This window comes from Paucibacter sp. B2R-40, assembly GCF_025717555.1.
Taxonomy (GTDB): Bacteria; Pseudomonadota; Gammaproteobacteria; order Burkholderiales; family Burkholderiaceae_C; genus Paucibacter_A.
Genome location: NZ_JAJIRP010000001.1, coordinates 229154 through 455906 on the forward strand (window position 1 = coordinate 229154; position 226753 = coordinate 455906).

A 226753-nucleotide genomic window follows, 5' to 3' on the forward strand; every position below is an offset into this window, starting at 1 on the left:
TCCGAGGTCCTGCTCAAGCTGGCGGAATACCGCAAGCCCGATCCGGGTCCGCTGGAGGAAATCATCTTCTTCGACCACCCCAGCGCCCGCACCCGCATCCATGCAGCGATGCAGTGGCGCGAAGCGATGGGCACGCCTTGAGATTTATCTCAAAGCAACTCGATCCCGAAGCGGCGCATCAACAGGGCAAAGGCGCCAAAGCAAAGCACCGTGAAGACGATGCTCAGACTTAAGCTGATCCAAAACCCCAGCCGCGGCAGCAGCCAGGGGAACAGCAAGAACATCGGCAGCGTCGGAATCACATACCAAAAGGTGTAGCGCGCGTGGTTGGCGATTTTCTCCATCGGCTGCTTTTCCAGCTGCAGCCAGATCAGCGCCAGCACGGTGATCAGCGGCAGCGCAGCGACCAGGCCGCCGAGCTTGTCGCTGCGCTTGGCGAACTCCGACACCGCCACCACCGCCGCAGCGCTGAGCAGGTATTTGATGATCAACCAGCCCATGGCGCCGCTCTCCTGCCTAGCTCGGTGCGCGCAGCGTGTAGAACACTTCGACGGCATCCTTCATCTCGCCGCGCGTCCAGCCTTGGGCGAGATAAAAACGGTCGGCGCGCGTGTTGGCTGCCGTGCCCAGCGTCACGGTTTGATGCCCCTGGCTAAAGAGCCATTCGGTGGCCAACTTCAGCAACGGTGCTCCTGCACCCAGGCCCTCTTTGTCGGGGTGAACGAACAAGGCCCAGATCGAAGCATCGGCCATTTCGGCATAAGAAAAACCGATGATTTCGCCGTCCTGCTCACAGACCCAGCCACGCCCGAGCCGCTCCAAATAGTCCTCGTACATCTGCGTCGTCACCCGCGCCGGGTTGTTCAGGACGTTTTCGCGCACGGCCAAGCGGATCGCCGACATGGCGGGGATGTCGGCCCGGGCGGCGAGGCGGAAATGCAGACTCTTCATATCGATGTTTTATCACCCAAGGGGCTTGATTCGCGGTGCGCGCACTATAAGGCGCCAAAAAAGACAAGGGCCTCGCCATTGTGGCGAAGCCCTCAAAAAACGCTGCTCGCGCAGCGGGTCAGGATCAGCTCAATGAGGTCTTGACGGCGTCCACGGCCTCGTCGCTGGCGGCGATGGTCTTATCTACCGCTGCGGACGCAGCGGCGCTGGCGCTATCGACGGCCTCTGCGCCGCTGTCCATCACGGCATTGGCGGCTTCCTTGGTCGAAGCCCAAGCGGAGCTGGCAGCGCTGGCGGCCTTTTCACCCAAATCGCTGGCGGTGTCTGCGACGACCTTACCGGCATCAGAAACCACCTCACCGGCCTCGTGAGCGACTTCCTTGACCTTGTCCCATAGATTCGACATAACGATCTCCCTGCTGTGACGTTGATGGGTTTGACTGCCGCCCGATTCTGCACCGCCCCGGCCGCCAAATCATGACCTTTCCGTGACCCAGACAGGCAAGTGAATGTGCTCCCCCTAATTTGCAGCTTTGTCCAGCATCAGGCGCTGCACCATGCGTACTGGGGCGCTGCCATGGCTTAAGAATTCCTCGTGGAAGGCTTTGAGTTTGAAATCCTTGCCCTGCTTGGCCTTGAGCTGCTCGCGCAGCGCCAGGATTTCCGAGAAGCCGGTGAAGTAACTGCTCAGCTGGGTGGAGCTGACTTGGGCACGATGCCATTTTTCGGCCGCCTCGGTATTGGACTGAAAGGCTTCGCGCTGCAGCAAGTTCATCGCCTCGGCTTCGCTCATACCCAGAACATGCACGCTGTAGTCAAGGATGGCATTGCTGACGACGCGCAGATTCCACTTCGCATACATCAGCCCCATCTCGGCGCTGGGCTTGCCGTCCACCGCGCCCCAGCCGCCTTCCATCATCATGCGCTCGGCATAGACCGCCCAGCCTTCGACCATCGCGCCATTGCCGAACAGCGCCTTGACCTTGGAGGGTGACTTGTTCGAGTACAGCAACTGCACATAGTGGCCCGGCACCGCCTCATGGATGTTCAGCACCTGCAGCACCCAGTGGTTGTATTCGCGCAGAAAGGACTCGGCCTGCTCCGGCGTGTATTTGTCCAGCGGGTCGACGTTGTAATAGGTGACGCCCTTGGGGTCCATCAAACCCGGTGCGCTGATGGAGGCGCCGGCCACGCCGCGCATATAGCTGGGCGTTTCACGCACGACCAGCGGCCGGCTCGGGTCCAGCGTCAGCAAATCATGCTCGACCACCCATTTCTCCAGCGCCGGAATCTGCGCCTTGATGTCCTCGACAAAGCGCTCCGGCGCCACATGGCGGGCCGACAATTTGTCGATGACGCGGGCGATCTTGGCCAGCCGGTCGGCGGGTACAGCCTCCGCGCCAAACAGCTGCGGCCAGAGTTCATCGGCATAGGCGCTCATGCGCTGCAGCAGCGTTTCCTTCTCGGCCAAGGCGCGCTGGAACAGCGTCGGCGCATCTACGCTGGCCTGGATTTCGTAGGCAAACTTCTGCTCGAACAAAGCCTTGCCCAAACGGAAGGAGCGCCCGCTACCGTCAGCGAGCTGTTTTTTCTCGATCTTGCTCAGCGCGGCAATATAGGCTTGCAAAGCAGCTTGCGCTTTGGCGTTATGGGCGGTGATCGCTGCGGCCTCGGCCGGCTTGAGACCCGCTTCCTTGATCGCCCGGGGAATGTCATCGCGGAACAGACTCAAAGCGCCGCTGTTTTGCTCGATCGCCAGCCTCAGATGCACAGGGCTGGGCTCATGCAGATTGGCCAGCGCCGCCTTGTAATAGGCCGGCACCTGGCGCAGGCGTTGGTCGATCAGCCCCAGCCGCTGCGGCAGCGGCGCAAAGTCGGGCTTGTTGAGCAGCTGCGCAAAAGGATCGGCGACGTTGTATTCGGTGGCGTCCCAGCGGTCGGAGCGCAACTCGGTCAGGCTCCAGCGCAGGGCTTGCAAATGGTTGTCGAGCAGTAGCAAATCGCCCGTCTGGCCGGGTGTCAAGGCGAGGTTTTTGCTCAAGCCCGCGAGGCGCTGCAGCCAAAGTTCCGCAAAGGCCAGCTGCTGCTTGCGCAGCGCCTCGGTCGGGGCGGGCAAGCGCGCTGCCTCGGCATAACGGCCGGCCGCTACGGCCGAATCAGGAAACATCGCCCAGTAGGCCGACAAAAATGCATCGACCTCGGCATCAAAACTCTGCGCCGCAGCCGCGCTGGGCACGGCCGGCGCTGGGCCATCTTTGGCCTGCGCCACAGGCATTTGCGCCCCGAGGGCCAAGCATAAAAGAACAGCGGCCGTAGCCTTCAAGCGTAGGGTGGGTTGGCGATTCATCGATTGCTGCCTTCAGGCCAAAGCGGGCCGAAAAGCGCAGATGCTAGCGCAAGGACTGCCGCTCGCCCTCAGCTGCGGTAGCCCGGGTCCAGCCGCTCCGCCTTGCGCAGCAAGGACGGCCAGACAAAGCTGCCGCCCAGGCCGCCGGTCTGCACCTTGAAAGCATGCGCTGTGCCGGCGACGATGGCCGGATCCACCAGGGTCAGCGCGGCCCCGCCGGCCTGCGCACCAATCTGGATCTGACAGGCGCTCTCTAGGGTGTACATGGCCAGGAAGGCATCGGCCACCGTGCGGCCCACGGTCAGCAAACCATGGTTGCGCAACACCAGGAAGTTGGCCCGCCCCAGATCGGCCTGCAGGCTGGGCTTTTCTTCCGGCCGGAAGGCCACGCCTTGGTAGTCGTGATAGGCCAGCGAGGCCAGCACAAAGGTTGATTGCTGGCTGAGGGCCAGGATGCCGGCGGCCTGAGCGCTGACCGCCACTCCGGCGCGGGTGTGGGTGTGCAGCACGCATTGCACGTCCTCGCGCGCTTCATGCACGGCGCTGTGGATGACGAAGCCCGCCGGGTTGACCGGGAAGGGGCTGTCGATCACCTTGTTGCAGCCCTCGTCCACCTTGACCAGGCTGGAGGCGGTGATCTCGTCGAACATCAGCCCATAGGGGTTGATCAGAAAGTGATGCTCGGGGCCGGGCAGGCGTGCGCTGATGTGGGTGAAGACCAGATCGCTCCAGCCGTAATGCGCCACCAGCCGGTAACAGGCGGCGAGGTCGCAGCGCAATTGCCACTCTTGTTCGCTGACCCGGCCTTTGATCGAGGGAATATTCATGGGCAGACTCCGGCAGACGCTGTGTGGCGCCTATTGTGCGCGGCTGCGCGACTGGACTTTGACAGTTTTTCGCCAAACCCTTGTGTGTGCAGCCTAGCCGTTCTGCTATCGTCAAAGTCCGGCGGCTGGCCGCAGGATTTATGCCATGAAGAGTCGAACTTGATCGGCGAAAAACACTTACGCAGAATCGCAAGGCTGAGCCGCGCGGGCCAAGTCTTGGGCGTCTTTGTGTTGCTCACCACGGCCGCCATCGTCGCGCAGACTTGGTGGGCCATCCATCAAGACCGGCAATTGACGCTGGAGGCCGAGCGCCAGAACGGCCGTATCACCGCCCGCCTGCTGGAAGAGCACGCGGGCCAACATCTGAAGGTTGCGGCGGCGCGGCTGGACGCGATTGCGGCGTTTGTCTCCATGGCAGCGTTGAGCGACAGCGAGGTTTCGCCCAGCATTCAGCACATCATTGAAGAACAACTGAAGAGCAGCCGCGCCGCCAATGCCTTTCAGTTTGTCAATCTGCAAGGCCAGCGCTGGGCCAGCATGACCGACTTCCCGGCCTTTGTGTTCGCGCTGGAGGAAAGAGAGTTCATTCCGCTGCTGCTCAAGCACCCCGAGAACCGCAGCCTGGTGTTCGGCCGCCCATTCAAGCGCTTTATCGATGGCGAGCTGATTCTGCCGATGGCACGCAATCTGTATGAGCGCAGCGGACGCCATGTCGGCCTGATCAGCACCGAGATCAACGTGGACTACTTCGACGGCCTCTATGCCAGCGTGGCCAAGAACAACCAGGCCGTGGTGCAGTTGTTTGCCGAGGCCGGCTTTGTGGTCGTGCGCTCACCGGCCGACGAACGCTATGCGCAGATCGATCTGGCGGCCACACCGGCCCTGCAGGCCTTGCTGGCCGGGCCGATTGAGGGCTCGGTCGACGACAGCACATTGCTGGCCGACCAGCGTCGGCGACTGCTCAGTTTTCGCCGGATTCAGGGCTTCCCGCTGGTGATCGGCTTCGGTCGGGACTTTGAAGCCATTCTGGCCAATTGGCAGGCGCGCGCCTGGAACCATCTGCTGTTCTCCGGCGTTTTCATTGCCCTCAATCTGCTGCTCAGCTACTACTTGTGGCTGCATATGCGCCGGCTGCAAAAATCCGAGCTGATGCTGCGCGAGAGCGAGTCCAAGTTTATTGATTTGTTTCAGCATTCCCCGGCGCCTTTGGCGCTGATCTCGGCCGACGGCCACACCGTGATGGAGGCCAACGATGCCTTGCTGACCCAGTTCGGCTACCGCCGTGCCGAGTCCACGGCGATGTCCCCCCTGGACCCGGCGCGTTGGCAAAGTGAGCCCTGCCGTCAAAAATTCCTGGACTTGTTTGCCCGCCAGCAAGCCGTCGATGGCTTTGAGGCGCAATTGCAGCGCCGTGACGCCAGCCCGTTCAACTGCCTGCTGGCGATGCGTTTGATTGACTCCGGCGGGCGCCGCTTGGGCATCGTGTCCGTCATCGACATCAGCCGGCAGCGCCAGGCAGAGCAAGACATGCGCGACTTGAATGCGCAACTGGAGCAGCGCGTTTCGCAGCGCACCGAGCATCTGGAACAGGCCTTGGCGACGGTCAAGAATATGCAGGGCGAGTTGGTACGCTCGGAAAAGATGGCGGCCTTGGGTTCCCTGGTGGCCGGCATCGCCCACGAGCTGAACACGCCGATCGGCAATGGCGTCACGATGGCCAGCACCCTGGAGGCACACAGCAGCGCCTTGTTGGCGGAATTTACGGCCGAGCAGCCCCGGCGCTCGCGCATCACGCCACTGCTAACGTCAATTCAACAGGGGGCCGATATTTTGGTACGTAGCCTGGAGCGCGCCGCCGCGCTGATCTCCAGTTTCAAACATGTGGCGGTTGATCAGTCAAGCGACCAGCGCCGTGACTTTGACCTGAAAGACACCGTGGAGGAGTTGGTGCTGATGCTGGCCTCCATGTACCGTGGCCAGCACCGGATCGAGCTGGATCTCAGCACGGGCGTGCAAATGGACAGTTACCCCGGCGCGCTGACTCAGGTGCTGACCAACTTCATCAGCAACGCGGTCGCCCATGCCTTTCCCGATGGCCAGCATGGCCTGATGCGCATCAGCAGCCGCCTGATGGCCGACGAGCAAGTCGAAATCGTCTTCAGCGATGACGGCTGCGGCATTGCCGCCGAAGACCTCGACCATGTGTTTGAGCCTTTCTTCACCACCAAACTTGGCCAGGGCGGCTCAGGCCTGGGCATGAGCATCGTCTACAACCTGGTCACCGGCGTGCTGGGCGGCGGCATTTCGCTGGCCAGCAGTGTCGGCAGCGGCACCCGCTTGCACCTGGTGCTGCCCCTGAAAGCGCCAAGCCTGGGCGGCACCGTTGCTTGACTTGCCGCTGGGCGCTGTGGCGCACTATTTGTAGATGCCTGTGCCCAGGCACAGATCGCTGCTACCGACCCGCTCCACATAGCCTGCCTTGTCTTCCATCTGTTTGCTGACCGGGTTGGGCCAGCGGTAGTTGACCCAACCGCGGCCTTCAGGCGTTGCGAAGCAAACACGCACAAACTCGCGGATCAGGTAGACGCCGTCGACATCCCGCATATCGTATTTATTGGTGCCGCGGATGCGCGGATTGATGCCGTGAATGACTTGGAAGCCCTTGGGGTCGACCGAGTAGAGATACAGGTCGCCTTGCTTGTTGAGCTCGCTCTTGCTGTTGAAGGGGCTGCTTGGGTTGTTGAATTCGGCGATCGATTTTTCGAGCCCATGCACCTTCAGATAGTCCTGCGCCTTCTTCATCAAGGCGATCGCCTCCTCGGCTGTGCTCTTGCGCTCATTGGCAATGCCGGCGCTGGCCGCAGCGAAGGACAGGCCCATCAGCAGAATGACTTTGAGATTCATGATGCGCCCGACTCCTTGAAAGACTACGGCCTTGATGCTAGCCCAGCTGAGCGCACGACGCTTGCCGGGATAATGGCGCTTCACATGGCCAATTCTCTGCAATGACTGGATATTTTTCTCTCACCGCTGTTGCCTGCGCTGTTTGCGCTTGCTTGCTGGTCGGCTGCGGCATCAAAGCGCCGTTTTCGAGCCCGGATGCGGTGCCGGCCAAGTCGCAGGTTTATCTGAACGAGAACTTTCATGCCGACGACACCTTCTCTCGCTTGTTTGATGGCCGCGTCGAAGAAACCTGCGAGGCCGCCCGCCGGGCGCTGCTGAGCCAGGGCTATCTGATCACCGACACCCCCAAAGGCCGCATCACCGGGCGCAAGCACTTTCAGCCTGAAGGTGATGTGCATGTGGAGATCAGCTTCAATGTGGTGTGCGTGCCGGACGGCCAGGGCGACGCCTTGACGACCGCCTTTGTATCCGCCCAACAAGACCGTTACTCACTGAAGAAGACGCCCAACTCCTCCAGCATCGGCGTCAGCGCGATCGGCTCGATCTCGCTGCCGCTGTCGTCCTCGGATGATTCACTGGTCAAAGTGGCGTCGGAGACGATTCCGGCCGGCGCTTTTTACGACCGCTTTTTCGCGCTGATGCAGCGCCAATTGGGTGACCGGGCGGCGGACAAATAAGCCCTTGTCTACAGCCCCAAGGCCGTCGCCACGGCCTTGCTGTGGCGCTGCTGTTGGGCAGCCTCGGACGGCGACAGCTGCGCCGTAACGGCCCAATCTGGATGAGCGCGGGCCACGCGGAAGGCGGCCGCCAGTGCGGCAACTTGCTCGGCGTTGAAAGCCAGCTCGGCTTTGATTTGCAGGACCTCCAGCGCCGCATGGCCGCGCCGCTCCAGCGCCTGCAACAGGGTCAGGCCTTGCGCCGCCAGCAGCAGCAAGGCGCTATCCTCCAAGCTCAGCTCGGCAATGCCGCGCAGCTTGTTGCCCAAGCTGCGGCCCACCGCACCAAGGCCCTGCGACGCGACCCCGCCGATGGCGGCGCCGACCGTGGCCGCCGCGCCCAGCGACAAGCCGGCCAGCGCCACGTCCAGCCCCAGGCCGATTGCGCCGCCGATGGCCGCTCCTGCGCCCAGGCGCTTGCCGGCCGACTTCAAGACCTCCGCGTTGAACAGTTCGGATTCCCAGCGCCCACTCAGGGCCGGCAACTCGGCCGCCTCGGCGCTGTCCGGACCAAAGCCGTGCAGCCCCAGGAGCTGGATTTGGGCCGCGCGGCTGCGCGCCAGCACCTGCGCTTGAAAGGCAGCGATGCGGCGCGCCTTCTGGGCCGGATCGGCCAAGCTCGCCTTCTGAATAGTTTCGCGGTAGGCCGCTAGGCCGAGCAGCAAGTCAGACATCAAAGTCAGGCTGGCCGCGCGGCGCGCTTGGGCCTCGCGCCGCAGATGCTCGGCCACCGCGGTCAAAGCTTCGCGCCGCTCCGGCAGCAAGGCGCCGAGGTCGGCATACAAATGCTGCTCGGCGCCCACAAACGGCGCGACTGCGTCGAAGCGCAAATAGGCATGCAGGCCATGGTCGGCCAAGAGCCGGCGCCAGGCCGGCTCCTGCGCATGCGGGTGGCACACGAAGTTCAGCACCGGCATCAAGGGCCTGGCACACAGCATCAAGAGCTCGATCTCACTGGCAAATTTGGGCAGCGGAACTTCACGCGCGTCGATCACCAATAAGGCGGCATCGGCCTCAAGCAAGCAGCGCAAGACCTTGGCCTCTTGCTCGAATTCATCCTGGGCGGCCGGCCCTCTCAAGAAGGCCTGCAAGCGCTGCTCACGGCTCAGACCGGCATCGAGCTGCTGCACATAGTCGAGCAGGGCGGGCGCATCTTCGAGGCCAGGCGTGTCCAAAAAACGCAGCGCGTCGCGACCGTCGATGCGCAGCCCTAATGCTTCAACCTGGCGGGTCGTGCCGGGCCGGTTCGAGACTTCGCCGAAGTCGGCCCGGCGCGTCAGCGTACGCAGCAAGGAGGTCTTGCCGGCGTTGGTGTGGCCAACCAGGGCCAGCGCAATCGGCTTAGCCATGGGCTCGCACTCCAGCCTGGGCCCAGGCGGCGGCCTCGGCGCTGTCGGTAAACACCGTCTCGAATTCAATCTGCGCCAACCACTCTTGCCAACGCTGCGTCGACGCCTCATGCTCTGCCGCCCCTGCAAGCAGCAGGGCGTTCTGCCTGGCATGACTGCGGGCTGCGCGCAAGAAGCGTTCGGTGGCGCGGTCCGGGCTGGCGGCTGCGTTGCAGACCAGCAGCAGCAGCGCGGGCTGGAGCTGCTGCAAGCGCTCCAGCAGTTGGCGTTTGTCGGCGACGCTGCCGTCGCTGCGGGCGGCTAACAGGGCCGGTGGCCATTCAGCGATTGGCGGCCATGCTTGGCTGTCGGGCAGCTCGAAGCCGACCAGGGCCAGGCCTGCGGAAAAGCCGGCGGTGTTGCGAGCCGGCGCGGGCGGCTTGACAAGCGGCGACTCGGCATCGAGCAACTGCACGGGCTGCAGCGCGTCAAAACGCTCCATCAGGCGGCGCACATAGGGGTCGCTGCCATCCTGCAAGGCCAGGCCCTTCAACAGACGCCAAGCGCGTAAGCCGCTCACAAGCACCAGCACCAAGCGCAGGCCTAGGCCGTAAACCAAGGTGCAGCCCAGCAACCAGATCGCCCAAGCGCGGTGATCGCCATGACCATCGAGCAAATGGTCGACCGCCGGCGTGGCGAAGCCGAACAGCGCCGGCAAGCGACCGGCAGCCCGGGCAAAACGCGCGAAAGTCTCGCCGTCAAGAATGGTGGTTTCCCAAGTCAGCTGATAGGACAAAAACGAAAAAGCGAACAGCAAGCCCAGCAGAGTGAACACAAAGGCCAGCGACCACACAAGATGCGTCATCAAACCGAATAACCAGGCCGTCAGGCCGCTTGAGCGCGCCATCACTGCTAGCGTGGCCCGCAACAACAGGCGGCTGGCCTGACCGCCCAGCCCAGGCAGGCGGGTACTCAAATTCAGCAAGCCTTTGGCCAAGCCGCCGCCTGAGCCGCCCAGCAACAGCGCCGCGAGCCACAGCAACAAGCTCAGAAAATGTGGGCCCAGCACCGCGACCAAGGCAGCCATCGCATTGATGCGCCTGTCATGGCCGACGACGTTGAAAACCAGGCCGTAAGACAACAGGCCGACCAAGCCGGCCGCGAGCAAGGCCACGACGATCAAGCGCTCGCGCCCGCTGGCCATGGCTTTGTCGAGGCCAAGCTGCGGCGCCAGCCTGGCGGCCCGCTCCAGCAGCCGCTCTTCGGTCGTGGCAACTGCACCATAGGCTTCACGCATCGCCTGCACATCGTCGAGCGGCTGCGTCTGCTCGGCAATGAACACCGCCTGAAACTGGATCAGGCGAGCTACCCGGCTCATGGTCCGGTCTGGCGGCGTCAAGCTTGCTGCTGCTACTTTTACTGCGTCGTTAGGCAAACTCAAACATCACTCTCCTGATGAATAGAGGCTCGTGGCGGCGCGTCAATTTGTGCCGCAAACAAGGACTCAAGCTCGCGGCAGTGTAGGTTCTTGCTCCGCCTGCGCGATCCAGCCCTTGCTGCCGCGCTTGAGTGCCATTTCCCGCTCCTGCGCAAACTGCTCCTCAAGCTGCTGGCGGCCTTGTTTCGTCATCGCGATCAGCTGGGCCTGGTCGTGATGATGGGGATAAAGCAATTCCAGCTGGGCCACGTTGTGACGGCGGAAACGCAGCGCCGAATCGCTGGCCTCTTGAGGCTCAAAGCCCATCAACTCCAGCACCGAGCGAGCGCTCGTCAGGGCTGCGTCCAGCGTCTCGCGTTCGATCATGGTCACGCCCAAGTCACGCAGCCCGTAATAGTGTTGAACATTGCGGGCGCGGGCGACGATTTGCAACTGCGGGAAATGCTCCCGCGCCAAGGCCGCCAATTGCAGGCTCTGGGTCACGTCATCAATGGCCAGCACCAGCACACGGGCTTTGGCGGCTCCGGCGATGCGCAGCAGGTCCAGGCGCGTGGCGTCGCCGTAAAAGGGCTTCCAGCCGAATTTGCGCACGGACTCTATCATCTCGCTGTCATGCTCCAGCACGGTCGCGGGCAGTCCGTTGGCATAGAGCAGACGGCCGACGATCTGGCCGTAGCGGCCAAAGCCGGCAATGATGATGGGCGCGTCTTGCGCTTGGTCAATCTCCTTCAGCGTCGGCTTGGGCGCGCAGTACTTCGCCAGCCAGGGTTCGATCCAGCGCTGGCTGATCAAGAGCAGGGCCGGCGTGCACAACAAGGACAAGGCGACTGCCGCGACCAGGGAAGAGGACTGGCCGGCGCTGATGATGCCGGCCTGGGTGGCGGTTTGAAACACCACAAAACCGAACTCGCCGCCCTGCGCCAGCAAGATTACGAACACCGGGCGCTCCAGCAAGGGCAGCGGCATCCAGCGCGCCATCAGCAGCAGCACGACCGCCTTGATCAACAACAGACCGGAGACCATCGCCGCGATCAGCAGCGGCTGCTCGCGCAACACGGTCAACTCCAGGCCCATGCCGACGGCGATGAAGAAGAGCCCCAAGAGCAGGCCTTTGAAGGGCTCGATGTCGGTTTCCAACTCATGGCGATATTCGCTCTCGGCCAAGAGCACACCGGCCAGAAAAGCGCCGAGTGCCATCGACAGGCCGACCGCCTGCATCAAGGAGGCCGTGGCCACCACCAAGAGCAGGGCGGCGGCGGTAAAAATTTCCGGCGTCTTGCTGCGTGCGATCCAGCGCAGCGCCGGGCGCAGCAGCAAGCGCCCGCCCAGCACGATGGCTGCAATCACGCCGACTGCCTTGGCCGCGCTCAGCCAGGCGCTGCCCTGCGGATGGCTGTCGCCACCGAGGGCCAAGAGCGGGATCAAGGCCAGCAGCGGAATGGCGGCAATGTCTTGCAACAAGGCCACACTCAAGATGCCCTGGCCGGCGCTGGTCGGCGCCAGATTGCGCTCGCCCAGCACCGCCATGGCCACGGCGGTCGATGACATGGCCAAGCCGATCGAGGCGACCAGCGCCATCCGCCAGGGCACGCCCAATGCGACGGCCGCCAAGCACATCAAGGCGGCCGAACCCAGCAACTGCACATTGCCCCACACAAAGATCGGTCGGCGCATCGCCCAGAGGCGGCGCGGCTCCAGCTCCAGACCGACCAGGAACATCATCAAGACCACACCAAACTCGGCAAATTCGAGAATCGCCTTCGGGTCACTGACCCATCCCAACATGCTGGGCCCGATCACGATGCCGGCCGCCAGATAGCCGAGGATGGAGCCCAACCCCAAGAACCGCGCCAACGGTACCGCCAACACGGCGGCGCTGAGATAGATCAAGGGGGCATTCAGCCAAGAGTGGTGTTCCATGAGGGGCTGGGCTAGGAGGGCAATTGCAAAGAATAACAGTGGCCAAAATAAATGGGGTCAGGTTCATTTTTGCGGACGAGCGTCGGCAAATAAATGAACCTGACCCCATTTTCGGGGCAGCATAGGCTAACTCAGCGCACGCCCGAATAGTCGATATAGCCTTTGTTGATCTCGCTGACTTTGCGCACCAAGCGGTAGACGCCGCCGCCTTCGCGGGTACCGCTGCCGTCGGTATTGCCCTCGATGGTGGTGAGCAAGCCACCGGCGACGGACTCGATCAGGCCAGTGTGGCCGAGACCCTTGCCATGATCCATGATGAACAACATGCCCGGCCGCAACAGGCCCGGATCGGCCAACGCGGCGCCGGCAGCAATCAGCTTGGCGCCCTTGCTCGGCGCTTCTTGCCAATGCCTCAGGCAGCCCCCCGTTTTGACCATGGGATTGCTGCGCTTGAGTTTGAATGCCGCCTGCTCGAAACACCAGAAAGTGAAGGAGCAGCACCAGGAATAGCCGCTGCTGAGCCCGACGCTGGCTAAATACCTGTCCACCTCGGGGCCGCCATTGGAGTTGCGTGGCTGTTCGCGCACTTTCTTGGCCTCTTCGCCTTGTGCCACCTTGATGACTTCGGCCAAGAAAGGATCGATCGCCTGCCCCAGATTCTGCACCGCTTGCTGGCCAAACAGGATCGCCCAAGAAATGGCGCCGACCTCGCCGTCTTGTTTCAGCGGGCGCCCTTCGGTGTCGACATTGCGGGCCTGAAACAGCTTGACCACCTGGCGCATCTTGGGGCCGAAGTTGCCATCGGTCTCATCCAGGAGCAGGGCGGGGTCGCTGCGGAAGCCTAAATCCGCATTCAAACGCGCTTTGAGTGCTTTGACGACGGCGACGTCCGTTTCGCCGACCTTGACGATATGACCTGGGTATTGCATGGGCATGGTGAGAACCTCGTTGGCACGATTGACAAGAATGAGCCGGGCCGGAATGGCGCGAGCCGCGCCCGAGTGTCGGGAAATGGAGGCTCGGCTCCCATCCCTAAGTCAATGCAAAGATGCATGCGCCGCTCAAGCTGTGGTCCACTCTTGGGGTGATTGAAAATAGCAAACAACAAACCAAGCCCCCCGTCGCCAACAAGGGCCCCGCCCTGCCGGTCGCTCGCCACTTGAGCCGCCTGCCGCCCGAAATCGGGCCCGAGCAATTGCTGCGTATTCGCCAAGCCGCCTATCAGCTGCCTCAGGTCAGCACGCCGGCGGATTTCGGCGAGGACAAGGACATCGAGGAACAACTCGACCAACAGGGTTTGATCCTGCTGCAAAAAGCGGTCGCGGGCGCAAGACCCAGCCGCTGGATCGCGCCCGAATTGATGGGCGTGGCGCTGGCGCATCTCGACGTCGTCGGCACCGCGCCCGGCGTGCGCGCGCTGATGCAGCAACGCGCGGTGCAATTGGAGGCCGCCGGCCTGAGTCGCAGCGGCCTGGCCTGGAGTCGCTTGTGCAGCCAGCCCTTGAAGCTCTCTCATGCCGGCTGGCAAGTGCCTGTGGCTTTCAAGGTCAGCGCCGATGACGGTCCGATCTGGGACTTCTTCCGCAGCGGTGACGCCGCAGCACTGCAGGCCGCCATCGGCCCACAGCCCGCGTACGAATATGCGGCCGAGCTGCTCGCCCATATCGAAGGCTTGTTGGCGCGCAGCGCCTCCGGGCACGCCGAGCATATGGACTCGCTGCTGCCGCGCTTGCAAGCCGAATGCGCCACGCCGCAAGGCATCGCGGAATTGAAAGCCGGCTGCACCCGCGCCCAAGACCGTTGGGAAAACCGCGTCGCCGAACTCAACACCCTGGCCGGCCTGAACAGCGAGCTGGCGTTTCAAGGCTACCCCGACACTTTTGACGCCGCGCGCCGCTTGCAGCGCAGCGTCACACTGTTTGTGGGCCCGCCGAACAGCGGCAAGACGCATGCGGCGTTCGAACGCCTAACTCAAGCCCATGACGGTGCCTACCTGGCACCGTTGCGCCTGCTGGCGCTCGAGGGCCGTGACCGCCTGGTCGGCCGCGGCGTGCCCTGCTCGCTGTTGACCGGTGAAGAAAATGTGCCGGCTGAAGGCTCACGGGTGGTGTCCAGCACCATCGAGATGGTCAACACCACGCGCCCCATCGACGTGGCGGTGATCGACGAAGCGCAGATGCTGTTCGATCTCTACCGCGGCTGGGCCTGGACGCAAGCGATCGTGGCGGTGCCGGCGAATGAGCTGATCATCATCTGCTCGGCCTATGCGGTGCCGGCGATTGAAAACCTCTTGGGCCTGTGCGGCGAGCGCTGCACGGTGCGCCATTTCGAGCGCAAGCAAGAGGTGCAGCTACTGCCCGCGCCGGTGCCGATCGCGTCCCTGAAAAAGGGCGATGCGGTGGTGGCCTTCAGCCGTCGCGAAGTCTTGATGCTGCGCGACCAGATCGCCGCCGAGGGCCACCCGGTCTCGGTCATCTATGGCGCGCTGCCGCCCGAGGTGCGCAGGCGCGAGGCCGAGCGTTTTGCCCAAGGCGCCAGCCATATTCTGGTCGCCACCGATGCGATCGGCATGGGCCTGAATCTGCCGATTCGTCGGGTCTTGTTCAGCACCATGAGCAAGTTCGACGGCCAGGGCGACCGCGATCTGACCGTCTCCGAGGTGCACCAGATTGCCGGCCGGGCGGGGCGTTATGGCATGCATGACGAAGGCTTTGTCGGCGTCTTGCGCGAGGCCGAGGTCAAGGCCGCCCGCACGCTCAAGGAGCTACTGCCGAAGACGCCCCGCGCGCCGCGTGAGTTCAAGGCCGCAGTGGCGCCGAACTGGTGGCATGTGAACACCATCGCCACCCGACTCGGCATCAACAAGCTGCATGCGGTTTTGACCGTCTTCATGGATCAGCTGCGGCTGGATGATGCGCATTTCGAGGTGGCCGAACTGGAGCAGATGCTGGAGTTGGCCGATGAGTTGGACCGCAGCGCCGGCTCGCTGGGGCTCAAGCAACGTTTTATCTATGCGCAAGCGCCGGTCGACACGCGCACCGACGCGCAGGTGCAGCAGTTCCTCGAATGGACACACCGCCACGCGATCACCGGCAAGGCCGGATCGCCCTGGTTCTTGCAGGAAGTGGACGAACATAGCCGACTCGACCGCATGGAGCAGGCGCTGCGGGCCTGCACGCTGTGGCTGTGGCTGGATCTGCGCTTCCCCGGTGTCTACGGTCAAGTCAAGGATGTGGTTGATCTGCGCAGCCGACTCAACGACGGGATCGAGCGCCACCTGAAGGGCAAGAAGCCGCTCTGGCAGTCGCGCGGCGGGCGCAGATAAGGCAAGCCAAAGCCTGGCGGGCCCTACACTGAGGGCACTTCGTCTTGCCTCCGTGCCTGCCTCCCGTCATCGCCTACACCGACGTTTGACCCGACCATCCCCGTGCTGCATTGCGCCGATTGAATGACCCTGCGCTCGCTCAAGCAGTGCATGGTGACCCGTCAGGGAAATCGACATGCCCGGTTTTTTGTATAAGCAGGAATGCATCAGCATTGAAGGCGCAGCCACGCTGATCATCCGCTCGCTGCTCGATAAGCAGCAATTCGCCGACCCATTGGGCGAGGCCGAGGCGCTCGGCATCTCCTCGGCCGCCTGGCCTTTGTTCGGCTTGCTGTGGCCGTCTGGCCTGCATCTGGCCGAGGCCATGGCCAAGCGCGATATGGTCAACGGCGAGAGCATCCTGGAGATCGGCTGCGGCCTCGGACTGGCCAGCCTGGTCAGCCACCGCCGCGGCAGCCTCGTCACCGCCAGCGACTGCCATCCGCTGGCCGCCAGCTTCATGCTGGAAAATCTGCGCCTCAACGATCTACCGCCGCTGCGCTACTGTCATGGCAACTGGGCGGCACTGATCCCAGGCCAAACGCCCAGTCTGCGCGTGCCAATGGTGCAGGGTCGCTTTGACTTGATCATGGGCAGCGATGTGCTGTATGAGCGCGATGAGGCCGGCACCTTGGCAGACTTCATCAACCAACATGCGCTGCCCGCCAGCGAAGTGATGATCGTCGACCCCAATCGCGGCAACCGCTCTGCCTTCAGCAAGCATATGGCGGCGCTGGGCTATACCCTGCATGATCAAAGTATCAAATCGCTGGCCGGCGCGGGTGTGCCGGCTTATAGCGGCCGCTTGCTGCACTATCAGCGCAAAGCCCAGGGTCTCATACACCGTTGCTGAAGGCTTGCCGTCCTGTGGGTAAGTTTGTGGACAAAACTTGAACAACTGACAGCTTATCCACAGACCGGGCGAGCTTTGCAAAGTTGTTGTACGCCCGTGCAATTGTTCAGGCGCATCGGCGCACATTGTTTGGCCTTGGCCAAGTCTTTGAATTGACTGAATAAAACCGACTTACCCACAGCAAGTGGCATGCACTACTACGACTACCAAGTATAAAAATTACAATAAGAAGATAGATACAGGGCGCAGCTTTCATGACGCTCGCACAGGCCTTGCCCCGTCGGCCGGCAAAAAATTCATTTATGCGCACTCAAACGATTTACTCCGCTTCCTGCAGCTTCGAGTCTGCCTGCCAGATCTCGGCCCTGCCTGAAGGCCACCGCAGTCGCGGCCTGCATGGCCACAGCTATTTCGCCACCATCCGGGCTCATCTGCCTGCGGGCTGGGCACCGTTCCCGGGCGCCGAGGTGGAAGAATTGCGCCGTCGGTTGGAAGCTTGCGCCGCGCCGCTCGATCACGCGCTGCTGAATCATTCGATTGCGGAGCCGACCGACGAGAACATCGCCCGCTGGATCAAGCAGCGTTTGGAGAGCGAATTCGGCGTGCCCGGTATCCAGCAGGTGGGCATTCACAGCACCCAACATTCGGGCGTCGACTTGGACGCCGACGGCATCGCTCATGTCTGGCGGCGCTATCGTTTCCAAGCTGCGCACAAGCTGCCCAATGTGCCGGCCGGGCATAAATGTGGCCGCATGCATGGCCATGGTTTCGAGGTCATCGTGCACGCCAACCAGGATTTGGGTGAGCGCGATCTGAGCATTGACTACGACCATCTGGACGAGGTCTGGGCGCCGTTTCATATGCTGCTCAACTACCAATGTCTGAATGAAATCGAGGGGTTGAGTAACCCGACCAGCGAAGTCATATCGGCCTGGCTATGGGCACGCATGAAGCCGCAGTTGCCCGAGCTGTCATGGCTGACCGTCTACGAGACTGGCTCCTGCGGCGCCAACTTCGACGGCACGAACTACCGCATCTGGAAAGAGCTGACGCTGGACAGCGCGATCCAGCTCAAGCGTGCACCCGCCGAAAACCCGCTGCGCGGCATCCATGGCCACACCTATACGCTGCGCTTGCACCTGAGTGCCGAGTTGGATCAGCTGATGGGCTGGACGGTCGACTTTGGCGACGTGAAAACGCAGTTCGACCCGATTTTCAAAGCGATCGATCACAGGCCGCTGTTCGAAATTGCCGACCTGCCCGATGGCGACACTGCGAGCTTGGCTGCCTGGGTGCTGGCCAAGGGTCGCGCGGTGCTGCCGCAGCTGGACCGGGTTGATATGTACGAAACGCGCGGTTGCGGGTCCATCGTCAGTGCCGATGTGGATGGGCCGGTGATTCCCGTATGAGCTACGCCGTCAAGGAAATGTTCTACACGCTGCAGGGCGAGGGCGCTCAAGCCGGTCGTGCCTCGGTGTTTTGCCGCTTTGCCGGCTGCAATTTGTGGAACGGCAGAGAGGAAGACCGCGCGTCCGCCGTCTGCACATTCTGTGACACCGACTTCATCGGCACCGATGGCGAGGGCGGTGGCAAGTTTGCCAATGCCGAGGAGCTAGCGGCCTCCATCGCTTCGAAATGGCCGGTCGGCATGCCAGGCAAGCCCTATGTCGTTTGCACCGGCGGCGAACCACTCTTGCAGATTGATGCCGCCTTGATAGACGCGCTGCACGCGCGCGGCTTCGAGATCGCGGTCGAGACCAATGGCACCCAGCCCGCACCGGCAGGCCTGGACTGGATCTGTGTCAGCCCCAAGGCCGATGCCGAGCTGGTCTTGACCCAGGGCCATGAGCTCAAGCTGGTGTTTCCGCAGCCCTTGGCGCGGCCTGAACGCTTCGAAAACTTGGCTTTCGAGCATTTTTTCTTGCAGCCCATGGACAGCATTTTGAAGGCCCAACACACGCGTGATGCGGTGGCCTATTGCATGTCCCATCCGCTATGGCGGCTCTCGGTGCAAATGCACAAGGTCATTGGCATTGCCTGATTGACAGGCGCCATTTTTCTTTGCCCCAAATCCCTCGCTGGGGCTATGAATTTTTTGGACGAAGGTCTCTAATCGCTCAGGATTCGTTGGGGCCTACCGACAGCTCGGGTGCTTACCCTTTGCCCTCACGCATCGCTCTTTTTGCAAAATGAATGTTCGTTGCCAAACCTTGTTCGCAGGCCTTGGCAGACCGGATGAGCCCCGACGCTTCAGTGATGAGCGGGGCCTTTTTGAAAATAGGAGACACCATGAAGGCAAACCAGCCGCAGCGCCTTGCGCGCGCGCTTCAGCATCGCCGGGCCTTGGCGATGCTGACCTTGAGTAGTTTGGCGATGGCCATGCCTGTTCGTGAGGCCGCAGCCGCCGGCTATCACTTCGGCACCCAAAGCGCCGCCGCCGAGGGCACAGCCAATGCCAATGGCGCCGAAGGCAACGACGCCAGCACCATTTTTGCCAACCCTGCGGCGCTGACGCGGCTGTCCGGTTTGCGTTTTTCCGGCGTGCTTGATTACGTCAAGCCTGATGTGAAATTCACCGACGCCGGCTCGACGATTGCGCTGCCAGGCTCGGGCCTGCAGCCGCGGCCGATATCCGCCGTTGGCGATACTCAAAGCCCGGCCAAATCGGTTGTGGTGCCCCATCTTTACGCCAGCTACAAATATTCCGACAGCTTGGCCTTTGGCATGGGGACCTTCGTCCCCTTTGGCGCCAAGTTGGAATATGGGGAGAACTGGGGCGGGCGCTACAACCTGCGCTCCATCGATCTGAAGTCCATGGCTTTCAATCCCAATGTGGCTTGGAAGCCCAGTTCAAACCTGTCGCTCGCTTTTGGTGTGACGGCCGAATACATGGACGGCGAATTGAAGCGCGCCGTACCCTACGCCTCAATCTATGCCTCCGGCCTCTTGGCAGCGGCTCAACAAGCGGCCGCCGGCGGAGCACCCGGTTTGGCGCAGGATTTGCAGCGCCAGGCCAGCCAGGTCTTCGGCAACGCCGGCCTTGACGGCTCCATCAAGATCAAGGGTGACGGCTGGGGCTACGGCGCCAATCTGGCCTTGCTGTGGGAGCCCGATACCAATACTCGCTTTGGCCTGGCCTGGCGCTCCAGCATTGCCCACACGCTCAAGGGCACGGCCGATTGGACCCAACCCAGCAATCTGCCCGCTTCGGTGCTGGCCGGCGTGACCGGCAAGCCATCCGACGGCCATAGCAAGCTCGACCACAACGACTCGGGCGCCAGCATCAAGGCGGACACACCTGAATCGCTGTCCTTCCAAGCCTTTCGCCAACTGGACGAACGCTTCGCGCTGATGATGGACGCGACCTGGTACCGCTACTCGCGCTTCGAGTTTTTATCCATCAATTTCGATAGCACGGCAGCGCCGTCCATCACCGCTGAGCATTGGAAAAATGCCTGGAGGGTTTCCCTGGGCGGCAACTGGCGCCTCAATCCGGACCTGCTTTTGCGGGCCGGTGTCAGCTATGACAAGTCACCGGTCAGCGCCGTCTACCGCAGCCCCTCGCTGCCGGATTCAGATCGCACCTGGTTTGCCTTGGGCAGCAACTACAAATTCAGCCCGCAACTCGATCTCGACCTTTCCTTTGGCTATATCAAGCTCAAGGACGCGCCGATGGCGGCCACCGACGACGGCGAGGGCATTACGCCTTGCAGCTGCGCCTTCTCGACCGCGCGTGGCAATTTTCAAAGCTCGGCCAAGACCTTTGGCGTGCAGCTGAACTACAAGTTCTGAGCGCTATTCAGCCAACCCTTGTCCCGGCCGGGCCGACTCCACCCGAGCGGCCCCGGCCTTCACCTTAGACAGGCAGACCCATCATGGACAGACGCAGTTTTTTGCGCAAATCGGTCATTCAAACCGGCGCTTTGATCACCGCCTCATCGGCGCTCACCGGACTCTCGGGTTGCATGGGCGGCGGCGACGGCGGCCCCACCATTGAACCCTTGCCACCCACCTTCCCCGGCACCGGCACGCCCTTGCCGGACACCCCGGCGGCCACGGGCACCTTCAAGTTCCCGCAATCCATCGCCTCGGGCGACCCCAAGAGCGACGGCGCACTGCTGTGGGCGCGGGTCGTGCCTAATGCGGCCGACGACATCAAGACCTCGGCCACAGAAGCCAACTTCAAACTCAAGCTGCGTATCAGCAGCGCTGACAACTCGGCCTCGCTGGGTGGCAACACCGCGCTGAGCGGCGCGATGGACGCCGAAGTCGATGTGCCCGTCTATGCCTTTTACGACAATACCTTGCGCCACAAGGTCAGCGGCCTCAAGGCCGCCACGACCTACTACTACCAGTTCGTCGCCGGCGACAGCCGCTCCAATGTCGGCCGTTTCAAGACCGCGCCGGCCGCCGATGCCGACATCGATGCCTTGAAGTTCGCCTTCATGACCTGCCAGGACTGGAGCGTCAATCATTGGGCCGGCATGAACAGCCTCTTGGCCGAGAACCCCGATTTCATCGTCCATCTGGGCGACTACATCTACGAGGCAGTGGGTGCCAGCTACCAAGCCGGTGCGGTCGAACCCGGCCACACACCCCTGGTCTTGCCAGACGGCGCGGCGCTTGAGGGCGGCGGCAAGTACGCCAGCACGCTGGCCGACTACCGCTATCTGTACAAACGCTATCGCAGCGATGCGCGCTTGCAAGCGCTGCATGAGCGCTTTGCCTTTGTGGCGATCTGGGATGACCATGAGTTCTCGGATGACTGCTGGCAGGACCGCTCCACCTATGACAACGGCACATTCAACGCCGCTACCGGCGCTGCCGACAACACCGCCCAGCCGACGCGTCGGCGCTCGGCCAGCCAGGCCTGGTTCGAGTTCATGCCGGCGGAGATTTCCTTCTCGCTGGAAGCCGGCTTGGGCGTCAGCAATATCCGCATCTACCGTGATCTGAAGTTCGGCAAGCTGATGCATCTGGTGATGACGGATGAGCGCCTTTACCGCGCCGACCACATCATCCCCGAGGCGGCACCCAGCCCCTTGACCGGCAAGCCGCTGGGCTCAATCGGTGCGCGCTATATGGTGCCCGAGGCCACCCTGGCCGGCATCGAGGCGCAAAAAATCGCTGCGGCCACGGCCAACGGCTTGCCCGACCCGATGACGCTGGTCACCATGCTGGGCACCAGCCAGCGCCAGTGGTGGATGGAGACGATGAAGGCCTCCACCGCGCTATGGAAGATCTGGGGTAACGAAACCTCGCTATTGAAAATGGGCGTGGACGGCGCGGCGCTGCCCACCGCACCGGCGGCGCTCAAAACCAACTTCGTGTTGAACGCCGATCAATGGGATGGCTACAACGCCGAGCGCAAGGCCTTGATGGGCCACCTCAGCAGCAACAAGATCAGCAATGTGGTCGCCATCACCGGCGATCTGCATGCCTTCTTTGCTGGCGAGGTGATGGACGACTACAAGGCAGCCACGCCGAAAGCGGTGATGGTGGACCTGGTGACGGCCGGCGTTTCCAGCAACTCCTTCTTCAGCTACTTTGTCGGCGCGGCGGCCGACCCGAGCTTTGCGCCGGTGAAACCGCTGGTGCTGGTCAATGAGGTCGAGTGCGAAGGCATCGCGATCCAGATGCTGTCGGCAGCGATTGCGATCGCCTCCGGCGTCACCGATCTGAGCAACACGGCTGCGGTGCAAGCGGCCGTGATGGCCGCAATTGGCGCCGGCTTGATCCCCTTGGCCGCCGTGCAGCCTACCCCCGGCTTGAGCACAGCCGTCATCAACACCTTCAATGAGACCCTGGCCGCGCATATGGGCGACACCATTGCCGCCACCAATGCGGGTTTGGCGGGTGCATCCAAATCGGTGCCGGCCATGACGCTGTACGGCTTGATCGCGCAGAAGCTGGCAACGGCCCTGGGCATTCCGGTCGCTTTTGTGCCCGCCAGCGAGGTGATCAAGCGGATGAACCCCTTTGCCAACAGCACGACCGGCGTGCCACCGGCAATCAACAACCCTTGGTTGCGCTATGCCGATGCGAACGCGCAAGGCTATGCCCTCGTCAACCTCAGTAAGACCGAGTTGGTGTGCGATTTCAAGAAGCTGACTCCGCTGAGCGGCGGCCTGGCCCCTACAAGCCCGGTCGCCTCGGTACAAAGGGTCAGGGTGCCGGTAGGCAAGGCGCAGGTCAATTTGGGCTGATTCAGCCTCGGCAGCGAGCACTGGCCTTGATGGCCAAAGGGGTCCCGATTGGGACCCCTTTTTTTCGTCCTTTTTGGGTCCGTTTCCGCCCTGCCTCGGCAGGGCCAGCGCTGTCAAGGAACAAGGCTGTGGATAAAAAATGATTAACCAAGTAGTTATCCACAGCCGAAACTGAGCTTTGAAAGTTGTTCGCGTTTCGCGTACAGCAGCAGCAGCCTTCCACCCACAAGCTTTGAGTCGAGCTAACTACTTGTCAGGATTGATGAATTTAGGCTTATCCACAGAATCAGGCGCCCTCTACTAAGACTACTAAGTTAAAAGATTGAATTGATATGAATAAGAGCCGCTTGAACATTCTTCGGATCTGCACAGTCGGCCCCTGAGGGGCTACAGCCATGCCACACTTGCCTCCCATGAACATCGAAGACTTGCAAATGCGGCTGCGCAAGTTCGCCATCGAGCGCAACTGGCAGCCGTTTCAAACTCCCAAAAACCTGGCCATGGCGATGGTGGTCGAGGCGGCCGAGCTGGTGGAAATTTTTCAATGGCTGACGCCTGAGCAGTCTCAGCAGATCGCGGCCGATCCGGCCAAGCACCAGCATCTCGGTGAAGAAATTGCTGACGTGATGCTTTACCTGCTGCAAATTGCCGATCACAGCGGCATCGACATCAATGCCGCTGTGGAGCGCAAACTGCTGCTCAATGCGATCAAGCACCCGGTGGCTGCTGCACAACAATGACGCTGCGAAACTCACAAACCATCGCGGTGATCGACTTTGAGACCACCGGTTTGTCTCCTAACGGCGGCGGCCGCGCGACCGAGATTGCTGCTGTGCTGGTGCGCGATGGCCAGATCGTCGACAGTTATCAAAGCCTGATGAAAACGGGCGCCTGGGTGCCGCCATTCATTCAAGAACTGACCGGCATCAGCAATGAGATGTTGGCCGACGCACCGAGCGCTGCAAGCGTGATGCAGGACCTGGCATCGTTTACACGGGCCTGCCCCCTGGTCGCGCACAACGCGGCCTTTGATAGGGGCTTCTGGCAGGCTGAGATGGCATTGGCGGGTTGCGCATCCGACCCGTCTCACGAGGGCTTTGCCTGCACCGTTTTGCTTTCGCGCCGGCTTTACCCGGAAGCACCGAACTGCCGTTTGGGAACCTTGGCGCAATTTCACCGCTTGCCGGACTCTGGGCGCGCCCACCGTGCACTGGCAGACGCGATGACGACCGCGCACCTGTTATTGCGTATTCAGAGCGATGTGAGCGAGCGATTTGCCGAAGATCTCGCCGGGCAAAGGGCCGAACACAGCTTGTTGGCTCGGCTGCAAAAAGCCAATCGATTGGCGCTCAAACGCTGTGTGCAGGACTTCGCCAAAAGGCAGGGTTTGCAAGCCGCTTGAGGTCGGGATGATCGATTTTTGAATCAAGGGCCAAGAAAATTTCGCGCTGTCAAGCGCTGATGCAGCGCGCATTGGCGGGCAGAATGCGCCCCTTCCGATTCGTATTTGTTCCAGCAAAGTTGCTTCCGTATGTCGAGTATTCAGGTTCGCCCCGCCACACTGCGTGATGCCAAAGGCATCGCAGAAATTCATGTTGCCGCTTGGCAGGACGCGTACAAAGGGCTGCTGCCCGACGCAGCGCTGGATGCACTCTCGGTGCAAAAACGCCAGGCTTTTTGGCGTGAAGCGATCGACCTGTGTGAGCCCCAGGTCATCGTTGCCCATATCGACAACGAGCTGATGGGTTTTGTCGGCTTCGACCGTTCGCGCGACAAGGGCACACCGTCCAGCACCGGTGAGATCTGGGCCATGTATGCCAACCCCATCCATTGGGACAAAGGCGTGGGTCTGGCCTTGTGGGACGCCGCCCGCGACGGTCTGCAAGAAGAGGGCTGCACCAAGGTGACTTTGTGGACCTATCTGCGCAACGAGCGAGCACTGCGCTTCTTTGAGTTGGCCGGCTTCAAGCGCGAGCTCGGCAGCGCCAAGACCACCGAGGTCGCCGGTACCCGTCTGGAAGAGTTGCGCTTGCAGCGTTCACTGGTCTGAACTGACCCCAAGCCAGCGCGGCCATCGCGAGATGGCCCACGATTGAAGAGCCGTGAGCCCGGGTGCCGCGGCTTTTTTTTCGGCCTGTTTTCCTGTGCAGTCCAAGCCCGTTTTGGGCCCTTGATTTTGCGTTGAGGGTCAGGTCCTGCCAGTCCTATTTTCTGCTCATTGCTTTCGTAGTTTCCGGCTGCAAGGGAATGCGAAAGTAATGATTCCTTACTTTCCGAAACGACGAAAATTGCTCGCCAAACTCACTTCAAAAAATCAGCTGACCCTGCCCAAAAGCGTGACCGATGAACTCGGACCGGTGCAGTACTTCGAGGTCGAAAACAAGGCCGGGCAAATCATCCTGACGCCGGTGCGGATTCAACGTGGCGATGCGCTCAGGGCCAAGCTGGCCGAGCTCAAAATCGACGCCAAAACCATTGAGTCAGCGCTGGCCTGGCCAGCACCGGCAGCGTCCAACAAATCAGGCAAGCCACGCGCTGCTAAAAAGGCGGCTGCCAAACCATTGAGACCTGTTTCACTCGCCGGACGAAACCAGGCAGCCGCCACGACGACTGATTTGAAAGCGAGTCTGAGTCGCGCCTTGGCACAGGTGGTCAAGCGATGAATCGACACCACGCGCCGCGGGTAGCCTTCGACACCGCCGTGGTCTTGAGGGCGCTGCTGCTCAATGATGCGAAGTCCAAGCAATTGCGCAGGGCTTGGCAAACGGGGCAGTGCCAGGCCTTGGTGGCGACCGAATCGGCCCAGGCTTTGATGCAGGCACTGGCCTTTCCCGCTTTCAAGCTTGATCAAGCGCAGCAACTGGAGCTGTTGGCCGATTTCTTACCCTACGCCGAGGTAGTGGGCGGGCAGGGGTCGGCCAGTGCCGAGGGCAGTTCGTTGCCTTTGCTCACGCTGGCTCGATCGGCCGCGAGCGCCGAAGCGAGCCTGGATCACGTCGTCAGTGATTGCCCGAAGTTACGCAGCAGTCTTGTGCGCTACGCGAGGGATTTGAAGCAGGCAGCGTTCAGCGTGCTTGGCTCGGAAGAGTTTTTGGCTCAGCTTTGACGCTGCTTACAGGCAAGTAACGGCTTACTCTGATACATTGCCGCCTCCTCATGCTCAACAACAGTTTCAGTCAATCCGTCTCCACAGGTATGTGGCGTGTCGTCTTCTACGAGCGCCGTGCCAACCGTGTGATTCTCGATAAAACCGGGCCCTGGCTACCGACAAAAAAATTGGCCCAACAATGGGCCAATTGGTTCGGAGCACTGGGCTACCACGTCGCTTTGCAAGACCAGTTCGGCGACTTGGAGCGGCTCAGCGTGGGCCTGCCGGGCTGAAGCTCGACAGGCCTGTTTGTTTCCGTTTACTTGGCAGCGCGGCGGCGAGCCACGAAGCCAACAGCGGCCAGACCGGCCAGCAGCATGGCGTAGGTTTGTGGCTCGGGGACAGCGGCTGCGACCGTGAAGGCGGTGGTGTCGGGGACGGTTGTGGTGTAAGTACCGTTCGTGGTGTCCACTGTCCAGTTAGAAACGTCGCCAATCAAAGCCTTGTAGCCGTCGAATGTCGTCTGGCCGGAGCGAACACCTGCGTACACGCCGTAGTCCGGAGTTGTGGACGTATTGTTTGCGTTCAAACGAATGCCATTGCTAGTGCCAACGGTCAGTCCGGTGTTGGTCAATACGCCATCGGTTGCCAGAGCAAAGCCTCCATTGGTAATGGCAGCCAGAAAGGTTGTTGGCGCTGTAGTGGATGAACCAAGGAAGGCATAGACTGTTTCGTTCGAGTTGCCCAGAGCGAGCAGCCCGGTGCCAACGCGTTTCAAGCCAGTTGCGGAGGCATTTGCCTTATCAATATTGGAAAAGCGCAAGACGGTGCCAGCGCTGATATAGGCCGATGTCACCCACTGATCAGAACCTTCATTGGCGTCAATGAACTTGCCGCCATTGCCGATCGCCAAGCCGTTCCATTCGTTGTCTGAAAAATACAGATTTGTGCCGACGTCAATGCCGACGAGCGTGACCAAAGAGAAGCCGTCTTCATCGGCATTGAACGATGTGAAAGCCAGGTCGCCAGTTGTCAAAGCCGCTTGTGCCGGCGCGATGGCCGCAGCCGCGAGGGCCAGGGCGAGCAGAGTCTTTTGCATGGGGTGCTCCAAAAAGAGAGATGTGTTTGGTTCGTGATGTTCAATCACCCCTTTGCAAAACTTCGGACGATTCCTCCTCCCTGTCAGCGCTGGTGGTGCACATGGACTGTGCTTGCGGCTCGTGACGAGGGCGTGAATTGGGCCTCGTAGTCCTCCCCCTCATTCAGGGGGTCGGCGCGCCGAACCATTTAATGCCCTTGGACTTGGCTGACGGCACAAAATCCGCCCCGCTCCAAGGCCCAGCCATCAATGGCGTTGGGTTGGCTCATATGCTGCACATGAACGGCATTGACCAGGTGTTTGGCGGCTGCACGTTGCAGCAAGGCTTCCGCCTGCGCCGCGTTCAGGTGCAGCGCAAAGCGGGTCCAGCGCTTGAGCAGCAGCGGCTGTTGCCAGGCATCTTCCAGCGCCCAGCGAATCTCTTGCTCGCGGTGCAGATTGCTGACAGCGAGCACGCGCGGCGCCAAGGCCAGCACAAAGCGATTGAAGTCGGCCTTGCAGGCTTGGCTGGGCAAGAGTGCTTCGATGCGCGCCAAGCGCGCACTCCAGCCCGGCGTGGCCAGCTGGCGCGTCAGCATCGCTTGCAGGGCCTGGATGGGGTTGAACAAGCGCAGGCGATTGGGTGGCAAGACCAGCAAGGGCAGGGCGGCCGCCTGCTCATGCGGCAACTCGGTCACAAAGCTGCACAGCAAGGCGACGCGCTGCCACTCGCTTGAGCCCAGCCCTGCGATGCGGTGGATAGGGCCTGCTTCGACGCTGCGGGCCACCTCGGCGGCCTCTTGCCAGCCATAGTGGGCCTTGGCCAGATTGGCGGCGCGGCTCATCATCACCAGATTACCCGCAGCGTAGCCGGCATCATCGCGAACTCGGTCAATCTGTGCCTGGTTGCGGCTGGCTTTGTGGGCATCCAGCGGCTGGCGGGTGATGGGGCAAAAGCCGACCTCAATCTGCTGCAGGTAATTGGGCGTCAGCTGCACATCTTCGAAGCTGCGCCCGCGTGACCAGGCATGGGTGCGCAGCAGCAGCCATTGCTGTGTGTGGCGCTTGGCGCTGAGGGTGCGGCGGCCAAAAGTGGCGCTGCCGGCCTGGAAGCCTTGGCGCAGCGGTGAGTTGGCATAAAGCTGCAGCGCCGGTGGGGTCAGGCCGTGGTGGGCATAGTCCCAGCCGAGCGCGAAGCCCACACTTTGAGTGGCCGGCACCAAGACACTGGGCTCGCGGGTGTCTTGAATGCCAACCGGCTCGATGCCAAGCTCTAATTGGGCCGGGCTTTGCGCTGGCCCAAATTTGTGATTTTCTAGATCTAGAACTACTGCCGCTGCGGTGATCTGTGCCATGGTGTGCTCCGGGGTTGCCGGCCAGTTCCGAAAGAGAAAAACACCTCTTTCGTCTGACCGTGCAGCGGAGTTTGTCTGGCGACTAGCTCATATGCCGAGCTAGTAAAAAAATCAGCTCAGCAATTCAACCGGCACATCGCCGCCGTTGTCCGCCAGCTTTTGCAGCACGGTCTTGTGCAGCCACATATTCATCTGCGCCGAGTCGCCCATCTTTTCGGCCGGGCAGCCGAGTTCGGTGGCCAACTCTTTGCGAGAGGCCAAGCTGCTGTCCAGGTCCAGCAACTTCATCAGATCAACGATGGAGACTTTCCAGTTCAGTTTTTCGGCGTGTGCCGCAGCCAGACTGTCGAGTTGTGCGACCACATCAACGACCGAAATAGCGACCGGCGCGACTTCGACCACGGCGGGGGCTGCTTCGGGGGCGGCGGCTACCGGCGTTTCGACTGCTGCTGCAGGCTTGGCGCCGAAGCCGAGCTTGCTGAGGATATTGCTGAACATTCCCATTTGAATCATCTCCCTGAGTTGAATGGTCGGGCCAGTTTGGCCGTCCAAGGCGACAGCAATATGACTGCCTCGGTCAGTCTAATTGAAAGTTTAGGCGTCGGCGTCCTGGCGCTGCAGGCGTTCGCTGTGCCAATAGACATCGTCGCCACCCAGGCCATCCAGATTGGCCCGGTTCAACACGCGAGCCAGTACGAATAACAAGTCAGATAAGCGGTTCAGGTATTGGCGCGGCGCGGCGTTGATAGTCTCCTGCGCGGCCAGGGTGACGACTGCGCGTTCGGCGCGGCGCGCCACGGTGCGGCAGACATGCGAGATCGCCGCGCTGCGTGTGCCGGCCGGCAGGATGAACTCCTTCAGCCGAGGCAGCTTCTCGTTGTAATGCGCCAATGCCTCATCCAGACGCAAGACGGCATCCATCTTCAGCAGCTCATAGCCCGGCATGCAGAGTTCGCCGCCGAGGTTGAACAGCTCATGCTGTATGGTGATCAGCAACTCGCGCACATCGGCCGGCAGCGGCTCAGCCAAGAGCACACCGAGGTTGGAGTTCAATTCATCCACGTCACCCATCGCCTGCACGCGCAAATGATCTTTGGGTACGCGGCTGCCGTCGCCCAGGCCGGTGCTGCCGTCGTCACCGGTGCGGGTGGCTATTTGAGAGAGTCGGTTGGCCATGGCTGCTGCGCAATATGAAGTTCAGGAATGGCCGGCATCTTGCCTGAACTTGGCCGGGCCTCCGATTTGCCGGGCTCAAGGCCCGACGGCTTCAATGCCTTTTGCCCGAGCGGTGGATTTCTGGCTTGTGATGGGCGGGCTGTTGATGCTGTTCGGCATGGTGCAAGTCGCGCGGTGCTTCGCCGAATTCGGCGGCGGCCTTGGTGACCGGGATTTCGCCCTTTGTTTGGGCTGACTTTTCGAGTGCGTCGCGCCCGATCGCCCGCAGCAGATCCCAGCGCATCACACCGGCCACCGCCAGCAGCAAAACCACAATCAGTGCGAGCCAGCCAAGATCGATTCCGAACATGCGTATCTCCAGACAATTTTGATACTTCATGCTCGCACCGCAGCGAGCCAATTACAAGGGCTAACCGTCAAGCTGCGGTGAATTCAAGGCTGAATTCAGAACTCCCGGTTGTACTGGATGCCCAGCAATGCGGAGCTCAACTGGTAGCGGCCACGCACGGTGGCGCAGCTTGAGGTGTTGCCGCTGGGGTTGCAGATGGCCGATCCAATCGCGTTGGTTTGCCCGCCGTTGTCGAAACTGTTGACCTGGCTGTCTTTGACATGCACATAGCTGAGCGCAAAGTCCACGGAGCTCTTGTTGTCAAGCTTCCAGTTCAGACCGGTCGACACCCAGGCGCGGTCGTTGTCGGGCAAGGACGGTGTACGAGTTCTTTGGCTGACCGGTGACTGATCGAAGGCCAAGCCGCCACGCAGCTTGATGCTGTCGTTGAGCAGGTAATTGACACCGAAGGAGGCGCGGAAGGTATTGATCCAGCCTTCAGGCGTCAGCGAGTCCGGCAGCTGGTTGGCGAAATCGATGCGCAATTCTTTAAAACGCGAATGACGGGTCAGCGTCAGATCCCCCATCACGGCGAGCTTGTTCTCCTGCTTGAAGAAGGAGAAGGACAGCGACTCGGGCGTGTCCACCTTGAGGCTGGCGTCGCTGTCGGTATAGGCGGCCAGCAGGCGCGCTTCAACCTGTGAGCCAGCACCGGGCAGCGCGCCATTCAATAGAGCGGCGAGATTGCCGGCGGGTGTTTTGACGTTCCACTTTGCTTCGCCTTCAAGCCGGTTCTTGATCGAGGAGCGATAGGCGAGGCCAAAGCGGGTGTTTTCGTCGTACTGGTACATCAGGCCGAGGTTGAAACCAAAGCCCCAGTCATCGCCTTCGACCTTGACGCCACCCGAGTAAAGCGGGTTGCCGGAGACTTGCTTGATCAAGCCGCTGAGCTTGTTGATGACGGCGGCGCGCACGACCTCGATCGGCACGCCGGGCTGGGCGTTCGCGGCCACTTGCTGCTCCACCACCAGGGCCAGCGCCCCGGAACCGAAGTCGGCGCCCTTGCTCAGCTTGCCTTCAATGAACTGCGCGGTGAGGCCGGCGCCCAGGCTCAGCTTGTCGTTCAATTTGTAGGCGATCGAAGGGTTCAGCGCGATCGTCTTCAGCTCGGTGCCGATGGAGTTGTAGCGGCCGGTCCAGTCGGGCTCGTACTCGCTCTTCGAGCCGAAGGGCACGAACATCGCAAAGCCGGCCGACAAATCCTTGTTCAGTTGATAGGTCAGGTAGGCGTGAGGAACGGCGGTGGTCTTGACGAATTTTCCGCCATTGCCGCCGCCGGTGGGCAGATTGAATTGCGTGGTGCTGCCTTGGTCGGTGTACTTGCCGTCTGGAATCACCACATTGAGCACGCCAGAGGCATTGATGCCCTTGAGCCGCGTCATGCCGGCCGGGTTGTAGAACAGCAGCGAGGCATCGCTGGCTTCGGCAGCGTTGGCATTCGCCGTGCCTTGGGCGGCGGCAGACTGGGTGCCGAAGTGGTAGCCGGAAGCGAGCGCGCTGCTTGCACAGAGGCTGGCCAGCAATGCGGCGCTCAGCGAGGAAGCGGTAGTAAGGGCATATCGCATAAGGTCTCCGTTGTTTTTGAGGGTTGACCACGCTGGCCAGGCCATTGCGTTTGATGATAGCCTGACCATCATATTGATCGGGTCGCAACTTGGTGATTAGACTGCCATGCCCGGTAGTTGAAAAAGCTAAAAGGAGACAGGTATGAAGAAACGTCAGTTGAAGGCAACGGTTTGGCGGCTGTCGCCGCTTTGTGCCCTGATGAGCAGCGCCGTGCTGCTGAGCGCCTGTGGCGGTGGTGACACCGACCCGACCCGGCCCGAAACACCTGCCGTGGCGAGCTTCGCCGCCGAGATTCGCTACACCAGCTATGGCGTGCCGCACATCAAGGCGGATGATTTCAAGGGCGCCGGTTATGGTTACGGTTATGCCTTTGCCAATGACCATATCTGCCTGTTTGCCCAGGAAGTGTTGACGCTGCGCGGCGAACGCTCGCGTTACTTCGGAGATGTTGACGCCAAAGGCGTGCCCATCACCTACCTCGGCCAGTTTGGCGACTTCACGCCGAATTTGGCCTCGGACTTTTTCTACAAAGCCTTGATGACGCCGGCCCAGGCCACGGCGCTGAAGGCCGGCGCAGGCCCCGAGATTCGCGAGCTGGTGACGGGCTTTGTGGCCGGCTACAACCGCTTTTTGCGCGACAAGGGCGCCAATGGCCTGCCCAGCGATTGCAAGGGTGCAGTCTGGGTCAAACCGCTGAGCGAAGACGAGGCCTATTTCCGCTTCAGCCAGGCGGCAATGGCGGGCAGCTCGCTGCAGTTCATTGCGGCCATCGGCGGCGCGCAGCCGCCCTTGGTCAAGCCGGCTGGCGCGGCCCCGGTCTTGAGTGCGCGCGCCTTGAAGTCCAAGGCCACGCAGTTCGCCGTGCTCAATTCACCGCTGGTGCGAAACACCCATTGGCTGCAAGAGCATGTGATCGGCTCCAACGGCTATGGCCTGGGCAAGGGCGTCACGCAAAGCGGCGCCGGCATGGTGCTGGGCAACCCGCATTTCCCTTGGTGGGGCGCGCTGCGACTGCATCAGCTGCATCTGACGGTGGCGGGTAAATACGATGTGATGGGCGCCACGCTCTTGGGCTCAGTTGTGCCCTTGATCGGCTTCAACAAGGATGTGGCCTGGACGCACACCTTCTCGACCGATAACCGTTTCACATTGCATCAGCTCAAGCTTGACCCCACGGACGCTACTCGTTATGTGATGGACGGCGTGTCCAAGCCGATGACCCAATCCAAGCTCACTGTGCAGGCGCTGCAAGCCGACGGCTCGGTCAAGACCATTGAGCGCACCATGTACGCGACCGAGTTCGGCCCCATGGTCAATGACGGCGCCACTTTTGCGTGGGGCAGCAGCACGGCCTATGCGATTCGGGATGCCAATTACAGCAATTACAAGTTGCTCGATCAGGCCTTGCTGAATGGCAAGGCCAGCAGCGCCGAAACCCTGCAGACCGCCTTGGCCACCTATAACGCCATGCCCTGGGTCAACACCATGGCGGCGGATAAGAACGGCAAGGCCTTGTATGCCAATTACTCGGTGGCCGCCAACGTCAGCGATGCGCAACTGGGCGCCTGCGTCAACAGCCCAACGGGGCAGTTTTTGCTCGCCACGCGTGGCCTGGTCTTGATGGATGGCAGCAAGTCCAGCTGTCAATGGACCGGCGCGATTCCCAGCGCGCAGCGGCCTTTTGTGCTGCGCGATGACTACATCGTCAACGCCAATGACAGCCACTGGTTCCCGAGTGAGCAGACGCGTTTGAGCGGCTATCCCAAGATCATCGCCACTGGCCCGGATGCCGAGGGCATGGTTCAGGGTGAACGTACTCGCACCGGCCATGTGCAGGTGCTGGACCGTGTCGCCGGCAGCGATGGCCTCACCGGCAAGGGCTTCACGCTGGCCAATCTGCAGCAGGTTTACCAGAAGAGCCGCTTCTTCAAGGCCGAGATGTGGTTGGATGAATTCTTGGCCGCGACTTGCGCCGGCGGCGCGCCCAGCGCCAAGGACAGCAAAGGCAATACGGTTGATCTCAGCAAGGCCTGCGGGGTCTTGAGCATCTGGAAGAAGACCGAAGGCCTGGTCGACCCAGGTTCGCTCTTGTTCCGCAAGCTCTATGAGTTGTCGGGTGAATTGAAAGAGGCCAGTTATTGGCGCGTCGCCTACGATCCGGCCGACCCGATCAAAACGCCGCGTGGTTTCAACACCAGCAATACCAAAGCCGCGATGCTGCTGGCCGATGCGGTGCAGTGGTTTGCCGAGCAGAAGATGCCGCTGGAAGAGGTCAATGCGCGCCGCCAGGTGATCGTGCGTGACAGTGCGCCGATCTCCATTCCAGGCGGGCGCTACACCTTCAACAATGTGCGCGGCAATCTGAACGCAGGGCTCTATGGTGACCCGGTTTATGGCAATAGCTATATGCAGTTCGTCACCTTTGACGCCAATGGTCCGGTCGCCGAAGGCCTGCTGACTTATTCGCAGTCCACCCATATGTTGTCGGCGAATTTTTCGGATCAGACCAAGCTCTATTCGGACATCTATCTGAAGGGTGCCAAGTGGCCCAAGCTGCCGTTCAGCGAGGCAGAAATCAAGGCCGACCCGGCCTACCGGACTATGTCCATCAGCGAGTAGCTCTGCAATGAAGGCTGCGCTTCCTGAGGCGCTGCTGCGGGCCCTGCAGCAGCGCTTCGGTGAGCGCTGCAACACCACGATGGCCATGCGCGAGCAGCATGGTCGGGATGAGTCGCCGTTCGACGTCGCACCGCCCGACGCGGTGGTGTTTGCCGAGTCGGCCGACGAGGTCGCCTTCGTCGTCGGCCTGGCGCATCAGCAGCGAGTGCCCGTCATTCCCTACGGCGCCGGCAGTTCGCTGGAAGGGCATTTGCTGGCGGTGCAGGGCGGCATCAGCCTGGATGTGTCGCGCATGCAGCGTATCTTGCAGGTGCATGCCGAGGATCTGACCGTTACCGTGCAGGCCGGCGTGACCCGCAAGCAGCTCAATGAAGAGCTGCGCCATCAAGGCTTGTTCTTCCCCATCGACCCCGGCGCCGACGCGACCTTGGGCGGCATGGCCGCGACCCGCGCCAGCGGCACCAACGCCGTGCGCTACGGCACGATGCGCGAGAACGTACTGGGCCTGCAAGTGGTGACAGCCTCGGGCGAGGCGATTCGCACCGGCACGCGGGCGCGCAAGAGCAGCGCCGGCTATGACCTGACGCGCCTGTTCGTCGGCAGCGAGGGCACCTTGGGTGTGATCACCGAGCTGGTGCTGCGCATCTACCCGCTGCCCGAGGCGGTATCGGCGGCGGTTTGCTTCTTCCCCAGCATTGACGCGGCGGTGCAGACCGCCATCCAGATCATCCAGGTCGGCGTGCCGATCGCGCGTTGCGAGCTGCTCGACGCGCATGCGATCCGTGCGGTCAATGCGCATGACAGATTAGGTCTGCGAGAGTTGCCGATGCTCTTGATGGAGTTTCACGGCAGCCCGGCAGGTGTCGCCGAGCAGGCGCAGCTGGTGCAAGAGATCGCGCGAGACTTGGGCGGGGAAGACTTTGATTGGGCAACTACGCCGGAAGCCCGCAGCAAGCTGTGGGCCGCCCGCCATCACGCTTATCTGTCGGGCCTGCAGACCAAGCCCGGCTGCCGCAGCGTGACCACCGACGTCTGCGTGCCGATCTCGCGCCTGGCCGAGATCATCGAGGCCTCGGTTGCCGAGGTCGAGGCGACAGGCCTGGCCTATTTCATCGTCGGCCATGTCGGCGATGGCAACTTCCATATGGCCTATCTGATTGACCCTTTGATACCGGCCGAGCGCGAGACGGCCGAGCGCTTGAGCCATCAAATGGTGGCGCTGGCCCTGCGCCTGGAAGGCACTTGCAGCGGCGAGCACGGCGTCGGCCTGCACAAGCAGGGCTTTTTGATCGAGGAGGCGGGGGCGGGTGCGGTGGCTCTGATGCGCAACATCAAGCAGGCGCTGGACCCGCACAACATCATGAACCCGGGCAAGATCTTTTCGATTTGAAATGACGTGGGGCTGGCTTCAAGCCGGCGGTGCCGCCACCGTCCAACGCTTGCTGACCTCGCCTCGGTCATCAACGCTCTCCAATTGCACGCCAAAACCCCACAGCCTGGCCACATGCTTGAGCACTTCCTGCGCGCTGTCGTGCAAGGGCCTGCCCATATGCTGGGTGTGGCGTAGGGTCAGTGAGCGATCACCGCGCAAATTGACGTTCCAGACCTGGATATTGGGCTCGCGTGTGCTCAGATCGTATTGACGCGACAAGGCCTCGCGCACATGCTGATAGCCGGCTTCGTCGTGGATGGCAGAGATCTCGTATTCGGATAATTTTTCGTCATCCAGGATGGAAAAAAGGCGGAACTCACGCATCAGGTTCGGGCTCAGGTATTGGCCGATAAAGCTTTCATCCTTGAAGTTGCGCATCGCATGATCGATGGTGGGCAGCCAGTCGCCGCCGGCGATATCGGGGAACCAGCGCCGGTCTTCTTCGGTCGGCTTCTCGCAGATGCGCTTGATGTCGGTATACATCGCGAAACCCAGCGCATAGGGATTCAGGTTCGCCATCGGCTGCTGCGCCACCACATTGGTGTGCGACTTCAGCCATTCGATCATCATGCCGTCGCTCAGATAGCCGTCGTCATACATTTGATTCAGCAGGCGGTGGTGCCAGAAGGTGGCCCAGCCCTCGTTCATCACTTGCGTCTGGCGCTGCGGGTAAAAGTACTGAGCGATCTTGCGTACGATGCGCACAATTTCCCGCTGCCAGGGTTCCAGCAGCGGCGCGCTCTTCTCGATGAAATAGAGGATGTTCTCCTGCGGCTCATCCGGGAAGCGCTGGGCCGCAGCGGCCTCGGCGGCTGCGTCAGCACGCTTGGGCAGGGTGCGCCAGATGTCATTGATCTGCTGCTGAGCATGAGCCTCGCGGTCGGCCACGCGGCTGCGCTCTTGCGCCAGCGAGAGCTTGGCGGGGCGGCGGTAGCGGTCAACCCCGTAAGACATCAGCGCATGGCAGGAATCGAGCACTTGTTCGACCTGCGAAATGCCGTGGCGCTGCTCGCATTCGGCGACGAAATTCTTGGCATAGACGAGGTAGTCAATGATGCTGGACGCATCGGTCCACATGCGGAACAGGTAGTTGCCCTTGAAGAAGCTGTTGTGCCCGTAGCAGGCGTGCGCGATCACCAGGGCCTGCATGGCCATGGTGTTTTCTTCCATCAAATAGGCGATGCAGGGGTCGGAGTTGATGACAATCTCATAGGCCAGGCCCATCTGGCCGCGCTTGTAATTGCGCTCGGTGGCGATGAACTCTTTGCCATAGCTCCAGTGGCGGTAATTGACCGGCATGCCGACCGAGGCATAGGCATCCATCATCTGCTCAGCGGTGATGATCTCCAGCTGATTCGGGTAGGTGTCCAGGCCGTAGCGTTCGGCGGTGGCGCGAATGACGTCGTGGTATTCGTCGATCAGGCCAAAGGTCCAGTCGCTGGGCGAGGGCAGGGGGCTGGCGGGCCGGGGGCCGGCCGGCTTCATTTCCTTCAAGGCCGGTTTGCAACGGCGCCCGCCATAGTCATCGGTGCTGGGGGCAATCGCGCGGTGGCGGCGGTTTTCGATGTCGGTCATGTCAGCCCCTTATGCCTTGATGTAGCGGGTGAGTGCAGGCACTCACTTAGCTGAACTTTCCTTCTTGAACAGATCCCGGAATACCGGATAGATTTGCGAGACTTCGGTGGCCTTGCGCATCGCAAAGTGGCGCACCTCCTGGCTGAGTTTGCTGTATTCGTCCCAGAGGTTTTGCTCCTGCTCGGCCACTTGCACATAGGCAAAGTAGCGGCACAGCGGCAGAATTTTGTCGGCCAGCAGTTCACGGCAGCGGCCGCTGTCGTGGTGCCAGTTGTCGCCGTCGCTGGCCTGTGCGCCGTAGATATTCCATTCGCTTCGCGGGTAGCGGGACTGGATGATTTCTTCCATCAAGACCAAGGCGCTCGACACCACGGTGCCGCCCGTTTCGGTGGCATGGAAGAAGTTTTGTTCATCGACTTCTTGCGCCTGCGTGTGGTGGCGAATGAAGACGACGTCGATCTTCTCGTAATGCCGGGTCAGGAAGAGATAGAGCAGGATGAAGAAACGCTTGGACAGATCCTTGCGGCCCTCGTCCATCGAGCCCGACACATCCATCAGGCAGAACATCACCGCGCGGCTGGTCGGCACCGGCACGCGCACCCGGTTGCGAAAGCGCAGATCGATCGGGTCAAGAAATGGGATAGCCTTGAGCCGCTGGCGCAGATGATTGATGCGCGCCTCCGTCTCCAACAACATGCGTTTAACCTCGTGGTCGGCCTGATTCTCATGTTTGAGCATGGCCAGTCGCTCTTCCAACTCCAGCAACTCGCGCCGCTTGTCGGTGCCCAGGGCGATGCGCCGGCCAAGCGCTCCGCGCATCGAGCGCACGATGTGCAGATTGGTCGGGTTGCCGTCGCCGGTGTAGCCGGCGCGGTGGGTCTTCCATTCGGGCGTGTCGGCGAGTTGGGTGCGCTCCAGATTGGGCAGGGCCAAGTCTTCAAAAAAGACCTGCATGAACTCCTCGCGGCTGAGGTGGAAGACGAAGTCGTCGTCGCCCTCACCGGAGTCGCTGGCCTGGCCGCCACCTTGACCTTGGCCGCCGCCCTTGGGCTTGGCGACGCGGTCACCTTTGACATGCTCAGTATTGCCGGGCCGCACTACCTCGCGCACACCGCCGTCACCATGGCCAAATACAGGCTCGCTCAAGTCCTTTTTCGGAATGTGCACATCCTCGCCACGCTGCAGATCGCGGATGCCGCGGCCATCGACGGCGCGCCGCACGGCTTCGCGCACCTGCTCTTTGTGGCGCTGAAGGAAGCGCTCCCGGTTGCCTATCGACTTGTTCTTGCCCGACAGGCGACGGTCGATGATTTGTTGTAGTGCCATGGCGCTCACGAAGTTTTGTATGTCCTCTTGAGGTGAGTCCCTAACTACGAACTTTTGCGCACCCTCAAATACCACTCACACAGCAGCCGCACCTGCTTGGCCGTGTAGCCCTTGTCGACCATGCGCTGGACGAAGTTCTCATGCTTTTTGGCTTCGTCCGCGCTGGCTTTGGCGTTGAAGCTGATAACGGGCAGCAACTCCTCGGTGTTGGAGAACATCTTTTTCTCGATCACCGTGCGCAGCTTTTCATAGCTGGTCCAAGACGCATTTTTCCCGCCATTATTGGCGCGCGCACGCAGTACGAAGTTGACGATCTCGTTGCGGAAGTCTTTCGGGTTACTGATGCCGGCGGGCTTCTCGATCTTCTCCAACTCGGCGTTCAGGGCCGAGCGGTCAAACACTTCTCCGGTGTCGGTGTCGCGGTATTCCTGATCCTGAATCCAGTAATCTGCATAGGTGACGTAGCGGTCGAAGATGTTCTGCCCATACTCGCTATAACTCTCCAGATAAGCGGTCTGAATCTCCTTGCCGATGAACTCGGCATAGCGCGGTGCCAGATTCTCTTTGATGAAGCCGACGTACTTGGTTTCGGTCTCGGTCGGGAATTGCTCGCGTTCGATCTGCTGCTCCAGCACATACATCAGATGCACCGGGTTGGCAGCCACCTCGGAGGAATCGAAGTTGAAGACCTTGGAGAGAATCTTGTAGGCGAAGCGGGTCGAGATGCCGCTCATGCCTTCGTCGACGCCGGCGTAGTCGCGGTACTCCTGGTAGCTCTTGGCCTTGGGGTCGGTGTCCTTCAGGCTCTCGCCGTCATAGACCAGCATCTTCGAATACAAGGACGAGTTTTCCGGCTCCTTCAGGCGTGTCAGGATGGCGAACTGGCTCATCATCTTCAGCGTCCCCGGTGCGCATTTGGCAAACACCAGCGAGGAGCCGCGGATCAGCTTCTCGTAGATCTTGACCTCTTCGCTAACGCGCAGACAGTACGGCACCTTGACGATATAGATGCGGTCCAGGAAGGCCTCGTTGTTCTTGTTATTGCGGAAGGTTTTCCATTCGCTCTCATTGCTGTGGGCCAGCACGATGCCGTCGAAGGGGATGGCACCGAAGCCTTCGGTGCCTTTGTAATTGCCCTCCTGCGTGGCGGTCAGCAGCGGATGCAGCACCTTGATCGGCGCCTTGAACATCTCAACGAATTCCAGCAGACCTTGGTTAGCCAGGCAAAGGCCACCGGAGTAGCTGTAGGCATCCGGGTCGTCTTGCGAAAAGGTCTCGAGCTTGCGGATATCGACCTTGCCGACCAGCGAGGAGATGTCCTGGTTGTTCTCGTCACCCGGCTCGGTCTTTGAGATGCCGACCTGCTTGAGCACGCTGGGGTAGCGCTTGACCACCTTGAAGCGGCGGATATCGCCGCCGAATTCCTCCAGCCGTTTGACTGCCCAGGGGCTCAGGATGCGGTTCAGGTAGCGGCGCGGAATGCCGTATTCCTGCTCCAACAAATGGCCGTCCTCGGCTGCGTCAAACAGGCCCAGCGGCGACTCATTGACCGGCGAGCCTTGCAGCGCATAGAAGGGCACTTGCTCCATCAACTGTTTCAGGCGCTCGGCAATCGAGCTCTTACCGCCGCCGACCGGACCCAGCAAGTAGAGGATCTGCTTCTTTTCTTCCAGGCCTTGGGCCGCGTGGCGGAAGTAGCTAACGACTTGTTCAATCGCCTCTTCGAGCCCATAAAACTCCGCGAAGGCAGGGTAGATTTTGATCGTCTTGTTGGCAAACAGACGCGACAGCCGCGTGTCATTGCGGGTGTCAATCATTTGGGGCTCACCGATGGCCTGGAGCATGCGCTCGGGCGCGGTAGCGTAGGTGATGGGGTTGCGTTTGCACTCGGCGAGGTAATCCTCCAGCGAGAGTTCTTCAACGCGAGTGCGCTCGTAGCGAGCGGTGAAACTGCTGATCACGTCCATGCTGAGCTCCTGTCAAGCCCCGTCCAAACCAAGGCACCCGTTTGCCTTGGGATTTCAGGGAAGTTGTGATGGCGTCCCGGCCGCGACCGCCTGTCGAAACAGGGGCGTCATCAGAGCTTTCCGTGCATTTCTTTCGTGCTTCTCAGCCTTGAACAGAGCTTGCTACTTGAGCGCGCAAGTCAAACCAAGAATAAGCCTGCACTTGAGGTGCTTTCAAGCATATTCAAGTGAGCAGCCTTGGCTCAATGCTACGCCGATTTTGCTTGGCGCGGGGGGCATGACCTGACCCCCAAACCCTAGGAGCTTTTGCTGCTTATTGAGGGCCGCGCAGCCGGTCGATCAAACCGTTGAGCTCGTCAAGCGATGCAAACTGAATGGACAGTTCGCCCTGTTCGCCGCGCTTGGTGCGCTTCTTGACGCGGACTTCGACCACTGCCGTGAGCAGATCCGACAACTCTTCTTCCAAGCGTAGCAGGTCGCGGCTCTTGTCGTTCTTGGCGCGCAGCAAGGTTGTTTGGCGGCCCACACCTTGGCGTGCGACCATTTTCTCGGCCTCGCGCACGCTGAGTTTTTTGGCCGCAATTTCGGTCGCGCAGGTGATCTGGTGGGCGCCGTCCAAGGGCAGCAGCGCGCGAGCGTGACCCATATCAATATCGCCGGCCATCAGCATGTTTTGCACAGGCTCCACCAGTTGCAGCAGACGCAGCAAATTGCTGGCGGCACTGCGCGAGCGGCCGACCGCTTGCGCGGCTTGCTCATGCGTCAAATGGAATTCGCTGACCAGGCGCTGCAGGCCCTGCGCTTCTTCGAGTGGGTTGAGGTCTTCGCGCTGAATGTTCTCGATCAAGGCCATCGCGGCGGCGGCCTCGTCGGGCACCGCTTTGACCAGTACCGGCACTTCGCGCAGACCGGCCAATTGTGCGGCGCGGAAGCGCCGTTCGCCGGCGATGATCTCGTAACGCACCTCGCTCAAGTCCGAAGGCGGTTTGATCGGCCGCACCAGAATCGGCTGCATGATGCCTTGCGCCTTGATGCTCTCGGCCAGCTCATACAGCGAGCCCTCATCCATGCGCGTGCGTGGCTGATACTTGCCGGCCTGCATCTGCTCGAGCCGCAAGGCGTTAGGGGCGCCTTCGCGGGCTGCTGCTGCGTCTGAATCGCTGACGGTGGGGCCTAAGAGTGCTTCCAAGCCGAGGCCGAGGCCTTTGAGTTTTTTGGTGACCATCTTGCAATTGTCCCTTACTCGAGCAAGCCCGCCAGCAGCGCTTGGCCGGCGGGCCAGTCGCCGAGCTTTGAGGCCGTGTTCAGGTGCCCCAACGGCCCTGCCGCGACCAGTCGACAACCCCAATTGGCGGCCATCTGCGCGCCTCGCTCGAAAGCACAAAAAGGGTCATCGCTGCTGATCACGGCGATCGAGGGGAAGGGCAGACGCTGGCGGCGAATGGGCCGCCAGTTATGCAACTGCGGCGGCATATCAGCCGCCTCGGTGTCGGGCGGTGCCACCAGCAGCGCGCCGCTCACGCGATGACCATGCTTCGAATGCTCCGCCCAGCTGGCGACCAATTGGCAGCCGAGCGAATGGGCCACCAGGACGGCCGGGCGCTCGTCGGCCAGCAAAACTTCGTCCAGGCGCGCCATCCAATCGCCGCGCCTCGGCCAGTCCCAGTCGGCCTGTTCGACCCGCTCGTAGCCAAATTTCTGCTCCCACAGGCTTTGCCAATGTTCAGGGTCGGAGTTCAACCAGCCGGGCAGTAAGAGGACGCGTCGCAGGTCTTTCATCGGCTTGCCTTAAGATTTCGGTTCTTTGAATTTGATTGTGCTGGAGAGATCATGACTTACGCTGTTTTTGTGGACGGACAAGAGGGTACGACAGGGCTGCGTATTCATGAATATCTGGCGGCGCGCAAGGACGTGGAAGTGCTGCGCATTGACGCCGACAAACGCAAGGACGCGGCCGAGCGCGCGCGCTTGCTCAACGCCGCTGACGTGGCTTTTCTGTGCCTGCCCGACGCTGCTTCACGTGAAGCAGCCGCGATGATCAGCAACCCCAATACCTGCTTGATCGACGCAAGCACCGCGCACCGCACTGTTCCCGGCTGGGCCTTTGGCCTGCCCGAATTGGCCAAGGGTCAGCGCGACAAGCTGCGTGCCGCCAAACGGATCTCCAACCCCGGCTGCCATGCCTCTGCCTTCATCCTGGCCTTGCGCCCGCTGGTGGACGCCGGATTGCTGAGCCCACAGGCGCTGGTTTCGGCCACGTCCATAACGGGTTACTCGGGCGGCGGAAAAAGCATGATCGCCGAATATGAGGCTGGCGGCAATGCGGCCCTGCAGGCGCCGCGCCCCTATGCGCTGGGGCTCGCGCACAAGCATCTGCCTGAGATGATGAATTACACCGGCTTGGCTCATGCGCCGGTCTTCATGCCTATCGTCGGCAGCTTCTACAAGGGCCTGTGCGTGAGCGTGCCGCTGCATCTGAGTCAGCTGCGCGCGGGCGCCCGCGCCGAAGATGTGCAGCAGGCCTTGGCTGCGCATTACGAAGGTGAGCGTTTCATCCGCGTGATGCCGCTGCGCGATGCGGCGACGCTGGAGAGCGGTTTCTTCGATGTGCAGGCCTGCAATGACACCAACCGGGTCGACCTGTTCGTGTTCGGCTCAGAGACCCAAATCCTGGTGATGGCTCGCCTGGATAACCTCGGCAAGGGCGCCAGCGGGGCCGCTGTGCAGTCGATGAACGTGCACCTAGGCCTCGATGAGGCTCTGGGTCTTTAAAGCGAACTAGGCCGCTGTATTTGCCGTGGCCGTTGTCGTGGCAGTCGCCGGGCTGCGGTAGTGGTAGCGGTAGGCGAAGCTGAAGCCCAGACGCGCGTAGACGCGCTGGGCCTCAAAGTTATCGGAGCCGACCTGCAAATAGGCCTCATGGGCGCCCTCGCTGCCGGCGATCTGCAGCAACTGTCGGCAGAGATTCAAGGCGCAGCCCTGGCCGCGCTGCTCGGGCGGCGTGAAGATATCAAACAGGCCAACGATGCCGCCTTCGCGTGCGAACTGGCCGCAGGCCAACAAGCTTGTGTCGGCGGCCCGCAAAGCAAAGCCTCGATAGGGCACCGGTGAAGCTTGCAGGCGCTCGGCGTGAGCGCTGATCTCTTCGGCACTGGAGGCTCGCAAATGGCCGACCAGTTGCGCGTAGGCCGGTGCCTCCAATGCTTGTAAAACTTGGCCGGCCGGGAGCTCCGCTGTGGCGGGCAGGGCGGGTAGGACCATCACATCGGCGGCGTCCGATGCCGGCCAGCCTTTGGCGGCCAGTTGCTCATCCAAATCGGACGGCTGGCTGTACGGCGTAACGCGTACATAGAGCGGTAGATGGGCCGCCGCAAATGCCGCTTGGCAACGCGCCAGCAATTCGTCCAAGGGCAGGCTGCCGGCGGCCAGCGCGTTGATGCAGCGCGAGCGTTTGGCCTTGCCGGGTGAGAGCCGGATCAACCAGCCTTCAATCAATTTCTCTTGCGGTGGGGCGCTGGCGTTCAACCCCGCCTGTTCGGCACGCTGCGCCAAGTCAGCGGCGCGCCGCATCACATGCTGCCGACGCGGCGCACCATTTCACGTGCGAATTCGACAAAGGATTGCGCTCCCTTGGAGGAGGGGTCAAACACGACGCCGGGCAGGCCATAGCTCGGCGCTTCGGCCAAGCGCACATTGCGCGGGATCACGGTGTCGAACACCTTGTCGCCGAAGTGGCTCTTGAGTTGATCGCTGACCTGGTTCTGCAAGGTGATGCGGGGATCGAACATCACCCGCAAGAGTCCGATGATTTGCAGATCGGGGTTCAGGTTGGCATGCACCTGCTTGATGGTATTGACCAAGTCAGACAGGCCTTCCAGCGCAAAGTACTCGCATTGCATGGGCACGACCACGCCATGCGCGCAACACAGACCGTTCAGCGTGAGCATCGAAAGCGATGGTGGGCAGTCGATCAGGATGAAGTCGTAGTCGTCCTTGACCGCGCTCAGCGCAGTCTTCAGGCGCCGCTCACGGCGCTCCAGCGACACCAGTTCTACCTCGGCGCCGGCCAACTCACGATTGGCGCCGAGCACGTCATAACCGGCTTTTTCGCTGTGCTGCTTGGCCTCGGCGACGCTGCTGGACTCCAGTAGCACGTCGTAGACGCTGAGATCAAGGGCGCGCTTGTCTATGCCCGAACCCATGGTCGCATTGCCTTGTGGGTCAAGGTCAACGACCAACACCCGCTGGCCGACCTTGGCCAGGCCGGCAGCGAGGTTGACGGTGGTGGTGGTCTTGCCGACTCCGCCTTTTTGATTGGCAACGCAAAAGATCTTGGCCATGTGCTCAGTATTTGTGGACGCTGACAGCTTAATCGCTGTGCCTGGCTATTTTGTTTAAGAGGCTCAGTTTTTTGGGCGAATCCAGATCAGGCAACGCTGGGCGTCGAGGCCTGGGACTTCCAGTTGTTCCACGTGAAACACATCGAGGTCAGCTGGCAAGGCGGCGATCTCGTCGGCAGGGTGTTGGCCCTTCATCGCCAGCCAGATCGCAGCTGGTTTCAGGTGCTGGCGGGTGAGGGTGGTGAAGTCTAAGAGCGAGGCGAAGGCCCGCGAGGTGATCAAGTCAAAGGCAGGCGTCTTCAAGGCTTCGACCCTGGAATGCACGCCATGCAGATTGGCTAGCTTCAACTCGGCCGCAACCTGGGTGATGAAGCTGGCTTTTTTCAGAACCGCATCCACGCAAGAGACGTCGATCTCGGGGTTGCAAATGGCGATCACCACGCCAGGCAAACCGCCGCCACTACCCACATCCATCAGTCGTAGTGCCTGACCGCCGGTATGCCTGCGCAGTGCCGGGAGCAAGCTCAGGCTGTCGATCAAATGGTGGGTCAACATCGCCTGCGGGTCGCGCAGCGAGGTCAGGTTGTAGACCTTGTTCCACTTTTCCATCATGGCCAGGTAGGCCAAGAGTTTTTCGATTTGGGCCTCGCTGAGTTCCAGTTGCAAGGTCGTTGCGGCGGCGACCAGGGGTGCGCGCAGGCTGGCAATATCAATCATTGTTGTCGTCGGGGTCGGGGTCGGTGTGGGTCAGGCGCTGGGAGTCGCCGCCGCTTCTTCAGCGCCGAAGCCCTTGAAGCGCTTCTTCTTCAGATGGACCAGCAGCAAGGAGATGGCTGCCGGCGTAACACCAGAGATGCGCGAAGCTTGGCCGAGGGTCTCGGGCTTGAGCTTGTTTAACTTCTGGCGTGCCTCGAAGGAGAGGGCGCTGACCTGCGAATAGTCGAGGTCGACGGGCAGCTTCAGGTGTTCGTAGTTCGCGGCACGGGCCACGTCGTCAACCTGCTTGTTGATGTAGCCGGCGTATTTGACGCTGATTTCTATCGCTTCGATCACCGCTGCGGCCAAGGTGCCGCCCAACTCGACGTTCATTGTTTCACGTGAAACAGTTGACTCCGGTCTTGCTATGGAGGCGACTTCTGCCAAGGTGTCATAGACGACGCCGGGCCGGCGCAGCAATTCTATGAAGTTGTATTCGCGCTCCAAAGCCTTGCCAACCAGACGCTCGGCGTCGGCGGCGGGCAGGATGGCCGGGTGAACCCAGGTTGCTTTGAGCTTCTCTGTTTCACGTGAAACAGCATCGCGTTTACGGTTGAAGGCAGCCCAGCGTTCGTCATCCACCAGGCCCAGCTCGCGGCCCATTTCGGTCAGCCGCATGTCGGCGTTGTCTTCGCGCAGCTGCAGGCGGAACTCGGCGCGGCTGGTGAACATGCGGTAGGGCTCGGTCACGCCCTGGGTGATCAGGTCATCGACCAAGACGCCCAGATAGGCTTGGTCGCGGGCCGGCAACCAGGGGCCGCGGCCCTGCACCTGCAGTGCGGCGTTGAGGCCGGCGAACAGACCTTGGGCGGCCGCTTCTTCGTAGCCGGTCGTGCCATTGATCTGACCGGCGAAGAACAGGCCCTGGATGTCGCGGGTCTCGAAGCTGGACTTGAGTCCGCGTGGGTCGAAGTAGTCGTACTCGATCGCGTAGCCGGGCCGCATGATGTGGGCGTTTTCCAGACCGGGGATCGAGCGCACGGCGGCGAGTTGAATGTCGAAGGGCAGGGAGGTCGAGATGCCGTTCGGGTAGTACTCGTGTGTCGTCAGGCCTTCGGGCTCCAGAAAGATCTGGTGGCTGTCTTTGTCGGCGAAGCGATTGACCTTGTCTTCGATGCTGGGGCAGTAGCGTGGGCCAACGCCTTCGATCACGCCGGTGAACATCGGGCTGCGCTCAAAGCCGGAGCGGATGATGGCGTGCGTCGCCGTTGAAGTGTGGGTGATGAAGCAGGGCACTTGGCGCGGGTGCTGCTCGACCCTGCCCATGAAGCTGAAAACCGGCAGCGGGTTCAGGTCGCCGCCTTGTTCCTCGCACTTTGAAAAGTCGATCGAGCGGCCATCGATGCGTGGCGGCGTGCCGGTCTTAAGCCGGCCCTGCGGCAGCTTCAATTCCTTCAACCGTGCCGACAGGCTGATCGCCGGTGGGTCTCCGGCGCGGCCGGCGGCATAGTTCCGCAGGCCGACATGAATGCGGCCGTCGAGAAAAGTCCCGGCGGTCAGCACGACAGCACGGGCGCGGAACTGCAGACCCATCTGCGTGACGGCGCCGACGACCCGCTCGCCTTGGCCGTCCGACTCGACCATGAGGTCGTCCACCGCCTGCTGGAACAGCCAAAGATTGGGCTGGTTCTCCAGCTTGTGACGAATCGCCGCCTTGTACAAAACCCGGTCGGCTTGGGCGCGGGTGGCGCGCACGGCCGGGCCTTTGGAACCATTGAGGATGCGGAATTGGATGCCGGCTTCGTCGGTGGCCGCCGCCATCGCGCCGCCCAGCGCGTCAACTTCCTTGACCAGATGGCCCTTGCCGATGCCGCCGATCGAGGGGTTGCAACTCATTGCCCCAAGCGTCTCGATATTGTGGGTCAGCAGCAGCGTGGCGCAGCCCATGCGGGCGGCGGCCAGCGCGGCCTCGGTGCCGGCGTGGCCGCCGCCGACCACGATAACGTCGAATTCCTTGGGGTATTGCATGAGTGGGTTTGCCTTGATGGGGAGTGGCCTCGACACGGCGGATAACGCGCGCATGGGCAAGCGGCAGATTTTACGCGGGGCTGTGGATAAGTGCCGACTGTCGGCGTCTAGTGGACGGACAATTGCGCGATGAAATGCCGAGAACATTGCGCCGCCTGTTGCATCGCCCCGTCCATCAGCTCACCCATCCCCGGCATGCCTGTCGTGGACGGCATCTCCAAGCCGGCTGGCGTTCGCTGCGTGCAGCTTGATGCGGCGAACCGCTGCAAGATTTTCGGTCGGCCCGAGCGGCCGGCGGTGTGCGGCTCGCTGCGGCCGTCCGAGTTGATGTGTGGCGAGAACCGCGAGCAGGCGATGCGCTGGCTGGGCTGGATGGAGCAACAGACAGCGCCCTGAGTCCAGCCGACCCATTTGAATGGGCTGCCTTTGAGTTCAGGCCGAGCTGACTGTAGCTGCACGTGTCCGGTGACGCGCCCACCAGGCCAGCAAAGCAGGGTGGCCCCAGTACTTTTCAAAGAAGTGATGCATCACCGTGTTGACCAGTGGCTCGATGAAAGTCACTGCGCCAGCGATGGCGATATTGCCCGTCAAGGCATAGGTGACGCCAAAGGAGGTGCCAAGATGGAGGATGCCGAAGCTCGCGGTTTTGGCCATATCTGTTGTGCTGAAGTAGTTACTATTGCTGAGATTGGATCAATAGGCTCACTCTAAGCACAGCGGCAAGCGCCGTCCAGTTGGGAGTCTCGATGGCGGCCATAGCCGAGGCTCCTGCCCCGGATTTCATGTCGGCGGCTTTTCAAGTCACCAAACGGCCTGCTTGCATCCGAATCACCCGCTCTGCCGCCGCGATGGTCTCGGGCCGGTGGGCGATCACAATTCTTGTCAGCTTCAAGCTGCGCAGCGAGGCATTGACCTCGCGTTCCCTTGCCACATCGAGGGCGCTGGTTGCTTCATCCAGAAGCAGAAATTGCGGCCGTTTGTAGAGCGCGCGTGCCAGCAACACGCGCTGGCGTTGGCCGCCCGACAGGGTGCTTCCCATATCGCCGATCAGGCTTTGAAAGCCCATGGGCATGGCCTTGATGTCTTCCAGCACACAGGCCAGCCGTGCGCACTCCTCTATCCACTGCGGGTCGGCGTCGGGGTCGAAAAAGGCGATGTTGTCAGCGATGCTGCCGGCGAAGAGCTGATCGTCTTGCATCACCGTGCCGATGCGGGCACGCCAGGCACTCAGGCCTATTTGCGCGAGCGGCACACCGCCGACCCGAATTTCGCCGTCTTGTGGCTTGTGAATGCCCAGGAGCAGTTTGAACAGTGTGGTCTTGCCGCAACCCGACGGGCCGACGATGGCGACCGATTCGCCAGCTTCTATGCGCAGATTGCAGTCGCTCAACACCACCGGCTCGCCGTCCGCATAACGGAAACTCACAGCGTGCAAGTCCAGCGCGGCGGCATGCTCCGGCATTGCAGCCGGGGCATCGGCATCGGCCTCCGGCGCCGTCAGCACGATATCGGCCAAGCGCTCACCCTGTAGCCGCAACATGCTCAGCTCCACGCCCTTGTCGATCAGGCCGGCCAGGCGCAGCGTGAACTGCTCCTTATAGGCCAAAAATGCAAACAGCATGCCGACCGACAGCTCGCGCTCCAGCACCAGCAGCGCGCCCAGCCAGATGATGGCGACCCGCTCAAGGCCGAATAGCAGCTTGTGGCCTACATCCATCCAGAGGTCGAGCCGGCGCACCGCAATGCCGGCGTTCATCTGCTCAACCACCAGGTTGGCAAAAGCGGCACTGCGCTCGGCCTGCGCGTTAAAAAGTTTGATCGCCTGTGCGCCGCGCAGTGATTCGAGGAAATGGCTGTTCTGTTTGGCCTCATGCACCAGCGCCTCTTCCGAGGCCTCACGCAGCGGCCTGAAGAATGCCCAGCGCAGCAGCGCGTAGGTTGCCACCGCCAGCAGCGCCACCCCGCTCAAACGCGGGCTGTAGACCCACATCAGGACCAGGGTGAGGATGACCATCACACCGTCCAGCACCGCCTCGGCAAAGCGGGTCGAGAGCGTGCGCTGAATCAGCTGCACGCTGCCAAAGCGCGACCAGATGTCGCCGATATGGCGTTTCTCGAACCAGGCCAACGGCAGCTTGAGCAGATGGCCGAACACCTGGGTCAGCCACTGCACATTCAGTGAGGCCGACAGATACAGCACCGCCCAGGAACGCAGCGCGCCAACACCGACTTGCAGCAGCACCAACAGGCCAAAGCCCAGGCCCAGCGTGACCAGCAAGTCGTGGTCGGCGCTGACCAGCACGCCGTCCACCACCCATTGCAGAAAGAATGGCGAGAGCAGCGCCAGCATCTCCAGCGCCAAGGCCAGGCCCAGAATCTGCATCAGCGAACGTTTGAGCCCGCTGATGCGGCCGAAGAGTTGGCGCCATTGCAGGCGCGGCGCGGCGGATTGCGGGGCGAAATGATGGCCGGGGCGCAGCTCCAAAGCAACGCCGGTGAAGTGGCGCGACAGCTCGGCCAAACGCATGCGACGCCGACCATGGGCCGGATCATGAATCACGCAGTCGTCGCCGCTGACCTCGGCCAGCACGACGAAATGATTGAAGTCCCAATGCAGGATGGCCGGCAGCTGCAGCTGCGCCAAATGCGCCGGCTCGGCCCGCAAGGCGCGGCTGCTCAAGCCCAGATCGGCCGCCATGCGTACCAAGTCGGCCATGGACGCGCCCTTCAGCGAGAGCGAAAAGCGCGCCCGCATCTGGGCCAGATTGAGCTGCAAGCCGTAACTGCTGGCGACCATGGCCAGGCAGGCCAAGCCGCATTCGGCTGCCTCGGTTTGCAGCATCAGCGGCACGCGAGAGCGGCCACGCCAGCCCAGGTGCAGCCGCTCAATCAAATTCGGCGACTCAGACACGGTGGGCCAGGCTCAACAAGGGCTCAAAAATCCATTCGATCAAACGGCGCCGCTCCAGCAGCACATCGGCGTCCAGCTGCATGCCGGCGCTCAAGGCTTGTTCCCGGCCATAGGCGCTGACGGTTTGGCGGTCCAGCTCGACGGTGATGCGGTACAGCGGCTCGCTCTGTGCGCCCTGGCTGAGCGCGGCCGGCAGGTTCAGCAGCGCGAGTTCGGCCGGCGTCAGCGGTGTGCGCGAGACCTGCAAGACCCGGCCGCTTTGGCTGCCGAATTTCTGATAGGGGAAGGCTTGGTAGCGCAGGTTGACCGCTTGCTGCGGCCGCACGAATCCCACCGCGCTGGACGGTGCGTACAACTGCGCCAGCATCTGCGCCTGAGCAGGCAGCACGCTGGCCAAGACCGCGCCGGCGTTGACACTTTGACCGGGCTCGGCCTGCAGCGTGGCGACCACGCCGTCGCTCGGCGCGCGCAGCACCAGGCGGCGCCGACCCTCGGTTTCCAGGCCAAGCCGGTTCAGCTCAGCGCTGTCGCGCTCAATCACGCCTTGCAGCACCTGCTCCTTCAGCGGCAATTGCTGAGCCTCGGCCAGTGTCGCTGCTTGTTCGCGCAGCAAGGTCTCGCGCTGCCGCTCCAGCGCTTGGCCCTGCGCGCGCAGGCCCAGCACCTCCTCGCGCTTGGCCTGCACCTGGGCGGCGGAAATAAAGTTGTCGCGGTTGAGCTGCTCTAGCCTCACCAAGGCCGCGTCAGCCAGCGCCTGGCGCTCTTGCTGCAAGCCTGCCTCGGCCTTCAGCAAGGCCAATTCGCGTTCAATGCCCTTGCTGCGCAGCGTTAGCGTTTGCTGCTGAGTGTGCGCTAACTGCCGCTGATGTTCGGCGCTAGCTTGCAGGCTTTGCTGGCCAGCCGTCAGGTTCTTGGCGATGGCCTCGGCACTTTGGTTGGCGCTGTCCAGGCTGAGCACAAACAGCACATCGCCGGCCTTGACCGATTGGCCTTCGCTGACCTCGCGCGTCAGCACGGTCGCCGCTTGCGCCGTGCTGACGCGCAGCACACCGCGGTCGGGCAGCAAGTAGCCGCTGACGCGCGCTTTGCGGGTGTATTCAGCCTTGCTCAGAAACACGGCCACGGCCACTACCGCCATGATGGCGGTAAAGCTCAAGACCTTGAGCGAAAGCGGACGCAGCAATTGGATGCTGCCCAGCCAGGCCTTTTGCTGGCCTTGGATGGCCTCGGGGCGGAAGAGCATAAGGAGATGGGAGGCCTAGTTGGCCCCTGTCCTCCTCATGCTGCAAGGAGCTCCGCAGTCACCAGCAATTACCACCCACCCTTGGGCGATGGGTCTGTAGGCGAAGCTTGAGTTTCGGCATTGCCTTGTGTCGCGCCTCCGCTTACCAAGTGCAGCAATTGCGCGTCGATTTCCACCGGGGCTTGGTTTGGAGTGGCCTGAGAAGTCATGGACTGAGTTTGTTCGTTTTGCATGGCTGATTCCGATTAAGAGGAGTGCGCGTTATCGGCACAGGGTGATTGCAGCAGGAGCAGCGCAGTTTGGTAACTGTCAACTCTTACAGGGAGGCCCCAGCCGGCTCAGCGTATCAAGCCTAGCCGCATCGCCTTTAGTACGGCTTGATGCTTGTTATTGCAATCAAGCTTGCGCATTGCATTGCTGAGATGCAGCACCGCAGTGCGTTCGCTGATGCTCAATATGGCTCCCACCTCCCAGGCAGTCTTGCCGTCCATGGTCCAGCGCAAGGCCTCTAACTCTCTTGGCGTCAGATGGGGGCGGTCGAGTTGCTGCTCGGGCGGTAACAGGACTCGCAGCGCCGTATCTACGGCATGTACGGCAAACAACTGCATGTCCGCAACCAGACGCGTCAGTTGTGCGGCGTCCGACGGAAGATCGGCGCTGCGATCCATACCGAGAACAAAGTGCCGGCCCTCGGGTAAATGCAAGGCGAGACAGACACCGGTTCGATAACCGAATCGAGCCTGCACCTCCCAAAGATGCCCGGCGTTCTTGTTCACATAGGTTCGCTGGTCCCAAACAATGGGCACGCTTTGTCGTTTGCAATGCTGCATGACGGGATCGAGCGATGCCAGAGATGGATCACTCCAGGCGTCCTTGAAGCCGGGTGGGCAGTTGTCAATATTGATGAAATCAGACCGCCCCAGCGAATGGTCCACCACGGTCATGGCCGAGAAATTGTCAAAGCCCATGGCCTTGGTGAAGTGCTCCAACTCATTGGCGAACACATCCCGACTCCGAGCTTCAAGCACCGATTGGTATCGCCCGTCTAACATCGAATCGCCTCCCTCCATGCAAGGCTAGCGCCGATTTGGCGTTTTGCCCATCCGTTGTCTCCCTGACAAGGTTTACAGCTAGCGTGCCATTTGAGCAGCCTGCACACTTAGAGCCAGTTACCCGCGCTTTTCTAGCGCACTTCATTTCTTATATCAAAAATATGACTCCTGCTTGGATTGTGTACGCATGGCCCCGAGTTTTGTGTGAAACCCAGCACGTTCCTGATTTGCAATTGGCGCATTTGAGTACCCAGGTGTTGGTCGCCGGCGACGGCGAGCACCCAGCCATGGGACAAACCCTGTGGCAAGGGGCCGAGGGGCATGCGGTTGCCGGCGTGGCCTGGGATTGGGTCAGTCTGCCGGCGGGCTTGGTGGCGATGGTGGACCCGATGGCCTTGATCACCAACCTGCAGTTCGTCAACCACGCAGGGGAGGTGTTGGCGCCCTTGGAGTCAGCGCGGCAACTGAACGAAATTGTTCATGCGCTGCCTTGGCAATACGAGGTGCAGCGGGCGCTGGGCTTGCATTGAGGCAATGGGCAGCGAGCTGCCCATTGCTAGGCGACTCGGTTCTGGCTGCCTACCCGCCCTGCGCAGGTTCAGGAGCCCACGGGACTATTTGTGTCCGGCCACGGCCAGTCGCATGGACTTGGCGACGAACAGCAGGCAGGCCAGCGTCAGCCCCGCCCCCACCAAGACCCCCGGCATCACCTGCGCCCAAGTCAAGGCCTCGCCCTTCAGAACCAGCATCATCAGCGTGTTCTGGGCCAGTCCTGGTACCCACAAATACCAGGCCGCGTCACCGCCCGGGTTGAGCATGCTCACCATGGGCGCCAGGCCCACCAGCGTGACGATCAGGCCGCTGCCGGCCTGCGCCTCTTTGAAGGTCTTGGAGCGAATCGCCATCGCCATCAAGACCGCGCCCAGGCCGGCCGCCAGCGGCAGTTGCAGCAGCAAAAAGGCGAACACCTCGTACCAACCGAACTGGAACATCGCCTGCAAGCTGTCGCTCCTGAGCAGCCATTGCGCCGGGATGAAGCTCAGGCTGGCCAGCAGCGCCACCAACAAGCCCAGCAGCGCCACCGCGCCCCATTTGCCCAGCACCAGGGCCAGATGCTGGACCGGGTTCATCAGCAGCGGCTCCAGCGAACCACGTTCGCGCTCGCCGGCCGTGCTGTCGAGCGCGGCCGTGAGCGCGCCGTAAAGCACGGCCATGATGATGAACATCGGGATGATGCTGGTGATGCGGGTGGCGCGGGCCTGGGCGCTGGCCAGGTCACGCTCTTCCACCAAGACCGGCTGCAGCAGTTCGGTCGAGACGCCGCGCAGCGCCATATTCAGCGACGCGCGCTCACGGTTGAAGCCGCCGAGCAATCGGCTCAGGCCGCCCAGGCCGGTGCTGGCACGTTGGTTGGCGCTGTCGCTGACCAGCTCCACGGTCGGCTGTTGGCCTGTCAGCAACTCTTTTTCAAAATCTTTGCCGATGACCAGCACCGGCTCCAGCAATTTGGTGTTGCGCAGCTGGCTCTCATAGTCGGCCGGGGCCGCTTTGATCGTGTAGGTCTGGCGCTCCAGATAGTTGCGCAGCGTCGGTGCGTGTTCGATGCCGGCCACCATCACTTCGCGCTTGTCTGCGCGTTCTTCCAGCGAGGAGATAAAGCCTGACAGCGCCAACAACAATAGCGGCCCCATCAGCACCGCCGGCACCATCAGGCGCAGCAGCGTACGGCGGTCGCGCAGCGCGTCCAGCACCTCTTTGACAAAGACGATCCAGAAATTCTTGCCCATACTTGCTTGTTGCTTTGCTTGCAGTTGTTTCATGCCGCAACTCCTGCCTGTTCCTGGCTGAAAGCCAGTTTGACGAAAGCGTCTTCGAACTTGCGCTCGCCGGCTTGTTCAAGCAGTTGCTCGACCGAGCCTTCGGCCACGCTGCGCCCATTCGCCACGATGACGACGTGTTCGCACAGCTGCTCCACCTCCTGCATGATGTGGGTCGAGAAAATGATGCATTTGCTGCCGCCCGCTGCCGAGCACAGATGGCGCAGCGCCTCGCGCAGCGAGCGGGTGGCCAGCACATCGAGGCCATTGGTTGGCTCGTCCAACACGATATTGGCGGGGTCATGCACCAGGGCTCTGGCCAGTGCCGTCTTCATCCGCTCCCCCTGGCTGAAACCTTCGGCACGGCGGTCGAGAATCTTGCCCATGTCCAAGAGCTTGGCCAGTTCCTCGGCGCGCGCATTCGCCGCGCCTTCTTCCATGCCCTGCAAGCGGCCGAAGTAGATGATGTTTTCGCGTGCCGACAGACGCGGGTAGAGGCCATGGGCGTCGCCCAGAATACCCATGCGTGCCAGGGCCTGGCGGGGCTGCTCGGCCACTTTGATGGTGTCGACGGTGATGCTGCCGCTGTCCGGCGTGAACAAGCCACCCAACATGCGCAGCGTGGTGGTCTTGCCGGCGCCATTGGGGCCGAGCAAGCCGGTGATGCGACCGTCGGGCGCGTCCACCGTCACCGCCTTGACCGCCTGCACCAGCAGCTTGGCCGGGCGCTTGAGCAGCGAGCCGCCACTTTTGGCGATGAACTGTTTGCTGACGTTCTCGATCTGAATCATGGCTGCACCTTGGCGGCTGACGTGCTACTGGCCTGCACCGGCAGGAAGGCGCCGGGGCGCGGAATCTTGGCTGCGCAGGCCGCGTCTTGCGGCAGCGCCAGCGCATCGGTCTTGGCGTCCACAAAGCGGAACAGCAACTCGCGTATGCAGCCCACGCCCATCACGCCGTGGCCGGCCTCGGGCACGACGATGTGCTGTACCAGCTTGGCGTTGGTGGCGCCCAAGGCCTTGGCCGCGCGCTCGCCGTGGCGCGGCGGTGTGGCCGGGTCGGCGCCGCCGCTGAGCAGCAGTACCGGCGAGGCGGTCGGCGGCATGCTGAAGAAGGCCGGCGCGATCTGGGCGCGTGGCCATGACTGGCAAACCTGGGTGTAAAGCCTTGCGTCATCGCGGCCAAAGTCAGCACCGGGCAGGTCGGCGCTTTTCTCCAAGCGCGGCACGTCCTCTGCGCAGACGACCGAGAAATGCATGCCCATGGCAAGCCGGCTTGACTTGCCGCTGGCCAGGGCACCACTCAGGCCCATCAAGCCCTCCAAACGCCCTTGATGGGCGGCATGGATGGCCGCGGGCAGGGCAGCCGCCAAAGCCGGTGAATACAGCGGCAAACGTACGCTGCGCAGCAGCATCTCCCGGCTCAGTGTGAAGCTCTCTGGCTGGCCGGTCAGCGGGTGCATGACGCTGACTTGGCGCGGCATGCTTTGCAAGAGGGCGGCCCATTCCTGGCGCAGCTTTGGAAACAGCTGCTGGCAAGCCGGCTCTTGTTCGCAGGCCAGCAAGCTGGCGTCGAGAGCGGCCTGGCCATCGGTCGAGAAGCTGGCCGGCAAGACCATATCGGGCGGCGCCACGCCGTCCAGCACGGTGCGGCGCACCTGCGCCGGGAACAGACGCAAATACTCCAGCGCGGCGCGCGTACCGTAGCTGCCGCCGATCAGATTCCATTGCGGTGCGCCGAGGGCTGCGCGCACGGCCTCGAAGTCCTGCATGGCAATCGTGGTCGAGTAAAAGCGCATATCGCCATGCGGCAACTTGGCCAACGCCAAGCGGCAAGTCTCTAGCCGTTTGAACTGTGCGCTCGCGTCCAAGGCCTCGGCGATAGGCAGATCGCGGTCGTCGGCGCATTGCAGCGGCGCCGACTTGCCGGTGCCGCGCTGGTCGATGAAGACGATGTCGCGGCGGTTGTTCAGCCGCGCCAGCCGACTCATCACCATCGGCGCCACGGCCATGGCGCTCTGGCCGGGGCCGCCCGCCAGCATCAAGACCGGGTCAGGCTGCTTGTTGCGTGCCATCGCCGGGACCACCAGGAAGTGGATATCGATCTGCGTGCCGCCCGGCTCGGCCGGGTTCAGCGGGCGCTTGATATGGCCGCATTGCAACTCATTGGGCATGCCCTCGATGCGGCAGGGGCTGGTGCCGCTGCTGGGCGGACTCGTGGCTGAATGGGCGGGATTGCTCGCGGTAGTGAGCGCGATGGCGAGGGCGATGCCGGCCGTCGCAGCGATCCGCGCACCCTGGCGTAGCAGGCCGGAGGGTCGTGTTGGTATTCGGTCTGTCATAGATATCCGTTCTCCGAGAACATGTGGTGCAGAACTGGAGCGGATTATGGGCAGCGCCAGCGGCGCAAACGGGCTCGAAGCGGCGAACGGCGAATTGCGCCGTTGAATGGCAGTCCGCCAGGCTTGGCCGGCGCCGCCTCAGTCGGTGGCTGAGCGCAGCGCCATGTTGGCCAAGCGCAGCAGCAGCCACAGCAGCAGCAGCGGGAACACCAAGGTCTGCAATAGAAAGGCAACGATCAAGTTCACGACATCGCTGACCGCCTTGTCGGCCGCCAACTGCATGCGTTCCGCATAGGCCCGAACATCCGGCAGCGTAGCTGCGCGTTTGAGCTTGTCAAAGGCCGACTCAGTGGCCGGGGCGTTGGCTTGCTGCACCGAAGCGGCCTGGCGCCCCAACTCGCCGGCGGTGTTGGCGATGCCTTGCTGGCTGGCTTGGTAGTTGTCGGCCAACAAATGCCGGAAGGCCAGATCGCTGCCCAGGATGGTCAGCGGTACGGCAAAGCGCAATACCAGCAAGGCGATCAAGAGCGTGCGGGCATAGCCCGGCAGCCTGCGGCGCTGCCAGACGGCCCAGCCAGTGCCGAATGCCATCAGCGTCAGCGCCGCGCTGACCCAGGCGTTGCCGCCGAGCGAGATCAATACTTTTTGCACGCCGAAGGACACCGAGGCCCCCAGCATCAGCGTTGAGAACTGCTCGATCAGATCATTGATGGGGTCCAGCGCCTGGCCGGGAGCGAGCGTCAGGCCGACGCCCAGCGGCTGCAACGACACGGTCGTTTCCTGCAGCGTCGAGATCACGGCGTTGAGCGTGCGCGCGGTGGCAAAGGTGATCAAGGCACGTTTCAAGCCCGCGTCGACGCGCGCGCTGGCCATCGCGTCCAGCTGCGGCAGCCAAGCCAGGGCGGCGCTGGCGAGCAGGGCAAGGATGATCAAGAGGCGGTGATGGGGCGACGACATTTTCAAAGCATAAGCGATGATTTCAGCGGCATGGGCAAGTTTACGCATGCATATCGTGCGCCTGGCCGCCAAGTTCAGCCAGGCGTAACAGCAGTTCGTCGCAACTTGCAAACAGTACGTGCAGGCCCCACGTTAAGCTACGTCCATCACTTTGTAGGAGCAAGCAATGTCTGACAGCATCGAGCTGGATAAATTGGCTGAATTGCATCAGCGCGGTGTGTTGACCGCCGAAGAATTCGCCCGCGCCAAAGAGCGCCTCCTGGGTGGCGCTGGCACCGGTTCGTCCTCGACCACGTCCGGCTATGGCGCCACGCGCAGCGCCGCAGCGGGCGGCATCAACGAGCTGCGGCGCAGCGTTGATGACCGCTGGATCGGCGGTGTCTGCGGTGGCATTGCCAGGTTGACCGGCATCGAGTCTTGGCTTTGCCGCTTGCTGCTGACGGTGCTGGCGCTGTTTGCCGGCTCCGGTGTGCTGGTCTACATCCTTTTGTGGATCTTCGTGCCCGAACAAGAGGCCTGAGTCGCCAGTCGCTAGCCACTGACCAAGCCGTCGATCACCTGGATCGTGCGGTCGCAGCGTGCGGCCAAGGTGGGGTTGTGTGTCACGAACAGCACGGCCGTGCCCTGCTGCTGGTTGACGCGGCGCAGCAGCTCGAACACCGCATCGGCGCTTTTGCTGTCCAGGTTGCCGGTCGGTTCATCGGCCAAGAGCAGGGCAGGCTTCATCGCCAGCGCGCGTGCCACGGCCACACGCTGTTGCTGGCCGCCACTCAAGTTGCCGGCCAAGTTGTCTTGCCAGGGCGTCAAGCCGACGCTGGCAATCAGCTCCAATGCACGCTGGTGCATCTCGGCGTTAGGAAAGCCGGCCGCACCCAACATCGGCATCATCACGTTCTCCAGCGCGGTGAATGCGGTGATCAGGTGGTGGTACTGGAATACAAAACCGATGCTGTGGCCGCGCAGCCGGGTCAGCGCGCGGTCGTCCAAATGGGTGGTTTCTACGCCATGAATCGCCAGGCTGCCGCTGCTCGGCCGGTCCAGCAGGCCGACGATATTGAGCAGCGTGCTTTTGCCCGAGCCCGAGGGCCCCATCACGGCGCAGAACTCACCCTTGTGCAGGCTCAGGTCGATGCCATGCAGCACTTCGGTCTCGATCGGCGTGCCGGGGTTGAAGACCTTGCGCACGCCATGCAGCTGCACCACCACCTCGGTGCTCGTCATGTTGCTGCCCGGCTCAGCCACGGATCGCCACCACGGGGTCTAGTCTTGCCGCACGCAGGGCCGGCGCAAATGCAGCGAGCAAACCCGTCAGCGTGGCCAAGAGCAGCGCGGCGCCAAACAGCTGCGGATCGAACACCAGCGGAAACAGCGGCGTGCCATCGGCATTGCGTGCATATTGTTGCCACAGCCACAAGGCGAGGGCGCCGATGGAGCTGCCCAGCAGCGAGCCGCCCAAGCCCAGCAGCCCGCCTTGCAGCAGAAAGACGCGCAGTATCTGCGCCTGTGAAATACCCATCGCACGCAGAATGCCGATCTCGCGCGATTTCTGCACCACCACCACGACCAGCACGCTGGCGATGCCAAAGGCTACCGAGAGCCCGACAAAAAAGCGGATCGCCGTGTTCGCGGTGGTTTGCGCGCTGATGGCCGAGAAGAACTGCGCACTCGATTTGATCCAGCTGTCGGCCTGCACGCCGGTGTTGGCCGCGATCGACTGCGCTATCCGCTCGGCCGCGTAGACATCGCGCACCGTCACGTCCAGGCTGGTGACGCCGCCGGGCAGGCCCAGCAGGCTTTGGGCGGTATGGCGCGCCACAAAGGTGCTGCGTTGATTGGCGCCTTTGTTACCAAGATCGAAGATGCCGATGATGGTCAAGGTACTGGCCTGCGCGTTTTCCGAGTTGGCGGTCGACAGGCGCAGCTTGTCACCGATGTCAACGCCCAGATCGGTGGCCAGATCGATGCCGATCAAGATGTCCGTGCCGCCGAGATCGGCGCGCCCGCGCACCAGCTTGTCGTTCAAGTCAACGATGCGGTAATACAAATCGGGGTCGATGCCGTTGACCGAAATTGCCCGGCTTGCATTGCCGCGCAGCACCAGCGCCGAGCCGCTGCTCAGCGGCGAAACTACCAGCACATCGGGCGTGGCACGCACCTGCGCCGCCACCGCCTGCCATTGGTCAATCGACTTGAGCCGCTGCAGCGGCGGCTGGACGATGGCGCCCGGCTGCTCGGTCGGGCTGGCCGGCCGCAGCGCGCGCGTCACTTCCTGGTGCGGCAACAGCTGAATATGCGCTTGCGCCGTCAACACGCGCCGGATGAAGTTGCCCTGCAACCCAGCCAGCAAGGCCGACATGAACACGATCACGGCCACGCCTATCGCCACGCCGATGATGATGAACAAGGTCTGCAGCCGCCCTTCACGCAAAAAGCGCAGCGCGACGATCCATTCGAAAGGCAAGCCGGCGGGCAGTGTGCGGGCCATAGGGCTCAGGCCTTCAACGACCGGCGAGCGGGGCGGCGCCGCCAGGTTTGGCGCCAACTGGATCCGGTCTGGCGCGTACCCTGGCGCCGTCCTTCACCGGCTCGCTGCCCAGCACCAGGCGGTCCCCTTCGACCAGGCCGTCCAGCAGCTCGGCATAGCCGCCGCTGCGCAGGCCCAGGCGCACGCTTTGGCGGCGTGCTATACCTTTGTCGCGACCGTCCTCACCGACACGCAGCACCCAGGGCGCAGCGCTTTGAGGCTCACGCACGACGGCCAGCGGCAGCAGCAAGGCCTGCGGGCGGCGCGCCACCTCGATGTCCACCGACACCGTCATATCCTGGCTCAAATAGGGCGGTGGCGCCGGCACATCGAGCTTGACCTCGACCGCGCCGGTCTGCGCATTCACGCCGGGGTTGATGAACACCAAATGAGCCTCAAAGTGCTGATCGGGGTAGGCGTCGGCCGACGCCAGGGCTGGTTGGCCGGGTGCGATCAGGCGCAGATTGCGCTCGTCGATGCTCAAGACCAACTGGGTGCGCCCGGCCGGAGACAGCGTCATCAAAACTTTGCCGGCCTGCACCACATCGCCGACCTCCACCTTGCGGCCGATCAGCGTGCCGGCGGCCGGCGCGCTGATGCGGGCATAGCGGCTGCGGGCGGCTGCCGCCTCGGCGTTGGCACGCGCCTGCGCCAAGGCGGCGTCGGCCAGCGCGGCGTCGCTGCCGCCGGGGCGCAGCGCTTCGCTCTGTTTTTGGCTCAAGCGCCATTGCGCTTCATTGAAGGCCAGCGTCGTGCGAGCTTGATCCAGGGCGGCCTCACCGATGAAGCCCTGCTCGAACAGGGCTTGTTGCCGGTTCAGCTGAGATTTGGCGTTATTCAAATTGGCCAGTGCTTGGCGCAGCTGCTGTTCGGCCACCGGCGCTTGCAGTTCAGCGACTTGGCGCACCCGAGCCAAGGCCTGCTGCACCGCCAACTCGGCCTGGCGTTGACTGGCGCGCAACTCGGCCGATTCCAATTCCACCAGCAAATCGCCAGCTGCCACCTGTTGCCCCTCGGCCACCGGCACGCGCGTCACGGTGCCGGTGATCTGCGCGGCAATATCGGCCCGGTGCGGCGCCTCAACCCGGCCACTGGCCACCACCGACTGCACAAAATCGCGCCGCAACAGCGTGCTGGTCATCACCTCCGGGCCGCGCCAACTGCGCCATGCGAGAGCGAGCAAAGCAAGTGCAAAAGCGAGCAAGGCGAGGCGCGAGGGCCAGCCTAGCTTACTCAGCATTGCGCGCAGGTCAATGTTCATGTGGGGCGGCGTCGGGGATTGCTGAACTGCCAATCTACGCCCGCTGTTTGAATGCCGTCTTGTGCTGGGTCAATTTGGCGCGTGGAAAAAACGAACCTGACCCCATTTTTTTCCCAGATTCTCTACTGAGCTTGGCTCGCTGTGGCGCAAAAGCTGGGTGTGATGTGGGTGAATTCATTTGGGCGTACCCTACCGCGTCTTTCAACCCGCAAGGAACTCCCGTTATGAAGCTCTATTACAGCCCCGGTGCCTGCTCACTGTCTCCGCACATTGTCTTGCTTGAAGCTGGCTTGAAGTTCGAGCTGGTCTTGGCCAGCACCAAGTCCAAGAAGCTTGCCGACGGGACCGATTTCTACAGCATCAATTCCAAGGGTTCGGTGCCGGTCTTGGAGCTGGACAATGGCGAGCGCCTGACGGAAGGCCCGGCCATCGTCCAATACATTGCCGATCTGGCACCCGGGACAAATCTGGCGCCGGCCAATGGCACGATGGCGCGCTATCGCCTGCAGGAATGGCTGAACTTCATCACGTCCGAGCTGCACAAGAGCTTCTCGCCGCTGTTCAACCCGGCCACGCCGGAAGATTACAAGCCGCAGGTGCGTGCCAAGCTGGCTGAGCGCTTCGCCTGGGTCAATGAGCAGCTCGAGGGCAAGCAATACTTGCTCGGCGATCACTTCACGCTGGCCGATGCCTATTTGTTCGTGGTCAGCAACTGGGGCCAGTATGTGGGCGTTGATGTCAGCGCTTACGCCAATCTGGTGGACTTGCGCGCCCGTGTCGCGGCACGCCCGGCGGTGATCGCGGCGATGACCGCCGAAGGTCTGCTGAAGTAAGCCGGCGTACCCGCGTCAGCTGCGCGCCTCCCAGGCACGCACCCAGGGCAGCATTTGTTCGGCCGGCATGGGTCGGGCGATGCCATAACCCTGTGCCAGCTCGCAGCCCATGGCGAGCAGTTGCTCGCCATGGCTTTGGGTTTCCACCCCTTCCGCGATGACCTGGCGCTTGAAGGCCGCAGCCAGGCCAATGATGCCTTGCACAATGGCCAGCGCCTCATGATCGATCAACATGTCGCGCACAAAACTCTGATCAATTTTTAGCGTCTCAGCGGGCAAATTCTTGAGGTAGGTCAGCGAGGAATAGCCGGTGCCAAAATCATCGATAGAAAAGTGCACGCCCAGCTGCCCGCATTCCCGCATCATTTGTGACACGACCTGCAGATTTTCCAGCGAGCTGGTTTCCAGTATTTCCAGCTCCAGCCGCCCATTGCCGACACGTGGATGGCGACGCAGGATCTGCGCCAGTTGGCTGACAAAGTCCTGTTGCTGAAACTGCCAGGCACTGACGTTGACGCTGACAGCAAGGGCCAGATCCTGATCCTGCCACGCTTCAATGTGCCGCAAAGCGGTTTCGATCACCCAATAGCCGAGCCTCACGCCCAGCGCATGCCCCTCCAGCAGCGGCAAGAAGGCGGCCGGAGCGAGCAGGCCTTGCTGCGGGTGGCGCCAGCGGATCAAGGCCTCAGCACCCATCACAAGGCCGCTGCGCAAATTGACCTTGGGTTGAAAATGCAGTTCGAACTCCGACTGCTCCAGCGCAACTTGCAGGCGCTGCAAGCCTTCGCCGCGATGCTTGAACTCGGCGTCCTGGGCGGCGTCAAAAAGTTGGTAGCGATTCTTGCCGTTTTGTTTGGCCTCGTACATGGCGCGATCGGCATGACGCATCAATTGATCGGCCTCCACATCGTCTTGCGGATAGAGCGTCACGCCGATGCTGGCAGACACCTGCAACAAGTGCTCCCCGAAGATGATGGGCTCGGAGCAAGCCTTCAAGATGCGCTCGATCAAGGCGTTGAGTTCGGCCTGTCCTCGCACATCGACAAGCACCAACACAAACTCATCGCCGCCGATGCGCGCCAAGGTGTCGACCTCGCGCAAGGCCGACTTCATCCGTTGAGAGACCGTGATCAAGAGTTGATCGCCGACGCCATGACCATGCTTGTCGTTGACGGCTTTGAAGCCATCCAAGTCCAGATACAAGACCGCCAAGGTCTGGTCCTGGCGCGCACTATTGGCCATCGCCTGGCGCAGGCGGTCAGACAGCAGCAGCCGGTTGGGCAAGTCCGTCATCGCGTCGTAATGGGCGAAATGCTCCAGCTTTTCGGTCTGCATGCGCAGCGGCGTGATGTCCGCAAACAAAGCGACATAGCTTTGAATTTGGCCAGAGCTGTCCTCAATTGCGCTGACCGTCAACAGCGCAGCAAAGTCACTGCCGTCCTCGCGCCGACTCCAGACCTCGCCCTGGCAATGACCGGTCTGCCGCAAGGCTTGCCACATGGCTTCGATCTTGCTGGCGTCTTCGACGCCGTTGCAGACCTGCCGGTAGTCCTGACCCAGCACCGCTTGGCGGCTATGGCCGGTGATGCGTGTGAACGCCTCGTTGACGTCCAGCAGCACGCCGGCCGGGCTGGCAATCACAATCCCTTCGCTGGTATAGGTGAATACATTGGCGGTCAGACGCAAGCGTGCTTCGGCGAGCTTCTTTTTGCTGATGTCGCGGGCAATCTTGGAGGCGCCGATGATGCGCTTGTGCGCGTCACGAATGGGTGAGATTGACACCGACACATGCACCAGGCTGCCATCCTTGCGTTGGCGCACGGTTTCAAAGTGGTCAACCTTTTCGCCCGCCAGCAGCAGTTCCAGAATGAAGCGTTCTTCGTCCTTGCGATCCAAGGGGAACAGCAACAGCATCGGCTGGCCTATCATTTCCTCGGCGGTGTAGCCAAAAATAGTTTGTGCGCCGGCATTCCAGCTGGTGACGACACCGTCCAGGGTCTTGCTGATGATGGCGTCGTCAGAGGACTGGACGATGGCCTCAAAAAGTGCGAGAGCTGTGCGTGGATCTGACATCGCGCCAAAGTCCGCGTCTGGCATGCGAGTTTTCTGCGCAAGGTGGTCTGCTGGCGGGCTCACGTGGTGAACCAGCTTGGTCAAGTCGCGCGCCACCGTGACGACCGAACAGACCCGGCCGGCCGGTGTCAGTTCCGGCGTGAGCCGGGTTTGCATCAGATGTGCGCCCTCGGGCCCGGTGTAGGTGAACTGAATGGTGCTGGGCTGGCCAGTAAGGAAGACCTCGGTCAGCGAGGCATCCCAAAGTGCCACCTGGTCAGGCGGCATGCCCAACTCGGTATTGGAGCGACCGATGAACTGCGCCGCTGCGCGTCCGGTGATGCGCTCGATCGCCTTGTTGACGTAGAGGTGGCGAAATTGCGGGTCAAACTGCGCCACGACATCCTGCATGAAGTCCGCAAAACCCATGTCGATGCTACTGCTCGCAGCTTCGGGTGCTGGGCCTTGGCCATCGAGAACACATGGCTTTACCAAAGCATGCGCCGCCCTGAGCCTGGCCTGTTTGGCCGCAGCATCGTCCGGAATGTCACCAGGATTCATGGGCACCTCCGCCTCACCAAAATCCTCTCCACCTTGCCCTGCCGATGGATAGGCGCTAGGGCCCGAGTACAACATGAGCTGCGCTTGCTTGACAAGCCTCAAATCAGCCGCGATTGCGAGCTGCGAGCTGCGATCAAGCCAGCATTCAGCCGCAGCCCTGCGTAGCTCAACCCGCCCCGCGCTGCTTGTAGAACTCCACCACCAGCGGATCCACGCCGACCAGTTCGGCGTCGGTCAATGTGACCAAACCATCATGTTGAGCGGCCTTGAGCATGACCTGACCCTCGGGCGTGGCCGGGAAGTCCAGCAAAGCTTGCCGCAAGCGTTCGACTTGCGGTCGCAGACGCGGATGTGTCATATAGGCCATCGGCGTGAGCCCCTTGGGCGCACGCAGCAGCACTCGAAAGCGGCCGCTCAGCTCGACCGGCAAGATGCCCAAAGTGGAAGCCGAACCGACTGCTGCTGCCGCGTCGCCCTTGAGCATGCGCTGCACGCCGTTGCGCTGAGTGCCGGCGATGATGAGTTTGAAGTCGCGTCCCGGCACCAGCCCCTGGTCGCGCATCGCGCGCAAAGCAATCAAGACATGCACGGCAAATGGGTCGGCCACCAGTACCGCTTGTTGGGCCAGGTCTTGCAGGCGTTTGACCGGGCTGTCCTGCGGCACGATCAGCAGCGGCTCCAAAGGCGCGGTGGCGCGCACCAGCGGCAGGAAGCTGGCCTCGCGGTGCAGGATGCGGGCCACATGGGGCGAGGCGCCGACCAGATCGAACTCGCCGCGCCTGGCGCGTTCGATGAATTGCTCAAAGTCCGGCGCGGAGGCCAGCCGAGCGGGCTTGCCCAGCGAGCGCTCGAACAAGTTCACCACCGGCTCGTACAGGCGCACCAGCTGCTGCACCGGCAGATAGGGGACCATGCCGAAGACAATGCCGCCGCTGGCGCTTTCGCTCGTGCTGGTCTGGGCAAAAGTACTCGCTGCGCTGCTTGCACTCAGGCCGACCAGCCAGGCCAAACAATGGCGTCGCCGCAGCTTCAGGTGAACAACAGACATCATCGGCGCTCCCACCTGACCCGCTCAGCCTTGCGCCTTGAGCGGCGCGACCAAGGGAATATTGATGCTGAAGCAGCAGCCCTGGCCGGGCTCGCTGCGTACGCTGATTTGCCCGCCCAGCAGCCCGCTCACCAAATTGCGCACGATGGACAGGCCCAGGCCGGAGCCGCCCTGGCCCAATCTGGTCGTGAAGAAGGGCTCAAAAATACGGCTCTGTAACTCGGCCGTCATGCCATGGCCATCGTCGCGCACCTGCAAGTCCAAGCGCCCATCCGCTTGGCTGGCGCTGATCTGTATCACCCCGCCGAGCCGCCCGTTGAAGGCATGCCGCTCGGCGTTTTGAATCAAATTGCCAAGCACTTGGTCCAGCGGGCCGGGATAGCTGTCCAACTCAATGCCGGCCGGCACCCGCAACTCGACCCGGGTTTGGCTGCGTTTGAGGCTAGGCCCAAAGCTCAAGACCAGATCTTCCAGCACCTCGCAAAGATCGAACTTGCGCCGATATTGGCTGCTGTCATCGACCGCCACTCGCTTGAAACTGCTGATCAACTCGGCCGCCCTTTGCGTCGCACGCAACACCAGGGCGGCCATCTGTTCGCCGTTATTGAGGGCATCGCTCAGGCCCCGGCGCGAGACTTGCTGCTGCTGCACCAGCAGCGCGGTGTCCTGCATCAGGCTTTGCAGTGATGAGGCGGCCGTCACCGCATTGCCGATGGGGGTGTTGAGCTCATGAGAGATGCCCGCCACCAGGGCGCCCAGCGAGGCCAGTTTTTGCGCCTCGACCAACTCGTCTTGGGTATACCGCAAGCGGGTCAGCGCTTGCTCAAGGTGTTCGGTGCGCTGGGTGACGCGCAACTCCAGCGCCTCATTGGCCTCTTGCAAAGACAGCTCGGCCGCTTGTTGTGCCTTGAAGCGTTCTGACAAGGCCTTGGACATCTGGTTGAAGGCGCCCGCCAGCAGCGCCAATTCATTGCTGCCACTGGCTTCGATTTGCACATCGGACTCGCCAGCGGCCATGCGGTCTGCGCCGGCGTGCAAGGCGCTCAGCCGCTGGGTCAGTAGGCGCGCCACCATGACCTGCGAGGCGGCGGCCAGCAGCAAGGTGCCCAAGCACAGCGCCAGCAATTGCCACTGCACTTGGGCGGCCGCTTGGCGCTCGCCGGTGCGGGCGATGCCGAAACTGGCTTGTCCGTAGTTGCGCGAGCCCATGTGCAAATCCCGCACAAAGCCTTGCGCATCGCTGCCTTGTGCCAGCCCGACGCTGGCCAGCGTTACGCCGCGACTATCGCTGATCTGGATATAGCTGAAGTCGCCGCGCTGGACCAGGGTTTGGGCCAATTCTTCGATCGAGGCCAGGTCAGACACGGCCAGCATGGGCCCCAGCGACGCCGACAGCAGCGAGGCACTGCGCTCCCCGGCGCGCGCGGTTTCTTGCGCCATGGCATCAACGACGATCCAGCGTGCGGCCAACAAGATCACCAGGGTGGCAATCGAGAACACCACCGCAGTGGTCAACACAAGCTGTTGTCGGAGTGTGTGCATGCGCGTCGTTATGTCAGGCTCCCAGACCTGAGCATAAGCTTATTTGCTGGCGCCACCTGCAAAGCGGCCACCCAGCTCCCGCCTTACTGCGTCGGCAGGGCGTAGCGGGTGTAGTAACGCCGCCCCGTCGAGTCTTGCGCGCCGAGCCAGAACTCGGCCGACACGGTAGCCGAGCTCGGCAGCGCCACGGGCGCCAACGTCAGCGTGGTGAGCGGTGCATTCGGTGGCTCGGTATCGACGAACAGGGGCAAGATAAAGCCGACCAGCAAGACCCGCACGCTGATCAAGCGCATATCCGGATTGGCCGCCGCCCAGGTGGCGAAATTGAAGGTCAGCCCGCTACGGAAGGCCTGCGCCGTGAGCGGCTGGCTGCTGCTCAAGGCGTCGATGGCGGGGAAGCGCGCGGTCGCCGACTCGGCCGGCACATCCGCCGGCAAATAAGCCGTGGCGGTCTCCGTCAGCGCCTTGTCATCGAGCGTGAAGCTGGCCATGTATTTGGCGCCGCGTTGGCTTTCGGCGCTGCCCAGCCAACCCAGTGCGGATTGTTTGAGCACCAGCTCGGTAATGCTGCCGGTGGGCTTCACCAGCTTGGCACCGGGCGTGTCGGACAGGCAGAGCAGCTTGCGGCTGCAGTAGGCGAAAGGGATGCTGTAGCCACTCTGCAATTGCACCGTGGCGGTATCCATGATCTTGGTCGGCGTGGCGGTCGATGTCTGCGCTTGAATCGCGACTTGTATGCCCACCCAGGGATTGGGTTCAGGGCTGGAGGCGCTGCCGCTGGCCGCGCTGACGCTGCCATCCGCCCCCAAATGAATCACGCTGACCGGGTAGACATTGACGCCAAAGCCCTTGCCATTGCCGACCAAGCCCCATTGGCCTGGCGTGGTGGCGTTGGCGCCTTTGGTGAAGGACACCGCGTCACTGAACTGGGCCAGCAAGCTGCCGCTGGCGTCGCTGACATTGGCGGATACCAGCACTTTCTTGCACAAGCCCACCAGCAGCGCGTCATCGGCGCAGCCGGTCACCATGAAGCGGCCGATCTGGCCCTTCTTGCTCGCGAAGTCGGCCAGCTTGGCGGCCGTGGCGTCTTTGTCGGCGCTGTTGTGCTGGGTGTAGGCGCTCAGCTGCGCGGCCGCTTTGAAGTCAGCGGCCGTCTTGCCCTGCGAGATCAGGGCGTTCAGGCTTTTGGCCAGCTCATCCAGCAGCGGCAGATTGTCCAGCGTCGCCTTGGCGGTAGAGGCCAGCTTCAGCGTTGAGGTAATGGCCGTGGCCGGGGTGCCGCCGGTCGCTTTGAGCAATTCGGTCTGGGCCAGGCCCAAACTGACTTGCACCTCTGGGGTGGCGCTGGTGCTCAGTTTGTTGCTGATCAGCAGCTGCTCGATGCCCTTATTGTTCTTGCCCAATTGCACTCGCAAAGACTCCAGCAGCAAATCTTGCGCCGACTTGTCGGCCACAAAGCTGGCGTCGCCGAGCAGATCCAGTGCGGCCGCATTGGTGAACTTGAGGTCGCTCAGCTGGGTTTTGATCATGCTCTTGACGAACTCGCCAGCGGCGCTGGCGGCCGAGGCGGCCGGTGCGGCCATCGCCGCTGCGCTGGCGGCCGGGCTGGCAAACACCGGCTGCGGGTCGCTGCCGATGGCCAATGCGACGATGGCATTGCTGAGCGGCGTGATATTGGCCCACATGGCCGGCTTGCTGGCATCCATCAAAGGCACGGCAGAGTGCAGGACCTGCGGATTGCCGGCGGCGTCGATGCCGCTGACCTGCACCAGCAGCGGGGCTTTCAAAACTTTGTTGTTGAGGGTCAGGGTGTAGCTGCCATCCGTGGGTCGGGTCGTGGCCGAGCCGACCGGCGCACCGGTGCCGTCCATCACCTTGACCCTTGCGTTGGTCAACGGCGAGCCCAGCGCTGCGACGCCGCTGAGTGTGGGTGCGACAGTAAAAGTGGTCACGCCGGGTGTAGTCGCGTCCGGTTTGGGGGTGCTGCCGCTGTCCGAGCCGCCGCCACCGCCGCAGGCGCCCAGGCTCAGCACGACGGCCAATCCCAAGCCCAATCTGAGCTGGGGTGCCCAGCCAAACAGCCACGCTCCTGCCTTGATGCGACCCGGCGAGGTGCGACCCGGCAAAGCCGGCGCGGTGTTGGTGGAGCTGTGCATGGTTGCGATCTGTGGAGCGGAAGTTCCCGTCATGATAGGCAGGCCGCCCGCTGCCAAAGCGTCGATGAGCCGGGGCTTTCGGCTGGTTATCGCGGCCCGGCCAAACCCTCTAATTGACCGGCAAACTCCTTGCTAGTAGGCCCGCTCAACCCGGTTGCGGCCCTCGCGCTTGGCTTTGTAGAGCGCCGCGTCGGCGCGGCCCAGGAGGTCGTCGAGAGCCTCCTGCTGGGTGCGCGGCATCGCGATGCCGATGCTGACGGTGCAGTGGATGGCGCCGGCTTCGGTGCTGAAGCGCTCATCGGCGACGCTCTGGCGCAGCCGTTCGGCCAGCTTCACCGCATCTTCGGCGCTGACGTCTTGCCACACCACCGCAAACTCCTCGCCACCCATGCGCACGGCCAGGTCATTGGGCCGCACATGGCTGAGCAGCAGGAGACCCAAGCCGCGCAGCACCGCGTCACCGGCGGCATGGCCGTGGCGGTCATTGATCTGTTTGAAGTGATCAAAATCAATCATGGCCACCACCATGCCAGGCGTGACATTGGCAGCAAGGCCACGTTGGCGCAGGCGGCCCATGCGGTTCTTCAGGCCACGCCGATTGAGCAGGCCGGTCAAGGGGTCGATCTCTATCATCGACCAGAGGCTGCGCTGCAACTCGCTATTGACCAGCAAGAGCACGGCAAAGGCCTGACCTATCAGCAAAAGGATGAAGACCAGCAGCCACAAGCCGTTGTTGGCGACAGACTGCTCGGTCGAGCCAGCAAAAGCGGGTGTCACTGTGGCGGCGCGCAGCGCGTGAGCGGCCACCGACAGCGCCAGATCGATCAGCGCCAGACCGAGCGCAAAACCACCCCGGTTGCGCCAGCTGCGGATGATGGGGGCCAGCGCAAAGCCGCGCAGCAGCGCGCTGGCGCCCAGGGTCAGCGAGAGCGATGTCCAGAGCGGCAGCCCCCAGGCTCCCAACAAGATCGAGGCCAGGCAGGCCAGCGCGGTAAACAAAGCCACCGGCGGCCAGTGCAGGCGCAGGCCCAGAAAGCTGCGCACAGCCAGCAGCACCAAGGCGCTGGAAATGACGCCGCCGATGTGACCGGTATTCAGCCAGGGGATCGCAGTGCCGGTGGCCATCAGCAACACGCGCAGCAGTTGCGCCAGCGCGATGACGCCAAATGCGCCCGCCCAGAGCCATAGCCCGTGGCGGCCACGCGCACTCCAGGCGCCACCGAGGGTGACGACTGCCATCAGCGTCGCCACGACCTGATAGACGATCAGCAGTGTGGGGACATCCAGCGTTGGATAAATGGGGGCGGCGGTTTGCATGGGCGGCGTATTGTCGTCCACCCGGCAGTCGTCTCAGATCTACAGCCAGGTGCTGATCTCTGCCAGTGGTTTTTTGATGCCGCCATGCACCGGCACTTGGCAGCCGGCCTTGGGGTAGCCCAGCACCAACAGGATCACCGGCTTCTCGGCCTCAGGCCGGCCGCATAGCTTGCTCAAAAAACCCATCGGGCTGGGCGTATGGGTCAGGGTGGCGAGGCCGGCGTCATGCAAGGCACTGATCAAAAAGCCGGTGGCGATGCCGACCGACTCGGGCACGTAGTAATGGCTGAAGCGCTCGCCGTTGGCGTCGATGCCGTACTTCTGCGCAAAGATTGCGATCAGGACCGGCGCTTCTTCCAAAAATGGCTTGCTGGCGTCGGTGCCCAGCGGCGCCAGCGCGCGCAGCCATTCCTCGGGTGCGCGGCCGTTGTAGAAGCTGCGCTCTTCTTCTTCGGCGGCGGCACGGATCTGCGCTTTGCGATCGGCATCGGTGATGACGACGAAATGCCAGGGCTGCTGGTTGGCACCTGAAGGCGCGGTGCCGGCGGCGAGCAGGCATTGCTCGATCACCGCGCGCTCAACCGGCCGGCTGTCGAAGTCGCGCACGGTGCGCCGACGCAGCAGCTGTTGGTAGTTGGCCTGGGCTTGGGCCAACATGGCCTGGCTGGGCAGTTCGCGGTAGCCCGTCAAGGGCTCCATGGCTGGGGCGGGTAGGGTGTGCATCTGAGGGCTATCGAGTGAGGTGCGCCGCCAGCATAACGCCGACATGTGACGGATCAAATCGGGCCTGACCCCAGCTGCTGTCCCGATCTATTGAATGCCGGGCAGCCAGGCCGCTATCCTGTAAACAAGCAACTCCTGCAACTGGTTCATCAGTGCAAAGCCAAACAAGCAGGCCACCACCACCCGCAGCAAGGTCCAGGGCCTGTGCCCCAACCAAGCCAGGTAGTAGGCGATGGTGAGCAGCAGCAAGGTTGCATCGGTGATGGTTTGCAGCATCGCCAGGGGCACTTGGGCCCATTGGCCCAGGCTGCTGAGCAGCAGGCCGAGCAGCATGGCCATGGCGACGCCGTACAGGCCCACCGCCCAAGCCTCGGCGATAGTGAAACCCCGCTGCGGGAACAGCAATCGCATCAAACCAGCTGTGGGCAAGGTGAAGATCAGCATCCAGTAGGGCATTGATAGGCTAAGCCACACATTGAGCTGCGCATACAGAGCACTGCGAGCCGGCGGCAAGCTGCCACTGACCTGCTGCAGCAGCTGGGCCCGATAAGCCTCGAAATATGGCTCGCCGTAGAGATGGCCCAGCAGCACGCTGAGCGTGGCGATCGCCACCAAAAACGGCAGGGGGTGGGTGTAGCGCAGGCGTTGGCCCTGCAAAAATGCCTTGAACACCACGGCCGGCTGCCAGCACAAATGCCCGACCGTGCGCTTGAGACTCTTCTCTATATGCAGCACCCGCTCGCTAAAGTCCTGCCACATGTCGGGCAGCGTCAGCGGCAGGCACTGCGCCTTGATGCCGCAGACATGGCAGAACGCACCTTGCAGCGGCGTGGAGCAGGAGTGGCAAGTCAGGCACTTGATAGGTGTTGAGCCGCTTGCGGTCTCTTGGGGCATGGGTCAAGTCCAGGTCGGCGGCGGGCTTATGCTCGGCAGCTTGAACCATAACATCCACCTCCGGCTGAGCGCCCGCAGCGAACGACGAAACCGGCTTGGGCCTGCATTTCCTTTTGGGCTTGGAACTGGGGCAGGGTCTCACTGATCACCGGCCATCCGCATGCCCGACGGTCTGCCGCCCAGCTTTATGCGTTGGGATCGCGACGACCTCAAGCCCGACCGGCTCTAGGCCACCCGCCGCCCCCGCACAAAGACCTCGCAAACCACCGGCTGGCCGGCGACCTCGCGCACCCGCACCAAGTCGCCCCGCAGCCCTAAGGCAATTTCCCCACGATCCGCCAAGCCGCAAGCCAAGGCCGGCCTGCGGCTGACGACGGTCAGCGCTTCGGGCAGGCTGAAGCCCGCATCGCGCCGCAGCAGCCAAGCCGATTGCAGCAGGCTGGACGGCACATAGTCGGAACTCAGCGCATCCAGCACGCCGGCGCGGGCCAAGTCCAACGCAGAGACATTGCCCGAGTGCGAGCCGCCGCGCAGCACATTGGGCGCACCCGCGACCGTGCATAGGCCCAGGCCGTGAGCGCGCTGCGCCGCCGCCAAGGTGGTGGGGAATTCGCTCATGCCTGCTCCCAGCGCTTGCGCCTCGTCGACATGGGCCATAGTCGTGTCGTCGTGCGTGGCCAAGGCGACCTTGTGCTTGCGCGCAAAGTCCGCAAACCAGGCCCGGTTCGGCTCGGCATGCTCGGCCTGACGCTGCGGCGCAAGGGCGACTTCGCGGGCCCAGACCGCGTCGCTCCAGCCCTTTTTGCCGGTGTAGTAGGTCTTGGCATGGTCCAGATTGGTCCACTGGCGCTGGCCCGGCGTGTGGTCCATCAGCGAAATCAGGCGCAGACGCGGATGCTCGGCAAAGGGCTCGAACAACTCGCGCGCGTTCGGCGCCGGCAGCTCGCAGCGCACATGGATCAGGTGATCGGCCTTCAAAACGCCGGCCGCCTGCATTTGATCCAGCACGTCCAACAAGGCGCTTTGGTCGCGCGCCCGAAAGCCGTCGCCATAAGGGTCGCCGACGCCGATCGCGTCCAGCACGGTGGTGATGCCGACCGAGGCAATCTCGGCATCATGGGCCATCACGGCGCCCAGCATCGGAAAGATGACCTTGGGTCTGGGCATCACATGCCGCTCAAGATTGTCGGTATGTACCTCGACCAGACCCGGCAGCAGATAGTCACCGCCCAGGTCGATCGCCCCCGCAACCGCGCTGCCGCCAGTGGCGATCTCGGTGATCACGCCGCCTTGCACGCGCAGGTGGCCACGAATCACTTCCTTGCCCAGCACCAATTGCGCGTTCGTCAACAACAGATCATTTTTCATACAAGACTTCTTTCTGGCTGGGCGGCAACCGGCAGGCTGACGCAGCGGCTGGCGACGGCCTCGCGCACTTCCTCGTCGTGAAAGATGCCGACGATGGCGGTGCCGGCGGCCTTGGCGGCGGCAATCATATCGATCACGACGCGGCGGTTCATCGCATCCAGCGAGGCGGTCGGCTCGTCCAGCAAGAGCAGGCGGGCCGGCTGCACAAAGCCGCGCGCGATATTGACGCGCTGCTGCTCGCCGCCCGAGAAGGTGGCCGGCGGCAAGTCCCAGATCGCCTCAGGCAAATTCAGGCGCGCGAACAGCTCGGCCACCTGGGCCCGCGCGGCCTGCTGCGCGGCCCGCCAGCGGGCCTCATCGGCGCTGCCCGATTGCAGTTCGGGGTCGGCCTGCAGCAGGCGCTCGGCCACCACATCAAGCGCGCCGACGCGCGGCAGCGCGCGCAGGAACTGGCTGACATAGGCCAGCTCGCGGCGGCGCAGCGCCAGCACTTGCTGCGGACTTGCCTGGGCCAGATCGAGCGGCTCGGTGTCCGGCTGCTCGCTGGTAAACAGGATGCGGCCGCTGTCGACGCCGTAGCTGCCGTACAGGCATTTGATCAAGGTGGACTTGCCCTGGCCCGAGGCACCGACCAGCGCCACGCATTCGCCCGCCCGCACATCCAGCGAGACGCCGTGCAGGACCGGCAGCGCCTGGCCGCTGCGCAGATGCAGCGTGAAATGCTTGCGCACATCTTGCACGCTCAAGACAGGCGTTATTGAATTCATCGTCATGGCGCCACCACCGAGGCGACCAGCAGCTGCGTGTAGGGATGCTGCGGGTCGTCCAGCACGCGGTCGGTGAGTCCCTCTTCAACGATGCGGCCTTCGCGCATCACCAGCGTGCGATGCGCGAGCAGGCGCGCCACGCCCAGATCATGGGTGACGATCAGCGCGGACAGATGCATGCGCGCGACCAGCAGCCGGATCAGATCCAACAGCTTGGCCTGCACCGACACATCCAGCCCCGAGGTCGGCTCGTCCATCAGGACCAGGCGCGGCTTGGTGACCAGATTGCGGGCAATTTGCAGGCGCTGGCGCATGCCGCCGGAGAAGCCGCGTGGCGAGTCGTCGATGCGCAGCGGGTCGAGTTCGACCCGGCTCATCCAGTCCTCGCCAGTGGCGCGGAGCTGGCCATAATGGCGCAGGCCGGCGCCCATCAGGCGCTCGCCGATATTGGCGCCGGCGCTGACATTCATGCGCAGACCATCGGCCGCATGCTGCTCAACAAAGCCCCATTCGGTGCGGGCCAGCAGGCGGCGTTGGCGCTCGCTGATGCGGTGCACGTCCACCAGCTCACCGGCCGCGCTGCGGTACAGCACCTGGCCGGCAGCGGGTTGCAGCCGCGCGGCGATGCAGTTCAAGAGCGTGCTCTTGCCCGAGCCTGACTCGCCCACAATCGCCACCACCTCGCCGGGGAACAGGCTCAGCGAGGCCTCGCTGACCGCCGCGCGGGTTTGCCCGGCGGCATTGAAGCGGTGCGTTAGCCCCGTCACTTGCAAAAGAGGTTGAACGGCGTTCATGACTTCAACTCAATCAGGAAACTCTTGCCATGCTGCTCGAAGCCCAGCTTCTCGTAGAAAGCATGGGCCTCGGTGCGGCGCAGATTGGACGACAGCGCCAGCTTGTAGCAGCCGGCCGCCGCCGCCAAATCTATTGCGTCTTGCATCAAGGCGCGGCCGACACCCTGGCCCTGCAGATCGGCCGCGACGCCGACACTTTCGACCACCGCCGAGGGCGTGCCCTGGTGCGAGAGCATGGGCAGGACGAACAGCGTCAGCGTGCCGACCGGGCGCTCATCCGTTTCGGCCAGGCGCACGCGCGCCGAGGGCAGGGCTTGAATCTGCTGCCAGGCTTGTTCAAGCCGCGCAAGGTCTGGATTCCCTGGGCCGTCCAGGCCGCTGCTCTGATACAGCGCCAACAAGGCCGGTAGGTCGCCAATCTGCGCATCACGAATCGTTAACGGGTGCTCAATCATGGTCATTCTTTCGCTCCATTTGCGCGGCACACCAGTCGCTGTCCGAGCAGGTCCATAGCGTTTGTCCTTCGCTTTGCACGACCTCATCCAGAAAGCTGGTCTTGCAGCCGCACAGCTCGCAGGCATGCCCCTGCGGTTCGATTTCAAACGGGTGGTCCTCGAAGTCGAGGCTGCGCACGCTGGTGTAAGGCGGCACGGCATAGAGCCGCTTCTCGCGCCCGGCGCCGAACAGCTGCAGCGCCGGCATGCGGTCCATCTTGGGGTTGTCAAAGGCCGGAATCGGGCTGGGCGCCATCACATAGCGGCCGTTCACCAGCACCGGGTAGTCATAGGCCGTCTCGACCCGGCCCCATTGCGCGATGTCCTCGTACAGCTTCACATTCATCAGCCCATATTCCTCGGCCGCATGCAGGCTCTCGCATTCGGCCCGGTTCGGCTCGAGTCGGTACAAGGGCTCGGGTTGTGGCACCTGATAGACCAAGACCTGGCCCTCGCGCAGCGGCGTCTCGGGGATGCGGTGGCGGGTCTGGATCAGCGTCGCGTCCACCGTGCGGGTGGTGGTGGCCACGCCGGTCGTGAGGGCGAAGAAGTCGCGGATATTGACGGCGTTGGTGGTGTCGTCGCTGCCCTGGTCGATGACCTTCAAGACATCATCCTGGCCGATCACGGCGGCCGTGACCTGGATGCCGCCTGTGCCCCAGCCATAGGCCAGCGGCATCTCGCGCGAGCCGAACGGCACCTGGTGGCCGGGGATGGCCACCGCCTTCAACAGCGCGCGGCGGATCATGCGTTTGCTGCGCTCGTCGAGATAGGCGAAGTTATAGCCTTCTGCGCTTTGTTGCTTGATGCTTTCGCTCATGGCTGCTCCGCTGCTTGTCTGTCACTGCGCTCCTGGCGCAGTTGGCGTATCAGTTGCAACTCGGACTCGAAGGTCACGTAATGCGGCAGTTTGAGATGCTGCACAAAACCCGAGGCCTCGACGCTGTCGCCCTGCGGCAGTGCGAACTCCTGTTGCTGCGCGGGGCTGCTGACCTGCTCGCCGAACTCATCGGCACGCAGCGCGCGGTCCAGCAGCGACATTGCCATCGCCTTGCGCTCGCCGTGGCCGAACACCAGGCCGTAGCCGCGCGTGAACTGCGGCGGCGCGCCTTCGCTGCCGACAAACTGGTTCAGCATCTGGCATTCGGTCAGCTCGACCTCGCCGACCTCGATCTCGAAGTCCAGCTCGTCCGGCTGCAAGGACACGGTTACCGCGCCGAAGCGGATGTCGCCGGCAAAGGGGTGCGTAAAAGCGTAGCCGCGCTGGGTCGAATAAGCCAGGCCCAAGACCCAACCCTCGTCGGCGCGGGCCAGCATTTGCAGGCGGCCGCAGCGCGGCAGCGGGTAGCGCGGCGGGTCGCGGGTGATGTCCAGCGGCTCGGGGTCGCCGTCGGGCGGCAGAGCGGGCTCGATCAGGCCTTGGGCGGACAGCGCCTCCAGCGCATTGCTGATGACGGACTGAGCTTGTTCCGGTGCCTGCTCCGGCGGCACTTGATCCACAGCCGCCGGTGCATCACCGCGCAACAAGCCAAAGTCCAGCAGGCGCTGCGTGTAGTCATAGGTCGGCCCCAGGACTTGGCCGCCGGGCAGGTCTTTAAAGATCGCCGAGATGCGGCGCTGCGGACGCATAGCGTCGCAATTGAGCGGCGCGCTGAAGGCCAGGCGCGGCAAGGTGCTGCGGTAGGCGCGCAGCAAAAAAGCGGCCTCGATCGCGTCGCCCTGCGCCTGCACCAGCGCCAAGGCGGCCAGTTCGGGGTCGTAGAGCGAGGCCTCGGCCATCACCCGCCCGACCAGCATGCCCATTTGCTCCTGCACCTGCGCCACGCCGATGGCGGGCAGATTCAGGTCGCCCCGGCGCGCGGCTGCGAGCAGATCGCGCGAGGCTTTGATGGCTGACTCACCTCCCTTGACGGCGATATACATGGCCTCAGCCCTCCAGCGTGATCAGGGTGGAACGGGGAATTGCAGCCAAGCGCGTGCCGCAGCACAGCAACAAGTCGATGCCGCGCGGAAAGTCCGCCGCCAGCGCTTGGCGCCAGCGCCAGAATTCGATCGGCAGCCCTTGCACGGCCAGCGTTTGCTGCGTCGCAATGCCCGGCCCGCGTAGCGTCAGCAAGCTCGCCTCGGCCAGCGCTACTTGCTCGTCCAGACCGCTGACCTCCAGCAAGAGCGTGCCGCCTAGTTGCGGCTGCTCATCGCTGCCCAGCGGCAATGCCTGCCATTGTTGGGCTCCGAGTTGCATCGCCTTGAAGGCCGAGAACTGGGCCTGCTGTGGCTCGGCCAGCTTGGCGCCGCAGTGAAATCGAAAATAGGCTTGAGCCGCCTTGCTGCCTAACTCCGCACCCAGATGGAGCGGGCTCTCGGCATCCAGCAGCGTCAACAGGCTCAGCGTCATGGTCAGACCGAAGGCTTCGGTGGGCGCCTGCACACCGCTGTCCACCGTTGCCAGCTCATGCACGCGGCCGGGCAAAGACATCGCATCGAGCAAATGCCTGAACGCCTGTTGCGCGCCGAACACCGGCTCGGTGAAACCACGCTTCAGCGTGGCCAGATCATTGTTGCCGTCCAAATGAGTGGCTGGCGTCATGGCTGAATCTCCGCCTGCAAGGTGTAGAACTGCACGCGGCTGGCCGCCGTCTCGCTGGCCTGCTGCACGCGCAGGGCTTGCGTCAAAGCCCGCAGCGGCGCGATCACTTCGGCCTGCAGGCGCTCAACCCAAGCCGGCTGCTGCAACAAGGCATCAGCCTGCGCGACCCAGCTCGCGCGCTCGACATCGCGGCCCAGCACATAGCCGACGCCGACGCTGACGTGATCCTCCCCCTGAAAACGCAACACGCAGCGCAACACGCAGCGTGTCAGCGTGGCCTCGCCCAGATTGAAGCGCTCGCCGCTGTTGCCGGCGCGTGCGCGCAGCATGGTCAGGCCGACCTCGGGCGCGCGCAGCGGCTCAAACTGCAAGCCTGTCATCAAGGGGCCAAGCAATTGCTGCAGACTTTCACGCGGCGCATGGGCCAGCACCGACAGCCATTGTTGGCGCTCGCTCGCTGGCAGTTCGGCTGTGGATTTCATGCTGATGTCATCTAGACGACTTTAAGATGCAGCCAGTATCACAGCAGCCGGTGACAGTTTCTTGACCAAATCAAATCATGTTGAATGAATAAAGAGCCCGAGTCCTCGGCCCCAAGCCTGGCGGCCGCGCCGCTGAGCAAGCGTTGGGAAGCCATTGCGGCGGCGCTGCGCGCAGAGATCGTGCAAGGCGGTTTTGCGCCCGGCTCACGCCTGCCGAATGAGTCGGCCCTGGCCGAGCGCTTTCAGGTCAACCGCCACACGCTGCGCCAGGCGATGCAGGCGCTGGCCCGTGAAGGCTTTGTGCAGGTGCGCCATGGCAGCGGCACTTTTGTGCGCGAGCTGGTGCTGGACTACGCCTTGCAGCGCCGTACCCGCATGAGCGAGAACCTGGCCGAGGCCGGCGAGCAGGGCAAGCGCGAACTGCTGAGCCAGCAAGCATGCGCCGCCGGCAGCCGCTGGGCCAGTGGTTTGCGCGTCAGCCCGCGCGCGATGGTGCTGCAGATGAGCACCCGCGCCTTGGTGCGGGGTCGCCCGGTCAGCCTGAGTTGCGCTGCCTTCCCACTGCCGCGCTTGGGTGGCATGGCCGAAGCCTTTGTGCGCCTGGGCAGCATCACCGCCGCATTTGCGGAGTTGGGTGTGGCCGACTACACCCGTGCGCGCAGCGTCATCTCCAGCCGCCTGCCCAACCAGCAAGAAGCCGACGCCTTGGCCCGCCCGGTGACGCAGCCGGTGCTGGTGGTGGACTACAGCAATGTGGACGCAGCCGGCCTGCCGGTTGAAGCGGGTTGCACCTTGTTTGCGGCCGATGCGGTGCAACTCACGGTCGGGCCGGATGGCTGGGAGCGGCCGTGAACGCCGGATCCGCAGGCTTGGTCCGTTACGCCGTCTATTGGGCGCCCGAGCCACAGCATGCGCTGGCGCAGTTGGGCGAGCAATGGCTGTCACAAATGCCCGCCGAGGCACCGGTCAGCGAGCCGGCGCTGTATGGTTTTCACGCGACATTGAAGCCGCCGTTCCGACTGGCGGATGGGTGCAGCGAGGCCGAGCTGCTGGCGGCAACCCGACGCCTGGCCTTGGCCCATCGTGCCTTCGACATGCCGGCCTTGCAAGTGGCCTGGCTGCAGAACTTCGTGGCCCTGCGGCCGCAGCCGCCGATTGCGCCCGCCCATCCGCTGTGGCGCTTGGCCGATGCCTGCGTCAGCGAGTTGGACGGTTTTCGCCGGCCAGCCGCCGAGGCCGAGTTGCTCAAGCGCAGGGCGGCAGGTCTGGATGCTGAGCAAGAGGCCCTGTTGCTGCGCTGGGGCTATCCGCATGTGCTGCAGCGCTGGCGTTTTCACATGACCTTGACTAGCCCTGTTTTTGAGCGGCAAGCACAACATCGCCCTGAAGCCAAGGCGATGCTGGCGCGCTTGCAGCAGCTGTTCGCGCCCGCACTGGCGCAGCCCTTGCGCTGCGCCTCGATCTGCATCTTTGAGCAGAGCGAGGCGGGCCTGGCATTTCGCTTGAGTCACCGCTTCGGCTTGGCGCCGTGAGCTGCCGTTTGAGCAGCCTGCACGCCATAAAATCAAACGATTGATTGATCGCCATTTCAGGAGTTGCACATGTTGACGAAACTCGGCCGCTTGGCCTTGCTGCCATTTTTCGGGATTCTTCTGAGCTCTTGCGCGACCATGTCCCCCGAAGAATGCAAGGTCGCCGACTGGGGTCAGCTGGGTGAGCGCGATGGCATGGAGGGCAGAACCTTGGGGCAACTCAGCGACCGGGCCGCTGATTGCGCCAAGGTCGGCGTCAGCGTCAATACACAAGCCTACCAGCAGGGGCGCGATCTTGGTTTGCGCAGCTACTGCCGCCCGGATAACGCCGTGCGTGTCGGCCTGAGCGGAGGCTTTTATGCCGGTGTTTGCCCGCCGGAAACACATGCTGGTTTTTTGACGCGTTATGAGGCGGCCCGCTCGGTCTGGGATTTGCGCAACGAGGTGACCAGCCTGGACGGGCGGGTTGAGAACCTCGAGCGTCGCCTGCGCGATGTCAACCGTGGCGAGGAAAAGCGCCTGGCGGACGCGACGACCGACGAGCAGCGCAAGGCGGTTCGCAAGGCGATCGACGACGAGCGCCGCGATATTCGCAACGAGTTGAGTGAGAACGATCGCCGCCTGCGCCGCAAGCGCGACGAGTTGCGCTCGGCTGAGTTTTCTTTGAGTAATTTGCGCTACTGAATCGTTGGGCCTTGTCAGATAAGGCCCGGAGCAAGCCAAGTCACCGCCAAGCCCAGTGCTGCGCAAGCGCCCAACAAGGGCAGCACGCCGAGCTTGAATCGGAAGAGCGCCAGCATGGCGGTCAGTGCGATCGATGCCGAGATCCAGTCGAAGTGGCCGCCAAAGCCCTTGGGCCACAGCACATGGTAGGCAAAGAACAAGGCCAGATTGACGATCACGCCGACCACCGCCGCCGTGATGGCCGACAGCGGCGCGGTAAAGCCCAGCTTGCCATGCGTGGCCTCGACCAGCGGCCCGCCGGCCAGGATGAAGACGAAGGACGGCAAAAAGGTGAAATAGGTGACGACGGTGGCCGCCACCGCGCCCGACAAGAACTGGCTGTCGGACCCGAAGACCGGCTGCAGCCAAGCGCCGACAAAGCCGACAAAAGCCACCACCATGATCAAGGGCCCGGGCGTTGTTTCGCCCAGCGCCAGGCCGTCCATCATTTGCGCAGCGCTCAACCAATGATGTTGCTCGACAGCACCCTGGTAGACATAGGGCAACACCGCATAAGCGCCGCCGAAGGTCATCAGCGCCGCCTTGGTGAAGAACCAGCCCATCTGCATCAGCAAGCCGTCAAACCCTTGCGTCAGCAAGAGCCATCCCATGCCCGCCAACCAGAGGCTTGCGCCGACAGCCAAGACCCGGATCAAACGGGCGCGGGTGAAGCGCGCATGGGCCGGTGTGGGTGTGTCATCGTCAATCAGCGCGGGCCCGTAGCCCGTCTTGGTCGCGGCATGGCCGCCGCCGAGGGCAAAGACCTGCGGCGCCCAGCGCGCACCAGCGCTACCGATCAAGCCGGCCGCCAGCACGATGGCCGGGAAGGGTGCGTCGAAGGCAAAGATCGCCACAAAAGCCAGCGCCGCAATGCCCCACATCCAGCGGTTCTTGAGCGCCCGGCTGCCGATGCGATGCGCGGCGTGCAGTACCAGCGCGGTGACGGCGGGCTTGAGGCCGTAAAAAATACCGGCCACGACCGGCAAGGCACCAAAACGCAGATAGACCCAGGCCAGCGCGATCAAGATGAACAGCGAGGGCAGCACGAACAGCGCACCGGCGACGACGCCTCCGCGCGTGCGGTGCATCAGCCAGCCGATGTAGGTGGCGAGTTGCTGTGCCTCGGGGCCGGGCAGCAGCATGCAGTAGTTCAAAGCGTGTAAAAAACGCTTCTCGCTGATCCAGCGCCGGCGTTCCACCAACTCCGCGTGCATGATGGCAATCTGCCCGGCCGGGCCGCCAAAGCTGATGAAACCCAGCTTGAGCCAGAAGGCGAAGGCCTGCCAGAAGCTGACGGGCGAGGGGGGTGTGAGGCGGGCGGTTTCTTTGGTCGTCATACTGCAAGTGCAAGTTGCGGCGCAGAGGCGTCGGCCGAGGCGGATCGGCATCATAGTGTCGGGTGCTTTTGACCGAGCTTGACCGAGCTTGCCTGGAGGCTACGCTTGCTTGAGGTCGCCTTTGAGTTTTGCCCTTAGCGCCGCTGCATGGCCAGCGCTTGAAGTTCTATTGGCGCATCGCCAGCATGCGGCCCGCTAAAGCACTCTGGCGCGCAAGCAGAAACTCCTGCAAGCGCTGCGGGTAGTCGGGCCTAACCGCGGCGATCACCGAGGGCCGGGCGGCCAGCTGCCGGCGCCAGCGCTGCAGCTTGGGCAGGTCGTCCCACCAACCCAGCTCGGCCATGCCGGGGACCTTGTCGAACACGTCGAAGTAACGCCATACCGGCGCGAACACCGCGTCGACGATGCTGAAGCTTGGGCCTGCAAAGTAGGGGCCCTCATTGAGTTGCGCCCCGAGCTGCGCCTCAAGCTGCTCGAAACGCCGCCTGATCTCGGCGCCACGGGCGGCCAGCGCGGCTTCGTCCGGCGCGTTGTAGAAGCCCGCAATCGCAGTCAGCAAGGTCGAGCCGAACTCCATCCAGGCCCGGTGTTGGGCGCGCAGCAAGGCATTGCTGGGGTGCAGGCGGGGCAGGGCGGTCTCGTCCAGGTACTCGCAAATCACTGCCGATTCGAAGAGGGCCGCGTCCCCGTCCAGCAGCAGCGGCGTCTTGCCCAAAGGCGAGAGCTTCAAAAACCAGTCGGGCTTGTTGGCCAGATTGATGTCGCGGCGCTCGAAGGCGAGGCCCTTCTCGGCCAAGACGATGGCCACGCGTTGCACATAGGGGCAAAGCAGGTGAGAGACCAGCAGCAAGGGACCGCTCATTTTGCGTTCCCGAAGATGAAGGCTGGCAACAGCGCCGGACTGCGTTTGAGTGCGGCAGCGCCGTCGCCCAGCAAGTACAGCGCAACAGAGGTGGACATCAAGAAGACCGGGTACTCCCAGCCGCCGCCGGCGCTGGTGTGGACCCAGCCATTGGGCAGATGCACCCAGGCCGCCACCGCCATTACCGGCAGCAAGGCGATTGCAAACTGGCGGGCATAGAGGCCGAGCAAGAGCGCGATGCCACCCAGCAACTCGAAGGCGAAAACCGGGTAGGCGAGCCAGCCGGCAAAGCCGATGCTGGCGAAGTATTGCGCCGTGCCGGGCAGCGTGAAAACCAGCCATTTGAGCAGCGCATGCGAGATCCACATGGCGGCCAGACTGAGGCGCAGGATGGTGATGCCGAGTTGTTGGGAGGCTGAAGATGTGCTCATGAAGAAACTCCTGGTGGGTAGACAGGGCTTCACTGTAGGATTGCGCCAGCGAAATTTGAATATGCAAATTGACAGACCATGATTGCAAAGACGCAATACAAAATGACGCCGGCCGACTTGGCCGTGGTGCTGGCCCTGGTGCGCGGCAGCAGCCTGGCCGGCGCGGGCGAGCGCGTTGGCGCCGATGCCTCGACGGTGTTCCGCTCCTTGCAGCGCATCGAGCGCGGCTTGGGGCGGGCCTTGTTCGAGCGCACGCGTGCCGGCTATATCGCGACCGAGCTGGCTACGCAGCTGGCCGAACATGCCGAGCAATTGGAGGCGACGCTGGAGGCGGCGCGCTCGGCCGTCGAGACGGCGCCGGCGCAGGTGTCCGGCATCGTGCGCATCAGCAGCACCGACACCATCTTGCACGGCCTGCTGGCCCCCGCATTGGGTAGCTTGCAGCAGCTTCATCCTCTGCTGAGCTTTGACTTGCATACAGGCAACGAGCTGGTCAGCCTGACCCGGCGCGACGCCGACATCGCGGTGCGCGCCACCAAGCGTCCACCGCTGCACTTGGTGGGCAAGCAGATCGGGCCGATCCGAGTTGCGCTGTATGGGGCAAGCGGCCGACGCGGCGCCAGCTTGACCGACGTCGAGGCCGGCGCGGCCGACTGGATCGCTCCTGACGAGGCCTTGCCCGAGCATCCTTCGGTGATTTGGCGCAAGCGTGCCTACCCCAAAGTCTTGCCGCGCTACCGGGTCAGCAGTATTCAGTCCGTGCTGGAATTGGTGGCCTTGGGCTTGGGGGTGGGCATCTTGCCGTTGTTCTTGGCTGAGGGGCGCCGTGACCTGACCCGCTTGACCGAGCCGCTGGAAGATGGCGAGACCGAGCTATGGCTGCTCACCCACCCCGAGTCACGCCATCTGCGCCGCGTTTCTGCCGTTTACAGTCATCTGGCGCAGACCTTGCGGATGCCGTGAGAGATAAATATCTTGACGGGCAAGATCCAGAATATGGCCCCTGCGATGCTGAGCGCCTCTTGCTGCGCAAGCTGCCCCAAAAGAGCCCTCCGATCCGACGGGCGCTGCTCAGCCGAAGGGGGCTCAGCCAGTACATGTTGTGAGGATTTCAAGGGCGGCGAAGTGCCCGAAATTGCCACTCGGAATTGGCTCGTGGCAGGGGCTGCGCAAGGCCTGGTCTACTCGCCCGTTTTACTTTCATCCCTTTCGTCCCCACTATCCTGGCTAAAAATTGGCTCGCCGGAACCGGAGATTTGAGCCTGGATGGAGGGGCTAGAAGGGATCAATACGGTGGCTGAGGTTCTCGTGCAGCCGGTCTGACAGTAAATTCTGATTCATCAGCCCTGCAGCCAAGCGGCGGTTTCGGGCATGGAGCTGACGACTCAAAACCGTCGACTTCGGATCAAGATCAGCGATGTTGCTTGGCTTCAGGAAATCAGAATACTTGCACATTCGCCTGAACCGTTTTTTGAGACGGAGCCAGCGCAGCAAACGCCGCTGTAGCAATGCGCGGAACGAAACTTGGGCTGACGCAGACCTACATTTCCTTGAAAAACTGCAAGTAGCTGCGGCTCACCGGCAGGCGTTCGCTGCGGCCCTTGAGTTCGATGTCGGCGGTCTCGTTTTCGCCGCGCGTGACGCGGCGGATCGAACGCAGATTGACCAGCACCGAGCGATGCACTTGCGCGAACTGCTGCGGGTCCAGCTGCGCGATCAAGTCTTTCAGCGGCATGCGTATCAGCGCCTCGGCGGCTTGACCTTCATCACGGTAGGCGACCAAGGTGTATTTGCTGTCGCTTTTCAGATAGTCGATATCGTCGACCGGGATCATTCGCAAGGAGCTGCCTACCGTCGCGCGCACCCAGCGCAGCGGCTCGGGTTGGTCGAGCTTCAGGCGCTCAGCCAGTTGTGCCAGCAATGCCTCGGTGTGCACGGCCGGCTGCGCCGTTTGCAAGCGCGCCTGCAGCCGCGCGACCGTCTCGGCCAAGCGCGCGGCGGTGACGGGCTTGACCAGATAGTCCAGCACGCCATGCTCAAACGCTTCGAGCGCGTACTGGTCAAAAGCGGTCACAAAGACCAGATGCGAGCGCTTGCCGATCTGGCGCGCTACCTCGATGCCGCTCAAGCCCGGCATATGCACGTCCAAGAAGCAAATCGTCGGCTGATGCTGCTCGAACAGCTCAATCGCCTGCCGGCCGTTGCGCGCCTGCGCAACGATTTGCAAGTCCGGCCAAGCGGCGGCCAGGCGCGCCTCCAAAATTTCGCGCAGCAGCGGTTCGTCGTCGGCAATCAGGGCTGTCAAGTTCATATTGGCTCGATACTGAATTCAATCCTCACTCGCACACCGTGCGGCTCCACCTCGCTCAAGTCCAGCGTGGCGCTTCCGCCATAGGCCCAATGCAAGCGTTCGCGCAAAGCCGCCAGCCCGGTTCCCAAGCCGCGTCCGGTCGCTTGCAGGCCGACGCCGGTGTCGGTGACCGTCAAGCGGCACTGCCCGCTGTTCAACAGTTCGGCGCTGACATCAATGCGGCCGCCTTCTTCGCTCGGGTCTATGCCATGCTGAACGGCATTCTCTACCAGGGTCAGCAGCGTCATCGGCGGGCAGCGCAAGAGATGCACGCCGCTGGCGATGTGCAAGTCGAAGGCGAGGCGGTCGGGCATGCGCATCTGCATCAGTTCCAGATAGGCCCGCACCAATTCCAGTTCCTGGCCCAGCGTATTGGCAGAGCCATCCAAGCGGGGCACGGCAGCGCGCAGATAGGACGTTAGGCTTTGCAGCAGCTGCGGCGCGCGCGGCGAGCCGGCCTCGACCAGGGCTTGCACATTGGCCAGGGTGTTGAACAAGAAATGCGGTTGCGCTTGAGCGGTGAGCAGGCGCATGCGCGCGTCCAGCGCCTGCCGGGCCATTTCGCTGCGTTCCAGTTCGAAGTCTATGGCTTGTTCTTCCACTTTGGCCTCCCGTTGGCGCAGCAGTGCTGTCAGGGCCACCCAAGGTGCGAGCAACATGCCGGAAAAGGTCAGGGTCATGAACCCGTTCAAACGATCGGTGTTTGCCCAAAAAACCGGGGCGCCGGCGGGCGTGCTCAGCTTGTAAATAAAGAACACGGTGATGGGTACCACCACACCCACGGCGGCCACCTGCAGCGCCCAGCGCGCCAGCCATTTCGGTAGCCGCCGGGGCCACTGCTCGAACACACCGAATGCCAGCAGCACCACCAGGCCGATGCCGAACACCCGCATCACCAAGCGTTCATAGGCCTGAGGGTTCCAGTTGACACTGAACAGCAAGCTCATCAAGACGCAAATGATGGCGACGGTGCGTACGCGGCGCCAGCCGAACAGGGCCCGCCAATTGAATGACGTCGATGTTGGCGCGGCTTCGAAAGTGGTGGTGGATGATGGCATCACGGCAGAATACTCGAGTGAATGGCTGGAAACCTTGAGCGTCGATGGCACTCGGCCATTAACGCCAGCGCTGAGCGGGCTTGCGGAAATAGTGATGCGCGATATAGCGCCAGGGCAGCACCAGCGGCGTCAGCACAATGCCCATCAAGCAGGCAAAGACGGTCTCTTGCACATTCGGCGTCATCGCCCCACTCAGCCACAGCGGGTAGGCGATCACCAGCAACCACAAAGCTTTCCAGACCAGTTCATAAATTAGCAATGGCAACATCTGCAGCGGGTAGCGCAGACCCCAGACACAGAGCATGGCCAAGCTGATCAACATTGCAGCCAACTCGCCACGGCGCTGTGCCCAAAGCTCGCTGTGCTGGAGCATGCTTGGCCCCCAGCTGAGCGCCAGCCCCACCGTGATCAGTAGATAGAAGGCGCGCAACAGATTCAGGCGCCAGAGGGGGACGTCTTGGTCGGTCATTTTCATTGGCCCTTCAGCCGAGCTTGGCCAGGCTCTTGCGAGCGTCTTCGACATTGGCCGGGTTGGCCCGCTTGTTGGCGATGAAGCGCTCGTAAGCGGCCTTGGCCTGCGCCTTGTCGCCCTTGGCCAAATAGGCGTCACCGAGGCGGTGGTCGACGGGCAGTTCGTCTGCGCCGCCCAGCGTTCTGGCCCGCTCCAAGGTGCGAATCGCCTCGTCCGTTTGGCCCTGCGCGGCGTAGACCCGGCTCAGGCCATAGCTGCCGCTGGCCTTGCTTGGCTGATCGCGGTGCAGGCCTTCATACAGACTCTTGGCCTTGGCCAAGTCTTTGCTGTCCTTCAAAAAGACCCGCGCCAATTGCATGGTGGCTTCGCGCACCTCCTCCAGCATGGCGCCATCCTTGCTCGGCTTGAGCGCCAACAACTCACTCTCCATCTCGGCCCATTTCTTGTCTTCGGCGGCAATGTGGACGCGGACGATGCGCGCCGTTTCGGGCTGGCTGCTGCGCACGGCGGCCTCCAGCTCCTTGGCCTTGGACACGCTGCCGCCCATCATGCCGGGCACGGTCAGATAGAGCTTGGCCAGCTGCACCCGGGCCGTGAAGCTGCTTGGATCCAACTCCAGCGCGCGGATCCAGGACTCTTTCAAGCTCCCCACATTGCGCATGGCCTTGGCCATGCCCATGCTGAGCATCTGCAAGCCGAGGTTTTGCGCCGAGGCCAGGTGGCAAGCCGCCATGTTCGGGTGCTGCTCGACGCACAGCTTGGCTTGCTTGGCGCCGGCCTCGAGCCGCTTGCCGTCGCCGGCGTCGCTGAAGCTCAAGGCCAAGGACAAAGCTGCGCTGGCCTCGGCATCGGCGGCATTGGCCCTCAATCGTGTTTGGGCCTGCTGTTCCAGTTCGACAAACTTGCCGGCATCTTGCAGAGACTCCAACTGCACATCTTTGAAGACGGCGGCCTGGGCCGTGCCCAATGTACTTAACAAGGCCAGAGCGGCGATAGCGCTGGAGATAGTGCGGCTGCCGCGATGGGAGATGAAAGGCGTTTTCATGGTCGGGTTCCCGGTAGAGTGGGTGGTCAAATTTCTTAGGACTGGGCCATTGTGTTGAGCCGTCGGCTGGACCGTACGGTGTCTCAGACGAGCGACGAGGCGCAGGCTTTCAGGCACGATGCGGCGGGACGAGCGGCGCGCAAAGCGGATAAGCCGGTGGCGGCGCCATTGGTCGCAATTGGTCGTAGCGAGGCGTCGCCCGTCCCCGCAAGGGCGTCACCGATCCGGCATGGCTTGGCCCCGACCGGGCTGCAAGGGCACGGTCGGCCCCGTCACTACACAAAAAGCACCGCTATGAAAAGAGTTCTGCGATTCCTGTTGCGAGGCTTCTTGAGCCTGCTCGCCCTGTTGGCCGTGCTGACAGGCGTGTTTGCCTACTTTCTCTACACGCCCGATCCGGAACTGCCGCAGCTGTCCGGCAGCTTGGCCAAGGGCGAGATCGAAGTGGCCGGCGTGAAACGCAGCTACCGGACCTATGTGCCCAAGGGCTTGCCCAAAGGCGCGCCGCTGGTCTTGGTGATGCATGGCTCGGGGGAAGGCCCGGGCCAAATCCGCCTCGGCACCGGCTACGCCTTCGAGCGCCTGGCCGATGAACATGGCTTCGCCATCGTTTACCCGAAGTCCTTCGCCTCCGACTGGAATGACTGCAGCCGGATCGGTGACAAAGAACTGAACAGCGCCAGAAGCGACGATGCGGGCTACTTGGCCGCCCTGGTCGACAAATTGGTCGCCGAGTTGGCGCTCGACCCGGCGCGCGTGTTTGCGACCGGCGTTTCCAACGGCGGCTCGATGGCGCTGCGCCTGGCGCTGGAGCAGCCCAGCCGCTACAAGGCGGTGGCCGCCGTGGTCGCCAACGTGCCGGCGCCGCAGAACTTCGAGTGCAAGCCGGCAGCTTTTGCCACCTCGGTGATGATCATGAACGGCACAGAGGACCCGCTGGTGCCCTATGCCGGCGGCGAGATCAACCTGCTGGGCCTGTTCTACAAGGGCGGTGAGATTATTTCCTCACGTGCATCGGCGCAGTATTTCGCGGACTGGGCTCAGCTGTCCGGTGCACCCCAGACCAGCGAGAAAACCGTCGCCGAGGGCGTGCGCGTCGAGCAGAACCGCTGGAGCCCAGGCCATAACGGCAGCGCTGCCAAGACCGAAGTCGAGCTGGTGAGCATTCATGGCGGAGGCCACGGCCTGCCACAGCCTTACTCGAAACGCCCGCGGCTCTTGGGCCCGTCGCCGATGGAACCGAACGGGCCGGCGCTGATCTGGGCCTTCTTCGAGCGGCAACCCAAGTAAGCAGAACAAGAACAGCAAACCCTGTCCACCGAATTACGGAGTTATTGAGAAAATGACCATCCTCTACATCAGCCCCGAGAGTTCCCCGCTGGTTCACGCCGCCGCTGCGGCAGTTTTGTATCTGCATATCGGCGCCGGCAGTGTTGGCCTGCTGTCGGGAGCGGCCGCTTTCGTATGCCGCAAGGGCACAGCCCTGCACCGCTTGATCGGCAAGATCTTCGTCGCTTCGATGCTGATCATGTCCGGCGTCGGGGCCTGCGTGGCGCCTTTTCTGCCGACGCCTGAGCGCGCCTCGGTGATTGCCGGCATCTTGACCTTCTATCTGGTCCTGAGTTCCTGGCTGGCGGTCAAGCGCAAGCCCGGCCAGATCGGCCGCTTCGATTACGGGCTGCTCTTGACCTCCTTGAGCGTCACCGCTGCGGGCGCCTACTTCTTCTGGCTGGCTTCGCAAAATCCGCGCGGCATGCTGGATGGCCAGCCGGGCGCGGCCTTTGTGATGTTCATGATCATCGGCAGCCTGGCCGCCGTGGGCGATCTGCGCTTGCTGATCAACCGGGGCGTCAGCGGGGCCACCCGCCTGGCCCGGCATTTGTGGCGCATGACGGTCGCCCTGTTCATCGCGGCCAATTCGCTGTTCTTGGGGCAGCAACAAGTCTTTCCGAAAGCGTTGCAAGGCTCGATATGGCTGGGGATTCCGGCGCTGCTGATCCTGGCCCTGCTGCTGTACTGGCTTGCTCATGTTGCCTGGGGCGCTTACAAGCGCAAACGGGCAGGCAACTTGCAGGCGGCATGACATGTCTTTTTCGGCGCCGTGGGTGTCTGCAAGGGCCGCTACAGTAGAGGCTTCAGTAAAACCAAGGCCTTGAGCAAGGGAGTTAGCAATGAGCTTGGAACCCGATTACCGCAGCGGCCGCTGGGCCATGCATTTCGAGGAGATCGACAAAGAGATCGCGACGCTGGCCTTGATGTGCGAGGTGCCTTTGCTGACGCCGGGCGCGCTGGAGCGTGTCTTGCACGGCGATATCGGCGTTTGCGGCAAGGAAAAGCCGGCTTCGTTTGGCAAGTTGCGCGGCCTGCTGATGCTGCATTACTCGGATCAGGCCAAGGCCATCGAGGCGCTCGGGCCCGAGCAAGCGCTGACCCTGGTGGGCGAGGTGGTGGCGCGTTTGCGCGAGCGCTTTGGCGACCGCCTGGGCGCTGCCGAGGCTTGATGAGGCAGCCCTGGCCATGGCCTTTGAGCCACGACCGAAAACAGCGGGAAATTAAGATGGCAAGCAAGAAGAAAATCAAAAGCGCCGAAGGCCATGCACGCGCTCCCACGGTCGATGAGGCCGTGGCTAGCAGCGCAATAGCGGCCCTGGCCGATGTGCCGTTCGAGGCCAAACCCAAGACCATGGGCGCACGCGACTATGGCGACGCACTTGAAAAGCTGCACGCCGAGTTGGTGGTGTTGCAGCAATGGGTGCAGCATCAAGGGCTGAAGGTCTGCATCTTGTTCGAGGGCCGCGACGGCGCCGGCAAGGGCGGCACCATCAAGGCGCTGACCGAGCGGGTCAGCCCGCGTGTGTTCCGTGTCGTGGCGCTGCCCGCGCCGACCGAGCGCGAGCAGAGCCAGATGTATATCCAGCGCTATGTGAAGCATCTGCCGGCGGCCGGTGAGGTGGTGATTTTTGACCGCAGCTGGTACAACCGGGCCGGTGTCGAGCGCGTGATGGGTTTTTGCACCGAGCAGCAGACGCAAGATTTCTTGAATACGGTGCCAGCATTTGAGAAGGCGGTGGTGTCGTCCGGCGTCATCTTGCTGAAGTACTGGCTGGAGGTCAGCCCCGAGGAGCAGACGCGCCGCCTGACCGACCGCATCGAAGACGGCCGCAAGCAATGGAAGCTGACGGAGATGGACCTCAAGTCCTACAGCCGCTGGTTTGACTACTCGCGCGCGCGTGACGATATGTTCAAGGCCAGCGACAGCTCCTGGGCGCCCTGGTTTGTGGTGCCCTCGGACTGCAAGCGGCGCGCACGGCTGAATGTCATCCAGCATGTGCTGCGCAACATCCCGCATGAGGTTTTGCCGCAGGAAAAGGTCGTGCTGCCCAAGCGCCAAAAGCGCGGCGACTATGTGGAGACCGACTACCCGTTCCGCCTCATTCATGAGGTGTATTGAGGTTTTTTGAATCAAGGCCGTCAATTTCGTCAAGTCAAGGCCATCAGCGCTTAAGCTCGGGGGGCTCACTCATGCCCTGTTCGCCGATCTTTGATGGAGGCCCATCATGAAGTTCATTTCTGCTTGCCGCCGGTCCGGCCTGTTAGCGTTTGTCTTCGTCGGGGCCTCCACGGCGACTTTGGCTGAGCCGGCATTGTTCAAGCTGCCTGACGAGGCCAGCATGCCGGCCGGCCCGGCCGGCGATGCGATCAAGCTGGGCAAGTCGCTGATCACCGATACCCGTAAGCTGCTGCCCGCAAACGTCGGCAATGGCCTGAATTGCAGCAATTGCCATCTCGCAGCCGGCACCACGCCGGGTGCCGCACCCTATGTCGGCCTGTGGGGCGTTTTCCCCGAATTCCGCGCGCGTGGGGGCCGCATCAACTCGTTGCAGGAGCGCGTCAATGATTGCTTCGAGCGTTCGATGAATGGCAAGGCCCTGGCCTTTGACTCGAAGGAGATGAATGCCATCCTGATGTATACGCGCTGGCTGTCTAGCGGTGTTCCTACCGGCACCGAAGTGGCCGGGCGCGGCATGGGCAAGGTTGACAACAAGCTGATCCCCGATGCCGGCCACGGCAAGGCGATCTATGCCGAGAAATGCGCCAGCTGCCACGCAGCTGACGGCGCCGGCACCAAGAACCCGGTCGGCGGCTACCTGTTCCCCCCGGTCTGGGGGCCGGCCTCGTACAACATCGGCGCCGGACTGGCACGCACCTACACAGCGGCCGGCTTCATCAAACACAATATGCCGCTCGGCCAGGGCGGCACGCTCAGCGACCAAGAAGCGATCGACGTGGCCGAGTTCATGACGCACCAGCCGCGTCCGGCCTTTGCAGGTGCGAAGAATGACTATGCCTCCGGCAATAAGCCCAAGGATGCCCGCGACTGAATAGGAGCCACTGTGCGCCTCGATATTTCTGTCCTTGCCCTGGCTTTGGGGCTGCAGCTTGCACCCCAGGCTCATGCTGCCGAGCCGCCTGCCGGCCCGCGCAATCCCTATCCAGGCAAATTGGGCGTTATTGGAGTCGGTGCATTGGCGGACTTGCTGCTGGTCGACGGTGATCCGCTGGCCAATCTGGACTTGCTGGCCGACCCGGAGAGAAACCTGCTGCTGATCCTCAAGGACGGCAAGGTTTACAAAGACAAGTGGCATTGAAGTCAGCACGCGCAGGCATTTCTCAACTGGCTAGAAATTTGTCATGCGCTAATGCCTAGAATGCACTGTCTCATCGGGCGCTCGCTGGCGCCATGAACTTGGATTCAAACCCGTCAACTTTTGGAGAACTTGCAATGACTCGTCTTTCACAAATCGCTTTGGCTTGCGCTTTGACGCTGACTTTGCCGCTGGCGGCGAACGCCCAAGTGGCGGCTGCGGGCCTCGCAGCAAGCGCTCCCGGTGCCCGCCTGGCTGCCGGCGAAGTGGTGGTGCGCGCCAAGGTGGTCGAGGTTGACCAAGCCAGTCGTACCGCCACGCTGCGCGGCCCGAAGGGAGAAGTGCAGACCATCTCGGTGCCCGCCGAGATCAAGAATTTTGAACAAGTGCGCGTCGGTGATGAGTTGGTCGTGCGCTATATGGCTGCCGTTGCCGCCAAGTTGGAGAAGGTCGAGTCCACTGGCATCCGTCAGCGGGTTGAGTCCAGCAGCAGCGCCGTCGCTGCTTCCGGCGCCTTGCCTGGCATGGCCGCTGGCCGCACCGTTGAGGTGCTGGCGGTGTTGAAGGCGCTGGACAAAACCCACCGCGTGGCGACCTTGCGTGGCGCCACCCGCACTTTTTCTCTGACCGTGCCGGAAGGTATCGATATCTCCAAGCTGAAGGTCGGCGATGAGGTGCGTGCCGCTTTCACCGAAGCGATCGCCATCAACGTCGAGCGCCCAGCCGCCAAGTAATTGCGGCTGAATTTCAAGCGCTGAACCCAGCGTGCGCCGCGCGGCTGTTTTGAGCCCAGGTATGGCCGTGATCGGAGCCTGCAGATGACCGTCATCGAGAGGCTGGGTCGCGGCCTGCTGAGCCTGCTGCTCTTGCTCAGCGCGGGCTGGGGCGCTTTGGCCCTGTTCTACGCCGGCCCGGCTTCGACCCCTTGGCGCTACAGCCTGGTGGCCGGGCTGGGCCTGCTCGCTGTGCTGACCTTGGCCGCGCAGTGGTGGCCGGCCTGGAATGCCCGGCGCTGGTGGGCGGTGAGTGTTTTTGCCTTGGTGTTTGTGGGCTTGCTGTATTGGTATTTCAACCTGCAAGCCTCCAACGAACGTGATTGGCGTGCCGAGGTGGCAGTGCAGGCATTTGCCACCATTGACGGCAATTACGTCACCGTGCACAACATCCGCAATTTTGAGTACCGCACGGAACACGACTTCACGCCGGCCTACTACGACCGGCGCTTTGATCTGAACAAGCTGGAGGGGGTGGACGTCGTCACCACCTACTGGATGGGCCCGCACATTGCGCACGCCTTCCTCAGCTTCGCCTTTGCCGATGACCAGCATCTCGCCTTCTCGATCGAAACGCGTACCGAGAAGGGGGAGGGTTACTCCACGCTGAAGGGCTTCTTTCGGCAGTACGAGCTTTTCTATGCGGTGGGGGATGAACGCGATCTGATCCGCGTGCGCACCAACTACCGCAAAGATCCGCCCGAGGACGTTTTTGTCTACCGCGTCAAGGCCAGTCCCGAGGGCGTGCGGCGCTTGTTGCTGGAGTACATCCGGCAAATGAACGAGCTCAAGGACAGCCCCGCCTTCTACAACAGCCTGACCACCAATTGCACCACCAATATGTGGGTCAATGCCCGCATCAACCCGAGCAGTTTGCCCTTCAGCTGGAAGGTGCTGGCCAGCGGTCATGTGCCCGAGTATTTGTACGAGCAAGGCCGTCTTGAGACCGGTGGTCTGAGCTTGCAGGATTTGCAGGCCCAAGCCCATGTCAACCAGCGTGCGCAAGCGGCGGACACGGCGGCGGACTTTTCGCGCCGTATTCGCGCCGTCGAACCCAAGGCAGCGGCGGCGTCGGCCGCCAAGCCATGAGCCGAGAATGCAGCCCGTCATGAAACCAGCCCTGCGCCACCCTCTTGCCATTGCGGCCGCGCTGACGCTGCTGGGCATGCCCTTGGCGGCAATGACGCAGGCCCTCGCGGCGCCACTCTTACCGCCGGTTGACGCCGCTGCACCACCTTCATCGCCGGAAGTGCCGGCAACTGCCACCGAGCTGCTGCCGCCGGCAGCGTCGATAGCAGCCCCCAAGCGCCCGAAGATCTGCTTGGTGCTGTCGGGCGGCGGTGCGCGCGGCGCTGCGCATACCGGCGTGTTGCGCGTGCTGGAGGAGTTGCGCGTGCCCATCCACTGCATCACCGGCACCAGCATGGGCGCGCTGGTGGGCGGCGCCTACGCGACCGGCATGAGCGTGGATGAAATGGATGAGGTCAATGCCGGCATCACCGTGGCCAAACTCTTCAAGGAAAAGCCACCGCGCCTTGAAATGACAATGCGCCGCAAGGCGGATGACCATGCCAACTACATCGGCCCTGAAATTGGCCTGGGTTCGGAGGAGGGCTCGCTGACCAAGGGCGCGGTCTCGGGCGTGCAGTTGGAGACGGTGCTGCGGCAGCTTTCCAAGGTGCGCGGCTATCGCAGTTTTGACGCCTTGCCGATCCAGTTCCGCGCCGTCGCCACCGATTTGGTGACGGGCAAAGCGGTGGTCTTCGGCGAAGGCGATATGGCCAATGTGATGCGCGCCAGCATGTCGGTGCCTGGTGCGGTGGCGCCGGCCGAAATCAACGGCATGATGCTGGTGGACGGCATGCTGACCAGCAATCTGCCGGTCGCCGCCGCGCGCGAGCTGGGTGCCGATGTGGTGATTGCCGTCAATGTCGGCACGCCCTTGCTCAAGCGCGAGCAACTCAGCAGCATCTTTGGTGTCGCTGGGCAGATGTTGAGCATCTTGACCGAGCAAAACGTGCAAGCCTCGATTGCCTCGCTGAAACCCGGCGACATCTTGATCTCCCCGGAACTGGGCGATTACTCCACCGCCGACTTCAATAACTTGCCCAAGATTTCACCCCTGGGTGAAACGGCGGCGCGCAAGGTGGCCGAGCAGTTGAGCCGTTATTCGGTGTCGCCGGAAGAATATGCGCTGCTGCGCAGCCAACAAAGCGCGCCCATCTTTCCCGACCTGAAGCCGGTGGACGAGATTCGCTTCGTTAATTTGAAACGCGTCAACCCGGCGGAAGCACAGAAAGTCTTGCAGACCACGGTGCATGAGCCCATCGATCAGGAGGAACTCGACGCCGATATGCGTCGGCTCTACGGCACCGGCGACTTTGAGCATGTAAATTACCGCACCTTGCAAGAGGGTGACCGGCGCGTGCTGGCGATCGATGCGATGGAGAAGTCCTGGGGCCCGACCTATTTGCGTGTCGGCTTGGCGCTTGACACCGACTTCGGCAGTGAGACCAATGCCAATTTGCTCGCCTCGGTGCGCCGGACCTGGATCAACTCCATGGGCGCCGAGTGGCGCACCGACCTCAGTATGGGTGGCAACAACCGGCTTCGCTCCGAGTTCTATCAACCGTTCCAGGCCGGCAAAAGCTGGTTCATCGCGCCAACGGTCGACTTGTCACAGCGCTTGGTGTCAGTCTATGAGGACAATCGCAAGCGGGCGATCTATTCGCTCTACTCGGGGCAGGTCGGCCTCGATATCGGGCGCAGTTTTTACCAGTACGGTGTGCTGAGAATGGGTGTCGTCGGTGGGCGTCTGAAGCAGGATCTCGACACCGGCGATGACTTGTTCGGCCCCAAGCCCAGTCGCGTCAAGACCGGCGGCTTGTCGGCCAATTTGGTCATGGACCGCTTGGATAGCGTCTTGTTTCCGCGCGAGGGCTGGCATTTACGTGCCAATCTGTACAACTCGAATCACAAGCTCGGCGCTGATCTTGACTACTCAAAATGGGAAGCCGGCCTCAACGCGGTCTATTCGGTCGGTGAGAATAGTTTCAATTTTGGCCTGTATGGCGGCGGCAGACTCAGCGGCGAGCGGGTGCCCGGCTACGACAGCTTGAAACTCGGCGGCTTCTTGCGCCTGTCCGGTTTCGCGCCGAATCAGCTGATCGGGCAAGAACTCACTTTGGCGCGCATGTTGTACTACCGCCGCATCTCCCAAGGCAGTTTGCTGGAGGGGCTGTATGGCGGCTTCTCACTGGAAACGGGGCGCATCAACAACCCGCTGATTCAAAGCAACTCCGAGGCTTGGCGGCGCTCGGCCTCGGTGTTCATCGGCACAGACACCTTTGTCGGGCCGCTGTACCTGGCCTACGGCCGCACCTTCAATGGTCCCAGCAGCTTTTATCTGCTGTTGGGCCCCGCCTTCTGAGCGGCGGACCTGGGCCAGGGCGCTAACATCGAAGCTGGCTGGCTTGGGCCGTTGCTGACCTCAGCAGGGTCGAGCCGGCGCACATTGCCCATTTGGAGATCGCCATGACGAATAGCAAAAACTTGTTCAGACCTTTGTTGACTTCGAGCTTGGTCTTGACGCTCGCCATGGGCGGGCTGGGCCTGAGCGGCTGCGCCAGCGGCCCACAGGTGCAGGTCGAGATGGATCGCGCGGCCGACTTCAGCCAATACAAGACTTTTGCCTTTGTCAGCCCCTTGGGCACCGACCGCAGCGGCTACCAGACCCTGGTGTCGGGCCAGCTGAAGGCTGCGGCCCAGCGCGAGCTGGAGGCGCGCGGCCTGCGCTTTGATGCGGCCGCGCCGCAGTTGCTGATCAACTTCAATGCCAGCTTGAGCGAGAAGTTGCGCGTCTCGCCGGGGCCCAGTTATGGCATCGGCTATTACGGCTATCGCGGCGGGCTTTACGCGCCATGGCCTTACTACCGCGACATGAACAGCGTGTCGCAGTACACCGAGGGCACGCTCAATATCGACGTTGTTGACGCAGCCCGCAAGCAAATGATTTGGGAAGGCGTGGTGACCGGCAGCGTCTCGGATCAACTCAGCGCCGAACAGGCCGAGGCCGCCATCAACCGGGCCTTGGCGGCGGCGTTTGTAAAATTCCCGGTCCCTCTCATGACTCCGTCTGCTGCCCCCCCGGCAGCCAAGGCGCCTTGAACCTAAGCCACCCCCCGATTGATCCGCCATGACCTTGAAGAGAATTTTGCTGGCCTTGCTGCTGCTGGGCCTGTTGGCCTTTGGCTATTTTTACATCGCGCTGAACTGGAGCTACTCCTCGGGAGAGCGAGCCGGCTGGATTCAAAAGCTGTCCAAAAAGGGCTGGATCTGCAAGACCTGGGAAGGTGAACTGGCACTGGTGTCCATACCCGGCAGCGCCACCGTGGAGAAGTTTCAGTTCACCGCCATGGATGATGCGATCGCCGCTGAATTGACCGAAGTGATGGGCAAGCGCGTCACCCTGCACTACGAAGAAAAGGTTGGCTTGCCGACCAGCTGCTTCGGCGAGACCCGGCATTACGTCACCAAGGTCACGGTGGCCAATGACATCTCGCTGTCGCCCGGCGTGGTGGTGCAGCGTAACCCTGTCGCGCCGGCCGAAGCGCCCGCCGCAGCATCGGCCGCGGCGTCGAATTGAAGCTCTCACCCGGTCCTGCTATGACTCAGCCAACGATTGCCTTTATTGGCGGCGGCAATATGGCCAGCGCCATCATTGGTGGCCTGCTCAAATCCGGTCATGCGCGCGAGCGGCTGATCGTCGTCGAGCCCTATGGGCCGCAGCGCACCAAATTGGCGAGCGACTTTGGCTTGACGGCCTTGGCGGCGGCGGATGCGTCGCTGGCCAGGGCTGACTTGCTGATGTGGGCCGTCAAGCCGCAACTGTTTGCCGAGGCCGCCGCACCTTGCGCGCCCTATGTGGCGCAGGCCTTGCAGCTGTCGGTGATGGCCGGCATTCGCAGTGACGCACTCAAGCGCGCCACCGGCGCGGCACGGGTCGTGCGGGCGATGCCCAATACGCCGGCGCTGATCGGTCAAGGCATTGCCGGCCTCTATGCCCGGCCCGAGGTCACGCTGGCCGACAAGGCCTTGGTGGAGCAAGTCTTGGCACCCACCGGCCAGGTCTTGTGGTTGGAGCAAGAGGTCGATCTGGATGCCGTTACCGCCTTGTCCGGCTCCGGCCCGGCCTATTTTTTCTATGTCGTCGAAGCGATGATGGCCGCCGGCGTCGCATTGGGCTTGAGTGCGGAACAGGCCCGCCAGTTAGCGCTCGCTACCTGTGCAGGTGCTGCAGCACTTGCACAGCAGTCCAGCGACAGCCCGGCCACGCTGCGGGAGCGCGTCACATCCAAGGGTGGCACCACCTATGCGGCACTGTCCAGCTTGCAAGCCGACGGTGTTGGCGAAGCCATCCAGCGGGCGGTCAAAGCTGCCGGCCAACGGGCCAGCGAATTGGGTGACGAGTTCGGCGCCTGAGCCTGCCGCTCCGCTATGGGTATCGCTAGTCGGAACAGTCTGCGCGCTTGGCTGCGTGCGCCAGGCTCGCTGAGCCGTCGCCTGGCTCAGTTAGGCGAGCGCTTCGAGGTCGAACTCATCAGTCAACGCATTGCGCCCCTGCGCGCGCGCGAGCTCGACGCCTTGGGTCGGCCGCGGCGCGGCTGCACCTTGGTGCGCGAGGTGATTCTGCGGGTCGACGGACGGCCTTTGGTCTGGGCGCGCTCGAGCTTGCACGCCAGCGCGCTGGCCGGCCCCTGGCGAGCCCTCAAAGGCCTCGGCCCAAGACCACTTGCAGACCTGCTTTACAGCGACCGACGTGTACATCGCAGCGAGCTGCAGCCCCGGCGTTTGGCGCGTTACGGGCACACGCGCCGGCAGATGGAAAAGCAGTGGTTGCTGGCCACCGGCACGCCCGCTTCCAAGCAAATGTTGTGGTCGCGCAACTCTGTTTTCAGCCGTTGTGGCGCTCAGTTACGTGTGATGGAGCTGTTCACACCGGAACTAGTACGCGATATACCGGTTATTAATCGCGTTATGACTTGCACAAGAATGAACAATAGGCCGTAGAATTACAAACTAGGGGGGTTCATCAGCCGTTTTGAGGAATCTCATGAAAACACGTGATATTGTCATTTTTAGCGGCGAGCAATTCGCCGTCCCACAGTGCATACAGCGCATTGACCACCAGAGTACACATGGTTGGCAATTGCGTTACGGTGGCACCAAGCTCTATTCCGATCACTCGCAAGACGGGAGCGGCGCTGCCGCAGCCCTGACCTTGGCGACCAAGGAATTGTTGAGTCGGATTGCCAAACTGCCGGCCCCATCAAGGCTGCAGCGCAAACCGAGCGGCAACAAGGGTAACGACCTGCCGGTTGGTATCTCCGGGCCTATCGTCAGGCAACGTGCCAGCAGCCGCGTGCGTGACTGCAGCTTTGCCGTGTCTTTGCCGCGTTATGGCCAGACGCCCAGCGGACGCAGTGTCTACATCGGCACCGAGAATACCTACACGATCGAGAAGTACCAAGCCGCGCTTGCCAAAGCGGTCGAGTTGCGTGCCAAGGCCGAAGAGGTCTATCAACGCGCAGCGACCAGGGTCAAGCGCGCAGAAGGCAAGGCCTTGAAGGCGCAGCTCAAAGGCGCTTGAGTTGGCGAGTTATTTGAGCAGGCTCTGATGAGCCGCTTCTGCTGGGCCGTGATAGGCCCGGGCGGAATTGCTCGCCGCTTTGCTGCCGCCTTGCCCCATGTGGCGGGTGCTGAACTGTGCTGGGTGCTTGGGCGAGACGCAGCGCGTGCGAGCGCCTTTGCGGAGCTCGCCTGTGTGCCCGGTCATGCGGCGGCGCAGGTGAAGACGGATTTGGCTGCATTGCTGGCGGAGTCGGACTTAGACGCCGTCTACATCGCCACGCCTCACGCTCAGCATGGCGACTTGGTTCGCCAGTGCTTGCTCGCTGGCAAGGCCGTGCTGTGCGAGAAGCCGCTGGTGCCCAATCTGGCGCAAGCCGAGGCACTGGTGCGGCTGGCTCGTGAGCGCGAGGTCTTCCTGATGGAGGCAGTTTGGACGCGCTTTCTGCCTATTTACACGGTCGTGCAAGGCTGGCTGCGTGAGCAGGCCATCGGGCACCTGTGCGGCATCCAATCAAGCTTTTGCCTCAACGCGCCGTTTGACCCGAGCAGCCGAATCTATGACCCGGCCCTGGCCGGCGGTGCCTTGCTGGACATCGGCATCTACAACCTGACGATGACGCGCTGGGTGCTGCAGCAGGCCTTGGGCGCATGCCCCGAGCCGCTGTCAATTCAAGCCAGCGGCGTGCTGGCGCCGACCGGCGTCGATCAGCGCGTCGCCGGCATGCTGAACTTCCCCGGTGGCATCAGTTCGCAATTCATCTGCGCGGTGGATGGCTTTGCCGACAACGGTCTGCGTATTTTTGGTGAACGCGGTGTGATCAGCTTACCGGGCGAGTTTTCGTCGGCGACACAAGCTTTGTTGCATCGCCATGGTGAGCCGCCGCTTCAGGCTGAAGCGCCGCTGCGCTTCAATGGCTTTGAGGCCGAAATCGAGGAAACTCAAGCCTGCGCGCGCGCCGGCTTGATCGAAAGCCCGGTCGTGCCGCATGCCGAGACCTTGGCCTCCTTGGCCTGGATGGATGAAATAAGGCAGCAGCTTGGCGTGCGCTATCCGTTTGAGTAGTTCAGCGCAGCGCCAGATCAAATGCGGTGCCCGCAAATACCGCAAACCCTAACCAGTGGTTTTCACGGAAGGCCTGGAAGCAACCTTCCCGAGTGCGGCTGCGGATCAGCGTGAAGTGCCAGATGACCTGCGCGGCCGCCACGGCCATGCCGACCAAGAAAACTTGACCGAGCCCGAAGCGCAGCCCCAGTGCCGTCCAGGCCAGCAGATAGACAGCGTAAAAACCCATCACCGCCGCCACATCAAAGCGGCCCAGCGTCAGCGCCGAGGTCTTGATGCCGAGGCGGATATCGTCATCGCGGTCCACCATCGCGTACTCGGTGTCATAGGCCAGCACCCAGAACAGATTGGCCAGCAGCAGCGCCCAGGCCGATAACGGCACCGCAGCGTTGATGGCGGCGAAACTCCAGCTCGTGCCGCCCAGAGCGGCCGAAAAAGCCATCGGTATGCCGAAGCTGAAGGCCACGCCCAAGACCGCCTGCGGCATTGCGAACACCCGTTTGGCATAGGGGTAAAGAATGGCGACCAAGAGCGCGCCGAAGGACAGCAGAATCGTCGGCGCATTGGTCGTCAGCACCAGGCCAAACGCCGCCACGGCAAGACCTGCCCCCAGCAGCAGCGCCGCCTTGACCGTCACCGCGCCACTGGTGACGGGCCGCTGGGCGGTGCGTTTGACATGTTTGTCGAAGTCACGGTCGGCCACGTCGTTGAGACAGCAGCCGGCCGAGCGCATCAAGATGGTGCCCAGCGTAAAAACAATCAAGAGATGCCAGCCGGGGAAGCCGTCGGCGGCTATCCAAAGCGCACTCAGGGTGGGCCAGAGCAAGAGCAGCCAGCCGGCCGGGCGATCCCAGCGGATCAGATTCAAATAGGGGGCCAGGCGGGAGGCAAAACGGGTCGATAGCATGGCGGCAGTTTAGCCAGCCTTTGGCGGCCCGGCCCGCCTACAAGACGCGCCCAGTAGCGCCATTGGATTGCCACGGCGCCTTCAAGCGCGCATCTTGTTGGTGAATTCGCGCATCGTTGGCGATTGCTGGACGGCAGCGGCCCGGATCTTGGCGATATGGGCCAGTACACCTTGACTGACGGCGGGTGCCAGATAGCTTGATTGGCCGATGCCCTTGGACGGCAGGCGGTTCAGTCCGGCCAAGATGTAGAAGTAGTTGCCGGCGGCGAACAAGGATTGCTTGCGTTGAATATCGGTGTTATGGGGTAACTTTTCATCCCACAGATCGAGCAGTTCTTGCAGGCTGGGCGGAATCACCACCTCCTCGGTGTAGGCGCGCCAGAACGGCGTGTCGCGCCGGCCCGAAATCACATAGTGCAGCAGAACGAAGTCTCGCAACTCGTCATACAGATCGGCCATCAGGACATTGAACTTGTTCCGACCATGTTGGGCCGAAGCCGTGGCGGGCAGGAAGTCCAAGAAGGATTGCAAGGCACGTTCAATCATGAAGATGCCTGTCGACTCCAGCGGTTCGATAAAGCCTCCCGCCAGGCCCAGCGCCAGACAATTCTTCTCCCACATGCGGGCGCGGTGGCCGATGCGCATCTTCAGCAAGCGTGGCTCCGCCATCGGAGAGGCCGAACCATGCATCTGCCGCAGCGTGGCGACAGCCTCGTCGTCGGAGCAATGGGCGGACGAATACACATAGCCGCTGCCGGTGCGGGATTGCAGGTCGATCTCCCAGGTCCAGCCGGCGGCGCGGGCGGTGGCGGTGGTGTAGGAGCGCAGTGGCTGTTGAGCATGCGGGTGGGCAATCGGGCAGGCGACCGCACGGTCGCACAGGAGGCTGTCCGCATAAGATACCCAGGGCACGTTCAGCGCCTTGCCGATCAGCAGGCCGGCAAAGCCGGTGCAATCGATATACAAGTCGGCGGTCAGGCGCTGGCCATCTTTGAGCTGCACGGCTTTGATGCCTTCCTCGCCGACCTCAACGTCCGTGACCTCGCCATAGCTGTGTTGCACGCCGCGCTCGCTGGCCACCTTGCGCAAGAGCGCCGCCAGCTTGATGGCATCGAGATGGTAGGCGTAGGTGATCGGGGCCTGGTAGTCGGGCGAGTCCAAGAACTTGGGTGACTGGTTCTTGTCAAACAAGGCCGTTTGTACACCGCCGGCCATATCAAAAGCCTGCTCCGTCAAGCCGCGCTGGCGCAGGTTCATCCAATGCACCATGGTCGAATGCCCTGCCAGCGAGACCGGAGGGTCGAAAGGATGATCGTAATGGTCGGTAGCGGCTGAGCCGCCATGCTTCCAGCCATTGAATCGGATACCGTTCTTCAGCGTGGCGTCCGCCTGCGTGAACAAATCAGACTCGGGGATGCCGATCGCTTGCAGGGTTGACAACAAGGTGGGCACCGTCGCCTCGCCGACGCCAATGCTGCCGATTTCAATCGATTCGACCAGCCGAATCTGCACCGGTGTCTCGGGGTTGCTTCCCAGCACACGTTGCAAGTAGGCGGCCGCCATCCAGCCAGCGGTGCCGCCGCCCACAATCAAGATCGAACGGTAAGGAATCATGGGATACACAGAAAGAGTCAAACCGGCCAAGACGGCCACAGCATCGAATTTCGGCATCCGCCTGGGGGACTTGACCGGGCAGGCGTGAAGGAGTGCCGAAAGACGAGTCGATGACCGCCTGGCGCCGGAGTCTGGCTCAGGGCATGCGGGATCCGTTCACCTTTCGGCGCCGACGCGTCGTCATTGCCAAAGCCGCGATGGCGGTGCCGGCCAACAACAGGGACGCAGGTTCAGGCACTGCGGCGGCTTTTTCCACCATCACGTCAAAGCTGATCGAGCTGAGCTTGAACTGCCCGGCCGTGGCCTGGACGCCGACGCCCAAGATGCCATCGCTGCGCACGTCCAGCAAGGCCGCAGCGTCGAAACTCAGGCTGCTGTCCAGCGCGCCATAGATCGCGCTATAGGTGTCGCGCTGTTTGGCATACCTGTTGAAATAGCTGCAGTTGCCGTAACCGTCGGTGCTTTTGCAGTCTTTGCGTTCAAATTGCGCACCGCCATAGTTGCCGATGGAGCTGCTGCTGGTCTCGGCCACATCGCCTGCGCTGCTGGCGCCGATCAGCAACTTCATACTGTCCGCCACCAAATCCTCGTGCTTGATATCGCGATAACGCGTGGTGTTGGTGTCTTGAATGTTGTAATTTACATATACATTGCGACCGTTTCCGCAGGGCTCGTCGGCCCACCAGCCGCAATTGTTGGTGTCACCGGCGTAGTAGGAGTACTGCGCCTGGTGGCTGGTCTGGCCGGTTAGCTGATAGTCACCGTAAGCCGACGCTGTCGCTGCGCCATATTGAATGTCCGAGTAGCCATGCAGCGTGGCGTTGCCCGAGACGATGTCTTTGGACCCATAGCCTCGGCCGGACAAAAAGCTGCCCAAATCGAAGTTCAATGAAACGCTGTTGCGATCCAGTGAGTTGCTGACTTGGAAGGTCTGACTGAGCAGCACTGGCGCGGCGAACACCGGCGTGCTTGCAATGCAGCCGGCGGCGGCGAGCGCCAGGCTGAGACGATTCTTGCGTTGCATTGGATTCCTCCTCTATCGGTTGGCGTCGCACGGCAAAAGGGCGTGCAGATCGGCCTCGCAGTGTCTGTGCGGGGGCCACCGAATAGAGGTTTGTCATCCCCAAGGAGTTTTCAATCCTGTGAAATGCGCACGAGAAGTGCGGCATTTCTAAACCGTTACTTGGTCGGAGCAAGGCGAACCCCACGTCGCCGCCAAGGCAAGACCTGCCCCCCAGCAGCTGCGCCCCTCGACGCACACCGTGCCGCTGGTGCTTGGCGGTTTGGCTGGGCGTTTGACATCTTTGTCGAGGTCGCGGTCGGCCACGCCGTTGACGCAGCAACTGGCCGGCCGATCTCAGCGGATCAGCTCAAGGGTAGGGCGCGAGGCTGAAGGCAAAAAGGGGTCGATGGCATGGCCGCAGTTCAGCCACGCTGTGCAGACCAAAGCAGGCCAGCGTTGCTAGGGCCTTGCTTCGACGGGGCAGGCCCGCCGCTTTATATGAGCGATGGGTCAGATTTTGGAGTAACCTTGTGCGGACGTCTCGTGGGGCCCCCGCCCCAACTGCCGAATTTGCGCAAGTCCGGAGTCTGAACGCATGAAATTGAAAATTCTGATCGTCGATGACAACGAAGAGATCCGCGCCCTGTTGCACGCGACCTTGGATCTGGCCGATGCCTTCGAGCTTCATGAAGCTCATGACGGTCCCAGTGCAGTGGCGCTGATAGACACGCTTGCGCCCAATCTGGTGTTGATGGACATCATGATGCCGGGCGAATTTGATGGTGTTGAGGCTTGCCGGCGAATCAAGGCTGCGGGCGGCGCCAATGCCCCCAAGGTGGTCTTGATCAGCGCCAAGCCGGTCGATCAGATCAAGGCCGATGCCAAGACCTGCGGCGCCGACCTCTTCATCGCCAAGCCCTTTGGCCCGGCCCAGTTGGTTGAGGCGATCACGGCTTTGTACAGGGTCTGAATCAGACTTTTGCCCTAGCCTTGTCCCACAAGGCGACCGCCTCGCCCACCACACCGCGCCGGAAGGCCAGCACGCAGACGATGAAGATCAGCCCGGTCACCAGGCTGACCGATTCACCCAGGCCATTGAACCAATTGATGCCGGTCAGGTCGGCCAAGGCCTTGCCCAAATCACCGATCTTGTTCTCCAGCGCAATGATGATCAGCGCGCCAACCATGGGGCCGACCAAGGTGCCCATGCCGCCGACCAGGGTCATCAAAATGACCAGACCCGAGGTGGTCCAGACGGCATCGGTCAGCGTCGCGAAGCCCAGCACCAGCGTCTTGGTGGCGCCGGCCAGCCCGGCCAGAGTGGCCGACAACACAAAGGCCAGCAGCTTGAAACGGTCAACGTCGTAGCCAAGCGAAATGGCGCGGGGCTCGTTCTCGCGGATCGAGGTCAAGACTTGACCAAACGGAGAATGCACGGTGCGGTAGATCAGCCAGAAAGCGGCAATGAAAATTGCCAGCACCACGTAGTAAAGCGTGAGATCGTTGGCCAGGTCGAGGCCGAAAAAGCTGCCGCGCGGCACCGACTGCAGGCCGTCCTCACCACCGGTGAACGAAGCTTGTAGGAAGAAGAAGTACAGCATCTGGCTCAGCGCCAGCGTGATCATCGAGAAATAGATGCCGGTGCGTTTGATCGCCAGCAGGCCAATGGCCAGACCGACGCCGCCGGCGGCCAAGGCTCCGAAGATCAAGCCCAGCGGCGCCGACAAGCCCCAGACCTTCAGCGCATGGCCGGCGCCATAAGCGGCGGTGCCCAAGAACGCCGCATGGCCGAAGCTGAGCAGGCCGGTAAAGCCGACCAGCAGATTGAAGGCGCAGGCAAACAGCGCGAAGCACAGCACCTTCATCACGAAGATCGGATACACGCCCAGGGCCGGCAGCAGCGCGATGGCGCCGAACAGCAGCGCGTAACCGTAGACAGGATTGAAGGGAGATTTTGAGGTCGACACTTGCGCGGTCATGCTTATTTTTCCTTGCCAAACAGACCGGCCGGCCGCACCAGCAACACGATGGCCATCACCACAAACACCACCGTGCTCGAGGCCTCGGGGTAGAACACCTTGGTCAAACCTTCAACAATGCCCAGCCCCAGGCCGGTCAGAATCGAGCCGAGGATGGACCCCATGCCGCCAATCACCACCACCGCGAACACGACGATGATCAGATTGCTGCCCATCAGCGCGCTGACTTGCAAAATCGGCGCCGCCAGTACGCCGGCAAATGCCGCGAGTGCGACACCGCCGGCATAGGTCAGCGTGATCATGCGCGGCACATTGATGCCGAAGGCTTGCACCAGCTTGGGGTTTTCGGTGCCGGCCCGCAAGGTGGCCCCCAGCGTCGTCTTCTCGATCAAGGCCCAGACCGCCAGACACACCGTGATCGACGCCACCACCACCCAGGCGCGGTAGTTGGGCAAAATCATGAAGCCCAGATTGGTGGCCCCTTGCAAGGCCTCCGGCACCTGGTACTGCTGGCCCGAGACACCGTAGAAGCTGCGGAATACGCCCTCCATCACCAGCGTGATGCCAAAGGTCAAAAGCAGGCCGTAGATGTGATCGAGCTTGTAAAGCCACTGCAGCATCAGCCGCTCGATCAAGATGCCCAAGACACCGACCACCAGCGGCGCCAGCAAGAGCATCAGCCAGTAGTTCAGGCCCAGGTACTCCAGCCCCATCCAGGCTAGAAAGGCGCCCATCATGTACAGCGCCCCATGGGCGAAGTTGATGATGTTGAGCATGCCGAAAATGACGGCCAAGCCCAGCGACAGCATTGCGTAAAACGAGCCGTTGACCAGGCCCAGCAGAAGCTGGCCCAGCAGGGCGGGCAGGGGGATGCCGAAAAAGTCTGTCATGTCGTACTGAGTGTGTGAATTGGTTTCAAGCCGGGCGCCGGGCCGCTCCCAAGTCCGGCTTGAGCCGATGTCATGGTCGGCCGCTGCCGGCCATGATCGGCGTCCCCTCGGGGGACTGAGTGCCGCGGCTCCAAGCACGCCTTCGCGGGCTTGGACGGCACGAAGGCCAGCGGCGTCTCGCCGATGGCCGCCTGCGTACGCGCAGGCGAGGGGCTCACTTCTTCACCAGCGGGCACTTTGAATCTGCCAGCTTGGTGAAAGCCTCTTCACCCGGAATGCGGGTGGTGACCTTGAAGTAATCCCAAGGCTCGTTGGACTCCTTGGGCGACTTCACCTGCAGAAGGAACATGTCATGGATGCCGCGCCCGTCTTCCTTGCGGATATTGCCCTTGACGTAGAAGTCATTGATAGGCGTGGCCTTCATCTTGACCATCACCTTGTCGGCGTCGTCGGTCTTGATGGCGTCAACTGCCTTCAGATAGTGCATCGCGGCGGAGTAGTCGGCCGCTTGCAGCGAGGACGGCATGCGCTTCATCTTCTCGAAGAAGCGGCGGCTCCACTCGCGCGCTTCCGGGCTCTGGTTCCAGTACCAGCTGTCGGTCAAATACATGCCCTCGGTGGTCTTCAGACCGAGCGAATGGATGTCATTGATGAACATCAGCAGGCCGGCCAGCTTCATGGTCTTGGTGACGCCGAACTCATTGGCGGCCTTGATTGCATTGATGGTGTCGCCGCCGGCATTGGCCAGACCCAGCACTTGCGCCTTGCTGCCCTGCGCTTGCAGCAAGAAGGACGAGAAGTCACTGGCGTTGAGTGGGTGCTTGACGCTGCCCAGCACTTGGCCGCCGGTCTTGGCGACGACCGCTGCGGTGTCGTTCTGCAGCGAGGCACCGAAGGCATAGTCGGCGGTCAGGAAGTACCAGCTCTTGCCGCCACCCTTGGTGACGGCCGCACCGGTGCCATTGGCCAGCGCCACCGTGTCGTAGGCGTAATGAACGGTGTAGGGCGTGCAGTCTTCATTGGTCAAGCGGGCCGAGCCGGCGCCGATCACCATGAAAGGGCGCTTCTTTTCGGCTGCGATTTTGGCCATGGCCAGATTGGCGCCGGAGTTGGTGCCGCCGATCAGCATGTCCAGACCCTGGGTGTCAATCCACTCGCGCGCCTTGCTGGCGGCGACGTCGGCCTTGTTCTGGTGGTCGGCAAAGATCAGTTCGATCTTCTTGCCGGCGGCCATGCCCTTCATATCGGCAATCGCCAGCTTGATCGCCTCGACGCCACCGGCGCCGTCGATGTCCGCATAGACGCTGGACATATCGGTGATGAAGCCGATCTTGACGGTGTCGCCGGAGATCTGCGCTTGGGCAGCGCCAGCAAATCCGACGGCGGCGATGGTCGCGAGGGCAGTGCGCTTGAACATAGGGATCATGGTCTTGTCTCCTGGAGCGGTGGTTTTGGGTCGAACAAAGAACAAATCAATCAATCAAACACTGAGCAATTCATCGAGCTTGGCCTGCTTGGCCGGCAACTCCGAAGCAGCGAAGGACTCCACCACCTCGCCATGCTCGACCACGACGAAGTGATCGGCCAGCGGCGCAGCAAAGCGGAAGTTCTGCTCCACCATCACGATGGTGTAGCCCTGAGCCTTGAGTGCCAAGATCATGCGTGCCAAGGTCTGAACGATCACGGGGGCCAGGCCCTCGGAGATTTCGTCCAGCAGCAAGATGTCGGCGCCGGTGCGCAGGATGCGCGCCACCGCCAGCATCTGCTGCTCGCCGCCCGACAGCCGCGTGCCAGGGCTGTGGCGGCGCTCGGCCAGATTCGGGAACATCTGATAAATCTGCGCATCGCTCATCGGCGTGGCGCGGCCTCCGCTCAAACGCGGCGGCAGGTGCAGGTTCTCCTCGGTCGTCAGCGAAGCAAAAATGCCGCGCTCCTCGGGGCAATAGCCCAGACCCAGATGCGCGATGCGGTGCGTGGCCATCCCAATGGTTTCGCTGCCATGCACCTTGATGGAGCCCTTGCGCGCGCCGGTCAAACCCATGATGGCGCGCAGCGTAGTGGTACGGCCGGCGCCGTTACGGCCCAGCAGTGTCAAGACCTGACCCTTTTGAATCGACAAATTGATGCCGTGGAGGATGTGGGATTCGCCGTACCAGGCGTGCAGATTTGATATTTCGAGTGCGGCTGTCATCATGCCTCCCGCCGGGCCGCCCCAAGGGAGGCTGCGCCCCCCCGGGGGGCAGAGAAGCGGCAAAGCCGCGAACGTGGGGGCTTCATCAGTGGGCTCCCTGGAGTTCGGCCGCTTCGCTGCCCATATAAGCTTCCAGCACGGCCGGGTGTTTGGAGACCTCCGCGTAATCGCCTTCGGCCAACACGGCGCCGCGCGCCAGCACGGTGATGCGGTCGGCGATTTTTGAGACGACCTTCATATTGTGTTCAACCATCAAGACGGTGCGGCCCTCGGCGACGCGCTTGATCAGCGCGGTGACGCGGTCCACGTCCTCGTGGCCCATTCCCTGGGTAGGCTCGTCGAGCAACATCAGCGTGGGCTCCATCGCCATGGTGGTGGCGATCTCCAGCGCGCGCTTGCGGCCATAGGGCAAATCGCCCGCCTTCAGCTTCGCCATATCGCGCAGGTCCACCAGTTCTAACAGCGCAAGCACACGGGCATCGAGCTGTTTCAAGCCGGTCAGGCCTTTCCAGAAATGGAAGCTGGTGCCGGTGAAGCGCTGCAAGCCGATGCGCACGTTTTCCAGCACGGTCAGATGCGGGAATACGGCGGAAATCTGGAAGCTGCGGATCACGCCGCGGCGGGCAATTTCGGCGGGCTTTTCGCCGGTGATGTCGACGCCGTTGAAGTGGATGCTGCCGCGCGTCGGCTCCAAAAACTTGGTCAGCAAATTGAAGCAAGTCGTCTTGCCGGCGCCGTTCGGGCCGATCAAAGCATGGATCGCACCGCGCTGCACCCGCAGGTCGACACCGTCAACGGCGGTGAAGCCCTTGAAGTCCTTGCTGAGTCCGCGGGTCTCGAGAATGAGTTCGCTCACTGTGCATCGGCGCACCCGTTCAGGGCGCGATTGAAGTTGAGCGCCCAATGTAGGGCGTAAAGGCAAGACCTGGCACGGGAACTTCCTTTACGTAGCATTGCGCTAGGGTAATCACTTAGGTTTCGGGAGCCGAAACGGGATGCCGTGCCCTAGCTTGGGCCGTTTTGACCCAGGCCCGCAGTGCTTGCGCCCAATACCCGGCCGACCAAGGCGGCCGCATTGTGAACGTCATAGCGTTGGCGCAGACCGGCACGCAGCTTCTCGACCGTGCGTGGCGACAGGCCCAGCAACTTGGCGGATTCCTTGGCGGTTTGCCCGGCTGCCATGGCCGTCAGAACCTCGCGCTCACGCGGCGTCAGCGACTCGGAATCGCATTGCTTGGTGAGCACCGGCTCAAAAATCCAGGCAGTTTCGCAAAAAGGCGCGGCGATATCGCGCGCATGACCGTGAACGCGGAACCAATGCAGGCGGCCGTCGCGGCGCTGCATCAAACGTTCATCCTGGTATCTGCCGCAGCCCTGCATGGCGTTTTGAATGCGCAGACCAATACGCTTGAATTCGGCCTCGCTGGGGAAGAGCAGGGCAAAGCTCTGCCCGATCAAGGCGTCCGCTTCGTAACCAAACATGGCCGCAAAACTTGGGTTGACCCAAGTCAGCACGCGCTCATGCGACAGCGCCAGCCCCAGCGGGCTCAAGCTCGCGAAGGCGTCGGCTGGGGAAAACCCTGGCGTAGTTTTGGGGCTTACTGCTGCATCCATGGCTGCGTAGGCTAACCGATTATTCGCGCGGCTGTATGACAAGCGCGGCGAGGGCGTTCGCCTGGCCGGCGCGCGCCCCTGTGAATTCGAGTCCAACGATATTCCAAAGGAGACGATGCCATGAAGACCTCTCGCCGTTTGTCCAAGACCCTGCGTCAGCAGGCCCTGTTGCTTGCGGCACCCATCTTGCTGGGTGCTTGCGGCAGCGACAACGACCCAGCGCCCGCCCCACCGCCACCACCAGCTCCGGTCGTCAATGTTATACCGGCCTTTGTGGCGGGCACCGTCGCGCAGGCGAGTTATGACGGCAGCAGCGATGACTTGCTGACGGCCGGGCTGGGCAAGAAAGGTTTGGTCTCACCTGCACTCGCACCTACCTTCGCCGTCGCCGCAACGCCGACCGTGGCCGAATTGCGCCGCAATGCGATTTTCAATAACTACCGCGCCCTGATTGATTACTCGGCCGCAGGTGGATTCGGGAGCCTGTACGGCCCCAATATCGACGCATCAGGCGCCGACACGCTGGGCGACGGCAAGGTTGCCGGCACCGAGTACATTGCCGTCGCCGACGACGGCACGGGTCGCCAAAACGTCGTGTTGATGGTGCAGGTGCCGAGCAGCTTCGATGCCAAGAACCCTTGCATTGTCACCGCGACATCTTCCGGCTCGCGCGGCGTTTACGGCGCCATCGGCACGGCGGGTGAGTGGGGGCTCAAGCGCGGCTGCGCGGTCGCCTATGCCGACAAGGGCTCGGGCAATGGCCTGCATGATCTGTCCAGCGACAATGTGATTCAGATCGACGGCACGATCGCCACCGCCACCGTGGCTGGCAAAAAAGCGCATTTCAAGGCCGATATGACTGAGGCTGAACGGCTTGGCTATATCGCCGCCTTCCCGAACCGGGTCGCCTACAAGCATGCGCATTCGCAGCAGAACCCCGAGAAGGACTGGGGCCGCGACACGCTGCGCGCCGTCAAGCTGGCCTTCTATGTGCTGAACGAAAAATACGGCACCGATATCGCGGCCCAGCCGGGCAAGAAAGAAGTCGTCATCACGCCGGCCAACACGATTGTGATCGCGTCCTCGGTGTCCAATGGGGGCGGCGCCGCCTTGGCTGCTGCCGAGCAAGATACAGAAAGCTTGATCGACGGCGTGGCCGTCACCGAGCCGATGGTGCAGCCCGGTGCCAACCCGGGTCTGACCATCAAGCAGGGCGCAGCGGCCGCAGTGGCGACGCACAGCAAGCCGCTGGTCGATTACTTCACCTATGCCAACATCTATCAGCCTTGCGCGTCGGCGTCCGCCCAGGCGGGGCCGCAGATCAATTTGGCCCCCATGGCCGCCAATGTGCAGAACCGCTGCTCGGCCTTGAAGGCGCGCGGTCTGCTGACTGGCGCGACACTCGCCGAGCAGGCCGACGAGGCGCTGGCTAAGCTGAATGCGTACGGCTGGCAGAGCGAGAGCAACTTCCTGCATCAATCGCACTTCCGCTACGCCACCAATTCCATCGTCGTCAACTATGTGAACAGCTACGGCAAGTTCAAGCCCAGCGACAACGTCTGTGGCTACAGCTATGCCAACACCAATGCCGGCGGCGATGTCATCGCACAGAGCGCAATCACGCAAGCCGGCCTGTTTTCCAGCGGCAACGGCGTACCGCCGACCGGTGGTGTCAACATCGTCTACAACGACTCGGTCGGTGGTGCGAAGTGGGACTTCCTGGCCCTATCGGCCGGCAGTGGTGCACCTGGTGTCGGCTTAGCCGACTTTGCCCTCGACGGCGCTTTGTGCATGCGCTCGCTGGTGACCGGCAAAGACACCGTCAGTGGCGCGGGCCTGTTCGGCACGCAAAAAGCCTGGTCGGAGCGTGTCATCAAGGGCATGGAGGAGGTGCAACTCACGGCCAAACTTCGCTCGGTGCCGACCATCATCGTGGCCGGACGCAGCGATGCGCTGATCCCCGTCAACCATGCGGCGCGCGCCTACTATGGCAAGAACCAGGTACTCGAAGCGGCGACGTCCAAGACCCGCTACTACGAGGTCACCAATGCGCAGCATTTCGACACTTTCATCGCCGTCGGCGCCGCCTGGGGCTATGACAGCCGCTTTGTCCCGCTGCACGTCTATTTCAACCGCGCCATGGACCAGATGTGGGCGCATTTGAAGAGCGGCACAGCCCTGCCGGCCAGTCAGGTCGTGCACACCACGCCGCGCGCGACGGGTGTGCAAGTGACGCTGGCCAATGTACCGGTCTGGGCGCCGACGCCGGCCGCGTCAGATGCGATCGGCTTTGCGGCGGGTGTGTTGAGCGTGCCGGACTGAGCGTCTGAGCACTAGCGCCAGCATTGGCGCTCGTCAATGGGGGCCCAGGTAGCAAGCCGGGCCCCCTTTTCCATCACGGTCTTCATCTTCCTCGCTGCATAGCGCTGCGATAAAGGCGGGGTCCAGTACCTGCCCCGGCAGTAGCAACTCCTCGTTCGGCCAGCGCTTGACCAGGTGACCGTTGGCGACGCCGCCGGTATGCGGTGCTTGGTAAGCGCGGCGATGCTGCATCGTCACACCGGCATTGGCGTTAGCGATGATGCGGCTTTCGCCCAAAGCCCAGGGCTCGAAATAGGCATCGGCCGCCACATCCACTTGGCGAAAGTAAGCGCGAGCCCCTTCCGCATTCAGCTTGCGCCGGACCGTGCGCGTGATCAGGCCTTGCAGTTGGTCCAGCGCCGCATCGCTCATCTGGCTGACGGCCATCGGGCTCAGGTCTTGCTCGCGCAGCAGCTCAAGCAAGGCCGGTGTTGCTGCCAGTTCGGCCGGCAGCACCTGCAGCATCGCCGCGACCACCGCATGATGCGGCGCCACGGCGGTCGCCACGCCACGTGTTTGCGGCTGCACGGGGCAGCGGATCTCGACAAAGCGCGGCTTGGTCGGGCCTGAGCAGCCGTCGTGATGGTAGTACTCGCCCTGGCTCAGCCGGCCCTTGCTGGAGCGGCCGCGCACATCGCGGTAAGTTGGGTGTTGGGTGTGCAGATTCAGGCAGACGACCAGGCCGGTAGCGTCAACCAGCTGATAAAAAGCCTCGCGCCACTCGGGCAACAAGAGCTGCTCATGCAGATAGTCACTGACCTTGCCCTCGGCACCCAGCTCGCCCTCGATCACCAGGACAAAGGGCTTGGGCCGTCGCACGCGCCAGCGGGTATTGGCGAATTCAAGCACAGGCGAAGAGGGGGGCGTTTGCGGCTCGGACATGGGGGTAAAAAGCAATCATCAAGGTCGGTCACGTTTGGGCGGGTTTGGCGTGGGGCCGGCACCGCGCCAGCGCAGCAAGTATTCCAGCTCATTTTCGCCGTAGTCCAAAAAGCCCAGCCGTCGGTACAGCGCCTGCGCCGGGTTGCGCTTCAAGACGCCCAATTCAAGCCCGGCGCCGGCCGCTGCCGCTTCGCCCTGCAAAGCTCGCAGCAGCGCCGCGCCCAAACCCTGGCCTTGCAGCTCAGGCGCGATCTGTAGTTGATGGATCAGCCATGAGTCTTCGCTGCGGCTCATCTTCAGCAGCCCGGCGGCTTCGCCCCGGTGCAGCAAGATCTCGGCGATCTCGAACTTGAACATCACACGCGCCAGGTCGTTTTCTGCGTCTATCGGTATACCGGCCTCGGCCAGATAGGCATGAAAAGTCTGCTGCCGTAATCGCAGCAAGAAGGGCAGGTCGGCCAAAGTGGCCGGCCGGCTTGATAGGGTAAGGGCCAAGCTGGATCTGGGTGATACGTCTTGTCCGGTGCGGCTAGGTTTGTGCATGGCGTCTACAGTTAGGCGGGCGTGTTCTCAAGCGGGATTGTCAGCCCTCGCCAGCAAAAAGTCGGTGTGCTTGCTATGCTGCAGAGCCGATTTTGTGCAGCCTAAGGAAGACCCATGAACCGAATTGCCGCCTTCAGTTTTGCCCTCAGCACCTTTTGCGTCGCACTGAGCTCGGCGCTGCCGCTGGCCGCACAAGGCGCCGCCCCGCAAGTCAAAACCCAGGCACCCGGCTATTACCGAATGCTGCTCGGCGACTTCGAGATCACCGCCCTCAGCGACGGCACCGTCGCGCTGCCGATGGACAAGCTGCTGACGCAGGCCGCGCCGGGCGAGGTCAAGGCGGCGCTGGAGCGAGCCTATTTGAAGCTGCCGCTGGAGACGTCGGTCAATGCATATTTGGTCAACACGGGGGCGAAGCTAGTCTTGATCGATACCGGCGCGGCCGGCTTGTTCGGCCCGACCTTGGGTCGTTTGATGGGCAATCTGAAGGCCGCCGGCTACAGCCCGGAGCAGATCGATGAGGTCTACATCACCCATCTGCACGGCGACCATATGGGCGGCCTGGTGTCGCCCGAGGGCAAGCTGGCATTTCCCAACGCCGTGCTTCGCATGGACAAGGCCGAGGCCGAGCATTGGCTGAACAGTGAAAAGATGGCCAAAGCGGCCGCCGAGGATCAGTCCGGCTTCAAGAGCGCGATGGCCACCCTCAAGCCCTATCAAGACGCGGGCAAGCTGCTGACCTTCAGTGGCGCGACCCAGTTGGTGCCTGGTATCAGCAGCATCGCCACACCCGGTCACACGCCCGGCCACAGCGTCTATGCGGTCGAAAGCCAAGGCCAGAAGCTGCTCATTCTGGGTGATTTGATGCATGTGGCGGCGGTACAGTTCCCCAACCCGGCGGTGACGATTGCTTTCGACAGCGACGCCAAGGCCGCCGCGCCGCAGCGCCAGAAGATCTTTGCCGAGGCCGCCGAGAAGGGCCATGTCTTGGCCATCGCACATGTCTCCTTCCCGGGCCTGGGCCAGTTGCGGCCCAATGCCAAGAAGGGCTATGACTGGTTGCCGCTGAATTACAGCAGCAAGCCCTAAGCTTCGCTGATCTTGACCCGGCTTTCGTAACCCGCCTCGGCCAGCGCGGCGGCGATGTCCTCGGCTGAGATCATGGCTGTGTGGTTGACCCAGGCCTGGCGTTTGCCCAAGTCCACATCGGCTTGGTTCACGCAGGGCAGGTCCTGCAGCTCGAACATGACGGCGTCGGCGTCGTCTTGGCTTTGCAGGGCGGGGATTTCAAAGATGGTTTCTGGCATGGGCTGAGCTCGGTGAGGGGCTGATCGTAGCTGGCATAGGGCGCTCTTGCGTTCCTGGCCGTCTCGGCCTGATCCGCTTGCGCGACGGCCTATGCCTTGCTTTTGGCAGTTGGTCGAATGGCGCCGCGCCGCGCCCGCAGTCGCGTCTACATTGGCAGCCATCACTTTTTTATAAGCGATCCTGTCATGAAGCCACGTCCAATCAACCGCCTCTTTTCTGTCCCCCGCAGCTTGGCCACATTGGGCCTCGGTCTGGCACTGCTGTCGCCCGCCTGGGCTTATGCAGCGGACGCAGCAGCCGACACCGGCAAGAGCTTTGTTGCTGGCATCAATGTCAAGGAACAAGCCCGGCTGCAAGACATAGGTCTGCCGGCCTACCCCGGCGCTGTTGCGCAACAGGATGACAAAGACGACAAACCCGGCGTCACCGTTGGCCTGTCCTTAGGCCCTTTTGGTTTCAAACTGCTGGTCTCCAAGTTCTCGAGCGGCGACAGCATTGACAGCATCTCGGCCTTCTACCGCGAGGCACTCAGCAAGCACGGCCCCGTACTGGATTGCAGTTACGGCAGCCCGGCGGCGCTGGCCGCCAAGGCCGAACGAAAAAAGGGTGCCGAGCAAGGCTGCGCTGAGGTCAGCGGCGACCCCGGCGAGCGGGTCTACAAAACCGGCGCGGGCAAGAGCTTTCTCTTGGTGAGCCTCAAGCAAGCCAGCGCCAAAGAGGTGCACTTCCAGATGGTGCGCATGGAGCTGCGCGGGTTCTAGACCTCTAGACTTCGGCCGGCCCCACCTCGAAGCCCATCAAGACCGAGGCCAGCTCCAGGGAGCGCCACAGATGAGCCGGCATCTCGAGGATCTTCTCGGGCGTCTTGGCGCGTGTAGTCCAGCTCAGGATTTCAAAGTGCTGATCCGGCGTCAAGAACTTCTGCGCCAGCATTTCGTTCAAGGTCTGCATGATGAAGGGCTCCTGCTTGGGCAGCGGTGGACGCGAACGGTCCTCCGTTGGCGTCCAATATCGCAGAAAGCCGCCGTCTGTGCTCGACACTTTGCCAAAGGCCTGGGCAAGGCACGATCACGGCCTCACAAGGCTTGCCGGCGATCGATCACATAACCGACGTTTCTGACGGTTCTCACGTAGCCTTCGCCGAGCTTCTTGCGCAGCTTTGAGATCTGCACATCCAGCACATTGCTGGCGCGGCCGACCACGCTGGAGCCGATTTGTTCCTCCAGCACACGGCGCGTCTGCACCCGGTCGGCGCGGGTGGCCAGCGCGCTGAGCAGCAGGTATTCGCTGCGCGACAGCTCCAGCGGCCGACCGTCGATGCTGGCGCGCTGAGCGCCAAGATGCAGGCTCAGGCCGCGCAGGTCCAATCGTTCAGGGTCGACGCCGCAGCTGCGGCAAGTCAGCGCCCGAATGCGCGCGCGCAGTTCGGCGGGCGCGAATGGCTTGAGCAAAAAGTCGTGCGCTGCGCCAGCGTCGGCGCCAAAGTGGCGACCGTCATCCAAGCGGTCCAGGGTTGTCACGCACAAGGCGGGCGTCTTCGGCCAGTCGCGGCGCAGATGCTGCAGCAACTGCTGACCGGCGTCGTCCGCCACACCCATGTCCAACAAGACGAGATCGATGCCATCGCCTTCGAGTTGGCTCAGCGCGCCAGTGAGTTGTCGCACCCAGGTCACACGGTAGCCGTAGTCCGCCAGTTCGCAGCGTATCTGGTGCGCAAGTTCAAGTTGATCTTCAAACAGCAAGACGTTCATGCCCCTATTGAATACCGAGCGAGAGGCGTAAATCGAAAGTCATGAGCCTTCAGCTGCGCCGGCTTTTTTGAACCGCCAAAGTTGCTTGTTAGGCCCGTGACTTCAGGCATGGCCAAGGCAGGCCGTTCGGGCCGGGCGATGTTGGCTGCAGGCGACGCCAGCCGCCAGTGACCACCCCATACGGGGTCGAATTTAGCTGCCGTTTAACTGTTCATAGGCTGCCGTTTAGCTTGCCATGGAAGAGTGGCTTGACTGCAAAACCAGAGCCAAGCTGCGAATCAAGCCTTCGTTGCACGGCCACAACGCAGTGATCGGCGGGCCAGACCCGGTCGTCGATCAAAAACCTGCCCAAGGCCAAAACATGTGCCACGGGCAAACCCAAGCAAAGTCTTTTGAGGAGATGTTCGTGAAGAAAACCCATATCAGTCTGGCCGTGGCCTTGCTGGCCGCGTTCAGCGTGCAAGCTCAGGCGCAGCAACAACAATTGGACCGCGTCGAAGTGACCGGCTCCGCGATCAAACGCATTGATGGTGAGACCGCCAATCCGGTCACCGTCATCAAGATGAGCGATTTGAAGAACGAAGGCGTCACGTCGGTGGAGCAAATGCTGAGCCGGATTTCAGCCAGCCAGACCACCCAAAGCGGCAGCCAGGCCGTCGGCTCGGCCACCGGTGGTGCGACCTTCGCCAATTTGCGTGGTCTGGGCCAAGACAAGACGCTGGTGCTCTTGAACGGTCGGCGTATCGCCAACAACGCGCTCGACGCGACCGCACCCGATCTGAACATGATCCCGTTCGCGGCGATCGAACGGGTTGAAGTGTTGCGTGACGGCGCCTCGGCGCTGTACGGCACCGACGCGATCGGCGGCGTCATCAACTTCATCACCAAGAAGAGCTTCACCGGCGGCACCATCACGCTGGGTCTGGACTCGCCGCAAAAGGAAGGCGCCAAGTCCAAGAACTTCAACCTCGGCGGCGGCTATGGTGATCTGGCCAAGGACAAGTTCAATATCTTCGCCGTGTTTGACTACAGCCAGCAAGATCCGCTCAACGCCAGCCAGCGCCCCTTTGTCAACCGCGGCACGCCGAAGACTTCGGCGACGCCGTTCCCGGCCAATTACTACCAGAACGACGATAGCGCCAATCCGGCTGCGCCAGGCTGCGCCTCGCCGATGTTGGTCTCCGACGGTGCCGTCGGGTGCAAATACCTGTTCTCGCGCGTGGTCGACCTGGTGCCCGAAACCAAGCGCCTGTCGGGCTTGGCCAAGGCCAGCGTGCAGCTGAGCGACGACCATCTGCTGAGCTTCGAATACTTCCGCGCCGAGAACACCAACAAGACCGTGGTCGCCGGCGTGCCTTACGGCGCCCTGAGCATGGACCCCGGCACCAAGTACTACCCCGGCAATGGCATCACGCCGGCCGCGCCGGCTTCGGCCAAGATCGACGCCAAGCTGCCGATCACCGTCAAGATGCGGGATGAAATCAGCGGCGGCCGCGCTGACGAAAGTGTCAACACACAGCAGCGCTTTGTCGCGAATCTGGAAGGCACCCTGGCCGGCTGGGATTACCAAACCGGCTTGGCCTATAACGAAAACGAGATCACCAACAAATTGATCGGGGGCTACACCGACGGCGCGCAAATTTCGGCCGGCGTCAAGACCGGCGTGATCAACCCGTTCGGGCCGCAAGACGCTGCTGGTAAAGCCGTGTTTGAAAAGGCAGCGGTCCGCGGAACGCTCTATACCGGCCTGGGCAAGGTCACATCGTTGGACTTGAAGGCGAGCCGCGAACTCGGCAATTGGCTGGGTGCTGGCAACGCCGGCCTGGCCTTGGGCACCGAGTACCGCAAGGAAGATTTCACCAACAAGGCCAATACCGAGTTTGCCGAGAAAGTCGTGGCCAGTACCGGCTATGACCCGGCGATCAACAACCATGGCACCCGCAATGTCAGCGCCGTCTATGGTGAAGTTTCCTTGCCCGTGCTGGCGGGTCTGGAGTTGGGCGGTGCCTTGCGTTATGACCGTTATAGCGATTCGGGCAGCACCACCAATCCGAAGTTCACGTTCCGCTATCAGCCCAACAAGCAGATGCTGATGCGCGGTTCTTACTCGACCGGCTTCCGGGCGCCTTCTTTGTATGAGCTGAATGCGCCGCAGACCTTCACCAACACGGGCAACAACCACGACGATCCTGTGCGTTGCCCGGGCGGCAAGCCTATCCCCGGCGCGCCAAAGGCGGCCAACTGCGACCAGCAGTTCCAGTCTCTCGCCGGCGGCAACCCCAATCTCAAGCCTGAAACCTCGGTCAACAAGACTCTGGGCTTTGTGTTCGAGCCCATGGTGGACGCCAGCGTGGGCCTGGACTTCTGGTGGATCAGCTACGAGCACAAGATCGACGTGCTGCCAGAGAACACCGTGTTCGCCGACCCGGTCAAGTATGCAAGCCTGTTCCACCGTGCCGCCGACGGCAGTTTGGCCACCGACGGCTCGCTTTGCCCCGGTGTGAAATGCGGTTATGTCGAGCTGCTGACCAAGAATCTGGGCGGTGTCAGAACCAACGGTGTTGACCTGACGGCCAATTACCGTCTGCGCACAGCTTCGCTGGGCAACTTCAGCGTTGGCCTGAACGGCACTTATGTCAGCAAGTACGAGTATCAGAACGAAGAGAACGGTGCCTGGATTCAACGCGCCGGCACCTACAGCGGCAACAACGGCCCGATCTTCCGCTGGTCACAGTCCCTGAGCCTGGGCTGGAAGCTGGGTGACTTTGGCCTCGGCCTGGTGAATCGCTACAAGACCGGCTACACGGACGAAGATCCAAAGCACAAGGTCGACAGCTACTCGATCTGGGATATGTACGGTACTTGGGCGCCGATCAAGTCGGTCTCGCTGACGGCCGGCGTGCGCAACTTGCTCAACCAGGATCCGCCGTTCTCCAACCAGACGCGTACCTTCCAGACCGGCTTTGATCCACGCTTTGCCGATCCGGTCGGCCGGGTGTACTACGCTCGCGCGGGCTATACCTTCTGATGCCAGGCGTTTAGCCGATTAGCAGTGAGTTGAGGGGTGCGGCCGAAGTGGGTCGCACCCATTTTTTTGTCTGAAACAGATCAATTGGTCGACAGGTAAACAGGGAGAACAAGCATGCAAACAAACAGCGACAAAGGCATGAATTCGATGGCCGCTTGGGGCCTGAGCATTTTGCTGAGCCTAGGGGCCGCCGGCTGTGCTGCGCCAGCGCAGACCAGCACCGGCAAACAACCTTACGAAGCGCCGGAGACCCTCACCGGCAGCATGTTGAAGCGCGCGCCGGCGCGGCCCAATACGCCACACACGCCGGAAGAAGCGGCCGAGTTGGAGGCGCTGCGCAAGGAGATCAGCCAGCAAGGCAGTGCGCATATCGACAAAGGTGGCGCACCCCGGTAGCGCTGCAAGGTTTGGGTTCGGCGCGCGCTGGCCAGGCCGTCGACCCGAACCACGCCCTTGGTTCTGAAGTGCCTTCACGTGGAGGCTTGGCCTGCTCGGAAATTCTCACTGGCTAAGGTGAGGCCGGGAACGGTTTATGCATACCGGCCAGGGGTGACCAAGCTCTTGGACGGAGATCGAACCATGACGGATCAGACGAGCACCCAGTTCTCCCACATCAAGCCCAGCGACACCGAGTGGCGCAGCGATGGGTTGCGGGACTTCTTTCTCTACAAGGACCTTGGCATTGCCGCAGCCACCCATGGCCGCGTGATCGCGCACCTTGTGAAGGCGAATATGGCACCAGTCAAGGGCACCGGCTGGCACCGGCATGAGGCGGAATTCCAGATCGTCTTCATGACCAAGGGCTGGGCGCGCTTTATGTATGGCGATCAGGAGACCCTGGTCGAGGCCGGCGACTGCGTTCACCAGCGTCCGGGCATCGTACATTACCTGTTCGACTATTCGCCCGATATGGAATATCTGGAGATCGTCTCGCCGGCGGACTTCAAGTCCATCGACATGCCGGCGGCCGCCGAGGTGCCCTTGCCGGCGCCTTGGCCTTGATGGCAGTGTGCAAAGGGATACTCAGAAATCCATGTCCAGTTGCTCGATTTCCTCGGGCTCCAGCAGTGCGGCGGCGCGCCATGCCTGCATCTCGGGCATGGCCATGATGGTGCGGCAATAGTCGGCGCAGGCCTTGTTGAGCGGCACCTCGTAAGTCAGGAAGCGCGTCACCACCGGCGCATACATCGCGTCAGCCATGCCGCGCTGGGCGCCGAACAGAAAAGGCCCGCCATAGCGGCCCAGGCAATCGGTCCAGATCTCCTTGATGCGTTCGATGTCGGGCAGGGCGCCGGCCCAGATCTTGTGGCCGGGGTAGTGAGCCTTCAGATTCATTGGCAGCGAGGCGCGCAGATTGGCAAAGCCCGAGTTCATCTCGCCGCTGACCGAGCGGCAATGCGCGCGCGCCAATCTATCGTCCGGCATCAGCCCCGCATCGGGCTTGATCTCGTCCAGGTATTGGGCGATGGCCAGCGTGTTCCAGACCTTGGCACCGTCATGGCTGAGGCAGGGCACGAGGATCGAAGGCGCCAGCAGCAGCAACTCGCGGCGCGCGTCGGCGTCGTCGGGCGAGACCATTTGTTCCTCGAAGTCCAGCCCGGCAAAGCGGGCCAGCAGCCAGCCCCGCAGCGACCAGGACGAGTAGTTTTTGCTGCTCAGCGTCAGTTGCGCTTTGGTGGAGGCCGGGCTCAACGGGCTTGCCTTGGGTGCAGCGGCTGCTTTGCTGGCCGACTTGCTGCTTGCTGTGCGGCGGGGCTTGGGCGGCGATGCTGCGGGCATATCGGTCTCCGATCAATGTGGGGGCAGCTACGTGCACGCAAAGCCTGTGCCAAGGCCCTGACTAGGGCAAACACCGAGTTCTTGGCGCGTTACTTGCATGTCACCAGCATCCCTTCACTGGAGAGCGCACCATGTTGTACCAAGCCTTTCAAGTGCAATCCGATCTCATGTGGCCTATGCGCATGGCTTCCAAGCTGTCCTTGCCCTTTTTGCAAGACAGTGCCTCGGGAGCGGCCCGCTCCCCGTCAATGCGCCGCATGGCGGCGGCTTGTCATGTGATGGAGCTGGCTCAGGTGACCCACAAGCGCCCGCCCTGGCGTATCGATCAAATCGCCAAACGCGGGCTCGGCCGCGAGCCGGGCGCGGCTGGCGAAGCTTGGACGGTGCAGGAGGAAGTCGTGCTGAGCACGCCGTTTTGCACCTTGCTGCGCTTTGCCAAGCTCGACGCGCCGCCGTCACCCAAGGTGCTGGTGGTCGCGCCGATGTCGGGCCATTTCGCCACGCTCTTGCGTGACACCGTGCGCACCCTGCTGCAGGACCATGATGTTTATGTGACCGATTGGCATAATGTGCGCGACGTGGCGCTGGCGGACGGCCGTTTTGGCTTGGACGAGTACACCCAGACCATCATGGACTTTGTGGCCGCGATGGGGCCGGGCGTCAATATCGTGGCGGTTTGCCAGCCCTGTGTTTCGGCGCTGGCCGCCGTGGCGCTGATGTCGGAAGACGCCCACCCAGCCACGCCCGCCAGCCTGACCCTGATGGCCGGCCCGATCGACTGCCGCATCAACCCGACCGGCGTCAACAAGCTCGCCGTCACCAAGCCGATCGAATGGTTCGAGAAGAATCTGATCAGCCAGGTCCCCTGGCGCCATGCGGGCGAAGGCCGGCGGGTCTATCCGGGTTTTGTTCAGCTGTCCGCCTTCATGAGCATGAACAAGGACAGGCATAGCGATGCCTTCAAGGCTTACTACCAGCACCTGGTCGCCGATGAGTTCGACAAGGCCGAGGTGACGCGCACTTTTTACGAGGAATACATGGCGGTCGCCGATCTATCGGCCGACTTCTATCTGGAGACCGTCAAGCTGGTGTTCCAGGACTACGCGCTGCCCAAGGGCGAGCTGCGTTTCCGTGGCCGCCTGGTCGATCCGGCGGCTATCCGGCGTACCGCGCTGCTGACGGTGGAGGGCGAGCGTGATGACATCTGCGCGGTCGGCCAGACCCTGGCCGCGCAGGACCTGGCCAGCAGCCTGCGGCCCTATCTGCGCAGCCATTATGTGCAGCCCAATGTCGGCCATTACGGCGTCTTCAGCGGGCGGCGCTGGCAGAACGAGATCTATCCGGTGCTGAGGAATGTGATCCAGTTGTCGCAGTAGAAGGCTCAATCCGGCCTTAGCACGCGAGACGTGCACGGCGTTCGTCGGGCGTCGGGAAGGCTGCAGTAGCCTTCCCTCGGTCCCGACTCACCCATCCAGGCGTTTCTGGAATACCAGACCCGCATGCTCGCGCAAGGCGTGGAACTTGATCTTCGGCCAGTTGGCCTCGATCGCGCGCAGCTCGGGCGCGTACTCGACCAGCACGGTCGGTGCGTCGACCGCGTCATAGGCCATGCGGTGATCATTCGCGTCGATGAAGCGCTTGAGCTCATTCGCGTCATCGCAAGTGACCCAGCGCGCGACCTGGAAGCGGCTCGGCATGATGCGGGCCTTGCAGCCGTATTCATGCTCCAAGCGGTGCGCCACCACTTCAAACTGCAGCTGGCCCACGGCGCCAAGCAGCAGCACCGAGCCGGCAATCGGGCGGAAGACCTGGATCGCGCCTTCTTCGCCGAGCTGGGTCAGGCCGGCCTTGAGCTGCTTGGTACGCAGCGGGTCGGCCACTTCCACCGAGCGGAACATTTCCGGCGCGAAGAAGGGCAGGCCGGTGAATTGCAAAGCTTCGCCTTCGGTGATGGTGTCACCGAGCTGCAGCACGCCATGGTTGGGGATACCGATGATGTCGCCCGCATAGGCCTCATCCAGCAGCTCGCGGCGCTGCGACAAGAAGCTGACCACGGTGTTGGGGCGTAACTCCTTACCCGAGCGCACGACCTTGAGCCGCATGCCGCGCTCGAAATGCCCGCTGACGACGCGCAAAAACGCAATCCGGTCGCGGTGCGAGGGGTCCATATTGGCCTGGATCTTGAACACCACGCCGGTGAACTTGGGCTCGTCCGGCTGCACCACGCGCTGCATCGCGGCGCGCTCGGCCGGTGCCGGCGCCAGCTCGACCAGCGCGTCCAGAATCTCTTGCACGCCGAAATTGTTGACGGCCGAGCCGAAGAACATCGGCGTCAGTTTGCCGCTCAGGAAATCATCCAGATTGAACTCGGCCGCTGCGTCCTGCACCAGCTCGATCTCGCCCTCGGCCTGCTCGTACTGCATGCCGAAGCGCTCGGCATAGGCGGGGTTGTTGAGGCCCTGCAGGATCTCGTCGTCGCCGCCGGCCTTGCCCTCGCCGGGCGAAAACACGCGCATCTGCTTTTGGCGCAGGTCCATCACGCCGTGAAAATGCTTGCCCATGCCGACCGGCCAAGTGAAGGGCACGACCGTCATACCGAGTTCGCGTTCGATCTCGTCCATCAGGGCCAGCGGGTCTTGCACCTCGCGGTCCATCTTGTTGACGAAGGTCAGGATGGGCGTGTTGCGGGCCCGGCAGACCTGCAGCAGGCGGCGGGTTTGCGGCTCGACGCCGTTGGCCGCGTCGATCACCATCAGCGCCGCGTCGACTGCGGTCAACACCCGGTAGGTATCTTCCGAGAAGTCCTGGTGACCGGGGGTGTCGAGCAGATTGATCACGCAGTCGCGGTATTCCATCTGCATCACGCTAGACGCCACCGAAATGCCGCGCTGCTTCTCGATTTCCATCCAGTCGGAGGTTGCGTGGCGGGTCGCCTTGCGGGCCTTGACCGAGCCGGCGATCTGGATCGCGCCCGAGAACAGCAAGAGCTTTTCGGTCAGCGTGGTTTTGCCGGCATCCGGGTGAGAAATGATCGCAAAGGTGCGGCGGCGCTTAACTTCGGTTTGAATTTGGCTGGGCAGATCGGCTGACATAGTGGCGCTCGCTCGGCGCTTAGCTGGGGTAGCCGCACGCTTGGGTCGAAAAAAGGAGGTCGCCGATTATCGCAGCGGCCTTGCTGCGCCGGTTTGCACTTGTTTCTTCGGTTGGCCGTTTGCTATCCTGCGGGCATTAAAAAGAGCAGGGGGAGAACACAGATGCACATCAAACCAGCCTTGTCGGTATTCGCTCGTGGCCTGTTGATCCCGGCGTTGGCCTGGCTTGGTCTTGTGACGGCAGCAGGCGCCGCAACGAATGCTCCGGCTGCCGAACCGATCCCGATCGAGCGTTTCTTCCAGCGCCCGGCGCTGCTGGAGGCGCAGCTCTCGCCTTCGGGCAAGCAACTCGCCTTGACCACTTCGCGAGGCAGCGATCGGGTGGGCTTGGTGGTGATTGACTTGGCCTCGGGCGAGGCCAAGGCGATGCGCGCCGCGTCCTTTTCAGACGTTGATATCACGCAGTTTGCCTGGGTGGGCGAGAACCGCTTGGTATTCAGCGTCCTTGATTTGCAGGCCGGTGGCGCCGAAGACCGGCGTTATGCACCGGGTCTGTATGCGGTCAACCCGGACGGCAAGGACTTGCGCCAGTTGGTGCGACGCCAAGGCACGCCGTTTGTCAGCAATGGCAATTCACTCAACCGCGCCTTGGAGTGGAACCATGTCTTGCTGCATGTGCCCTTGCAGCAAGACGGCGTGACGCCCGAAGAGGTGGTCGTCGGCAAGATGAACTTTGGCCGCGACCAGATCGAGTCCGTCGTGCCGATTTGGTTGAACACTCGCAGCGGCCGCATCCGCAGCTTCGATCTGAATGCGCCTCCCCATACGGTGTCCTGGATGTTTGACAGCAGAGGTGAGGCCCGGGTCGCGGGCACGCTGAGTGGGGGCCGGCAGGCGCTGCATTGGCGCGGTCCGGGTGAGAGCAAATGGCGTCAACTGAGCGAGAGCGATGTGCTCAACACGCCCTTTACACCCTCGGCGGTCGATGATGCCGGCAATCTCTATGTGAGTTTCAGCGAAGGCCCGGAGGGCTATGCAGTGTTGAGCCGCTTTGACTTTGAGAAAGGCGCACCGCTCATGCCGGCGCTGGTGACCACGCCCGGCTTTGACTTCAGCGGCAGCCTCGTGCTGGACCGCATTGGCGCGCGCGCTTTGGGCGTGCGTGTAGACACCGACGGCGAGCAGACCGTTTGGTTTGATGCCGGCATGAAGCGCATGCAGGCGCTGGCCGATGAGGTTTTGCCGGGCCGCGTCAACCGGCTCAACTGTCGGCGTTGCGGCGCCGATGACATGGTGGTGCTGGTGCGCAGCTATTCCGACCGCGAGCCCGGGCGCCTGTATCTGTATGAAGCCGCCACGCAGCGCTGGCAGCCGGTCAGCCGTGTCTTGGACGATGTCGAGGCCAAGCAGATGGCGACCGTGGACTTGCATCGAATCAAGGCACGCGATGGCCGCGACCTGCCGGTCTGGCTGACGCAGCCGCCAGGCAGCAAAGCAGGGCAGCCGCTACCGGCCGTGGTGCTGGTGCACGGCGGCCCTTGGGCGCGCGGGGGGCATTGGCAGTGGGATGCAATGGCGCAGTTTCTGGCTTCGCGGGGCTACCTCGTGATCAGTCCCGAATTCCGCGGCAGCACCGGCTACGGCAGCGCACATTACCAGGCCGGTTGGAAGCAATGGGGTCAGGCGATGCAGGACGATGTGGCCGACGCCTTGCTGTGGGCGCAAAAGCAGGGCCTGGCCAGTGACAAGGCCTGCATCGCCGGGGCCAGCTACGGTGGCTATAGCGCGTTGATGGGCTTGGTGCGCCATCCGGAGCTGTACCGCTGCGGTGTCGCTTGGGTGGCGGTGACCGACCCCTTCTTGTTGTTGGAAGGCTCCTGGTGGGTCGAAGATGATTCGAACGGTTTGGCGCGCAAGCACATGCTGCCGCAGCTGGTGGGCGAGGCCGACAAAGATGCCGAGATGCTGAAGGCCAACTCGCCGCTGCTGCAAGCCAAGCAGATCAAAGCGCCGCTGCTCTTGGCCTTTGGCGACGCCGATCGGCGCGTGCCACTGGCCCATGGCGAGCGCCTGCGTGCCGCTTTGCGCGAGGCCGGGCGCCCGCCCGAATGGGTGGTCTACGCAGACGAAGCGCATGGCTGGCGCCAGGTCAGCAATCAAGTCGATTTCGCGCGGCGGGTCGAGAAGTTTCTGGGCCAGCATCTTTTGCAGGCCGGTGCGCATTAAAGGGTCTTGCCTGACCGCGGTTCGCCGGCTCGGATAGGCGAAGACCCTAGGCTGCCCGGCGTTGTCCGCTTGCTATCCTCCCAGCCCTAAATGGGCCAAGCCCCAGAGGGAGCGGAGATGAGCAGCGTAGCGAACGTCGTGGTGAAGCGGCAAGGCAGGTGGCGGCATTGGCTGTTGGGGCTGAGCACCTTGGGCTTGGCCCTGGGCCTGCCGGCGCTGGTGGTGGCGCAATCGCCGGTCAAGGGCGCGGCCGCCTTGCCGCCGGTGCCGATCGAGAGCTTTTTCCAGCGTCCGGCGGTGCTTGCGGCCAAGCTCTCACCGTCGGGCCAAAAGCTGGCCCTGACCACGGCGCGCGGTGGTAACCGTGTTGGCCTGGTAGTGCTGGATCTAACCCAGCCCGGTGCCCAGCCGAAGCGGGCCGCGACCTTCGCAGACTCTGACATCAATGAGTTCTATTGGGTCGGCGACAACCGCTTGGTCTTTGGCCTGCGCGATCTTGAAGATGCCGAGAACTCCAGGCGTTACGGGCCGGGGCTGTATGGCGTCAACCCGGATGGCAGCAATTTGAAGCAGCTGATTCACCGGCAGAATGCAGCCCCTGACTTTTTCATTGCCGACGAGCGCATGTTGGACGGCAAGTACCGGCTCTTGATGGTGCCTGAGCAACAGCCGGCCGTAGCACCCGATGAGGTGCTCATCGGCTTGCATGAGTCTGGGCCAGATTATGAAGTCACGCATATCTCGCCGATGTGGCTCAACGTTCGCAATGGCCGCACTCGCAGCATCGATCTGAAGGAGCCGCCTCACACGCTGAGGTGGATGTTTGACAGCAAGGGTGAGGCAAGGGTGGCCCTTACCCACCACAAGGGGCGCATGGGCTTTCATTGGCGCGGGCCGGGTGACTTGAACTGGCGCCTATTGGCCGAGAGTGACGAGCTTGACCCGCCGTTTGAGCCGGAGGCCGTCGACGATCTCGGCAACCTCTATGTGCGCTTCAGTGATGGCCCGGAGGGCCTGAAGGTCTTGAGCCGCTTTGACTTCGACAAGGGTGTGCCGCGCAAACCGGCGCTGGTCGTGGTGCCCGGCTTTGATTTCACCGGTCGCGTGTTGGGCGGGCACTTCGGCGAGCGGGCCCTGGGCGTGCGCGTTATTTCCGATGGCGAGCAAAGTATTTGGTTCGACGAGGGCATGAAGCGCATGCAGGCGCTGGCCGATGAGCGCCTGCCTGATCGGGTCAACCGGCTCAGCTGCGCGCGCTGCGGTGCGGAGGACATGGTCGTGCTGGTGCGCTCTTCTTCCGACCGCGACCCCGGTCGCTACTACTTGTACGAAGCTGCCAACAAGCGCTGGCAGTCCATCAGCATTGTGATGGCCGACATCGACCCCGAGCGCATGGCGACGGTGGAATTGCACCGCATCAAGGCCCGCGATGGCCGCGAATTGCCGGTCTGGCTGACCCAACCGGCCGACGCCAAGTCCGGCCAAGCGCTGCCCGCCGTGGTGACAGTGCATCCCGGGCCTTGGCGCCGGGGCAGCTATTGGGAATGGGAGCCCTATGCCCAGTTCTTGGCCTCGCGCGGCTATCTGGTGATCAATGTCGAATACCGAGGCAGCGCCGGCTACGGCGACGCGCATTACAAGGCGGGTTGGAAGCAATGGGGTCAGGCCATGCAGGACGATGTGGCGGACGCCTTGCTCTGGGCGCAGCAGCAGGGCCGGGCCAGCAACAAGGCCTGTATCTACGGTGCAGCCTATGGCGGCTACAGCGCACTGATGGGTTTGGTGCGCCACCCCGACCTGTACCGTTGCGGTATTGCGGCGGTCGCCTGGACCGACCCCTTCTTGCTCTTGCAGGGCTCTTGGATAGGCACCGACAACATCAGCAACTATGCCCGCAAGTATTGGCTGCCGCAGGTGCTGGGCGATGCGCAAAAGGACAAGGCGTTGCTGACGGCCAATTCGCCGCTGGCCCAGGCCAAGCAGATTCGAGCGCCGGTGCTGCTGGCCTATGGCGAAAAGGACATGATCGCGCCCATAGCCCACGGCGAAAAGATGCGTGAGGCCTTGCATGAAGCGGGCCGGCCGCCCGAGTGGGTCAGTTATGCCGGCGAGGGGCATGTTTGGCTGCAGACCAATAACAAGGTCGATTTCATCCGCAGGGTCGAGAAGTTCCTGGCCCAGCATTTGAAGAGCGAGGCGCCTTGAGCGCTGAGGCGCCAGCAGGCATCCCGACTCGCCTCGAAAGCGAGCGCCTGATCCTGCGCCCCTTTGTGCACAGCGACTGGCCGGCCTTGCACGCCCATTACGCCGACCCCGAATGCACCCGCTTCACCTTCGGCCGCGCCTTGAGCGAGGGCGAGAGTTGGCGCGCGTTGGCCAGCATGGCGGGCCACTGGGTGCTGCGCGGTTACGGCCCCTATGCGCTGGAGCACAAAGTTACGGGCGCGGTGATAGGTGCGACCGGGCTTTGGTATCCGAACGACTGGCCGGAGCCGGAGATCAAATGGGCCTTGAGCCGCGCCTTCTGGGGTCAAGGCTTGGCCAGCGAGGCGGTGCGGGCGGTGCAGGCGATGGCCTTGCGCGCAGCGCCCAAGCTGCCGCTGATCAGCTTTATCAATGCCCAAAACCAAGCCTCGATCCGGCTGGCGCTGGCGGTTGGCGCAAGGCTGGAACTTGAGCGGGAATTTCGCGGCAGTGCCTGGCAACTCTATCGCCACCCCGGCTATGCAGCGCAAACCGTCAGCCTCAAAGCGCTGGACCCGCACTGTGCCGACGCGCAAGCGCTGCTGGCTGCTTCGGATCGTCTGATGGCGGCGCTGTATCCGGCGCTGGCCAGCGAACATTTGGCCAGCGCCGCCGCGCTGAGTCAGCCCGAAGTTTTGTTTCTCGGCGTCTGGGTCGGCTCTGAGCTGGCCGGTTGCGGCGCGGTCAAACGCGTGCCGCCTCTTGCTGGCGAAGCAGCTTACGGCGAAATCAAGCGGGTTTTTGTGAGCCCCGAGCGGCGCGGGCACGGCCTGTCCAAGCTGCTGATGCAGCGTCTGGAGCAGGACTTGATCGACCGCGGCATTGGGCTTGCTCGCCTGGAAACCGGCATTCGTCAGCCCGAGGCTTTGGCGCTCTACGCCCGCTTGGGCTACCGGCGCTGCGGACCGGTTGGCAGCAATCTGGCGGATGAGACGGGGGTGTTTATGCAGAAGCAGCTGAAGCCGAAGCTCTAGCTCTAGCGCAAGGCAGGAGCTGAATCGGAAATTGCTTTGATGAGCTTTTTCAAGACATCATCGGCCGCGCGTTTCGCCGCGAGCGAATGATCAGATTTGAATTCATCAAATTCTGCCCGTCCCTCGCCTTGTACCCTGATTTCCTTGACCGGCTTGCCCTGCAAGTCGAGGAATGGCAAGTTGATATCGATGGAGAAGTAAGTTGGTGGCCAAGTCAAGGCGCTGCTTGATGATGATGTCGTTGTAATGTTAGGCGTGACGAGATAGCTATAGCCCTCAGACTTGAGTTTGGGCTCGTCCAAGCCCTTGACCTTGCTGACCTCCGCAAACGACTTGGACAATGCGGAATAAAGCCCGAGTTCCAAGTCTCGGTACGGGAAGTAGCTGACCTTGTCTCCTCCACCGCCCGGCGTCGTGACTTCGCGTGCCCGGTCTGTCTCGGCAATCACCAAGCCCAGTTTTTTGTCGATTTTCGCGGCGCTGATGTTTGAATAGTCAACTGAATTTGGGTTCAGCAAAATCGGCCTTGCGCATCCCGCCAAGGATGCAGCGAGAGTCAAGGAAAGAAGGATAGAAAGCCAGTGTTTCATTTTGGAGACCTTACTTGATGGCGGATTGGAAGGCTGGGTCTGACAGCAATTGATTCAGTAGTTTTTGAACCATCAACGGATATTGTTGCTGCGCCTTTGAAATCGCAATGGCGCCCATGAGGGACGACTCCCAAGACATTTCGGTGCGGTGCGTCTTGTCATAGCGTTGCACGCCTGCAAGCTTGACGATAAAGCGCGCTTCGATTTCTCCGCTATTGGTCGATATGCCTCCCGCCGCAATATCGTTCTTGAGCAGCAAACCGCTGATTTCTATGGCCGACCCTGCGTCAAGCTTGCCCGCCATCGACAACTCTTGACGTAGCGCATCGGCCAAGTATTCCGCGAAGTTGCTGCCCAGAGGTGAAACCATGGATGAGCCACGCAGGCCGATCGAACTCGCCCCGGTGGCCCCAGCGTTTACGGTGAACGCACCGACGGCCACGGGCTTTGGTGCCGTCTTGATCAGGCTGAGGTTGTCCACCGAAAGTTGGTAGTACTGTGCCTTGCTTGCACAGCCGCCGAGAAAGACCATCGCAACGGCGAGGGCGGATCCCAGGGTTAGAGAATAAGCGCTTCTTTTCATGCTGGCCTTTCAACGCAGAGGCAGGAACACGGGCAAATTGCTTGCTCAGCGGCGAGTGCTGGTTTTACTTGGCGGCGCCGCTTGCGGCAGCGGAAGGCGCAGCAGGATCTGGTGCCGGTGTTGGTGCGACCAACACGCCATTTGTGCCCATGACCACCGTGATCACAGCTGGATAGTCATAGGCGGCACCCGTGGCCACATCTACGCCCGCGCCGATGACGCCGCCCAAGAGGATGTTGCCGAATGCCATGCCCTTGGTGGATGACTTGACAGTCAACAAGCCGGTTTTGTAGTCAGGCTTTTCACAGGTGATCGACAGATCTTGAAAACTGCGGTTCACCGTCGTGCTTCCCGGTGAGGTGAGGTACCAGGAGCCCTTGTCATTGCTGAGTTTGCAGTTCGCTCCAGATACGACGCCGGTGTCCGCGCGCGTCTCAACGGTCAGGGGCTGGTTAGTGCCGCTGACGATGGAAGCGCAGCCAGTGAGTTGCAACAGAGCCAGTGCGAAAAGGGACGTGGAGAGCTTCATTGAATTTGGTGGACCTGAAAATTGGTGGGACACAAGCACCCAACAACAGCAACCAGGGGCTCCGCGCGTCGAAAGCGTGGTGCTTTGATGATTGATCTGTCTTGTCGCGAATGGGGGGGGGTCGTGGCTCAACGCGGGTCTGCCCGCCGGGAACGGCAGGCGCCAGATATGCCACGACTATTTGACTTTGACCTCCCTACTCGTCGACTGTTGTCGCTCTTGAGCTTGCCTTACCAAGAGTAAGGCGGGGCGGATGGTAGCAGCGAAAATTTGCGCGCTTATAAGTAGTCACCCTGCTTTGCGTTGAAGTGTGGCCAATTGCTCGCACCCGCGTGCGCAGGCCAGCGAGTTCGGTTTTATTGGTATGCAGCTCGCAAAAGCGAGGCGTCTCTTGCGGGCCGTGAGGCTTTGGAGATGTGCAAGTTCATGCAGAAACGGTGATGGACCTGCGGCGGATACGCCAGCAGGCCGAAAAGCTGTCATTTCAGCCCGCCCTCGGCGACCGAGTTCGGATAGCATCGTGAAAGCAAGGGTGAAGACCAACCGGCATCTCCGAGAACGGAATCCCGCATGGCGTTTTGGCAGCGACTTTTGGCGCGTTCCGGCGGTAGGGGGCTGACGCTGCTGCTGTTGCTGCTCGGGCTGGGCCTGTCGGCGCTGGCGGGCCTGTGGCAACGGCACGCGATAGAGACCGAAGCTGAGGCCGAGTTCTTGCGCAATGTCGAGCGCACGGCCAGCGAAGTTGAACACCGTTTTGCCCAGCCCATCTACGGTTTGAAGGGCGTGCGTGGCGCCTATGCGGCCAGCCAGGCGCTGCGCCAGCAACTCAGCCGGGCCGAGTTTCGCGCCAATATCGGCTCGCGCGAACTCGCCGTCGAGTTCCCCGGCGTGCGCGGTTTTGGCTATATCGAGCATGTCTTTCGCGCCGAGCTGGAGCGGTTTTTGGCCGCCGAGCGCGCCGACGGTGAGCCCGGCTTTGCCATCCGTCAGCTGGCGGAGCTCCATCATCCCGACCTGTTTGTGATCAAGCTGATCGAACCGGCCGCCCACAATATTGGTGCGCTGGGCCTCGATGTCGGCTCGGAGGCCTTGCGGCGAGCCGGTGCCGAGTTGGCTGCCGACACCGGCCTGCCCACCATCAGCGGCGCCATCGTCTTGGTGCAGGACCAAACGAAGTCGCCGGGCATGTTGCTTTATGTGCCGGTGTTCCGCCGTGGCGTGCCGCTGGACAATCCCGAGCAGCGCCGTGCGGCCTTGCTGGGTCTGCTCTATGCGCCCATCGTGCTCAACGAATTGTTGGGTGATATGCCGGATGTGAAATCCGGGCGCATCGATTTTGAGCTCTACGACGCCCGTCCCGGCGCGGCGCTGGGCGCGCCTATCTTCGATGGCGACGGCCATGTGCGAGCCTTGGCGCCGGGCCAATCCGATTCCACGGGGCGGCGCTTCAGCCATCAACGCGGGCTCACCATCGTCAATCGGCCGCTGACCTTGCGCATGAACAGCACGCCGCAGTTCGACGCCAGCCTGGATCACAGCACACCTTGGTTGCTGTTTGGGGCGGGCGCCTTGGTCACCATCCTCTTGGCCGCGCTGCTGCGTCAACAAGCCCTAGGGCGGGAGCTGGCCGAGGCCAAGGCAGAGGCCAAAACAGCCGAGCTTGTGGTCGCACAGCGTGACAATCAAGCGCTGCTGAACACGCTGAATTTGGCCGCCATTGTTTCGGTGGCCGACAGCGAGGGCCGTATCACCATGGCCAATGACGCTTTCTGCAATATCAGCGGCTACGCACGTGAGGACTTGCTCGGCCAGACCCACAGAATCGTCAACTCGGGTCTGCAGCCGGCGCAGCCCTGGTCCGAGATCTGGCAGGTCATCAGTGCCGGCTTTGCCTGGCGCGGCGAGGTTTGCAACCGCGCCAAAGACGGCTCGCTCTTTTGGGTCGATACCTTTATCGCGCCGGTGCTGGGAGCGGACGAGCAGATCGAGAAATACATCGCGATCCGCACCGACATCACCGCCAGGAAAGCCGTGGAGCAGGCTTTGCAGCGCGCCATCGAAGCAGCCGAAGCGGCCTCGATTGCCAAGAGCCAATTTCTCGCCAATATGAGCCATGAAATCCGTACGCCTATGAATGCGGTGCTGGGCATGTTGACCTTGTTGCGCAAGACCGAGATGACGCCGCGCCAGGCCGATTACGCGGCCAAAAGTGACGGCGCCGCGCGTCAGTTGCTGGGCCTGCTCAACGAGATCCTCGACTTCTCCAAGATCGAAGCCGGCAAGATGGAGCTGGACCCGCAGCCCTTTGGACTTGAGCAACTGCTGCGTGATTTGGCGGTGATTCTGGCCGCCGGGGTTGGCGCCAAGCCGGTCGAGGTCTTGTTCGACATTGACCCGCAATTGCCGCGCAGCCTGGTCGGCGACGCGATGCGCTTGCAGCAGGTCTTGATCAATCTGGGCGGCAATGCGATCAAATTCACTGCCAGCGGCGAGGTGCTGTTGCGCGTGCAGGTGCTGCAACGCAGTGCGGAAGAAGTGACGCTGCAATTCAGCGTGCGCGACAGCGGCATAGGCATCGCCGCCGAAAACCAAACGCGCATTTTCAGCGGCTTCACGCAGGCCGAATCTTCGACCACGCGGCGCTTCGGCGGCACCGGACTTGGCGTAGCCATCAGCCAGCGCTTTGTGGCGCTGATGGGCGGCGAGTTGAAGTTGGACAGTGAACTCGGGCGCGGCAGTCGCTTTGCCTTCACCATCACCTTGCCACTTCCGAAGCCTGCGACCCTGTCTGAACAAGCTCTCGACGCCGAGCCGCCGCAGGGCGCCGCCTGGCGCACTTTGATCGTCGATGACAACACCCACGCACGTGCCTTGCTCGCGCGCATGGGCCAGGGCTTGGGTTGGCAGGTCGAGCAGGCGGCCAGCGGCGAGCAAGCCTTGAAGCTGCTGCAGGCCAAGGCAGAAGCCGGCGCCCCGTTTCAATTGGTGTTTGTCGATGGGCAGATGCCGGGGCTGGACGGGTGGCAAACCTGCCAGCGCATCCGTGAGCTTGGGCTCAAGGGCGATGCGCCGGTGTTGCTGATGGTGACGGCGCAGGGTCGTGACCTGTATGCGCAACAGGCCCAGGCCGAGCATGACAGCGTGGACGGCTTCGTGCTCAAGCCCTTGACCGCGGCTATGCTGTCCGACGCCGCGCGCACCGCACGTGAAGCGTGCAGCCAAGCTCAACCAGTCCTGCAAGCCGGCACGGCGGCGGGCGAGCAGCGGCTCGCTTCTTTACGCCTGCTGTTGGTGGAAGATAACCCCAACAATCAACAGGTCGCGTCCGAGTTGCTCATCGACGAAGGCGCCGTGGTGGAGATTGCCAACCACGGCCGCGAGGCGGTCGAGCTGCTGGTGGCGGCGCCCGAGGCCTTCGACGTGGTCTTGATGGACCTGCAAATGCCGGTGATGGATGGCCTCAGCGCCACGCGCTTCATTCGCCAGGAATTGGCGCTGACGCGCTTGCCCATTGTGGCGATGACCGCCAACGCGATGAGCTCCGACCGCGAGGCTTGTCTGGCTGCCGGCATGAATGACCATATCGGCAAACCCTTCAATCTCGATGAGCTGGTGCGGGTGCTGCGCAAGCTTGGCGGGCTGGAGGACAAGCCTGCCGAGGCCGCTCAAGCGGACGCGGACGCAGCGCCTGCCGCGCTTGCTGCGGACAGTGCCGCCGCCTTGGCGGCCGGCGTGGACCTTGACCTGGCGCTGCGCCGGCTCGGTGGCAAACGGGCCAGCTATATCCGCTTGCTGGGCAGCTTTGTAAGTGATCTGGCCTTGCTGCCGGAACAGCTGCGCGGGCAGGTGGCGCAAGGCGATTTTGAATCGGCCACAAGGCTGCTGCACACGCTCAAGGGCACGGCCGCCACGCTCGGCGCCACGGCCATGGCGGCCGAGGCGGGTGAGGCCGAAGCGCGCTTGGGCGGCTGGCGCCAGCAGCCACCCGTCGATGCCGCCGAGGCCAGCCAAGTCTGCGAGGCCAGCTGTGCGCTGATGAGCGCGGCCAAGCCTGGCTTGCAGACGCTGCACGAGGCATTGCAAGTCTTGCAGTCACTGCAAAAGCCTTGAAGCTGCTCAATCCTCCAACACAGGCCTGAGCATCCAGGCCGTCTGTTGGCTGCACCGCCACACGACCGGCGCTTTGCGCCTACCCTATCTGCTGCGCAGACAGGGTTTGGCTACTCAGTCGTCCAGCAGACTCCTGAGCATCCAGGCCGTCTGTTCATGAACGGTCAAGCGCTGGGTCAACAAGTCGGCGGTCGGCTCATCGGAGGCCCCGCCCACCACAGCGAATAGCGCCCGCGCGGTGCGTGCCACGCCTTCATGGCCTTCCACCAGAATGCGCACCATCTCCAAGGCTTTGGGCGGCTTGGCCGGTGCGTCCGGCAGCGAACTCAACGCGGCAAATTGCGCATAGGAGCCGGGCGCCACATGGCCCAGCGAGCGAATCCGCTCGGCGATCGGGTCGACTGCATTCCACAGCTCGGTGTACTGCAGCATGAACATCTGGTGCAGGGTGTTGAACATCGGCCCGGTCACGTTCCAGTGGAAGTTGTGCGTGGTCAGGTAGAGGGTGTAGGTGTCGGCCAGCAGCTTGGACAAACCCAAGCTGATGGCCTCACGATCCTTGGCGCTGATGCCGATATTGATCGCGGCAGATGGGGCGGCAGTCTTTTTGGCCATAGGGGGCTCCTGTGTGAATTGGGATGTTCAAGCCATTGGGCAAGCACCACTATAGGGCAGCTGAACGGGCTCAGCGCAGCGCGCTGCCCGGCTTACAGGCTCAGGCATTCGAGCATTTCTTCACGCCGCACGCATCGCCGCTCGGCTCGGCCGCAAATACCGCTATCCAGCCGCGAGGGCGGCTCTTACACTTGCTCACATTCAGGGCACACCCGAGCGAAAGCCGGGGTCGCAAAGCTTCCGGTCTACAGCTTTTTAGCCAAGACAGCGGGGTTGCCAAGCCGAAGCTGGCCATTGCCAGTACTCTCAAAGAGGGGCTTGAGCACTCCACCGTGCTGGCAGCAGATCTGCTGTTCACCCCCCTCAAGCTGACCCCGCCGCGTCCCGTGTGAACTGAGCTTTATTCATCAAAGCCGGAGCGCCGCCACCATGTCCAAGCAGCCCACAAGCAAGTCGAATGCCTTCAACACTTTGCAGGCTCGGCTGCGCAAGGCGCCCCTCTGGGCCCGCACCTTGACCGGAACGGCGACGCTGGCGCTGGTGGGCGGTGTGACCTTGAGTGTGGTGGCGGAACCGCAGAGCGCGGCCGTGGTGCTCAGCGCCAATGTCTTGGCTGCGCCGGCCGGGCCGGTCGGCATGGCGGCGCCAAGCGGCGCCATGCCGGAGCTGCTGCCTGCCGTGCAGAGTGCGGCGGTTCAAACTGCCGCTGTTTCCGCGCCGGCGTCCAAGCCGCTCGCCGGGATCGAGATGCCGGCCGACTTCATTCCCGCCAACAGCGAAGGTTCGACCGAGCACGCGCCTTTTGGCCGCATCAAGCTGGCGGCCTTGAGCAATGGCCAGCAAGCCATTGATGCGCTCGGCGAGAATCTGCCCGCTGTTGCCGCCTGGTACGGCAAAAGCGCCGAAGAATTGACGACGCTGCTGCGCAGCGATAGCACCGTCCATATCGACACGCGCGGTCGGCTCTTATTCATCGACACCGGGGCGGGCAAGGCCGACGTCAGCCTCAAAGATGCGCACACCCATCATGTCAGCGATGCGAATATGGGCATCACCGAAGCCGGTGACAAAGCCACCATCGGCGTGCCCTCCACCGGCGGCGCACCGTTCCCGGTGGATCAGACCTTCGCACTGCATTCGCGCAGCAGTTCCTCGCGCATCATCTATCTGAACTTCAAGGGCGAGGGCGCCAAGCCCGCCTTCGATCTGGACAAAGTGCCGGGCACCTTCAGCGCGGTCGAGCGCGCGATGATCCAGAAAATCTGGCTGCGCGTGGCCGAAGACTATGCCGCCTTCGATGTCGACATCACTACCGAGGCACCCACCAGCATCGCGGGCAAGACCGGCGTGACGATTCTGATCACCAGCCAGGTCATTGACGCGGGCGGCTATGCCTATTTGAATTCCTTCGCGGCCTTCAAGGCCAACCCAGCCCCGGCCTTCTGCTTCCAGAACAATCTGGCCAATGCCGAGAAGCCGATCGCCGAATGCTTGTCGCATGAATTGGGTCACACCTTGGGCCTGCATCACCAAAGCACCAGTGCGCAAGCCTATTACGGTGGCTCGGGCGATGGCGATACCGGCTGGGCGCCCATCATGGGCGTCAGCTATTACAAGAACCTCACGCAATGGGCCAAGGGTGAATATTCCGGCGCCACCAACCGCGAAGACGCCTATGCCGTGATGTTGAAGCAGGGGCTGCCGGCGCGCGTCGATGACCATGGCAATAGCGCCGCAACGGCCAGTGCAATGACGCGCGTCGAAGCCAACGGCCTCGCCAATCTGAGCCGCACCGGCGTGATCGAAACGCCTGCTGATGTCGATGTGTTCAGCTTCGTGGCTGGGGCCGGCGCGCTCACTTTGACGGCTTCGCCCTCCAACTGGAGCGGCAATCTGGACCTGGCACTGGAGCTCAGGGACGCCAGCGGCAAGACCTTGGCCACCGCCAATACGCTGGACAAGCTGGATGCCAGCATCACCACCAAGTTGGCAGCGGCAGGCACCTACTATCTCTTTGTCAAGGGCGCCGGCAAGGGCAATCCGCTGCTGGCCGGCGGCTATAGCAACTACGGCTCCATCGGCCAATACAGCATCGTCGGCACGGCCGCGCTGAAGGCCAAGTAAAGCGACGCGGCCGTTAGGCCAGCGGCCGCATTGTTTCAATCCGCAGCCATCCGGCGTTAGCACTGGCCTGGGGTGACAGCAAAAGTTCGCTGACATCGCCCAGGGCCGGGGTTTTCGCCGTGGCGCTTAAACCCACCCAGGCATTGCGGCCGCTGCGTTTGGCCATATAGAGCGCTTGGTCGGCCAGCCCGACCACTTGCTGCCAGTCCAGGCGCTCGGGCTGAGCGGCGATGAAGGGCAGGGACGCAAACCCGACCGAGCAAGTCAGCGCCAAGGGCGCGGCCGCTTCGATCTCAAACGGCTGCTGCGTCACGGCAACGCGGATGCGTTCGGCAAAATCGGCCGCAGCACTCGCATTGGTGGCGCGCGCCACCACCAAAAACTCCTCGCCGCCCCAGCGCACCAGATAGTCGGAATCGCGGCAGGCCTGCCGCAAGCGCGCGCGCATCTGCACCAGCACCGCGTCGCCTGCCGGGTGGCCCCAGTCGTCATTGACGTGCTTGAAGTGGTCGATATCGACCAGCAAAAAGATCAGATCCGCATCTTGCGGCGCGGGCTGCACCGGGTGGCGCCGCCAGTCCTCGTAGTGGCGCAGACATTGGCTGATTTCGCCCGCCAGGTTCTGCTCCAGAAAGCGTCGGTTGCGCAGGCCGGTCAGCGGGTCGGTCAGGCTGATGTCCTTGAGCGACTGGTAAGCGCGCTCCAGCTCCTGGTTCTTGTCCAAGACCTCGGCCTGCGCCTGGTGCAGGCTGACCAGCGTGGCTTCCAGGCGCCGATAGTTCTGGGCGTTATCAATAGCGATTGCGCCATAGGCGGCAAGGCTGCGGAAAATCAGCCGCTCGCGGTCCGCATAAGCTTGCGCCTGGGTCGACTGGATCGACATCACGCCCAATAACTGCTCGCCGGCGATCAAGGGCATGAACATCGCGCTGAGCGTTTGCTGCGTGCCGGGTATGGGGTTGTTCTGGCCCTTTGGATCGATCTCGAGAAAGATCTCGTGCCGCTGGATCGCGCAACGCACGCTGTTGGCGCTTGGGTGCGCCATCGGAATGGAAAAACTCGCCATGCGTTGGCCGTCCTCCGCGCCATAGGCCAAGACCAGATTCTCGCCGGCCGCGTCGAGCAAATAGACGCTGAAATGGCTGGCCGCCAAAAGACCGTGCACATTGCGGTTGAGGGTTGCATAGACCGCCGCTTCGTCCAGATGGCCGGTTATTTCCTGGCCGATCACACTCAGGCGCCCGAGTGTGGCGCTGGTCTGACTCAGCAGCTCGCTGCGCTCGGTGTGGAACTTGGTCTCCAGCAAAATTTGGCGTTTGCTGACATCCTGCCCGTGCACCGCTTCGCTGGCGGCGCGCGCTCTTTGGGCGTAGGCATAAGCTTGGGCGTGATCGCCCAGCTTCGCGTATTCGGCTGCGATCGCGTCAAACACGCTGGGCGGAACGCCCTCCGTTTGCAGCTCGGGCGGGAAAGCCGCCAGCGACTGCAAGAGAAAGTGCAGGCTGGCGCTGGCCGCCTGCATGTCCGGCGGTGCGGGCAGGCGGTGCTGGCTGTGCAGCCTGGCCAAGGTGCCGAGCGCATCCGACAGATGCAAGGGCAGGTCGGCCCCCCGGGCCAGTTGCAGCGCCGTGTTGGCGGTGGCCAGGGCTTCGTCGGGCCGACCCAATTCGGACAGCGACAAGGCCGCGACCGCCAAAGCATGCAGGCGCAAATCCAGCGGACGCGCTTCGGCGGCGGGGGCATCGAACTGCCGCGCCGCCTCGAGGGCGGCTGCGGGTTGCTGCATATCGCGTTGCAATTCGGCCAGATAGACCAAACCGAGCGCAAAGGTGCGTGAGTGCTTCAGCGGTTCAAGCAGGGGCAAGGCTTCGTTCAGCGCGGCCTGGGCCGCTTCAAATTGTTTCAGCGAGCGTTGCACGCTGCTGACCTGCAGCAAGGCATTGCCCAGCACCAGGGGCCAGCCGGTCGAACGCGCCAGCGCCAGGCTGCGTTGCATCCATTCCAGCGCCTGGGTGTCGTCGTTGAGATTGGCGTAGGCCACGCCCAACAGCGTCATCGACAGCGCGATCTGGCGCACCATGCCGGCCCGCTTCAGCGGGCCGACGGTATGGCTGCAGATTCGAAAGACGGCCGCAAAGTCGGATTTCTGCAGCGCCTCAAAGGTCAAAAATTCATTGCACATCACATGCAGGGCCGGGTGCGCAGGCTTTGCCAGCAGCTCACGCACCTGCGCCCCCCATTGCGCCGATGCGGCCGGGGTGTTCTGGCGCAGCGCGGCATGGGCGATGCACAGCTGCGCGAATTCCATCCGGAAGTCGTCGCCGCTGCCGACGGCCATGGCGGCGGTCGCATCCAACTCGGCATAGCGCCCGGCCAAGTCACCACGGTCACCGGCGATGTGGGCCAGCAGCAAATGGGCATCGGCCAGGACCAAGATGTCGGGCAGGCGTTTGGCTTCTTGAATGATGGCCCTCGTTTGGCTCTCCGCCAGGTCGAGTTCGGCAAACAGCCAGTGGCATTCGGCCAAGAGCAGCTGCAGGCGCAGCCTATGGCGGGCAGTCTGCGGGTCATCAGCCGAGCCCAATGCCAACTCGGCCAGCGCCTGCTGGGCCAAAGACACCGCGCGGCGGCTATCGCGTTCACGCAAATGCCAAGCCAAGGCCACCTGGTCGGTACTTGGCACATGATTGGTTTGGCGCGGCATGCTGGTGCCGGTGCTGGCAAGCCTAGCCTCCAGCTGGGCAAAATCGTCGTCGGTCAAAAATAGCTGCATGGGCGCAAATCGGCGTCGTGGGTGAGTTTCGGGGTCGGGCTTGGGCCTTGCCAAAACATTGATTATTCCGTCTTTGCCACCTCTTGATCGGCCGAAAACCGACCGAGGCCGTACCAGCACGCGCCGCCAAGCGTTGTGCCGAGCCTCCCAAGCAGGGTTTGCCTCGGGGCGCCGCAGCGGTCTGCGGTCTTATCCTCAGCTTTGCTCTTCAAACCTTGCTGCCCAGGAGACGCCATGTCGAAACTTCACTTCAATGCCGAAACGCCTTTGTACACGTCGGACGGCAAGGCTTGGCGGATTGAACAGGCCGAGCTGCTGATGCAAAGCCTGGAGGCGAGCGGCAAGCCCCTTATTTTGTTCGTCCACGGGCGCGGCAAGGAGCCCGGCAAAAGCCTCAAAGGAGGCACTTTCACCAAGGGCTTGGCGGTACACAAGCTGGAGCTGGGCTATGACGCCCGTGTGCTGATGTTCAATTGGGACGCCGCCTTTGAGGGTTTCAATTTTTTCGACCGCACGCTGCCGCTGAGCCATACGCAGGCCGGGGCGAAGGCGCTGGGCCAAGTCTTGGAGGCCTTGATCAAGCACAGTGCCGCTCATCCCAAGGCCCGCAAGATGGCGCTGCTGGTACACAGCATGGGTGCGGTGGTGGTCGAGAAGGCGGTCGAGCAGGGCTTTTGGCCGGGCGTGAAGAACCTGTTTTCGTCGGTGCTGTTGACCCAGGCGGATGCCGATGATGTGGGCCACTCGGCCTGGCTGAATCGGCTCGCGCAGCGCGAAATGGTCTTCGTCACGCTGAATGCCGATGACCATGTGCTGCGGCGCGCCACCGATGCGCGTCCGCCCGAATGCCATGCGCTGGGCCTGGGCACCACCGAGCCCTTGGCGCCCTTGGCGACGTATATTGACCTCGGCCGCATGGGCGCAATGGGCCAGAAGGATGAGGACCACGAGGTTTTTGGCAAGGGGGCGATGAACGGCCAGCTGCATGTTTGTCACTTCTTCGAGCAAGTGCTCAAGGGCCAGCCGGTGCTGCTTGATCCGGCCAGCAATTTGGAGGGCATCGAGCGTGAGGTGATCTATCGGCTGAAGAGCCGCCATGAGCCCAGCAATCCTTGCTTGAGAGTCCCTAAACTGCCTGGTGACTGAATCTGCGGACCTTTCAAATTGCCCATGCCCAAACTCACTGACGCTCAGCATCCGCCCCGTCAACCACACCTAGGCGCCGGCTTGCTCGACGGGCTGTTGATCGCGGCCATCGCATTGGTCGGCGCCAGCATCAGCCTGTTGGGCTACCGATCCTTGCACCAAGCAGAGGCGATGCGCCGCGATGAGATTCTCAACGCCGCTGCGGAGACCGTGTTGAGCTCGGTGGAGTTGGAACTGATGCGGGCGGTGGAGGCGGCGAGAAATGGCGGTCTGATGCTGCAGCTGCAGACCCATTTGCAACGCGCCGACTTCAATCGTTATGCGCAGGGCCTGACTCGGCAGCTGCCGAGCGTGACGGTGCTGGAGTGGCAGCCGGTGGTGGGCGCGCTTGAGCGCGCGCAGTTTGAGGCCGAGGCCAGGGCCCAGGGTTTGCAGGGCTACCGCATCGTCGAGCCCGACGAGAAGACCGGTGTCTGGCTGGCCGCACCCGCCCGCGCCGACTATTTGCCGGTGCTGTATGCCTGGCCAGAGCAGGGCGCAGCCTTGGGCTTCAATTTGGGTGCCGACGCGCTGCGCATGGCGTCCAAGTTGCAGGCAGCGGCCAGCGCCGAGCCGGTCGCGTCGGAGAGTTTCCGGGTGCTGCGCGGCGATATTTCGGCCTCCAACGCATTTGGTTTCGCCATCACGGCGGCGGTGTTTGGTGACCCCGATCGTGCAGCCGCTTCGTCCACCAAGCTGCGCGGCTACCTCGCGGTGGTGATTGAGTTGCCGACACTGTTGGCGCAAGCTGCCGGGCGCGCCGATGCAGAGCATCTGGACTTGTTGTTGTACGACCAGGGGTCGATGAGCAGGCCCATCTATACCGGCATAGGAGTGGGCAGTGACGTGAGCGCGCGGCCTGGGCCGGCGAAGGTCAACGAGCAAATCAGCCCGCAAAGTGGGGACTGGGTCAAGACATTGCGGGTGGCGGGGCGCAATTGGCAAATTGCGCTGCGCCCCCGGCCGGCCTTTTATGGGGCGCTGCCTCAGAGTCACGCCGGCTGGGTTTTGGCATTCGGAGGTCTGAGCACCTTGCTGCTGATGTTTGCGGCCCGGCGCATGCAGCAGAGCCGCCGCAAACTCCAAGGCGCGCAGCAGTCCTTGCTGGCCGAGCGCGAGCGTCTGCAAAATGTCATCACCGGCACCGGCGCCGGCAGCTGGGAATACGACTTCGAGACCGAAGCGATGCAGGTCAATCAGCGCTGGGCCGAGATGGCGGGCTTGGATCTGCAAGCATTTCGAGCCAGCTCAGGCTACCGCTGGTACGAGGATTGCCACCCGGACGACCGAGCCATGATTCGGCAAAGCCTGATGAAGCATCTGCGCGGTGAAAGCGAGAGCTATGAAGCCGAATACCGGCGCCCGCATGCCGATGGGCGCTGGATCTGGGTGGCGGCGCGCGGCAAGGTCTTGCGCAGAGACGCTCAGGGGCGTGCCTTGATGATTGCCGGCACCATGGTGGAGATCGGTGCACGCAAACAGGCCGAGGCGCGCATCCTGGAACTCAACAGCACGCTGGAGCTACGCGTCGCGCAGCGCGGCGCCGAGCTGGAAGAGGCGATGGGCAAGCTGCGGCACTCGCAAGAAGAGCTGACCCGCAGCGAGGCGCGCGCCACGCTCAATACGCTGGCCGCCGGTGTCTCGCATGAGCTGAGCACGCCGATGAGCAATAGCCTGATCAGCGCCAACACCGTGGCCGCCTTGTCCAAAGAATTTGCCCAAGCGATGGCTGAGGGGAATTTGCGGCGCAGTGAGCTGACGCAATTTGTGCAGCGGGTGCGCGAAGGCAGCGAGCTGGCGGCGCGCAATATTGAGCGCGCGCTGGATCTGATGCAGAGCTTTCGCCAAGTGGCCACCGACCAGGCCAGCGAACAGCGTCGCCGTTTCGATTTGGGCGGCGCGGTGCAGGAGCTGCTCGAAGCCCTGGCGCCGAGCCTGAGGCTGCAGCCGCACCGCCTGTCACAGCAGATACCCGAAGGTATCGTGCTGGACAGCTATCCCGGCCCGCTCGGCCAGGTCTTGACCAATCTGATCAATAACGCCTATTTGCATGCATTCGATGGCAAGACTCAAGGCGGTGAATTGCTGATCACGGCGCAGGCGGCCGGGTCCAATCATGTGCGCATCAGCTGCAAAGACAATGGCTGCGGCATGGATGCCGCCACGCTTGAGAAGCTCTTCATTCCCTTTTTCAGCACCAAGATCGGCAAAGGCGGCAGCGGCCTGGGCATGGCCATCATCGACAACCTCGTCAGCAAGACCTTGGGTGGCTCACTGCAGATCGAGTCCACGCTAGGCCAGGGCACCACGGTGCACATCACCTTGCCCCTGGTTGCGCCGCTGGACAGGGATTGAAGCCTGCCGTCCCTTGCTCACTCAGCCTGCGCACGCCGCAAGAAGCAGCTTCAGCGCAGCAATTTCAGCGTTTGATTTCGCAGCTCTTCACTTTGCCGGGGTAGGGGTCGTTGCCGAAATAGTTGTTGCGGCAAGGTACACCATTGGTGCCGTCGCGGTAGACGTAGCGACCCGAGGCGCCGTAGCGCACCTGCGCGAAACCGCGGAAGTCACAGTTCTCGTCTTCAGCCGCGCAGCGGACCCAGTTGGCCGAGTCGCCGCCGTCGTTGTAATGGCCGACCTGCACCTCGCAATGCTTCAGCACGCCGTCTGCGGGGTCACCAAAGGTCCGCACATTGCAGGACACGTCGCCCTTCATCGTGCGAGTCTTCCAGTTGTGGCCATCACCGAAGCGCACCAGGCCGCTGCCCTTGATGCGACAGGTGTCGTTTTCGGCCGCGCAGTAGCGCCAAGCATTGGCGGATGAGCCGGCACCCCAGCCCGCCCAGGAGCCCTGGTTGCTGTTCTCATAGCCTTGGTTGCCCGAGCGGCGAATCTCGCAGAACTTGGTCACGCCGCGCACCGGATCACCGAAGTCCGAGACATCGCAGCGCACGCCGCCGTAGGCCGTGCGGCTGACGAACCTATTGCCCTGCCCGAAGCGCACCTCGGCCGAGCCTTTGAATTGGCAGAATTCACCCTCGGCGGCGCAAAAGCTCCAGCCCAAGGCTGTGCCCGGGTAGTTGCCGCTGCCGTCGTTGCCGCTGGTGCGGATTTGGCAGCGCTTGGGCACGCCGGGTGCTGGGTCGCCGAAGGTGTCGTTATTGCAATCCACATTGTTGGAGACCGAGCGGCTGGTCCAGCGGCCATCGGCGCCGTAGCGCACCATGGCTCGGCCGGAGACGCGGCAGGTCTCATTCTCTTCGGCGCAAGTGCGCCAACCGTCCTCGTAAGCCAGGGCCACTTTAGGACTGGCAACACCGACGCATGCAACGGCGGTCAAAAGTAGTGCCTGAAGCAGGCCACGGGTGCGCATTTTAAAACTCACGGGGTTCTCCTGATTTGCCATCGCGGGCTTGATTTGATCGCAATCTACTCGCTGACGATCTGACCCTTGGTGCCTGCATCCGAGTCGTTCCAGCTGTCCTCGCCCTGCAAGCGGCGATCGCCCTGAATCCGGAAGGTGATGGTGCCGGTTTTGAACATCAGCCCACCGTCACTGCGTTTGGCTTTGACTTGCTTGCCATTGACCCAGACATGCTCTTTGGCATCGATGCGTATGGTGGCGACGGTGGCGCCCGAGTCAGATTTGGCGACCCATTGGCCGGCGTAGGGGTTGGCTGCAGTGGACTTGGCTTGAGGCGCAGGTGCAGCAGCTTCGTTGACGAAACCGGCCTTGGCGTTCTCGGCCTTGGTCTTGGTGATGTCGCAGCCTTGGCCTTCAGAGATCTGAGTGCAGCCGGAGCGCTCCAGTTGTTGCGCGTACTTGGCGTTGATGGCGAAGGCACTGGACTGAGCCATCAGGGCGACCAAGGCCACTGCAGCGAGCGCGAGGGGTGTTGCTTTCATTGCGGTACTCCGTGGTTGAAATCAAATGAGACTCAGGGTGTCGGCTCAGGCGCGAGGCTCCAGTGCAGCAGTCGCTCGTCGAGCCAGCCGGCTTGGCGTTGGATGGCGATCCAGGTGTTCAGAAAGCTCAGGAAATCGGGATCGCCCTTGCGCACCGCCAAGGCGGCCATCGTGCTGCCGACCGGCAGTTGGAAAGGCAAGTAAAGCTCGGGCACGGCGCGCGCAATCGCTGCTGGCGTCAAGGTAGCCAGCAGCGCCACCTGGGCTTGGCCCTTGAGCACCGGGCCGAATGGCTCGCCCTCGACCTGCAAGAGCTTGGCGCGCGGGAACAAACGCTTGGCCAGCGCCACCTCGGGCGTGCCCGCGCCGACGGCGACCGTCACGCCGGGCTGATTCACATCAAGGACGCTGTTCAGTTTTGTGGCGTGGCGCTTGCTGGCGACGATATGCACGCTCTCGGTTGCCGTGGGCTGGGTGAAATTGACCACCAGCGCGCGCGGCGTCGTGACCCACAAACCGCTCGCAATCAAATCGAAGCGCTGCGCGATCAGGTCCGGGATGATGTCGGCCCAAGTGGTGGGCACAAACTCGACCGCCACACCCATGTCATCGGCCAGGCGCCGGGCGATGTCGACGCTATAGCCGCTGAACTCGCCCTTGGCATTGCGCATCACCATGGGCACCACCGGTACCACACCGACCCGCAAGACGCCGCGCAGGCGCAGCGTGGCCAGCGTGTCGACTGTGGGCGGGCGCAGCACGGGCGGCGCCAGCTCCACCGTCGCAGGGTGCGGAACCAGGCCGGCGGGGTCGAAGAAGGCGGAAGCTTCGGGTGCCGACGCCGCAGGCTGCACTTGAGACTGAGCAGAAATCGCCAGACTCAGACCGACGCACAGCAAGGCCGTCTTGCGTAGAAGATATTTCAGCATGCTGGCCTCGGTTCAGTAGCCGCCGCCGGCCAGATTGAACTGGACGCGGTGCTGGGGGTTGTTGACGTCGACAGCGAGAAAGCCCTGGCCCTGCCGGCTGATCTTGAAGCGCTGACGGCCGGCCTGCAACTGGTCGCCGCTGAGCTGGCCGGTGAACTCGTTGTTGCCGGCGCGGCCCTTCACCGACCCGCCGGGCAGGATGGTCAGCTGCACCGGGGTGCGCTCGGTCTCGTCATAGCCGCTGAAGCTGCCGACCGCCCAGTTCTGTACCTCGCTGCCTTCTTGCGTGGCTTGCTGATTGCGGCTGGACGCCATGGCCGCCAAGGCCGCCAAGCCCACTACCGCCACGCCAATGCCAATGGCCTTGTCGCGGCTGCGGTGATTGTTGTCGTCTTTGCCGACTCGGAACTCGGCCGCGCAACCGTGATCCACCCAGACGCCATAACGGTCATAACCCCAGGAGCGGTTCTCGCGGCAACTGATGCTCGACAGCTGGCGCGACAGCTCGACCCGGTCATCGGTGTCAACCCGGCAATAGCGGTAGTTGAAGCCGCGTGATTCGCAGCGAATGGTTTGTTCGGCCCGAGCCGGCAGCGGCACCGCCACCATAGCCACGCAAATCAGCCCGCTCAAGGGCCGCGTCAGAAAATTTCGAATCATCTGCTCTCCTGTCGGTGCGAGACTAGAACGCGCTTCAGTAGCCGTTGCTGGCCTGAACTTCACGCAAGAAGATCTCAACCCGGCGGTTGCGCGCCCGGTCTTCGGCCGTATCGTTGGGCACCAGCGGCTCACGCGCGCCGCGTCCGGCCACCTCGATGCGCTCGCCCTTGATGCCGCGGTCCTCCAGGAAGCTGCGCACGCTTTCGGCGCGGCGCAGTGAGAGCGGGTCATTGATAGCGTCGTTGCCGGTGTTGTCGGTATGGCCCACGACGCGGATCTTGGTGCTGGTGTGGTCGCGCTCTAAACCCGTCGCGAATGCTTCGAGCACGGGCCGCAGCTTGGGCTCCAGGGCCGCACTGCCGGTGGCGAAGGAGATGTCGCTGGGCACTTGCAGCTTGAGCTGGTTGTCGGGCGTGCGCGTGACCTGCACGCCGGTGCCGGCGGTGGCTTGCTCCATCGCGCGGCGTTTGTCTTCCATGTGCTTGGACCACAAATTGCCGCCGACCGCTCCGGCCACCGCGCCAATCGCCGCGCCGGTGCCGGCCTTGCCGCCCGTGGCCGAGCCTATCAGCGCGCCGGCCACTGCGCCGATTGCCGCACCCTGCGCGGTGCTTTGCTGCTGTTGATCCATATTGGCACAGCCCGACAGCAATGCAGCTGTGGCGGCCAAGCAGGCCAATGCGCTGGCCTTGCGGGAGGGGTGGAGGGTTTGACGCTGCATCGCTCGGTCCAAGAGTGGTTTAGGACGCACCTGTAGGCACGGGTGCCCCGGTCAGCATATCACCAAGCTAACGCTCCAAGAAGGCGGTTTCATGACCCCAACCGTGCCAGCTATTTTGGCTTGCCAAGCCGGCTTCGAGTAGCTTCACTATTTGCCAGGAACAACGTTGAACTTGTCCGACGACAAGGCCTTCTCCTGGTGCCCGGGCGGACAAGCTGAGTTGGCATAGCTCACTTCGGTGCCCTTTGTGCATCGGCGCAGTGTGCCGTGCGGAATAGGCGTTTGGCCGGTCGTTTGAGAGGCCGATTGAGCAGGCCCCAACGCCGGTGCGTACTGACGTACCGTTCCATTGTCAAAGACGATAGGTTTTGCCTTCGCCGCAGTGCTCGTCAGCAACTCTTGCAGAGCCAATCTGTAGTGCCAGATCAGGCCTATAAAGATCAGCAACAGTAAGGCCCGGAAGACGATGCGAAGCAAGACCATAGTGATGGCAGAAAGAGGGATCGGAGGTGAGCAAGCTGTTGGCTGGGCAGCGCTTGCTTGTCGGCTCGCGCGCCATTGACTCGCGTGAACAGCCATCAGTTTAAGGCGTTATGTGATGGCAATCCAGCTGACGCACAATTTGACGGGGCCATAGAGTCTTGCCGAGCCGGAAGACTGTGCCAAAACGGTACATGAGGTCCCGTCTCGGCGGGCCTGGGTATGTCCTCAGGCCTGCACCAGCAGCTGGTCCTGGCGCTAGCCGGCGCGCGCCAACTCCAAGCCCAGCAAGGCCCGCTTGGTTTGCGGCCCCCAGCGGTACTCGCCAAACGCCGCATTTGCGCGTATCACCCGGTGGCAGGGGATCAGGTAGGCAATCGGATTCGCCGCCACGCAACTCGCCACCGCGCGCACCGCCTTAGGCGCGCCGACCAGTTGCGCCAACTGCCCATAGGACAGGACCTGACCCTCGGGCACGGCCATCAAGGCTTGCCAGACTTTCAGGCGCAGCGGCGTGCCTGACAAGGCCAGGCCAATCGGGCGGCTCGGCCCCAGGCCTTGCATGCGGCGCTGCAGCTCGGCGATGATGGGTGCCAGCGAGGCATCATCCTCCGTCCATTGCGCCAGCGGCAGCTTGACAGCCGCTTCAGCGATCAATTGCTCGGGGCTGGCACCGCGACTGAACACCAGCGACACGACCCCGCGCTCGCTGGCCGCCAGCCAGACCCGGCCCAGCAAGGTCTCGGCCAGCGCCCAGCGCAAGGTGAGGCCGGCGCCTCCGGCCTTGAACTCGCCCGGCGTCATGCCGTCAGCGCCGATGAACAAATCATGCAACCGCGACGGGCCAGACAGGCCTGCGCCCCAAGCCGCCTCCATCACCGAGGCCGTTTGGCTCAGGCTTTGCTTGGCGCGCTCAAGCGCCAAGGCCTGGGCGAACTCTTTGGGCGTGACGCCCGCCATGCTGACAAAGCTGCGCTGAAAGTGGAACTGGCTCAAGCCCGCTTCATCGGCCAGGGTCTGCAAGGGCAAGGGCTGGTCGGCCAGCGCGAGGCGCTCGATGGCGGCGCGAATGCGTTGGTAGCTGATGTTCGGATCTTCCATGGCGGGGCCCTCAAATTTGGGCCAAGCTGGCGCGGGCCGCATAACAGCCGGCGCGAGCGTAGTGGAGGTTGACGAAGGCACTGCCCTCCAAAATCAGCAGCCGCTCCAGCAAGGGTTCCAATTGATCGCCTTGCACGACCTCGCAAGCCAGCATCCAGCCGGCCGCGTCATAGGCACGCAGGGCCAGCAGTCGGCGCCGCAGCGAGTCCGGTACTTCGCCCGGCTGCAGCTGCGCCGTGCTGGCCGCGCGGCGCACAAAAATCGGCCCGCTGCTGCGGTAAGGCGTGGCGAGGGCGTGGTGGGCAAAGGGCAGCAGCAGCACTTCCTCGCCGGGTTCGGCGTCCAGCAGGCTGACCCGGCAGGGCGCGTCGTGTGCCTCGGCAACGATGCGGCGCTGGATGTGGCGGCTATGCAGCACGGCCTCGTTCAGGCCGAACAGGGCTGTAAATTCGGCGGCCGGCAGACCTTCTATTTGGAACTGAAAACATGACATGAGGCGAGGTCCAAGTTTGCTGAGTGCCTGTATTGTCAAAACAAGCGCTAGACCTGCCCACCCGATTCTTGCGCCTGTTCGGCCTCGACCTGCGGTGCGCGCAGCGGCAGAGTCAGCACAAAACAAGTGCCGGTGCTGACCTTGCCGTCCAATGTCAGGCTGCCGCCGAGCAGGCTGCTGGCAATGTTGTGACTGACCGACAGGCCCAGGCCGCTGCCGCCCTGGCCGAACTTGGTGGTGAAGAAGGGCTCGAAAATGCGAGCGGCATGCGCGGCATTGATGCCGCTGCCGTCGTCCTGGAAACGCAGCTCGACCCGCTCGCCCAGCAGCAACTTGGCGCTCAAGCGCATCTCGCCTTCGCGGCGCTCGCCGAAGCCATGCACCATCGCGTTTTCGATCAGATTGCTCAAAATCTGCCCGAAGGGGCCGGGGAAGCTGTCGAGCAGGATGTCGGCCGGAATGTCCAGCACCAGGCGGTGGCCGCGCTTGCGCATGCCGGCCTGCATGGTCGCGGCCACCTGTTCGCACAGCAGGGCCAGGTCAAAAGGTCGGCGCTGTTCGGCGGTGCGGTCCACCGCCACTTGCTTGAAGCTGCCTATCAATCTGGCGGCATTCTCCAGGCCCAACGTGATCAGCCGCGTCATTGCCTTGGCTTCGCTGAAGTAGCTTTCCAGTTCGCTGCGCCGCAGCACTTTGCTGACGGCGGCCCGCTCCACCTCAACAGTTCTTTGCTCCAGCGTGCTGGCCATCAAGAGGCTATTGCCCAGTGGTGTGTTCAGCTCATGCGCGATGCCGGCCACCAGCGCGCCTAAAGCCGCCAGCTTCTCCTGCGCCAGCAACTGGCTTTGCGCCAGCTGCAAATGCCGGTAGGCGCGCGCGTTGTCGAGCGCGATGGCTGCGTAGGCGTTGAGGGTTCTGAATACCATGCGCTCATGTTCGCCGTAAGCATCGGCCTGCGGCGACTGCACCGTCACCACGCCGAGCAGGCGCTCGCCGATCAGCAGCGGCGCAAACAAGGCGCTGAGTGTGCGCATGGTGCCGGGCACTTGGCTGGGGTCGCTGCCGTCGGGTGCCAGCTGTATCGACAGCTCGGTGCGTTCGCGCGCGCAACGCGCCGCATTGGAGCTGGGCGCGTCGAGTGCAATATGGCTGGCCGGAATCGGCTCGCCGTCTTCCAGGCCAAACATCGATTGCAGACCCTGGCCATCTTCATCGAGCAAATAGACCTCGAAGGCGCGCGCGTCCAGCAGCGCCGGGATGTGCCGACTCAAAGCGGCAAACACCGAGGCCATGTCGAGATGGCGCGTCAGTTGCTGGCCGATCAGGCCGAGCTTTTCCAGCGTGGCGTTATTGCGCTGCATCAGCGCCGCTTTTTGGCGCTCGGCTTCGGCGAGTTGCTGCAGATGCTCGGCTTGTGCGCGCGCGCTTTCGCTTAGATTGCGCAACTGGATGGATTCAAGGCGGTTGGCTGATTCGCGGCTGAGCGACTGGGCGCGCGCGTTGGCTGCGAGCTGGCTGGTCTCGAAGGCCTCGCGGTACCGGCCCGCGTCGGCGTAGGCCTGCGCCAAGGCATTGAGCAACTCGGTTCTGCCCTTGTAGACAGCGATCGACTGGACCCGCTGATGGGCCAACTCCAATTGATGCAGGCTGGTGCCCGCTGTGTCGGCGCCCCGGTGCTGCGCGATCCGGGCCAGCAGAATGCGGAGTTCAATTTCATGTTCACCCGCCGCGTGCAGGCAGGCATGTTGCAAAGCGAGCTGGGCGAATTGTTCGGCCTCGGCCAACTGACCGAGTTGCAATAGCGCTTGCGATTGGCCGCGCTGGGCCGTCAATTGCAAATCGCTCACACCGGCCAAGGCCTGCAGTTCGGTGAAAAGCGCGCTCGCCTCTTGGGGCTGCCCTCGGTCGAGTGCCAGCCAGCCCAGATAGCCCAAGCTCACCGCATAGTTGCGCGAGCTCGGCCAAGTTGAGAAGCAGTTGCGAGCAGCGCTCAGCTGCTCCTCGGCCAAATCCAGGCGGCCAACCAGGCGCAAGGTTTCGCCCAGCTGCATTTGGCAGACCGCGATGCTGCTCGGCCAGCCATGGGCGCGCGCCAGATCAAGGCCGATTTCCATCCATTTCAGGGCCGCATCCGGATCGTTCAAATCATTGAAGGTTGCGCCCAGATTGGCCTGGGCCGCAATGGCCTCGCGGATATAGCCGGACTGCAGCAATGCCTCGATGCAAGTGGAGAAACCTTGTGCGGCCTCGCTCAAACGTCCGGCCCGCAAGGCACGGTAGGCCTGGTAAAGCTGGCTGATGGCACGTGCCGGAGCGGGCAAGTCAGGGTCGCACTTGCCAAAGCTGTCGCCCCAGCGCTGCTCGGCGCCTTGGCGGTCCAGCAAGCCGGTGTAGCGAGCCAGGAAGCACTCCAAAGTCCAACAGCGGGTCTTGTCTTGTGCGCGCCCAGCGTCCTCAACACCTTGCTCAAGCCAAGCACAGCAGCCCGGCATATCGCCATTGCCGCTGGCCAATTGCGACAAAACCCAGCAGGTATCGGCGCAAATGGTCCAGTCTGCGGCGAGCTCGGCTGCTTGGCGAATGCTCAAGGCCAGCGCTTGATCCGCGGCGGGCTCGTTGCGCAGCCGGCGCACGTCTATGCGCGTCAGCTGTAAGCGCAGAGCCGTGCGCAAAGCTTGGTCTTCAGGCAAGTTCTGCAGGCCTTGTTCGGCCAGCTCGGCCAATTGCAGCGCCCAGGCCGAGTTGCGCTCGCGCTGGTGCCAGGCCAAATTGGCCTGCTGGCACGCTTGCTCAGGCTTGGGCAGTGCCGGGATGGCAGTCGCCAGCGCCTCGACCGTGCTATTGAGCTCGTACAGCGCTGGCGTGTCGCTCATGACAGTCGCTTCACGCCGGCCAATTCGCAGCCATAGACCGCATTGCGCAGCGCGGCAATCGCCTCGTAACGCGTGAAGGTCTTGCGCCAGGCCAATACTACGCGGCGCGTCGGCACCGGCGCGGCAAAGCGGATGTAGCGCAGATGGGGCTGCGCTTCCTTGGGCACGCTCAAGCTCGGCACCACGGTCACGCCCATGCCCGAGGCGACCATATGTTTGATGGTCTCCAGCGATGAGCCCTCGAAGCTCTTGCGTATGCCTTCGGCGTCGCTGGAGAAGCGTGCGTACTCCGGGCAGACCTCCAGCACATGGTCGCGAAAGCAATGCCCGGCGCCGAGCAGCAACATGGTTTCCAGCTTGAGTTCCTCGGCGCTGATTTCGCTGCGCTCGGCCAAGGGGTGAGCGGCCGGCACGGCGATCATGAAGTCCTCGTCATACAGCGGCGCCACGGCCAGTCCGGCGTCCGGGAAGGGTTCGGCCAGCACCGCGCAATCGAGTTCGCCGGTGCGCAGCATCTCCAGCAGCTTGGAGGTGAAGTTCTCCTGCAGCATCAGCGGCATCTGCGGGTAGCGCTCGATCACACATTTCACCAGCGCCGGCAGCAGATAGGGCGCGATGGTGTAGATCAGCCCGAGCCGCAAGGTGCCGGCCAGCGGGTCCTTGCCGCGTTTGGCTATTTCCTTGATGGCGCTGGCCTGTTCGATCACCGACTGGGCCTGCCGGACGATCTCGTCGCCCAGCGGCGTGACGCTGATTTCGTTGGCGCCGCGCTCGAAGATGCGTACATCCAGCTCTTCCTCAAGTTTCTTGATCGCCACGCTGAGCGTTGGCTGTGAGACATGACAGGCCTCGGCAGCGCGGCCGAAGTGGCGTTCGCGGGCAACTGCAACGATGTAGCGCAACTCGGTCAAGGTCATGCGGGCTTTCCTCCAGAAACAAAACGCCGGGCCGCCATGGGCCGCAGGCCAATGGCCTTCGGCAGGCGACAGACAGTCCGCAGGGACTGTCTGTGTCCAGACTCAGCCCCAAGTTTGTTCACACCCCCTCGGGGGTAGGCGCGAAGCGACAGTCTGGGAGCCTGCAATCCTTGCATTGTGCTTGGCTTTGGATGACCCGCCCTAGCGCAAACCCTGGGTCGGCCGGCTACACTGCGGCCCAACCTGGGGGCGGGTCTTGGATTCGACCCCCTGATTCCGTATTGACGAAGGAGCCGCCACCATGACCGAGCGCAAACCGATGAGCCTGCAGCGCCTGCTGGACATGCATGCCAGCGGCGACAAGATCGCCATGCTGACCTGCTATGACGCCGCTTTTGCCAGCTTGCTGGACGATGCCGGCGTCGATGTGATGCTGGTCGGTGATTCGCTCGGCAATGTCTTGCAGGGCCAGACCAGCACCGTGCCGGTCAGCCTGGACGAGATGGTTTATCACACCCGCTGCGTGGCGCGTGGCCGCAAGAGCGCCTGGATCATTGGCGATCTGCCGTTCGACAGCTATCAAACTTCGCCACAAGAAGCCTGGAAGAGCGCGGCCGCCCTGTTCAAAGCCGGCGCGCACATGGTCAAGCTCGAAGGCGGCGGCTGGACCGCGCCGGTGGTGCGCTTCCTGGTCGAACGCGGCATTCCCGTTTGCGCGCATCTGGGCCTGACGCCGCAGACCGTCACCATGCTGGGCGGCTACAAGGTGCAAGGCCGCGAAGAAGCGGCGGCCGCGCTGATGAAGCAACAGGCGCAGGAGCTGGTCGAGGCCGGCGCGCAAATGCTAGTGCTGGAAATGGTGCCTTCCGCCTTGGCGGCCGAGTTGACGCAGACGCTGGGTATCCCGGTCATCGGCATTGGCGCCGGCGTCGCCTGTTCGGGCCAGGTCTTGGTGCTGCACGATATGCTGGACGTCACGCCGGGCCGCCGGCCGCGCTTCGTCAAGAACTTCATGCAAGGTGGCGCGGGCTCGGTGCAAGAGGCAGTGCGGCGCTATGTCAGCGAGGTCAAGGCGCAGGCCTTCCCGCAAGATGAGTTGCACGGCTATTGAGCAAGTTGGCCGCTATGCAAATCATCCACACCATTTCCGAGTTGCGTTTGGCCTTGGCCGGCCATAGCAGCCGCGCCTTCGTTCCCACCATGGGCAGCTTGCACGACGGCCATCTGGCGCTGGTGCGCCAGGGCCGTGCGGCCGTCGGTGCGGGCGGCCTGGTGGTCGCCAGCATCTTCGTCAACCGCCTGCAGTTCGCGCCGCACGAGGACTTTGACCGCTACCCTCGCACGCTGGAGCGCGACGCTGCTTTGCTCGCCGGTGCTGGCTGCGACGTCGTTTTTGCGCCGGCCGAGGGTGAGTTGTATCCCGAGACGCAGGGCTACAAGATCCATCCGCCGTCCGAGCTGTCGGACATCCTGGAGGGGCATTTCCGCCCCGGCTTCTTCATCGGTGTGTGCACCGTGGTGGCCAAGTTGTTCAATATCGTCCAGCCCAGCATCGCCTTGTTCGGCAAGAAGGACTATCAGCAGCTGATGGTTTTGCGCCGCATGGTCGCGCAGCTGGCTTTGCCGATCGAGATCATTGCCGGCGAGACCCAGCGCAGCGCCGAGGGCCTGGCGCTGTCGTCACGCAATGCTTATCTGAGCGAGGCCGAGCGCATCGAAGCGCTGCGCCTGAGCCAGACCTTGCGGGCCTTGATTGCCCGCTGGCAAGCCGGTGAACGTGATGTCGCCAAGCTGGAGGCCGAGGCGATCCAGCAGCTGCGCGCCCATGGCTGGCAGCCCGACTACGTGGCCCTGCGCCGTCAGCATGATCTGGGCGCGCCGCTTGAGGGCCAGCCCCTGGTGGCGCTGGCGGCGGCCAAGCTGGGGGCGACGAGGTTGATCGATAACCTCGAGGCCTGAGTCAGCTGCTAAATTGGCGAGTTACTTGACGCTCAGCAATTCGACGTCAAATACCAAAGCCGCATTTGGCGGAATAGCGCCTGCAACGCCATTGGCACCGTAGCCCAGGCTCGCCGGAATGGTCAAGGTGCGCTTGCCGCCCACCTTCATGCCGGCCACGCCCTGGTCCCAGCCCTTAATCACGACACTGGCGCCGAGTTTGAAGGTGTATGGTGTCTTGCCGACCGAGCTATCGAATTGGGCGCCGCGCGTGCCGGTGGCTTTGACGTCGTACAACCAACCCGTGTAGTTTACGGTGACATCGTTGCCGGCCACAGCGAGGGTGCCCGTACCGACCACGCTGTCGGCGACCTGCAAGGCGGTGATGGCGGCCGATCCGGAGGTGTCAACGGCCGGCGTGCTCGAATCTGAGCCACCGCCGCCACAAGCGCTCAGGCCCAAGCTGGCTGTAATGGCCACAACGATGGTGGAGACGGAAAGGATCTTTTTGAACATGCTGGTCTTCGAAAAGTGACAAGGATTGCAAATTGCGAGCGCAGTCTAGTGCATCTTGTGTGGCGAGAGATTGGGGAGCCAAGTCCAGGCCGAGGCCGTGCATAGGCTTGTAACAGTTGGTAAGCGACAGCCTCAGTGCTGTTCCCTATGTCGGCGCGACCGAGCCCTTAGCCGTTGAATACTCCTTGGGTCCCGGAGCTGTTTCAATGCACTCATTCTTCTTGCGCGCGGCCGCGGCCGCGGCGCTGATATTCCTAACGGCCTGTGGTGGTGGCAGCCCCGACGATGCCTACCGGCCGCCGCCGCTGCCCGTTCCCACACCCAACCCATACCCCTATCCGAATACCTATAGCTGCAGCAACGAGGGCTTGATCAAGTCCGCGCTCAGCAGCTTGCCGACCGTCTGCATGTTGACCAGCAGCGGCGAGATCGTCTTCGAGCTGTATTCGGATACCGTCCCCAATACGGTCAACAACTTCCTGCGCTATGTGGCTGACGGTGCCTACAAGAACACCTTGTTCCACCGCGTCGACCGCGACTTCGTAATTCAGGGCGGCGGCTACACCAGCGGCATGCTCGAGCGGCCGCCCGCCTATGCGCCGATCCCGCTCGAAGCGCGTGAATACAACCTGCCCGGCACCATTGCGATGGCCCGGCGCAGCGATCCGAACAGCGCCACCAACCAGTTCTTCATCAACGTGAAGGACAATAAGGATCTGGACTACCAGTCCGCAGCAAAACCAGGTTATGCGGTGTTCGGCCGTGTGATTTCAGGCATGGCCACCGTGGAGGCGATCAATGCAGTGCCCGTCTATGTTTACAGCGATGCCGACCTGCGGCCCCGCCAAGAGGTCTTGATCTATTGGGTGCAGCGCCTGAAATAGTCGTCCGGCCAGCTTCTTGCAGTCTGCTGCAAATGCGGCTGCGTTGGAGTGCCGCCGAGCTGAAGGCCTTGTTGCGCCGCTGGGCCGCCTTCATTGCCGTGGTGGCGGCCGTGTTGGGGCAGTTCTTTGCGACGCTGATCGGCTGGCCCGCGCTGCCGCTGTTCTGGGCCAGCGAACAGCCTTGGCCGCTGGCGCTGGGGGCCGTGGTGCTGCACGCGCTGCCGGGCCTGTTGCTGTGCTGGGGCTTGCGCGAGCAACTGCTCCCTGCCCATTGGTTGGATGCCGAGCGCGCGTTGCCCTTGCGGCGGATCGAATTGCTGCGCGCCGATCTGGCCGTGATCGGCCTGGCCTTGCTGCCGCTGGCCCTGCTCAACCTGATCTCAATGGCCGCCTGGCAGCATGCCGACCCCGCTTGGATGAGGGGTTTGTGGTCAAGAGCGCTGATGTATTTTGGCCTGTCGCTGGCGCTGGCCGCAGGCGCGGCGGTGCTGCTGATGCAGGGCAGACGCCTGCCGCAGGGTGTAGCGCATTCGGCAGCAAGGCCTCAGAGCACAAGCGGCGCTGGCCGCAGCCCTGCTTCTGGTTTATATCGCCTGTTTGGCGTGCACTGGGCGCTACTGGGCTTGCCCCTGTGGCGCGGCCCGGCCCGGCCGGTTTTGCATTTATGGGCCCTATCCTGCTTGCTGCTCGGCGCAAATCTCATGGCTGCGCTGATCTGGCCGGCGCAGGCTTCGTGGGTGCTGGCGGTCCACACCTTGCTGGTCATGGGGCTGAGCGCGCGCCTGCATGCCCAGGCCTCGCGCTGCTATGCGCCGCTGATAGCCGCGGCTCAGGCCTTGCCGCTTGCCGCCGGCTTTTGGCCGCGCCGACTTTTGCTGCTGGCCTTGGCGCCGAGCATCTTGGCTTGGGGCTTCATGGCGGCGATGCTCTTGCTGGGCCCGTGGCGGCTCGCACCCTTGGCCGCACCTTCGTTCATGGTCTATGGGCTGTTGGCGCCGGCCTTGCCGATGATGGCCAAACAGGGCGATAGCGCCGAGGCGCGCGCTGGGCGCTGGCTTTTGGCTTGGGCGCTTTGGGTTGCGCTGGCCAGCGAAGCGCTGCTGAGCTCTTGATCACGATCGCGAACAACCATGCCGAACATGTCTGCCTTTTTGCACACCGAAGCGCTCAGTTATGCCTATAGCAATAGCGGCAGGCGCGTGGTCGACTTATGGAGCCAGACCTTTGAGCCCGGTCTGGTCTGGCTGCGCGGGCCCAACGGCAGCGGCAAGTCAACCCGGCTCAAGCTTTTGGCCGGCATGCTGCAGCCGCAATACGGCAGCGCCCGTCTTGCCGGTGTGGACCTGCTGCGCCAACCGCTGCAGTACCGCCGCATGGTCAGCTTCGTCGGCGCCGAGCCGCCGCCATTCGAGCATCTCAGCCCGACTGAGCGCTTCGCATTCTTGAGCGGGCTCTACCCAGATGCCGATAGGTCCAGTTGGCAAACTCATATCGATGGTTTCGGCCTGCAGCCTTTTGTCCATCAGCCACTGCGCACGCTCTCCACCGGCACGCAGCACAAGGCCGCCTTGGCGGCCGCGCTGGCCTTGCACACGCCGCTGCTGCTCTTGGATGAACCCTTGAACGCGCTCGATGCGGCCTCGCTGGCGCATTTACGCGGCGTGCTCGGCGAAGCGGCCAATTCAGGTGAAAAAAGGCTTTTGCTGGTGGTCAGTCATGAGGATCTGGGCCTCACGCCCAATGCCTGTATTGAGCTCTAGACAGCACTCCGAGGCTTGCTGCACAATCCGCGCTCATGCGCATCCAGCTCCATCGCACCATCGCTGATATACCGCTTTATGTCGGAATTATGCTTGCTATGGCGCTATCCGCTTGTGGTGGGGGTTCGGGCGGTGCGACGGAGTCGGCCACGGCATCACCAGCAACTGCACCTCCGCCCGGACCGGCCACGATGAGTGCGAAAGCGCAGTTAGGCGAGAAGATTTTCCTGGATAGAAGCCTCAGCGGATCGGGCCGCCTGTCCTGTGCCAGCTGCCATGACCCGGCTTTTGCGCATGGACCGCCGAATGCCCTGGCGGTTCAAATAGGCGGTAGCCAGTCGAATCAAGCCGGCCTGCGCGCCGCGCCCTCGCTGCGCTATCTGGAGCGGCTGGGCGGCTTCAATGGCACGCCGGCAACCAAAGCCGAAGATTTGCGCGGTGGACTGATGGCCGATGGTCGCGTCGACAGCCTTGCCGCCCAGGCATTCCTGCCCTGGTTCAACCCGCGTGAGATGGACAACGGCTCGGTGGCCGAGTTGGCGCGTAGGCTGCGCGGCGCCGCCTACGCCAATCAATTCCTGACTGCTTTTGCAACACCGGCGGCGGACGACAGCACCTTGGTCACGCAGGCCAGCGAAGCTTTGCAAGCGCTGCAAGTCGAAGACACCCGGTTTCATCCCTATGACAGCAAGGCGGACTTTGTCCTGGCCGGCAAGGCTCAGCTCAGCCTGCCCGAGGGGCGCGGCCTGACGGTTTTCTCCGACAAACAAGGCGCCAATTGCGCAAGCTGCCATTCGCCCGACCCCAGCAGCAGCGGCCAGCCGCCGCTGTTCACCAACTTCGGCTATGCCGCGCTTGCGGTGCCGCGCAATACCAAGCTGTCGGCAAATCAGGATCCGATCTTTCGGGATCTCGGTTTGTGTGGCCCGAGTCGCACGGACTTGGCCAGGCGCACCGAGCTGTGCGGCTTCTTTCGCACCCCGGGGCTGCGCAATGTCGCCGAGCGCAAAGTGTTCTTTCATAACGGCGTGATGAGCAGCCTGGCCCAGGTGCTGGACTTCTACAACACACGCGATCGTGAGCCGGCACGCTGGTACAGCAGTGCCGATGGACAGACCGTGCTCTATGACGACTTGCCCCAGTCACTGCATGGCAATGTCAATCAACTCGCACCTTTTGGTGCGCAAGCCCGGCGCCTGACTGCGCAGGAGTTGGCCGATTTGGAGTGCTTCTTGCGCACGCTCAGCGATGGCTATGTGCCCGGTACGCCGTCTTTTGGGGGCTGCAACTAGGCAAATAGGCCCGCGATCACTTCAGCAAGCTTGACCTGCCGCAAGCCAGATTGACCGCCGCTTGCATAGACTGCGCGGTTCGAAATTTCATTTCGCCGCCCGGCTGCGTTTTTCCATTTTTGGCCGACCCGGGTAGCTGTTGACCATGGTGCAATCTATTAAATCCCCGGAGCTGCTGCTGCCGGCCGGTGACCTTGAGCGCATGCGCGCTGCCTTCGACTTCGGCGCCGATGCCGTCTACGCGGGCCAGCCGCGCTATTCGCTGCGCGCCCGCAACAATGACTTCAAGCTGGAGAACCTGAGGACCGGCATTGCCGAGGCGCATGCGCGCGGCAAGAAGTTCCTGGTTGCCAGCAATATCCTGCCGCATAACGACAAACTCAAGCGCTATCTGGCCGATATGGCGCCCGTCGTCGAGATGAAACCCGATGCGCTGATCATGGCCGACCCCGGCCTGATCATGATGGTGCGCGAGCGCTGGCCCGAGCTGCCCATTCACCTGTCGGTGCAGGCGAATACGGTCAACTTCGCCGGCGTCAAGTTCTGGCAGAAGCAGGGCTTGAAGCGGGTGATCCTGTCCCGCGAGCTGAGCCTGGACGAGGTGGCGCAAATCCGCCAGGAATGCCCGGACATGGAGCTGGAGGTGTTTGTGCACGGCGCGCTGTGCATCGCCTACTCGGGCCGCTGTCTGCTGTCGGGTTACTTCAATCACCGCGATGCCAACCAAGGCACTTGTACCAATGCCTGCCGCTGGGATTACAAGCTAGGCGACGCGTTTGAAGACGAGGCTGGCCAGGCGCGAGCGATCAAATTCGACTTTCACAAGGCGGTGCAGCAGGCCGACCAAGACTTTGCTGCCGCCGGTGGCACAGAACGGCATCCGCTGGCCGACCAGACTTATCTGATCGAAGAGTCGCAACGCCCCGGCGAGCTGATGCCGATCCAGGAAGACGAGCATGGCACCTACATCATGAACTCCAAGGATCTGCGCGCAGTCGAACATGTGCAGCGCCTGGTCGAAATCGGTGTCGATTCGCTCAAGATCGAGGGCCGCACCAAGAGCCGCTACTACGTGTCGCGTGCGGCGCAGGTTTACCGGCGTGCGATCGATGATGCGGTGGCCGGCCGCAGCTTTGACCCGACGCTGCTGGCCGAGCTGGACGGCCTGTCCAACCGCGGCTACACCAGTGGCTTTTACCAGCGTCACCGCAGCCAGGACACGCAGAACTATTTGGACGGCCACTCCAAGGCGCGGCGCAGTCAGTATGTGGGTGAGGTGCGCAGCATTGATGCCAATGGTTGGGCTGATATCGAGGTCAAGAACCGCTTTGAGGTCGGCGACCGCTTGGAGATCATTCACCCCAGCGGTAACGCGCTACTTGATCTGAACGAGATGCGCGGCAAGCAGGGCGAGCCGGTGACCGAAGCGGCCGGCAATGGCGTGACGGTGTCGATTCCGCTGGAGGCGCGTTACCAAGGCGCCTTGATCGCACGGCTATTGACCTAAGCGGCCGATTACGGCCGCTCGCTCAAGCCCCGGCGAGCGTAGCTGTTTGAGCCAATTTTTGCCCCGCGCCCTGGTCTGAGAAGGGGCTGCTAAGAGGTTTGCCTTTGCGCTCGCTGGCTCCGCCCAACTGCCAAGGCTCAGCCGGCGAGGGGAATCCTGCGCAGCGGCGGGCCACACGCCGCTCACGGGCCGCCCGAGCAGCACGTCATTACCGGTCACGATGTCGATGCGCCCATCGGCGTTGATGTCGACGGCCACCAAGCTGCCATTGCCGTTGCTGGTGTAGTTGATGGCAAAGGGACGTTCCGGCTCCAAGCTGCCGTCAGGCGCCTGCAATAACACCCCCAAATGAGATCCCGTACCGTTGGTCGACAGCACGTCTATCCTGCCGTCAGCGTTGATGTCGACCGCGTCCAGGGCGGATGTGCCGTTTGACGGATACCAAACCGGCAGCGCGAAGTCTCCCGCTGCGGTTTGCGCCAGCACGGCAATTTGGCTGTTGCTGCTCCTTGGCTGCAACAACAACAGATCCGGCCTGCCGTCACCATTGACGTCAGCCAAGACCCATGAAGTTGTACCTTTGATTTCCGGGGCTGTGGCTTGGCTTCGCACGGGGCCAAAGCCACCGCCTTGTCGCAAGGCCCAAACGATCTCGAAATTGCTGTTGGTGACCCCTTCACGCAACCACACCAAGTCCTGCTGGCCGTCACCATTCAAATCGGCCATGCGGAAGCTGTAAATGTACTGACTACCTCCACCCAAGGCCAAGGTCACGCGCCATCCGCCGCTTGGATCGCGCCGCATCAGACGTAGCTCGCGCCCATTCAAAGTGACTATTTCTTTGCGCCCGTCGCCGTCCAGGTCCAGCGCGCCGTTGGGCGATGTCCACGCATTGGCGTCGATCACTTCCGACACGAATTCTCCTGTGGCTTGCTGCATCAGCGCCGTGACACCGTTCGAAAAGTTCATGACGATATCCATCCGACCATCACCATTCACGTCGGCCAAGGTGAGCTCATTGGTCAGAAACATGGTGTAAGGCGGCGCCTGATAAAGGCGGATGGCTGGCGCGTAGCTGCCGTCTACTTGTTGTAATCGAGCGCCGATGAACATTTCGTAAGCGGTGATGTTTTGAGCGCCGCTGAAAACGATGTCGGGTCGTCCATCGCCATTGATATCGCCAACAGCGACGGCGGTGACCCAGGCCTTGTCCATCAAGGGGGTGGGTCGGGCGAACGGACCAGGACCGGTCTTGAATCTGATCACGTGCCCATCGAAAGGCGACACGTTGCCGGCAGCATCCTTCAGTTCCGTCCCCACGTTGACGGTGTACTCCCGGTTGCGAATGAGAGTTTTTTCCAGCCTGAGCACAATGCTGCTGCCTTGAATCTCGCCCGTTAGCCATTCGCCGCCATTGAAATCGCTGAGAAAGATGGCTGCCTTGTTGCTGCCGTCGGGCGTGAAGATGGCCTCGTTGAAGTTCAGCACGACATTGCCGCTGATGGCTGCCTCATCGCTGCCGTCGGCAGGCGTTGACGAGATAATGCGCGGGCGTTTGCTGTCCACGCTGAATGCGCGCATGCTCGGCGCCAAGGGGTTGTTGGCCAAGTCGGTCAAACCGCTGCCCAGGCGTAGCTCGTAGCGGCCGTCCGGCAAGGCTGCCAGCGGGGTGATGGTGACGCGTTTACCGCCATCGGCCAGCGTCCGGCCAATCGGCAGCAGCTGCCCCGCCGAATCCACCAGAGTCAGCCCCGCGCTGCTGTCCAAAGTCAAGGGGTCCAGCGCTTCGCTGAAGTTCAGCTCGATATTGGCCGGCGCGCTAGGCAGCACGCTATCCGGAGCTAAATTGGACGAAAGCAGAGTGGGTGCCACCGTCTCGCTGCGCTTGCTGCCGATACCGTAGGCCAGCAATTCCGCTGTCTCGGTCTCGGTAGGCTGTGCCGTTGAAGTCGTCGTGGTGACCGAGCGCACCGGGCCGATGCCGGGTGCAAACCATTCTTCGGCCGAGACGATCAGGCTGCCAATATTGGCATTGCCCGTGACCCGGGTAGTGATGCGCGCCACCGTCAGCAGCCGGGCGGCAGCGGGGAAGTTGCCCGCTGCGGTAGTGACCGACTCATAGCCCGAAAAGCTTGACTCGACAAGAATGTCGACGCTGTCGGCGCGCCCGTCGCCGTCGAGGTCTATGGTTAGCGTCCGCTTGAGCAATTCGACGGTGCTTCCTGCCACCTGCCCAAAGCGCAGCAACTCGATCGGGCCCAGCGCCTTCGTCAAAGCGTCGGCACCCGCGCCCGGCACCGACAACACGCCTGTGGCTGTCCGCGCGATGTATTCGACCTCGCCATCTTCGCTGCGCACCGGCCATGCCGCCTGGCCGTCCAACTGCACGGCTTCGCCAGCGCGCTCTGAGCGCAGGCCTCCCGTCTGCGAGCCGCTGCTGACACGCCAAGTTCGGCGATCTCCGGCGGCCAGTGGGTAGACGTCGGCACTCAAGGTGACCGGGGCGGGCGGTGGTGCAGGCGGGGCAGGCGATGCGCTGTCGCTACTGCCTCCGCCGCCACCTCCGCAGGCGGCCAGAACCAGGCTGATTAGCGCGGCAAAGAGCAAGGCATATCGCCTCGACGTCAGCGTGTGCTTTTGCGCCCATGTTGTTGGGTAGGCCATGACATCTCCCTGGGAATTCTTAGTTATTTGAGTCGGCACACCCGAGCGGAAGAGCCCTTGGCCTGATTTAGCTTTGAACCGCCCGCCGGCCAATTGGCTGCAGGCGGCGAGCTATTTCACTTCGCCAGCGTCCGTCAATGCGTGCAGGCGGTAGCCGATTGGAAGTTTGGGGAATGTCAGGGTATCGAGGATGAATAGCGTGCTGCCTTTCTTGCCGACAAACTTCCATGTGTGCCAATCGCCAACTTTGCAGTCCGGGTCTTCTGCCGCGGGGCGGCCCTGCTTAGACTGTTGGGTGCAAAGGACACCGTCGCCGTCGCGCGTGGCGTAGAGGTAGGTTTGCCCGTCGGGTTTCAAAGCCCAACTGCGGAACTTGAAATGGGGGGCGTAGTCCTCTTGCAGGTACTCCAAGGTGACAAGTCCTACCGCGCCGTCGGAGCGCAATGAGTAGTAACCGTCCTGTCGGTATTGAGCGCCGCTGTTGGATCGCCATTTGCGCGTCATCATCGGAGTATTGACGCTGACCTCTTCGGCCGGCAGGGCCATGATTTCAGCCAGGCTGACCAAGTCGCCGTTTTGCTTTTGCTCCACCAACCAGCGTTCGGCGCCCGAGGGGTCTAGGCCAATGCGACGGTAGCGGTAGCTGCCGTCCTTCAAGTTGATCACGAGCGCGCCTTGATCGATGAGCCAGTTAAAGCTCTCGTTCGTGCGCTCCATGCGGCCGGTACCCGAGCCGGTAACGAGCATCACGTCTTGATAGGCTGCATCCAGACTACCCAGCGCTGTCTTGGCCGACAAAGGGCCGGCCCAACGCTTGCCTGAGGCGAAGTCTTGGTCCGTGAAGTCCTGCTTGTCTTCGATCCGCCAGTTTGAACCCCAGTTGCTGGGGCGCGGAATTCGGTAGCCCATGGACGGCCCATCGGTGATTTCCACGTAGCCCAGGATATTCACAGAAGCAAGTACACGGCCGCCCTTTTGTCCGCCCATTTCACGGACCTGATAGCCAGTGATAACTTGATCGGCACTGGCATCACGAAACTCCGGGTAGCCCGAGGTGGATGCGTCGGATTTATAGACGATGGCTTGATCAAGCAGCACCGTCAATTGATTGCCCTCATGAACCCAGCGTGCCTTTCTGACATCTTGCTGCTGAACGCTGGCAGCCCCATCGGGCTGAAGTATCAGGCGCAGTGCCGGGCTGGTGCCGCCGCCCAAGCCGCTCACATAGAGCAAAGTCACTGTATCAAGGCTGGGCTTGGGCAGCTGCGAGGACAGCGCCGGGTCACCCATCAAGTTTTTCTGAATACTTTCGATCCGGGTCCCGTACTTCACGAGCGCGCTCGCAGTGAAGGCAGGATACAAGGCTGCGGAATTGAGCAAGTCCTGAGTCGTTTTCGCTTCGGCAGGCAAAGGCACATGGTCATCCACCAGCATCTTGATCAAGGCTGCAGCATCAATAATGTCAAAGCCCTTTAACTTTGCGCTGCGCGCCTTCAATTCAGCATCGGTGCTGGGGAGTTGGCCCTGTTGCGCGAACAAGCCAACCTGCGCACTGCTCAAGTGGGTGACATTCAGTGCCGGCAGTTGCTGAGCCGTAACCTTGCCCGATTGGTTCAGGCCGGCCAAGGTCTTGGCTTCTCCTACAAGGCTTTCAAGGACGACGTGGCTTTGAGCACCAATGCCCTGTGCGGACAGGCTGATGAAGGCGCCCGGATCGATCGTTTTCACGGTGATGCTGTAACGACCATTTGCATCGGCATCGGCCGTGAAGCTCTTGTCGCCCAGCTTCAGCACCACCTTGGCGTTAGCAATTGGGCCGTCGCTGACCAATCCTTCGACGGTAAGGCTGGCCTCGACCGTCAGTTTGACCTCGGCCTCGCTGCTGGCGCTGCCCACGGACTGGCGATAGCGCAAACTGTCTTCGCCAAAAAACCCGGGCTTGGGTGTGTAGACCAGTACGCTGCCGTCCACTGTCGCTGTACCATTTTTGGGAGCGTCAACGACGCTCACTGTGGCGCTGCCGCCGCTGCTGCTGTCGTTGTCCAGCACGGGCAAACGCTTGGCCAAATTCCAATCGAGCCTATAGCCATCGGCCACGGAAGCGGCGGTGGGCAAAGGAGTTGGCGGGCTATCTGCCCCACCACCGCCGCACGCCGTTAGGATTCCTGCGCTGGCGATGACTGCTAAAGATAAGTTAAATTGACATGGCTTCATGGCCGAATCCTCCGCTTGTTTTTTTGTGCGCGGAGTCTAGCCCTGAATTGTTGCGACTGAATTAGGAAGAACCTGGGGCCATGAGTACAAGCCTAGGCCTTCAAAAACTCCGCCTTGGCCCCCAGCCACCGCTCGACTTGCCGCTTGGCCGCCTGCGGATGCTTGTCCAGCAGCTGCGGTGCCAACCGGCGTGCGGCTTGCAGCAGCACCGAGTCTTCCTGCAGATCAGCGAAGCGTAAAAGCTCGGCGCCGCTCTGGCGCGCGCCCATGAACTCGCCCGGCCCGCGGATGTCGAGATCGCGCCTTGCAATCTCGAAGCCGTCATTGGTCTCGGCCATCGCCTTCAGCCGCGACTTGCCGGTGTCCGACAGGGGCCCGGTATAGAGCAGCACACACACGCTGGCGACCGCGCCGCGTCCGACCCGGCCGCGCAGCTGGTGCAGTTGGCTGAGGCCAAAGCGCTCGGCATGTTCGATCACCATCAAACTGGCGTTCGGCACATCGACGCCGACTTCGATCACTGTCGTCGCCACCAGCACGCTGATGCGCCCGGCCGTGAATTCGGCCATCACGGCCGCCTTGTCGGCCGGCGTCATGCGGCCATGCAGCAAGCCGACGACGTAACCGTCCAGTGCGGCGGACAGCTCGGCGTGCGTTTCGGTCGCATTGTTCAGATCCAAGGTCTCGGACTCTTCGATCAGCGGGCAGACCCAGTAGACCTGTGCGGCTTTGTTGGCGACCTCATCGCGAATCTTTTCGATCACATTGAAGCGCTTGCTGTCGGCAAACACCTTGGTCACGATGGGTGTGCGCCCCGGCGGCAGCTCGTCGATGGTGGAAACCGCCAGATCGGCGAAATAAGTCATGGCCAAGGTGCGCGGAATCGGCGTGGCGCTCATCATCAGCAGATGCGGCTCCAAATCCATTGAGGCCAGCTTCTTGCGCAAGGCCAGGCGCTGGGCGACGCCGAAGCGGTGCTGCTCGTCGATGATGGCCAGGCCCAGCTTGGCGAACTTCACCCTGTCTTCGATCACCGCATGGGTGCCGATGACCAACTGCGCAGAGCCATCGGCGGCTGCGTCCAACATCTTCTGCCTGGCTTTGCCCTTGACGCTGCCGGTCAGCCAGGCGACCTTGAGCCCCAGCGGCTCCAGCCAGCCGACCAGCTTCTTGAAATGTTGCTCGGCCAGAATTTCGGTCGGCGCCATCAGCGCGCATTGCCAGCCGGCGTCGATGGCCACCGCCGCGGCAAGAGCGGCCACCACCGTCTTGCCGGAGCCGACATCGCCTTGCAGCAGCCGGTGCATCGGTTGCGGCAGGGCCAGCTCTTGCGCGATCTCCTCGCTGACGCGCTGCTGCGCGCCGGTCAAGCCAAAGGGCAGCACCGCAAGCAACTGCTCATGCATGCCGCCGCGTTTGGCTTTGAGAGCCGGGGCTTTGAGCAAGGCGCGTTCGCGCTGCGCCTGCATCTGGCTGATCTGCTGGGCCAGCAATTCCTCGAACTTGAGGCGCTGCCAGGCCGGGTGGCTGTGATCTTCCAGCGTCATCAGTCGCGCCTGCGGCGGGGGATGGTGCAAAAAGTTCAGCGCGTCGCGCAGCGCGGGCAGGGTGGGCGGCACCACGCCGGCCGGCAGCAGCTCGTTCAGGTCGGCGCGGCTCAGGCCAGACGCAACCGCACGGCGCAAATAGGCTTGCGGCAGGCCATTGCTGGCCGGGTAGACCGGCGTCAGCGCCGTGGCCAGTGCTGCGCCTTCGACGACGGCCTTGAAGGTCGGGTGCACCATCTCACGGCCAAAAAAGCCGTGGCGTAACTCACCACGCACGCGGATGCGGGTGCCGACGGCCATGGTTTTTTGATGCGAGGGGTAAAAGTGAATGAAGCGCAACAACAACTCCGCCCCACTCTCATCCATCATCTTCACCAGCAGCACGCGCCGGCCGCGCGTCTCGATGCGGCACTCCAGCACCTCGCCCTCGCATTGCACGGCCTCGCCTTCATGCGACTGCGCCTCGGCGATCGGCGTGATGCGGGTCTCGTCCTCGTAGCGCATCGGCAGATGCAGGGCCAGGTCGATATCACGCAGCAGGCCGAGTTTCTCCATCGCCTTTTGCGGCGCGGATTTGGGCTTGTTGGCGGCGTTGCTGCTTGCTTTGGGGTCGGCCTCGGGCATGGGCGGCATTCTGCCTTGGCGCGAGCTGGCCGCCCCGCGCAGTCGCTTTGACGGTAGATACCCTCTCCCCCATTCGTGTGCCTTGTGGGCATGCCGCACATCCCTACAATCCGCGGCGGAATCGGTCAGCGAATCGGTATTTGAGCATTCAAAAAGAAATATCAGGGAGGATTGAAATGAAACACTCAAGTCAAGTCTTGGCCATCACGGTCTTGCTCTCCGGCCTGTTGAGCGCCTGTGGCGGCGGCAGTGACAACGGCGCACCCGTCGAGCCGCCAACGCCGGTCGCACCGGCGACCGTGATTCCGGACACGCTGTCCATCAAGGCGGCGGCCAGTGCCGACGTTGGCAGCGCAGCCAGTTTTGACAATAGCGCGGCCGCCCTCGCGGGCTTGAAATTTGCTTGGTCCTTTGGTGACGGCGCCAGCAGCACCGAGCCGGCACCAAAGCATGAGTTCGCCAAAGTAGGCGACTATGACGTCACGCTCAAGGTCAGCAACGAGGCGGGCACCTCCAAGGAGTTGAACTTCCGCGTGAGTGTCAACAACCGGGCACATGTCAAGGGCCTGGCCTGTACCGGCGCTGCCGACAGCGGCTGGTGCTGGCAGAACCCCAAGCCGAGTGGCAATGAGCGGGCGGATCTCTTCTTCCTGGACAGCAAGACGGCCTGGGCGGTCGGTGCTAACGGCGAAATCCTCAAGACCAGCGACGGCGCCAAGACCTGGGGCGCTCAGGTCTCTGGACTGCGAACCCGCTTGACGGCGGTTCGCTTTGCCGATGCCAACAACGGTTGGGCCGTGGGCGAGTATGGCGCTGTGCTGCGCACCGTTGATGGCGGCGCGAACTGGGTTTTGCAGGCTTCTTGGTCGAAGCAGGATTCTCCCTATCCGGGCAGCAATTACTTGTCCTTGACGGTGATCAATGCCACGACGGCGGTGATTGCGGGTGACGATTTCATCACCGCCAGCAGCGATGGTGGCGCCACTTGGACGCAGCGCAAGCTTCGGCTTGATCGTATCGACGCCGACGGTGCGATCTGGAGTCGCAGCGAAGACAAGCTCTTCAAGTCGACCGATCTGGGCAAGACGCAAGTCGAGGTGCTGGGCAAGCTGAACTACGGCATCTCCGGCTCGATCACGATGGGCAAGTCGGGAGTTTTGCTGAGCGAGGGCGTGCAGAGTTATGACTACGAAACCGGCAGGTCCACCTACAAACTCAATCTGCGTCGCAGCCAAGATGCAGGCCTGACATGGGAGCGCTTCGATGCGCAGGGATTGCCGGCTGTTGGCTATTTCAATCTGAATAAGTTGGTCTTTATCGATGCCATGAATGGCGTCTTGAGCCTGAGCGGGTACGACAATTCGATCTACACCACCAGCGATGGTGGGCGCAATTGGCAGGTGCTTGAGTTTGTTTTGAAGAGCAATACTTATCAAAGTCAACTGAGCATTCTGCCGAGCGGAGCAATTTATCGCGCGGTCGGCAATTACGCCAACAACGACTATGTGCGCGAATTCAGCGAGGATGGCGGGCGCACCTGGCGCGAGATCAAGCTGCCGGGCAATGGCTACGAAGTCAACGGCTTGCGCAAAGTCGGCGCCAAGACTTGGGTGCTCAAACAAGCCACTTACAGCCTTGATTACATCAGCAACGACGATATGCTGACCTGGCAACAGGCGATCGGCAAAGAAGCCCAGTTCACCCAAAGCAGCTTGCGCGCGACTTGGTTTTTTGACGCCAAACGCGCCCTGGCCTTGAGTGCGGCCGGCGAGTTGCTGGAAACAAGTAACGGCGGGCTTGAGTGGACGGTGAAGCTGAAAGATTTGGTGCTACCTGACTACTGGAATCCAGTCCGCTTCCAGTTCCGTTCCGCCACCAAGGGTTGGCTGCTGTCGGCCGACGGAAAGATCTATCGCAGTGTGGATGGCGGAGCGACTTGGGCAGCGCCCTTGAGTGGGGCGGCCAAGTTCAGCCAGTTCCAATTTGTCGATGAGAACAATGGCTTTGCCGTATCCACCGAGTTTCGCCCCGGCAGTCCATATCCCATGCCTGTGTTGTTGAGCTCGGTTGATGGCGGACAGAGTTGGGCGAAGGTGGCCAATTTTGTCGAAGGCATCAACAGCATCAGTTTCAGCAGCGCCAAGCAAGGTGTGGCGGTCGGCAATGGCGGGCGCATCATCGTTACCCAGGACGGCGGCTTGACCTGGCAGAGCCGGTTCAGTGGCACGGCCACGGAGCTACGGCGCGTCGTTTACGCCGACGCGTCGACGGTTTGGGTGATCGGCGCTTACGGCACCGTGCTGCAGTCGCGGGATGCCGGTCAGACCTGGTCGCAGAGCTTGCAAGATGGCAATATCCACCTGCAGGACATCCAGTTTCTGGACCCGCAACGAGGCTGGATGGTTGGCAGTGGCGGCGCCATTTTGAGCACCCAGGATGGCGGCAAGACCTGGCAGCGCATCTACTCGGGCACGCAGAAGAACTTGAACCAGGTGTTCTTTGTCGATCCGCGCACCGGTTGGGTCGCCGGCGAAGACGGCAGTCTGCTGGCGACCGGTACCGGCGGCATCTGAGGCCAGCTCAGGTCTGACTAGCTTGGACATCTAAAAAAAGAGGCCGGCCTGCTGATACAGCAGGCCGGCCTCTTGCATTCGGCAGAAGCCGACAACTCACATCGGCGACGGTGTCCCTGCCATGCGGTCGTACTTCAAGAAGTACTGCTTGGCCATCGCGATCAATTGGTTTTCGGTCGGGTGGTCAACGGTCTCATAGCCGACGATGTGCTTGGCGGTTTGGGGGCGGTGCTTGTCGGCGTAGTGTTTGAAGTCGGCCTGTGCGGTCGATGAGCCGACCACCAGCACTTCTTCAATGCCGTTCAGTGCGTCGCAGACTTCGCCGAAGTATTCGTGTTCGCTGCGCACCGCGCTGCCATGCTGCTTGGTGTGGTGGCTGTGAGACTTGACTTTCTCGGCCTGTACATGGGCCTCGTCGAATTGCAAGACCTTGGCGCTTTGGTGATCGAGCCAGACGACAGCGTGAAATAGAGTCATATATGTTCCTTTTTGCTGGTTAATGTGCAGGATTGAAGTTCAAAGCTTGGGCGCTGAAACGCTGTGCCTGCTCTCCTCGCTGGCTTGACAAGCGATACAGCGCAAAGCTTCGGGGTTGGCTTGCAGACGCTCAAAGGCGATCGCCGCGCCGCAATCGCTGCACAGGCCGTAGTCCGGCCTGCGCAGACGCTGCAGCGCTTCGTTGACATGACGCAGCGCATCCAAGTTCGCATCGCTGCGGGCTAGATCGACCTCACGGTCGGCGGCGTGCGCTTGTTCGCCATCGGCGTCTTGCAGCAGCTGCTCACGCGCATGTTCGACCCGGCCTTGCGTGCCGAGCTGGGCTTGCAACTCTTGTTCGAGCCCACGCTGGCGCTGCAGCAAGGCGGTTTCCAGCAAAGCGTGCTGACCCGGGGTCAGGTCTTGTGCGTGATGTGATTTCATTGCGAGCCTCCTTGACTGAATGCTCGCACCAAGACCTGTTTGATTGATTGACCTGCGTCAAAGGAGCGATCGGGACCCGATGGCTCTGCACATCCAGCCGTTTGGTCGGCAAGCTGCCGGTTCCTCGGCGCTTCTTATTCGGCTTTGCTTTGACGACGCGCGCACAAACCCAGTAAACCGAGTCCGGCCAGCATCAGCATGTAAGTTTGCGGTTCCGGCACCGGAGAGATGGCGACCGAGCCGCCGAAGTTGCCGGCCGTGCGGCCACGAATCTCAAGCACGTACTGACCGCTGGTGAGGTGAGTCGGCGCGATGACCGAGATCGACGCGCCACCCAGAGAAATGTTGTCGCTCCATTTTTGAACAATGGCGGGCCCGGCCACCCTATCACCCAGGAAGGTTCCGTTGAAGGCGTAGATCCGCTCCGAAAGTTCGCTCACGCCGGTGTTGGAGTTATTGAGTGTTGTGGCGATGCTTTCGGCGATAGCCGTCGTGGTCTGAATCACGTAGGCAGCGTAGAAATAATTGTTGGCACTGGCGTGCGGGTCGAACGAGCCGGTGGCACCGCTGAAATTGAAGCCGGTCGCGCCTGAGGCGCTGGTCTTCAATTGGTTGACGATGGTGGTGGTCGAGCTCGATGCGCTCAAGGTGCCGTTGGCAAACACATCGACTGTTTGGGCTGAGGCTGCATTCGTCGCGCCTAAGCCGGTCAAGGCTAGCGCCGCGACGACGGCCGCTTGTTGGAATTGAAAAAGCTTCATTGAAAATTGCTCCGGTGCAAGACAAATGGTTGCGTTGTCTTGCGACCGAACGTCGGGCGCCTTCAAGAAAGGACCCGACATACAGAACAAAGACTGACATGTCGCAGCCTAACGTCGGCTTGTGACCGGGCTACTCGTGCTGAGGGCATTGCCGTAGTCTGTAAAGCTCATGGGCTGCTTTCGGTGCGTCCCTGCAGGCCCTCCACCAAATCGCGTGGGAAAATGATGGGCTCCGAATCTGTTTGGCACGGGTCCGTCCGGCCCTCAACACCTCATGCAATCCACCCCGAACCTCGTCCACAGCGTCAGTGACTTTGATTTCGAACTGCCGCCCGAGCTGATCGCCCAGCATCCTGCGCCTGAGCGCAGCGGCTCTCGCCTCTTGGATGGCCGCAGCCAGCCGCCGGTTGACCGCTTTTTTCACGAACTGCCTGAACTGTTGCAGGCGGGCGATTTGCTGGTGTTCAACAACACCAAGGTGATCAAGGCGAGGATGTATGGAGCCAAGTCCACGGGTGGATCGGTGGAAGCTTTGATCGAGCGTGTGTTGCCCGGCACGCTGGAAGTCTGGGCCCATCTGCGCGCCAGCAAGAGCCCCAAGCCCGGCAGTTTCGTGCGCTTCAACGACGCCTTTGACGCCGAGGTCTTGGGCCGCTGCGGCCCCGACGATGGGCTGTTTCACTTGCGCTTTCCCAGCGACCCCTTGGCGCTGCTGGAGCAGCATGGCCATGTGCCGCTGCCGCCCTATATCGAGCATGCCGACGAGGCCGATGATGTGCGGCGCTACCAGACGGTGTTTGCCAAGGCCCCCGGCGCCGTGGCGGCACCGACGGCGGCCTTGCATTTTGATGAAGCCTTGCTGGCCCGCTTGGCCGAGCGCGGTGTTTCTACCGCGCATGTCACGCTGCATGTCGGTGCTGGCACGTTCCAGCCGGTGCGGGTGGAAAAGCTGGATCAGCACAAGATGCACAGCGAATGGTTTGAAGTGCCGCCCGAGACGGTCGCGGCGGTCAAGGCCTGCAAGGCGCGCGGCGGCCGGGTAGTGGCCGTCGGCACGACCACACTGCGGGCGCTGGAGTCGGCGGCCCGGATAGGGGAAAGTGCCGAGCTACAGGCCGGCGCGCGCGAGACGGCGATTTTCATCACGCCGGGCTTTCAGTTTCGCGTCGTCGATAGCCTCGTCACCAATTTCCATTTACCCAAAAGCACGCTGATGATGCTGGTCAGCGCCTTTGCCGGCTATGCGCCCATCATGGCGCTGTACCGCCATGCCATTGCGGCCAAGTACCGCTTTTTCAGCTACGGCGACGCGATGCTGCTGGAGCGGCTGGCTCGGTAATCGCAAGCCCCGCGATAATGTTTTGAGTTTTGTTCCTCTTTGCCTGGAGTCCTGACCATGTTTCACCACGTTGACGCCTACGCCGGCGACCCTATCCTGAGCCTCAACGAGGCTTTCCAGAAAGACACCCGTCCGGGCAAGATCAATCTGTCGATCGGCATCTATTTCGACGACAACGGCAAGATTCCGATGCTCGACTCGGTCCGCAAGGCCGAGTTGCAAGTGGTGGCCGAGGCCGGCGCACGACCCTATCTGCCGATGGAAGGCGCGGCCAATTTCCGCTCCGCCGTGCAGGCCTTGTTGTTCGGCGCCAAGCACCCGGTGCTCGAGCGCACGGTGACGATTCAGAGCGTGGGCTCAAGCGGCGGCCTCAAGGTCGGCGCCGATTTCATCAAGCGCTATTTCCCCGACAGCGCCATCTATGTGTCCGACCCGACCTGGGACAACCACCGCGCGGTGTTTGAGGGCTCGGGCATCGAGGTCAAGACCTATCCTTACTACGACGCGGCCACCGGTGGCGTGCGTTTTGCCGATATGTTGGCCGCCATCAAGGCGCTGCCGGCCAAGAGCGTGGTCTTGATGCACGCTTGCTGCCACAACCCGACCGGCGTGGACCTGACACCGCTGCAGTGGGACGAACTGATCCCGGTGCTGAAAGAGCGCGAATTGCTGCCTTTCCTGGATCTGGCCTACCAAGGCTATGGCGACGGCATCGATGAGGACGCGTTCGCGATCCGCGCCATGGCCGACGCCGGCCTGAGCTTCTTTGTCGCCAACAGCTTCTCCAAGAGCATGAGCTTGTATGGCGAGCGTTGCGGCGCCTTGAGCGTGGTCTGCCCGAACGCGGCGCAAGCCGTCAACGTGCTGGGTCAGCTGAAGTTCCTGATCCGCCGCAACTATTCCAACCCGCCCATGCATGGCGGCCAGCTGGTCGCCCGCGTGCTGACCGACCCGGCCTTGCGTTCGCAGTGGGAAGGCGAAGTCACCGAGATGCGCCAGCGTATCCATGAGATGCGCAATGCCTTGTACGAGGTGCTCAGCGCCAAGTTGCCGGGCCGCAACTTCGACTACTTCCTGACCCAGCGCGGCATGTTCAGCTACACCGGCCTGACGGCCGCTCAAGTGGACCGCCTGAAGGAAGAGTTCGCCGTCTATTTGGTCCGTTCGGGCCGTATGTGCGTGGCCGGCTTGAACAGCAAGAACGTTGAAGCCACGGCCGCTGCGATGGCGGCTGTGCTCGCCTGAAACCTGCGCTTGCCGTAGCCGCGGACGAGCTGCCCTCGCAGCTCGATCAGCTCGACGCGCATCTGGCTGCTGCCGAGGCGCGCCTGCAAGACGTCACCCCGGGGGCCGAGAAGCAAATCGTCTGGGGCGCGGCCGGCCGTGTGCGGGCGCCCTGGGCGGTGGTCTATCTGCACGGTTTTACCGCCACGCGCCAGGAGATGGCGCCGCTGCCGGAGCTGTTGGCGCAGGGCCTGGGCGGCCATGTGTTTTATACCCGCTTGACCGGCCATGGCCGGCCTGGCGCGGCCATGGCCGGCATGTCGGTGGCGCAGTGGCAGGCCGATGCGCTCGAGGCCTTGGCCCTGGGCCATCAGTTGGGCGAGCGCGTGCTCGTGATGGGTACGTCAACGGGTGCCACGCTGGCTGCCTGGGCGGCCTTGCAGCCGCAGGGGCGTGATGTGGCGGCCTGGGTCTTGGTGTCGCCCAATTTTGGCCCCAAAGACCGCTTTGCCGCGCTGATCAACTGGTCATGGGGCCGCGCCCTGATTCATTGGGTGCATGGTGGCGTGATGCGTTACAAGCCCGGCAATGCGACCAAGGCGCTTTACTGGACGCATGAGTATCCGACCTCGGCTCTGGATCCGATGATGTCCTTGGTGAGGCAGGTGCGGGCCAGCAAGCTGGAGGCCGTCACGGCGCCCTTGCTGATGCTGCTCTCGCCGCGTGACAGCGTCATCAATGTGACCGATGCGCGGGCCGCCTTCAAGCGCGTGGGCAGTGCGAGCAAATGCTTGATCGAGGTGGACTACAGCGAAAGCGCGGGCCAGCATGTGCTGGCGGGCGATATCGAAGCACCCAAGGCCACCGCGACAATGGCCGCGCAGGTACTGGCTTTTATAAACAGCCTGAAGCCAAGCTGAGCAGGCGCGGCTACAAAGGGGCCAGCAAGCTGGTCCAGTCGTCGTCCTTGAAGCGCTCGCGGATCTCCAGGACCTCGGGCCACAAATCAAAGAAAACCGTCACGCAAGCCGGGTCGAAATGGCTGCCGGACTGGGCCCGGATATGGTTGGTCGCAGCCTCCAGCGTCCAGGCCGATTTATAGGGCCGCGCCGAGGTCAGCGCGTCGAACACATCGGCCACCGCGACGATGCGGCAAAAAACCGGGATGGCTTCGCCGCTCAGGCCGGCCGGATAGCCGCTGCCGTCAAACTTTTCGTGATGGCCCAGCGCAATGGCGGCGCCGGCTTGCAAGATGCTTGAGTTGCTGTCCTTCAGGATTTCGGCGCCATAGGCGGCGTGCTGTTTCATGAATTCGAATTCGGCCGGTGTCAGACGGCCCGGCTTGAGCAGGATGGCGTCGCTGATGCCGACCTTGCCGATGTCATGCAGCGGTGCGGCTTGCAGCAGCAGGTCTTGCTCGGCCTCGCTCAGGCCCAGGCCCTTGGCGATCAAGCGCGAGTAATGCGCCATGCGCAAGATATGCGCGCCGGTTTCGGGGTCACGGTACTCGGCAGCCTTGGCCAGGCGAATCACCGTTTCGCGTTCGCGCTCGACGATCTTGGCGGTGGCCAGGCGCACCTCGTCGGCCAGCCAGGCGGCGCGGTCATCCAGCTTGCGGCGGATCTCGCTCAAAGCCAGCAGATTGCTGCTGCGCGCCAGGAATTCGACCTTGTCGATCGGCTTGATCAGGAAGTCCGAGGCGCCGGCATTGAGGGCGCGGTAGCGCACCGGCTTTTGATCATTGGCGGTGATCATCAGGATGGGCACGCTGTCCTTGCCGGGGGTGGCACGCAGGCGCTCGATGAATTGCACGCCGTCGAGCTCCGGCATCATGTAGTCGACGATGATCAGGTCGGGTTGATATTGCTGCGCCCAGGCCAGGCCGGCGGTGGCCGAGGCGAAACACTTGGCGTCGATTTCGCCGAGCTTGCTCACCAGCGCTTCAAACAGGGTCAGATTGATCTCGTTGTCGTCAACGATCAGTACTTGCCGCTTCACTTGGCCATCGCTCATATCAGTCATGCCTTTGAGGGTGATTTGCCAATGCCTGCAACAGCCGAGCCACTTCTTGCTGGAGTTCGGCCACGAGCGCTGGCATGCCGACCATACTGCCTTTTTCGGCAGTTTCTTCCACCCGTCTTGCGACGTCGGCCGCCGGGCGGGCATTGAACATGCCCAAAGTGCCCTTCAAAGCATGGCCTCCGTGCAGCAGGGTATCGATGTCCTGCGCGGCCAGTGCTGCCGTCAATTTTTCAAGCTCAAGCGGCCAGCGCCGTACAAATATCGAGCGGATGATCGAAATGACGTCTTGATCGGCTTCGCTCAGCGCTTGGGTGTAGTCGAAAGTGTCGGTCAGGTCGGCCGCCGCCGACCTTGAGCCGCTGGGCGGCACCGAGTCCCCGCTGGCCTTGGGCAGATAGCGTTGCACCATCAATTGGAAAGCCTTCACGTCAAAGGGTTTGGACAGATAGTCGTCCATGCCGGCGGCAAGGCAGAGCTCGCGGTCGGCCGAGGTGGCGCGTGCGGTCATCGCCAAAATAGGCGTGCGTGCCTGGTTTGGCGGTTCGCTGGCGCGAAAGCGCCGCGTCGCCTCCAGACCATCCAACACCGGCATCATCATGTCCATCAAGACCAGGTCGAAGCGGCTTTTGGCCAGCAGGTCCAGCGCTTGTTGGCCGTTCTCGGCCAGCGTGACGCGGTGGCCACTGCGCTGCAGCAGGGCCAGCGCGAGTTGTTGATTGACCGGATGGTCTTCGACCAGAAGGACATTGATGCTGTCCCCGCTTTGCACGCCAGCCGATACCGGCGCAAGGCCGGGTCGGGACGCCGCTTGCGTCTCAGCGCTTGCTTGTCCGGCCAGGGCATAGGGCAGGGCAAAGTGAAAGCTGCTGCCGCGCCCGAGTTCGCTGTCAACCCAGAGCGTGCCGCCCATCGCCTCGACCAGACGCGAGGAGATCGTCAGGCCCAGGCCGGTGCCGCCGAAGCGGCGCGTGATCGAGCTGTCTTCTTGGGCAAACGCATCGAAGATGGAATTCAAATTTTCCGCCGGAATGCCCACGCCGGTGTCGCGGATGGTGAACAGCACACTGGGTTCGTCCTCGGTACCGGCGGCCAAGCTGAGCTCCAGCGCCACCTCACCATGCTCGGTGAACTTGATCGCGTTGCCGATCAGATTGATCAAAATCTGCCGCAGCCGACCCGGATCGCCGAGCAGGGCCTGCTGCGGCAAGTCCGGCGCCAAACTGCACAGCAGTTCCAGCCCTTTGTCATTGGCACGCAAGGCCAAGGGCTTGAGTGTGTCGCGAATGGTGGCTTCAAGATCAAAGGCAATCGACTCGATTTGCAGCTTGCCGGCCTCGATCTTGGAGAAGTCGAGGATGTCATTGATGACACGCAGCAAGGCCTCGGCAGAATCTTTGACCACCAGCAAATGATCGCGCTGCTCGGCGTCGACGGCATCGTCCAGCGCCAGCTCGGTCATGCCGATGATGCCATTCATCGGGGTGCGGATTTCGTGGCTCATATTGGCCAGGAAGTCGCTCTTGGCCCGGTTGGCCGCCTCGGCGCCTTCTTTGGCCCGGCGTAGCTCTTCGGAGACCAGCTTGGCTTCGCTGATGTCGGTCAGGTAGCCGTTCCAGACGATGCCGCCATCGGCGGCGCGTTTGGGCTGCACCTCGCCATGCACCCAGACCAGCGCGCCGCTGAGTTTGTGGCGCATGCGAAAGTCCATGGTCACGGCCTTCAAGCTTTGTGCCGATTCGGCAAAGATGGCGGCCAAGCCGGCGACATCATCCGTGTCAACTTGGTCCACCAAACTTTGTGCGTCAAGGATGAGGTCATCCGGTGACAGGCCACAGATGCGCTTGAGCGCCGGGCTGCAAAACGGCATCGAGCGCCAGCCGGTGGGCGAGGTGTAGGCCTGAAACACGGCCACCGGGATGCTTTCGGTGATGTCGCGCAGGCGGGCTCCCGCCTCCTTGAGCTGCGTCACGTCCTGCCAGATGCCGCTGTAGATGACGGCGCCGTCATCGGCCAAGTCGGGCTCGGGGCGAATCTCGGAGCGCAGCCAGCGTTGGCTGCCGTCGGGCAAGAAGATTTTGTAGTCATCGCGCCAGGGGCCGCGCGCGCGCGCTGCGCTGAGCACGCCTTGCACGCAGCGCTCGCGAAATTCAGGTGCAATCTGCGCCACCGCCAGGCGGCCATCATTCAACAAGGCCTCGGGTTCCAGCCCACGAATTTCTTTCAACCGGTCGCTGACGTAGCTGAATTTGATGCGACGGCTCTGCAGATTGACCTGGCAGCGAAACAGCACGCCGGGCACGGTATTCGTGATGTGGCGCAGCCGCGCCTCGCCCGCCTTGACGGCGGACTCCATGCTCTTGCGCTCGGTGATCTCGGTGCGGATGGCGATGTATTGCTCGGGCTTGCCGGACTTGCCCTTGAGCGGCACGATGGTCGCCTGCACCCAGTACAGGCGGCCGTCCTTGGCGCGGTTGCAAACATCGCCTTGCCAGACGCGGCCCGCCGTCAGTGTGTCCCACAGATTGGCGAAAAATGCACCCGGCTGCACGCCCGAATTGATGATGCGGTGGTTCTGGCCCAACAACTCTTCGCGGCTGTAGCCGCTGATCTGGCAGAACTTGTCGTTGACGTAGGTGATGTCGCCGGCGAGGTTGGTGATGCTGACGATGCCATGCTGGTCAAGTGCAAATTTCTGGTCCGCCAGCTCACCCAGCGCATGCTGCAGGTCTTGTTGGCTGTCTTCGCGCTGGCGCACCAGCTCGGCCATCAGCTGCGACAGCGCTTCCAGATCGTTGTCGTCATGCAGCGCCGCCAACTTGCTGCCGGTGGATTGCAACAGGCCCTGGGCGGTGGCGCGCAGCGACTCGATCGCGCGCGTGCGGCTGGCCAACTCTTTGCGAATGCGATCAAAGGTGGAGCTCAACTCCATCGAGCTGAGCTCCAGGCTGCGCGTCTTCAGATCCAGGTCACGGTCGCTTTGCTCGTAGGCGCCGTCCACGCGTTCGAACAGACCGCCCAGTCCCGCCAGGAACTTGGCCGCCGCCGGGGAGAGATCGGGCCTCTCGGCCAGTTCGGTCAACTCTCTCAGCAGGCCGGGCAAATGCTGCTCGTCACTGCCCAATAGACGTTTGATCTGACGGGAAAGCAGCTTGTGCATCTTGGCTTGCCGTGCGGCCTTGAGCTAGGTGTTTGGGCTTGCAGCCTAGATGCGTTCACCGAGGTAGGTGATCGTCATGGTTTGATTGTGCAGCTTGCATTCGAGATTGCCGGTGAAGGGGCTGATCTCACCGTTGGAATAAAAACCGGCCAATACGGCAGACTGCCCGAACACTTCGGCCACCGCCTCGATTTCTTCCTCGACCCGACCGCCCATCACCAGTTTGCGGCCCACGCAGCTGACCAGGAGACCGAGGCCCTGACCACCCCAGCCGGCCACTTCGGCGGCAGCCGCTGCGGCTTGTGCGGCGCTTTCCGCGCCGCCCACCAAGGCGTCGGTGCTGGCATGCATCAGCTTCAGATAGCCGTCGGGGTCGATGTCGCCGGCCAAGGTCAGGCTGCCGTCGCGCTCGTCGACGGCCAAGATGGTGCGGATCAGCCCGATTTCGTTGTGGTCGCTGCCCAGCATCGCGAAGGGGAACAGCAGGCCCGAGGCCGGCAAGTCACGCGCATAGTCACCGAGATAGCGCTTGTAGACGTCCAGCGCGGGTTCGCCGTCCAGTTCGAACAAGACATTGCCCGCGCAACGCGTGACGCGGCGTGCCGGCCCGAACGGCGCCCAGCCGCCGAAGGAGCCATGGGCAAACACCAAGGCAGTGCCGTAAAGGCCCAGGCAAACCAGCTCATCGTTGTGCACGCCCGTCTGGTTCAACACCCAGGTTTCTTTGAAGGCAGCCGCATCACCGGCCAAGCCGCCGGTGATGGTGACGGCTTCGCCCAGTACCTTTGTCATGCCGGCGATCAAGGCGCTGCCGTTGACGGCGACACCTTGACCCAGCAGCAAGACGGCCCGCAAGCCGGCTGGCGGGAGTTGTTCGGCCAGGCGGCGCCCGGCGGCTTCGGAGTCGGCCATGTCGGCCAGCCTCGTCGAGGCTTGCCGCGCCTGCCCGTCTGCGCTCTCGAAGTGCAGTGCCGTCAGCACGCAGCTGTTGTCGCCAACCCCGTCGCTGGAAATCTCCCCTGCCGTCGAGCAGCCCATGCGCAGCGCGCTGGGGAAGTGCGCCGCCAGCGGGTCGCTCAAACGCTTCAGCAGCGGAATGGCGCTGAAGGCCAACACCAAGTTGGGGGTCGGCATGGCCGCACACCAAGTGGTCAACATGCCGTCGATATCGTCATGTTCACGCAGCGTGATCTGTGCGACCTTCATGGAGCGAGTCCTTTGTAGTGAAGATGTGCCGGCCAAGGCATAAGCGCCCCATTTTGCATGAGTGCTTGTTCCGCAAGGCCTTGAAAGTGGGCAGCATTTGCCCACTTGGCCGGCCGATCAAGCCGGCCCGTGGGACGCCAGCCTCGCGCACAGATAGGTCCAGACCATTTGCGCCGCCGCGTAACTGCTCAGCTCCGCGTGGTCGTAGGGCGGCGCCACCTCGACGCAGTCCATGCCGACGAAGTTCAGCTGCGGCACCAGCTCCTCCAAGATGCTGAAGACCTGATTGCTTGTCATGCCGCCGGGCTCGGGCGTGCCGGTGCCGGGCGCGAAGGCCGGGTCCAGGCAGTCGATGTCCAGGCTCAGATAGAGCGGCGGGTTGCCATGCTCGGCCATGCGTTGCCGCACCTGCTGCAGGATGCTGGCCAGCTGCGTCGGGCTCTCCAAGCCGCGCAGCGCGCGGGCCGTGTAGATCAAGCCGCCCTGGTCGGCCACATAGTCGCGCGCCTCGCGCTGCCCGGCCGAGCGGATGCCGAACTGCACAAAGCACTCGGGGCGTACCAAGCCCTCTTGAATCGCTTCATAGACCCAAGTGCCGTGGCCGCTGGGCTCACCAAAGTGATCGGTCCAGGTGTCGCAATGGGCATCGAAATGGATGACGGCCAGCGGTTGAGCAAAATGGGCTTTGTAGGCGCGCAGCAGGGGCAAGGTGATCGAGTGGTCGCCGCCCAGCCAAGCCATATGGTGCTGGGCCAGCATCGGGGCGATCAAGGGCAACATCGCTGCCCGCATGGCCTCAAGGCTGGTGTTGGGCAGCAGCAGATCACCCAGGTCGGTCAAATGACCCTCTGGCGTGGTGTCAAACAGCGGGTGGGTGCCGTCACACAGCATATGGCTGGATTGGCGAATGGCGCGTGGGCCGAAGCGTGCGCCGGGCCGGTTGGTGACACAGCCGTCCCAGGCGACGCCTGCAATGGCAAAAGGCAGCTGAGCTTGCGGCGCAACCTTCATGAAGGTGTTGTTGCTCAGAAAGGCGAAATTACTCATGCTTGCGTCTACCTCTGGACCGAAACAATGCGGCGATGGTAAATCCCTATTCGAAACTTTGAGTGAACGAGGGCCTGCATCGACCTCGAGCGACTAGAGTGCTGGGCATGTGCAATCTCTATCATGTCTCGCCCAAGCAGGAAATTGAGCGGCATTTCAGGCTGGTCGTCGCTGCGGGGGCGGCCTTGCCCGAAGGGCCCGTGGGGCCGTTCGGGCAGGGTGTGTTGATCCGCGCTGACGCAGCCGGTCAGCGGCTGGCCGTTGCGGGGCAATGGGGCATGATCGCGCCGCGAGCGGGCCAGGCCCGGCCGGCCTCGCGCGCCATTCTGACCAATAACGCACGCATCGAGTCGGTGGCCGAGCGGCCGACCTACCGCAATGCTTGGAGCGCAGGGCGGCGCTGCTTGATCCCGGCGCAAAGCTATCAGGAGCCTAACTGGGAGACCGGGCGCAATATCTGGTGGCAGCTGCGGCGCGCCGATGGTGCGCCCTGGGCGCTGGCCGGGATCTGGTCTGAATGGGTCAACCCTGCCACGGGCGAGCTCCTCCCCAATTATTCGATGCTGACGATGAATTGCGACGGCCATCCGCTGCTGAGTCGCCTGCACAAACCCGACCCGCATCTGCCCGCCGATGCGCAGGACAAGCGCTCGGCCATTCCGATCGCGGCCGAGCATTGGGACGCCTGGCTGCGAGCGCCCTTGACCGAAGCGCTAGAACTTGTACGCCTGCCGCCGGCCGAGCTGTTTGACCCGGCGGTGACGCTGGAAACCGATCAACTGTTGGCCCGCTTGCGGCGCGACGGCCGGCCGCAGCAGGGCTCGCTGATTTGATTCAGTCGGGTTCGTCCGCTGTCTGAGGTTTGAGCCAGCCGATGCGACCCTGGCCCGCGTCATTGAGGCGGGCCACAAATTCGGCAGCGGCCGGGGCCGGCAGCGCGAAACTCAGTTCAACCTGGCTGCCATGCAAGACTTCAAGCAACTGCGCCTGGGCGGCCTCGATCTCGCGCCGTAACAGCCCTTCGAAGGCGTAGGGCACCGTGCAGCGCAAAGTCTGCAGTTTCACCAGCGGGACCTTCTGCGCCTTCAGCAAGGCCTGGGCAACGGCATCGGTATAGGCGCGCACCAGGCCGCCGGCACCGAGCTTTGTGCCACCCCAGTAGCGCACCACGGTGGCCAGCACTCCTTCCAGATCTTGGTGCCTCAAGACCTCCAGCATGGGCCGACCTGCGGTACCGCTGGGCTCTCCGTCGTCCACCGCTGCCGACTGGCCGCCGCCCGAGAAGGCCCAACACACATGCACGGCGCCGGGGTGCTCGGCTTTTAGCGCGGCGACTCTTGCGCTGGCGCCAGCGCGGTCAGCCATCGCTTCGACGCAGCCGATAAAGCGGCTCTTCTTGATGATCAGTTCGCTATGGACGGGCTGGGCTAAGGCGTAGGGCATTGCACCATTTTCGCTTGCACAGTTGCAGCGCTAAGGTTTGGCCGGCTCCGTGGCCGAAGAGGCGTCCAAGCGCATGGCTTTGGCGAGGTGGGCGTCGACATGGCGCTTGAAGATGATCTCCAAGGTGCCGTCCCTTTGCATTGAACTCAGGGCGCTGCGCAGGCGTTGCCGGTCGGGCTCGTGGACGCGCTGGCGCGAGACGATCAGGCCCGCGGTGATGCGGTCCTGCGGCGCCCAGTCGAGCACGCTGATTTGGTCCTGCAGGCCCTCTCGGCGCAAGATCAAGGGCCAGCTGGTTGGCAAGGCCAGCATCGCGTCGGCGCGACCGAGCTTGAAGACGCGCACCGCTGCGTCAAAGTCCGGCACCTCGGTGACGCGCTGCTGGACGCGCAGTTTCTCCAGCCAAGCGTCGAAGAATGGGCCGTGTTTGAAGCTCTTCACGACCACCACGCGCCTTGCGGGGTCGGCCAAAAAGGCCTCGGGTGTGCTCAGCTTGGCCGCCACCTCACGTCTCAAGAGCGCGAAGTTGCGAGTTTGCATATAGAGCATGAACTCCGCGTGCTGTTCACGTTCCGGGCTCGGGATGCCGGATACGCTGATGTCCAGGCTGTTCTTGGCCAATTGGTCCCAGATGCGTACTCGAGACTCCAGGACGGTGTTGAACAGGCAGCCGCTACGCTTGGCGAGTTCATTGACGATGTCGAGGTCGATGCCGGCATAGCCACCCTGGGCATCGCGGTAATAGAGCACGCCATGCTCATAGAAGGCGAGGCTGTAGGGGCCGCATTCGGAGCCTGGGCTGCGGTGCTGAGACCATGCCGCTTGCGCAAACGTGAGGCTCGCAAGAACGGCAAGAGGCGCCCCGAGCTTGCCCCATCCCCCCATGGGCCAGGGCGCGCTCAAGGGGCGAAACAGAAACGATCGACGCATAGACAGTCCATGTAAAGGGGTCATTTGCCGATTGACCCTTCTGAGCAAGCCGATTCCCCGATTGATTCGAGCGCAGTGTAAGCCGGGCGGGTTGCTGCCGAGCCGCTTGGCTGCATGCCACCCATTGACGCGTTGCAGCAATCGATGGCGTGCAATGTTCACGTTTCGCTCACCGATGAAGCCGCCGGACCTTGCGAACCCCCTTGATCACGGGATGCCAAAGCCTAGGGCTTGGCGAGGCCCGGCCCTAGGCTAGCCACATCAGGCGACAGCCCAAACCCTTGGAAAAAAATCATCATGAAAATTCAAACAATCTTTGCAGCCGCCTTGTTGGCCAGCGCCGTGCTCCCGGCCAGCGCCGCCCAATTCGATTTCTACAAATTGGGACGGGGCAGCGCCAATGGCGACTTCCTGCCGATGCCGAGCCAGATGCCTGAGCCGATCAATGGCATCCCATGCACCGGCGCTGATATCTGCAGCTCCAAGGTGGACAAGGGTGAATTTGGTGGCAGCCTGAAGTACACGAACGGCGGCCTCGTGGCGATCGCGACCGCTTCTTACAAAGGCCTCACCGCCTCTGTCGTGCAGGACGGCGAATCCGGCTGGACCGCCAGCAAGGGCGCCGGCCTGGGTGTCTACCACCTCAAGGGCGCCAATGATGATGACAACATCACCGTCAATGAGAAGCTGACCATCAGCTTCAATCAAGTCGTCAAATTGAGCGGCATCGAACTGCGCTCGGACGGCCACAACTTCACCAGCTGGACCTCAGGCGCAACCTTTTTGCTGAATGAGCAATCGACCGCTTTGCCCAGCGGCACGGGCGCGATCAGCTTCGCTACCCCGATGGTCGGACAAACCTTCACCTTCGCCTATGGTGGCAGCAAAGCCGACCAGTTTTACCTCGGGGCCTTGACCGCGCAGGCCATGCCGGTGCCGGAGCCGACCACCTTGGCCTTGCTGCTGGCTGGTTTGGGCTTTGTCGGGCTGCAAGCGCGCCGTCGCCCGCAAGCCTGATTCTTTGCGCCGGGCTTGAGTGGCAAGACTTCAGCCGCAGCGCTTGCGGGCTGCGACAATCGCGCACTATGCTGAAGTTCGACCTACTCAAGACCGAAGGCCATGCACGTCGTGGCCAAATGACGCTCAACCATGGAGTGGTGCAAACGCCCATCTTCATGCCGGTGGGCACCTATGGCACCGTCAAGGGTGTGATGCCGCGCTCGCTCGAAGAGATGGGCGCGCAAATCATTCTCGGTAACACCTTCCATCTGTGGCTGCGCCCCGGCATGGACATCATCAAGCAGTTCGGCGGCCTGCATCGCTTCGAGAGCTGGAACAAGCCCATCTTGACCGACAGCGGCGGCTTCCAGGTCTGGAGCCTGGGCGAGATGCGCAAGATCTCGGAAGAAGGCGTCAAGTTCGCCTCGCCGGTGAACGGCGACAAGCTCTTCCTGACACCCGAGATCAGCATGCAGATCCAGACGGTGCTGAACTCCGACATCGTGATGCAGTTCGACGAATGCACGCCTTACGAGAGCAAAGGCCACATCACGACCGAGAAGGAAGCGCGCGTCTCGATGGAGATGAGCTTGCGCTGGGCTAAGCGTTGCGCCGATGAAATCAACCGTTTGGAAAATCCGAACGCCTTGTTCGGCATCGTGCAGGGCGGCATGTACGAGAACCTGCGTGACCATTCTTTGGCGGGCTTGGCCGCGCTGGACCTGCCCGGCTATGCGATCGGCGGCCTGAGCGTGGGCGAGCCCAAGGAAGATATGCGCCGCGTGCTGGCGCACATCGGTCATCAGCTGCCCGCTGACAAACCGCGTTACCTGATGGGAGTGGGCACGCCGGAAGACCTGATCGAGGGCGTGGCGCAAGGCATTGACATGTTCGATTGCGTGATGCCGACCCGCAATGCCCGCAACGGCCATTTGTTCACCCGCTTCGGCGACTTGCGCCTGCGCAATGCGCGTTACAAGACCGACGAGCGGCCAGTTGACGAGACCTGCACTTGCTACTGCTGCGCGAACTTTTCGCGTGCCTATCTGCACCACCTCGACCGCTGCGGTGAGATGCTGGGGCCTATGCTCACCAGCATCCACAACCTGCATTACTACCTCAACCTGATGCAGGAGGCGCGTGATGCGCTTGATGTGGGCGGATTCGCGACCTTCCGCCTCAAGTTCGCCGAAGATAGAGCGCGCGGGGTGTAATTTGGCATGGGGCCAGTGCCCCACCTCGCCGGCATGATGAGCGCACCATGCTGAAGCTCTTCAAGCCCCTCAAGCGCGCCTTGCTCCTGCCGGTGCGCCTGCTCTTGGCGCTGCTGATTCTGTTCGAGGAATGGGGCTATCAGCCCTTGACGCGGCTGATGGCCCGCATCGGGCGCTTGCCGGTCTTGCGTCAGCTGGAATGGCTGATTACGCGCTTGCCACCGGTAGCGGCCTTGGCCGTCTTGCTCTTGCCGGCGCTATTGCTCTTGCCGGTCAAGCTCTTGGCGCTGCTCTTGATCGGCAATGGCCGCTTCGGCCTGGGCTTGAGCTTGGTGATACTGGCCAAGCTGGTCGGCACGGCCATCGTCGCGCGGCTGTTCCAGCTGACTCGCCCGGCGCTTTTGCAGCTGGCCTGGTTTGCCAGCCTTTATGCGCGCTGGACGATCTGGAAGGCCGGCCTTTTGACTTGGGTGCGCGGCAGCGAGATGTGGCGTTGGGGGCGGCTGTTCAAGCTCAGGGTACGGCGCTATATGCGGTCTTGATGGATGTTGCTTCAGCGCTGCCCAGAGAGCAGCGCCTTGAAACGCTGCAAATACTCGGGCGCTTGCACGAACACATACAAGCTAACGACCAAATTGGCCAGGCCCACCGACAGGAATAACTCCGGAATGGTGAAACCCAGGCTGCCCATCAGCACGCCCGCCAACAGCGAGCTGACGATCATGAACAGCGCATTGAGGATGTTGTTTGCGGCGATGATGCGGGCCCGGTGGCTGGGCTGCGAGCGCAATTGGATCAAGGCGTACATCGGCACGCTGTAGAGCCCGGTGAACAGCGCCAGCAGGCCCAGGTCGGCCAGCACCCGCCAATGCTCGGGGTGAGAGAAAAAGTCGCTCAAGCCCATCAGCACCGGCTTGGTCGAGAGGCCGCGCGAGGCGAAGTAGAGATCGATCGAGAACAGCGTCATGCCTATCGCGCCGACCGGCACCAGGCCGATCTCGACGCTGTGGCGCGACAGCCTTTCGCACAGCAAGGACCCGATGCCAATGCCGAGGGAGAACATCACCAAGAGCGCCGTGGCGACTTGCGCGTCGCCGTGCAAAACCTCCTTGGCAAAGGCCGGGAAGTTGCTCAGGTAGACCGCACCAAAGAACCACATCCAGGAAATGCCCAAGAGCGAGCGGAACACCACCGGCACTTCGCGCGCCAATCTCAAATTGCGCCAGGATTCGGTGAAGGGATTCCAGTTGATCTTGAGCGTGGGGTCGGTGGCCGGGCAGGCCGGGATGTATTGCGCCAGCAATCGCCCCAACAAGGCGGCGACCAGGCAGGCGATCGCCACATTGCGCGCGCCAACCTCGGGCACGGCGATCAGCAAGCCGCCCAAGACCTGGCCCAGCAGGATGGCGACAAAAGTGCCCATCTCGACCATGCCGTTGCCGCCCATCAGCTCGCGCTCGTTCAGCTGCTGGGGCAGATAGGCGTATTTGACCGGGCCGAACAAGGTGGAGTGCAAGCCCATCAGCAACACACACAGCAGCAGCAAGGGCACTTGCGTCGTCAGATAGCCCCAGGCCGCCAAGGCCATGATGGCAATCTCCAGCGACTTGACGAAGCGCATCAGCTGGTGCTTTTCCAGTTTGTCGGCCAACTGCCCGCTGGTGGCCGAGAACAGCACATAGGGCAGGATGAACAAAGCATTGATCACCAGCCCGGCTTGTGAAGCCGGCAACCAGTCCAACTGGAGCTGGTAGGTAATCAGGATGATGAGCGGGAACTTGAACAGATTGTCATTGCCCGCATTCAGGAATTGCACCCAAAAATAGGGCGCAAAGCGGCGCTGGCCAAGCAGCGCAAACTGGCTGCTGTGCTCATTGGAATTCATTGATTAGCCTTGTTTCACCAGAACTGCCATTGACCGGATTGCACCACCCAGATGCCGAGCACACCATTGGTCACGGCATGCGCGATCACAGCTGTCCAGAGCTTGCCGGTGCGCACATAGAGCCATGCATAGGCCAGGCCGGCGACGACGGCGCCCAGCCAAAGCGTGTGCGCCAGCATGAAGACAAAGGTCGACAAGACGATGGCCTTGATGCCGATGCGATGCGGGTCAACGGTCTCGAACTTCGGGCTTTCGATCCAGCGCATCAAAAAGCTGCGCCAGAACAGCTCTTCCATGACCGGCACGATCAGCGCGGCACCGCACCAGCGCAGCGCGATCAGGGGCCAGATCAAACGGCCTTGCGGGTCCAAGGGCAAGAAGCTGGCGGTCGGTTCGCCGAGTTGCATCCAGGGCGCATCGAGATTGATCCAGAGCACGAACACCGTGACGCCGACCAGCACGCTCCAGATCAGCTCACGCCGGCTGGGCCAGTTTTGGCGCGCCAACTCACCGTAGTCGAGCCAGAACCAGGCCAGCAAGCCGCCGACCACCAGGACGCTGACGCCGTAGACATAGCGTGGGTCGATATTCTGGCTTTCCGGCAAAAAGCCCCGCAGCGCCAAGAGGGCCATGAAGGCAGCGAACGGGATGGCGCGAGCCAGGGCGGCGGGGCTGAGATTCATCGTGGGTCTTGCAGGCTGCGGCCGTTTGGAGCGTAAGAGGCCGCAAGCCTACCTTGAAATGATGACAAGCTCAGCAGTGGAAGCCCGGGGCCGGGCACGCTCAGGAGCTGCGCTGCTCCAACAAGAAGTTAGCGCCGTCGTACTGGCCGAGCTTTTCGACCAGATAGGGCATGCAGGCCTGCAAATCATCATGCAGCGTGAACGGCGGGTTGATGACGAACATGCCGCTGCCTAACATGCCAAAGCCGCGGATATCGGACTGCTGCTGTACGGTCAAGCGCACATGCAGCCAACCCTTCTTGGCGCTGGCGTCGGCGGCAGCCTTGAGGCGCTGTGCCAGCTGGGCCGACTCCAGCAATTGCAGTTGCGGATACCAGATCAGGAACACACCGTCGGCAAAGCGCTCCAGCCCTTCACGCACAGCGCTCAAGACCTTGGCGTAGTCGGTTTTCAATTCATACGAGGGGTCCATCAAGACCACGCCGCGGCGCGACGGCGGCGGCAACTCGGCGCGCAGCGCGGCGAAACCGTCTTTGTCGCTGACCTGGGTGTTGGGGCGGGTCGACAGATAGGTTTCGAGAATGCGGAAGTCGGTCGGGTGCAACTCATGCACGCGCAGCCGGTCCTCTTCCCGCATGATCAAGTTGGCGATCCCTGGCGAGCCCGGGTATTGGCGCAACTGTCCGTCGGTGTTGAAGGCGCGCACCAACTCCATATAGTTGGCCAAGGGTTGGGGCAGATCCTTGGCATCCCAAAGGCGTGAAACGCCATGCACGTACTCGCCTTTTTTCTGCGCGTACTGGCCCTCGATCGAATACCCGCCGGCACCGGCATGGGTGTCGACCAGGGTGTAGGGCTTGTCTTTTTCGCCCATATAGCGAAGCACCTGCGTGAGGATCAGGTGTTTGAGAACATCGGCATGGTTGCCGGCATGGAAGGCGTGTCTGTAGGCGAGCATGGGCGAACTGTAGCTTGCGGCTCGGCGAAAGGCGATTAATTGGCGCCTATTCTTGTCGACTCACGGAAATTGAATGGCGCCGGGATGGCGTGCCAGATCGGTCAAGGCCACGCTGCTGCGAGGGTGCTGGTATTGGCGTGTGGGGCGCAAGCTGCTACCAAGCGCCGCACCGGGATCAATGGCTTTACCGCGCAGCGGTGAATTGGGTCGCAAGGCGAAGTTCTCCCGCGCTGCCAGCACAAATTCGTCCAGGTCGGCGGTGAAATTGGCGCCCAGCTCCCAGATGGGGTCGGTGGCAAAACGCGGGTTGCCAACCAGCAGGTTGTTGAAAATTCTGACTTTGACCGGGCCTGGGCTGACGCGCAGAAAAACGCCGCCGCTGGGCCGCCGGTCGACCAAGGTGTTGTTGATCACATGCAGTTCCTGCTTGGGCCAGGTCAGCCCTTCGGCGCCAAAGGAAATGATGTGCGGGTTTTGCGTGCCCGAGCTTTGTTGAATCAGGTTGCCGATTACGACGGCCTGCCCGCCGTTGGGGAACTCCAACTCGTAGCTTGATTCGCCGCCGATTTCGTCTGTCAAGCGGTTGTAGAGGATGTGGTTGACGGCGGCCCGGCTCTTCAGCAGGTGGCCGAGTTGGCCGTGATGGAAATAGCTGCCCGTGACCCGCAATGCAGCAATCGCACCGACATAGAGGTTGTGGTTTTGGCCATCGTGCCTGACGATAGCGCCGAATTCGCAGTCTTCAATGTCAAGGCGGACGGCTTTGTCATTGCTGGTGAGTACGCCGTTTTCATTGTCCTTGAAGCTGCAATTGCGCAGCGTCAAGGAGCCTCGTTCCAGCCTGATGCCGGCACCGTTGCGGTCCGGCACACGGGCACCGATGAAGTCGAAGCCCTCGATACGCATCGCTTCGCCGGTAGTCACGAAGATGCCCTTGCGCTGCGCGGCGACGCCCATGGCCAGCATGCGCACGCGCCCTCCGACAGCCTTGAGGGTCAGGTTGTTCTGCGGCCAGACGGCAACATCGGCCGGGTAGTCTCCGGCGTCAACCTCAATGACAGCGCCGTCGCGGGCCCGCTGGGAGGCTTCGGCAAGCGATTTGACGCTTTGGCCGGGGCCGACCTTCATGAGCATGGGCGCAGCATCTGGCGCAGTTGCCGTCGCGGCCGCCCAAGCCTTAGGCAAGGGGCTGAGGGCCAAGCTGGCCAGCAGGCTGCGGCGAATGTTGACGCTTTTTTTCATAAGGCCGCCGCAGTTTAGCCTCAACAGTTGGAGCGAAATCCAGCTAGGCTCTGCCCTTTTGCAAATTGACCAGCTCCCATGCCCAGCCTCTTCGACCCCATCCAAATCGGTGACTTATCGCTCACCAATCGAATCGTCATGGCGCCTCTGACGCGCAGCCGCGCGCCGGGCCTGGTGCCCAATGACTTGATGGTCGAGTATTACCGCCAGCGCGCCAGCGCCGGGCTAATCATCAGCGAAGGCACGCAAATTTGCGCCGAAGGGCAGGGTTACTTCGACACGCCGGGCATTCATACCGCGGAGCAAGTGGCGGGTTGGCGCCGCGTCACCGACGCGGTACACGCGGCGGGCGGCAAAATCGCAGCCCAGCTCTGGCATGTGGGGCGGATCTCGCACTGCGACTTTCAGCCCGGTGGCGCCGCGCCGGTGTCCTCAACTGCGCGTGCCGCCAGCGGTAATTCACGCACGCCCACAGGGCTCAAACCCTTGTCTACGCCGCGCGCCTTGAGCACGGCCGAGGTTGGCGGCGTGGTGCAACAGTTCGCCCATGCGGCACGCTGCGCAATGGATGCGGGCTTTGATGCGGTCGAGGTGCATGGCGCCAACAGCTATTTGATCGACCAGTTCTTGCATGACAGCATCAATGACCGCACGGATGCCTATGGCGGCTCGATCGCAAATCGCACCCGCTTCGTGGTCGAAGTAATGACGGCGGTGGCTGGTGCGATTGGTGCTGGCCGCTGCGGCCTGCGTTTGAGCCCGGTCAATCTGGCCCGTACACCGGCCGGCGGCGATTCTCAGGTGCAAGAGCTTTACAACCATGTCGCCGAGCAGCTCGCGCCCTTGGGCCTGGCGTTTTTGCATGTGGTGGAGGGCCAGACCGGCGGTGAGCGTGACGCAACGCCATTCGACTACCAGGCCATGCGCGAGCGCTTTGGCGGCCCTTGGATGGTCAATAACGGCTACAGCCGCGCCATGGCGCTGAAGGTGGTCGCTGATGGCAGAGCTGACATGGTCGCCTTTGGCCGCGACTTCATCTCCAATCCTGATCTGGTGCGGCGCCTGCGCCTGAATGCTGCGCTGCAGCCGCTGGAGCGGAGCACGCTGTACGGTGGCGGCCCCGAGGGCTACACCGACTATCCGAGTTTGTGATCAGCTGCGCCTCAGCTTGGCGCGAAACAATTCGGTGACAGTGACTTCGCGAGCCCCAGCCAGCAGCTCGAAGCTCTCGCCGGCCGTGATCGTCCCCGGCGTTTGCACTGCCAGGTAAAAACCGCACCAGGCGCTTTCGCTCATCAGCTTGACCGCCTTGTTGAAGCCCATCACCGCGTTGAACTTGAAGCAGGGGTAACGCGGCTCGCTGACCAGCAGTTCGCAGCCTGCGAAGCGCAGGCGGTCGCCGATCCAGACGTCTTTCTCCAGCAGCCCCGCCAGCGTCAAATTCTCGCCCATCGCGCCGGGGGCCAAGGCCTCGTCCCAAGCCGCCACCTTGGCCTGCGCCCGCACTGTTTGCCAAAAAGCGTAATGTTCGCTCGGGTAGGCGTAGACGGCTTTGGAGAGGCCGCCGTGCACGCTCAGGTCAGCCTGCTCGTCGCCTTTGAGGCCCAGTGGCCCCACTTCAAGCGGTCCGCTGTACGCGCGCTTTCGAATTCCGCTCTGCACGGTCTGACCGTCCAAGGTCTGCAGGGTTTGGGTTGCGGCAATATTGGTGCTGATCAGTTTCATGGCCTGGAGTGTGACAAAAGTCGCGCCTATTTGCCGCCTGAACCCAGCCCGGCATGACTTCATTCTGCAAATGCATAACCACGGGTTCTCCGTAAGTTACGGCATGGTTACATTGAGGTGACAATTGCACAGCGAGCCGGCTGGTGGGTGATTGAAGATGGTTTGTGGCCGAGTCGGCGCTGAAGTAGCAGCGGCATTCGGTCAAGTCCGAGGGTGGCGTTCACAAAGTAAGTTAGTGATCGCCTACGGGCTTGACCAAATTCTGCTTTTATATTGAAGGAACGACGATGAACCAACCCGTGATGGAAGGGCTGCGCCTGAATGTGCCAGCTTACGTAAAACACCAGCGTCTGATTGGCTGGGTGGCCGAGATTGCCGCGCTGACGCAGGCCCGCGATGTGTACTGGTGTGACGGCAGCCAAGCCGAATACGACCGCCTGTGCACCCAATTGGTGAGCGCAGGTACATTCAAGAAACTCAATCCGGCCAAGCGTGCGAACAGCTACTTGGCTTGCAGCGACCCCAGCGACGTGGCCCGCGTCGAAGACCGCACCTACATCTGCTCGGCCAAGAAAGAAGACGCCGGCCCAACCAATAACTGGATGGACCCGACCGAGATGCGCAGTCTCTTGCAGACCGGCGACAAAGCGCTGTTCAAGGGCTGCATGCGCGGCCGCACGCTCTATGTGGTGCCTTTCAGCATGGGACCCTTGGGTTCGCCGATTGCCCATATCGGCATTGAGTTGTCGGACAGCCCCTATGTGGCTGTCAATATGCGCACGATGACGCGCATGGGCCGCCCGGTGCTGGATGTCTTGGGTGCTGACGGTACCTTTGTGCCTTGCGTGCACACCGTGGCTGCGCCGCTGGAAGCTGGTCAGGCCGATGTGAAATGGCCCTGCAACCAGACCAAATACATTGTGCATTTCCCCGAGACGCGCGAAATCTGGTCCTACGGTTCGGGCTACGGCGGCAACGCCTTGCTGGGCAAGAAGTGCTTCGCGCTGCGGATTGCCTCGACCATGGGCCGTGACCAAGGTTGGTTGGCCGAACATATGCTGATCTTGGGCGTCACTTCGCCAGAAGGCAAAAAGTACCATTTCGCAGCGGCTTTCCCAAGTGCTTGCGGCAAGACCAACTTTTCGATGTTGATTCCACCGGCCGCTTTCGATGGCTGGAAGGTCACCACGATTGGCGACGACATCGCCTGGATCAAGCCCGCTGCCGATGGTCGCCTCTACGCGATCAACCCGGAAGCCGGCTATTTTGGTGTCGCACCGGGTACCAACACGTTGACCAATTTCAACTGCATGGCCAGCTTGAACAAGGACGTGATCTTCACCAATGTCGCGCTGACCGATGACGGTGATGTTTGGTGGGAAGGCATGACCGACACGCCACCGGTCCATCTGATCGACTGGCAAGGCAAGGACTGGACGCCGGCAATTGCCAAGGAAACCGGTGCCAAGGCGGCCCACCCGAACGCCCGCTTCACCGTTTCGGCGATCAACAACCCGGCGCTGGATGCCGAGTGGGACAACCCGGCCGGTGTGCCGATTGATGCCTTCATCTTTGGCGGTCGCCGCTCAACGACGGTGCCACTGGTGACCGAGGCCCGCGATTGGGTTGAGGGTGTCTATATGGCCGCCACCATGGGTTCGGAAACGACTGCTGCCGCTGCTGGTCAGCAAGGCGTGGTGCGCCGCGATCCCTTCGCCATGCTGCCTTTCATGGGCTACAACATGAGCGATTATTTCCAGCATTGGCTGGACATGGGCGCCAAGCTCACCGCCAGTGGTGCCAAGTTGCCCAAGATTTATTGCGTCAACTGGTTCAGAAAAGGCGCGGATGGCAAGTTCGTCTGGCCCGGCTATGGCGAGAATATGCGCGTCCTGAAGTGGATGCTGGATCGGGTGGAAGGAACCGGGGCAGGCGAGGAGCATGCGTTCGGCGTCACACCGCGCTACCAAGACATCAATTGGAAGGGCCTGGACTTCACGCCCGAGCAATTCAATATCACCACCCACATCGACAAAGCCGCCTGGGGCGTGGAGATGAAGCTGCACCAAGAGCTGTTCCAGCAGCTGGCCTATCACTTGCCGGCCGAATTGCCTGCGACCAAGTTGAAGATCGAGGCCAGATTGGCGGCCGAATAAGATCTAGCTTGCGAGAAAGCCCGGCCCAGCAAAAAGCCCGCTTGAAGAAGCGGGCTTTTTTTTCGGTGCGCTGTTTCAGCGACGGCAGTTGGCAGCGCGCAACTCAGCGGCAAACGAAGGCATGCTGTTTTCGTATTGCTGAGCCAGGGCCAGCAGTTCGCGCTCGGCGCGAGCTTCTGCAGCGATGGCCATGCGGGCCTTGATCGATGCAATCACAGTCATCCACAGGCGAGCGCCGATAGAGGTGACGGAGCCGCCGTGGCGGATGTTGCGACCAAGTGGCAGGCCGAAAGTTTGGGTTGCGACGCTCATGGCATCTCCTGTGTGTATGAATGTTGGGTGGCTTGATGGGCCGATGCGGTATTTTCGGGTAAACCCTAGGTGTCGACAAATGAATTGTTTGAATCGAAGATATAGACATTCCGCATATCTTCGGTTTGAGCCATGAACTTTCGAAACCTTGATCTGAACCTGCTGAAGGTTTTTGACGCGGTGATGGCGGAGCGCAGCCTGACTCGGGCGGCGGCTCGTCTGGCGATGACGCAACCGGCCGTCAGCCATGCCTTGAAGCGTTTACGCGAGGCGCTGGGCGAGGAATTATTTGTGCGACAAGCCTTCGGCATGAAGCCGACCTCGCGCGCCGAAGGCATGTGGCCCGAGGTGCAGCTGATTCTGCAGCGCCTGCAGGCGCTGTTCGCGCCGGGTGAGTTTCAGCCCGAGACGGAGGCCTACACCTTCCGTATTGCGATGGCCGACGCGACCGCAGCCCTCTTGCTGCCGCCGCTGGTCGCGCAGTTGGAGGAGGCGCGTGCGGTAGCCAATGTGCATGTGCTGCCGCTGAGCACGCGCGATCCGCGCAGCTTGCTGGACCAGGGCGAGGCCGATTTCGCTGTCGGCTATTTCCCCGGTGCGGTGGCGGCGCTACGGGCACAGGGCGGCCAGTCGGTGATCCGCCAGCATCGGCTCTACGACAGTGAATATGTCTGCGTGATGCGGCGGGGCCACCCGCTTGAGCATCAGGTTTTGGATCTGGATGCTTTTTGTGCCGCCCATCATCTATTGGTCAGTTTTTCCGGCCGGCCACATGGCTTTGTCGATGAGGCACTGAATGCGATGAACCGCAGTCGGCGCATTGTCTTGACCGTCAATCAGTTCTTCACCGCCGGGCGGGTGGTTACTCGGTCAGACTTGCTGACGGTCTTGCCGGCTTCGTTTGTGGAGGCGACCGGCTACCAGTCGCAGTTGATCGAGCGGCCACTGCCGGTGCCTCTGGCCAAAGTGCATGTCGACATGCTGTGGCATCTGCGCAGCGAGAGTCGGAGTGCCCAGCAATGGATGCGCGAACGGCTGATTGAAGCTGCAAGACTTGCTCAGGCGCGCCAAGACTAGCGGTGAAGCGCCAACTGCGGCGACAATTGCGCCATGAGCATTGACCTGACCGATTCCGAGTTCGTTGAACTCGACGAACTTCTCGCCACTACGCCCGAGCCGCTGCAAGCGCTGGATGCCTCCATGTTGGACGGCTACCTGTGCTGCGTGTTGGTGCAGCCGCGTTTGATCGAGGTGGACGAATGGCTGCCCAATATCTTCGACTATGACGGCGGCCTGCTGCCCGCCGATGTCGATCCAGTGTGGCTGGCGCGTATCCGCGAATTGGTGGAACGCCGCCATACCGCCTTGAATCGCCAAATGGTGGAAGACGGCTGGTTTGATCCGGTGGTGCTGGACCTTGACGAGCCTGCAGAGCCCGAAGCCATCCCCGAGGACGAAGATGCCGATCAGAAGCAGGCGCGCACGACCTACGAAGGCATGAGCCTGATCTCGCGCACCTTGATGCCTTGGGTCGCCGGATTTCAGCATGCCGCACTGTGCTTCCCCGAGTTGATGGACATGACCGATGACGCGGTGATGGCGGCCTTGGCGCGTCTGTACCGCCATTTGCCGGCCGAAACCGACGAAGAGCGCGAAGTGGTCGCAACGCTGGACCGCGAGCACCCGCTGAAGGATATTGACGAGGCCGTCGAAGAATTGGTGGTGACGGTGGCCGATCTTTGCGATCTGACTCAAGCGCAGCGCTATCACGTCGAAACCCTGCGCCGCGAAGGCCCCAAACTTGGGCGTAACGACCCTTGCCATTGCGGCTCGGGACGCAAGTACAAGCAGTGCCATGGCGCCAACTAGCGCGTTGCGACCCGGCGGCGTGTCAACGCGAATGTCGTCCGCCACTGACTGAATAGCACTTTGCGCATCCAACTCTTGTCGGATCTCCATCTGGAGACCGAAGTCTATGTGCCCGAGCCCGCCCCGGGTGCCGATTTGCTGGTGCTGGCCGGCGATGTCGACAGCACCTGGCAAGGTCTTCGATTGTTTCGTGACTGGCCGGTGCCGGTGTTGTTCGTGCCCGGTAACCATGAATACGATGGTCGCGACTTTGACAATGCGCGTGCCGGCCTTCACGCCTTGGCCGACGAACTGGGTTTCATCCTGCTTGACAATGCCAGGTGCGTGCGCGTCGATGCCCAAGGTCGGCGCGTACGTTTCGTTGGCAGCACGCGCTGGAGCGATTTCGACGTTTTTGGCGCCAAGGAGCGACCACGGGCGATGCGCGCGGCCAGCTATTTCCAGCGAGTGATGGCGGCGAGTCGGGACGGCGCGCCCTTTGACGCGGAGGCCGTACGAGCCGAATCCTTGGCTTGCCGGGATTGGCTGGCGCAAGAGTTAAACCTGGGCGAGATCTCGGCCGATTGGGATGCAACCGTAGTGGCCACACACTTCGCGCCGAGCCTGCGCAGTGCCGATCCGCGCTATGGCAAACAACCTGGCACCGCCAGCTTTTGCAACGATGACGAAGCGATGTTCTCGCAGGCCCGTTTGTGGTTGCATGGCCATTTGCACTGCCAGAATGACTATGAAGTCGCCCGCGTCGATGGCAGCACCCGAGTCATCTGCAATGCCCGTGGTCATTTGCGCAAAGGAGAGCCGGCGCGTTTCGAGCCGCGGCTGTTGATTGATGTCTTCGCGTCTGCGGCTTGACCAGTATCAATTGTGTCGGCACGCGCTATGTCAGACTGTGGTTCGCAGAGCATTCTCAGCAAAGGAGTACCTATGAAGATCCTGGTCGCCGTTGACGGCAGCAGTTACACCAAGCGCATGCTGGCCTACTTGGCCGCACATGATGAATGGCTGGGCGGGGCGCACCAGTACACGGTGCTGCACGCGGTGCCGGCGGTGCCGCCGCGCGCCGCGGCGGTGCTCGACAAAGATTTGCTGAAGAGCTATTACGCCGATGAGGGCGAGAAGGTGCTGAAGACCGTGCGCAGTTTCTTTGGCAAGCAAGGCATCCAAGCCGACTACATCAACAAGGTCGGTCCGGCCGCCGATGTCATCGCCGCCAGCGCGGACAAGGGCAAATTCGACTTGCTCATGCTGGGCTCACATGGCCATAGCAGCATCGCCAATCTGGTCATGGGTTCGGTCGCGACCAAGGTGATGGCGAACTGCAGCACCCCGGTACTGCTGATTCGTTGAGCGTTTTTAAGCGCTGTTGCGCTTGGATAACCAAGCCAGCGGCGACTCCAGAGCCGTTCGTGCTCGCTGTGATTCCAACTCGACTTCGGTGACGCTGGCGCGGTAGTCATCGCCATCTTCGAGGCTGGCTTCCATGCCAAAGGCGGTGCCCATATCGGCCGGGTCGTGCTCCAGCGCGGGTGCGGGGCTGCGGCGAAAGAAGCGCAATGCAGGTGCGAATCGCATATCAAACCTCGCTCTTGGACGGTGGCGGGCGAAAGTGTCGCCAGACTTTTAGTGTGCGTGATTCGCTGGCGCGTCGAATCCCCGATTTGGGTGGATTAAAGGGCTCAGTTGTGAAAAAGACACGGGCCAAACTCTGGGAAGATCCGGGCTCCCCGCAAACTGGGGGGTGAACCAAGGGAATAACCCCATATCCTACTTTGGTGGGTGGTGTTGTGGTTTCGAGTTGGTTATGCTTCGCCTCCCTTGACGCCAAACTCGTCATGGAACTTTCACGCATGAATGCATTGGTTTTGAAATGGCTCACATCAAGCATCGTTGGCTTGGTGGTGTGCAGCGCGATTTGGCTGGCCGGTTCGCTGAAGGTCCACCCAAGCGCGCCAGCCTTTCGAGTGGCTTCGGTCAGCGGTAGCGCGGTGGTGCCTGCGCGCGCACGCGCAGCCGAGCGCGCACCGTTGCCGGCCGCCTACGCGGCTTCGGCCACCTTGTTGGGTGGCGTGGCACTGCGCTGAACCACTGCTTAAGCTTCTGCTCTAAACCAACGCAGTTTTCGCGCCGAGCGCAAGTGCTTGGCCAATTTGGTCCAGCAAGGCCACTCGAGTCGGGGCGGCCACCAAGTCCGATAGCAATTTCCACTGATGCCAGTAGAGCGTGACCTCCACGCTCAGATCGGGTCGCGGCGTCACCAAGTCACCGCTGGCGATCAAAGGCCTGGCTTGCAACTCCGGCGCCACGCCGACCCCCCAACCCATGCAGACCGCGCGCACATAGGCGTCGCTGGACGGCACATAGCGCTCCTGCAAGCGTGGTGCTCGCACCCCAAAAGCCTTGGCCACCCATTGCACCTGGCAATCGTCTTTGCGATTGACGACCAAGAACGGTGTGCTGGCGAAATTGCTCGCGTTAAGTCCCTCGGGCAGATGCGCGCGCATGAACGCCGGGCTGGCCACCGCCACATAGCGCATCACGCCCAAGGGCTGGACCAAGCAGCCACGTAGCGCTTGGCGTACCGTGCTGATGCAGCCCAGTACCTCACCTTGGCGCAACCAGTCATGGGTGAAATCCTGGTCGTCGACGACCAACTCCAGCCCGAAGCCCTGCTTCAAACCCGCTTGCACGACCGAGTCCAGCGCCGGCAAGACCCAGGTCGCCAAGCTGTCCGCATTGACGGCAATGGCGATGCGCTCATTCGGCGCGACTTGGCCTCCCAGCTCCCGTGCCACATCGGTTCGCAGCGCCTGCAATTGGCGGGCGAAGCGGAGCAAGACCTTGCCCGGCTCGGTCAGGCGCAGCGGCCGTGAGCGCACCACCAGCAATTGCCCGACCTGCGCCTCCAAGCTGCGCAGCCGTTGCGAGACCGCACTTTGGGTGATGCTCAGCCGCTGAGCGGCGCGCTCGAAGCTGCGCTCATCGGCCAGCGCGGCCAGGCAGTCGAGAGCTGCAGAGTCCAAGTCTTTCATAAGTAATGCTAATGTATCCAGAGAAATAGTAATTTCCCTTCTGGTTTTACCTGAGCCTGCCGACAATCCGCCTTCCATCGGCGTGTGCGTGAATGGCCTGCAGTCCAAGCGCAAATTGCCGATATCCTTCCTTGGACTGCAAGACTGATCAATCGGCCCATTTCGGGTTCGTTGGAGTTGTTATGAAAGTCGTTGTATTGGGCGCCGGCATCATCGGCATCAGCACCGCTTGGTATCTGCTGGAGCAGGGCCACGAGGTGACCGTGGTGGACCGCCAGGCCGATGCTGCGCTGGAAACCAGCTTCGCCAACGGCGCGCAGATCTCGGTCAGCTTTTGCGAACCCTGGGCGAATGCCGGTGCGCCGTTCAAGGTGGCCAAATGGCTGTTGCGCGATGACTCGCCGCTCTTGTTCCGCCCCAGTCTGGACCCCAAGCAATGGATCTGGGGGCTGAGCTTTTTGACTCAATGCACGACGGCTGCCTTCGAGCGCAACGTCGAGCAGCTGGTGCAACTGGGTCGCTACAGCCATGAGTCGCTCAAAGTCTTGGTGACGCAGACCGGCATTGAGTACGAGCGCCTCGAGCGCGGCATCCTGCATTTCTTCTCCTCGCAGGCCGACTTCGACAACGGCGCGGCCGGCGCCGAGATCATGCGCCGCCACGGTGTCGACCGCCGCGTGCTGAACCGCGCCGAGGTCTTGAAGATCGAGCCGGCACTGGCGGCATTCGGCAACAACATCCACGGCGGCACCTTCACGCCCAGTGATGAGTCGGGCGACGCCTGCGTGTTCACTCAAAAGCTGGCCCGCTTATGTGCCGAGCGCGGCGCGACCTTTCTTTACGAGCATGACATCCTGGCGCTGTCGCGCAGCGGCTCCCAGGTCGATGCAGTGCAGATCGCCAGTATCCGCAGCGGCAAGAAGAGCGAGTTGAAGGCCGACGCCTTCGTCGCCGCGATGGGCTCCTACACGCCGGCCCTGGTGCGGCCGCTGGGCGAGTTCCTCAATATCTATCCTGCCAAGGGCTATTCGGCCACGATGAAGCTCAAAAAACCCGAGCAAGCCAGCGTCGTCAGCCTGCTCGACGACACCCGCAAGATCGCCATCTCGCGCCTCGGTGACAGCATTCGTATCGCCGGCACCGCCGAGCTCTGCGGCTTCGACTCTGACCTGACACGCCCGACCTCGCGCACCCGCTGCGAAGCCCTGGTCAAGCGCTATGAAGAACTGTTCCCCGGCGTTGCCGATCTGAGCGAAACCAACTACTGGACCGGCTTGCGCCCCAGCACCCCGACCAATATCCCCTATATCGGCCGCAGCAAAAAGGCCGGCAATCTGTGGATCAACGCCGGCCACGGCACCTTGGGCTGGACCCATGGTGCGGGATCCGGCCACGCGATGGCTGAGCTGATGGCTGGCCGCCGCCCGCCCTTGGAATTCGGTTTCTACGGGTCGGTAGTTCGATAATCCAACAGGGGCGCAGCCAAAAAAAAGCAGGCAGGGCCTACAATTCGCGCCCCTTCCGTTGTCCCTGCCCATGCCTGCTTCGCTTTCCAGCCCCTCTCAGTCAAGTTTCTGTGCCATTGACTTTGGCACCTCCAACTCGGCCATAGCGATCCCGCGTTTGGACGGCAGCGGCGGTATGCGTTTGGTGGAACTGGAGGGCGGGCAAACGACCATGCCTACGGCGGTGTTCTATTACGTCGAGGGCAAACATGATGCCGACGGCCCGCCGCGTGCCTTTGGCCGCGCTGCTGTGGCCGCCTATGTCGAAGGGGCAGACGGCCGCTTGATGCGCTCGATGAAGAGCATCCTCGGCTCCGGGCTGATCGATCAGACCACCGACGTCGGTGGCGGGCGCGGCGTCAAGTATTCGGACATCTTGTCCGGCTACCTGAAGCGCCTGCGCAATTCGGCCCTGGCGGCTGGCGCACCGGCCCCGTTGAACAAGTTGGTCTTGGGCCGCCCGGTGTTTTTTGTCGACGGCGAGCCCAAGCGCGACGCGCAGGCGCAGGCCTCGCTGGAGGCAGCCGCCCATGCGGTGGGTTTCAACGAAGTTCACTTCCAGTTCGAGCCGATCGCGGCGGCATTTGACTTCGAACAGCACAGCGAGCGCGAGCAAATCGTCTTGGTCGCCGACATCGGCGGCGGTACCTCAGACTTCTCGGTCGTGCGCGTTGGCCCCGAGCGCATGCAGCGCGTCGACCGCCGGGATGACATTCTCGCCAATCACGGCGTGCACATTGCCGGCACCGACTTTGACCGGCATGTCGAGTTGGCCAGTGTTTTGCGTGAATTCGGCTATCGCTCCTATGGCCCCGAGCGCGCCGGCGCCCCGGCCCGCGAAGTTCCCAGCGGCGTGTACTTCGACCTCGCCACCTGGCACTTGATCAACACGGTTTACAGCCCGGGGCGGGTTGCCGAGTTGCGCAATATGCGTAGCTTCTATGGCAATGTCCAGCATCACCAAAGGCTGATGACGGTGGTCGAAGACCATCTGGGCCATGAACTCGCCGGCCGCGCCGAAGCGGCCAAGATTGCCGTAGCCAGCGGTGGCGATACGATCATTGACCTTGGTGTGGTCGAGAACGGCTTGCAAATCGAGCTGTCGGAAGCCGCCGCGGTGGCCGCGATCGGCCCCGATATCGAGCGCATCGCCCAAGCTGGCCGCGAGGCCGTCGCGCAAGCAGGTTTGAAGCCCGAGCAGATCGACGCGCTCTATTTCACCGGCGGTTCTACCGGTCTGCGCCTGCTGGCCGAGCGCATCGCCGCTGACTACCCGGCCGCAGTGCAGGCGCGCGGCGACCGCTTTGCTTCAGTGGCGACCGGCCTGGGCCTGCACGCGGCCCGATTGTTCAGATAGCGATCAGTATCGGCCGCGCGGCGGTGGCCCGCGCCTGGCCGGCGGCTTCTGCGCCATCGGTTTGGCTTGTGGTCGCGAAACATCGGCCAGCATCAAGCAGGCGCTGACCAGGCTTTCGACCGCTTCTTCCAGGTCTTTGGCCGGCTCCAGCGATTCGATTTCTTCCAACAAGTCGTCGGCGTCTTCCAGGTCCTCAGGGTCAATGTGGCGGAAGATCGCGGCCAGCGGTTCAAGCAGATCGGCGGCGTCTTCGCGCATCAACGCGGGGAAATGCTCGCAGGCGAGCGAAAAGCCGGCCACCCAGGGGAACAAGGCGTCCGAGGGGTTGCCGTCCACATCGCCGTCAAGCTCATCATCATCTTCGGCTTCGAACTGCGCCGCGTTTTCGCCTGCTTCGTCGTCCTCCAGCTCAAACACCCAGGGGTCAAACCATTGACGTTGCGTGATAGCCTGGTTCAACTCCTGGTAGCGGCGTTTGACCAGGTTCATCAACGCATGGCTGTCGAATCCGGCCGGCGGGCTGCGGCCTTCGTCGCTGTCCAGCACATGGCGCGACCATTGAAAGGCCGGTACCGCCTTGGGCTGCAGCAGCACACCGACCAAGTAACCATCCAGCATGCTTACATCAAGCGGCTCCAGCGGCGCGGGGACCTGGTCGAGCAGCGCTTGCAGGCGGTCCAGCTCGCCTTCGCTCAAGGGGCGTATCGCGGCCGGGGCGCTCGGCTGGGCGGCGGGGCGAGTGGTGGAGTGATGACCCGGCTTCGACGGCCGGGCAGGGGCGGAGCCAGGCCTGGCTGCGCCGGCGCGTGGGGCAACGCTGCTGCGTGAAGGGGCCGGGCGCGATGCCGGTGGACGGGGGGGCTTGGCTTGGCTCATGGCGCTATTGTCCCGCCGAAACGGCAGTTCGGGCTGCTCAGGCCATGGCCGCTATTTTCTTGGTCGCGGCGGCAAGTCGTATCCCACTCTTTGGGGATGGTGGACTTGGCCATGAGACCTTACATTGAACCCAAGCGAGTCACGTAACCAATGCCTTGCCTTAGTCCCAACGACGCCCTCTGTATGGAGGGCTTTAGCGCCCACCCGGCTTTGCTCGGTGGGCGTTTTTTTATGCTTTACGCAAATCCCTTGGCAAAGCTTTTGCGCAAATGCTCGATCAAGAGCTTCAGTGGCCGGGGGACCTGATTGCTCCAGGGGTAGACGGCATAGATCGCGTCGCCAAAGAAGCCGACCGGTCGCCAATGCGGCAGCACTTCAAGCAAAGCGCCACTGCGCAGCGCCGGCGCTGCACTGAAGTCTGGCAGCAGGGCCAGACCCAGATCATCCAGTGCCGCGTCGCGCAAGATCTCGCTATTGCTGGCGCGCAGCGGGCCTTGCACGGGAATGCGCAGGCGCTGCGGCTCGGCTTCTCTCACGCCAGCTTGTTCGAACAACCAGAGCGCCGGGCCGGGGCGCAGATAGGGCAGGCAAGCATGTTCGGCCAAGTCTTGCGGGTGCAGCGGCGCGCCATGAGCCTGCAGATAGGCGGGGCTGGCGACCAGCAGCGCGCGTGAGCTGCAGAGTTTGACGGCGATATGGCTGTCGGGCGGCGCGCTGCAATGGCGGATGGCCAGATCAAAACCCTCTTGCGCCAGCGGCACCAGCCGGTCTGACAAATCCAGCTCAATGCGAATCTGTGGGTAGAGCTTGAAGAAGGCGCTCAAGCACGGCGCCACATGCTGACGCCCCAGGGCCACCGGCGCGGTGACGCGCAAGAGCCCGCGCGCTTGGCCGACGGCGTCGCGCGCCGCGCTTAAGGCTCGGGTGATGTGGGCAAAGCTGGCCTCGGTTTCGTCAACCAAATGTTGGCCGGCTTCCGAAAGGCGCACCGAGCGGGTGGTGCGCGACACCAGGCTCTGCCCCATCGCACGCTCCAACTCGCTGATGCGTTGGCTGACCGCCGCTTTCGACAGGCCCAGGCGCTGCGCCGCCTTGGTGAAGCTGCCGAGCTGAGCGATCACGGTCAAGGCGTGCAACTGGCCCCACAAGACGTCGTGCCGTAGCTCGCTGGGATTTGGTTTGTCCATTGTTTAGATTATCGAACAATCAAATCGCCAAAACCGGATTGGCAAGCTTGCCGATGCTGCCTAGACTGCTTCATCTCAAGGAGACATCAGATGGCTACGCCTTACACCAGCACACAAGACCTCACCCATTTCATCGACGGCCGCGCTCAAGCCGCCACCTCAGGCCGCAGCCAGGCGGTCTACAACCCCTCCACCGGCGCGGTGGCGCGTCAGGTGCAGCTGGCCAGCCAGGACGACGTCAATGCGGTGGTGGCGGCTGCGCAGGCTGCCTTCCCAGCCTGGGCCGATGCGCCGCCGCTGCGCCGGGCTCGCGTGATGTTCAAGTTTCTGGAGCTGGTCAATGCGCACAAGGAACAGTTCGCCGCGATGTTGACCGCCGAGCATGGCAAGGTCTTCACCGACGCCTTGGGCGAAGTGGCGCGCGGCATCGACATCATCGAGTTCGCCTGCGGCGCGCCGCAACTGCTCAAAGGTGATTTCACCGAGCAGGTCTCGACCGGCATGGACAACTGGACACTGCGCCAGCCGCTCGGCGTCGTGGCCGGCATCACGCCGTTCAACTTCCCCTTCATGGTGCCGATGTGGATGGCGCCGCTGGCCATCGTGACCGGCAATGCCTTCATCCTGAAGCCGAGCGAGCGCGACCCCTCGCCGAGCTTGTTGATTGCCGAGCTGTTCAAGCAGGCCGGTCTGCCGGACGGTGTCTTCAATGTGTTGCAGGGCGACAAGGTCGCGGTTGATGGGCTGCTGAACCACCCCGATGTGAAGGCCTTGAGCTTTGTCGGCTCGACGCCGATCGCGCAATACATCTACGCCACCGGCGCTGCGAACGGCAAGCGCGTGCAGGCCTTGGGCGGGGCCAAGAATCATATGGTGGTGATGCCAGATGCCGACATCGAGCAGACCGTCGACGCCCTGATCGGCGCGGCCTACGGTTCAGCCGGCGAGCGCTGCATGGCCATCTCGGTGGCGGTGCTGGTTGGCGATGTGGCGGACAAGATCATCCCGAAGCTGGCCGAGCGCGCCCGCGCCTTGAAGATCAAGAACGGCATGGAGCTGGACGCCGAGATGGGGCCCATCGTCACGCGCGAGGCGCGCGACCGCATCGAAGGCTATATCGGCATCGGCGTGGAAGAGGGCGCCAGCCTCCTGGTGGACGGTCGTGGCCATAAGGTGACGGGTTACGAGAACGGCTTCTTCACCGGCGGCACGCTGTTCGACCATGTGACGCCGAGCATGCGCATCTACAAGGAAGAGATCTTCGGCCCGGTCTTGGCGTGCGTGCGCGTGGCCGACTTCGCTGCTGCCGTGCAACTGGTCAATGACCATGAATACGGCAACGGCGTGGCTTGCTACACCAGCGACGGCAATGTCGCGCGCGAGTTCGCGCGGCGCATGCAGGTCGGCATGGTCGGCATCAATGTGCCGATTCCGGTGCCTATGGCCTGGCATGGCTTTGGCGGCTGGAAGAAGAGCTTGTTTGGCGATATGCACGCCTACGGCGAAGAGGGCGTGCGCTTTTACACCAAGCAAAAAAGCATCATGCAGCGCTGGCCCGCCAGCGTGGCCAAGGGCGCTGAGTTTGTGATGCCGACCAGCAGCTAAGCCTTTGCTTCACGGCCTACTTGGTCGCCGCATCCCAATGCTCGGCGATCAAGCCGTTCTCGATGCGGAACATGTCGAACCAGGTGCTGGTGTACTTCTTGCCCGGCTCTTTGGGGTCGGGCAGCTCCTGCACAAAGGCCAGCACCACCTTGTCGCCCTCGGCCACGATACTGACCAAGGGCGCTTTGACGCGCGCTTCGATAGCGCCAGGTTTGACGAATTTGGAGAACAGGGCGACAAAGCCGGCGCGGCCGGTGGGCACGCCGGGATTGTGCTGAAGATAGTTTTCGGCCAGGTATTTGTCGGCCAACTCCATATGCCCGCCTTCGAAGACCTCGCGCCAGAAGTCGTAAACCAAACGCTTGTTGGCGGCGGCTTTCGCATCACTGCTGGCCAATATCAACGCGTGGTCCGCTTCAGCCACCACGGGGACTTGGGCCATGGCGGGCAAGGCCGTCGCCGCCACCAGGGCAAAGCAGGCAAGCCGGCAGCGACTAAGAATTGCGGATCGAATGAGCGACATTGAAAATACCTTTTGAAGACTTGCGGACAGGGAAGCCGCGCATATGCACGGCCCAGGAGATCTTAGGAAAGACCGGCTCATGCCCCAAGCCCGATGCGATGAAAGGGCGCTTTGCGGCATTGACCGAACAGATCCGCAGCCTCAACCCGACGCCTTGAACCAAACTGTTCGCGCGGCTCAAGGGCCAAAAGCTCTTTGACTTGAATCAGCCACCCTCAGATGAGGGCTCAGCATCGGGGCGCGAATCGGCTACGCTCAGGCCCTGGTCAAAACTGGCAAGGGCAGGTATGCAGGATCTCCATCCCGGCGAGGTGAGCAGCAGTAGCAAGGTAAGCGATGTGGTCAGCGGCGAGCAAATTGTCGAGTGGCTGGCGAACGCGCGCGCGCAAAAGCAGCTCAATCTGGAATTGGGTTTGAAGCTGGCCACACAGGCTTGGCTGGCGGCCGGTCAGCGCGGCTATAGCGCAGAATTTTTGGAGGCCGGCATGTTGCGGGCCTTCTTCTTGTTCAGGCGCGGTGAAATGGCGGCGATGTTGAGCGCCGGCCAAGCGCTGTTGCCGGGCTTTCGCGAGCAAGGCGGTGGCGCGGCGCTGTGCGAGTTGCTGCGTTGGATGGCCTTTGCCGCCGCCGAGTTGGGAGAGTTCGAGGCGGCGCTGGGCCATGTCAACGAGAGCTTGGCGCGGGCCCGGCAACTGGACAACAAGGCCTTGATCGCGATCGCGCTGAACGCCGTCGGCGCCTGCCTGGAGCGCATGGGCGACCCCTGGCAGGCCGAACGCCTGATGCATGAGGCGGCTTCACTATTGGGCAGCGCGGCCAGCGATTTTGAATCGATGATCTCGCACAACAATCTGGCCACCGTGGCGCTGGGCATGTTTCATCTGCTGCGCCACAGCAGCCATGCCGACCACCAGCGCCAGGCTGCCGATGCGCTGCAGCGTGCGCGCCACCATGCCGCGCTGGTGCGACCCCATGCGCTGGTGCTGGGCGATGCGTTTTTGCTGGCGCTGAGCGAGGGCAATGCGGGCGAAGTGCTGCTGCATCAAGGCGAGCTGGATGAAGCGCAGCGTGTCTTGCAAGCTGCTCTCGCCGTGATCGAGGAGCACCGCTTCACCGCTTTGGACCGGCGTGTGCGCTGCTCATTGGCCGAGCTTGACCTGTTGCACGGGCGGGCGGCCGAGGCTGCGCTGGCGCTGGACAATTTATTGGCCGAGGCCGCGGGGCTGACCCAGCAAGCCGTTTGGCAGCGCCTGCAGCATGCCGCATACCGGGCCCACAAGGCCCTGGGCGATAGCGTCAGGGCGCTTGCGCATCTGGAGCTGTACCAGGCCGGCGAGCGCAACCGCACGGTCGCACAGCTGACGGCCCAAGCGCGCTTTGTGGTCAGCCGGATCGAGGCCGAGCGGGCTTTGGCCGGCGAGGTGGCCGGCGCCGACAGCGCAGCGCTCGACGAAGAGGCCGGACTGCGCTGCCCCTTGACCGGCCTGGGTACGCGGCGCTGCATGGAGCTGCGTTTGCCGGGCCTGATGCACGCGGCCGAGCAGCGCGGCGCGGCACTCACCTTGGCCTTGGTGGACATCGACCGGCTGGGCCAGATCACCGCGCAGCATGGCGAGGGCGTGGCCCAGAACATCTTGCAGGTTTTGGCGCAGATGCTGCGTGACAACACGCGCGGCAGTGACCTGCTCCTGCGCCTGGACGCCGAGCAAATCTTGATGGTCTTGCCCGACACCAGCGCCGATCGCGCCTTTGAGGTCTGCGAGCGCCTGCGTCAAACCGTCGAGCAGCATCCCTGGGTGCGACTGGCCGAAGGGCTGGACGTGACGCTCAGCATAGGCTTGGCCAACGCACCGCCCTATGCGACCGATCTGCTCTTGAGCCGGGCCGAGAGCGCGATGTACCGGGCCAAGCATTTGGGGCGCAACCGAGTCGCGCTGGCCTGAGAGGCTGAGAACTTTTTACTGCGCAACCGCCATGCGTCGTTGGTCGGATGTTGGCTCCGACATCACATTTGCTTCGCGAATATGAGTCTCGCCGCAACTTCGTTGTCGAAATCCTCACGTACAGGGAGTGCGTTCCGGTTTCTGTGCTGCGCCGGCCTAGCCTGACGGCCGCTCGCTACAAAAGTTCTCAGCCTCTGAACTAACTAAGCTTCCTGCACCAAATTGCGCCCCTGCGCCTTGGCACGGTACATGCCTTTGTCGGCGCGCCGCAGCACCACGTCGGCGCTGACATCCTCGGGCAGCGCCTCGGCGACGCCGAAGCTGGCGGTCAGGGGCCAGGTCTTGCCTTGCCACTCGAAGCTGCTGGCTTCAAGGTTGTGGCGCATGCGTTCGGCCACCAGCGCGGCGCCGGCCAGGTCGGTCAGTGGCAGCAGCACGCAGAATTCCTCGCCGCCGAGCCGCCCAAACCGATCCACGTCACGCACGCAAGTCCCCAGCTCTTGCACTGCCTGCAAGAGCGCGGCGTCGCCGGCAGCGTGGCCCAGGCTGTCGTTGAGCTGCTTGAAGTGATCCATGTCTATCATCACCAGCGCGTAGGGCTTGCCGCGCTGCAAGCGGTGGTGCTCTTCATCGATGGCCTCGCTGAGCGCGCGCCGGTTCAGTACATCGGTCAGCGGGTCGCGCCGAGTCAGACGCTGGATGTCCAGAATCACTCGCGCCAACACCAGCAAGGCAAAGGTGGCATTGATCAACATGCCCAGACCCAGCATGGACCAGCCCCAAGCAATCTGGAATTCACTGCTCTCCAAAAGATCAAAGGCCACGGTCGGGCGGTGCAGTGAATTCAACAGCGGCAGCAGCAAGAGCAGCGCAATCACGAACAAGGGTGCCGTCAGCTGGCTGGCCAAACGGATTGACAAGCGAGCGCGTAACTGCCGCCAAGCATCAATTGCGGCCAGCAAGGTCAACACCAGGCCGCTGCCGAAGACGATGCGGGTATGCCAGCGCATATCACCCTCATAGGGCAGCAAGGCCAGCGCCAGCGCCGCAGGCAGCAGCAGGCCAGAGGCACTGCGCCACGCCAACGGTCGCCTCGAGTTGCGGTCGCCCCCGTCGCCCCCATCGCTCAAAGCCGGCATGACGAGGCGCAAGCTGGCCAGCGTGGCAATGGCCATCACATCGGAGGCCCAAAAAGCCAGCCAGACCGAGGCCTGCCCGCGCAGCGATTGGCTGGCCAAAGCGGCGGCCAGCAAGACATTGGCCAGGGCCAGGCCGAGCGACACCCGCGGCGCTACCCGGGCCGTCAGTGCGAGCAAGAGCCAAGCCAGGCCGGCGACCATATACACCAGCATGGTCGCCGCCAGCAGCGTCGGTGGATCGGTGCCGAGGCTGTGACTCATGCGGGGGTCACCATGCGGCCCAAGGCCAGATCAGGGTCGGCCACGCAGATGCGGTCGCGCCCGGCCGACTTGGCGCGGTAGACCAACCAGTCGGCCAGCGCCAAGGTGCTGTCGCCCTGGGGGTCGCCGGGCTGGCAGGCGACCACACCGAAGCTCGCCGTCAGGTCCAAGGGCGCGCCCTGCCATTGCAAGCTTTGTTTGCGCAAGGCCTCGCACATGCGTTGCGCCACCCGGCTGGCATCATCCAGCGCCGTATGCGGCAGCAGCAGGCAAAACTCTTCACCGCCGAGTCGGCCCAGGCGGTCCAGCTCGCGCATATTGGCCTGCAGCACTGCCACCAGATGCAGCAGCGCCGCATCGCCTGCCGCATGACCCAGGCGGTCGTTGATGCGTTTGAAATGGTCGACGTCCAGCATCACCAGGCTGTGCGTTTGGCCGCGCTCCACCTGGGCTTGCAGCGTCTGCAACTCGGCGCTGAAGGCGCGCCGGTTGAGCGCATCGGTCAAGGGGTCACGCAAGGTCATGTAATGAATCCGCGCAATCAAGCGCATCACCACGATGCTGACCAGCCCCAAGGCGATCATCAGCGTCATCAGCAGGTACAGCCAGGCCAGCGTGGCCTTGTTCGCGCTACCTTGCATCAAAAAGCCTTCGGCACCCGGCAACCACCACAGGCTGGCAGTGCGCGCCAGCAGGAGCAGGCCGGTCAACAAAAAGGGCAGCGTCAGCAGCGCCGTCAGCCAAGCCGGCTGCAGTGCCCGCCCGCCGCTCCAGATATCGCGTGCGCACAGGAGCGAGAGCAGGGCGGTGGCCAAAACCAGCGGCGGCAAACTAGGCCCGGCCGCTGCGCCGTTCAGCATCAATACAGCGGCAGCGCCGGTGATGAAGGCGACATCACCCCAGCGTTGGCGCAAACGCATCAAGCGGCGCACGCCCAAACTCATCAAGGCAAAGCCGGCCAGGCTGCACAAAGATTGCGGCCAGAGCCCGAAGGCGATGGGCCACCAGCGCTGGCATGGCAGGCACAGCAGACTGGGTATGAACAAGAAATAGGCGGCGCTCAAAAGCCGGCCGGCCGCCGGCGCGATCCGGAACGAGCGCACCATCACCAGCCAAACAAGGGCCATGAATCCGTTGACAACGGCGGTTACGAGCGCGAGCGTGTTGGCGTCAAATGGGGCCATGGGTGCGGGGTCATGCAGGGGCGGGCGCAGCAGAATGCAAGATCTGACCCCCATGATCGCCCAGCGCCGAGGCAGACACAAGCGCCGTCTTGAAGTGATTCTGCGTCAGCGCCGCTCCACCACCAGCGCATTCATATTCAAAGCCAGCTTGACGCGCTCGGCCGCCTGGCGCGCATCGTCGCGCGAGCCGAAGGGGCCGGCTTGCAGGCGATGCAGGCCGCCGTCCTTGAAAACCGCCAGCAGCGGCGCCATCCAGTCCAGCTCTTGCAGCAGCTTTTGGCGGAACTGTTCGGCGCCGTCGAGCTTGGAGTAAGCGCCCATCTGCACCCAAAAACCCGGCGCGGCATGCCGGGGCGAGCTGACCACCGGGATCGTGGGCGCCAGGGTCGTGATGCTGTCGGGCTGCGGTGCGCCGACTGGCTGGGCCGCCGCGAACACCGGGGAGTCGCCCAGCGGTGCGAGCTCATCGCCGCTGCCGCGCCGCCAAGCGCCGGTGCGAATGTCATCAAAGGTGATGCGCTCCAACTCCACCGGCGTGACGCCACGCAAGATGTCCAGCTTCAGCGCGGCGGTGTAGCTCAGGTCGATGATGCGGGTGGAATGAAACGGCCCGCGGTCATTGATGCGCACCAGCACTTCACGCCCATTGGCCGGATTGCGCACGCGGGCATAACTCGGAATCGGCATGGTCGGATGCGCCGCCGTCATCGCATACATATTGTAAATTTCGCCGCTGCTGGTGGAGCGTCCATGGAACTTCTTGCCGTACCAGGAGGCGAGGCCGCGCTCGCTCAGCGGCGCATCGACGGTGATCGGCTCATAGCGTTGCCCCAGCACCTCATAAGGTTTGTTGGGTCCGCCTTTGCGGATAGGCTCGATTTGCGGCAGGGCATCGGGCACCTGCTGCAGATTGGGCGGGATGGTGGCCTCGGGGCCGTCCTTGTCGGTTGCGCTGAACTTGGGGTTGGAGGAACCGGCGGGCGCCAGCGGCACGCGGCTGGCGCAGCCGCCCAGGCCCAGCGCCGCAGCAGCCAGCAAAAGTGGCAACCAGCGGCGGCAATGCAAGCCAAAGCGGGACGGCAAAATATTCAGCATGGGCGCTACCCTATACCATTTTGCGTCGGCGCCCAAGCACTACGAACAGTCGTATGCTGCGCGAACCCTTCTTTTCCAGCCATGAATATGAGCGACTACATCTTCACCCCGCCTGTTCAAGCCAGCGTGGCCGTGCGCGGCACCAGCGCCCGCTACGCCGTCTCGCGCATCTTTTGCGTGGGCCGCAACTACGCCGCCCATGCCCGCGAGATGGGCTCCGACCCAGACCGCGAGCCGCCGTTCTATTTCAGCAAACCGGCCTGCGCGCTGGTGCCGTCCGGCAGCACGGTGGCTTATCCGCCCGCCACCAAAAATTACCACTACGAGATGGAACTGGTGGTGGCGCTGGGTGCGCCTGTTTTCAAAGTGACGCCCGAGGTGGCGCGTGCCGCAGTCTGGGGCTATGCCGCCGGTCTCGATATGACCCGGCGCGATCTGCAAGCCGACGCAAAGGCGAACGGTCGGCCCTGGGACACCGCCAAAGGCTTTGATCAGTCCGCCATCATCACCGAGCTGGTGCGGGCCAGTGAAACCGGACCCATGGGCGCCGGCGCCATCACGCTGGCGGTCAACGGCGTAGAAAAGCAACGCGGCGACTTGGCCGACATGATCTGGAATGTGGCCGAGATCGTGGCCAATCTGTCGCAGCTCTATCACCTGCATCCGGGCGATTTGATCTATACCGGCACGCCCGAAGGCGTCGGGCCGGTCTTGCCGGGCGACCTGATCACCGGTCAGATTGCCGGCCTGCCCGACATCAGCTTGACGATCGCCGCACGCGATTAAATTGTTTTCAATAGCGCCCATGTTCGATCACAACGAAACACTCTCCGAAGCGCGCCAGCGCAATATCCGTGATGCCTTGTTCGAAGACATCGGCCTGTGTGACTGGACCGCGCAACTGGTGCCGGCCGGCCGCCGCGTCAAAGCCCATGTGCGCGTGCGCGAGCAGGCCGTGCTGTGTGGGCGCGACTGGTTCGAGGGCGTGTTCGCGGCGCTCGACTCATCAAGCCGGATCGAATGGCTGTACCCGGAAGGCGCCGAGATGGCGGCCGATACGGTGGTCTGCCGCATTGAGGCTGATGGCCGGCTGCTGCTCTCGGCCGAGCGGCCGGCCTTGAACTTTTTGCAACTGCTGTCGGGCACCGCGACGCTGACGCATGCGCATATGAGCGCGATCGCCGGCGCCAGCAGCAACCCACGCGGCTGCGTCGTACTCGACACCCGCAAGACCCTGCCGGGCCTGCGGCTGGCGCAGAAATATGCGGTGCGCGTCGGCGGCGGTGCCAACCAGCGGCTGGCGCTGTATGACGGCATCCTGATCAAGGAAAACCATATTGCTGCCGCCGGCGGAGTCAGCGCCGCGCTGCGCGCCGCTCAGGCCCTGAACTCAGGCGTTGGCATCCAGGTTGAGGTCGAGTCGATGGCTGAGCTGCAAGAGGCGCTGGAAGCCGGCGCCGTCAGCGTGCTGCTGGATGAGTTCAGCGAGCCCATGATGCGTGAGGCGGTGGCCTTGAGCGCCGGCCGGGCGCTGCTGGAAGTGTCCGGCGGCGTGGCGCTGGAGCAGCTGCGCTGGATCGCCGCCACCGGCGTCGACCGCATCTCGATCGGCCGGCTGACCAAGGATGTGCGGGCGGTGGATTATTCGATGCGGGTGGATGGCTAGCAGGCTTGTTTGTCTGCCTGCCTGCCTGTCTGCCTGTCTGCCAGACCCGAGCCGGCAGCTTGAAGTGAACGCCGTGATCTGCCACAAAGCGCGGGCCGAACGCGCCTCGGTTTCCTGCGCTGCTTGGCCAGCGTCAGTGGGTCAAACAAAGAAAAACCAATCCTAAGCATGCCTGGTCATCCGGGAAAATCGGCATAGGCCAAGAGCGAGCCCCTCGCCATACTCCGCCAACCCATCCGCCGGAGCGCCGCATTGCCATTGGATATGAGACTTGCCCAAGCCAGGCTGCTGCGCATCTGCCGCGCTGCCTGGGCCTGGCTGTGCGGGTTGGGCCCCGGACTGCTGCGCGGCGGCGTGCGCTGTGCGATGCCGCTGCTGTGCCTGCTGGTGTTCGCGGCCTTTGTCGGTCTGGTGCCGCAGGGCCTGGATGTCTTGCGTACGCTGGCCGAGCGGGCCGCCAGCCAGGCCTTTGACGCCAGCATGGCCGGCCTGCTGTGGCTGGCCACGGCGGCCACGATCTTGGGCCTGTCGCTCTGGTATTCGATGCGCTGGCTGTTGAGCGCCGAGATGGCCGGCTTGCCGCTGGCCGAGCAACTGGGCTGGTGGCGGCGCAACCTGCCGCGCGCGGCTGGGGCGGCACCGGCGGCCATGGTGGCACTGGGTTTTGCGAGTTTGATTGACGCCGAGCGGGCCGATCAGGTCGACCGCGCGGCGCAGGCGGCGGCACGCGGCTTTGGTTTACTGGCCTTGCTGATCCTGCTCACCCTGGTCCTGCGCGGGCGGCTGCTGCTCAAGCTCTCGCAATGGGGCCTGCTGGCCAACTCGGCCGGCCGCACCAGCGCAAGCCCTGGACAAGAACAAGAGTTGCTGCCGGCCAGCTTGCCGCAGGGTCAGCCCTTGCCCTGGCTGAGCCGGGTGATCATTGGCTGGGGCTTGGCGTTTTCGTTTTTGCTGACCGGCCTGCTGGTGCTGTTCCCGCTCGGTGTGCCGCATCTGTTGGGCACGGCGGCGGTCGTCGGGTTCGCGCTGGCGGCGATCAATTGGTTTGGCAGCTTCTTGCTCAGCTATTGGCCGCTGCGCAAAGGCCTGCCACATCTTGCGCCCTGGGCCATGGTGCTGGCCGGGCTGCTGGGCTGGTGGACCGACAACCACCAGGTGCGGCCGGCGGCGCTGGATGGCGACCTGGCGGCACCGGCCCGGCCCAGCGTCGGCGAGGCTTTTGCGCAGCATCTGGCCGGGCGCAAGGAGCCCGCCGGGCAGCCCAAGGCCGCCGCGCCGCTGCCGGTGATCTTCATCGCCAGCGAGGGCGGCGGCATCCGCGCGGCTTTTTGGACGGCCGAGATCCTGAACCAGCTCGCCGCGGCCGAGCCGGGCTGGCCGGCGCAGACCTTTGCGCTGTCGGGCGTGTCGGGCGGCAGCCTGGGCCTGGCCTCGTGGCTGGCGACGCAGCGCGCCGCCCTATGCCCGACGATGGTCTATCAGGACAGCGGTGGCATTGGCTGGCCGCTTACCCCCGGCCAGCCTGGCCAACCCAGCCCGGTCGGCCGCCATCTGGGTGACGACTATCTGTCGGCGCCGGTGGCGGGCATGTTGTTCTATGACCTGCTGCAGCGCTTCTGGCCGTTCGCCATCGACAGCTTTGATCGCTCGCGGGCGCTCGAAGAGAGCTGGCAGCGCGCCCATGCCGAGCTGCCTGGCCAACCGTTCACGCGCCCGCTTTGGCAGTGGTATGCGGGCTGCGAGGGTCGCTTGCCCGAGTTGATGATCAATACCACGGTGGTGGAGACCGGCCAGCGGGCGGTGCTGACGCGCTTGGCCGACGGCTATGACGATGGCGATGGCACCGGCAAGGGCGAATCGATTTTCACCAATAGCCTCAAGCTGGACGGCCAGGACTTGATGAGCGCCGGCCGCTTCAGCAGTGCCGCCCAAAGCGTGGCCGGCCTGGTGCATCACAGCGCGCGCTTCCCGGCGCTCAGCCCGGCCGGCACGGTCAGCTACCGGAGCGCCGCCCTGGCGCCGGCTGAGCCGAAAGTGCGCCTGGTGGACGGCGGCTATTACGACAACTCGGGCGCACAGACGCTGGTCGATTTGATCGACTATCTGTGCAAGCGGCAGCGCGAACAACTGCCGCAAGAGCATCAAACGCCGCAGCGGCAGTTCCGGCCCATCGTGCTGCTGGTGCGCAACGCACCCGAGGCCTTCGATGCGCAGCGGCGGGCCGAAGAGCTGAGCCCCAGCGGCTGGTTTCCGGAGACGGGCTCCATCGTGGCCGGGCTCTACAACGCGCGCAGTGCGCATGCGGTGACGGCGCGGCTGAAGCTGCTGCAAATCATGGGGCCGGATCTGATCGATCTGGCCGTGCCCATCAATTCGGCGGCAGCCAAAGCACCTTTGGGCTGGACGCTGTCAACCACGGCGCAACACAACTTCAGCCAAGAGGCCGCCAGCCTGGCCGCACGGCTGGCGCCCCAGCTCAAGGCCAGGCTGGCCGCGGCCGACTCGGCCTGCCAGCGCAGGGTGACGGCGCCGGTGGCGCTGCCTCCTGTGCAGCTGTCGGTGCTGGCGCCTTCACCGGTCGCTTCATCTGCTTCAGGAGCTTCACCACCATGATGTCTGCAGGCAAGCAACTGCCGCCGCAAGCGCCCAAGGCCGCCATGCGGGCGCAATGGATTCTGTGCGGCTTGACCTTGTTGGCTCTGCTGGGCCTGAGTCTGCTGCAGACGGTGTTGGCACCGGTCGGCGCGGGTGCGTCGCCCATCGATATCGAGCTGCTCGCCACGGCGCAGCAATTTCAAACCCATTTGCTGGCCGACTGGCAGGCCGTTGACGCCGGCCAATGCGGCCTGAGCGGGTGGGGTGGATGGGGCGAGCCCGTGGTCGGGCCCAATTTCGGTCGCCTGAGCTGCCATCTGCTGGTCGACTCGGCGCTGCTGGTACCGGGCTATGTCGGCATGCTGGTGTTTTTTACGCTCAGCCTGGCGCGCCGGCTCAAGCTACGCGGGGCGCTGCCGCATTTGCTCTGCCTGCCGGCCGTCGCCGCGGGCCTGGCCGACTTGGCCGAGAACGGTATGACGCTGCGCGCGCTGGAGCAGCTGCAGTATTTTGTGCTGGCCGACGCGGCGGTGGCCGATGTACGGATGGCCAGCCTGCTCAAGTGGGGGCTGCTGAGCGTCGCCGCTTTTCAGCTCGCTTGGATGGCGTTTGAGCTGGCTTGGTTCAGCCAAGAGCCGGCCGATAGACCGGCGCGCCTGATACCGGCCACTGTGTTCATGGGCGGCGCCAGCTTGGTCTGGGCCTGGGCTTTGCACTTTGAGTGGTATCTGGGCCTGCAACTGGGCATGCTGCTGGCCGCCGGTGGCTTGGTCGCCTTGCTGTGGTGGCAGTTGTTGCAGCTGTGGCCGCTGTCGCATACGGCGGCCGAGCCGCTGCCCGTCGATGTGGCGGCGGGTCGGGATTGAGCTTCGGCCCGCTACCCGCTACCTGCTGCCGATTTACCGCCGCCCGCTTATCGCTGTTTACTTACCGGCGCTGGGCGTGCGCGGCAGGCGCGGTGCCTTCACGCTGGGGCGGCCGGCGGCCGTGGGGTAGGCGTTCATCACGCGGTCCATATCGACCGTGTTCAGGTAAGAAGCGTATTGCTGTTCGGTGCAGTCCAGGCTTTGGCCGGCGACATGTTCGCCCTTGTACTGACCCTTGTGATACACGAAGGTGTACTCGGCGACACCGGCCGCTTGCGCCTGGTCGGCCTGGGCGTAATTGGCGCTGTACTTGTTGGCGCATTCGGTGCGCAATGCCTTGCCGGCGGCCGACTCGGTGGCGGCAGGGCTGGCGGCTTGGGCGACGCCGGCCAGCAGGCTCAGGCTGGACAAAACGATGGCGGTGATGTTGCGCTTCATGTGATTCAACCTTTGTGTTGGAGCGGCACCCCAGGTGCCTGAAAACAATGACGCCAGCTTAAGGCCAGCGGCTTTGATTTGCCACCCTTGCCCGAGGGGGCGGGTTGGCCCTAGTTTGAGACAAATATCACGAAACTGGCCCCTAAGGGCTCGCTTCCCACGCGCTCAGCCCGTACCAGCCGAAGCCCAGCGTCCATTGCGTTTGGCTGTTGCCGGTTTGCTGGCCGGCCGTCACGCTGAGGCCAAACTTGTCCGGCGTCACCCACCACAGGCCGCCCACGGTGCGTTGCGTGCCGCCAAAGACGCTGCGCCGGTCATTCGTTTGCACTTCAGCGAACAGCAAGCCCAGCGGGCTGGGCACCCAGACCAGTGCCAGATTCAGCGCCGTGCCGGTCAGGCCGCTGGCGCGGTCTTGATGCGGCCCGAGATTGGCATGCAGGGCAAAGTCTTCATTGACCACCAGCGTCGCCAAGCCAAGCAGCCCCTGGCCATTGCGGCGCCAGCCGCTGTCTGACGGGTGTTCATAACCGACGCCCACTTTGAGGCCGAAGTTGATTTGCCCGGCCGGCGTCAACAGCCCCCAGCTCTTGGGCGCCCATTTGACCGCGAAGCCTGCTTCGCCGCGGATCTCGTCGCGTGGATGCGGGTGGGTGTAGTCGAGGTCGATCTCCAGGCCTTCGACGATGCCGCAAGCCGGTGCCAGCACCAGCGCCCGGCTGCTGCCCACTTTCTCGCCCCAGCCCTCCAATTGGCAGCTGCCGGGGTCGGCGGTGCCGGCGTCATCGCTGGACAAGGGGCGTCCGGCCTGGGCAGGGCCGGCGCATACCAGCGCCAACATAGCCAGACCGCTCGCCGTGGTGGCGAAGCTGCGGCGTGGCCGCAGGTGTCGTTTCATCGTCATCATCTTTTGGCCTTTCGAGGGTCAAACCTGGCCTGGCTAAACTTGAAAACGATCGGTGTGCTGCTTCAGATCACCGCCCATGCGACGCAGATTGTCCGAAGAGGCGGTGGTTTCCTCCACCATGGCGGCGTTCTGCTGCGTCATCTCATCGAGCTGGCGAATCGCCTGTGAGACCTCGCCCAAGCTGGTTGCCTGGTCTTGCGTGGCGCTCGATATTTCGCTGATCATGGTCTGCACTTTTTGCACCGAGCCGCGCAGATCTTCCATGGTGTGGCGGGCCCTGTCGACCAGATTGGCGCCGTCATTGACGGTCTCGGTCGAGCGCGCGATCAAGGCGCCGATCTGCTTGGAGGCCTCGGCGCTGCGCTGCGCCAGGCTGCGCACCTCGCTGGCGACCACCGCAAAGCCGCGCCCTTGCTCGCCGGCCCGTGCCGCTTCAACGGCGGCATTGAGCGCCAGGATATTGGTCTGGAAGGCAATGCCGTCGATGACCGAGCTGATCTCGCCGATCTGGCGCGAGGACGCTTGAATCTGCTCCATGGTGCTGACCACCCGGCCCACCGCCTCGCCGCCGGCATCGGCCGCCTGGCTGGTGGCGTTGGAGAGTTGATGCGCCTCGTGCGCCGAGGCCGAGGTGCGCTGCACGCTGCTGTTGAGTTCTTGCGCGGTGGCGGCCACCTGCTCCAGATTGGCGGCCTGCTGCTCGGTGCGGTTGCTCAGGTCATGGCTGGCATGGGCGATTTCCGCGCTGGCGGTGACCACCGCGTTGACGTTGTCGCCCACCGCCTTGACCAGGTTTGAGAGCGACTGCTGCATCGTCGCCATCGCCTCGATCACACTGCCCTGGAAGGTCACACCGTTGTGCTTGAGCGCGCGCAGATCGCCGGCGGCAATGCGCTGGGCAATCTCGGCCAGATCGGTCGGGTCAGCGCCCAGGCGCTGCAAGACATAGCGGCGCAGCGTGAAGCCCAGCAAGGCCGCCGAGGCGACGGCGATGCCCAAGCCGATGATCGCGGTCAGGCGGGCATTGTCGTAGGCGGCCGCCGCGCTTGCGCCGTCCTTGCGGGCGCCTTCTTCCATCTGGGTGCTCAGCTTGTCGAGCAGCGCCAAGATGTCGTCTTCCATTCCGTCGTAGCGGTTGTAGAGCAAAGCGATGTATTCGTCTCTTTTGTCGGCCCGAATCAGCGCGACCAACTCATCCACCACGACGCGCGAGGCCAGGGTTTTGGCGATGATGTCTTTGGCCTCGGCGATTTCTTCTGGAGATGCGTCACCGGGCACGAACTGCTCGGTGATATCTTTGATCGCCCGATTGCCTTGCTCGCGCACCTTGGTCAGGGTGTCTATTTCCGCCTCATGTTTGGCGTTGGGCAGCAGCGCCAGATTGCGCAGCGCAATGCCACGCCCATGGATGGAATCGTTCAAGGTCGACAAGCTGGTCAGCTGCGGGATATTGTTGTCGGTGATGTCGTCATTGACCGTGTCCATGCGGCCCATCATTACCATGATGGCGGAGATCACCGCCAAGAAGACCGTCAGCAAGATGACGTTGGACAGCAAGATGCGTTGGGCCAGATTCAGTTTCATGCGGGACTCCATGAGAAAGACTCTTCAAACGACGGGGCCGTATGCCAAAGCCCTGCTGGGCACAGGGCTTTGGTGCATCTTCACCTATCGGCCCCGACTTGGCAATCTTGAATTCAAGCCGCGAAATGCCGGCACTGTGCGCAATTTTTCTTTGCTGCGGCGAGCCCTGGCCGGCTTAGACTGAAAGCGTGAACACTCGCAAATCATCGTGGTGATCTTCAGGACTCTGGCGCTTGTTTTGGCGCCTTGTTTGGCGCTTAGCGTGGAGATTTCGCGCCGGCTTGGGCCGCTGCAGGTGTGGAGCTTGGCCCTTGCGTTGTTGCTGCTGACGGGTCCCTTGCTGGCCGAGCCTTTGCCCGTCGGCGATTTGCCCGCTGGTTCGGTGGGCCTGCGGGCCGAAGTGTTGATCGAGACGCCGGGTCTGGCCCTGGATCTGGCGCAGGCCCAGGCGCTGCAGCGGGACGGCAAGTTCCAGGCAGGCCGGCAGCAAGTGCTGAACTTCGGCATCGGCGCGCCGCCCGTTTGGCTGCGGCTGGCACTGCGCAATCCTGGCGAGCGCGCACGCAGCTTGCGGCTGCTCGCCGGCACCACCTGGCTTGACAGTCTCACGCTGTACCAGCTGCAAGGCGGGCGGCTGCTAGCGCAGCTGCAAAGCGGTGACGAGCAGGCCAGCGCACCAGGTTTGACGCCGGCGCTCGGTTTTGTTTTTTCGCTCGAGGTGCCGCCCGGCGAGAGCGAGCTGTTTTTGCGCGTCGCCTCGGTCGACCCGATGGTGTTGCCGCTCGAACTTTTGACGCCCGAGCAGCTCGGCCAGCGCCAACTCCAGGCCGGCTATTTCTACGGCTTTGTGTATGGATTTTTGCTCGCGCTGTGCAGCTACAACTTGCTGTTGTTTGCCGGCCTGCGCCAGCGCAGCTATCTCTATTACGGGCTTTATCTGGCCACGCTGGTGGCGATGAACCTGGCCTATACCGGGCACGGCTATGCTTGGTTTTGGCCCGGCAACGTGCTTGTTCAGCGTTATGTGATTGTGGTCTTGATGCTGCTCTTCGGCTGCAGCGGCCTGCTGTTTGCGGCGCGCTTTCTGGCTTTGGCAGAACATGCGCCCAGAACCTTGCGTGCGGTCCAAGTACTGTGCCTGGCGGGCTTGCTCTATATGGGCTTGGCGCTCTTGAACGGCTGGCATTTTGTGGCGGTGCAACTGGCGTTTTGCTTTGTGGCCATCTTCACCCTCATCATGGTGGGCTTGGGCTTGCTGACGCTGCGGCGCGGGCGGCA

Annotated in this window: 204 protein-coding genes, 3 pseudogenes and 1 riboswitch (2 of these 208 cut by a window edge); of the genes and pseudogenes, 88 read left to right on the top strand and 119 right to left on the bottom strand. The window is 62.7% G+C overall.

Annotated features, from left to right (window positions below):
• Positions 1 to 141 carry the final stretch of a M48 family metallopeptidase gene (locus LNV09_RS00970; RefSeq protein WP_263555198.1) on the top strand. The gene continues 1173 nt to the left of window position 1, outside the view, so the window shows 141 of its 1314 coding nt (coding positions 1174-1314); its start codon lies off the left edge, out of view; its stop codon occupies positions 139 to 141.
• 8 nt (positions 142 to 149) lie between these two features.
• On the opposite strand, the gene LNV09_RS00975 is transcribed toward LNV09_RS00970, so the two are convergent.
• The 5 genes from LNV09_RS00975 to LNV09_RS00995 all read right to left on the bottom strand — a co-directional run bounded on the left by LNV09_RS00975 (position 150) and on the right by LNV09_RS00995 (position 4125).
• Positions 150 to 500: a DUF3147 family protein gene (locus LNV09_RS00975; RefSeq protein ID WP_263555199.1), complete on the bottom strand. Its 351-nt coding sequence runs from the start codon at positions 498 to 500 to the stop codon at positions 150 to 152.
• Positions 501 to 516: 16 nt separating this feature from the next.
• On the bottom strand, positions 517 to 951 hold the full coding sequence (locus LNV09_RS00980) for a GNAT family N-acetyltransferase (RefSeq protein ID WP_263555200.1): 435 nt from the start codon (positions 949 to 951) through the stop codon (positions 517 to 519).
• A 124-nt stretch (positions 952 to 1075) separates the two neighbouring features.
• Positions 1076 to 1357, bottom strand: a complete 282-nt coding sequence (locus LNV09_RS00985) for a hypothetical protein (protein WP_263555201.1) — start codon at positions 1355 to 1357, stop codon at positions 1076 to 1078.
• A gap of 114 nt (positions 1358 to 1471) precedes the next feature.
• A complete protein-coding gene (locus LNV09_RS00990; protein ID WP_263555202.1) occupies positions 1472 to 3298 on the bottom strand; it encodes a DUF885 domain-containing protein in 1827 nt (608 codons plus the stop codon).
• A 68-nt stretch (positions 3299 to 3366) separates the two neighbouring features.
• Positions 3367 to 4125: a class II aldolase/adducin family protein gene (locus LNV09_RS00995; protein ID WP_263555203.1), complete on the bottom strand. Its 759-nt coding sequence runs from the start codon at positions 4123 to 4125 to the stop codon at positions 3367 to 3369.
• Positions 4126 to 4353: 228 nt separating this feature from the next.
• On the opposite strand from LNV09_RS00995, the gene LNV09_RS01000 reads away from it, so the two are divergent.
• The gene (locus LNV09_RS01000) at positions 4354 to 6516 is read left to right on the top strand and encodes an ATP-binding protein (RefSeq protein WP_263555204.1); all 2163 of its coding nucleotides are present in this window, start codon (positions 4354 to 4356) and stop codon (positions 6514 to 6516) included.
• Positions 6517 to 6540: 24 nt separating this feature from the next.
• Here LNV09_RS01000 and LNV09_RS01005 read toward each other — a convergent pair whose 3' ends face one another.
• Positions 6541 to 7029 (bottom strand): cache domain-containing protein, encoded by a 489-nt coding sequence (locus LNV09_RS01005; RefSeq protein ID WP_263555205.1) that lies wholly within the window; start codon positions 7027 to 7029, stop codon positions 6541 to 6543.
• A 101-nt stretch (positions 7030 to 7130) separates the two neighbouring features.
• Between LNV09_RS01005 and LNV09_RS01010 the strand changes: the two genes are divergently transcribed.
• Positions 7131 to 7706 carry a DUF2242 domain-containing protein gene (locus LNV09_RS01010; RefSeq protein ID WP_263555206.1) on the top strand — a complete coding sequence of 192 codons (576 nt, stop codon included), beginning with the start codon at positions 7131 to 7133 and terminating at the stop codon, positions 7704 to 7706.
• A gap of 8 nt (positions 7707 to 7714) precedes the next feature.
• On the opposite strand, the gene LNV09_RS01015 is transcribed toward LNV09_RS01010, so the two are convergent.
• Complete coding sequence (locus LNV09_RS01015) at positions 7715 to 9094, bottom strand: GTPase/DUF3482 domain-containing protein (protein WP_263555207.1); 1380 nt, start codon at positions 9092 to 9094, stop codon at positions 7715 to 7717.
• On the bottom strand, positions 9087 to 10451 hold the full coding sequence (locus LNV09_RS01020) for a DUF2868 domain-containing protein (RefSeq protein WP_263555208.1): 1365 nt from the start codon (positions 10449 to 10451) through the stop codon (positions 9087 to 9089). The genes LNV09_RS01015 and LNV09_RS01020 overlap by 8 nt, the downstream gene beginning before the upstream one ends.
• Positions 10452 to 10456: 5 nt before the next feature.
• On the opposite strand from LNV09_RS01020, the pseudogene LNV09_RS24785 reads away from it, so the two are divergent.
• Positions 10457 to 10504 (top strand): annotated as a pseudogene (locus LNV09_RS24785) (hypothetical protein); the annotation flags it as partial.
• A 73-nt stretch (positions 10505 to 10577) separates the two neighbouring features.
• On the opposite strand, the gene kefC reads toward LNV09_RS24785, so the two are convergent.
• Both kefC and LNV09_RS01030 read right to left on the bottom strand, forming a co-directional pair.
• Positions 10578 to 12431: a glutathione-regulated potassium-efflux system protein KefC gene (kefC, locus tag LNV09_RS01025; protein ID WP_263555209.1), complete on the bottom strand. Its 1854-nt coding sequence runs from the start codon at positions 12429 to 12431 to the stop codon at positions 10578 to 10580.
• 131 nt (positions 12432 to 12562) lie between these two features.
• Positions 12563 to 13366: a CHAP domain-containing protein gene (locus tag LNV09_RS01030; protein ID WP_263555210.1), complete on the bottom strand. Its 804-nt coding sequence runs from the start codon at positions 13364 to 13366 to the stop codon at positions 12563 to 12565.
• A gap of 113 nt (positions 13367 to 13479) precedes the next feature.
• Here LNV09_RS01030 and LNV09_RS01035 point away from each other — a divergent pair, with 113 nt between their 5' ends.
• The 12 genes from LNV09_RS01035 (at position 13480) to LNV09_RS01090 (ending at position 26235) form a co-directional block, all read left to right on the top strand.
• Positions 13480 to 15756 (top strand): helicase-related protein, encoded by a 2277-nt coding sequence (locus tag LNV09_RS01035; protein WP_263555211.1) that lies wholly within the window; start codon positions 13480 to 13482, stop codon positions 15754 to 15756.
• A gap of 175 nt (positions 15757 to 15931) precedes the next feature.
• Entirely contained in the window at positions 15932 to 16648 is a 717-nt protein-coding gene (locus tag LNV09_RS01040) for a class I SAM-dependent methyltransferase (protein WP_263555212.1), read from the top strand.
• Between the two features lie 302 nt (positions 16649 to 16950).
• On the top strand, positions 16951 to 18057 hold the full coding sequence (locus tag LNV09_RS01045) for a 6-pyruvoyl trahydropterin synthase family protein (RefSeq protein WP_263555213.1): 1107 nt from the start codon (positions 16951 to 16953) through the stop codon (positions 18055 to 18057).
• Positions 18054 to 18689, top strand: coding sequence for a 7-carboxy-7-deazaguanine synthase (queE, locus tag LNV09_RS01050; protein WP_263555214.1), 636 nt, complete (start codon positions 18054 to 18056; stop codon positions 18687 to 18689). The genes LNV09_RS01045 and queE overlap by 4 nt, the downstream gene beginning before the upstream one ends.
• Positions 18690 to 18937: 248 nt before the next feature.
• Complete coding sequence (locus LNV09_RS01055; protein ID WP_263555215.1) at positions 18938 to 20440, top strand: OmpP1/FadL family transporter; 1503 nt, start codon at positions 18938 to 18940, stop codon at positions 20438 to 20440.
• A gap of 83 nt (positions 20441 to 20523) precedes the next feature.
• Positions 20524 to 22854, top strand: coding sequence for an alkaline phosphatase D family protein (locus LNV09_RS01060; protein ID WP_263555216.1), 2331 nt, complete (start codon positions 20524 to 20526; stop codon positions 22852 to 22854).
• A 413-nt stretch (positions 22855 to 23267) separates the two neighbouring features.
• Positions 23268 to 23594 carry a nucleotide pyrophosphohydrolase gene (locus LNV09_RS01065; protein WP_263555774.1) on the top strand — a complete coding sequence of 109 codons (327 nt, stop codon included), beginning with the start codon at positions 23268 to 23270 and terminating at the stop codon, positions 23592 to 23594.
• Positions 23591 to 24256, top strand: a complete 666-nt coding sequence (locus tag LNV09_RS01070; RefSeq protein ID WP_263555217.1) for a 3'-5' exonuclease — start codon at positions 23591 to 23593, stop codon at positions 24254 to 24256. Before LNV09_RS01065 ends, LNV09_RS01070 begins: the two co-directional genes overlap by 4 nt.
• Before the next feature lie 129 nt (positions 24257 to 24385).
• A complete protein-coding gene (locus LNV09_RS01075) occupies positions 24386 to 24904 on the top strand; it encodes a GNAT family N-acetyltransferase (RefSeq protein WP_263532767.1) in 519 nt (172 codons plus the stop codon).
• Between the two features lie 286 nt (positions 24905 to 25190).
• A complete protein-coding gene (locus LNV09_RS01080) occupies positions 25191 to 25517 on the top strand; it encodes a hypothetical protein (protein ID WP_263555218.1) in 327 nt (108 codons plus the stop codon).
• Entirely contained in the window at positions 25514 to 25960 is a 447-nt protein-coding gene (locus LNV09_RS01085) for a PIN domain-containing protein (protein WP_263555219.1), read from the top strand. Before LNV09_RS01080 ends, LNV09_RS01085 begins: the two co-directional genes overlap by 4 nt.
• 50 nt (positions 25961 to 26010) lie before the next feature.
• Positions 26011 to 26235 carry a hypothetical protein gene (locus LNV09_RS01090; RefSeq protein WP_263555220.1) on the top strand — a complete coding sequence of 75 codons (225 nt, stop codon included), beginning with the start codon at positions 26011 to 26013 and terminating at the stop codon, positions 26233 to 26235.
• Between the two features lie 26 nt (positions 26236 to 26261).
• On the opposite strand, the gene LNV09_RS01095 is transcribed toward LNV09_RS01090, so the two are convergent.
• The 6 genes from LNV09_RS01095 to LNV09_RS01120 form a co-directional block, all read right to left on the bottom strand.
• Positions 26262 to 27041 carry a PEP-CTERM sorting domain-containing protein gene (locus tag LNV09_RS01095; protein ID WP_263555221.1) on the bottom strand — a complete coding sequence of 260 codons (780 nt, stop codon included), beginning with the start codon at positions 27039 to 27041 and terminating at the stop codon, positions 26262 to 26264.
• 188 nt (positions 27042 to 27229) lie between these two features.
• Positions 27230 to 28375: a hypothetical protein gene (locus LNV09_RS01100; RefSeq protein WP_263555222.1), complete on the bottom strand. Its 1146-nt coding sequence runs from the start codon at positions 28373 to 28375 to the stop codon at positions 27230 to 27232.
• 111 nt (positions 28376 to 28486) lie between these two features.
• On the bottom strand, positions 28487 to 28879 hold the full coding sequence (locus tag LNV09_RS01105; RefSeq protein WP_263555223.1) for a DUF3597 domain-containing protein: 393 nt from the start codon (positions 28877 to 28879) through the stop codon (positions 28487 to 28489).
• Between the two features lie 90 nt (positions 28880 to 28969).
• The gene (locus tag LNV09_RS01110; protein WP_263555224.1) at positions 28970 to 29551 is read right to left on the bottom strand and encodes a cob(I)yrinic acid a,c-diamide adenosyltransferase; all 582 of its coding nucleotides are present in this window, start codon (positions 29549 to 29551) and stop codon (positions 28970 to 28972) included.
• Between the two features lie 91 nt (positions 29552 to 29642).
• Complete coding sequence (locus LNV09_RS01115) at positions 29643 to 29900, bottom strand: hypothetical protein (RefSeq protein ID WP_263555225.1); 258 nt, start codon at positions 29898 to 29900, stop codon at positions 29643 to 29645.
• Positions 29901 to 29995: 95 nt separating this feature from the next.
• Complete coding sequence (locus LNV09_RS01120) at positions 29996 to 31504, bottom strand: OmpP1/FadL family transporter (RefSeq protein ID WP_263555226.1); 1509 nt, start codon at positions 31502 to 31504, stop codon at positions 29996 to 29998.
• Between the two features lie 142 nt (positions 31505 to 31646).
• Between LNV09_RS01120 and LNV09_RS01125 the strand changes: the two genes are divergently transcribed.
• Both LNV09_RS01125 and LNV09_RS01130 read left to right on the top strand, forming a co-directional pair.
• The gene (locus LNV09_RS01125) at positions 31647 to 34124 is read left to right on the top strand and encodes a penicillin acylase family protein (protein ID WP_263555227.1); all 2478 of its coding nucleotides are present in this window, start codon (positions 31647 to 31649) and stop codon (positions 34122 to 34124) included.
• 7 nt (positions 34125 to 34131) lie between these two features.
• Complete coding sequence (locus LNV09_RS01130) at positions 34132 to 35514, top strand: FAD-binding oxidoreductase (protein WP_263555228.1); 1383 nt, start codon at positions 34132 to 34134, stop codon at positions 35512 to 35514.
• A gap of 18 nt (positions 35515 to 35532) precedes the next feature.
• Here the strand turns inward: LNV09_RS01130 and LNV09_RS01135 are convergent, their stop codons facing one another.
• The 5 genes from LNV09_RS01135 to LNV09_RS01155 form a co-directional block, all read right to left on the bottom strand.
• Entirely contained in the window at positions 35533 to 37041 is a 1509-nt protein-coding gene (locus LNV09_RS01135; RefSeq protein ID WP_263555775.1) for a SpoVR family protein, read from the bottom strand.
• Between the two features lie 132 nt (positions 37042 to 37173).
• Complete coding sequence (locus LNV09_RS01140) at positions 37174 to 38457, bottom strand: YeaH/YhbH family protein (protein ID WP_263555229.1); 1284 nt, start codon at positions 38455 to 38457, stop codon at positions 37174 to 37176.
• Positions 38458 to 38501: 44 nt separating this feature from the next.
• Positions 38502 to 40424, bottom strand: coding sequence for a PrkA family serine protein kinase (locus LNV09_RS01145; protein WP_263555230.1), 1923 nt, complete (start codon positions 40422 to 40424; stop codon positions 38502 to 38504).
• 313 nt (positions 40425 to 40737) lie between these two features.
• Positions 40738 to 41649 carry a ParB/RepB/Spo0J family partition protein gene (locus LNV09_RS01150; protein ID WP_263555231.1) on the bottom strand — a complete coding sequence of 304 codons (912 nt, stop codon included), beginning with the start codon at positions 41647 to 41649 and terminating at the stop codon, positions 40738 to 40740.
• Between the two features lie 14 nt (positions 41650 to 41663).
• Positions 41664 to 42203, bottom strand: coding sequence for an RBBP9/YdeN family alpha/beta hydrolase (locus LNV09_RS01155; RefSeq protein ID WP_263555232.1), 540 nt, complete (start codon positions 42201 to 42203; stop codon positions 41664 to 41666).
• Positions 42204 to 42254: 51 nt separating this feature from the next.
• Between LNV09_RS01155 and argC the strand changes: the two genes are divergently transcribed.
• Positions 42255 to 43196, top strand: a complete 942-nt coding sequence (gene argC / locus LNV09_RS01160) for an N-acetyl-gamma-glutamyl-phosphate reductase (RefSeq protein ID WP_263555233.1) — start codon at positions 42255 to 42257, stop codon at positions 43194 to 43196.
• Between the two features lie 6 nt (positions 43197 to 43202).
• On the opposite strand, the gene LNV09_RS01165 is transcribed toward argC, so the two are convergent.
• The 4 genes from LNV09_RS01165 to mnmG all read right to left on the bottom strand — a co-directional run bounded on the left by LNV09_RS01165 (position 43203) and on the right by mnmG (position 47488).
• Positions 43203 to 43994 (bottom strand): GNAT family N-acetyltransferase, encoded by a 792-nt coding sequence (locus LNV09_RS01165; protein WP_263555234.1) that lies wholly within the window; start codon positions 43992 to 43994, stop codon positions 43203 to 43205.
• Positions 43994 to 44764 (bottom strand): ParA family protein, encoded by a 771-nt coding sequence (locus tag LNV09_RS01170; RefSeq protein WP_263555235.1) that lies wholly within the window; start codon positions 44762 to 44764, stop codon positions 43994 to 43996. The genes LNV09_RS01165 and LNV09_RS01170 overlap by 1 nt, the downstream gene beginning before the upstream one ends.
• 63 nt (positions 44765 to 44827) lie before the next feature.
• Positions 44828 to 45481 (bottom strand): 16S rRNA (guanine(527)-N(7))-methyltransferase RsmG, encoded by a 654-nt coding sequence (gene rsmG / locus LNV09_RS01175; protein WP_263555236.1) that lies wholly within the window; start codon positions 45479 to 45481, stop codon positions 44828 to 44830.
• Positions 45482 to 45511: 30 nt separating this feature from the next.
• Positions 45512 to 47488 (bottom strand): tRNA uridine-5-carboxymethylaminomethyl(34) synthesis enzyme MnmG, encoded by a 1977-nt coding sequence (gene mnmG, locus LNV09_RS01180; protein WP_263555237.1) that lies wholly within the window; start codon positions 47486 to 47488, stop codon positions 45512 to 45514.
• 129 nt (positions 47489 to 47617) lie between these two features.
• Between mnmG and LNV09_RS01185 the strand changes: the two genes are divergently transcribed.
• Positions 47618 to 47884 (top strand): YkgJ family cysteine cluster protein, encoded by a 267-nt coding sequence (locus tag LNV09_RS01185; RefSeq protein ID WP_263555238.1) that lies wholly within the window; start codon positions 47618 to 47620, stop codon positions 47882 to 47884.
• A gap of 36 nt (positions 47885 to 47920) precedes the next feature.
• Here the strand turns inward: LNV09_RS01185 and LNV09_RS01190 are convergent, their stop codons facing one another.
• From LNV09_RS01190 to LNV09_RS01205, 4 genes are all read right to left on the bottom strand, one after another.
• On the bottom strand, positions 47921 to 48142 hold the full coding sequence (locus LNV09_RS01190) for a DUF2061 domain-containing protein (protein WP_263555239.1): 222 nt from the start codon (positions 48140 to 48142) through the stop codon (positions 47921 to 47923).
• A 142-nt stretch (positions 48143 to 48284) separates the two neighbouring features.
• Positions 48285 to 50399: a peptidase domain-containing ABC transporter gene (locus tag LNV09_RS01195; protein ID WP_263555240.1), complete on the bottom strand. Its 2115-nt coding sequence runs from the start codon at positions 50397 to 50399 to the stop codon at positions 48285 to 48287.
• Entirely contained in the window at positions 50392 to 51642 is a 1251-nt protein-coding gene (locus LNV09_RS01200) for an HlyD family secretion protein (protein WP_263555241.1), read from the bottom strand. The genes LNV09_RS01195 and LNV09_RS01200 overlap by 8 nt, the downstream gene beginning before the upstream one ends.
• 338 nt (positions 51643 to 51980) lie before the next feature.
• The gene (locus LNV09_RS01205) at positions 51981 to 52694 is read right to left on the bottom strand and encodes a helix-turn-helix transcriptional regulator (protein WP_263555242.1); all 714 of its coding nucleotides are present in this window, start codon (positions 52692 to 52694) and stop codon (positions 51981 to 51983) included.
• Positions 52695 to 52855: 161 nt separating this feature from the next.
• Between LNV09_RS01205 and LNV09_RS01210 the strand changes: the two genes are divergently transcribed.
• Complete coding sequence (locus LNV09_RS01210; RefSeq protein WP_505190993.1) at positions 52856 to 53224, top strand: DUF4902 domain-containing protein; 369 nt, start codon at positions 52856 to 52858, stop codon at positions 53222 to 53224.
• A gap of 84 nt (positions 53225 to 53308) precedes the next feature.
• Here LNV09_RS01210 and LNV09_RS01215 read toward each other — a convergent pair whose 3' ends face one another.
• The 4 genes from LNV09_RS01215 to LNV09_RS01230 form a co-directional block, all read right to left on the bottom strand.
• Entirely contained in the window at positions 53309 to 54514 is a 1206-nt protein-coding gene (locus LNV09_RS01215) for an ABC transporter permease (protein WP_263555244.1), read from the bottom strand.
• Positions 54511 to 55302: an ABC transporter ATP-binding protein gene (locus LNV09_RS01220; protein ID WP_263555245.1), complete on the bottom strand. Its 792-nt coding sequence runs from the start codon at positions 55300 to 55302 to the stop codon at positions 54511 to 54513. The genes LNV09_RS01215 and LNV09_RS01220 overlap by 4 nt, the downstream gene beginning before the upstream one ends.
• Positions 55299 to 56852: an alpha/beta hydrolase gene (locus tag LNV09_RS01225; RefSeq protein WP_263555246.1), complete on the bottom strand. Its 1554-nt coding sequence runs from the start codon at positions 56850 to 56852 to the stop codon at positions 55299 to 55301. Before LNV09_RS01225 ends, LNV09_RS01220 begins: the two co-directional genes overlap by 4 nt.
• 138 nt (positions 56853 to 56990) lie before the next feature.
• The gene (locus LNV09_RS01230) at positions 56991 to 57857 is read right to left on the bottom strand and encodes a hypothetical protein (RefSeq protein WP_263555247.1); all 867 of its coding nucleotides are present in this window, start codon (positions 57855 to 57857) and stop codon (positions 56991 to 56993) included.
• A 118-nt stretch (positions 57858 to 57975) separates the two neighbouring features.
• Between LNV09_RS01230 and LNV09_RS01235 the strand changes: the two genes are divergently transcribed.
• Positions 57976 to 58329: a PspC domain-containing protein gene (locus LNV09_RS01235; RefSeq protein WP_263555248.1), complete on the top strand. Its 354-nt coding sequence runs from the start codon at positions 57976 to 57978 to the stop codon at positions 58327 to 58329.
• A gap of 11 nt (positions 58330 to 58340) precedes the next feature.
• Here LNV09_RS01235 and LNV09_RS01240 read toward each other — a convergent pair whose 3' ends face one another.
• Genes LNV09_RS01240 through LNV09_RS01250 form a run of 3 tightly spaced genes read right to left on the bottom strand, consistent with a single transcriptional unit; the run spans position 58341 to position 61594 of the window.
• Complete coding sequence (locus tag LNV09_RS01240; RefSeq protein WP_263555249.1) at positions 58341 to 59030, bottom strand: ABC transporter ATP-binding protein; 690 nt, start codon at positions 59028 to 59030, stop codon at positions 58341 to 58343.
• Positions 59031 to 59043: 13 nt separating this feature from the next.
• On the bottom strand, positions 59044 to 60294 hold the full coding sequence (locus LNV09_RS01245; RefSeq protein ID WP_263555250.1) for an ABC transporter permease: 1251 nt from the start codon (positions 60292 to 60294) through the stop codon (positions 59044 to 59046).
• Between the two features lie 13 nt (positions 60295 to 60307).
• Entirely contained in the window at positions 60308 to 61594 is a 1287-nt protein-coding gene (locus LNV09_RS01250) for an efflux RND transporter periplasmic adaptor subunit (RefSeq protein WP_263555251.1), read from the bottom strand.
• A gap of 224 nt (positions 61595 to 61818) precedes the next feature.
• Here LNV09_RS01250 and gstA point away from each other — a divergent pair, with 224 nt between their 5' ends.
• Complete coding sequence (gstA, locus tag LNV09_RS01255; protein ID WP_263555252.1) at positions 61819 to 62427, top strand: glutathione transferase GstA; 609 nt, start codon at positions 61819 to 61821, stop codon at positions 62425 to 62427.
• Positions 62428 to 62442: 15 nt separating this feature from the next.
• On the opposite strand, the gene LNV09_RS01260 is transcribed toward gstA, so the two are convergent.
• The 15 genes from LNV09_RS01260 to phnG form a co-directional block, all read right to left on the bottom strand.
• Positions 62443 to 65040 carry a sensor domain-containing protein gene (locus LNV09_RS01260; protein WP_263555253.1) on the bottom strand — a complete coding sequence of 866 codons (2598 nt, stop codon included), beginning with the start codon at positions 65038 to 65040 and terminating at the stop codon, positions 62443 to 62445.
• A gap of 166 nt (positions 65041 to 65206) precedes the next feature.
• A complete protein-coding gene (locus tag LNV09_RS01265; protein ID WP_263555254.1) occupies positions 65207 to 66088 on the bottom strand; it encodes a phosphate/phosphite/phosphonate ABC transporter substrate-binding protein in 882 nt (293 codons plus the stop codon).
• 24 nt (positions 66089 to 66112) lie between these two features.
• A complete protein-coding gene (locus LNV09_RS01270) occupies positions 66113 to 67630 on the bottom strand; it encodes a sensor histidine kinase (protein WP_263555255.1) in 1518 nt (505 codons plus the stop codon).
• 83 nt (positions 67631 to 67713) lie between these two features.
• Positions 67714 to 69786 carry an Ig-like domain-containing protein gene (locus LNV09_RS01275; RefSeq protein WP_263555256.1) on the bottom strand — a complete coding sequence of 691 codons (2073 nt, stop codon included), beginning with the start codon at positions 69784 to 69786 and terminating at the stop codon, positions 67714 to 67716.
• 132 nt (positions 69787 to 69918) lie between these two features.
• Positions 69919 to 71103 carry a GGDEF domain-containing protein gene (locus LNV09_RS01280; protein ID WP_263555257.1) on the bottom strand — a complete coding sequence of 395 codons (1185 nt, stop codon included), beginning with the start codon at positions 71101 to 71103 and terminating at the stop codon, positions 69919 to 69921.
• 39 nt (positions 71104 to 71142) lie between these two features.
• Complete coding sequence (locus tag LNV09_RS01285; RefSeq protein WP_263555258.1) at positions 71143 to 71802, bottom strand: nitroreductase family protein; 660 nt, start codon at positions 71800 to 71802, stop codon at positions 71143 to 71145.
• A 111-nt stretch (positions 71803 to 71913) separates the two neighbouring features.
• Positions 71914 to 72720: a DUF3667 domain-containing protein gene (locus tag LNV09_RS01290; protein WP_263555259.1), complete on the bottom strand. Its 807-nt coding sequence runs from the start codon at positions 72718 to 72720 to the stop codon at positions 71914 to 71916.
• 225 nt (positions 72721 to 72945) lie between these two features.
• The gene (locus LNV09_RS01295) at positions 72946 to 74088 is read right to left on the bottom strand and encodes an alpha-D-ribose 1-methylphosphonate 5-triphosphate diphosphatase (RefSeq protein ID WP_263555260.1); all 1143 of its coding nucleotides are present in this window, start codon (positions 74086 to 74088) and stop codon (positions 72946 to 72948) included.
• Entirely contained in the window at positions 74085 to 74861 is a 777-nt protein-coding gene (gene phnL, locus LNV09_RS01300) for a phosphonate C-P lyase system protein PhnL (RefSeq protein WP_411969186.1), read from the bottom strand. Before phnL ends, LNV09_RS01295 begins: the two co-directional genes overlap by 4 nt.
• Positions 74858 to 75649 (bottom strand): phosphonate C-P lyase system protein PhnK, encoded by a 792-nt coding sequence (phnK, locus tag LNV09_RS01305; protein WP_263555261.1) that lies wholly within the window; start codon positions 75647 to 75649, stop codon positions 74858 to 74860. Before phnK ends, phnL begins: the two co-directional genes overlap by 4 nt.
• Positions 75646 to 76110 (bottom strand): GNAT family N-acetyltransferase, encoded by a 465-nt coding sequence (locus LNV09_RS01310; RefSeq protein ID WP_263555262.1) that lies wholly within the window; start codon positions 76108 to 76110, stop codon positions 75646 to 75648. The genes phnK and LNV09_RS01310 overlap by 4 nt, the downstream gene beginning before the upstream one ends.
• On the bottom strand, positions 76097 to 76963 hold the full coding sequence (locus tag LNV09_RS01315) for an alpha-D-ribose 1-methylphosphonate 5-phosphate C-P-lyase PhnJ (RefSeq protein WP_263555263.1): 867 nt from the start codon (positions 76961 to 76963) through the stop codon (positions 76097 to 76099). Before LNV09_RS01315 ends, LNV09_RS01310 begins: the two co-directional genes overlap by 14 nt.
• Positions 76960 to 78066 (bottom strand): carbon-phosphorus lyase complex subunit, encoded by a 1107-nt coding sequence (locus tag LNV09_RS01320; RefSeq protein ID WP_263555264.1) that lies wholly within the window; start codon positions 78064 to 78066, stop codon positions 76960 to 76962. Before LNV09_RS01320 ends, LNV09_RS01315 begins: the two co-directional genes overlap by 4 nt.
• A gap of 4 nt (positions 78067 to 78070) precedes the next feature.
• Positions 78071 to 78730 carry a phosphonate C-P lyase system protein PhnH gene (phnH, locus tag LNV09_RS01325; protein ID WP_263555265.1) on the bottom strand — a complete coding sequence of 220 codons (660 nt, stop codon included), beginning with the start codon at positions 78728 to 78730 and terminating at the stop codon, positions 78071 to 78073.
• Positions 78727 to 79212 carry a phosphonate C-P lyase system protein PhnG gene (gene phnG / locus LNV09_RS01330; RefSeq protein ID WP_263555266.1) on the bottom strand — a complete coding sequence of 162 codons (486 nt, stop codon included), beginning with the start codon at positions 79210 to 79212 and terminating at the stop codon, positions 78727 to 78729. The genes phnH and phnG overlap by 4 nt, the downstream gene beginning before the upstream one ends.
• Positions 79213 to 79296: 84 nt before the next feature.
• Between phnG and phnF the strand changes: the two genes are divergently transcribed.
• From phnF to LNV09_RS01345, 3 genes are all read left to right on the top strand, one after another.
• Positions 79297 to 80064, top strand: a complete 768-nt coding sequence (gene phnF, locus LNV09_RS01335; protein WP_263555267.1) for a phosphonate metabolism transcriptional regulator PhnF — start codon at positions 79297 to 79299, stop codon at positions 80062 to 80064.
• Positions 80061 to 80744 (top strand): DUF1045 domain-containing protein, encoded by a 684-nt coding sequence (locus LNV09_RS01340; RefSeq protein WP_263555268.1) that lies wholly within the window; start codon positions 80061 to 80063, stop codon positions 80742 to 80744. The genes phnF and LNV09_RS01340 overlap by 4 nt, the downstream gene beginning before the upstream one ends.
• Before the next feature lie 69 nt (positions 80745 to 80813).
• A complete protein-coding gene (locus tag LNV09_RS01345; RefSeq protein ID WP_263555269.1) occupies positions 80814 to 81428 on the top strand; it encodes a DUF2799 domain-containing protein in 615 nt (204 codons plus the stop codon).
• 14 nt (positions 81429 to 81442) lie between these two features.
• Here LNV09_RS01345 and chrA read toward each other — a convergent pair whose 3' ends face one another.
• From chrA to LNV09_RS01360, 3 genes are all read right to left on the bottom strand, one after another.
• A complete protein-coding gene (gene chrA, locus LNV09_RS01350; RefSeq protein ID WP_263555270.1) occupies positions 81443 to 82804 on the bottom strand; it encodes a chromate efflux transporter in 1362 nt (453 codons plus the stop codon).
• Between the two features lie 166 nt (positions 82805 to 82970).
• Entirely contained in the window at positions 82971 to 83666 is a 696-nt protein-coding gene (locus tag LNV09_RS01355) for a glutathione S-transferase family protein (protein ID WP_263555271.1), read from the bottom strand.
• Positions 83663 to 84097, bottom strand: coding sequence for a DoxX family protein (locus tag LNV09_RS01360; RefSeq protein ID WP_263555272.1), 435 nt, complete (start codon positions 84095 to 84097; stop codon positions 83663 to 83665). The genes LNV09_RS01355 and LNV09_RS01360 overlap by 4 nt, the downstream gene beginning before the upstream one ends.
• Before the next feature lie 78 nt (positions 84098 to 84175).
• Here LNV09_RS01360 and LNV09_RS01365 point away from each other — a divergent pair, with 78 nt between their 5' ends.
• Positions 84176 to 85060 carry a LysR family transcriptional regulator gene (locus LNV09_RS01365; protein ID WP_263555273.1) on the top strand — a complete coding sequence of 295 codons (885 nt, stop codon included), beginning with the start codon at positions 84176 to 84178 and terminating at the stop codon, positions 85058 to 85060.
• A 577-nt stretch (positions 85061 to 85637) separates the two neighbouring features.
• Here LNV09_RS01365 and LNV09_RS01370 read toward each other — a convergent pair.
• The 4 genes from LNV09_RS01370 to LNV09_RS01385 are packed head-to-tail and all read right to left on the bottom strand — an operon-like array spanning position 85638 to position 89022.
• A complete protein-coding gene (locus tag LNV09_RS01370) occupies positions 85638 to 86408 on the bottom strand; it encodes a LytR/AlgR family response regulator transcription factor (protein WP_263555274.1) in 771 nt (256 codons plus the stop codon).
• Positions 86405 to 87505 carry a sensor histidine kinase gene (locus LNV09_RS01375; protein WP_263555275.1) on the bottom strand — a complete coding sequence of 367 codons (1101 nt, stop codon included), beginning with the start codon at positions 87503 to 87505 and terminating at the stop codon, positions 86405 to 86407. Before LNV09_RS01375 ends, LNV09_RS01370 begins: the two co-directional genes overlap by 4 nt.
• A gap of 58 nt (positions 87506 to 87563) precedes the next feature.
• The gene (locus LNV09_RS01380) at positions 87564 to 87974 is read right to left on the bottom strand and encodes a hypothetical protein (RefSeq protein WP_263555276.1); all 411 of its coding nucleotides are present in this window, start codon (positions 87972 to 87974) and stop codon (positions 87564 to 87566) included.
• A gap of 13 nt (positions 87975 to 87987) precedes the next feature.
• A complete protein-coding gene (locus LNV09_RS01385; RefSeq protein WP_263555277.1) occupies positions 87988 to 89022 on the bottom strand; it encodes a tetratricopeptide repeat protein in 1035 nt (344 codons plus the stop codon).
• Between the two features lie 294 nt (positions 89023 to 89316).
• On the opposite strand from LNV09_RS01385, the gene LNV09_RS01390 reads away from it, so the two are divergent.
• The 15 genes and pseudogenes from LNV09_RS01390 (at position 89317) to LNV09_RS01460 (ending at position 102134) form a co-directional block, all read left to right on the top strand.
• Entirely contained in the window at positions 89317 to 90312 is a 996-nt protein-coding gene (locus LNV09_RS01390) for a CE1 family esterase (protein ID WP_263555278.1), read from the top strand.
• Between the two features lie 52 nt (positions 90313 to 90364).
• Entirely contained in the window at positions 90365 to 91105 is a 741-nt protein-coding gene (locus LNV09_RS01395) for a DUF2306 domain-containing protein (protein ID WP_263555279.1), read from the top strand.
• Positions 91106 to 91193: 88 nt separating this feature from the next.
• Positions 91194 to 91523 (top strand): hypothetical protein, encoded by a 330-nt coding sequence (locus LNV09_RS01400; protein WP_263555280.1) that lies wholly within the window; start codon positions 91194 to 91196, stop codon positions 91521 to 91523.
• A gap of 56 nt (positions 91524 to 91579) precedes the next feature.
• Complete coding sequence (gene ppk2, locus LNV09_RS01405; RefSeq protein ID WP_411969187.1) at positions 91580 to 92473, top strand: polyphosphate kinase 2; 894 nt, start codon at positions 91580 to 91582, stop codon at positions 92471 to 92473.
• 106 nt (positions 92474 to 92579) lie between these two features.
• Positions 92580 to 93404, top strand: a complete 825-nt coding sequence (locus LNV09_RS01410) for a c-type cytochrome (RefSeq protein WP_263555281.1) — start codon at positions 92580 to 92582, stop codon at positions 93402 to 93404.
• Positions 93405 to 93494: 90 nt separating this feature from the next.
• Positions 93495 to 93671 (top strand): annotated as a pseudogene (locus LNV09_RS01415) (amidohydrolase family protein); the annotation flags it as partial.
• A 134-nt stretch (positions 93672 to 93805) separates the two neighbouring features.
• Positions 93806 to 94402, top strand: a complete 597-nt coding sequence (locus tag LNV09_RS01420; RefSeq protein ID WP_263555282.1) for a hypothetical protein — start codon at positions 93806 to 93808, stop codon at positions 94400 to 94402.
• Positions 94403 to 94486: 84 nt separating this feature from the next.
• Positions 94487 to 95530 carry an Lnb N-terminal periplasmic domain-containing protein gene (locus tag LNV09_RS01425; RefSeq protein WP_263555283.1) on the top strand — a complete coding sequence of 348 codons (1044 nt, stop codon included), beginning with the start codon at positions 94487 to 94489 and terminating at the stop codon, positions 95528 to 95530.
• Positions 95531 to 95549: 19 nt separating this feature from the next.
• On the top strand, positions 95550 to 97871 hold the full coding sequence (locus LNV09_RS01430) for a patatin-like phospholipase family protein (protein WP_263555284.1): 2322 nt from the start codon (positions 95550 to 95552) through the stop codon (positions 97869 to 97871).
• A gap of 104 nt (positions 97872 to 97975) precedes the next feature.
• The gene (locus LNV09_RS01435; protein ID WP_263555285.1) at positions 97976 to 98608 is read left to right on the top strand and encodes a DUF4136 domain-containing protein; all 633 of its coding nucleotides are present in this window, start codon (positions 97976 to 97978) and stop codon (positions 98606 to 98608) included.
• Between the two features lie 28 nt (positions 98609 to 98636).
• Positions 98637 to 99086, top strand: coding sequence for a hypothetical protein (locus LNV09_RS01440; RefSeq protein ID WP_263555286.1), 450 nt, complete (start codon positions 98637 to 98639; stop codon positions 99084 to 99086).
• Positions 99087 to 99106: 20 nt separating this feature from the next.
• Entirely contained in the window at positions 99107 to 99922 is an 816-nt protein-coding gene (proC, locus tag LNV09_RS01445) for a pyrroline-5-carboxylate reductase (RefSeq protein ID WP_263555287.1), read from the top strand.
• A 15-nt stretch (positions 99923 to 99937) separates the two neighbouring features.
• A complete protein-coding gene (locus LNV09_RS01450; protein ID WP_263555288.1) occupies positions 99938 to 100510 on the top strand; it encodes a chorismate--pyruvate lyase family protein in 573 nt (190 codons plus the stop codon).
• 43 nt (positions 100511 to 100553) lie between these two features.
• Positions 100554 to 101090 (top strand): hypothetical protein, encoded by a 537-nt coding sequence (locus LNV09_RS01455; protein WP_263555289.1) that lies wholly within the window; start codon positions 100554 to 100556, stop codon positions 101088 to 101090.
• 27 nt (positions 101091 to 101117) lie between these two features.
• Positions 101118 to 102134, top strand: coding sequence for a Gfo/Idh/MocA family protein (locus LNV09_RS01460; protein WP_263555290.1), 1017 nt, complete (start codon positions 101118 to 101120; stop codon positions 102132 to 102134).
• A gap of 1 nt (position 102135) precedes the next feature.
• Here LNV09_RS01460 and ubiA read toward each other — a convergent pair whose 3' ends face one another.
• From ubiA to LNV09_RS01475, 3 genes are all read right to left on the bottom strand, one after another.
• On the bottom strand, positions 102136 to 103041 hold the full coding sequence (gene ubiA / locus LNV09_RS01465; protein WP_263555291.1) for a 4-hydroxybenzoate octaprenyltransferase: 906 nt from the start codon (positions 103039 to 103041) through the stop codon (positions 102136 to 102138).
• A gap of 81 nt (positions 103042 to 103122) precedes the next feature.
• Entirely contained in the window at positions 103123 to 104655 is a 1533-nt protein-coding gene (locus LNV09_RS01470) for a tryptophan halogenase family protein (RefSeq protein WP_263555292.1), read from the bottom strand.
• A 136-nt stretch (positions 104656 to 104791) separates the two neighbouring features.
• Positions 104792 to 105679 carry a PEP-CTERM sorting domain-containing protein gene (locus LNV09_RS01475; RefSeq protein ID WP_263555293.1) on the bottom strand — a complete coding sequence of 296 codons (888 nt, stop codon included), beginning with the start codon at positions 105677 to 105679 and terminating at the stop codon, positions 104792 to 104794.
• Positions 105680 to 106253: 574 nt separating this feature from the next.
• Between LNV09_RS01475 and LNV09_RS01480 the strand changes: the two genes are divergently transcribed.
• Positions 106254 to 106628, top strand: coding sequence for a response regulator transcription factor (locus LNV09_RS01480; protein ID WP_263555294.1), 375 nt, complete (start codon positions 106254 to 106256; stop codon positions 106626 to 106628).
• Position 106629: 1 nt separating this feature from the next.
• Here the strand turns inward: LNV09_RS01480 and LNV09_RS01485 are convergent, their stop codons facing one another.
• The 6 genes from LNV09_RS01485 to LNV09_RS01510 all read right to left on the bottom strand — a co-directional run bounded on the left by LNV09_RS01485 (position 106630) and on the right by LNV09_RS01510 (position 112332).
• Positions 106630 to 107637 carry a branched-chain amino acid ABC transporter permease gene (locus LNV09_RS01485; protein WP_263555295.1) on the bottom strand — a complete coding sequence of 336 codons (1008 nt, stop codon included), beginning with the start codon at positions 107635 to 107637 and terminating at the stop codon, positions 106630 to 106632.
• Positions 107638 to 107639: 2 nt separating this feature from the next.
• On the bottom strand, positions 107640 to 108527 hold the full coding sequence (locus LNV09_RS01490; RefSeq protein ID WP_263555296.1) for a branched-chain amino acid ABC transporter permease: 888 nt from the start codon (positions 108525 to 108527) through the stop codon (positions 107640 to 107642).
• Between the two features lie 214 nt (positions 108528 to 108741).
• Positions 108742 to 109944 carry an ABC transporter substrate-binding protein gene (locus LNV09_RS01495; protein WP_263555297.1) on the bottom strand — a complete coding sequence of 401 codons (1203 nt, stop codon included), beginning with the start codon at positions 109942 to 109944 and terminating at the stop codon, positions 108742 to 108744.
• Positions 109945 to 110007: 63 nt separating this feature from the next.
• Complete coding sequence (locus LNV09_RS01500) at positions 110008 to 110718, bottom strand: ABC transporter ATP-binding protein (RefSeq protein ID WP_263555298.1); 711 nt, start codon at positions 110716 to 110718, stop codon at positions 110008 to 110010.
• A gap of 85 nt (positions 110719 to 110803) precedes the next feature.
• Positions 110804 to 111574, bottom strand: coding sequence for an ABC transporter ATP-binding protein (locus LNV09_RS01505; protein WP_263555299.1), 771 nt, complete (start codon positions 111572 to 111574; stop codon positions 110804 to 110806).
• 149 nt (positions 111575 to 111723) lie between these two features.
• Positions 111724 to 112332 carry a LuxR C-terminal-related transcriptional regulator gene (locus tag LNV09_RS01510; protein WP_263555300.1) on the bottom strand — a complete coding sequence of 203 codons (609 nt, stop codon included), beginning with the start codon at positions 112330 to 112332 and terminating at the stop codon, positions 111724 to 111726.
• Between the two features lie 120 nt (positions 112333 to 112452).
• Here LNV09_RS01510 and LNV09_RS01515 point away from each other — a divergent pair, with 120 nt between their 5' ends.
• Complete coding sequence (locus LNV09_RS01515) at positions 112453 to 114654, top strand: 3-hydroxybutyrate oligomer hydrolase family protein (protein WP_263555301.1); 2202 nt, start codon at positions 112453 to 112455, stop codon at positions 114652 to 114654.
• A gap of 33 nt (positions 114655 to 114687) precedes the next feature.
• Here the strand turns inward: LNV09_RS01515 and LNV09_RS01520 are convergent, their stop codons facing one another.
• The gene (locus LNV09_RS01520; RefSeq protein WP_263555302.1) at positions 114688 to 115575 is read right to left on the bottom strand and encodes a hypothetical protein; all 888 of its coding nucleotides are present in this window, start codon (positions 115573 to 115575) and stop codon (positions 114688 to 114690) included.
• Positions 115576 to 115593: 18 nt separating this feature from the next.
• Entirely contained in the window at positions 115594 to 116118 is a 525-nt protein-coding gene (locus tag LNV09_RS01525) for a GNAT family N-acetyltransferase (RefSeq protein ID WP_263555303.1), read from the bottom strand.
• 114 nt (positions 116119 to 116232) lie between these two features.
• Between LNV09_RS01525 and LNV09_RS01530 the strand changes: the two genes are divergently transcribed.
• Positions 116233 to 117207, top strand: a complete 975-nt coding sequence (locus LNV09_RS01530; RefSeq protein ID WP_263555304.1) for an MBL fold metallo-hydrolase — start codon at positions 116233 to 116235, stop codon at positions 117205 to 117207.
• Here LNV09_RS01530 and LNV09_RS01535 read toward each other — a convergent pair.
• Positions 117204 to 117425: a heavy-metal-associated domain-containing protein gene (locus tag LNV09_RS01535; protein ID WP_263555305.1), complete on the bottom strand. Its 222-nt coding sequence runs from the start codon at positions 117423 to 117425 to the stop codon at positions 117204 to 117206. The genes LNV09_RS01530 and LNV09_RS01535 overlap by 4 nt on opposite strands.
• A 186-nt stretch (positions 117426 to 117611) precedes the next feature.
• On the opposite strand from LNV09_RS01535, the gene LNV09_RS01540 reads away from it, so the two are divergent.
• Entirely contained in the window at positions 117612 to 118187 is a 576-nt protein-coding gene (locus tag LNV09_RS01540; protein WP_263555306.1) for a hypothetical protein, read from the top strand.
• 4 nt (positions 118188 to 118191) lie between these two features.
• Here LNV09_RS01540 and LNV09_RS01545 read toward each other — a convergent pair whose 3' ends face one another.
• Both LNV09_RS01545 and LNV09_RS01550 read right to left on the bottom strand, forming a co-directional pair.
• Positions 118192 to 118377: a hypothetical protein gene (locus tag LNV09_RS01545; RefSeq protein WP_263555307.1), complete on the bottom strand. Its 186-nt coding sequence runs from the start codon at positions 118375 to 118377 to the stop codon at positions 118192 to 118194.
• 125 nt (positions 118378 to 118502) lie between these two features.
• Positions 118503 to 119177: a response regulator transcription factor gene (locus tag LNV09_RS01550; RefSeq protein ID WP_263555308.1), complete on the bottom strand. Its 675-nt coding sequence runs from the start codon at positions 119175 to 119177 to the stop codon at positions 118503 to 118505.
• Positions 119178 to 119583: 406 nt separating this feature from the next.
• Here LNV09_RS01550 and LNV09_RS01555 point away from each other — a divergent pair, with 406 nt between their 5' ends.
• From LNV09_RS01555 to LNV09_RS01565, 3 genes are all read left to right on the top strand, one after another.
• Complete coding sequence (locus LNV09_RS01555) at positions 119584 to 122205, top strand: TonB-dependent receptor (RefSeq protein WP_263555309.1); 2622 nt, start codon at positions 119584 to 119586, stop codon at positions 122203 to 122205.
• A gap of 114 nt (positions 122206 to 122319) precedes the next feature.
• Entirely contained in the window at positions 122320 to 122601 is a 282-nt protein-coding gene (locus tag LNV09_RS01560; protein ID WP_263555310.1) for a hypothetical protein, read from the top strand.
• 183 nt (positions 122602 to 122784) lie between these two features.
• A complete protein-coding gene (locus LNV09_RS01565) occupies positions 122785 to 123207 on the top strand; it encodes a cupin domain-containing protein (protein ID WP_263555311.1) in 423 nt (140 codons plus the stop codon).
• Between the two features lie 21 nt (positions 123208 to 123228).
• Here the strand turns inward: LNV09_RS01565 and LNV09_RS01570 are convergent, their stop codons facing one another.
• Positions 123229 to 123984, bottom strand: a complete 756-nt coding sequence (locus LNV09_RS01570) for a glutathione S-transferase family protein (protein WP_263555312.1) — start codon at positions 123982 to 123984, stop codon at positions 123229 to 123231.
• A 131-nt stretch (positions 123985 to 124115) separates the two neighbouring features.
• Here LNV09_RS01570 and LNV09_RS01575 point away from each other — a divergent pair, with 131 nt between their 5' ends.
• Positions 124116 to 125360: a polyhydroxyalkanoate depolymerase gene (locus LNV09_RS01575; RefSeq protein WP_263555313.1), complete on the top strand. Its 1245-nt coding sequence runs from the start codon at positions 124116 to 124118 to the stop codon at positions 125358 to 125360.
• An 87-nt stretch (positions 125361 to 125447) separates the two neighbouring features.
• Here the strand turns inward: LNV09_RS01575 and LNV09_RS01580 are convergent, their stop codons facing one another.
• Positions 125448 to 127076 carry a peptide chain release factor 3 gene (locus LNV09_RS01580; protein ID WP_263555314.1) on the bottom strand — a complete coding sequence of 543 codons (1629 nt, stop codon included), beginning with the start codon at positions 127074 to 127076 and terminating at the stop codon, positions 125448 to 125450.
• A gap of 162 nt (positions 127077 to 127238) precedes the next feature.
• On the opposite strand from LNV09_RS01580, the gene LNV09_RS01585 reads away from it, so the two are divergent.
• The 3 genes from LNV09_RS01585 (at position 127239) to LNV09_RS01595 (ending at position 132520) form a co-directional block, all read left to right on the top strand.
• A complete protein-coding gene (locus LNV09_RS01585) occupies positions 127239 to 129302 on the top strand; it encodes a S9 family peptidase (protein WP_263555315.1) in 2064 nt (687 codons plus the stop codon).
• A gap of 117 nt (positions 129303 to 129419) precedes the next feature.
• Positions 129420 to 131507 carry an alpha/beta hydrolase family protein gene (locus tag LNV09_RS01590; RefSeq protein WP_263555316.1) on the top strand — a complete coding sequence of 696 codons (2088 nt, stop codon included), beginning with the start codon at positions 129420 to 129422 and terminating at the stop codon, positions 131505 to 131507.
• Positions 131504 to 132520, top strand: a complete 1017-nt coding sequence (locus tag LNV09_RS01595) for a GNAT family N-acetyltransferase (protein WP_263555317.1) — start codon at positions 131504 to 131506, stop codon at positions 132518 to 132520. Before LNV09_RS01590 ends, LNV09_RS01595 begins: the two co-directional genes overlap by 4 nt.
• 2 nt (positions 132521 to 132522) lie before the next feature.
• Here LNV09_RS01595 and LNV09_RS01600 read toward each other — a convergent pair whose 3' ends face one another.
• From LNV09_RS01600 to LNV09_RS01610, 3 genes are all read right to left on the bottom strand, one after another.
• A complete protein-coding gene (locus LNV09_RS01600; protein ID WP_263555318.1) occupies positions 132523 to 133110 on the bottom strand; it encodes a hypothetical protein in 588 nt (195 codons plus the stop codon).
• 10 nt (positions 133111 to 133120) lie between these two features.
• Positions 133121 to 133693 (bottom strand): YajG family lipoprotein, encoded by a 573-nt coding sequence (locus LNV09_RS01605; RefSeq protein ID WP_263555319.1) that lies wholly within the window; start codon positions 133691 to 133693, stop codon positions 133121 to 133123.
• A 64-nt stretch (positions 133694 to 133757) separates the two neighbouring features.
• A complete protein-coding gene (locus LNV09_RS01610) occupies positions 133758 to 134222 on the bottom strand; it encodes a hypothetical protein (protein WP_263555320.1) in 465 nt (154 codons plus the stop codon).
• Positions 134223 to 134792: 570 nt separating this feature from the next.
• Here LNV09_RS01610 and LNV09_RS01615 point away from each other — a divergent pair.
• Positions 134793 to 138332 carry a CHASE domain-containing hybrid sensor histidine kinase/response regulator family protein gene (locus tag LNV09_RS01615; protein ID WP_263555321.1) on the top strand — a complete coding sequence of 1180 codons (3540 nt, stop codon included), beginning with the start codon at positions 134793 to 134795 and terminating at the stop codon, positions 138330 to 138332.
• Between the two features lie 114 nt (positions 138333 to 138446).
• Here LNV09_RS01615 and LNV09_RS01620 read toward each other — a convergent pair whose 3' ends face one another.
• Positions 138447 to 138947: a Dps family protein gene (locus tag LNV09_RS01620; protein WP_263555322.1), complete on the bottom strand. Its 501-nt coding sequence runs from the start codon at positions 138945 to 138947 to the stop codon at positions 138447 to 138449.
• Positions 138948 to 139142: 195 nt separating this feature from the next.
• Positions 139143 to 139228, top strand: a riboswitch (cyclic di-GMP riboswitch).
• 148 nt (positions 139229 to 139376) lie between these two features.
• Here LNV09_RS01620 and LNV09_RS01625 point away from each other — a divergent pair.
• Positions 139377 to 141071 (top strand): PPC domain-containing protein, encoded by a 1695-nt coding sequence (locus LNV09_RS01625; protein ID WP_263555323.1) that lies wholly within the window; start codon positions 139377 to 139379, stop codon positions 141069 to 141071.
• A 13-nt stretch (positions 141072 to 141084) separates the two neighbouring features.
• On the opposite strand, the gene LNV09_RS01630 is transcribed toward LNV09_RS01625, so the two are convergent.
• Positions 141085 to 143844, bottom strand: a complete 2760-nt coding sequence (locus LNV09_RS01630) for a diguanylate cyclase domain-containing protein (protein WP_263555324.1) — start codon at positions 143842 to 143844, stop codon at positions 141085 to 141087.
• Positions 143845 to 144078: 234 nt separating this feature from the next.
• Between LNV09_RS01630 and LNV09_RS01635 the strand changes: the two genes are divergently transcribed.
• Positions 144079 to 144990: an alpha/beta hydrolase gene (locus LNV09_RS01635; protein ID WP_263555325.1), complete on the top strand. Its 912-nt coding sequence runs from the start codon at positions 144079 to 144081 to the stop codon at positions 144988 to 144990.
• Positions 144991 to 145014: 24 nt separating this feature from the next.
• Complete coding sequence (locus LNV09_RS01640; RefSeq protein ID WP_263555326.1) at positions 145015 to 147384, top strand: CHASE domain-containing protein; 2370 nt, start codon at positions 145015 to 145017, stop codon at positions 147382 to 147384.
• Positions 147385 to 147448: 64 nt separating this feature from the next.
• Here the strand turns inward: LNV09_RS01640 and LNV09_RS01645 are convergent, their stop codons facing one another.
• From LNV09_RS01645 to LNV09_RS01690, 10 genes are all read right to left on the bottom strand, one after another.
• On the bottom strand, positions 147449 to 148411 hold the full coding sequence (locus tag LNV09_RS01645; RefSeq protein WP_263555327.1) for a hypothetical protein: 963 nt from the start codon (positions 148409 to 148411) through the stop codon (positions 147449 to 147451).
• A gap of 44 nt (positions 148412 to 148455) precedes the next feature.
• On the bottom strand, positions 148456 to 148932 hold the full coding sequence (locus tag LNV09_RS01650; RefSeq protein ID WP_263555328.1) for a hypothetical protein: 477 nt from the start codon (positions 148930 to 148932) through the stop codon (positions 148456 to 148458).
• 32 nt (positions 148933 to 148964) lie between these two features.
• Positions 148965 to 149861 (bottom strand): transporter substrate-binding domain-containing protein, encoded by an 897-nt coding sequence (locus tag LNV09_RS01655; RefSeq protein WP_263555329.1) that lies wholly within the window; start codon positions 149859 to 149861, stop codon positions 148965 to 148967.
• A 12-nt stretch (positions 149862 to 149873) separates the two neighbouring features.
• Positions 149874 to 150521, bottom strand: coding sequence for a DUF3011 domain-containing protein (locus tag LNV09_RS01660; RefSeq protein WP_263555330.1), 648 nt, complete (start codon positions 150519 to 150521; stop codon positions 149874 to 149876).
• A gap of 34 nt (positions 150522 to 150555) precedes the next feature.
• Positions 150556 to 151242: a YiaD family glycine zipper/OmpA-like lipoprotein gene (locus tag LNV09_RS01665; protein WP_263555331.1), complete on the bottom strand. Its 687-nt coding sequence runs from the start codon at positions 151240 to 151242 to the stop codon at positions 150556 to 150558.
• 147 nt (positions 151243 to 151389) lie between these two features.
• Positions 151390 to 151725: a hypothetical protein gene (locus LNV09_RS01670; protein WP_263555332.1), complete on the bottom strand. Its 336-nt coding sequence runs from the start codon at positions 151723 to 151725 to the stop codon at positions 151390 to 151392.
• 255 nt (positions 151726 to 151980) lie between these two features.
• Positions 151981 to 152823, bottom strand: a complete 843-nt coding sequence (locus LNV09_RS01675) for a methylated-DNA--[protein]-cysteine S-methyltransferase (protein ID WP_263555333.1) — start codon at positions 152821 to 152823, stop codon at positions 151981 to 151983.
• Positions 152824 to 152833: 10 nt separating this feature from the next.
• Positions 152834 to 153316 (bottom strand): DUF1203 domain-containing protein, encoded by a 483-nt coding sequence (locus LNV09_RS01680; RefSeq protein WP_263555334.1) that lies wholly within the window; start codon positions 153314 to 153316, stop codon positions 152834 to 152836.
• 47 nt (positions 153317 to 153363) lie between these two features.
• Positions 153364 to 156189 carry an ATP-binding protein gene (locus tag LNV09_RS01685; protein ID WP_263555335.1) on the bottom strand — a complete coding sequence of 942 codons (2826 nt, stop codon included), beginning with the start codon at positions 156187 to 156189 and terminating at the stop codon, positions 153364 to 153366.
• The gene (locus LNV09_RS01690; RefSeq protein WP_263555336.1) at positions 156186 to 157106 is read right to left on the bottom strand and encodes a hydrogen peroxide-inducible genes activator; all 921 of its coding nucleotides are present in this window, start codon (positions 157104 to 157106) and stop codon (positions 156186 to 156188) included. The genes LNV09_RS01685 and LNV09_RS01690 overlap by 4 nt, the downstream gene beginning before the upstream one ends.
• Before the next feature lie 301 nt (positions 157107 to 157407).
• On the opposite strand from LNV09_RS01690, the gene panB reads away from it, so the two are divergent.
• Positions 157408 to 158217 carry a 3-methyl-2-oxobutanoate hydroxymethyltransferase gene (gene panB, locus LNV09_RS01695; protein WP_263555337.1) on the top strand — a complete coding sequence of 270 codons (810 nt, stop codon included), beginning with the start codon at positions 157408 to 157410 and terminating at the stop codon, positions 158215 to 158217.
• A 14-nt stretch (positions 158218 to 158231) separates the two neighbouring features.
• A complete protein-coding gene (gene panC, locus LNV09_RS01700; RefSeq protein ID WP_263555338.1) occupies positions 158232 to 159065 on the top strand; it encodes a pantoate--beta-alanine ligase in 834 nt (277 codons plus the stop codon).
• Between the two features lie 21 nt (positions 159066 to 159086).
• Here the strand turns inward: panC and LNV09_RS01705 are convergent, their stop codons facing one another.
• On the bottom strand, positions 159087 to 159560 hold the full coding sequence (locus LNV09_RS01705) for an FKBP-type peptidyl-prolyl cis-trans isomerase (RefSeq protein ID WP_263555339.1): 474 nt from the start codon (positions 159558 to 159560) through the stop codon (positions 159087 to 159089).
• A gap of 206 nt (positions 159561 to 159766) precedes the next feature.
• Here LNV09_RS01705 and LNV09_RS01710 point away from each other — a divergent pair, with 206 nt between their 5' ends.
• The 5 genes from LNV09_RS01710 to trhP all read left to right on the top strand — a co-directional run bounded on the left by LNV09_RS01710 (position 159767) and on the right by trhP (position 165003).
• Complete coding sequence (locus tag LNV09_RS01710; protein ID WP_263555340.1) at positions 159767 to 160444, top strand: peptidylprolyl isomerase; 678 nt, start codon at positions 159767 to 159769, stop codon at positions 160442 to 160444.
• A gap of 32 nt (positions 160445 to 160476) precedes the next feature.
• Positions 160477 to 161556, top strand: coding sequence for a hypothetical protein (locus LNV09_RS01715; RefSeq protein WP_263555341.1), 1080 nt, complete (start codon positions 160477 to 160479; stop codon positions 161554 to 161556).
• Positions 161557 to 161583: 27 nt separating this feature from the next.
• Entirely contained in the window at positions 161584 to 162204 is a 621-nt protein-coding gene (locus LNV09_RS01720; protein ID WP_263555342.1) for an ABC transporter ATP-binding protein, read from the top strand.
• A 191-nt stretch (positions 162205 to 162395) separates the two neighbouring features.
• Entirely contained in the window at positions 162396 to 163496 is a 1101-nt protein-coding gene (locus LNV09_RS01725; RefSeq protein ID WP_263555343.1) for a cytochrome-c peroxidase, read from the top strand.
• 145 nt (positions 163497 to 163641) lie between these two features.
• Positions 163642 to 165003, top strand: a complete 1362-nt coding sequence (gene trhP, locus LNV09_RS01730) for a prephenate-dependent tRNA uridine(34) hydroxylase TrhP (RefSeq protein ID WP_411969190.1) — start codon at positions 163642 to 163644, stop codon at positions 165001 to 165003.
• On the opposite strand, the gene LNV09_RS01735 is transcribed toward trhP, so the two are convergent.
• From LNV09_RS01735 to recG, 3 genes are all read right to left on the bottom strand, one after another.
• Positions 164992 to 167667, bottom strand: coding sequence for an FG-GAP-like repeat-containing protein (locus LNV09_RS01735; protein ID WP_263555344.1), 2676 nt, complete (start codon positions 167665 to 167667; stop codon positions 164992 to 164994). The two genes, trhP and LNV09_RS01735, sit on opposite strands and share 12 nt — an antisense overlap.
• A 111-nt stretch (positions 167668 to 167778) precedes the next feature.
• The gene (locus LNV09_RS01740; protein ID WP_263555345.1) at positions 167779 to 169782 is read right to left on the bottom strand and encodes an Ig-like domain-containing protein; all 2004 of its coding nucleotides are present in this window, start codon (positions 169780 to 169782) and stop codon (positions 167779 to 167781) included.
• Between the two features lie 191 nt (positions 169783 to 169973).
• Positions 169974 to 172052: an ATP-dependent DNA helicase RecG gene (gene recG / locus LNV09_RS01745; protein WP_263555346.1), complete on the bottom strand. Its 2079-nt coding sequence runs from the start codon at positions 172050 to 172052 to the stop codon at positions 169974 to 169976.
• A 176-nt stretch (positions 172053 to 172228) separates the two neighbouring features.
• Here recG and LNV09_RS01750 point away from each other — a divergent pair, with 176 nt between their 5' ends.
• The gene (locus tag LNV09_RS01750; protein WP_263555347.1) at positions 172229 to 174625 is read left to right on the top strand and encodes a YCF48-related protein; all 2397 of its coding nucleotides are present in this window, start codon (positions 172229 to 172231) and stop codon (positions 174623 to 174625) included.
• A 96-nt stretch (positions 174626 to 174721) separates the two neighbouring features.
• Here the strand turns inward: LNV09_RS01750 and LNV09_RS01755 are convergent, their stop codons facing one another.
• The 3 genes from LNV09_RS01755 to LNV09_RS01765 all read right to left on the bottom strand — a co-directional run bounded on the left by LNV09_RS01755 (position 174722) and on the right by LNV09_RS01765 (position 176373).
• On the bottom strand, positions 174722 to 175102 hold the full coding sequence (locus tag LNV09_RS01755) for a hypothetical protein (RefSeq protein ID WP_263555348.1): 381 nt from the start codon (positions 175100 to 175102) through the stop codon (positions 174722 to 174724).
• A gap of 39 nt (positions 175103 to 175141) precedes the next feature.
• Positions 175142 to 175546 carry a TraR/DksA family transcriptional regulator gene (locus tag LNV09_RS01760; protein ID WP_263555349.1) on the bottom strand — a complete coding sequence of 135 codons (405 nt, stop codon included), beginning with the start codon at positions 175544 to 175546 and terminating at the stop codon, positions 175142 to 175144.
• A gap of 134 nt (positions 175547 to 175680) precedes the next feature.
• On the bottom strand, positions 175681 to 176373 hold the full coding sequence (locus tag LNV09_RS01765) for an FxDxF family PEP-CTERM protein (protein ID WP_263555350.1): 693 nt from the start codon (positions 176371 to 176373) through the stop codon (positions 175681 to 175683).
• A gap of 208 nt (positions 176374 to 176581) precedes the next feature.
• Between LNV09_RS01765 and queA the strand changes: the two genes are divergently transcribed.
• The 3 genes from queA to LNV09_RS01780 all read left to right on the top strand — a co-directional run bounded on the left by queA (position 176582) and on the right by LNV09_RS01780 (position 179790).
• Positions 176582 to 177646, top strand: coding sequence for a tRNA preQ1(34) S-adenosylmethionine ribosyltransferase-isomerase QueA (gene queA, locus LNV09_RS01770; protein ID WP_263555351.1), 1065 nt, complete (start codon positions 176582 to 176584; stop codon positions 177644 to 177646).
• A 57-nt stretch (positions 177647 to 177703) separates the two neighbouring features.
• Complete coding sequence (locus tag LNV09_RS01775; RefSeq protein WP_263555352.1) at positions 177704 to 178891, top strand: amino acid aminotransferase; 1188 nt, start codon at positions 177704 to 177706, stop codon at positions 178889 to 178891.
• 140 nt (positions 178892 to 179031) lie between these two features.
• A complete protein-coding gene (locus tag LNV09_RS01780; protein WP_263555353.1) occupies positions 179032 to 179790 on the top strand; it encodes an alpha/beta hydrolase in 759 nt (252 codons plus the stop codon).
• 10 nt (positions 179791 to 179800) lie between these two features.
• Here LNV09_RS01780 and LNV09_RS01785 read toward each other — a convergent pair whose 3' ends face one another.
• From LNV09_RS01785 to speB, 4 genes are all read right to left on the bottom strand, one after another.
• The gene (locus LNV09_RS01785; protein ID WP_263555354.1) at positions 179801 to 180883 is read right to left on the bottom strand and encodes an HD domain-containing phosphohydrolase; all 1083 of its coding nucleotides are present in this window, start codon (positions 180881 to 180883) and stop codon (positions 179801 to 179803) included.
• A 1-nt stretch (position 180884) separates the two neighbouring features.
• Entirely contained in the window at positions 180885 to 184049 is a 3165-nt protein-coding gene (locus tag LNV09_RS01790; protein ID WP_263555355.1) for a hybrid sensor histidine kinase/response regulator, read from the bottom strand.
• Positions 184050 to 184094: 45 nt separating this feature from the next.
• The gene (locus LNV09_RS01795) at positions 184095 to 185255 is read right to left on the bottom strand and encodes an FIST signal transduction protein (RefSeq protein ID WP_263555356.1); all 1161 of its coding nucleotides are present in this window, start codon (positions 185253 to 185255) and stop codon (positions 184095 to 184097) included.
• A gap of 117 nt (positions 185256 to 185372) precedes the next feature.
• On the bottom strand, positions 185373 to 186302 hold the full coding sequence (gene speB, locus LNV09_RS01800; protein ID WP_263555357.1) for an agmatinase: 930 nt from the start codon (positions 186300 to 186302) through the stop codon (positions 185373 to 185375).
• 107 nt (positions 186303 to 186409) lie between these two features.
• Here speB and LNV09_RS01805 point away from each other — a divergent pair, with 107 nt between their 5' ends.
• Positions 186410 to 187135 (top strand): SOS response-associated peptidase, encoded by a 726-nt coding sequence (locus tag LNV09_RS01805; protein WP_263555358.1) that lies wholly within the window; start codon positions 186410 to 186412, stop codon positions 187133 to 187135.
• Between the two features lies 1 nt (position 187136).
• Here the strand turns inward: LNV09_RS01805 and LNV09_RS01810 are convergent, their stop codons facing one another.
• Positions 187137 to 187745 carry an IMPACT family protein gene (locus LNV09_RS01810; protein ID WP_263555359.1) on the bottom strand — a complete coding sequence of 203 codons (609 nt, stop codon included), beginning with the start codon at positions 187743 to 187745 and terminating at the stop codon, positions 187137 to 187139.
• Between the two features lie 30 nt (positions 187746 to 187775).
• Positions 187776 to 188675, bottom strand: a complete 900-nt coding sequence (locus LNV09_RS01815; protein WP_263555360.1) for a substrate-binding periplasmic protein — start codon at positions 188673 to 188675, stop codon at positions 187776 to 187778.
• A 297-nt stretch (positions 188676 to 188972) separates the two neighbouring features.
• On the opposite strand from LNV09_RS01815, the gene LNV09_RS01820 reads away from it, so the two are divergent.
• The 3 genes from LNV09_RS01820 (at position 188973) to LNV09_RS01830 (ending at position 191430) form a co-directional block, all read left to right on the top strand.
• Positions 188973 to 189692 (top strand): PEP-CTERM sorting domain-containing protein, encoded by a 720-nt coding sequence (locus LNV09_RS01820; protein WP_263555361.1) that lies wholly within the window; start codon positions 188973 to 188975, stop codon positions 189690 to 189692.
• Positions 189693 to 189760: 68 nt separating this feature from the next.
• On the top strand, positions 189761 to 190888 hold the full coding sequence (gene tgt / locus LNV09_RS01825; RefSeq protein WP_263555362.1) for a tRNA guanosine(34) transglycosylase Tgt: 1128 nt from the start codon (positions 189761 to 189763) through the stop codon (positions 190886 to 190888).
• A 47-nt stretch (positions 190889 to 190935) separates the two neighbouring features.
• On the top strand, positions 190936 to 191430 hold the full coding sequence (locus tag LNV09_RS01830; RefSeq protein ID WP_263555363.1) for a hypothetical protein: 495 nt from the start codon (positions 190936 to 190938) through the stop codon (positions 191428 to 191430).
• A gap of 32 nt (positions 191431 to 191462) precedes the next feature.
• On the opposite strand, the pseudogene LNV09_RS01835 reads toward LNV09_RS01830, so the two are convergent.
• The 4 genes and pseudogenes from LNV09_RS01835 to LNV09_RS01850 form a co-directional block, all read right to left on the bottom strand.
• Positions 191463 to 192773 (bottom strand): annotated as a pseudogene (locus LNV09_RS01835) (MFS transporter); the annotation flags it as partial.
• Positions 192774 to 192787: 14 nt separating this feature from the next.
• Positions 192788 to 193456, bottom strand: coding sequence for a CAAX prenyl protease-related protein (locus LNV09_RS01840; protein ID WP_263555364.1), 669 nt, complete (start codon positions 193454 to 193456; stop codon positions 192788 to 192790).
• Between the two features lie 100 nt (positions 193457 to 193556).
• On the bottom strand, positions 193557 to 194414 hold the full coding sequence (locus LNV09_RS01845) for a 23S rRNA (adenine(2030)-N(6))-methyltransferase RlmJ (RefSeq protein WP_263555365.1): 858 nt from the start codon (positions 194412 to 194414) through the stop codon (positions 193557 to 193559).
• Positions 194415 to 194474: 60 nt separating this feature from the next.
• Positions 194475 to 195656 carry a right-handed parallel beta-helix repeat-containing protein gene (locus tag LNV09_RS01850; RefSeq protein ID WP_263555366.1) on the bottom strand — a complete coding sequence of 394 codons (1182 nt, stop codon included), beginning with the start codon at positions 195654 to 195656 and terminating at the stop codon, positions 194475 to 194477.
• Positions 195657 to 195734: 78 nt separating this feature from the next.
• On the opposite strand from LNV09_RS01850, the gene LNV09_RS01855 reads away from it, so the two are divergent.
• Positions 195735 to 196808: an alkene reductase gene (locus tag LNV09_RS01855; protein WP_263555367.1), complete on the top strand. Its 1074-nt coding sequence runs from the start codon at positions 195735 to 195737 to the stop codon at positions 196806 to 196808.
• On the opposite strand, the gene LNV09_RS01860 is transcribed toward LNV09_RS01855, so the two are convergent.
• Positions 196809 to 197381, bottom strand: coding sequence for an MOSC domain-containing protein (locus tag LNV09_RS01860; protein ID WP_263555368.1), 573 nt, complete (start codon positions 197379 to 197381; stop codon positions 196809 to 196811).
• 287 nt (positions 197382 to 197668) lie between these two features.
• Here LNV09_RS01860 and LNV09_RS01865 point away from each other — a divergent pair, with 287 nt between their 5' ends.
• On the top strand, positions 197669 to 199537 hold the full coding sequence (locus LNV09_RS01865) for a phosphoenolpyruvate carboxykinase (GTP) (protein ID WP_263555369.1): 1869 nt from the start codon (positions 197669 to 197671) through the stop codon (positions 199535 to 199537).
• A 75-nt stretch (positions 199538 to 199612) separates the two neighbouring features.
• On the opposite strand, the gene LNV09_RS01870 is transcribed toward LNV09_RS01865, so the two are convergent.
• Complete coding sequence (locus LNV09_RS01870) at positions 199613 to 199849, bottom strand: hypothetical protein (protein WP_263555370.1); 237 nt, start codon at positions 199847 to 199849, stop codon at positions 199613 to 199615.
• Positions 199850 to 199981: 132 nt separating this feature from the next.
• Here LNV09_RS01870 and LNV09_RS01875 point away from each other — a divergent pair, with 132 nt between their 5' ends.
• From LNV09_RS01875 to LNV09_RS01890, 4 genes are all read left to right on the top strand, one after another.
• Positions 199982 to 200926, top strand: coding sequence for a LysR family transcriptional regulator (locus LNV09_RS01875; protein ID WP_263555371.1), 945 nt, complete (start codon positions 199982 to 199984; stop codon positions 200924 to 200926).
• Between the two features lie 33 nt (positions 200927 to 200959).
• A complete protein-coding gene (locus tag LNV09_RS01880) occupies positions 200960 to 201718 on the top strand; it encodes a YecA/YgfB family protein (protein WP_263555372.1) in 759 nt (252 codons plus the stop codon).
• Positions 201719 to 201778: 60 nt separating this feature from the next.
• Entirely contained in the window at positions 201779 to 202570 is a 792-nt protein-coding gene (locus LNV09_RS01885) for a metallophosphoesterase (protein WP_263555373.1), read from the top strand.
• Positions 202571 to 202642: 72 nt separating this feature from the next.
• Positions 202643 to 203065: a universal stress protein gene (locus tag LNV09_RS01890; protein WP_263555374.1), complete on the top strand. Its 423-nt coding sequence runs from the start codon at positions 202643 to 202645 to the stop codon at positions 203063 to 203065.
• A gap of 6 nt (positions 203066 to 203071) precedes the next feature.
• Here LNV09_RS01890 and LNV09_RS01895 read toward each other — a convergent pair whose 3' ends face one another.
• Positions 203072 to 203290, bottom strand: a complete 219-nt coding sequence (locus LNV09_RS01895; protein ID WP_263555375.1) for a hypothetical protein — start codon at positions 203288 to 203290, stop codon at positions 203072 to 203074.
• Positions 203291 to 203565: 275 nt separating this feature from the next.
• Between LNV09_RS01895 and LNV09_RS01900 the strand changes: the two genes are divergently transcribed.
• Entirely contained in the window at positions 203566 to 203799 is a 234-nt protein-coding gene (locus LNV09_RS01900; RefSeq protein ID WP_263555376.1) for a hypothetical protein, read from the top strand.
• A 21-nt stretch (positions 203800 to 203820) separates the two neighbouring features.
• Here the strand turns inward: LNV09_RS01900 and LNV09_RS01905 are convergent, their stop codons facing one another.
• Positions 203821 to 204747, bottom strand: a complete 927-nt coding sequence (locus LNV09_RS01905; protein ID WP_263555377.1) for a LysR family transcriptional regulator ArgP — start codon at positions 204745 to 204747, stop codon at positions 203821 to 203823.
• Between the two features lie 182 nt (positions 204748 to 204929).
• On the opposite strand from LNV09_RS01905, the gene LNV09_RS01910 reads away from it, so the two are divergent.
• Both LNV09_RS01910 and LNV09_RS01915 read left to right on the top strand, forming a co-directional pair.
• A complete protein-coding gene (locus tag LNV09_RS01910) occupies positions 204930 to 206213 on the top strand; it encodes a D-amino acid dehydrogenase (protein ID WP_263555378.1) in 1284 nt (427 codons plus the stop codon).
• 70 nt (positions 206214 to 206283) lie between these two features.
• Positions 206284 to 207609, top strand: a complete 1326-nt coding sequence (locus LNV09_RS01915) for an Hsp70 family protein (RefSeq protein WP_263555379.1) — start codon at positions 206284 to 206286, stop codon at positions 207607 to 207609.
• A 3-nt stretch (positions 207610 to 207612) separates the two neighbouring features.
• Here LNV09_RS01915 and LNV09_RS01920 read toward each other — a convergent pair whose 3' ends face one another.
• The gene (locus LNV09_RS01920; protein ID WP_263555380.1) at positions 207613 to 208485 is read right to left on the bottom strand and encodes a YecA/YgfB family protein; all 873 of its coding nucleotides are present in this window, start codon (positions 208483 to 208485) and stop codon (positions 207613 to 207615) included.
• A 236-nt stretch (positions 208486 to 208721) separates the two neighbouring features.
• Complete coding sequence (locus LNV09_RS01925) at positions 208722 to 209672, bottom strand: LysR family transcriptional regulator (RefSeq protein ID WP_263555381.1); 951 nt, start codon at positions 209670 to 209672, stop codon at positions 208722 to 208724.
• 90 nt (positions 209673 to 209762) lie between these two features.
• On the opposite strand from LNV09_RS01925, the gene LNV09_RS01930 reads away from it, so the two are divergent.
• Positions 209763 to 211277 carry a CoA-acylating methylmalonate-semialdehyde dehydrogenase gene (locus tag LNV09_RS01930; protein ID WP_263555382.1) on the top strand — a complete coding sequence of 505 codons (1515 nt, stop codon included), beginning with the start codon at positions 209763 to 209765 and terminating at the stop codon, positions 211275 to 211277.
• A gap of 16 nt (positions 211278 to 211293) precedes the next feature.
• Here LNV09_RS01930 and LNV09_RS01935 read toward each other — a convergent pair whose 3' ends face one another.
• The gene (locus LNV09_RS01935) at positions 211294 to 211800 is read right to left on the bottom strand and encodes a nuclear transport factor 2 family protein (RefSeq protein ID WP_263555383.1); all 507 of its coding nucleotides are present in this window, start codon (positions 211798 to 211800) and stop codon (positions 211294 to 211296) included.
• Positions 211801 to 212087: 287 nt separating this feature from the next.
• Between LNV09_RS01935 and LNV09_RS01940 the strand changes: the two genes are divergently transcribed.
• Positions 212088 to 213743, top strand: coding sequence for a GGDEF domain-containing protein (locus LNV09_RS01940; protein WP_263555384.1), 1656 nt, complete (start codon positions 212088 to 212090; stop codon positions 213741 to 213743).
• Positions 213744 to 213946: 203 nt separating this feature from the next.
• Here LNV09_RS01940 and LNV09_RS01945 read toward each other — a convergent pair whose 3' ends face one another.
• The 3 genes from LNV09_RS01945 to LNV09_RS01955 form a co-directional block, all read right to left on the bottom strand.
• A complete protein-coding gene (locus LNV09_RS01945; RefSeq protein WP_263555385.1) occupies positions 213947 to 215143 on the bottom strand; it encodes a GGDEF domain-containing protein in 1197 nt (398 codons plus the stop codon).
• Entirely contained in the window at positions 215140 to 216327 is a 1188-nt protein-coding gene (locus LNV09_RS01950; protein WP_263555386.1) for a GGDEF domain-containing protein, read from the bottom strand. Before LNV09_RS01950 ends, LNV09_RS01945 begins: the two co-directional genes overlap by 4 nt.
• Before the next feature lie 105 nt (positions 216328 to 216432).
• Positions 216433 to 217422: a septal ring lytic transglycosylase RlpA family protein gene (locus LNV09_RS01955; protein WP_263555387.1), complete on the bottom strand. Its 990-nt coding sequence runs from the start codon at positions 217420 to 217422 to the stop codon at positions 216433 to 216435.
• Between the two features lie 87 nt (positions 217423 to 217509).
• Here LNV09_RS01955 and LNV09_RS01960 point away from each other — a divergent pair, with 87 nt between their 5' ends.
• The 4 genes from LNV09_RS01960 (at position 217510) to LNV09_RS01975 (ending at position 222549) form a co-directional block, all read left to right on the top strand.
• Entirely contained in the window at positions 217510 to 218208 is a 699-nt protein-coding gene (locus LNV09_RS01960; protein WP_263555779.1) for a fumarylacetoacetate hydrolase family protein, read from the top strand.
• 19 nt (positions 218209 to 218227) lie between these two features.
• Positions 218228 to 219088 (top strand): carboxylating nicotinate-nucleotide diphosphorylase, encoded by an 861-nt coding sequence (nadC, locus tag LNV09_RS01965; RefSeq protein WP_263555388.1) that lies wholly within the window; start codon positions 218228 to 218230, stop codon positions 219086 to 219088.
• A 264-nt stretch (positions 219089 to 219352) separates the two neighbouring features.
• Positions 219353 to 221701 carry a hypothetical protein gene (locus LNV09_RS01970; protein ID WP_263555389.1) on the top strand — a complete coding sequence of 783 codons (2349 nt, stop codon included), beginning with the start codon at positions 219353 to 219355 and terminating at the stop codon, positions 221699 to 221701.
• Entirely contained in the window at positions 221698 to 222549 is an 852-nt protein-coding gene (locus LNV09_RS01975; RefSeq protein ID WP_263555390.1) for a hypothetical protein, read from the top strand. Before LNV09_RS01970 ends, LNV09_RS01975 begins: the two co-directional genes overlap by 4 nt.
• A gap of 57 nt (positions 222550 to 222606) precedes the next feature.
• Here the strand turns inward: LNV09_RS01975 and LNV09_RS01980 are convergent, their stop codons facing one another.
• The 3 genes from LNV09_RS01980 to LNV09_RS01990 all read right to left on the bottom strand — a co-directional run bounded on the left by LNV09_RS01980 (position 222607) and on the right by LNV09_RS01990 (position 225475).
• A complete protein-coding gene (locus tag LNV09_RS01980; RefSeq protein ID WP_263555391.1) occupies positions 222607 to 222987 on the bottom strand; it encodes a hypothetical protein in 381 nt (126 codons plus the stop codon).
• A 142-nt stretch (positions 222988 to 223129) separates the two neighbouring features.
• Positions 223130 to 223882: a PA4824 family protein gene (locus LNV09_RS01985; RefSeq protein ID WP_263555392.1), complete on the bottom strand. Its 753-nt coding sequence runs from the start codon at positions 223880 to 223882 to the stop codon at positions 223130 to 223132.
• Positions 223883 to 223924: 42 nt separating this feature from the next.
• Complete coding sequence (locus LNV09_RS01990) at positions 223925 to 225475, bottom strand: methyl-accepting chemotaxis protein (protein WP_263555393.1); 1551 nt, start codon at positions 225473 to 225475, stop codon at positions 223925 to 223927.
• 262 nt (positions 225476 to 225737) lie between these two features.
• On the opposite strand from LNV09_RS01990, the gene LNV09_RS01995 reads away from it, so the two are divergent.
• Positions 225738 to 226753, top strand: the 5' portion of a protein-coding gene (locus LNV09_RS01995) for a sensor domain-containing diguanylate cyclase (RefSeq protein WP_263555394.1). The gene runs 700 nt beyond the window's last position; only the first 1016 of its 1716 coding nucleotides appear in the window; it begins with the start codon at positions 225738 to 225740; the stop codon falls past the right edge of the window.

Bases quoted from the DNA above. Each gene is read 5' to 3' on its own strand.
- LNV09_RS00975 (WP_263555199.1), bottom strand. From the start codon at position 500: ATGGGCTGGTTGATCATCAAATACCTGCTCAGCGCTGCGGCGGTGGTG.
- LNV09_RS00980 (WP_263555200.1), bottom strand. From the start codon at position 951: ATGAAGAGTCTGCATTTCCGCCTCGCCGCCCGGGCCGACATCCCCGCC.
- LNV09_RS00985 (WP_263555201.1), bottom strand. From the start codon at position 1,357: ATGTCGAATCTATGGGACAAGGTCAAGGAAGTCGCTCACGAGGCCGGT.
- LNV09_RS00990 (WP_263555202.1), bottom strand. From the start codon at position 3,298: ATGAATCGCCAACCCACCCTACGCTTGAAGGCTACGGCCGCTGTTCTT.
- LNV09_RS00995 (WP_263555203.1), bottom strand. From the start codon at position 4,125: ATGAATATTCCCTCGATCAAAGGCCGGGTCAGCGAACAAGAGTGGCAA.
- LNV09_RS01005 (WP_263555205.1), bottom strand. From the start codon at position 7,029: ATGAATCTCAAAGTCATTCTGCTGATGGGCCTGTCCTTCGCTGCGGCC.
- LNV09_RS01010 (WP_263555206.1), top strand. From the start codon at position 7,131: ATGACTGGATATTTTTCTCTCACCGCTGTTGCCTGCGCTGTTTGCGCT.
- LNV09_RS01015 (WP_263555207.1), bottom strand. From the start codon at position 9,094: ATGGCTAAGCCGATTGCGCTGGCCCTGGTTGGCCACACCAACGCCGGC.
- LNV09_RS01020 (WP_263555208.1), bottom strand. From the start codon at position 10,451: ATGAGCCGGGTAGCTCGCCTGATCCAGTTTCAGGCGGTGTTCATTGCC.
- kefC (WP_263555209.1), bottom strand. From the start codon at position 12,431: ATGGAACACCACTCTTGGCTGAATGCCCCCTTGATCTATCTCAGCGCC.
- LNV09_RS01030 (WP_263555210.1), bottom strand. From the start codon at position 13,366: ATGCCCATGCAATACCCAGGTCATATCGTCAAGGTCGGCGAAACGGAC.
- LNV09_RS01035 (WP_263555211.1), top strand. From the start codon at position 13,480: ATGCATGCGCCGCTCAAGCTGTGGTCCACTCTTGGGGTGATTGAAAAT.
- LNV09_RS01040 (WP_263555212.1), top strand. From the start codon at position 15,932: ATGCCCGGTTTTTTGTATAAGCAGGAATGCATCAGCATTGAAGGCGCA.
- LNV09_RS01045 (WP_263555213.1), top strand. From the start codon at position 16,951: ATGCGCACTCAAACGATTTACTCCGCTTCCTGCAGCTTCGAGTCTGCC.
- queE (WP_263555214.1), top strand. From the start codon at position 18,054: ATGAGCTACGCCGTCAAGGAAATGTTCTACACGCTGCAGGGCGAGGGC.
- LNV09_RS01055 (WP_263555215.1), top strand. From the start codon at position 18,938: ATGAAGGCAAACCAGCCGCAGCGCCTTGCGCGCGCGCTTCAGCATCGC.
- LNV09_RS01060 (WP_263555216.1), top strand. From the start codon at position 20,524: ATGGACAGACGCAGTTTTTTGCGCAAATCGGTCATTCAAACCGGCGCT.
- LNV09_RS01065 (WP_263555774.1), top strand. From the start codon at position 23,268: ATGAACATCGAAGACTTGCAAATGCGGCTGCGCAAGTTCGCCATCGAG.
- LNV09_RS01070 (WP_263555217.1), top strand. From the start codon at position 23,591: ATGACGCTGCGAAACTCACAAACCATCGCGGTGATCGACTTTGAGACC.
- LNV09_RS01075 (WP_263532767.1), top strand. From the start codon at position 24,386: ATGTCGAGTATTCAGGTTCGCCCCGCCACACTGCGTGATGCCAAAGGC.
- LNV09_RS01085 (WP_263555219.1), top strand. From the start codon at position 25,514: ATGAATCGACACCACGCGCCGCGGGTAGCCTTCGACACCGCCGTGGTC.
- LNV09_RS01090 (WP_263555220.1), top strand. From the start codon at position 26,011: ATGCTCAACAACAGTTTCAGTCAATCCGTCTCCACAGGTATGTGGCGT.
- LNV09_RS01095 (WP_263555221.1), bottom strand. From the start codon at position 27,041: ATGCAAAAGACTCTGCTCGCCCTGGCCCTCGCGGCTGCGGCCATCGCG.
- LNV09_RS01100 (WP_263555222.1), bottom strand. From the start codon at position 28,375: ATGGCACAGATCACCGCAGCGGCAGTAGTTCTAGATCTAGAAAATCAC.
- LNV09_RS01105 (WP_263555223.1), bottom strand. From the start codon at position 28,879: ATGGGAATGTTCAGCAATATCCTCAGCAAGCTCGGCTTCGGCGCCAAG.
- LNV09_RS01110 (WP_263555224.1), bottom strand. From the start codon at position 29,551: ATGGCCAACCGACTCTCTCAAATAGCCACCCGCACCGGTGACGACGGC.
- LNV09_RS01115 (WP_263555225.1), bottom strand. From the start codon at position 29,900: ATGTTCGGAATCGATCTTGGCTGGCTCGCACTGATTGTGGTTTTGCTG.
- LNV09_RS01120 (WP_263555226.1), bottom strand. From the start codon at position 31,504: ATGCGATATGCCCTTACTACCGCTTCCTCGCTGAGCGCCGCATTGCTG.
- LNV09_RS01125 (WP_263555227.1), top strand. From the start codon at position 31,647: ATGAAGAAACGTCAGTTGAAGGCAACGGTTTGGCGGCTGTCGCCGCTT.
- LNV09_RS01130 (WP_263555228.1), top strand. From the start codon at position 34,132: ATGAAGGCTGCGCTTCCTGAGGCGCTGCTGCGGGCCCTGCAGCAGCGC.
- LNV09_RS01135 (WP_263555775.1), bottom strand. From the start codon at position 37,041: ATGAAGCCGGCCGGCCCCCGGCCCGCCAGCCCCCTGCCCTCGCCCAGC.
- LNV09_RS01140 (WP_263555229.1), bottom strand. From the start codon at position 38,457: ATGGCACTACAACAAATCATCGACCGTCGCCTGTCGGGCAAGAACAAG.
- LNV09_RS01145 (WP_263555230.1), bottom strand. From the start codon at position 40,424: ATGGACGTGATCAGCAGTTTCACCGCTCGCTACGAGCGCACTCGCGTT.
- LNV09_RS01150 (WP_263555231.1), bottom strand. From the start codon at position 41,649: ATGGTCACCAAAAAACTCAAAGGCCTCGGCCTCGGCTTGGAAGCACTC.
- LNV09_RS01155 (WP_263555232.1), bottom strand. From the start codon at position 42,203: ATGAAAGACCTGCGACGCGTCCTCTTACTGCCCGGCTGGTTGAACTCC.
- argC (WP_263555233.1), top strand. From the start codon at position 42,255: ATGACTTACGCTGTTTTTGTGGACGGACAAGAGGGTACGACAGGGCTG.
- LNV09_RS01165 (WP_263555234.1), bottom strand. From the start codon at position 43,994: ATGCGGCGCGCCGCTGACTTGGCGCAGCGTGCCGAACAGGCGGGGTTG.
- LNV09_RS01170 (WP_263555235.1), bottom strand. From the start codon at position 44,764: ATGGCCAAGATCTTTTGCGTTGCCAATCAAAAAGGCGGAGTCGGCAAG.
- rsmG (WP_263555236.1), bottom strand. From the start codon at position 45,481: ATGATTGATATTGCCAGCCTGCGCGCACCCCTGGTCGCCGCCGCAACG.
- mnmG (WP_263555237.1), bottom strand. From the start codon at position 47,488: ATGCAATACCCCAAGGAATTCGACGTTATCGTGGTCGGCGGCGGCCAC.
- LNV09_RS01185 (WP_263555238.1), top strand. From the start codon at position 47,618: ATGAAATGCCGAGAACATTGCGCCGCCTGTTGCATCGCCCCGTCCATC.
- LNV09_RS01190 (WP_263555239.1), bottom strand. From the start codon at position 48,142: ATGGCCAAAACCGCGAGCTTCGGCATCCTCCATCTTGGCACCTCCTTT.
- LNV09_RS01200 (WP_263555241.1), bottom strand. From the start codon at position 51,642: ATGCTCTTCCGCCCCGAGGCCATCCAAGGCCAGCAAAAGGCCTGGCTG.
- LNV09_RS01205 (WP_263555242.1), bottom strand. From the start codon at position 52,694: ATGTTAGACGGGCGATACCAATCGGTGCTTGAAGCTCGGAGTCGGGAT.
- LNV09_RS01210 (WP_505190993.1), top strand. From the start codon at position 52,856: ATGACTCCTGCTTGGATTGTGTACGCATGGCCCCGAGTTTTGTGTGAA.
- LNV09_RS01215 (WP_263555244.1), bottom strand. From the start codon at position 54,514: ATGAAACAACTGCAAGCAAAGCAACAAGCAAGTATGGGCAAGAATTTC.
- LNV09_RS01220 (WP_263555245.1), bottom strand. From the start codon at position 55,302: ATGATTCAGATCGAGAACGTCAGCAAACAGTTCATCGCCAAAAGTGGC.
- LNV09_RS01225 (WP_263555246.1), bottom strand. From the start codon at position 56,852: ATGACAGACCGAATACCAACACGACCCTCCGGCCTGCTACGCCAGGGT.
- LNV09_RS01230 (WP_263555247.1), bottom strand. From the start codon at position 57,857: ATGCGTAAACTTGCCCATGCCGCTGAAATCATCGCTTATGCTTTGAAA.
- LNV09_RS01235 (WP_263555248.1), top strand. From the start codon at position 57,976: ATGTCTGACAGCATCGAGCTGGATAAATTGGCTGAATTGCATCAGCGC.
- LNV09_RS01240 (WP_263555249.1), bottom strand. From the start codon at position 59,030: ATGACGAGCACCGAGGTGGTGGTGCAGCTGCATGGCGTGCGCAAGGTC.
- LNV09_RS01245 (WP_263555250.1), bottom strand. From the start codon at position 60,294: ATGGCCCGCACACTGCCCGCCGGCTTGCCTTTCGAATGGATCGTCGCG.
- LNV09_RS01250 (WP_263555251.1), bottom strand. From the start codon at position 61,594: ATGAACATTGACCTGCGCGCAATGCTGAGTAAGCTAGGCTGGCCCTCG.
- gstA (WP_263555252.1), top strand. From the start codon at position 61,819: ATGAAGCTCTATTACAGCCCCGGTGCCTGCTCACTGTCTCCGCACATT.
- LNV09_RS01260 (WP_263555253.1), bottom strand. From the start codon at position 65,040: ATGAATCCTGGTGACATTCCGGACGATGCTGCGGCCAAACAGGCCAGG.
- LNV09_RS01265 (WP_263555254.1), bottom strand. From the start codon at position 66,088: ATGTCTGTTGTTCACCTGAAGCTGCGGCGACGCCATTGTTTGGCCTGG.
- LNV09_RS01270 (WP_263555255.1), bottom strand. From the start codon at position 67,630: ATGCACACACTCCGACAACAGCTTGTGTTGACCACTGCGGTGGTGTTC.
- LNV09_RS01275 (WP_263555256.1), bottom strand. From the start codon at position 69,786: ATGCACAGCTCCACCAACACCGCGCCGGCTTTGCCGGGTCGCACCTCG.
- LNV09_RS01280 (WP_263555257.1), bottom strand. From the start codon at position 71,103: ATGCAAACCGCCGCCCCCATTTATCCAACGCTGGATGTCCCCACACTG.
- LNV09_RS01285 (WP_263555258.1), bottom strand. From the start codon at position 71,802: ATGGAGCCCTTGACGGGCTACCGCGAACTGCCCAGCCAGGCCATGTTG.
- LNV09_RS01290 (WP_263555259.1), bottom strand. From the start codon at position 72,720: ATGCCCCAAGAGACCGCAAGCGGCTCAACACCTATCAAGTGCCTGACT.
- LNV09_RS01295 (WP_263555260.1), bottom strand. From the start codon at position 74,088: ATGAAAAATGATCTGTTGTTGACGAACGCGCAATTGGTGCTGGGCAAG.
- phnL (WP_411969186.1), bottom strand. From the start codon at position 74,861: ATGACGATGAATTCAATAACGCCTGTCTTGAGCGTGCAAGATGTGCGC.
- phnK (WP_263555261.1), bottom strand. From the start codon at position 75,649: ATGAACGCCGTTCAACCTCTTTTGCAAGTGACGGGGCTAACGCACCGC.
- LNV09_RS01310 (WP_263555262.1), bottom strand. From the start codon at position 76,110: ATGACCATGATTGAGCACCCGTTAACGATTCGTGATGCGCAGATTGGC.
- LNV09_RS01315 (WP_263555263.1), bottom strand. From the start codon at position 76,963: ATGAGCGAAAGCATCAAGCAACAAAGCGCAGAAGGCTATAACTTCGCC.
- LNV09_RS01320 (WP_263555264.1), bottom strand. From the start codon at position 78,066: ATGTATATCGCCGTCAAGGGAGGTGAGTCAGCCATCAAAGCCTCGCGC.
- phnH (WP_263555265.1), bottom strand. From the start codon at position 78,730: ATGACGCCAGCCACTCATTTGGACGGCAACAATGATCTGGCCACGCTG.
- phnG (WP_263555266.1), bottom strand. From the start codon at position 79,212: ATGAAATCCACAGCCGAACTGCCAGCGAGCGAGCGCCAACAATGGCTG.
- phnF (WP_263555267.1), top strand. From the start codon at position 79,297: ATGAATAAAGAGCCCGAGTCCTCGGCCCCAAGCCTGGCGGCCGCGCCG.
- LNV09_RS01345 (WP_263555269.1), top strand. From the start codon at position 80,814: ATGTTGACGAAACTCGGCCGCTTGGCCTTGCTGCCATTTTTCGGGATT.
- chrA (WP_263555270.1), bottom strand. From the start codon at position 82,804: ATGACGACCAAAGAAACCGCCCGCCTCACACCCCCCTCGCCCGTCAGC.
- LNV09_RS01355 (WP_263555271.1), bottom strand. From the start codon at position 83,666: ATGAGCGGTCCCTTGCTGCTGGTCTCTCACCTGCTTTGCCCCTATGTG.
- LNV09_RS01360 (WP_263555272.1), bottom strand. From the start codon at position 84,097: ATGAGCACATCTTCAGCCTCCCAACAACTCGGCATCACCATCCTGCGC.
- LNV09_RS01365 (WP_263555273.1), top strand. From the start codon at position 84,176: ATGATTGCAAAGACGCAATACAAAATGACGCCGGCCGACTTGGCCGTG.
- LNV09_RS01370 (WP_263555274.1), bottom strand. From the start codon at position 86,408: ATGAACTTGACAGCCCTGATTGCCGACGACGAACCGCTGCTGCGCGAA.
- LNV09_RS01375 (WP_263555275.1), bottom strand. From the start codon at position 87,505: ATGCCATCATCCACCACCACTTTCGAAGCCGCGCCAACATCGACGTCA.
- LNV09_RS01380 (WP_263555276.1), bottom strand. From the start codon at position 87,974: ATGACCGACCAAGACGTCCCCCTCTGGCGCCTGAATCTGTTGCGCGCC.
- LNV09_RS01385 (WP_263555277.1), bottom strand. From the start codon at position 89,022: ATGAAAACGCCTTTCATCTCCCATCGCGGCAGCCGCACTATCTCCAGC.
- LNV09_RS01390 (WP_263555278.1), top strand. From the start codon at position 89,317: ATGAAAAGAGTTCTGCGATTCCTGTTGCGAGGCTTCTTGAGCCTGCTC.
- LNV09_RS01395 (WP_263555279.1), top strand. From the start codon at position 90,365: ATGACCATCCTCTACATCAGCCCCGAGAGTTCCCCGCTGGTTCACGCC.
- LNV09_RS01400 (WP_263555280.1), top strand. From the start codon at position 91,194: ATGAGCTTGGAACCCGATTACCGCAGCGGCCGCTGGGCCATGCATTTC.
- ppk2 (WP_411969187.1), top strand. From the start codon at position 91,580: ATGGCAAGCAAGAAGAAAATCAAAAGCGCCGAAGGCCATGCACGCGCT.
- LNV09_RS01410 (WP_263555281.1), top strand. From the start codon at position 92,580: ATGAAGTTCATTTCTGCTTGCCGCCGGTCCGGCCTGTTAGCGTTTGTC.
- LNV09_RS01420 (WP_263555282.1), top strand. From the start codon at position 93,806: ATGACTCGTCTTTCACAAATCGCTTTGGCTTGCGCTTTGACGCTGACT.
- LNV09_RS01425 (WP_263555283.1), top strand. From the start codon at position 94,487: ATGACCGTCATCGAGAGGCTGGGTCGCGGCCTGCTGAGCCTGCTGCTC.
- LNV09_RS01430 (WP_263555284.1), top strand. From the start codon at position 95,550: ATGAAACCAGCCCTGCGCCACCCTCTTGCCATTGCGGCCGCGCTGACG.
- LNV09_RS01435 (WP_263555285.1), top strand. From the start codon at position 97,976: ATGACGAATAGCAAAAACTTGTTCAGACCTTTGTTGACTTCGAGCTTG.
- LNV09_RS01440 (WP_263555286.1), top strand. From the start codon at position 98,637: ATGACCTTGAAGAGAATTTTGCTGGCCTTGCTGCTGCTGGGCCTGTTG.
- proC (WP_263555287.1), top strand. From the start codon at position 99,107: ATGACTCAGCCAACGATTGCCTTTATTGGCGGCGGCAATATGGCCAGC.
- LNV09_RS01450 (WP_263555288.1), top strand. From the start codon at position 99,938: ATGGGTATCGCTAGTCGGAACAGTCTGCGCGCTTGGCTGCGTGCGCCA.
- LNV09_RS01455 (WP_263555289.1), top strand. From the start codon at position 100,554: ATGAAAACACGTGATATTGTCATTTTTAGCGGCGAGCAATTCGCCGTC.
- LNV09_RS01460 (WP_263555290.1), top strand. From the start codon at position 101,118: ATGAGCCGCTTCTGCTGGGCCGTGATAGGCCCGGGCGGAATTGCTCGC.
- ubiA (WP_263555291.1), bottom strand. From the start codon at position 103,041: ATGCTATCGACCCGTTTTGCCTCCCGCCTGGCCCCCTATTTGAATCTG.
- LNV09_RS01470 (WP_263555292.1), bottom strand. From the start codon at position 104,655: ATGATTCCTTACCGTTCGATCTTGATTGTGGGCGGCGGCACCGCTGGC.
- LNV09_RS01475 (WP_263555293.1), bottom strand. From the start codon at position 105,679: ATGCAACGCAAGAATCGTCTCAGCCTGGCGCTCGCCGCCGCCGGCTGC.
- LNV09_RS01480 (WP_263555294.1), top strand. From the start codon at position 106,254: ATGAAATTGAAAATTCTGATCGTCGATGACAACGAAGAGATCCGCGCC.
- LNV09_RS01485 (WP_263555295.1), bottom strand. From the start codon at position 107,637: ATGACCGCGCAAGTGTCGACCTCAAAATCTCCCTTCAATCCTGTCTAC.
- LNV09_RS01490 (WP_263555296.1), bottom strand. From the start codon at position 108,527: ATGACAGACTTTTTCGGCATCCCCCTGCCCGCCCTGCTGGGCCAGCTT.
- LNV09_RS01495 (WP_263555297.1), bottom strand. From the start codon at position 109,944: ATGTTCAAGCGCACTGCCCTCGCGACCATCGCCGCCGTCGGATTTGCT.
- LNV09_RS01500 (WP_263555298.1), bottom strand. From the start codon at position 110,718: ATGACAGCCGCACTCGAAATATCAAATCTGCACGCCTGGTACGGCGAA.
- LNV09_RS01510 (WP_263555300.1), bottom strand. From the start codon at position 112,332: ATGGATGCAGCAGTAAGCCCCAAAACTACGCCAGGGTTTTCCCCAGCC.
- LNV09_RS01515 (WP_263555301.1), top strand. From the start codon at position 112,453: ATGAAGACCTCTCGCCGTTTGTCCAAGACCCTGCGTCAGCAGGCCCTG.
- LNV09_RS01520 (WP_263555302.1), bottom strand. From the start codon at position 115,575: ATGTCCGAGCCGCAAACGCCCCCCTCTTCGCCTGTGCTTGAATTCGCC.
- LNV09_RS01525 (WP_263555303.1), bottom strand. From the start codon at position 116,118: ATGCACAAACCTAGCCGCACCGGACAAGACGTATCACCCAGATCCAGC.
- LNV09_RS01530 (WP_263555304.1), top strand. From the start codon at position 116,233: ATGAACCGAATTGCCGCCTTCAGTTTTGCCCTCAGCACCTTTTGCGTC.
- LNV09_RS01535 (WP_263555305.1), bottom strand. From the start codon at position 117,425: ATGCCAGAAACCATCTTTGAAATCCCCGCCCTGCAAAGCCAAGACGAC.
- LNV09_RS01540 (WP_263555306.1), top strand. From the start codon at position 117,612: ATGAAGCCACGTCCAATCAACCGCCTCTTTTCTGTCCCCCGCAGCTTG.
- LNV09_RS01545 (WP_263555307.1), bottom strand. From the start codon at position 118,377: ATGCAGACCTTGAACGAAATGCTGGCGCAGAAGTTCTTGACGCCGGAT.
- LNV09_RS01550 (WP_263555308.1), bottom strand. From the start codon at position 119,177: ATGAACGTCTTGCTGTTTGAAGATCAACTTGAACTTGCGCACCAGATA.
- LNV09_RS01560 (WP_263555310.1), top strand. From the start codon at position 122,320: ATGCAAACAAACAGCGACAAAGGCATGAATTCGATGGCCGCTTGGGGC.
- LNV09_RS01565 (WP_263555311.1), top strand. From the start codon at position 122,785: ATGACGGATCAGACGAGCACCCAGTTCTCCCACATCAAGCCCAGCGAC.
- LNV09_RS01570 (WP_263555312.1), bottom strand. From the start codon at position 123,984: ATGCCCGCAGCATCGCCGCCCAAGCCCCGCCGCACAGCAAGCAGCAAG.
- LNV09_RS01575 (WP_263555313.1), top strand. From the start codon at position 124,116: ATGTTGTACCAAGCCTTTCAAGTGCAATCCGATCTCATGTGGCCTATG.
- LNV09_RS01580 (WP_263555314.1), bottom strand. From the start codon at position 127,076: ATGTCAGCCGATCTGCCCAGCCAAATTCAAACCGAAGTTAAGCGCCGC.
- LNV09_RS01585 (WP_263555315.1), top strand. From the start codon at position 127,239: ATGCACATCAAACCAGCCTTGTCGGTATTCGCTCGTGGCCTGTTGATC.
- LNV09_RS01590 (WP_263555316.1), top strand. From the start codon at position 129,420: ATGAGCAGCGTAGCGAACGTCGTGGTGAAGCGGCAAGGCAGGTGGCGG.
- LNV09_RS01600 (WP_263555318.1), bottom strand. From the start codon at position 133,110: ATGAAACACTGGCTTTCTATCCTTCTTTCCTTGACTCTCGCTGCATCC.
- LNV09_RS01605 (WP_263555319.1), bottom strand. From the start codon at position 133,693: ATGAAAAGAAGCGCTTATTCTCTAACCCTGGGATCCGCCCTCGCCGTT.
- LNV09_RS01610 (WP_263555320.1), bottom strand. From the start codon at position 134,222: ATGAAGCTCTCCACGTCCCTTTTCGCACTGGCTCTGTTGCAACTCACT.
- LNV09_RS01615 (WP_263555321.1), top strand. From the start codon at position 134,793: ATGGCGTTTTGGCAGCGACTTTTGGCGCGTTCCGGCGGTAGGGGGCTG.
- LNV09_RS01620 (WP_263555322.1), bottom strand. From the start codon at position 138,947: ATGGCCAAAAAGACTGCCGCCCCATCTGCCGCGATCAATATCGGCATC.
- LNV09_RS01625 (WP_263555323.1), top strand. From the start codon at position 139,377: ATGTCCAAGCAGCCCACAAGCAAGTCGAATGCCTTCAACACTTTGCAG.
- LNV09_RS01630 (WP_263555324.1), bottom strand. From the start codon at position 143,844: ATGCAGCTATTTTTGACCGACGACGATTTTGCCCAGCTGGAGGCTAGG.
- LNV09_RS01635 (WP_263555325.1), top strand. From the start codon at position 144,079: ATGTCGAAACTTCACTTCAATGCCGAAACGCCTTTGTACACGTCGGAC.
- LNV09_RS01640 (WP_263555326.1), top strand. From the start codon at position 145,015: ATGCCCAAACTCACTGACGCTCAGCATCCGCCCCGTCAACCACACCTA.
- LNV09_RS01650 (WP_263555328.1), bottom strand. From the start codon at position 148,932: ATGAAAGCAACACCCCTCGCGCTCGCTGCAGTGGCCTTGGTCGCCCTG.
- LNV09_RS01655 (WP_263555329.1), bottom strand. From the start codon at position 149,861: ATGCTGAAATATCTTCTACGCAAGACGGCCTTGCTGTGCGTCGGTCTG.
- LNV09_RS01660 (WP_263555330.1), bottom strand. From the start codon at position 150,521: ATGATTCGAAATTTTCTGACGCGGCCCTTGAGCGGGCTGATTTGCGTG.
- LNV09_RS01665 (WP_263555331.1), bottom strand. From the start codon at position 151,242: ATGCAGCGTCAAACCCTCCACCCCTCCCGCAAGGCCAGCGCATTGGCC.
- LNV09_RS01670 (WP_263555332.1), bottom strand. From the start codon at position 151,725: ATGGTCTTGCTTCGCATCGTCTTCCGGGCCTTACTGTTGCTGATCTTT.
- LNV09_RS01675 (WP_263555333.1), bottom strand. From the start codon at position 152,823: ATGGAAGATCCGAACATCAGCTACCAACGCATTCGCGCCGCCATCGAG.
- LNV09_RS01680 (WP_263555334.1), bottom strand. From the start codon at position 153,316: ATGTCATGTTTTCAGTTCCAAATAGAAGGTCTGCCGGCCGCCGAATTT.
- LNV09_RS01685 (WP_263555335.1), bottom strand. From the start codon at position 156,189: ATGAGCGACACGCCAGCGCTGTACGAGCTCAATAGCACGGTCGAGGCG.
- LNV09_RS01690 (WP_263555336.1), bottom strand. From the start codon at position 157,106: ATGACCTTGACCGAGTTGCGCTACATCGTTGCAGTTGCCCGCGAACGC.
- panB (WP_263555337.1), top strand. From the start codon at position 157,408: ATGACCGAGCGCAAACCGATGAGCCTGCAGCGCCTGCTGGACATGCAT.
- panC (WP_263555338.1), top strand. From the start codon at position 158,232: ATGCAAATCATCCACACCATTTCCGAGTTGCGTTTGGCCTTGGCCGGC.
- LNV09_RS01705 (WP_263555339.1), bottom strand. From the start codon at position 159,560: ATGTTCAAAAAGATCCTTTCCGTCTCCACCATCGTTGTGGCCATTACA.
- LNV09_RS01710 (WP_263555340.1), top strand. From the start codon at position 159,767: ATGCACTCATTCTTCTTGCGCGCGGCCGCGGCCGCGGCGCTGATATTC.
- LNV09_RS01715 (WP_263555341.1), top strand. From the start codon at position 160,477: ATGCGGCTGCGTTGGAGTGCCGCCGAGCTGAAGGCCTTGTTGCGCCGC.
- LNV09_RS01720 (WP_263555342.1), top strand. From the start codon at position 161,584: ATGTCTGCCTTTTTGCACACCGAAGCGCTCAGTTATGCCTATAGCAAT.
- LNV09_RS01725 (WP_263555343.1), top strand. From the start codon at position 162,396: ATGAGTGCGAAAGCGCAGTTAGGCGAGAAGATTTTCCTGGATAGAAGC.
- trhP (WP_411969190.1), top strand. From the start codon at position 163,642: ATGGTGCAATCTATTAAATCCCCGGAGCTGCTGCTGCCGGCCGGTGAC.
- LNV09_RS01735 (WP_263555344.1), bottom strand. From the start codon at position 167,667: ATGGCCTACCCAACAACATGGGCGCAAAAGCACACGCTGACGTCGAGG.
- recG (WP_263555346.1), bottom strand. From the start codon at position 172,052: ATGCCCGAGGCCGACCCCAAAGCAAGCAGCAACGCCGCCAACAAGCCC.
- LNV09_RS01750 (WP_263555347.1), top strand. From the start codon at position 172,229: ATGAAACACTCAAGTCAAGTCTTGGCCATCACGGTCTTGCTCTCCGGC.
- LNV09_RS01755 (WP_263555348.1), bottom strand. From the start codon at position 175,102: ATGACTCTATTTCACGCTGTCGTCTGGCTCGATCACCAAAGCGCCAAG.
- LNV09_RS01760 (WP_263555349.1), bottom strand. From the start codon at position 175,546: ATGAAATCACATCACGCACAAGACCTGACCCCGGGTCAGCACGCTTTG.
- queA (WP_263555351.1), top strand. From the start codon at position 176,582: ATGCAATCCACCCCGAACCTCGTCCACAGCGTCAGTGACTTTGATTTC.
- LNV09_RS01775 (WP_263555352.1), top strand. From the start codon at position 177,704: ATGTTTCACCACGTTGACGCCTACGCCGGCGACCCTATCCTGAGCCTC.
- LNV09_RS01785 (WP_263555354.1), bottom strand. From the start codon at position 180,883: ATGAGCGATGGCCAAGTGAAGCGGCAAGTACTGATCGTTGACGACAAC.
- LNV09_RS01790 (WP_263555355.1), bottom strand. From the start codon at position 184,049: ATGCACAAGCTGCTTTCCCGTCAGATCAAACGTCTATTGGGCAGTGAC.
- LNV09_RS01795 (WP_263555356.1), bottom strand. From the start codon at position 185,255: ATGAAGGTCGCACAGATCACGCTGCGTGAACATGACGATATCGACGGC.
- speB (WP_263555357.1), bottom strand. From the start codon at position 186,302: ATGAGTAATTTCGCCTTTCTGAGCAACAACACCTTCATGAAGGTTGCG.
- LNV09_RS01805 (WP_263555358.1), top strand. From the start codon at position 186,410: ATGTGCAATCTCTATCATGTCTCGCCCAAGCAGGAAATTGAGCGGCAT.
- LNV09_RS01810 (WP_263555359.1), bottom strand. From the start codon at position 187,745: ATGCCCTACGCCTTAGCCCAGCCCGTCCATAGCGAACTGATCATCAAG.
- LNV09_RS01815 (WP_263555360.1), bottom strand. From the start codon at position 188,675: ATGCGTCGATCGTTTCTGTTTCGCCCCTTGAGCGCGCCCTGGCCCATG.
- LNV09_RS01820 (WP_263555361.1), top strand. From the start codon at position 188,973: ATGAAAATTCAAACAATCTTTGCAGCCGCCTTGTTGGCCAGCGCCGTG.
- tgt (WP_263555362.1), top strand. From the start codon at position 189,761: ATGCTGAAGTTCGACCTACTCAAGACCGAAGGCCATGCACGTCGTGGC.
- LNV09_RS01830 (WP_263555363.1), top strand. From the start codon at position 190,936: ATGCTGAAGCTCTTCAAGCCCCTCAAGCGCGCCTTGCTCCTGCCGGTG.
- LNV09_RS01840 (WP_263555364.1), bottom strand. From the start codon at position 193,456: ATGAATCTCAGCCCCGCCGCCCTGGCTCGCGCCATCCCGTTCGCTGCC.
- LNV09_RS01845 (WP_263555365.1), bottom strand. From the start codon at position 194,414: ATGCTCGCCTACAGACACGCCTTCCATGCCGGCAACCATGCCGATGTT.
- LNV09_RS01850 (WP_263555366.1), bottom strand. From the start codon at position 195,656: ATGAAAAAAAGCGTCAACATTCGCCGCAGCCTGCTGGCCAGCTTGGCC.
- LNV09_RS01855 (WP_263555367.1), top strand. From the start codon at position 195,735: ATGCCCAGCCTCTTCGACCCCATCCAAATCGGTGACTTATCGCTCACC.
- LNV09_RS01860 (WP_263555368.1), bottom strand. From the start codon at position 197,381: ATGAAACTGATCAGCACCAATATTGCCGCAACCCAAACCCTGCAGACC.
- LNV09_RS01865 (WP_263555369.1), top strand. From the start codon at position 197,669: ATGAACCAACCCGTGATGGAAGGGCTGCGCCTGAATGTGCCAGCTTAC.
- LNV09_RS01870 (WP_263555370.1), bottom strand. From the start codon at position 199,849: ATGAGCGTCGCAACCCAAACTTTCGGCCTGCCACTTGGTCGCAACATC.
- LNV09_RS01875 (WP_263555371.1), top strand. From the start codon at position 199,982: ATGAACTTTCGAAACCTTGATCTGAACCTGCTGAAGGTTTTTGACGCG.
- LNV09_RS01880 (WP_263555372.1), top strand. From the start codon at position 200,960: ATGAGCATTGACCTGACCGATTCCGAGTTCGTTGAACTCGACGAACTT.
- LNV09_RS01890 (WP_263555374.1), top strand. From the start codon at position 202,643: ATGAAGATCCTGGTCGCCGTTGACGGCAGCAGTTACACCAAGCGCATG.
- LNV09_RS01895 (WP_263555375.1), bottom strand. From the start codon at position 203,290: ATGCGATTCGCACCTGCATTGCGCTTCTTTCGCCGCAGCCCCGCACCC.
- LNV09_RS01900 (WP_263555376.1), top strand. From the start codon at position 203,566: ATGAATGCATTGGTTTTGAAATGGCTCACATCAAGCATCGTTGGCTTG.
- LNV09_RS01905 (WP_263555377.1), bottom strand. From the start codon at position 204,747: ATGAAAGACTTGGACTCTGCAGCTCTCGACTGCCTGGCCGCGCTGGCC.
- LNV09_RS01910 (WP_263555378.1), top strand. From the start codon at position 204,930: ATGAAAGTCGTTGTATTGGGCGCCGGCATCATCGGCATCAGCACCGCT.
- LNV09_RS01915 (WP_263555379.1), top strand. From the start codon at position 206,284: ATGCCTGCTTCGCTTTCCAGCCCCTCTCAGTCAAGTTTCTGTGCCATT.
- LNV09_RS01920 (WP_263555380.1), bottom strand. From the start codon at position 208,485: ATGAGCCAAGCCAAGCCCCCCCGTCCACCGGCATCGCGCCCGGCCCCT.
- LNV09_RS01925 (WP_263555381.1), bottom strand. From the start codon at position 209,672: ATGGACAAACCAAATCCCAGCGAGCTACGGCACGACGTCTTGTGGGGC.
- LNV09_RS01930 (WP_263555382.1), top strand. From the start codon at position 209,763: ATGGCTACGCCTTACACCAGCACACAAGACCTCACCCATTTCATCGAC.
- LNV09_RS01935 (WP_263555383.1), bottom strand. From the start codon at position 211,800: ATGTCGCTCATTCGATCCGCAATTCTTAGTCGCTGCCGGCTTGCCTGC.
- LNV09_RS01940 (WP_263555384.1), top strand. From the start codon at position 212,088: ATGCAGGATCTCCATCCCGGCGAGGTGAGCAGCAGTAGCAAGGTAAGC.
- LNV09_RS01945 (WP_263555385.1), bottom strand. From the start codon at position 215,143: ATGAGTCACAGCCTCGGCACCGATCCACCGACGCTGCTGGCGGCGACC.
- LNV09_RS01950 (WP_263555386.1), bottom strand. From the start codon at position 216,327: ATGGCCCCATTTGACGCCAACACGCTCGCGCTCGTAACCGCCGTTGTC.
- LNV09_RS01955 (WP_263555387.1), bottom strand. From the start codon at position 217,422: ATGCTGAATATTTTGCCGTCCCGCTTTGGCTTGCATTGCCGCCGCTGG.
- LNV09_RS01960 (WP_263555779.1), top strand. From the start codon at position 217,510: ATGAGCGACTACATCTTCACCCCGCCTGTTCAAGCCAGCGTGGCCGTG.
- nadC (WP_263555388.1), top strand. From the start codon at position 218,228: ATGTTCGATCACAACGAAACACTCTCCGAAGCGCGCCAGCGCAATATC.
- LNV09_RS01970 (WP_263555389.1), top strand. From the start codon at position 219,353: ATGAGACTTGCCCAAGCCAGGCTGCTGCGCATCTGCCGCGCTGCCTGG.
- LNV09_RS01975 (WP_263555390.1), top strand. From the start codon at position 221,698: ATGATGTCTGCAGGCAAGCAACTGCCGCCGCAAGCGCCCAAGGCCGCC.
- LNV09_RS01980 (WP_263555391.1), bottom strand. From the start codon at position 222,987: ATGAAGCGCAACATCACCGCCATCGTTTTGTCCAGCCTGAGCCTGCTG.
- LNV09_RS01985 (WP_263555392.1), bottom strand. From the start codon at position 223,882: ATGAAACGACACCTGCGGCCACGCCGCAGCTTCGCCACCACGGCGAGC.
- LNV09_RS01990 (WP_263555393.1), bottom strand. From the start codon at position 225,475: ATGAAACTGAATCTGGCCCAACGCATCTTGCTGTCCAACGTCATCTTG.